The sequence below is a fragment of the Litoribrevibacter albus genome, from assembly GCF_030159995.1.
GTDB classification, from domain to species: domain Bacteria; phylum Pseudomonadota; class Gammaproteobacteria; order Pseudomonadales; family Litoribrevibacteraceae; genus Litoribrevibacter; species Litoribrevibacter albus.
Window position 1 is genome coordinate 346,028 of the sequence record NZ_BSNM01000015.1, and the last position, 189,421, is coordinate 535,448.

General features: G+C 44.8%; 160 protein-coding genes, 8 tRNA genes and 2 other RNA genes (1 of these 170 only partly in view). 134 read left to right on the forward strand and 36 right to left on the reverse strand.

Translation table 11 applies throughout. The features are described from left to right. The 3 genes from QQL66_RS13945 to QQL66_RS13955 all read right to left on the reverse strand — a co-directional run. On the reverse strand, positions 1 to 34 hold the beginning of the coding sequence (locus QQL66_RS13945) for a cation:proton antiporter family protein (RefSeq protein WP_284382223.1). 1,547 nt of this gene lie to the left of the window's left edge; 34 of the gene's 1,581 nt are visible here — the first part of the coding sequence; it begins with the start codon at positions 32 to 34; the stop codon falls past the left edge of the window. Positions 35 to 149: 115 nt separating this feature from the next. Beyond that, positions 150 to 893 carry a UDP-2,3-diacylglucosamine diphosphatase gene (locus QQL66_RS13950; protein WP_284382225.1) on the reverse strand — a complete coding sequence of 248 codons (744 nt, stop codon included), beginning with the start codon at positions 891 to 893 and terminating at the stop codon, positions 150 to 152. Between the two features lie 30 nt (positions 894 to 923). Then, positions 924 to 1,421 (reverse strand): peptidylprolyl isomerase, encoded by a 498-nt coding sequence (locus tag QQL66_RS13955; protein WP_284382227.1) that lies wholly within the window; start codon positions 1,419 to 1,421, stop codon positions 924 to 926. A gap of 184 nt (positions 1,422 to 1,605) precedes the next feature. Here QQL66_RS13955 and QQL66_RS13960 point away from each other — a divergent pair, with 184 nt between their 5' ends. Continuing rightward, positions 1,606 to 3,285: a glutamine--tRNA ligase/YqeY domain fusion protein gene (locus QQL66_RS13960; RefSeq protein WP_284382228.1), complete on the forward strand. Its 1,680-nt coding sequence runs from the start codon at positions 1,606 to 1,608 to the stop codon at positions 3,283 to 3,285. 108 nt (positions 3,286 to 3,393) lie between these two features. Here the strand turns inward: QQL66_RS13960 and folD are convergent, their stop codons facing one another. After that, positions 3,394 to 4,251: a bifunctional methylenetetrahydrofolate dehydrogenase/methenyltetrahydrofolate cyclohydrolase FolD gene (folD, locus tag QQL66_RS13965; protein WP_284382229.1), complete on the reverse strand. Its 858-nt coding sequence runs from the start codon at positions 4,249 to 4,251 to the stop codon at positions 3,394 to 3,396. A gap of 268 nt (positions 4,252 to 4,519) precedes the next feature. Here folD and QQL66_RS13970 point away from each other — a divergent pair. The 9 genes from QQL66_RS13970 (at position 4,520) to QQL66_RS14010 (ending at position 13,579) form a co-directional block, all read left to right on the forward strand. Next, positions 4,520 to 4,596 (forward strand) — tRNA-Arg (locus tag QQL66_RS13970). Positions 4,597 to 4,633: 37 nt separating this feature from the next. Next, positions 4,634 to 4,718: transfer RNA gene (locus tag QQL66_RS13975), tRNA-Leu, on the forward strand. A gap of 213 nt (positions 4,719 to 4,931) precedes the next feature. Then, positions 4,932 to 6,239, forward strand: a complete 1,308-nt coding sequence (tig, locus tag QQL66_RS13980) for a trigger factor (RefSeq protein WP_284382231.1) — start codon at positions 4,932 to 4,934, stop codon at positions 6,237 to 6,239. A 228-nt stretch (positions 6,240 to 6,467) separates the two neighbouring features. Further along, positions 6,468 to 7,091: an ATP-dependent Clp endopeptidase proteolytic subunit ClpP gene (gene clpP, locus QQL66_RS13985; protein WP_284382430.1), complete on the forward strand. Its 624-nt coding sequence runs from the start codon at positions 6,468 to 6,470 to the stop codon at positions 7,089 to 7,091. Positions 7,092 to 7,151: 60 nt separating this feature from the next. Continuing rightward, positions 7,152 to 8,435: an ATP-dependent Clp protease ATP-binding subunit ClpX gene (gene clpX, locus QQL66_RS13990; RefSeq protein WP_284382232.1), complete on the forward strand. Its 1,284-nt coding sequence runs from the start codon at positions 7,152 to 7,154 to the stop codon at positions 8,433 to 8,435. A gap of 128 nt (positions 8,436 to 8,563) precedes the next feature. After that, positions 8,564 to 10,963: an endopeptidase La gene (gene lon / locus QQL66_RS13995; RefSeq protein WP_284382233.1), complete on the forward strand. Its 2,400-nt coding sequence runs from the start codon at positions 8,564 to 8,566 to the stop codon at positions 10,961 to 10,963. A 253-nt stretch (positions 10,964 to 11,216) separates the two neighbouring features. Next, positions 11,217 to 11,489 carry an HU family DNA-binding protein gene (locus tag QQL66_RS14000; protein ID WP_284382234.1) on the forward strand — a complete coding sequence of 91 codons (273 nt, stop codon included), beginning with the start codon at positions 11,217 to 11,219 and terminating at the stop codon, positions 11,487 to 11,489. 30 nt (positions 11,490 to 11,519) lie between these two features. Beyond that, positions 11,520 to 11,596 (forward strand) — tRNA-Asp (locus tag QQL66_RS14005). Between the two features lie 102 nt (positions 11,597 to 11,698). Further along, positions 11,699 to 13,579: a SurA N-terminal domain-containing protein gene (locus QQL66_RS14010; protein ID WP_284382235.1), complete on the forward strand. Its 1,881-nt coding sequence runs from the start codon at positions 11,699 to 11,701 to the stop codon at positions 13,577 to 13,579. Positions 13,580 to 13,670: 91 nt separating this feature from the next. Here QQL66_RS14010 and QQL66_RS14015 read toward each other — a convergent pair whose 3' ends face one another. Further along, positions 13,671 to 14,102, reverse strand: coding sequence for a PA2817 family protein (locus QQL66_RS14015; RefSeq protein ID WP_284382237.1), 432 nt, complete (start codon positions 14,100 to 14,102; stop codon positions 13,671 to 13,673). Positions 14,103 to 14,183: 81 nt separating this feature from the next. Between QQL66_RS14015 and QQL66_RS14020 the strand changes: the two genes are divergently transcribed. From QQL66_RS14020 to queF, 3 genes are read left to right on the forward strand one after another with little or no spacing between them, the layout of a single operon-like run. Further along, positions 14,184 to 15,119, forward strand: a complete 936-nt coding sequence (locus QQL66_RS14020; RefSeq protein WP_284382238.1) for an ABC transporter ATP-binding protein — start codon at positions 14,184 to 14,186, stop codon at positions 15,117 to 15,119. Positions 15,120 to 15,128: 9 nt separating this feature from the next. Further along, complete coding sequence (locus QQL66_RS14025) at positions 15,129 to 15,902, forward strand: ABC transporter permease (RefSeq protein ID WP_284382239.1); 774 nt, start codon at positions 15,129 to 15,131, stop codon at positions 15,900 to 15,902. A gap of 53 nt (positions 15,903 to 15,955) precedes the next feature. Further along, entirely contained in the window at positions 15,956 to 16,789 is an 834-nt protein-coding gene (gene queF / locus QQL66_RS14030) for an NADPH-dependent 7-cyano-7-deazaguanine reductase QueF (protein WP_284382240.1), read from the forward strand. On the opposite strand, the gene QQL66_RS14035 is transcribed toward queF, so the two are convergent. After that, positions 16,719 to 18,218 carry an adenylate/guanylate cyclase domain-containing protein gene (locus QQL66_RS14035; protein ID WP_284382241.1) on the reverse strand — a complete coding sequence of 500 codons (1,500 nt, stop codon included), beginning with the start codon at positions 18,216 to 18,218 and terminating at the stop codon, positions 16,719 to 16,721. The genes queF and QQL66_RS14035 overlap by 71 nt on opposite strands. A 17-nt stretch (positions 18,219 to 18,235) precedes the next feature. Then, complete coding sequence (locus QQL66_RS14040) at positions 18,236 to 18,547, reverse strand: Mpo1-like protein (protein ID WP_284382243.1); 312 nt, start codon at positions 18,545 to 18,547, stop codon at positions 18,236 to 18,238. 226 nt (positions 18,548 to 18,773) lie between these two features. Here QQL66_RS14040 and QQL66_RS14045 point away from each other — a divergent pair, with 226 nt between their 5' ends. The 8 genes from QQL66_RS14045 (at position 18,774) to QQL66_RS14080 (ending at position 23,555) form a co-directional block, all read left to right on the forward strand. Further along, positions 18,774 to 19,343, forward strand: a complete 570-nt coding sequence (locus tag QQL66_RS14045) for a nitroreductase family protein (protein WP_284382244.1) — start codon at positions 18,774 to 18,776, stop codon at positions 19,341 to 19,343. Between the two features lie 62 nt (positions 19,344 to 19,405). Next, positions 19,406 to 19,493: transfer RNA gene (locus QQL66_RS14050), tRNA-Ser, on the forward strand. Positions 19,494 to 19,538: 45 nt separating this feature from the next. Beyond that, positions 19,539 to 19,653: non-coding RNA, RtT sRNA (locus QQL66_RS14055), on the forward strand. A 61-nt stretch (positions 19,654 to 19,714) separates the two neighbouring features. Beyond that, positions 19,715 to 19,841: non-coding RNA, RtT sRNA (locus tag QQL66_RS14060), on the forward strand. A gap of 482 nt (positions 19,842 to 20,323) precedes the next feature. Continuing rightward, on the forward strand, positions 20,324 to 21,784 hold the full coding sequence (locus QQL66_RS14065) for an alanine/glycine:cation symporter family protein (protein ID WP_284382245.1): 1,461 nt from the start codon (positions 20,324 to 20,326) through the stop codon (positions 21,782 to 21,784). Positions 21,785 to 21,985: 201 nt separating this feature from the next. After that, complete coding sequence (locus tag QQL66_RS14070; RefSeq protein ID WP_284382248.1) at positions 21,986 to 22,723, forward strand: substrate-binding periplasmic protein; 738 nt, start codon at positions 21,986 to 21,988, stop codon at positions 22,721 to 22,723. Positions 22,724 to 22,793: 70 nt separating this feature from the next. After that, positions 22,794 to 23,267, forward strand: coding sequence for a hypothetical protein (locus tag QQL66_RS14075; protein ID WP_284382249.1), 474 nt, complete (start codon positions 22,794 to 22,796; stop codon positions 23,265 to 23,267). A gap of 99 nt (positions 23,268 to 23,366) precedes the next feature. Beyond that, complete coding sequence (locus QQL66_RS14080; protein ID WP_284382251.1) at positions 23,367 to 23,555, forward strand: hypothetical protein; 189 nt, start codon at positions 23,367 to 23,369, stop codon at positions 23,553 to 23,555. A gap of 264 nt (positions 23,556 to 23,819) precedes the next feature. On the opposite strand, the gene QQL66_RS14085 is transcribed toward QQL66_RS14080, so the two are convergent. Together QQL66_RS14085 and QQL66_RS14090 are read right to left on the reverse strand one after the other, a co-directional pair. Next, positions 23,820 to 25,277, reverse strand: a complete 1,458-nt coding sequence (locus QQL66_RS14085) for a S41 family peptidase (RefSeq protein ID WP_284382252.1) — start codon at positions 25,275 to 25,277, stop codon at positions 23,820 to 23,822. Positions 25,278 to 25,605: 328 nt separating this feature from the next. After that, positions 25,606 to 26,904, reverse strand: a complete 1,299-nt coding sequence (locus QQL66_RS14090) for a helix-turn-helix domain-containing protein (RefSeq protein WP_284382253.1) — start codon at positions 26,902 to 26,904, stop codon at positions 25,606 to 25,608. A 551-nt stretch (positions 26,905 to 27,455) separates the two neighbouring features. Here QQL66_RS14090 and QQL66_RS14095 point away from each other — a divergent pair. The 5 genes from QQL66_RS14095 to QQL66_RS14115 all read left to right on the forward strand — a co-directional run bounded on the left by QQL66_RS14095 (position 27,456) and on the right by QQL66_RS14115 (position 34,866). Continuing rightward, complete coding sequence (locus tag QQL66_RS14095) at positions 27,456 to 28,208, forward strand: substrate-binding periplasmic protein (protein WP_284382254.1); 753 nt, start codon at positions 27,456 to 27,458, stop codon at positions 28,206 to 28,208. A 235-nt stretch (positions 28,209 to 28,443) separates the two neighbouring features. Continuing rightward, positions 28,444 to 28,998 carry a (2Fe-2S)-binding protein gene (locus QQL66_RS14100; protein WP_284382256.1) on the forward strand — a complete coding sequence of 185 codons (555 nt, stop codon included), beginning with the start codon at positions 28,444 to 28,446 and terminating at the stop codon, positions 28,996 to 28,998. Next, positions 28,988 to 31,171, forward strand: coding sequence for a xanthine dehydrogenase family protein molybdopterin-binding subunit (locus tag QQL66_RS14105; protein WP_284382258.1), 2,184 nt, complete (start codon positions 28,988 to 28,990; stop codon positions 31,169 to 31,171). Before QQL66_RS14100 ends, QQL66_RS14105 begins: the two co-directional genes overlap by 11 nt. Before the next feature lie 174 nt (positions 31,172 to 31,345). Further along, positions 31,346 to 32,437 carry an XdhC family protein gene (locus QQL66_RS14110; RefSeq protein WP_284382261.1) on the forward strand — a complete coding sequence of 364 codons (1,092 nt, stop codon included), beginning with the start codon at positions 31,346 to 31,348 and terminating at the stop codon, positions 32,435 to 32,437. Positions 32,438 to 32,820: 383 nt separating this feature from the next. Then, the gene (locus QQL66_RS14115) at positions 32,821 to 34,866 is read left to right on the forward strand and encodes a DUF8754 domain-containing protein (protein WP_284382263.1); all 2,046 of its coding nucleotides are present in this window, start codon (positions 32,821 to 32,823) and stop codon (positions 34,864 to 34,866) included. Positions 34,867 to 34,929: 63 nt separating this feature from the next. Here QQL66_RS14115 and hspQ read toward each other — a convergent pair whose 3' ends face one another. Continuing rightward, positions 34,930 to 35,283, reverse strand: coding sequence for a heat shock protein HspQ (gene hspQ / locus QQL66_RS14120; RefSeq protein WP_284382265.1), 354 nt, complete (start codon positions 35,281 to 35,283; stop codon positions 34,930 to 34,932). Between the two features lie 163 nt (positions 35,284 to 35,446). Here hspQ and QQL66_RS14125 point away from each other — a divergent pair, with 163 nt between their 5' ends. From QQL66_RS14125 to QQL66_RS14160, 8 genes are all read left to right on the forward strand, one after another. Further along, positions 35,447 to 37,594: an exonuclease domain-containing protein gene (locus QQL66_RS14125; RefSeq protein WP_284382266.1), complete on the forward strand. Its 2,148-nt coding sequence runs from the start codon at positions 35,447 to 35,449 to the stop codon at positions 37,592 to 37,594. Between the two features lie 152 nt (positions 37,595 to 37,746). Next, positions 37,747 to 37,822, forward strand: a tRNA-Val gene (locus QQL66_RS14130). 32 nt (positions 37,823 to 37,854) lie between these two features. Continuing rightward, a tRNA-Asp gene (locus QQL66_RS14135) sits at positions 37,855 to 37,931 on the forward strand. A gap of 6 nt (positions 37,932 to 37,937) precedes the next feature. Further along, a tRNA-Val gene (locus QQL66_RS14140) sits at positions 37,938 to 38,013 on the forward strand. 45 nt (positions 38,014 to 38,058) lie between these two features. Next, positions 38,059 to 38,135, forward strand: a tRNA-Asp gene (locus QQL66_RS14145). 698 nt (positions 38,136 to 38,833) lie between these two features. Further along, the gene (locus tag QQL66_RS14150; RefSeq protein ID WP_284382267.1) at positions 38,834 to 40,864 is read left to right on the forward strand and encodes an oxidoreductase; all 2,031 of its coding nucleotides are present in this window, start codon (positions 38,834 to 38,836) and stop codon (positions 40,862 to 40,864) included. 202 nt (positions 40,865 to 41,066) lie between these two features. Beyond that, complete coding sequence (locus QQL66_RS14155; protein WP_284382268.1) at positions 41,067 to 42,086, forward strand: hypothetical protein; 1,020 nt, start codon at positions 41,067 to 41,069, stop codon at positions 42,084 to 42,086. Between the two features lie 129 nt (positions 42,087 to 42,215). After that, positions 42,216 to 43,244 (forward strand): 1-aminocyclopropane-1-carboxylate deaminase/D-cysteine desulfhydrase, encoded by a 1,029-nt coding sequence (locus QQL66_RS14160; protein WP_284382269.1) that lies wholly within the window; start codon positions 42,216 to 42,218, stop codon positions 43,242 to 43,244. Here the strand turns inward: QQL66_RS14160 and QQL66_RS14165 are convergent. Further along, complete coding sequence (locus tag QQL66_RS14165) at positions 43,166 to 44,170, reverse strand: DUF1853 family protein (RefSeq protein ID WP_284382270.1); 1,005 nt, start codon at positions 44,168 to 44,170, stop codon at positions 43,166 to 43,168. The two genes, QQL66_RS14160 and QQL66_RS14165, sit on opposite strands and share 79 nt — an antisense overlap. Before the next feature lie 135 nt (positions 44,171 to 44,305). Between QQL66_RS14165 and QQL66_RS14170 the strand changes: the two genes are divergently transcribed. The 53 genes from QQL66_RS14170 to QQL66_RS14430 all read left to right on the forward strand — a co-directional run bounded on the left by QQL66_RS14170 (position 44,306) and on the right by QQL66_RS14430 (position 103,415). Further along, complete coding sequence (locus tag QQL66_RS14170; protein ID WP_284382271.1) at positions 44,306 to 45,190, forward strand: NAD(+) kinase; 885 nt, start codon at positions 44,306 to 44,308, stop codon at positions 45,188 to 45,190. Position 45,191: 1 nt separating this feature from the next. Beyond that, positions 45,192 to 46,223, forward strand: coding sequence for a metallophosphoesterase (locus QQL66_RS14175; protein ID WP_284382272.1), 1,032 nt, complete (start codon positions 45,192 to 45,194; stop codon positions 46,221 to 46,223). A gap of 84 nt (positions 46,224 to 46,307) precedes the next feature. Then, positions 46,308 to 47,168: a rhomboid family intramembrane serine protease gene (locus QQL66_RS14180; protein ID WP_284382273.1), complete on the forward strand. Its 861-nt coding sequence runs from the start codon at positions 46,308 to 46,310 to the stop codon at positions 47,166 to 47,168. Between the two features lie 74 nt (positions 47,169 to 47,242). Further along, entirely contained in the window at positions 47,243 to 47,521 is a 279-nt protein-coding gene (locus tag QQL66_RS14185) for a YeaC family protein (protein WP_284382275.1), read from the forward strand. A gap of 37 nt (positions 47,522 to 47,558) precedes the next feature. Beyond that, positions 47,559 to 48,464 carry a DUF2797 domain-containing protein gene (locus tag QQL66_RS14190; RefSeq protein ID WP_284382276.1) on the forward strand — a complete coding sequence of 302 codons (906 nt, stop codon included), beginning with the start codon at positions 47,559 to 47,561 and terminating at the stop codon, positions 48,462 to 48,464. A gap of 127 nt (positions 48,465 to 48,591) precedes the next feature. After that, positions 48,592 to 51,222, forward strand: a complete 2,631-nt coding sequence (gene pepN, locus QQL66_RS14195; RefSeq protein WP_284382277.1) for an aminopeptidase N — start codon at positions 48,592 to 48,594, stop codon at positions 51,220 to 51,222. Positions 51,223 to 51,461: 239 nt separating this feature from the next. Continuing rightward, entirely contained in the window at positions 51,462 to 52,844 is a 1,383-nt protein-coding gene (locus QQL66_RS14200; protein WP_284382279.1) for a DUF1329 domain-containing protein, read from the forward strand. Positions 52,845 to 52,941: 97 nt separating this feature from the next. Further along, positions 52,942 to 54,093 (forward strand): WD40/YVTN/BNR-like repeat-containing protein, encoded by a 1,152-nt coding sequence (locus QQL66_RS14205; protein ID WP_284382281.1) that lies wholly within the window; start codon positions 52,942 to 52,944, stop codon positions 54,091 to 54,093. Between the two features lie 26 nt (positions 54,094 to 54,119). Beyond that, positions 54,120 to 56,522 (forward strand): efflux RND transporter permease subunit, encoded by a 2,403-nt coding sequence (locus QQL66_RS14210; RefSeq protein WP_284382283.1) that lies wholly within the window; start codon positions 54,120 to 54,122, stop codon positions 56,520 to 56,522. Positions 56,523 to 56,882: 360 nt separating this feature from the next. Further along, positions 56,883 to 58,178: a sensor histidine kinase gene (locus QQL66_RS14215; protein ID WP_284382285.1), complete on the forward strand. Its 1,296-nt coding sequence runs from the start codon at positions 56,883 to 56,885 to the stop codon at positions 58,176 to 58,178. Further along, entirely contained in the window at positions 58,178 to 59,677 is a 1,500-nt protein-coding gene (locus QQL66_RS14220) for a sigma-54-dependent transcriptional regulator (protein ID WP_284382287.1), read from the forward strand. The genes QQL66_RS14215 and QQL66_RS14220 overlap by 1 nt, the downstream gene beginning before the upstream one ends. A 348-nt stretch (positions 59,678 to 60,025) precedes the next feature. Beyond that, the gene (gene fliE / locus QQL66_RS14225; RefSeq protein ID WP_284382288.1) at positions 60,026 to 60,391 is read left to right on the forward strand and encodes a flagellar hook-basal body complex protein FliE; all 366 of its coding nucleotides are present in this window, start codon (positions 60,026 to 60,028) and stop codon (positions 60,389 to 60,391) included. A gap of 107 nt (positions 60,392 to 60,498) precedes the next feature. Then, positions 60,499 to 62,295: a flagellar basal-body MS-ring/collar protein FliF gene (fliF, locus tag QQL66_RS14230; RefSeq protein ID WP_284382290.1), complete on the forward strand. Its 1,797-nt coding sequence runs from the start codon at positions 60,499 to 60,501 to the stop codon at positions 62,293 to 62,295. Then, positions 62,288 to 63,301, forward strand: coding sequence for a flagellar motor switch protein FliG (gene fliG / locus QQL66_RS14235; protein ID WP_284382291.1), 1,014 nt, complete (start codon positions 62,288 to 62,290; stop codon positions 63,299 to 63,301). The genes fliF and fliG overlap by 8 nt, the downstream gene beginning before the upstream one ends. Before the next feature lie 343 nt (positions 63,302 to 63,644). Continuing rightward, positions 63,645 to 65,969: a FliH/SctL family protein gene (locus QQL66_RS14240; RefSeq protein WP_284382292.1), complete on the forward strand. Its 2,325-nt coding sequence runs from the start codon at positions 63,645 to 63,647 to the stop codon at positions 65,967 to 65,969. A 19-nt stretch (positions 65,970 to 65,988) separates the two neighbouring features. Beyond that, complete coding sequence (fliI, locus tag QQL66_RS14245; protein WP_284382293.1) at positions 65,989 to 67,410, forward strand: flagellar protein export ATPase FliI; 1,422 nt, start codon at positions 65,989 to 65,991, stop codon at positions 67,408 to 67,410. A gap of 12 nt (positions 67,411 to 67,422) precedes the next feature. Then, positions 67,423 to 67,875, forward strand: coding sequence for a flagellar export protein FliJ (gene fliJ, locus QQL66_RS14250; protein WP_284382294.1), 453 nt, complete (start codon positions 67,423 to 67,425; stop codon positions 67,873 to 67,875). 151 nt (positions 67,876 to 68,026) lie between these two features. Beyond that, positions 68,027 to 68,308 carry an STAS domain-containing protein gene (locus QQL66_RS14255; protein ID WP_284382295.1) on the forward strand — a complete coding sequence of 94 codons (282 nt, stop codon included), beginning with the start codon at positions 68,027 to 68,029 and terminating at the stop codon, positions 68,306 to 68,308. A gap of 117 nt (positions 68,309 to 68,425) precedes the next feature. Further along, positions 68,426 to 68,788, forward strand: coding sequence for a response regulator (locus QQL66_RS14260; RefSeq protein WP_284382297.1), 363 nt, complete (start codon positions 68,426 to 68,428; stop codon positions 68,786 to 68,788). Between the two features lie 29 nt (positions 68,789 to 68,817). Beyond that, complete coding sequence (locus QQL66_RS14265; RefSeq protein ID WP_284382298.1) at positions 68,818 to 71,064, forward strand: chemotaxis protein CheA; 2,247 nt, start codon at positions 68,818 to 68,820, stop codon at positions 71,062 to 71,064. 15 nt (positions 71,065 to 71,079) lie between these two features. Next, positions 71,080 to 71,637: a chemotaxis protein CheW gene (locus QQL66_RS14270; RefSeq protein ID WP_284382300.1), complete on the forward strand. Its 558-nt coding sequence runs from the start codon at positions 71,080 to 71,082 to the stop codon at positions 71,635 to 71,637. Between the two features lie 345 nt (positions 71,638 to 71,982). Beyond that, complete coding sequence (locus QQL66_RS14275; protein WP_284382301.1) at positions 71,983 to 74,421, forward strand: methyl-accepting chemotaxis protein; 2,439 nt, start codon at positions 71,983 to 71,985, stop codon at positions 74,419 to 74,421. A gap of 159 nt (positions 74,422 to 74,580) precedes the next feature. Next, positions 74,581 to 75,405, forward strand: coding sequence for a CheR family methyltransferase (locus tag QQL66_RS14280; protein ID WP_284382302.1), 825 nt, complete (start codon positions 74,581 to 74,583; stop codon positions 75,403 to 75,405). Positions 75,406 to 75,414: 9 nt separating this feature from the next. After that, positions 75,415 to 76,074 carry a chemoreceptor glutamine deamidase CheD gene (gene cheD, locus QQL66_RS14285; RefSeq protein ID WP_284382303.1) on the forward strand — a complete coding sequence of 220 codons (660 nt, stop codon included), beginning with the start codon at positions 75,415 to 75,417 and terminating at the stop codon, positions 76,072 to 76,074. A gap of 72 nt (positions 76,075 to 76,146) precedes the next feature. Beyond that, positions 76,147 to 77,193: a protein-glutamate methylesterase/protein-glutamine glutaminase gene (locus tag QQL66_RS14290; RefSeq protein WP_284382304.1), complete on the forward strand. Its 1,047-nt coding sequence runs from the start codon at positions 76,147 to 76,149 to the stop codon at positions 77,191 to 77,193. A 138-nt stretch (positions 77,194 to 77,331) separates the two neighbouring features. Next, on the forward strand, positions 77,332 to 77,637 hold the full coding sequence (locus QQL66_RS14295; RefSeq protein ID WP_284382305.1) for an STAS domain-containing protein: 306 nt from the start codon (positions 77,332 to 77,334) through the stop codon (positions 77,635 to 77,637). Between the two features lie 58 nt (positions 77,638 to 77,695). Beyond that, the gene (locus tag QQL66_RS14300; protein WP_284382306.1) at positions 77,696 to 79,411 is read left to right on the forward strand and encodes an ATP-binding SpoIIE family protein phosphatase; all 1,716 of its coding nucleotides are present in this window, start codon (positions 77,696 to 77,698) and stop codon (positions 79,409 to 79,411) included. 212 nt (positions 79,412 to 79,623) lie between these two features. Further along, on the forward strand, positions 79,624 to 79,971 hold the full coding sequence (locus QQL66_RS14305) for an Hpt domain-containing protein (RefSeq protein WP_284382307.1): 348 nt from the start codon (positions 79,624 to 79,626) through the stop codon (positions 79,969 to 79,971). 96 nt (positions 79,972 to 80,067) lie between these two features. Next, a complete protein-coding gene (locus QQL66_RS14310; RefSeq protein ID WP_284382310.1) occupies positions 80,068 to 81,315 on the forward strand; it encodes a flagellar hook-length control protein FliK in 1,248 nt (415 codons plus the stop codon). Between the two features lie 194 nt (positions 81,316 to 81,509). Continuing rightward, positions 81,510 to 82,010 (forward strand): flagellar basal body-associated FliL family protein, encoded by a 501-nt coding sequence (locus tag QQL66_RS14315; protein WP_284382311.1) that lies wholly within the window; start codon positions 81,510 to 81,512, stop codon positions 82,008 to 82,010. A 71-nt stretch (positions 82,011 to 82,081) separates the two neighbouring features. Continuing rightward, positions 82,082 to 83,053 carry a flagellar motor switch protein FliM gene (gene fliM / locus QQL66_RS14320; protein ID WP_284382312.1) on the forward strand — a complete coding sequence of 324 codons (972 nt, stop codon included), beginning with the start codon at positions 82,082 to 82,084 and terminating at the stop codon, positions 83,051 to 83,053. 11 nt (positions 83,054 to 83,064) lie between these two features. Further along, positions 83,065 to 83,511, forward strand: coding sequence for a flagellar motor switch protein FliN (fliN, locus tag QQL66_RS14325; RefSeq protein WP_284382313.1), 447 nt, complete (start codon positions 83,065 to 83,067; stop codon positions 83,509 to 83,511). Between the two features lie 294 nt (positions 83,512 to 83,805). Further along, positions 83,806 to 84,498, forward strand: coding sequence for a flagellar biosynthetic protein FliO (gene fliO / locus QQL66_RS14330; RefSeq protein ID WP_284382314.1), 693 nt, complete (start codon positions 83,806 to 83,808; stop codon positions 84,496 to 84,498). Then, positions 84,467 to 85,219: a flagellar type III secretion system pore protein FliP gene (gene fliP, locus QQL66_RS14335; RefSeq protein WP_284382315.1), complete on the forward strand. Its 753-nt coding sequence runs from the start codon at positions 84,467 to 84,469 to the stop codon at positions 85,217 to 85,219. The genes fliO and fliP overlap by 32 nt, the downstream gene beginning before the upstream one ends. Before the next feature lie 12 nt (positions 85,220 to 85,231). Beyond that, positions 85,232 to 85,501, forward strand: a complete 270-nt coding sequence (fliQ, locus tag QQL66_RS14340; RefSeq protein ID WP_284382316.1) for a flagellar biosynthesis protein FliQ — start codon at positions 85,232 to 85,234, stop codon at positions 85,499 to 85,501. A 10-nt stretch (positions 85,502 to 85,511) separates the two neighbouring features. After that, positions 85,512 to 86,288 (forward strand): flagellar biosynthetic protein FliR, encoded by a 777-nt coding sequence (fliR, locus tag QQL66_RS14345; protein WP_284382317.1) that lies wholly within the window; start codon positions 85,512 to 85,514, stop codon positions 86,286 to 86,288. A gap of 99 nt (positions 86,289 to 86,387) precedes the next feature. After that, positions 86,388 to 87,521, forward strand: a complete 1,134-nt coding sequence (gene flhB / locus QQL66_RS14350; protein ID WP_284382318.1) for a flagellar biosynthesis protein FlhB — start codon at positions 86,388 to 86,390, stop codon at positions 87,519 to 87,521. A 226-nt stretch (positions 87,522 to 87,747) separates the two neighbouring features. Next, entirely contained in the window at positions 87,748 to 89,874 is a 2,127-nt protein-coding gene (gene flhA, locus QQL66_RS14355) for a flagellar biosynthesis protein FlhA (RefSeq protein ID WP_284382431.1), read from the forward strand. Between the two features lie 119 nt (positions 89,875 to 89,993). Further along, a complete protein-coding gene (flhF, locus tag QQL66_RS14360) occupies positions 89,994 to 91,370 on the forward strand; it encodes a flagellar biosynthesis GTPase FlhF (protein WP_284382319.1) in 1,377 nt (458 codons plus the stop codon). 70 nt (positions 91,371 to 91,440) lie between these two features. After that, entirely contained in the window at positions 91,441 to 92,259 is an 819-nt protein-coding gene (locus QQL66_RS14365; RefSeq protein ID WP_284382320.1) for a MinD/ParA family protein, read from the forward strand. A gap of 56 nt (positions 92,260 to 92,315) precedes the next feature. Further along, positions 92,316 to 93,059, forward strand: coding sequence for an RNA polymerase sigma factor FliA (locus QQL66_RS14370; protein WP_284382322.1), 744 nt, complete (start codon positions 92,316 to 92,318; stop codon positions 93,057 to 93,059). 115 nt (positions 93,060 to 93,174) lie between these two features. Next, positions 93,175 to 93,552 (forward strand): chemotaxis response regulator CheY, encoded by a 378-nt coding sequence (gene cheY / locus QQL66_RS14375; RefSeq protein WP_431356918.1) that lies wholly within the window; start codon positions 93,175 to 93,177, stop codon positions 93,550 to 93,552. 31 nt (positions 93,553 to 93,583) lie between these two features. Then, the gene (locus QQL66_RS14380; protein ID WP_284382324.1) at positions 93,584 to 94,357 is read left to right on the forward strand and encodes a protein phosphatase CheZ; all 774 of its coding nucleotides are present in this window, start codon (positions 93,584 to 93,586) and stop codon (positions 94,355 to 94,357) included. A gap of 11 nt (positions 94,358 to 94,368) precedes the next feature. Continuing rightward, positions 94,369 to 96,636, forward strand: coding sequence for a chemotaxis protein CheA (locus tag QQL66_RS14385; protein ID WP_284382325.1), 2,268 nt, complete (start codon positions 94,369 to 94,371; stop codon positions 96,634 to 96,636). Positions 96,637 to 96,654: 18 nt separating this feature from the next. Next, complete coding sequence (locus QQL66_RS14390; RefSeq protein ID WP_284382326.1) at positions 96,655 to 97,842, forward strand: protein-glutamate methylesterase/protein-glutamine glutaminase; 1,188 nt, start codon at positions 96,655 to 96,657, stop codon at positions 97,840 to 97,842. A gap of 2 nt (positions 97,843 to 97,844) precedes the next feature. Continuing rightward, positions 97,845 to 98,588, forward strand: a complete 744-nt coding sequence (locus tag QQL66_RS14395; protein ID WP_284382327.1) for a flagellar motor protein — start codon at positions 97,845 to 97,847, stop codon at positions 98,586 to 98,588. Positions 98,589 to 98,623: 35 nt separating this feature from the next. Beyond that, the gene (motD, locus tag QQL66_RS14400; RefSeq protein WP_284382328.1) at positions 98,624 to 99,421 is read left to right on the forward strand and encodes a flagellar motor protein MotD; all 798 of its coding nucleotides are present in this window, start codon (positions 98,624 to 98,626) and stop codon (positions 99,419 to 99,421) included. 93 nt (positions 99,422 to 99,514) lie between these two features. Beyond that, the gene (locus QQL66_RS14405) at positions 99,515 to 100,288 is read left to right on the forward strand and encodes a ParA family protein (protein WP_284382329.1); all 774 of its coding nucleotides are present in this window, start codon (positions 99,515 to 99,517) and stop codon (positions 100,286 to 100,288) included. A 12-nt stretch (positions 100,289 to 100,300) separates the two neighbouring features. Then, positions 100,301 to 100,852, forward strand: a complete 552-nt coding sequence (locus tag QQL66_RS14410; protein WP_284382330.1) for a hypothetical protein — start codon at positions 100,301 to 100,303, stop codon at positions 100,850 to 100,852. Between the two features lie 57 nt (positions 100,853 to 100,909). After that, positions 100,910 to 101,911 (forward strand): chemotaxis protein CheW, encoded by a 1,002-nt coding sequence (locus tag QQL66_RS14415; protein WP_284382331.1) that lies wholly within the window; start codon positions 100,910 to 100,912, stop codon positions 101,909 to 101,911. 295 nt (positions 101,912 to 102,206) lie between these two features. Beyond that, entirely contained in the window at positions 102,207 to 102,686 is a 480-nt protein-coding gene (locus QQL66_RS14420) for a chemotaxis protein CheW (RefSeq protein ID WP_284382332.1), read from the forward strand. Positions 102,687 to 102,798: 112 nt separating this feature from the next. Continuing rightward, entirely contained in the window at positions 102,799 to 103,008 is a 210-nt protein-coding gene (locus tag QQL66_RS14425; RefSeq protein ID WP_284382333.1) for a hypothetical protein, read from the forward strand. 11 nt (positions 103,009 to 103,019) lie between these two features. Continuing rightward, positions 103,020 to 103,415, forward strand: coding sequence for a DUF2802 domain-containing protein (locus tag QQL66_RS14430; protein WP_284382334.1), 396 nt, complete (start codon positions 103,020 to 103,022; stop codon positions 103,413 to 103,415). A 58-nt stretch (positions 103,416 to 103,473) separates the two neighbouring features. Here QQL66_RS14430 and QQL66_RS14435 read toward each other — a convergent pair whose 3' ends face one another. Together QQL66_RS14435 and QQL66_RS14440 are read right to left on the reverse strand one after the other, a co-directional pair. Further along, positions 103,474 to 103,773 carry an EscU/YscU/HrcU family type III secretion system export apparatus switch protein gene (locus tag QQL66_RS14435; protein ID WP_284382337.1) on the reverse strand — a complete coding sequence of 100 codons (300 nt, stop codon included), beginning with the start codon at positions 103,771 to 103,773 and terminating at the stop codon, positions 103,474 to 103,476. 3 nt (positions 103,774 to 103,776) lie between these two features. Then, a complete protein-coding gene (locus tag QQL66_RS14440) occupies positions 103,777 to 105,765 on the reverse strand; it encodes a hypothetical protein (RefSeq protein WP_284382339.1) in 1,989 nt (662 codons plus the stop codon). A 112-nt stretch (positions 105,766 to 105,877) separates the two neighbouring features. On the opposite strand from QQL66_RS14440, the gene ccmA reads away from it, so the two are divergent. The 15 genes from ccmA (at position 105,878) to QQL66_RS14515 (ending at position 121,801) form a co-directional block, all read left to right on the forward strand. Next, the gene (gene ccmA / locus QQL66_RS14445; RefSeq protein ID WP_284382340.1) at positions 105,878 to 106,522 is read left to right on the forward strand and encodes a cytochrome c biogenesis heme-transporting ATPase CcmA; all 645 of its coding nucleotides are present in this window, start codon (positions 105,878 to 105,880) and stop codon (positions 106,520 to 106,522) included. Then, entirely contained in the window at positions 106,512 to 107,192 is a 681-nt protein-coding gene (gene ccmB, locus QQL66_RS14450) for a heme exporter protein CcmB (protein ID WP_284382341.1), read from the forward strand. The genes ccmA and ccmB overlap by 11 nt, the downstream gene beginning before the upstream one ends. After that, positions 107,189 to 107,965: a heme ABC transporter permease gene (locus QQL66_RS14455; RefSeq protein WP_284382342.1), complete on the forward strand. Its 777-nt coding sequence runs from the start codon at positions 107,189 to 107,191 to the stop codon at positions 107,963 to 107,965. Before ccmB ends, QQL66_RS14455 begins: the two co-directional genes overlap by 4 nt. A 121-nt stretch (positions 107,966 to 108,086) precedes the next feature. Then, positions 108,087 to 108,269, forward strand: a complete 183-nt coding sequence (ccmD, locus tag QQL66_RS14460) for a heme exporter protein CcmD (protein WP_284382343.1) — start codon at positions 108,087 to 108,089, stop codon at positions 108,267 to 108,269. A gap of 11 nt (positions 108,270 to 108,280) precedes the next feature. Beyond that, entirely contained in the window at positions 108,281 to 108,742 is a 462-nt protein-coding gene (gene ccmE, locus QQL66_RS14465; protein ID WP_284382433.1) for a cytochrome c maturation protein CcmE, read from the forward strand. Between the two features lie 11 nt (positions 108,743 to 108,753). Continuing rightward, positions 108,754 to 110,700: a heme lyase CcmF/NrfE family subunit gene (locus tag QQL66_RS14470; protein ID WP_284382344.1), complete on the forward strand. Its 1,947-nt coding sequence runs from the start codon at positions 108,754 to 108,756 to the stop codon at positions 110,698 to 110,700. A 33-nt stretch (positions 110,701 to 110,733) separates the two neighbouring features. Continuing rightward, a complete protein-coding gene (locus QQL66_RS14475) occupies positions 110,734 to 111,258 on the forward strand; it encodes a DsbE family thiol:disulfide interchange protein (protein WP_284382345.1) in 525 nt (174 codons plus the stop codon). Next, positions 111,255 to 111,755, forward strand: coding sequence for a cytochrome c-type biogenesis protein (locus QQL66_RS14480; protein ID WP_284382346.1), 501 nt, complete (start codon positions 111,255 to 111,257; stop codon positions 111,753 to 111,755). Before QQL66_RS14475 ends, QQL66_RS14480 begins: the two co-directional genes overlap by 4 nt. Then, positions 111,756 to 112,988 (forward strand): c-type cytochrome biogenesis protein CcmI, encoded by a 1,233-nt coding sequence (gene ccmI / locus QQL66_RS14485; RefSeq protein WP_284382347.1) that lies wholly within the window; start codon positions 111,756 to 111,758, stop codon positions 112,986 to 112,988. 207 nt (positions 112,989 to 113,195) lie between these two features. Further along, positions 113,196 to 113,858: a GntR family transcriptional regulator gene (locus QQL66_RS14490; RefSeq protein ID WP_284382348.1), complete on the forward strand. Its 663-nt coding sequence runs from the start codon at positions 113,196 to 113,198 to the stop codon at positions 113,856 to 113,858. 21 nt (positions 113,859 to 113,879) lie between these two features. Next, the gene (gene smc / locus QQL66_RS14495; protein ID WP_284382349.1) at positions 113,880 to 117,422 is read left to right on the forward strand and encodes a chromosome segregation protein SMC; all 3,543 of its coding nucleotides are present in this window, start codon (positions 113,880 to 113,882) and stop codon (positions 117,420 to 117,422) included. Between the two features lie 210 nt (positions 117,423 to 117,632). Beyond that, on the forward strand, positions 117,633 to 118,649 hold the full coding sequence (zipA, locus tag QQL66_RS14500) for a cell division protein ZipA (protein WP_284382350.1): 1,017 nt from the start codon (positions 117,633 to 117,635) through the stop codon (positions 118,647 to 118,649). Between the two features lie 151 nt (positions 118,650 to 118,800). Then, complete coding sequence (gene ligA, locus QQL66_RS14505) at positions 118,801 to 120,828, forward strand: NAD-dependent DNA ligase LigA (protein WP_284382435.1); 2,028 nt, start codon at positions 118,801 to 118,803, stop codon at positions 120,826 to 120,828. Positions 120,829 to 120,909: 81 nt separating this feature from the next. Next, a complete protein-coding gene (locus tag QQL66_RS14510) occupies positions 120,910 to 121,521 on the forward strand; it encodes a transglycosylase SLT domain-containing protein (protein WP_284382351.1) in 612 nt (203 codons plus the stop codon). A 16-nt stretch (positions 121,522 to 121,537) separates the two neighbouring features. After that, positions 121,538 to 121,801 (forward strand): YheU family protein, encoded by a 264-nt coding sequence (locus QQL66_RS14515; RefSeq protein WP_284382352.1) that lies wholly within the window; start codon positions 121,538 to 121,540, stop codon positions 121,799 to 121,801. 56 nt (positions 121,802 to 121,857) lie between these two features. Here the strand turns inward: QQL66_RS14515 and QQL66_RS14520 are convergent, their stop codons facing one another. Continuing rightward, positions 121,858 to 122,445: a thioesterase family protein gene (locus QQL66_RS14520; protein WP_284382353.1), complete on the reverse strand. Its 588-nt coding sequence runs from the start codon at positions 122,443 to 122,445 to the stop codon at positions 121,858 to 121,860. 69 nt (positions 122,446 to 122,514) lie between these two features. Here QQL66_RS14520 and QQL66_RS14525 point away from each other — a divergent pair, with 69 nt between their 5' ends. Continuing rightward, positions 122,515 to 123,522, forward strand: coding sequence for a hypothetical protein (locus QQL66_RS14525; protein WP_284382354.1), 1,008 nt, complete (start codon positions 122,515 to 122,517; stop codon positions 123,520 to 123,522). Here QQL66_RS14525 and QQL66_RS14530 read toward each other — a convergent pair. Next, entirely contained in the window at positions 123,519 to 123,797 is a 279-nt protein-coding gene (locus QQL66_RS14530; RefSeq protein ID WP_284382355.1) for a hypothetical protein, read from the reverse strand. The two genes, QQL66_RS14525 and QQL66_RS14530, sit on opposite strands and share 4 nt — an antisense overlap. A 207-nt stretch (positions 123,798 to 124,004) precedes the next feature. On the opposite strand from QQL66_RS14530, the gene QQL66_RS14535 reads away from it, so the two are divergent. Next, a complete protein-coding gene (locus tag QQL66_RS14535; RefSeq protein WP_284382356.1) occupies positions 124,005 to 125,984 on the forward strand; it encodes a sensor histidine kinase in 1,980 nt (659 codons plus the stop codon). A 33-nt stretch (positions 125,985 to 126,017) separates the two neighbouring features. On the opposite strand, the gene QQL66_RS14540 is transcribed toward QQL66_RS14535, so the two are convergent. Continuing rightward, the gene (locus QQL66_RS14540) at positions 126,018 to 127,136 is read right to left on the reverse strand and encodes a hypothetical protein (protein WP_284382357.1); all 1,119 of its coding nucleotides are present in this window, start codon (positions 127,134 to 127,136) and stop codon (positions 126,018 to 126,020) included. 315 nt (positions 127,137 to 127,451) lie between these two features. On the opposite strand from QQL66_RS14540, the gene QQL66_RS14545 reads away from it, so the two are divergent. Beyond that, entirely contained in the window at positions 127,452 to 128,087 is a 636-nt protein-coding gene (locus QQL66_RS14545) for a TetR/AcrR family transcriptional regulator (RefSeq protein WP_284382358.1), read from the forward strand. Between the two features lie 64 nt (positions 128,088 to 128,151). Here QQL66_RS14545 and pap read toward each other — a convergent pair whose 3' ends face one another. Next, entirely contained in the window at positions 128,152 to 129,627 is a 1,476-nt protein-coding gene (pap, locus tag QQL66_RS14550; RefSeq protein WP_284382359.1) for a polyphosphate:AMP phosphotransferase, read from the reverse strand. A gap of 327 nt (positions 129,628 to 129,954) precedes the next feature. Next, complete coding sequence (locus QQL66_RS14555; protein ID WP_284382361.1) at positions 129,955 to 131,487, reverse strand: SulP family inorganic anion transporter; 1,533 nt, start codon at positions 131,485 to 131,487, stop codon at positions 129,955 to 129,957. Between the two features lie 432 nt (positions 131,488 to 131,919). Here QQL66_RS14555 and QQL66_RS14560 point away from each other — a divergent pair, with 432 nt between their 5' ends. From QQL66_RS14560 to QQL66_RS14580, 5 genes are all read left to right on the forward strand, one after another. After that, positions 131,920 to 134,703, forward strand: a complete 2,784-nt coding sequence (locus tag QQL66_RS14560) for a bifunctional aconitate hydratase 2/2-methylisocitrate dehydratase (protein ID WP_284382362.1) — start codon at positions 131,920 to 131,922, stop codon at positions 134,701 to 134,703. Positions 134,704 to 135,068: 365 nt separating this feature from the next. Beyond that, positions 135,069 to 135,812, forward strand: a complete 744-nt coding sequence (locus tag QQL66_RS14565; protein WP_284382363.1) for a hypothetical protein — start codon at positions 135,069 to 135,071, stop codon at positions 135,810 to 135,812. 3 nt (positions 135,813 to 135,815) lie between these two features. Further along, on the forward strand, positions 135,816 to 136,256 hold the full coding sequence (locus QQL66_RS14570) for a hypothetical protein (protein WP_284382364.1): 441 nt from the start codon (positions 135,816 to 135,818) through the stop codon (positions 136,254 to 136,256). Between the two features lie 101 nt (positions 136,257 to 136,357). Next, positions 136,358 to 136,870, forward strand: a complete 513-nt coding sequence (locus QQL66_RS14575; RefSeq protein WP_284382365.1) for an MOSC domain-containing protein — start codon at positions 136,358 to 136,360, stop codon at positions 136,868 to 136,870. Between the two features lie 155 nt (positions 136,871 to 137,025). Continuing rightward, positions 137,026 to 138,234 (forward strand): esterase/lipase family protein, encoded by a 1,209-nt coding sequence (locus QQL66_RS14580; protein ID WP_284382366.1) that lies wholly within the window; start codon positions 137,026 to 137,028, stop codon positions 138,232 to 138,234. 227 nt (positions 138,235 to 138,461) lie between these two features. Here QQL66_RS14580 and QQL66_RS14585 read toward each other — a convergent pair whose 3' ends face one another. From QQL66_RS14585 to acnB, 3 genes are all read right to left on the reverse strand, one after another. Beyond that, positions 138,462 to 138,986, reverse strand: a complete 525-nt coding sequence (locus tag QQL66_RS14585; RefSeq protein ID WP_284382367.1) for a hypothetical protein — start codon at positions 138,984 to 138,986, stop codon at positions 138,462 to 138,464. A 53-nt stretch (positions 138,987 to 139,039) separates the two neighbouring features. Continuing rightward, positions 139,040 to 139,717, reverse strand: coding sequence for a hypothetical protein (locus tag QQL66_RS14590; RefSeq protein WP_284382368.1), 678 nt, complete (start codon positions 139,715 to 139,717; stop codon positions 139,040 to 139,042). A 403-nt stretch (positions 139,718 to 140,120) separates the two neighbouring features. Then, positions 140,121 to 142,709, reverse strand: a complete 2,589-nt coding sequence (gene acnB / locus QQL66_RS14595) for a bifunctional aconitate hydratase 2/2-methylisocitrate dehydratase (protein WP_284382369.1) — start codon at positions 142,707 to 142,709, stop codon at positions 140,121 to 140,123. A gap of 439 nt (positions 142,710 to 143,148) precedes the next feature. On the opposite strand from acnB, the gene QQL66_RS14600 reads away from it, so the two are divergent. After that, entirely contained in the window at positions 143,149 to 144,084 is a 936-nt protein-coding gene (locus QQL66_RS14600) for a lipase family protein (RefSeq protein ID WP_284382370.1), read from the forward strand. Here QQL66_RS14600 and QQL66_RS14605 read toward each other — a convergent pair. Beyond that, positions 143,996 to 145,165, reverse strand: a complete 1,170-nt coding sequence (locus tag QQL66_RS14605; protein WP_284382372.1) for an aminopeptidase — start codon at positions 145,163 to 145,165, stop codon at positions 143,996 to 143,998. The genes QQL66_RS14600 and QQL66_RS14605 overlap by 89 nt on opposite strands. An 88-nt stretch (positions 145,166 to 145,253) precedes the next feature. Here QQL66_RS14605 and QQL66_RS14610 point away from each other — a divergent pair, with 88 nt between their 5' ends. Next, positions 145,254 to 146,726 carry a fatty acyl-CoA reductase gene (locus QQL66_RS14610; protein ID WP_284382374.1) on the forward strand — a complete coding sequence of 491 codons (1,473 nt, stop codon included), beginning with the start codon at positions 145,254 to 145,256 and terminating at the stop codon, positions 146,724 to 146,726. Between the two features lie 244 nt (positions 146,727 to 146,970). Here the strand turns inward: QQL66_RS14610 and QQL66_RS14615 are convergent, their stop codons facing one another. From QQL66_RS14615 to QQL66_RS14625, 3 genes are all read right to left on the reverse strand, one after another. Continuing rightward, a complete protein-coding gene (locus tag QQL66_RS14615) occupies positions 146,971 to 148,671 on the reverse strand; it encodes a YfaP family protein (protein ID WP_284382375.1) in 1,701 nt (566 codons plus the stop codon). 282 nt (positions 148,672 to 148,953) lie between these two features. Next, complete coding sequence (locus tag QQL66_RS14620) at positions 148,954 to 150,003, reverse strand: methyltransferase domain-containing protein (RefSeq protein ID WP_284382376.1); 1,050 nt, start codon at positions 150,001 to 150,003, stop codon at positions 148,954 to 148,956. Positions 150,004 to 150,252: 249 nt separating this feature from the next. Further along, the gene (locus tag QQL66_RS14625) at positions 150,253 to 150,972 is read right to left on the reverse strand and encodes a nitroreductase (protein ID WP_284382377.1); all 720 of its coding nucleotides are present in this window, start codon (positions 150,970 to 150,972) and stop codon (positions 150,253 to 150,255) included. A gap of 159 nt (positions 150,973 to 151,131) precedes the next feature. On the opposite strand from QQL66_RS14625, the gene QQL66_RS14630 reads away from it, so the two are divergent. From QQL66_RS14630 to QQL66_RS14650, 5 genes are all read left to right on the forward strand, one after another. Further along, positions 151,132 to 151,836, forward strand: coding sequence for a TetR/AcrR family transcriptional regulator (locus QQL66_RS14630; protein ID WP_284382378.1), 705 nt, complete (start codon positions 151,132 to 151,134; stop codon positions 151,834 to 151,836). 139 nt (positions 151,837 to 151,975) lie between these two features. Further along, positions 151,976 to 152,908, forward strand: coding sequence for a GGDEF domain-containing protein (locus tag QQL66_RS14635; protein WP_284382379.1), 933 nt, complete (start codon positions 151,976 to 151,978; stop codon positions 152,906 to 152,908). Between the two features lie 202 nt (positions 152,909 to 153,110). Next, positions 153,111 to 153,698, forward strand: coding sequence for a (2Fe-2S)-binding protein (locus tag QQL66_RS14640; protein WP_431356915.1), 588 nt, complete (start codon positions 153,111 to 153,113; stop codon positions 153,696 to 153,698). Continuing rightward, positions 153,695 to 155,929 carry a xanthine dehydrogenase family protein molybdopterin-binding subunit gene (locus tag QQL66_RS14645; protein WP_284382380.1) on the forward strand — a complete coding sequence of 745 codons (2,235 nt, stop codon included), beginning with the start codon at positions 153,695 to 153,697 and terminating at the stop codon, positions 155,927 to 155,929. Before QQL66_RS14640 ends, QQL66_RS14645 begins: the two co-directional genes overlap by 4 nt. A 173-nt stretch (positions 155,930 to 156,102) precedes the next feature. After that, the gene (locus QQL66_RS14650; protein ID WP_284382381.1) at positions 156,103 to 156,711 is read left to right on the forward strand and encodes a nucleotidyltransferase family protein; all 609 of its coding nucleotides are present in this window, start codon (positions 156,103 to 156,105) and stop codon (positions 156,709 to 156,711) included. Between the two features lie 88 nt (positions 156,712 to 156,799). On the opposite strand, the gene QQL66_RS14655 is transcribed toward QQL66_RS14650, so the two are convergent. Next, on the reverse strand, positions 156,800 to 157,999 hold the full coding sequence (locus tag QQL66_RS14655; RefSeq protein WP_284382382.1) for an FAD-dependent oxidoreductase: 1,200 nt from the start codon (positions 157,997 to 157,999) through the stop codon (positions 156,800 to 156,802). Positions 158,000 to 158,139: 140 nt separating this feature from the next. Between QQL66_RS14655 and QQL66_RS14660 the strand changes: the two genes are divergently transcribed. Beyond that, positions 158,140 to 158,532, forward strand: a complete 393-nt coding sequence (locus QQL66_RS14660; RefSeq protein WP_284382383.1) for an acyl-CoA thioesterase — start codon at positions 158,140 to 158,142, stop codon at positions 158,530 to 158,532. Between the two features lie 22 nt (positions 158,533 to 158,554). Here QQL66_RS14660 and QQL66_RS14665 read toward each other — a convergent pair whose 3' ends face one another. The 5 genes from QQL66_RS14665 to QQL66_RS14685 form a co-directional block, all read right to left on the reverse strand. Further along, entirely contained in the window at positions 158,555 to 159,370 is an 816-nt protein-coding gene (locus QQL66_RS14665) for a carbon-nitrogen hydrolase family protein (protein ID WP_284382384.1), read from the reverse strand. Between the two features lie 242 nt (positions 159,371 to 159,612). Next, positions 159,613 to 159,846, reverse strand: coding sequence for a DUF2789 domain-containing protein (locus QQL66_RS14670; protein WP_284382385.1), 234 nt, complete (start codon positions 159,844 to 159,846; stop codon positions 159,613 to 159,615). A 291-nt stretch (positions 159,847 to 160,137) separates the two neighbouring features. After that, positions 160,138 to 162,102, reverse strand: a complete 1,965-nt coding sequence (locus tag QQL66_RS14675) for a methyl-accepting chemotaxis protein (RefSeq protein WP_284382386.1) — start codon at positions 162,100 to 162,102, stop codon at positions 160,138 to 160,140. A 210-nt stretch (positions 162,103 to 162,312) separates the two neighbouring features. Further along, the gene (locus QQL66_RS14680; protein WP_284382387.1) at positions 162,313 to 163,401 is read right to left on the reverse strand and encodes a PilT/PilU family type 4a pilus ATPase; all 1,089 of its coding nucleotides are present in this window, start codon (positions 163,399 to 163,401) and stop codon (positions 162,313 to 162,315) included. Positions 163,402 to 163,731: 330 nt separating this feature from the next. Continuing rightward, positions 163,732 to 164,868 (reverse strand): acyl-CoA dehydrogenase family protein, encoded by a 1,137-nt coding sequence (locus QQL66_RS14685; protein WP_284382388.1) that lies wholly within the window; start codon positions 164,866 to 164,868, stop codon positions 163,732 to 163,734. 288 nt (positions 164,869 to 165,156) lie between these two features. Between QQL66_RS14685 and QQL66_RS14690 the strand changes: the two genes are divergently transcribed. Next, positions 165,157 to 166,458 (forward strand): diguanylate cyclase, encoded by a 1,302-nt coding sequence (locus QQL66_RS14690; RefSeq protein ID WP_284382390.1) that lies wholly within the window; start codon positions 165,157 to 165,159, stop codon positions 166,456 to 166,458. A gap of 60 nt (positions 166,459 to 166,518) precedes the next feature. Here QQL66_RS14690 and QQL66_RS14695 read toward each other — a convergent pair whose 3' ends face one another. Further along, the gene (locus tag QQL66_RS14695; RefSeq protein ID WP_284382391.1) at positions 166,519 to 167,373 is read right to left on the reverse strand and encodes an SDR family NAD(P)-dependent oxidoreductase; all 855 of its coding nucleotides are present in this window, start codon (positions 167,371 to 167,373) and stop codon (positions 166,519 to 166,521) included. A gap of 159 nt (positions 167,374 to 167,532) precedes the next feature. On the opposite strand from QQL66_RS14695, the gene QQL66_RS14700 reads away from it, so the two are divergent. The 3 genes from QQL66_RS14700 (at position 167,533) to QQL66_RS14710 (ending at position 171,019) form a co-directional block, all read left to right on the forward strand. Beyond that, complete coding sequence (locus QQL66_RS14700) at positions 167,533 to 169,146, forward strand: methyl-accepting chemotaxis protein (protein ID WP_284382392.1); 1,614 nt, start codon at positions 167,533 to 167,535, stop codon at positions 169,144 to 169,146. Between the two features lie 315 nt (positions 169,147 to 169,461). Next, positions 169,462 to 170,598, forward strand: a complete 1,137-nt coding sequence (locus QQL66_RS14705) for a hypothetical protein (protein WP_284382393.1) — start codon at positions 169,462 to 169,464, stop codon at positions 170,596 to 170,598. A gap of 10 nt (positions 170,599 to 170,608) precedes the next feature. Next, on the forward strand, positions 170,609 to 171,019 hold the full coding sequence (locus tag QQL66_RS14710) for a type 2 periplasmic-binding domain-containing protein (protein ID WP_284382394.1): 411 nt from the start codon (positions 170,609 to 170,611) through the stop codon (positions 171,017 to 171,019). Positions 171,020 to 171,023: 4 nt separating this feature from the next. Here the strand turns inward: QQL66_RS14710 and QQL66_RS14715 are convergent, their stop codons facing one another. Further along, positions 171,024 to 172,082, reverse strand: coding sequence for a CaiB/BaiF CoA transferase family protein (locus tag QQL66_RS14715; RefSeq protein ID WP_284382395.1), 1,059 nt, complete (start codon positions 172,080 to 172,082; stop codon positions 171,024 to 171,026). 254 nt (positions 172,083 to 172,336) lie between these two features. Here QQL66_RS14715 and QQL66_RS14720 point away from each other — a divergent pair, with 254 nt between their 5' ends. The 3 genes from QQL66_RS14720 to QQL66_RS14730 all read left to right on the forward strand — a co-directional run bounded on the left by QQL66_RS14720 (position 172,337) and on the right by QQL66_RS14730 (position 174,484). Beyond that, positions 172,337 to 173,374: an AraC family transcriptional regulator gene (locus QQL66_RS14720; RefSeq protein WP_284382396.1), complete on the forward strand. Its 1,038-nt coding sequence runs from the start codon at positions 172,337 to 172,339 to the stop codon at positions 173,372 to 173,374. A 106-nt stretch (positions 173,375 to 173,480) separates the two neighbouring features. Further along, a complete protein-coding gene (locus QQL66_RS14725) occupies positions 173,481 to 173,906 on the forward strand; it encodes a GFA family protein (RefSeq protein ID WP_284382398.1) in 426 nt (141 codons plus the stop codon). Positions 173,907 to 173,998: 92 nt separating this feature from the next. Then, positions 173,999 to 174,484 carry a 2-thiouracil desulfurase family protein gene (locus QQL66_RS14730; RefSeq protein WP_284382400.1) on the forward strand — a complete coding sequence of 162 codons (486 nt, stop codon included), beginning with the start codon at positions 173,999 to 174,001 and terminating at the stop codon, positions 174,482 to 174,484. Positions 174,485 to 174,564: 80 nt separating this feature from the next. Here QQL66_RS14730 and QQL66_RS14735 read toward each other — a convergent pair whose 3' ends face one another. The 3 genes from QQL66_RS14735 to QQL66_RS14745 all read right to left on the reverse strand — a co-directional run bounded on the left by QQL66_RS14735 (position 174,565) and on the right by QQL66_RS14745 (position 178,691). Continuing rightward, entirely contained in the window at positions 174,565 to 176,730 is a 2,166-nt protein-coding gene (locus tag QQL66_RS14735; protein ID WP_284382402.1) for a 3-hydroxyacyl-CoA dehydrogenase NAD-binding domain-containing protein, read from the reverse strand. Positions 176,731 to 176,769: 39 nt separating this feature from the next. Then, positions 176,770 to 178,002: an acetyl-CoA C-acetyltransferase gene (locus QQL66_RS14740; protein ID WP_284382404.1), complete on the reverse strand. Its 1,233-nt coding sequence runs from the start codon at positions 178,000 to 178,002 to the stop codon at positions 176,770 to 176,772. A gap of 194 nt (positions 178,003 to 178,196) precedes the next feature. Beyond that, a complete protein-coding gene (locus tag QQL66_RS14745; protein WP_284382406.1) occupies positions 178,197 to 178,691 on the reverse strand; it encodes a hypothetical protein in 495 nt (164 codons plus the stop codon). A gap of 112 nt (positions 178,692 to 178,803) precedes the next feature. On the opposite strand from QQL66_RS14745, the gene QQL66_RS14750 reads away from it, so the two are divergent. The 9 genes from QQL66_RS14750 to cas6f all read left to right on the forward strand — a co-directional run bounded on the left by QQL66_RS14750 (position 178,804) and on the right by cas6f (position 189,056). Next, the gene (locus QQL66_RS14750) at positions 178,804 to 179,283 is read left to right on the forward strand and encodes a hypothetical protein (RefSeq protein WP_284382407.1); all 480 of its coding nucleotides are present in this window, start codon (positions 178,804 to 178,806) and stop codon (positions 179,281 to 179,283) included. A 50-nt stretch (positions 179,284 to 179,333) separates the two neighbouring features. Next, entirely contained in the window at positions 179,334 to 180,107 is a 774-nt protein-coding gene (locus QQL66_RS14755) for a ribonuclease H family protein (RefSeq protein WP_284382409.1), read from the forward strand. A 291-nt stretch (positions 180,108 to 180,398) separates the two neighbouring features. Continuing rightward, complete coding sequence (gene cas1f, locus QQL66_RS14760; RefSeq protein WP_284382410.1) at positions 180,399 to 181,373, forward strand: type I-F CRISPR-associated endonuclease Cas1f; 975 nt, start codon at positions 180,399 to 180,401, stop codon at positions 181,371 to 181,373. Next, a complete protein-coding gene (gene cas3f / locus QQL66_RS14765) occupies positions 181,370 to 184,687 on the forward strand; it encodes a type I-F CRISPR-associated helicase Cas3f (protein ID WP_284382413.1) in 3,318 nt (1,105 codons plus the stop codon). The genes cas1f and cas3f overlap by 4 nt, the downstream gene beginning before the upstream one ends. A gap of 239 nt (positions 184,688 to 184,926) precedes the next feature. Further along, on the forward strand, positions 184,927 to 185,070 hold the full coding sequence (locus QQL66_RS14770) for a hypothetical protein (RefSeq protein WP_284382415.1): 144 nt from the start codon (positions 184,927 to 184,929) through the stop codon (positions 185,068 to 185,070). A 36-nt stretch (positions 185,071 to 185,106) separates the two neighbouring features. Continuing rightward, positions 185,107 to 186,444 (forward strand): type I-F CRISPR-associated protein Csy1, encoded by a 1,338-nt coding sequence (gene csy1, locus QQL66_RS14775; RefSeq protein WP_284382416.1) that lies wholly within the window; start codon positions 185,107 to 185,109, stop codon positions 186,442 to 186,444. Next, positions 186,444 to 187,373: a type I-F CRISPR-associated protein Csy2 gene (csy2, locus tag QQL66_RS14780; protein WP_284382417.1), complete on the forward strand. Its 930-nt coding sequence runs from the start codon at positions 186,444 to 186,446 to the stop codon at positions 187,371 to 187,373. Before csy1 ends, csy2 begins: the two co-directional genes overlap by 1 nt. A 22-nt stretch (positions 187,374 to 187,395) precedes the next feature. After that, the gene (gene csy3, locus QQL66_RS14785) at positions 187,396 to 188,412 is read left to right on the forward strand and encodes a type I-F CRISPR-associated protein Csy3 (RefSeq protein ID WP_348524848.1); all 1,017 of its coding nucleotides are present in this window, start codon (positions 187,396 to 187,398) and stop codon (positions 188,410 to 188,412) included. 8 nt (positions 188,413 to 188,420) lie between these two features. Beyond that, the gene (gene cas6f / locus QQL66_RS14790; RefSeq protein ID WP_284382420.1) at positions 188,421 to 189,056 is read left to right on the forward strand and encodes a type I-F CRISPR-associated endoribonuclease Cas6/Csy4; all 636 of its coding nucleotides are present in this window, start codon (positions 188,421 to 188,423) and stop codon (positions 189,054 to 189,056) included. Positions 189,057 to 189,421: the final 365 nt, after the last annotated feature.

Consider the following 189,421-nt stretch of genomic DNA (forward strand, 5'->3'; position numbering starts at 1 on the left):
AAACGTAGGCAATAAGAATCCAAATAAAATCCATTGGTTACCCTTAAATGAGGAGATGGTAAACGCAGCTTGTGGGCTGCATTGACGGATTATGACCAAGCAACCCTTCCAGGAAAAAAGTGTATTGTAATTCGATTGATGTATTGTAATCAGATCGGCGTAATTTCAAAATCAATTAAGTCGAATCGGCCTTGATCTAACTTAAGGTACCAGCCTTTTTTATCCCAATCGCCCAAGACGATTCGTTCTGCATGTGTGGAATGCAAGGCTAATGCGACTTCAGGAAGTGGGTGGCGGGCAGGTCTGTGGGTGTGACCATGAATGACGATCGGGATCTTCCTATCGAGCATTTCCTGCTCAATTGTTTCAGGTGTAACATCAAGAATGCTGTAGTCCTGAATATCCCTTCCTTTGCTTTTATTTCGTAACTTCTGTCCGATGTTATTACGAACTTTTTTGGGAAGTCTTAAAAACAGCCATTGGACAATCGGGTTACGAACAATGCGACGATATTTTTGGTAGTTTTCATCACTTGTGCACCACAGGTCACCATGTGACAGCAGGAATTCCACCAGTCCGATTTTATGGACAATAGGATCAGGCAGTAACTCAACTTGGGCTAACTGGCTGAATCGCTTACCAAGCATGAAGTCACGATTACCGTGCATGAAATAGGTTTTAATTGAACGACTTGCTAACTGACTTAGTTTTTCACAGACGTCCAATTGAAATGATGAGAGTAAGTCGTCTCCAACAGAGACTTCAAAGAAATCACCCAGAATATAAAGGGTATCGTTGGGCTGAAGCTGATTTTCCAGAAATAGAAAAAACGCCCGGGTGAGATCCGGGCGTCCTTCATGCAGATGTAAATCTGATATAAACAGAGTGCTCATAGATTAAATATGACTCAATGAATTCTCTGATTATTCTTCGACAACTTCTGCTTTTTCGATGATAACGTCTTCAACAGGAACGTCTTGGTGACCCATCGCCATAGTCGTTGGCACTTTCTTGATTTGCTCAACAATGTCCATGCCTTCAACGACTTTACCGAATACTGCATAACCCCAGCCTTCCATTGTTTCAGCTGTGTGATCAAGGAAAGTGTTGTCAGATACGTTAATGAAGAACTGAGCAGACGCAGAGTGTGGATCCATAGTGCGAGCCATTGCGATCGTACCAGTCATGTTGCTTAGACCGTTGTTCGCTTCGTTCTTGATTGGGTCGTTTGTGCGCTTTTCTTTCATTCCTGGCTCAAAGCCACCGCCTTGAATCATGAAACCATTAATAACACGGTGGAAGATCACGCCATCATAGAAGCCGCTTTTTACATATTCTTCGAAGTTTTTCGCTGTTTCTGGTGCTTTTTCGAAGTCGAGTTGGATGTCGATGTTACCAAAATTGGTGGTTAGACGGATCATGAATAGCCTCTACCTTAATTTAAATTCAGATTGTTGACCGGTTTTACTGTTCGGACCAGTAGCACTAAGCAGTGCACGAAGGTACAATTCTTTCCAGTTATTACATGATACGATTTTGAACGACTTAAAAAAACACGTTTGTTTTATAGAGCGTTTTTTCTTTTTAGGGGAAATGATTTTAACCATGGCAACATCTGAGGCTCCAAGTACTCCTAGTAATTTTATCCGCCAGATCATTGATAAAGATTTAGATTCGGGTAAGCACTCTAACATTGTGACGCGTTTTCCACCTGAGCCGAACGGCTATCTACATGTGGGTCACGCAAAATCTATTTGTTTAAACTTTGGTATCGCTCAGTCGTATCAAGGTGTTTGTAATTTGCGTTTTGATGATACGAATCCAGAGAAAGAAAACCCTGAATACATCGAGTCCATTCGTAACGATGTAGAGTGGTTAGGGTTTCAATGGCCAGGGGAGCCTAAATTCGCATCCAACTATTTTGATCAGCTTCATGGCTACGCGATTGAATTGATCAAGGCTGGCAAGGCGTATGTCTGTGAATTGACACCTGACGAAGCGCGTCAATACCGTGGTAACTTGAAAGAGCCAGGTAAAGACAGCCCTTATCGTAATCGTTCAGTTGAAGAAAATCTGGATCTATTCGATCGCATGAAAAATGGCGAATTCGAAGAAGGTAAGATGGTGCTTCGCGCCAAAATTGATATGGCGTCTCCTAACATGAATATGCGTGACCCTATCATCTACCGTATTCGCTTTGCAGAGCATCATCAGACTGGCGATAAGTGGTGTGTATATCCAATGTACGATTTTACGCATCCAATCTCTGATGCGTTGGAAGGCATTACTCACTCTCTGTGTACGTTAGAGTTTGAAGATCACCGTCCGCTGTATGACTGGTTGTTAGATAATATTTCGATTGAATGCCATCCGCAGCAAATTGAGTTTGCCCGTTTGCAATTGAACTACACAGTAACCAGTAAGCGTAAACTGAAGCAGCTTGTTGATGAAGGGCATGTGACAGCATGGAATGACCCTCGTATGCCAACCATCTCAGGTATGCGTCGTCGTGGTTATACACCAGCAGCGATTCGTAGATTCTGTGATTCGATTGGTGTCGCTAAGGCGAATAGCACGGTCGATGTGGCTATGCTGGAAGCGGCGATTCGAGATGATTTGAATGACAACGCGCCACGTGCGATGTGTGTTTTGAATCCATTAAAGATCACCATTCAAAACTATCCGGAAGGGCAAGTTGAGCAGTTGTCTGCGCCTTTGCATCCGCAGAAGGAAATGGGTGAGCGTACGTTGCCTTTCACTCGTGAAGTCTTTATCGATAAAGATGACTTCCGCGAAGAAGCAAACAAGAAATTCAAACGCTTGGTGTTGGGCAAAGAAGTGCGTTTACGTAATGCTTATGTAATTCGTGCCGATGAAGTGATTAAGGATGCCGATGGTGAAATTACCGAAATCATCTGTACTCATGATCCTGATACCTTGGGTAAAAACCCGGAAGACGGTCGTAAAGTAAAAGGTGTAATTCACTGGGTGTCCGCAACGGAATCACTGCCTGCTGAAGTTCGCTTGTATGATCGCTTGTTTTTGGATGAGAACCCTGATGGAAATAAAGAGAAAAGTTTCCTTGAGTTGATTAATCCAGAGGCCTTGACGGTTGTTAAAACAGCTAGGGTAGAGCCAAGTGTTGCCGAGGGTCAGCCAGAGCAAGGTTATCAGTTTGAGCGTGAAGGCTATTTCTGTATTGATAGTAAAGACAGTCAGCCTGATCAATTGGTATTGAATAAAACCATTGGGCTGCGTGACACCTGGGCTAAAATTGGCGACTGATGCTTTGTCTTACTTTCTCTCTCTGTGTCTCAGAAAGTGTTAATTGAGGCTTTAGAGCTCCCAAAAAAAACCGGCTATTCAGCCGGTTTTTTTATATCTGAAAAATGATTATTTGTCGTGAAGCTCAGCGCAGGCAAATAATGTATTTTCCATCAGTGTGGCAACCGTCATTGGGCCTACACCGCCAGGAACTGGGGTGATCCATGCTGCGCGTTTGGCTGCTTCTTCGTACTCAACATCGCCCACTAACTTACCATTGTCTAGGCGGTTGATACCTACATCCACTACAACTGCACCATCAGGAATCCATTCGCCTTTAACTAGACCTGGTTTGCCGGCTGCAGCAATTACGATGTCTGCTTGAGCAAGGTGGCTAGGAAGATCTTTAGTGAATCGGTGAGTTGTTGTTACTGTGCAGCCTTTGATGAGTAGTTCAAGACCCATTGGGCGACCAACAATATTTGATGCGCCAACAATCACGGCATGCTTACCATGAAAATCGATACCGGTAGATTCCAGAAGAGTTACTACACCTTTTGGTGTGCAAGGACGTAAAACCGGCAGGCGTTGTGCCAAACGGCCTAGGTTGTATGGGTGGAAGCCATCAACGTCTTTGTCCGGGCGGATTCGCTCCAGAATAGAATCTGAATTTAGATGTTGAGGTAGTGGTAGCTGAACCAGGATGCCGTCAATGGCTTCATCTGCATTTAGTTCATCGATAAGTTCTTCTAATGACTCTTGGCTAGTGTTTTCAGGAAGATCAAACGACTTGGAAAGAAAACCAACCTGCTGACATGATTTACGTTTGTGGGCTACATAAACCTGAGATGCTGGGTTACCGCCGACTAATACAACCGCTAAACCTGGAGCGCGCTTGCCTTGTTCAGCACGAGCCGCAACTTGCTTCGCGATAGTGTTCTTAATGTCTTCGGAGATTTTTTTACCATCAATGATTTGAGCTGTCATCGTTTTTGGTCCTGTCTAATGTGGACTGAGATCTTGGCTAGGCCAGTCCGTAGAAAATTTGCGCGCATTTTCTCACGACAGTTTAAGTATGTCATCTTTAAGTGTGGGAATAGGTAAGACATATTTGTTTTGTATGGTGACGGGGGAGGGTAAATACCTGATGTTTGATATCTGAATAAAAAGTTTCAAAAAAGAGTTGACCGACGAAAAAAGCTGATTATAATTTGCGTCCACTTGAGATGGTCGCCGCAAGGTTGTCGAACTAAATGCGCTCGTAGCTCAACCGGATAGAGCAACGGCCTTCTAAGCCGTAGGTTGCAGGTTCGAGTCCTGCCGGGCGTGCCATTTACGGTTGTAGATCTTCTTAAGTGCTTTTCAAAATGCGGAAGTGGTGAAATTGGTAGACACGCTGGATTTAGGTTCCAGTGCTTCACGGCGTGAGAGTTCGAGTCTCTCCTTCCGCACCATCTACTCTCTCTTTATTCATTGTTTTTCTCGTTCATCTGTTTGTCATTCTTATCCCCTTAAAATCTAAGATTTTTCTTGATTCTCGCTTCGTCAATCCTTAAAGTAGCGGTTTATTTTTTTGCCGTACTGATGCTATTCGGGCTGACTATTAAATAAGTGCCAGCATCAACCAAGGCGTCATTACGAATTTAGTTAAATTTTGAGGAAGTTCCATGCAAGTTTCAGTTGAAACAACATCTGGCCTAGAGCGCAAAATGACGGTTGCGATTCCTTCTGATCGAATCGATTCTGAAGTAGAAACGCGTTTAAAAGATACAGCTAAGCGTGTTCGTATCGATGGTTTCCGTCCAGGTAAAGTTCCTATGCGTGAAGTTAAGCGTCGTTATGGCTTGGGTGTGCGTCAGGAAGTTCTAAGCGAATTGATGCGTTCTACGTATTTCGAAGCAGTAATGCAGGAAAAATTGAACCCAGCTGGCGCTCCATCTATTGAGCCTGTTGATCTGACTGAAGATTCTGGTTTCTCTTACGTTGCAACGTTTGAGGTGTATCCTGAGTTTGAAGTTAAAGGGATGGATGCTGTTGAAGTAACTCGTCCTAACGTAGAAATTTCAGATGAAGATGTATCTGAAATGATCGACATTCTTCGTAAGCAGCAAGCTACTTGGGAAGAAGTAGAGCGTGAAGCGGCTGACGGCGATCGCGTTACTATCGATTACGTTGGTACAAAAGACGGTGTAGAGTTTGATGGTGGTAAGGCAGAAAACGCTCCTCTTACTCTAGGTTCTAATACTTTTATTCCTGGCTTTGAAGACGGTTTAGTTGGTACTAAAGCTGGCGAAGAGAAAGTTCTAGACCTAACTTTCCCGGAAGATTACGGAAATAAAGATCTAGCTGGTGCTGCAGTGCAGTTCGCTGTAACTGTGAAAGCGGTTTCTGAGCAGAAGCTTCCTGAATTGAATGATGAGTTCTATGCTCGTTTTGGCGTTGAAGGTAATGACGAAGAGTCATTCCGTGCTGAAGTTAAGAAGAACATGGAGCGTGAGCTTGATCAAGCTGTGAAAACCAAGGTTAAAAACCAGGTTATGGACGGTTTGATTGAACAAAACGACGTTGATGTTCCAGCTGCGCTAGTTAGTGAAGAAATTGATCGTATGCGTCAGCAAGCTGTTCAGCAGTTTGGTGGTGGTCAAGGTTTTGATCCTAAGTCTCTTCCTGCTGAAATGTTCCAGGATCAAGCTAAGAAGCGTGTACATGTAGGTTTGGTGGTTGCTGAAATCATTAAAGCTAACGAATTGTCTGCTGACGAAGAAAAAGTTGATGCGATGTTGAATGAAATGGCTTCTGTATATCAAGAGCCTCAACAAGTAATCGACTGGTACAAAAACAACCCTGAGCAATTGAATCAGCTTAAAGCTGTAGTTCTTGAAGAGCAGGTTGTAGAAAAAGTACTTGAGTCTGCAAAAGTAGAAGAAAAAGAAATGAGCTATCAGGACGCTGTTAAGCCTGAAGGCCAAGCGTAATAGTTTATTTCTTGATCCTGAACGCTATGTTTAGGAAATAAAACAATAGCACTTGTCGCGAGTGGTTCCATTCGGCAACGACAGGTGCTATTTTGTATCAGATAAAGAATTTAAAAAGTAAAAGTCTGATTTTGCTTATAAAGTGAGCATTTTTTCAGGGAAATTTATCAAAACTGAGGGAGTGGACGGTTAATGACTAACTATCCTTTTGGTAGCCCGTTTTCATCAATGAATGGTATGGATGTGACTGATCCAAGTTCTGCTTTGGTTCCTATGGTTATTGAGCAGACATCACGCGGCGAGCGTTCGTACGATATTTATTCTCGTCTGTTAAAAGAACGTGTGATCTTTTTGGTAGGACAAGTAGAAGATCATATGGCGAATCTTATTGTCGCTCAGCTATTGTTCTTAGAGTCAGAAAACCCTGATAAAGACATTCATTTGTACATTAACTCTCCGGGCGGATCTGTAACGGCAGGGCTTTCGATCTACGACACGATGCAGTTCATCAAGCCGAATGTAAGTACTATGTGTATTGGTCAGGCGTGTTCAATGGGTGCATTCTTGTTGGCGGCCGGTGAAAAGGGTAAACGTTATGCGTTGCCTAATTCACGAGTGATGATTCACCAGCCGAGTGGTGGTGCTCAAGGTCAGGCGTCAGATATTAAAATTCATGCTCAAGAGATTTTGGATTTGCGTGATCGCTTGAATCGTACATTATCGGATCACACTGGTCAGCCATTGGAAACAATCGAGCGTGACACAGAGCGAGACAACTTTATGTCGGCAAATCAGGCTCAAGAGTATGGTTTGGTCGATGCAGTGCTCGACAGAAGAGAATCTGCGTCCTAATATACCCAGAATAGATGCCGATATTTTATAGTGGCAGGTAAAGATTGAACGGAGTAGTCGATGTCCGACGAAACTAAAAAAGGCGACGATAACGGAAAGCTTCTGTATTGTTCGTTTTGTGGTAAAAGTCAACACGAAGTTAAAAAGCTGATCGCAGGCCCTTCGGTATTCATCTGTGATGAGTGTGTTGATCTGTGTAACGATATTATTCGTGAAGAAGTACAGGAAGCGGAGTCAGAGTCACAAGGTGACCGTTTGCCTTCGCCTCATGAAATCAAAGAAACTCTTGATGAGTATGTAATCGGTCAGGATAAAGCAAAGATTGTTTTGTCTGTGGCTGTTTACAACCACTACAAGCGACTTCGTTATGGAGATCGTGGTGGTGACGTAGAGCTTGGTAAGAGTAATATTCTGTTAATTGGTCCTACCGGAAGTGGTAAAACACTTTTGGCAGATACCTTGGCTCGTTTGCTGAACGTACCATTCACTATTGCTGATGCAACCACATTGACGGAAGCTGGCTATGTGGGTGAAGACGTTGAGAACATTATCCAGAAGCTTTTGCAGAAATGTGATTATGATGTAGAGCGTGCGCAAATGGGCATCGTATACATCGATGAGATTGATAAGATCTCTCGCAAATCTGATAACCCTTCAATTACACGAGATGTATCGGGTGAGGGTGTTCAGCAGGCATTGCTTAAGCTTATTGAGGGTACTGTTGCTTCTGTTCCACCTCAAGGTGGTCGTAAGCATCCTCAGCAAGAGTTCCTGCAAGTTGATACTTCAAATGTATTGTTCATCTGCGGTGGCGCCTTTGCTGGTTTAGATAAAGTTATTCGTGATCGTACTGAAAAGAGCGGCATTGGTTTCTCTGCTGTTGTTGCAAGTAAAGATGATTCCAAGCAAGTTGGCGAAATTTTAGGTGAAGTAGAAACCGAAGATTTGGTTCGCTATGGTCTGATTCCTGAATTCGTTGGTCGTTTGCCGGTAGTGGCAACTCTGACTGAGCTGGATGAAGAAGCTTTGATTGAGATTCTTGTTGAGCCGAAAAACTCTTTAACCAAGCAATATTGCAAGTTGTTTGAGATGGAAGGGGTTGAGCTGGAGTTTAGAGAGGATGCTCTGAGGGCTGTTGCTCGCAAAGCTCTGGAACGTAAGACTGGTGCTCGTGGTCTTCGATCAATTCTGGAATCTGTCCTTCTAACGACAATGTATCGTATTCCTTCAGAAGACAATGTCACTAAAGTCGTCATTGATGAAAGTGTAATTAATTCTGAGGCTGAACCTCTACTTATTTATGAATCTCAAGATGCTCCTAAAGTAGCGTCTTCTGAAGATTAAATAATTAAAAAGGCCCTTTTTAGGGCCTTTTCCTTGTATTTAACGTATTAGTCCCCACATTATCCTAAAGACTGATTTGCCGGTGTTTATTTTCTGTTTTGACCGGTGTTAACCGAGAGGATGTGTCTATGTCTGCAACCGAAATTGATGATGTAATTGAGTTGCCTGTCTTACCGCTGCGAGATGTCGTTGTTTTTCCGCATATGGTAATTCCATTATTTGTAGGAAGAGAAAAGTCGATTGCTGCTCTAGAAGAAGCAATGGCTGATGAAAAGAAAGTATTTTTGGTTGCTCAGAAAGATGCAAACGATGATGATCCTGCGCCTAAAGACCTGTATGAGATAGGCACAATCGCAACCATTCTTCAAATGCTTAAGCTTCCTGATGGTACAGTAAAAGTATTGGTTGAAGGTTTAGATCGTGCTCGTATCGAAGACTTCATTGATCAGGATGAAATGCTTGTCGCACAAACTTCTATTATTGAAGTAGAAGAGAGTGAAGGCCAGTACGATGACGTTGTTGAATCCGCGATCGAAGAAGTTGAGAAGTACGTAAAGCAGAGCAAAAAACTTCCATCTGAAGTTCTGAATGCGGTTAAGAGCATTACTTCATTGGATCGTTTAACAGATACTCTTGCTTCTCACATCTCTTCGCTGAAGGTCTCAGAAAAACAAGCGCTTTTGGAAATGTCTGATCCTTTGGATCGCTACGACGAAATTCTTGGCATTATTGATCGTGAACTTGATGTTGTTCAGGTGGATAAGCGAATTCGTGGTCGTGTTAAAAAACAAATGGAAAAGAGCCAGCGCGAGTACTATTTGAATGAGCAAATAAAAGCCATTCATAAAGAACTGGGCGAGATGGATGAAGGCTCTGGTGAGCTGGATGAGCTGGAGAAGAAAATCCAGGTCTCAGGTATGCCAAAAGAAGCTCGTGATAAAGCGGGTTCCGAACTTAAGAAATTAAGAATGATGTCTCCTATGTCGGCTGAGGCTTCTGTTGTTCGTGGATATCTGGATTGGTTGGTTAATGTACCTTGGAAGAAGCGTTCTAAAGTCCGTTTAGATTTGCAACGTGCAGAAGAGGTTCTGAATGAAGATCACTACGGTCTTGAAGAAGTTAAAGATCGTATTATCGAATATTTAGCCGTTCAAAAACGCGTTAAAAAATTGAAAGGTCCGGTTTTGTGTTTGGTTGGGCCTCCAGGTGTGGGTAAAACCTCGTTAGGTCAGTCAATTGCTCGTTCGACAAACCGTAAGTTTGTTCGTATGGCGTTGGGTGGTGTCCGTGATGAATCTGAAATCCGTGGCCACAGAAGAACGTATATAGGTTCTATGCCTGGTAAGTTGATTCAGAAAATGTCCAAGGTTGGTGTTAAGAATCCACTGTTCCTTCTTGACGAAATTGACAAGATGGGTATGGATAACCGAGGTGACCCTGCGTCTGCATTATTGGAAGTTTTAGATCCAGAACAAAATAATTCTTTCAATGATCATTACATGGAAGTGGATTACGACCTGTCTGACGTGATGTTTGTGTGTACTTCGAACTCAATGAATATTCCTGCGCCTTTATTGGATCGTATGGAAGTTATTCGTATTCCAGGTTACACGGAAGATGAAAAGGTAAACATCGCTCAGAAATATCTGATTCCAAAGCAATGTAAGAATAACGGTCTGAAAGAAGGTGAATTGGAGTTACCTGAAGCGTCTCTTCGCCACCTTATTCGTCACTACACCCGTGAATCAGGTGTGCGTGGTTTAGAACGTGAAATTGCCAAGGTGTGCCGAAAAGTGGTCAAAGCTGCCGCTTTGGGCAAAGAGGCGGTTGCAGAAGTTCAGCCAGAAGCGTTGGAAGATTTGATTGGTGTGCAGAAGTTCAAATACGGTATCGCTGAAGAAGAGAACAAGGTTGGTCAGGTGACTGGCTTAGCCTGGACTCAGGTTGGTGGTGAACTGTTGACGATTGAAGCTGTAACTATGCCTGGTAAGGGAAGAACGATCAAGACTGGTTCTCTTGGTGATGTGATGCAGGAGTCTATTCAAGCTGCTACAACGGTTGTTCGTAGTCGTTCCAAGGTACTTGGAATTCCTGAAGACTTCTATGAGAAGCAAGATCTGCATATCCATGTGCCAGAAGGTGCTACTCCGAAAGATGGACCTAGCGCGGGTACGGCAATGTGTACAGCAATGGTGTCGGTTTTAACTGGCGTTCCTGTTCGTTGTGATGTAGCAATGACCGGTGAAATTACCCTACGTGGACAAGTCTTACCGATTGGTGGGTTAAAAGAGAAATTACTCGCTGCTCATCGTGGTGGAATTAAAACGGTTATTATTCCTGATGATAATATTCGCGATTTGAAAGAAATTCCTGAACATATTAAGGAAGATTTGGAAATTAGAGCGGTAAAATGGATTGATGAAGTCCTTGATATTGCTCTTGAATACTTGCCTGAGCCTGGAAATGAAAGCATTAATGAGGCTTCAGCGGAGGCTGAAAATGGCAATGACCGTATAAATGCACATTAAATTACAAAAAAGTTGCCTCAAAGTGAAAAAAAAGTGCTTTGAGGCAGTTACTTTTGTTTGGATTTAGGTAAAATAACTCGCACTTAAATAAGAAACTGAGCGTGCTAAGGACAGATAAACTCTAGCCTCTCTCGTGCTTGACAGGGTAGACAGGTAGTTGTTATAAATTTTGTTCCTTTGTGAATAATCATAAGCACCACAGGGAATTCTTAGATCAGTTTATTAGATTGCTGACTTTTTAAAGGGGAATATTGTGAATAAGTCTGAATTAATCGAAGCTATTGCAGAATCTGCTGACATCACTAAAGCTGAAGCCGGTCGTGCTTTGGATGCTACAATCTCTGCAATCACTGGCGCACTACAAGATGGTGATCAAGTTGCGTTGGTTGGCTTTGGTACTTTTTCTGTTAAAGAGCGTGCTGCTCGTACTGGTCGTAACCCTCAAACAGGTGCACCAATTGAAATTGCCGCTGCTAAGATTCCTGGCTTTAAAGCAGGTAAAGCGTTGAAAGACGCTGTAAACTAATTTTTAAATAGTTAGTTTACTTGGGATTCAGGAGCAGTAGTTCAGTTGGTTAGAATACCGGCCTGTCACGCCGGGGGTCGCGGGTTCGAGTCCCGTCTGTTCCGCCAAGATTAGGGCGCATCAACTGATGCGCCTTTTTCATATTTACTTCAAGTGATTGCTTAATATAAGAAAAATCATTTCAGAGATAGGATTAGCTAGGTTTAGCCATGCTGCAGAGTATCAGGAATAATACGCAGAGCCTGTTTGCCAAAATTTTGGTGGGCTTGATTGTTGTGGTTTTTGCCCTTTGGGGTGTTGACGCAATTGTTGGTAGTTTTAATGGTCCTAAACCGGCCGCTACGGTTAATGGACAGGACATTGATGAGCTTAAAGTTCAACGTGCAGTAGAGCTTAGAAAGCGTGAGCTGTATTCCCGTTTTGGAGAGAGCTTTGATCCATCGTTGATTGATGATGGATTATTACGTAATGCAGCTCTCGAAGAGCTTATTAATCGAACAATTCTTTCTTCTGATGCTGAAGACCAAGGTCTGACCTTTTCAGATCAAGCGTTGGATCAGATGATTGTCAGCGCACCTAGTTTTCAGGTTGACGGAAAATTCTCGGAAGATGCTTATGATGCGGCTATTCGCAGTCTAGGTTATACGAGATCTTCTTTCCGAGACATGGCTCGCCAGGATATGGTTGTTGGCCAAATTCGTGGTGGATTATCTGCGACGTCTTTTGTTACTGAGCGTGAAGCAAAGCAAGTAGCAAAATTGGAACAGCAACGTCGTGACTATGCATTCACTACTATTGCTCGTTCGGCATTGGAAGCGTCTGTTGAGCTAACTGACGAACAGATTGAAGCCTATTACCAGGAAAATACCTCTAAATATCGGACTGAAGAACAGGTAAAAGTGGAATACATTGCTTTATCTGTTGATGATTACACTGGCAAAGTTGAAATCAAAGAAGAAGACCTAAAAGCGCTTTACAACGAAAGCATCGAGGAAATGGAAGAGACGGAAGAGCGTAAAGCTTCTCATATTCTGATTGCTGTCGATGATGAAACGTCGGAAGAAGCGGCCATCGCTAAATTGAATGACGTTAAGGCTCGAGTGCAAAATGGTGAGAGCTTTGATGATTTAGCGAAAGAAATGTCTGATGATCCAGGTTCAGCTCAACAAGGTGGTGACCTTGGGTTTGCTGGTAAGGGTACTTATGTTGAGCCTTTTGAGAATGCCTTGTTTGCGATGAATGTAGGTGATTTATCCGAGCCGGTTGTTACTCAATTTGGTGTGCATTTAATCAAGTTAAATGATGTTCGTACCCAAGGAATTCCTACTTACGATGAGTTAAAACCTCGTCTTGAACAGGATCTACGCTTGGCTGAAGCGAAGACTGAATTTGTTGCTGCTGGTGAAGAGCTATCTAACAGTGCATTCTCTGCTGATACGCTTCAGGAAGTAGCGAAAGAGCTGTCTTTGCAAGTTGTGACCACTGAGTTGTTCACTCGTGACGGTGGCGCAGATCAGGTAACCAGTAATCCTCAGATTATTAATCAGGTCTTCAATGAGGAATTCATTCAAGAAGGTCGTCCTAGCGATTTGATTGAATTAAGTGATGAACAATCCTTAGTGATTCGAGTGGTTGACCATGTGGTTCCTGAAACTCTTGCTCTGGCGGAAGTTAAGGATCAAGTGGTTCAGGCGTTGACTAAGCAAGTGGCTCAGCAAAAAGCTCGTGACCTTGCTGATGAATTACTAACTCATTTGAGAGCAGGCGGAGAGCTGACTCAGTTTGAGGCTCAGTCAGATTTGACTTGGTCTGTAATTGAGCAAGCAGGTCGTACAGATTCAAGTGCTAATGCTTCGATTAACAACAAGGCGTTCTCACTAGGTCTCAACGAAGGAAGTAAGAGCTATGATAGAGAAGTATTGCCAAATGGCGATGTTGTCGTGCTTCGTTTGGATGCTGTGAGCAATGTTGATGATTTGGATGAGCAGGATCTAGACAATGCTCAACAGATGCTAGCGAATCAATTGGCTCGTGCTGAATATCAGGCGTACCAACGCTCTTTACGAGATCGAGCTGAAATCGAGCGTTAATACTCTCTGTCCCGAGCTAATGTTTTAGTTCGGACGCAAAAAAAACCGCCCTAAACTAGGGCGGTTTTTTTATGAATCGAACTTTTAATTCTTAATGGAGACCAAAAATACGATTTCTGGTTTTTTCGCGATCGAAAGGCTTACCTTCATCAATGGCTTCGTAACGTGCATCGTCTAGTAGTTGGAATTTTTCGATTTCTTCGTCGGGCATGTAATGTAGGCAGTCTCCACCGAAATACCAAAGTAAATCTCTGGCCCAGCATTCGGTAAGTTCTGGGTATTTTGCGATTTGTTGAGTAACAAGCTTTTGGCCTGCAAAGACATGATTAGGTTCGATATGAACCATGTCTTTAATCAATTGTTCAAAGGCTGCCAGAAATGTGATGGCATCTTGATCAAGTTCCTGACCTTTAAAAGGTTCTTTGTCACGAAAGGCTTCGTAGCTTTGTTTAAGTAGCCGTAAATGAAAGAGAAGGTTTTCTTGTTCAGTTTCCGGGAGTTGGGCAAAGCGTGATTCGCTCATGAATAACCTTTAATTAATTAAGTGCATGTGAAAATATCAAGCATGCTATTATAACCTCTATTTTTTGAAATTTTAGTTCCTATGTTTGCACTTGAAATAAATGGGTTAGAAAAAACCTACGCTAACGGTACTCAGGCACTCAAGGGGATTTCCCTGACGGTTGCTAAAGGGGATTTTTTTGCCTTACTTGGCCCTAATGGCGCAGGTAAATCTACCACGTTGGGTATTGTTTCTTCATTGGTGAATAAGTCTTCCGGCTCGGTAAAGGTGATGGGATTCGATCTGGATAAAGAGCGAGTTCAGGCCAAGATGAAACTTGGGGTTGTCCCTCAGGAGTTTAACTTTAATCAGTTTGAAAAAGTCTTTGATATTGTTGTTACTCAAGCTGGCTATTACGGTATTTCGGCAACTGTAGCTAAAGAGCGAGCGGAAACATATTTAAGAAAACTAGGCTTATGGGATAAACGCGATACGCCGGCTCGAATGCTGTCTGGCGGAATGAAACGTCGTTTGATGATTGCCCGAGCCTTGATTCATGAACCGGATGTTTTGATTTTGGATGAGCCTACAGCCGGTGTTGATATTGAACTCAGGCGTTCAATGTGGACTTTTCTTCAAGAAATAAATCAGCAGGGCATTACCATTATTTTAACCACGCATTATCTGGAAGAGGCCGAAGCCCTGTGTCGAAATATTGCCATTATCGATCAAGGTGATATTTTGGTTGATTGTCCTATGCGTGAATTATTAGGGCAAATGAATAAGCAGACCATAGTCTTAGACGTCGACTCAAATCGGCTTGATGAGATTTCGTTGCCTGATTTTCCTCTAACGGTAGTGGACGAACACACCCTCGAAGTTGTTATCACCAAGGATCAATCCTTAAATGATTTGTTCCACCAACTAACAGAGCAAGCGGTGGTTGTTTCAAGTTTCAGAAATAAATCGAATCGTTTGGAAGAGATGTTTGTATCCTTGTTGGATCGAACACCAACTGAAACATCAGTCGGGCAGTAGGAATAGATCATGGGTGCAAGAGCAAATTGGATCGCCTTCTGGACGATCATTGTAAAAGAAGTAAGACGTTTTTCTCGAATCTGGGGGCAGACTATCTTGCCACCGGCCATAACCATGACCCTCTATTTTATTATTTTTGGCAACCTGATCGGTTCCCGAATTGGTGAAATGGGCGGATACAGCTATATGGAGTTTATTGCTCCTGGCTTGATCATGATGTCAGTGATTACTAACTCTTATTCAAATGTGGTTTCTTCATTTTTTGGGAACAAGTTCCAGCACAGCGTTGAAGAGCTTCTGGTATCACCGATTCCTAACTGGATTATCTTGCTTGGCTTTACTCTGGGTGGTGTTGCTCGAGGCTTAGCGGTTGGTTTGATCGTTACTCTGGTTGCCCTGTTTTTTGTGGATTTGCCACTTTATAGCTTGTCGATCATTGCTCTTACGGTGTTTTTTACCGCGTTTTTGTTCTCGCTGGGGGGCTTTCTCAACGCGCTTTTTGCAACGACGTTTGATGATATTTCTATTGTTCCTACCTTTGTTTTGACGCCGTTAACGTATTTGGGTGGGGTCTTCTATTCTATTAAGCTTTTACCTGAGTTCTGGCAGAGTGTTTCGACACTTAATCCTATACTTCACATGGTGAATGCATTTCGCTATGGCTTCCTGGGTATCACTGACATTGATTTGGTGCTTGCTTTAGGGATGATTTTTCTTACGTCAATTATCTTGTTTGGTGTCTGTTTGCACTTGCTGAATAAAGGCGTTGGAATTCGACAGTAGTTTTTTTGGTTTTGTGTTTATATCCAATATTCGATAGGAAAGGTTAAGTTTGTATGGGTGGTAGAGAAGTAGATTCTTCGTTAGGTAAAGACGTTGAATATGAGTTTAATTATAACCCTGAATTGTTATTCCCGATTCGTCGTCAGGAAGGTCGTGATCGAGTAGGTATTGATTCTCAGCATCTGCCTTTTGAAGGTATCGATATTTGGACAGGCTTTGAGATCTCATGGTTGAACGCTAAGGGCAAGCCCGTAGTTCGTGTGGCAGAGTTTACCTTACCGTCTAACACTCCTAATCTTATCGAATCGAAATCTTTCAAACTTTATTTGAACTCCTTTAACCAGACTGTCTTTGAATCAGAGCAAAAAGCAGTTGAGGCTATGCAGCGAGATTTGTCGGAAGCGGCTGGCGGGAAGGTTGGCGTTGCTCTGTATCCTGTCGATAGTGAGCATTTGAACTGTTCTCAGCTCACAGGGGAGTGTGTGGACGAATTAGACGTGTCTGTAGATGTCTATGAGCCAGATCCTGGATTATTGGTGTCTGATGCGGATGAACAGGTATCAGAGGTGCTCTACAGTCACTTGTTAAGATCAAACTGTCCTGTGACCGGTCAACCAGATTGGGGAACCTTGGTTGTCCATTATACCGGGAACAAGTTGGATCGGGAGGCGTTTTTAAAGTACGTTATCTCGTTCAGGCAGCACACAGGCTTCCACGAGCAATGTGTTGAGCAAGCGTTTGTCGATATTAAAAAGGCGACAAACGCCAAAGAGTTGGTGGTGTATGCGCGTTATTTGAGGCGTGGCGGGCTAGATATCAACCCTTACCGTTCAATGAATGGACCTTTGCCGTCTGAGTGTTTACAGCATCGTTTCCATCGTCAATAAGTTCTTTAAACGGGTCGTTGCTCTCAAACTCCACTTGCTCGCGTATTTTGGCCGTAGCAGATTCTAATGCAGCAAGGACCCGTTCTTTATCCCTCGCCTGAAGCTTCTCTTCGTCTAGATACATAGAGAAGCCATCTAGTTGATGTTCCATATATCCGCTTTCACAGCCCAGTTCTTTACGGAAACCAACTACTTGGTAGATTGGGAGAGGGCGGCTGAAGCCTTTTACCTGAATCTCCCCTTTATCACGGCACATGACCGTGTCTTTGATCAAAGAGAAGGTTTCATAAGACAGTAGAATCTCGCCTGCATCTGCTAGGCTTTCCAGTCGGCTGGCCAAATTCACTTCTTTGCCGACAATGGTGTAGTCCATTCGCTGCTCAGCACCAAAGTTGCCAACCGTACAATAACCGGTGTTGATTCCCATGCGAATTTGAAGAGGCGTTTTAATGCCTTGGCTACTCCATTTTTGTTGGAGAACTTTCATGTGTTTACGCATGGCAATTGCCATCGCTACGCATTTTTGGGCGTCGGCTTTGGTGCCTTCTGAGGTTGGGTCACCAAAGAAAATCATCAAGCTGTCACCGATGAATTTATCAATAGTACCGCCATGCTTTAATGCAATATCACACATGTCGGTGAGGTATTGGTTCAGTAGTTCAGTCAGTACTTCCGGTTCAAGTTCGTCTGAAAGCTGAGTAAAGCCTTTAATATCGCTGAAAAAAACCACTAGCTTCTTGCGTTGAGTCTCTAGGGCGACGTCTTTCTTTCCGGAAAAAATGGTTTGCCACACTTGAGGTGCCAGATACTTCGACATTTTTAATGCCAGTTCATTTGCTCTGGATTGTTGGCATTCAATTTCTTGTTTGGCGTTGTAGAGCATGTTTGCCTGGATGTGAATGTAATAGGCCGCAACTGAGAGGAATACCATTGTTCCGATGCTATACGCAATGCTTACAACCAGTGGGGCATGTTGTACAAACTTGAAGCCAAATATGGAAGAAAGAATAAAGGAAACAGCGATGAGTGTTGCGTTGCCGGTAAGTAATAGTCGAATGCCTCCGGCCACAATCAAAGCAAAGCTGAGCATAGTGATTAATAAGATGGAGGGGGCAAGCGAGAATTGTATCCAGAATAACCACACGCCACCGTAGATGGCGTCCATATGCAGTGCAATGAAACGGCTGGTAGTAATCCGTTTTATATTACTGCTTTGAAGAATGGCGTGCAGGATATGCGGATAGATAATCGCAAACGTGACCATATACCACGCTGATTGTGGATAGTGATCATTGAAAATCCCGACCGTAATGGCAAACGCACCAGCCAGATAGGCAATGGTTCTAATGTAGTAATCAGCATTCGAAAAAAGCTGTTCGATCGTCGTTACGTGTTTTACTTCTGAAGTGTTGTTATTTCCAAGCGACATTAATCGATAGCCTTTCATTAAAACTTTATTTTACCAGTAAGCACATCTTTCAGCATGACCCAATCACCCACAAAACTATAAAAAGGGTATTTGAAAGTTGCTGGCTTATTGTGTTCAAAGAAGAAATGTCCAACCCAGGCAAAGCCATAACCAAGAACAGGTAAAAGGAGAAACATCATAAAGTGTTGGGTAACCAAGATGTACATTAAAAGAGATAAAACAGACAGACTACCAATAACATGTAATCGACGGCAGGTTTGGTTTTGATGTTCGCCCAGATAAAACGGGTAAAATTCTGAAAAACTAGTGAATTCTTGATTTGTCGCCATAGAATTTCCTTTTATCGTTATAATGGATGGTCAGATCAAACACTAATTTGTCAGGCGGATGCCATTTTTTAGTGTCAGACCATAAACGCATCTCTTTATAGAAATGTGACGCAGGTCAAAAAATGTGATCTGATGAATATACTCTTTAGCACCGTAGGGTGCAATTCTTTAGCGTGATAAAATCCATCCGTTATAGAACTAATAAACAATCAGGTATGGAAATTTAATGGAAGCCCTAGAGTTACTTACCAGTCGAGTGTCTATTCCCAAATTAAGAGCGCCAGCACCATCAAAAGACGTTATGGCTCAATGTTATCAAGCAGCAATGAGAGCGCCCGATCACGGTCGTCTTAAGCCTTGGCGTTTTATTCATATCGAAGGTGATGGATTGGATCGGCTTGGGCAGCTGTATTTAGATGCAGAGAACTTTGATTCTGTTAAGGATGCAGGCATCGAAGTGTCTGAGGTGAGACAACAGAAGTTATTGTCTATGCCGAAAAGAGCGCCATTAATAGTGATAGTCGTGGCTAAGGTTGAACAGCACCCCAAGGTTCCTAGAGAGGAACAACTAATGGCCGCAGCATGTGCAGCGTACGGTTTGTCTGTTGCTGTATATGATCAAGGGTTTGGTTGTATGTGGCGCACGGGTGAATTGGCGTATCATCCTCTGGTCAAAACAGGGCTGGAACTGGAAGAAAACGAAGAAATCGTTGGTTATCTGTACATAGGAACGCCCGATTGCAGGCCTAAAACTCCAAAACCTGAAGATCTTAGTCAGTTTGTTAAAACTTTCTGACAATATTCCCCAAATGCTATTGATTTTAATCTTTGAATTCGATAACTTAGCGCACCTCAAAAGGTGAGGTGTCTGAGTGGTCGAAAGAGCACGCCTGGAAAGTGTGTGTACGGAAACGTACCGAGGGTTCGAATCCCTCCCTCACCGCCAAAATTTATAAAGGCCCCGGTTTATGCCGGGGCTTTTTCGTATCTGAAAGCACGAAAGAGGGAAGGGTGAGGAGCCTCGTGGTTCGAGCCGAGCGAAGCGAGACAACGTTGGAGCGTGCGACGACGGCCCGAAGGGCATAGTAATCCCTCCCTCACCGCCATTACTTTTGTAATGAAGAGTTTCTAAAGCCTCGGTTTATGCCGGGGCTTTTTCGTTTCTACGAAGTTCAAAAGAGGGAAGGGTGAGAAATCTCGTGGTTCGAGCCGAGCGAAGCGAGACAACGTTGCTTTCTTTAAATAAGAGTACGACGACGGCCCGAAGGGCGCAGTAACCCCTTCCTCACCGCTATTTCGTGTCAGTTCAGTCGTAAGCGTCCTGCTTCAATCGTAGATTTTAATCGCTCAACCTCCTGACAAGCTGTGCTAAAAGCCGTTGGTTTCACTTTATCTCGCAAGAACTCATCATGTCTGTTTGTCCAAACGGTTATCACTCAAAACCGATTGGTTTTTATGGAGGGAAATTTGTATTTCAAATGAATAAACTTCGTGGGTGAATAATTAAAAACCTGACTTTTCGGACAGTTGGTGTTTACAGCTCATCTTTTGGGTTTTACCCTTCGTTGCTAATTTTTAAGAAAAGATGTCGTAGATCAGTTACTGATGGCGTTTTTTCATTAGCCTTGCCTTCTTAAATTCAACGATATTTTCCTTTTTTAGTATCTCTGATTTAGCTCTTTTGTTTCTTATCGATAGGTTAATGGTAGGAATCGTCTAAGTTTATTAGAGCGTTTGAAGGATTGCCCGTTGCCTGAATTTGTCTAGGAGTAAGAGATGAATGAAAACCCTATTGAAACCCAACTATTAAACCTGATTGATCTGCTTAACGGTTTAGTTTGGGGGAACGTGTTAATTTATGTGCTCCTGATTTCAGGTGCCTTTTTTACCATCGCGACAGGTTTTGTCCAGTTCCGGTATTTTGGGCATATGCTCAGTAACTTCAAGAACAGCCGAAATACCAGCGGCGGTATTTCTCCCTTCCAGGCATTCTGTACCGGGTTGGCTGCACGAGTTGGAACAGGCAATCTGGCGGGTGTGGCCGTAGCGATTGTATTAGGTGGCCCTGGTGCTGTTTTTTGGATGTGGTTGGTTGCGATTATCGGGATGGCCACCAGCTTTGTGGAATCTACTTTGGCGCAAACCTTCAAGGTGAAGAATGAAGATGGCAGTTCCCGGGGTGGTCCTGCCTACTACATTCAGCAAGGTTTGGGTTCTCGAACCTGGGGGATCGTGTTTGCACTTTGTCTAATGATTTCCTTCGGGTTTGCATTTAATGGGGTTCAAGCAAACTCTATCAGTGATGCGTTGGAGCTTGCGTTTGATATTCCTGATTGGGTGAGTGGTATCTTCATCACGTTAGCTACCGCAATTGTTATTTGGGGTGGAACAAAACGTGTTGCCGTCTTTGTTGAGTATGTCGTGCCTGTCATGGCGTTGGCTTATATCCTCATTGCATTGATTGTGGTTCTTTTAAATATTGCAGATCTTCCTGCAGCGGTTAGTAATATTGTTTCTTCTGCCTTAGGGTTCCAGGAAGCTGGTGCAGGGGCCTTGGGCGCGGCAATGATGAATGGCATCAAACGTGGTTTATTCTCGAATGAAGCCGGTATGGGTAGTGCTGCCAATGCTGCTGCAACTGCGAACCCGAATCCGCATCACCCAGCAACCCAAGGGTTCTTCCAGATGTTTGGTGTGTTTGTCGATACCATTGTTATTTGTACGTGTACGGCTGCAATTATTTTATTGTTTGATGGTTATGAAGACAGCAAACTGACGGGTATTCAATTAACACAAGTGGCGTTGTCTAGTCATCTGGGGGATTGGAGTGGTACCTTCCTGGCGATTGTAATTACCTTCTTTGCGTTTACTTCTATTGTTGCCAACTACAGCTATGCAGAATCTAACTTGAAGTTCATTACCGAAGATAATCTTCGACTTCAGGTTTATCGCCTGATCTTGTTGGCCGTTGTGATGTACGGTTCTATTGGAAGCTTACCTCTGGTTTGGAACTTTGCGGATCTAACGATGGGCGTTATGGCGTTAGTGAATCTGGTTGCATTGTGTCTGTTGTTTAAATACGTGCGCGTGATCTTTAAAGATTATCAAGAGCAGCATGCCAGAGGCGAATTACCTGTATTTGAAAAATCTCTTTATCCTGAAATAGCGAAGAAGATCGACGACGATGTTTGGTCAGAGACGCGAGAGGAAGTTCACGCCAAGAATCCACCGCTTTAACCGTATCTCTGATTCTGTTTAAAACCTTCGAATGCCCTGATTTTGTCAGGGCATTTTTTGTGGGTGGAGGACCGAGTTAAAATATCTTAGAGCTGATTATTGGATGAATGGCAGCGTATAGGTTTGCCATCTATACTCGGATTTAATGGATTGTTTATTGATGTCAAAAGGGAGGGCCGCCATTCAGGAGTTCCGATAATAATGAGCCGTCTACAAAGATCCCTTGCAGGCATTGCTGTTGTTCTTTCAATCTCTTCACCCAATCTCCAGGCTGATAACTTAAAGCTTGCCGTTGGTTTGGCATTACCTCCTTACGTTATTTCCGAGACTAATTCGGGCATGGAGCTTGATGTTGTAAGAGAAGCGTTGAAATTAGTCGGACATACGGCAGAGGCTGTTTACCTTCCGTTTGGGCGTGTTCCTCCTGCGGTAACAAACGGTGATGTTGATGCTGCGCTCACGGTGAATGAGTCCTCTGGTTTAGATGGCGTAAAGTATTCTGACTCCCACATTACCTATCAAAATGTTGCGGTTTCTTTAGCCGTTAATAATTTCTCAATTAATCAAATATCAGACCTCTCAGGGCACTCTATTATTGCCTTTCAAGATGCGACGAAATATTTGGGCGACGCCTATGCTTCCATGGCTGGTGCCAATAAGCGTTACAGTGAAAAAGCCAAACAAAGTAAACAAATAACGATGTTGTTTGCTGAGCGGGTGGATTGCGTGGTTATGGATATTAATATCTTCAAGTTCTTTAAAGCTGCAGAAACGCAGGTGAAGACTGATAGAAAAGTCGTTGTGCATGAGATTTTCGAGCCAAGCAATTATAAAGTCGGGTTCCGGAAGCAAACGCATCGTGATGACTTTAATAAAGGATTAGCTCAACTCAAGGCCAGTGGTCGGTATGTCGAAATCTTGCGGAAGTACGTTCAATAAGTGAAAACATGACCGCTAACTGAGGGTGTGTTCAGATCTGGAGGAGAGGCCCATCAATACGCTAGACCTTTTGAAGGATCAGTATTGTAAGGAGCAATCCCGACTCACTCTATTGGATACAAAGTGTTTCCACGCATTGGCGCTGCAAACCGTGATCCTGGTTGTTTTGGTGTGGTTCGGATTTGTCTATCGAACGCTCCTATTTCATCCATCAGCGCCATTGGAATGGTGTCTGTTAGTTATTTATCTGTTGATGATGTTCTGCTTGATCTGTGCCTGGGGGCACGCATTATTGGCGCTTAAAGTTGAGGATTCTTCGGCGGGCCGGACAGATCGGGTGGTTCGAGACGTTGCGAAGTTGATGGACGCAGGTTGTTCCGTGTATGACCTTATGTTGGAAACATATACCGAAGATGTTCAAAGATTAACTCAGGCGGTGAGCGCTAAAACGATTAATCTAAATCACTCTTACAGTGAGTTCACCATCAGCGCTTGGTGGTTTTTCTTATTCATGCTGATTGGTCTTCTTTTCGTCTTGGTTTAAACCGCTGTGTGCTGGTTTTATCAACGATCTTCCTTCCTTTTTTAGATCTAAGGACCATACTTACTCTATGGTTCCGTTCCCGTAATTAGGTGATTTTATATGAAGCATTTCATGACACTCGAAGAAATAGAGAAGGCGGCATCAAATGGGCATGCGACCGCCGATCAGCTAGACCTTTTAATTTCAAATACACGAGAAATGGCAAATCAACGTGAACAAGAATTAACGAGGTTAAAAGGAGTTTTGGATCGACTGGAAGCAAGATTAGAAGAAAAAGGCTCCAGTTAAAGAGAATCCTCACCCGGAATGTTTTACGCAAAAAGCTTAACGAATAAGTTATACAAAGGTCGCTATACACCCAATACCGGAAACTCTGGATCTCAGACCAGCGATACTTTCAATGGTCAGATTTTTTTGTGGAGTGTAAATTCGAATATCATGAAGGTTACCTCGTTATTGACGCTGACTATTCAACAACGAGGTAATCATAGCTGAGGTTTTCGTTATTCTGACTGACCCAGACGGCTCTAAGTGTTGGTTCAGAACTGATGGTTAATTGAGTCGTTCAAAGGCTGCTTCGAGCATTAAATCTTCTTCATTCTGACGTTCCTGTAACTCAAAAGCCGTCATTTCTATGTCTACAGGAACTCCAAGACCTTCGTACCAAACGCCCTCGACCGAACGGTAGATTTCATTAGACAGAGCAAACGGAAGACCTCTCGGTGTGTGTTTGTCCAGACTATCAGAGAATGATCCTTGAGTTTTTTCACCTAAGAGAGTGACCTGTGGCAGTTCTCTCATTGTGAGGGTAAATACTTCAGCGGCACTGCTGGTGGTTGCACTGGTGAGTAATACCACGGGTTTTAAATATTGTTTGTCTCCTCTTGGAGAGATAGACACATCTCGTAACGGGGTCATGCTATTACCCAGACGGGCTTGCTTTTGATAGGCCAAACGCTCTGAATCGGTAAATCGACTGGCAATGGCCAGCGCTAAGAAGTCATCACCTCCAGTATTTCTGCGAACATCAATAATCAGTCCGTCTGTGTCTTGTAGGTCGTCGATGGCTTGGTCTATTGCAGTTTCCAGAGCGTTTAAATTAGCAAGATCTTGATGGTCACTGTCTTCCTGTGAGGTAAATCCTTCCATGCCTGCAATTTGAAGATAGCCAATACCGTCTACTTGATACCAAGCCAGTTGATCGTTGGCGGCAACGCGTATGTCTTCGTCAGAATCGGCATAGCTAAAGATGATGTCATTCATCAGTTCGAGTTGGGCTTCTGCGTATTCAAGTGCCGCTTGAAATTGTTCTTCTGTGGTTAGTTGAGGAATTCCCTGGCCGTCTGCATATTCCTGAAGCAAGAGGTGGATGAACAGAGGTTTGGCTGTGAAGTAGATTTCATTGTCTTCTGAGCCCAGAGTGGTGTGGCCATCTCTTAACGGTCTGATCATATTCACCAGTTCCGTGATCAGCTGTTGATCCGTCGGGTTTGCTAACAGATTCGTCTCAGCAAGTTGATACATGGCATCCCAATCGACGCCACGAAAATCAATTGAAATAGAGAGTTCAGACAGTGCTTGATAAAAGTATTCAAGGTCATCTTGAATGTTGTCTTGATAATTGTTGTCTCCCACTTTAGGCGTAAACCCGTTTTGACATGCGGTAGGTTTCTCATCGACTTTGTTGAACACTGGTCCAGGGGTGTAGAGATTTTTTGCTCCGAATCCGTCTTTTAGCTCAATTTGATTGCCCGATAAGATAAAAGCGCCTTGTAGGTCTTTAAGTTCTATATCGTTGACTTCATTACTAATCAGGCAATAGTCCTCTGTGTAATCGAACATGATAAGACGAGCTTTTTTGAATTCGAGTCCTTGGCCGTAGGCGGGTGCCAGCCATGTCCCCTGATACTGCTCTAAGTCTTTTAAATTGCTTTTTTCCGAATCCGAGTGTCCACAGCCAGTCAGAACCAAAGCGGCCAACAGTGCTGTCGTAGAAGTCCAGTATTTCATTCGCTACTCCTGAGAAGAATGTTTTGTTGATTTGGGATTATTCTTTTGTGAGTAGCATGCTGTGGAAGAGGGTGGGAGTCGTCCTGACCTATAAGTCAGAACCTGTAACTCATTGATTTTCTATTATGAATGGTTTGAATCTATAGGGCTGAACGTTTCTTGTTGTTGGACTGGCTATGATGCTTACGTCATTGTCGATGAGGAAGGATTTCATGTCCAAATGGTGTTATTGGCTAGCAAATATGTTTGGAGTTTTAGCCGTCATGACTGGAATTCTCTGGTTGTTGAATGAGGTTCTGGTCTTTATCTACTGATCATTCTCAACTGATTATTTGGATGCTTTTCTGAATTCGCCAGGGGTTTGACCCTGATGTTTTTTGAATGCTGCATAGAAGGCGGATTTAGAGTTAAATCCAACGGCTAAGGCGATATCCGTCACCGTGTCTGAGGTTGTAGAAAGCGAAGAGGCGGCTGCATTGACCCGATATTGATTGATGAAATCAAAAAAGTTGAGCTTGAGTTGTTCGTTGATGACCTGCGATAAGTAATTGGTAGAGATACCCATACGCTCTGCCAGTTGTGGTAATGACAACTGCGAGTCCAAATAGGGACGTTCTTTCTCCATGAGTGTTTGAAGCTCAACGGCCAGACTTGCGGAGAGATCATCCGACAACGATGACTTCTTATATTTTTCTGATGCTTTCGATTCAATGATCGACGCTTCATCTGTTTTTGACGTGGCTTGAAGTTCTGTTTGTACTGTTGAGTGTACTGGCGTTTTAGCGTTCAACTCTGATTCACCGATCGGGGCTGTTTGTAGGCCAGTGTCGAGGTTAGTGCTGGTGGGTAAAGGCTGATTCTGAGTATTTGGAACTTCGATGGCTTGGTAAGGCGTGAAAATTTGAGGTTGCTTCAGACCAAGATACCCCATGACATAGATTAAGATCACAATGCTGAATCCCAATACCTCATCAAGACCGTCTGATACATTCTCCGGCACAGGCAATATGGATCTTGATAGCCATAGTAGGTAGATGCCCAATAAACTGAGGATCAGATTTCGTAACCAAACCAGGCTGACCTTTTCCGTATAAGAGAACTCGTTTGAAATTCTTAACTGATGTCGTTTGAGTACGATTAACGAGGCGACCAAGTAAGCGCCCATGTGAAGCATTGCGGCTACATCTTCTACCGTCCCGAGCAACATGGCCCATAGCGACAGTGGATCGTCTTCGTTTACTGAATCAAATAAGATGGCAAGTTGTTGTTCGTTGGTAAGAAAGACCAGAGACCAAGACACCAGAATATGTACCATTGCTGGAATAAAGTGGAAAGCCGTTCGACCATAGGGTGTTTGTGCTGAGATATGACACGCATAAAAGTAAATACAGACCCCGAAGAAAAACTCTTTAGGCCAGAATAAGGCTCTTAACCAGGGGTGTTGATAGGTGATCCCTGAACTATCCAGAAAATAGTCGAATAGAGATGTTACAAACACCAGCGTCAAAGCACCCAGATACATATTGGCCTTATGGCTACTGAGCTTGCTGGTAAATAATGACAGTGCCAGAAAGATCCCTTGAGCTGCACCCAGTAAGAAAACGACAGAAAGTAATGACAGGTTCATACAAGCTCAAAAGATAGAAGATAATTCGAAATAGCATTCTTTATTAAATCACTAAATTTGCCAAGCGCTTTCAAGCTTGCAATCGTTCCTGTTTTTCCTTTTGGAAAATGAATCTTTCTTGATCAATCCATGTCGGCTATGTTTTGAATTTTGGATACTTTTTGTTATTGATAAGTCATTGTTTGATAATGGAAAATACTTTTTAAGAGTCTTGTTTGGACAATAAGGTGTCACTGTGTCTCACTTTAATAAAATGTAACAATAAAGAGCTTTTTGATACCGATCAGCGAGCGTACCTTTGGCGTCCTTGGCATGTATTCAAAGATTTCACAAATAATTCAGGAACCGCATCGAGCAATCCATGCGGTTCTTTTATGTCTGCCATTTCGATGATTTAAGGCTGGCTGAAGGAAGTTAGCGTGCAATCGATACAGCCAATTTCAGGATGCAGTGGTTAGTTATTGTTCGGTCTTTAACTACACTGGAATCATCAGATGAATGAAAGTTTCCAGTAAAACTACTGTACGTTAGTTACGGACAGCGAGGTGTTTATGCAATTTAAGTTTCAAATTGGGGTTATGGCGTTAGTTTTATCTTTCTTTTCTTCGATATCGTTCGGTGAGGATAAACTGAGGCTTTATACGGAAAACTACCCACCCTATAACATGTCGAATTCAGGCCAGCCTTTCGCTCATAAAGCGGAAGATATTTCCGGGCTTTGTACTGAGCTGGTGAAGGCTATCTTGAAACATTCAAAAGTTGATTTCTCTCTTAAGCTGAGAGAATGGTCGGCGGGCTTAAATCGAGCTCAGAAACGACCAAACCATGCCATTTTCTGTACCGCAAAAACAGAAGAGCGAGATCCTTACTTTCATTGGATTGGTCCTCTTACCGAGATTGAATGGACACTTTTTGCTAAACCGGGATCAAAGATCAAGCTAGAAAGTCTTGATGATGCTAAGAAATATCGCATTGGTGGTTATAAAGGCGATGTGTTGAGCGATTACCTGATTGAGAAAGGTTTCGACGTGGTGACCATCGCTAATGATGCTTTGAACCCTCGTAAACTGATGCTGGATCAAATTGACCTATGGATTACCGATGGCTTGTCTGGGCCATATTTGGCGTCAGAGTCGGAAGACATTGAAGATCTTACCAAGGTGCTGGTTTTCAGAACGACACCTTTGTATTTGGCCGTGAATGTAGAGTCGAATGAAAAAATCGTCAATGAGCTCAATAATGCGTTTGAGCTTATTCAAAATAATGGCGAAGCGGATGCCATTCGTTCCCAATATATTCAATAGTTGCCGAGCTTGTTTGGGCTCTTGCTGTTAAAAGCCCTATGTCGGTCTATCAATACGTTTCCCGTGTTCAACGGGAAACGACTTCTTTTGCCTGATTCTTGAAATTTGTTGCTCGTTCCTCTCAAATTCCGATCAACGTATTTTGCTTCCTCACTGAATTATCTAGTCTTAGTAGATTAATGAGATCTCAAACCATGAGACTGCGACTTTGACTTGATGATGTGGGGACGTCTGAATGAAACTCTCGCTCAATTTAAATGGACAAAAACATGAGGTGGATGTTGACCCGAACACCCCTCTGTTATGGGTAATTCGAGATCACCTGAAGTTGACCGGAACCAAATTTGGTTGCGGGATGGCTCAGTGTGGCGCCTGTACGGTACACATGAATGGCAGTCCTATTCGTTCCTGCGTTACCCCGGTAAGCAGTGTTCAAAACCAGCAGATTACGACCATTGAAGGCTTGTTGACGTCCGAGGTGTCTCGCGAAGCCAGCGCTGTGGTCAATGCATGGGAAGACATTGCGGTAGTGCAGTGTGGTTATTGTCAGTCCGGTCAGATCATGTCGGCTACGGCATTGCTCAAACAAAACCCAAACCCATCTGAAAAAGACATCGATGATTTTATGTCAGGCAACATTTGTCGATGTTCCACCTATGTTCGAATTAAGCAAGGGATTCAACAAGCTGCGCAATCAATGGCGTTAGCAGATGCAGGGCACACTGCTGAACCTTTGTATTACGATGCTGCTGAGTCAAACCCACAGGGAGGTGATCATCATGTCGCTTAATGTCAGTCGTCGTTCTTTCATCGTGGGCAGTGCACAAGCCGGCGCCGGTTTGGTGTTAGGTGTGTCACTCGCAGGGTGTGCAACGGATGAAGGTATGTCTTCAGATACATCGATGCCAAAAAAAGGGTTGGAAGCCAACGCGTTTGTTAGTGTGGCTACGGATGGAACCGTCACCGTACAGATCAAACATCTGGAAATGGGGCAGGGAACCTACACTGGCTTGGCCACCTTAGTGGCGGAAGAGTTGGATGCCGATTGGGGGCAAGTGCGAGCCGTGAACTCCGAAGCCAACCCGGAAAAATACAACAACCTGTTTTGGGGGAAATTCCAGGGAACAGGCGGCAGCACCGCCATTGCCAACTCGTTTATGCAGTTACGGGAAGCCGGTGCGGCGGCAAAAGCGATGTTGGTTGCAGCGGCTGCATCGAGCTGGGGAGTACCCGCCAGTGAATTGACCACTGATAAAGGGCAGGTGTTTCACTCGGCTTCAGGTCGGCAAATTGGGTATGGCCAGTTGGCTGAGTTGGCGGCCTTACAAAAAGTCCCTGAAAAGATAACGTTAAAAGAGCCTTCGCAATTCAAGTTGATTGGGCAAAAGCTCCCGCGCAAAGATTCAGGAAAAACCAATGGTACCGCCGTCTTTACTCAAGATATTCAATTACCGGGACAACTGACGGCACTGGTTGCACACCCCCCTCGGTTTGGTGCCAAGTTGAAGTCCTTCGATGCCACGAATGCTCGACAAGTGCCTGGTGTTGTTGATGTCGTACAAATCTCTAATGGTGTTGCGGTGTTGGCCAACGATTATTGGCAAGCCAAGACCGGACGGGACTTGTTGCAAATCCAATGGGATGATTCGAAGGCGATGACTAAAGGCTCTGATCAGTTAATGGCAGAGTACAAAGACCTAGCGAAGAAGCCAGGCTTGGTTGCAGTGAAGACAGGCGATGTGGATTCTGCTTTTGCTCAAGCCGACAAAGTGATCGAGGCCGAGTTTGAATTTCCATACTTAGCGCATTCTCCTATGGAAGCGATGAATTGTGTTGTGCAAACCAAGCAAGTAGGTGGTGCCTATCAGTCGGCTGAATTGTGGTACGGCGCACAGCTTCACACGGGTGACCAAATGTCGGTAGCTAAGTTGTTGGGTATTGAACCTGCCAAAGTTGCTATTAATACGATATTTGCTGGTGGTAGCTTTGGACGACGAGCGAACCCGGCTTCTGATTACGTGTTGGAAGCTGCGGAGATTGCTAAAGCCTACGGTAAAGATGTTCCTGTTAAATTGGTTTGGTCCAGAGAGGATGACACCCGTGCAGGTTATTACCGCCCTATGTACTTCCATAAATTGAAAGCCGGATTGGATAGCAAGGGTACTCTTGTTGCGTGGCAGCACCGAATCGTTGGTCAATCGATCATTGAGGGTACGTTATTTGAAGGCTTTTTGGTGAAAGATGGTATTGATCATACTTCAGTGGAAGGTGCATCAAATCTGCCTTATGCCATTCCAAATCTTCAGGTGGAATTACACACAACTAAGGTTGAAGTGCCTGTGCTCTGGTGGCGAAGTGTTGGCTCGACCCATACGGCTTATGCGACAGAGTGTTTTCTGGATGAAGTGGCCCGAGCGGCGGGTAAAGATCCTGTGGAGTTAAGGATGGCGCTGTTAACGGATCAACCAAGACACCGAGGTGTGCTGGCTTTGGCGGTTGAACAGTCCGGTATGAAAGGAAACTCAGATAAGAACAAGGCCTATGGTGTCGCCGTACATAAATCTTTTGATACTTACGTTGCTCAAGTGGTGGAACTCAGTAAATCCAGTTCAGGCTTCAAACTAGAAAAAGTGACTTGTGCGGTTGACTGTGGCGTGCCTGTGAATCCTGATGTCATCAAAGCCCAGATGGAAGGAGGCATTGGCTTTGGACTGTCGCCTGCGCTGTACAGTGAAATCCACATCGATAACGGAGCGGTACGTGAATCGAACTTTCATGACTATCAAGTGATCCGTATGCGAGATATGCCTAAAGTCGATGTCCACGTGGTGCCTTCAACCGAACCGCCGACGGGCGTAGGGGAGCCGGGAACCCCGGTTATCGGGCCTGCGGTCGCTAATGCATTAGCTGCGGCTGGTGGACCGGTTGAACGACGGTTACCGATGAAAACACCGCTGAGTTAATGGCTTGGTTCTAATGGATTCCTCTTCGTCTATTTCTTCAGGGGCTTTGATTACAAGAAGCCCCTGAAGAAAGTTGGCGCAGTTTGTATATCAAAAGACGTTGATTTCTTTTAGTCTGATACGTCTTAATGACTCCTGAATTCAGAGAATAAGCATTTAAGCTGGGAACTAACTATGTTGCAGTTCGTTGCAAATCAATCAGGTCTGAATCAAAAAGAAAGCGCCATTCCTTCAGAGAGTTCGTGCTCATCTTCTGGTGTTTCGTCTTTTGTTGATGATATTCGTCCGACGTTGTTTTCCTGGCTTAACCAAGGTCTTAAAACAGCGTTATTAACCCTGATTAATGTGGAAGGTTCTTCACCCAGAGGTGTTGGCAGTCAGATGTTAGTCAATGAAAAGGGGGCGTCAGTTGGTTTACTTTCCGGTGGCTGTGTTGAATCTGCGTTGGTGAGTGAAGCGTTGGAGACTCTCAAAAGCAAGCAGTGGAAATTGATACGTTATGGTCGGGATTCTGATTACTTTGATGTTCAGCTACCTTGTGGCTCGGGCATTGATGTCCTGATCACACCAATAGAGTCTTCGCACTGGATTGACGACTTAACCAGATTCACTGTACAGCGTGAACCGATCGCTTTGAACTTTGATTTGAAAGTGAAAACCTTCTCTCTGGCGCCGGTGTCAGAAGCGGATTATTACCCCAAAAATCATCGCGGTAATCAGTTCACTCGCGCGCAAGTGGAATCGGATCTGACGTCTTTTTCCAAGGTTTATCTACCTAAACATCGCATTTTGTCGGTCGGACAGGGCGCGGTGTTTGATTTCTTTATTGCTCTGTCTCAATCCTTTGATATTGAACTTTTTGCCTGCTCTTCTCGTTTTAAGGAAGGTCAACAGAGTGAACGTAATACCTCTGAGGTTGTACATACTCAGTTTCTCAATATGAAATCCCCCAAGAGTTTTGATGCCAGTTTGTTGGATCGATTCAGTACGCTTGTCCTGCTCAGTCATGACCACGACTGGGATATTCCTATTTTAAAAGCGGCATTAAAAACACCGGTTGCTCACATCGCTGCGCTAGGCAGTAAATCTACGCATCAGCAGCGGTTGGCGCTACTAGCAATGGACGGTGTCTCTATTGAAGATCAGGCTCGGGTAAAAGGCCCGGCCGGGATTAACATTGGCGGTAAAACGCCCCCTGAAATTGCCTTGTCCGTGTTGTCTGAAGTAGTAGCCTATAAGAACCAGCAAACGCCAGATAATTATTGATAACCGAATAGGGCTTTTCTTTATTAGCCCTCAACCAGGTTTTCTATTGGCTTAGCTCGGAATAAAGCCGCCTTTATTTTTTGATCTCCTTCTGGATCATCTGTCTGGATATTACCGATCTCATGTCATCAATATGTTTACTGTTGAAAAATTTATATCGATTAATTTTTCGGAAACAGTAGGGGTATTTACTTAGTTTTGATAAAGTCAGAACTCTGGCACTCCATGAATATGCTTACTAAGCTTGAAATGATGTCGTATATGACAATCAGAGTTCAAAGCTGAAAGGTTTAGTTCAGAAAGAAATAAGAAGGTCGTTCGCATCTTACTTATGCAATACTAATAATCGTGTGACAGATACCCGTTAGATGATGGATCAATCTATGAAAAAAATAATCAACGTCAGTCTTGGATCATCCGATCAAGACTATGAATTCACCACAAAATTTTTAGATGACGAGTTTACCATTCAGCGAATAGGTACCAATGGTGATGAAGCTGAGGCGTGGGAGCAACTGCAACGTCTTCAAGCCAAGTGCGATGTTATTGCCGTTGGTATGGTGGCTGATGATTACAACGTCGGTGAGTTTCGTTTCGAAAATCAGGCAACCCGCAAGTTAACCCAAGTGGTAACTCGTGTTCCTGTAACAACAGGCGCACGTTTGCGCCGATTATTGCAATGCTCCGCCATTCGATACGCTCAAAAAGAATTGGTGAACTATTTCAATAACAACAAAGTGTTGTTCTTGTCCGGCATGGCAAACTATGACATGGCGACTTTGATGGCAGAATACACGCCAAACATTAAGTTTGCCGATCCGATTATTCATGCCGGTATACCGAAGTTCCTGAAGTCGATTACGGCGTTGGAACTGTACGCTCGTGGGCGTTATAGCATCAATCAATTTACGCCGTTTGATACCGAAAAAACCAATGTACCATCCTTGCCAACCGTTAAAAAACGCTTAATTCGTGGCGCGATGAAAGACTCGCATGTGGTGGTTGGTACGACGGCTGAAATTCGTAAGTACGGTGACCTGGAAAGCCTGAAGGACAAAACGTTAATCACTTCGGCTGTGACAGACGATGACATGGCGTTCTTCAAAGCGGCTCAAGTCAATCTGGCCATCGATGTAACGCCAGATCTGTTTGAGCAAGTATTGGGAATCAACGTTCTCGAAGCGATGGTCATCGGTGCCAGTGATATTGATGCGGATGAACTGTCTACGGCGGATCTGGAAGACATTGTCAAAGAACTGGAAATCAAACCTCGTATGTTGCACCCAACGGGGGAATTCCGAAACATTCGCCGTTTCGCTTTTGTTATTCATCCACTGTCTCAGGAGTACATCCGAAACGTTACTCCGATTCCAAAACGCTTTGCTCATACACCGTTGATGAATGCGGTTGAGAAAGCCTTTGCTCATGCGCCACCGTTGGTCTATTCAGAAGTAAAGGGCATTAAGTCACCGTGTGGTGCTGAAGCGGAAGGTTGGTTAATTACCGTGGGTGGTACTCCGAAAGAAATGCTGTCTCACAGTGCCGAGTTTACTTATAAGCGTTTGCTGGCCGCTGCCAAAATGGCTGAAAAGCTCGGAGCTCAGATTATGGGCTTGGGTGCCTTCACCAAAGTGGTAGGGGATGCAGGTATCACGGTTGCACGTCGTTCCGATATTCCGATTACCACAGGTAATAGTTACAGTGCTTCTGGTGCTTTGTGGGCTGCGGCTGATGCGATGAAGCGATTGAAGTTGGTGGACACTCCAACCAATGGCGGAAAAATACCGGCTAAATCGATGGTCATTGGTGCAACTGGTTCCATTGGTTCTGTGTCTGCGCGTCTGTTAGCAATGGCGTTTGATGAAGTCTACATTGCTGGTCGAAACATGAAGACGCTTGAAAAACTCAAGCAGTCGATGTTGGAAGATACGCCAGACGCTAAGATCACTTGTACTACCGATCCTGATGAACACTTGGGGCAAATGGATGTGGTTGTGACGTCTACCTCTGGTGCTGGTAAGAAGATCCTCGATATCACCAAGGTGAAGCCGGGTTGTGTGATTACCGATGTGGCTCGTCCGCTGGACCTTCCGCCGTCTGAAGTGGCTAAACGCCCTGATGTGTTGGTGATTGAGTCTGGTGAAATTGAAGTGCCAGGTAAGCTCGATATGCGAAGCATCAAATTGCCTGATAACGTGGTCTTTGCTTGTATGGCGGAAACCATTGTACTCGCTCTGGAAGGTCGCTTTGAGGTCTTCACCATCGGTCGAAATACCGAATGGGAGAAGGTGAAAGAGATCTATAAGATGGGTCTGAAGCACGGCATGAAACTGGCCGCTATCTCGGGCGTTAACGGTGTTTACACCGATGAAGACATTCAGCGTGTTCGGGATCTGGCGTTAGAAGCTCGTAAAACCTGGAAAGGTTAATCTTCAATGTAAGTTGACGCAGGAAGTGAAGCTCAGGCTTCGCTTCCTAGTTTACTTTTGTTTCTAGTTTACCTTTTGTCTTGGTCTGTAACGCTCCCCATCAAAACCTTCAAACAACGCATTCACTAAAGGATGATCTATCGATTTCAGATCATCGCTGTCTTCCAGGTTTTGCTCTGCCACATAAGTAGTATGCTCCGCATTATCCACTAATACTCGATACCAGGGCTTATCCTTTGGCGGTCGAGACATCGCTACCATGTCATACCACTCTTCCGAGTGAGAAAAACAAGAGTCGACTCCAAAGATTACGCCTCGATAATCAAAGCGTTTATGATGGACGATTTGACCGATATAGAACTTTGCTTCTTTCATCTTTGAGTTACCAATATATTCTTCAGCGATGTTATCGGTCATCTATGAACAGCGTACAGGACTGCTGCTCTAATGGTATGCTGGGGCCTAGTTAATACGTGCTTAGTTAATACGTGCATTAGTTAACGCGTGCCTAGTTGATACACCAGTACAACTTCTCAGTGCTATTTATTCACTCAAGTATAGAACAAGATGCTTTATCCTCATGAAACAAGAGCTGCCTGAAAAATATTACCTCGATCATTTTTATGAATTCATCGATTACATATCGTCTGTATCTGGGCATCTGTTGGAGCAATCTCACCAAACCTTTCTTAATGCCTTTCGTGAACTGGATGAAGCGAGCCAGTGTTTGTTAGTTCGGTTATTGAATCGGAACGTTTCCGTCATTGATCAAAAGACCCTAAGGTATGCAGAAATCTATGATTTGGAATCTTCGCTAAGTCACCTAAACGCAAAGGGGCTGATTCGGAGTTTGTCTGAGCAGGACTGGCCCGGTTGCTTAACTTATTTTACGAAAGATCAGTTGTGCGCTTATTTAGATCAACACCAGATAGTCTATAAATCTTCGTTTAAGAAACAGGCCATTATCGAAGTGCTGGTTCAATCAATTACCTTTGAACAAATGAATTCAAACGAAGCTTTTAAAGGCTACTGGATCAAAGCCTGTGAATCTGATTTCCACTATCTTTTGTATCTGTTTTTTGGGAACGTCGACAGTCGACTCAATCAATTCTCCTTGCGGGATCTCGGCGTCCGAAAAACACAAGGCCAGCAAGTCAGTGTTCAAGCTCGCTTTAATTCAAAAGAAGAAGCGGCTACCAGCTTTATATATGCACAAAAGCTTCATGCACTAAAAAAGCCTCAGTTATTGGATTGGGAAGCTCTTGCTAACGAGGTGGCTGCATTGCCTGAACCTGTGGGGGAGACGGCTACAGTTCAATACAGTCGATATCTGTTAAAGCTGGCTCGACAGGTGGAACGTTTAGATGAACAGCGTGCATTGTCTTTGTATCAGTTATGTTCTCTCCCTGAGGCGGAAGAGCGCTGTTTAAGGCTGCTCTATAGCTTTGGTGAGAGGGAGCAAGTCCAGCAGCGGTTGATGACGATTATTGAGCGGGCAGGATCCGAGCACTTATTGCTGTTTGCTGAAGATTTCTTAGCGCGGAAATTTAATCAAAAACGCACCAGTAAGCTCACCGATGTGCTCCGGTCAGCGAAGCAGGTGAATATTGATGAAATGTTTCGTCATAACGTGGAGCAGGGGGTATGCAATTACTATCGATCTATGGGTATTGAGGCGATTCATACTGAAAATGATTATTGGCGTGCCTTATTTGGCTTAACTTTCTGGTCGGAGTTGTTTGAAAGTGAGCTGAGTATTTGTAATGAGTTCGATTGGACGCCTGCATGTTTAAAAGACGGTCGTTTTTATTCACTTCATGAAATCGCGATTCAACAGAAGCTGTCATTGCTGGCAGATAAAAGCCGCTATCTGCATTTCCTGACCCAGTGTGCCACGGAGCATTTTGGAAAACCGAATGGGTTGTTTCGCTGGAAGCCGACGTTGTTGAAGGAAATGCTCCATATCCTAAAGCCAATCGATTTGGATGCACTACGGTGCTTTTTAGAAGTGATGGCGCAGAACTATCAAGCGTTGAGTGATGGCTTCCCTGATTTGACGGTTATTGATGAGCAGGGCATTCGATTTGAAGAAGTGAAGGCGCCAGGGGATTCGTTAAGACAAAATCAATTAGTGACACTTAATAAGTTAAAAGAGGCGGGCTTTGATGCCGGTGTTTGTCGGGTTAATTGGATCACAGATCCAGATCAAGCTTACTGTGTGGTGGATATCGAAACCACCGGTGGGACGAAAGAAACCCATCGGATTACCGAAATTGGCATTGTGAAGGTTATTGCCGGGGAGATTGTGGATCGGTGGCAGACGCTGGTGAATCCTCAGCGACATATACCTGGCTTTATAACAAACCTTACGGGTATCTCTGATGATATGGTGAAAGATTCTCCCACCTTTGCTGAGATTGCTGGTGACCTAACTGCATTTTTAGCGGGCAGCATATTTGTCGCCCATAACGTTAACTTTGATTATGGCTTTATAAAAGCCGAGTTTGCTCGTCTGGATGAACATTTTTCAATGCCAAAGCTGTGTACGGTGAAAGAAATGAGACGTTTTTATCCTGGGCATGACTCTTATGGGTTGGCAAACCTGTGTGAAATTTATGATATTCGCCTGATAAATCACCATCGGGCACTAAGTGATGCGGAGGCAACTGCTCAATTATTGCTCATGATTAATGAGAAACGGTTAACAAATGTCCAAGTTGATCGTTAAATAAACGATTAAAAGCAGCCTTGTCTTAATAATGAAATTTTTTTGAAAAAAGCTGTTGACCGTCAAAGATCGCTCTGTATAATGCTGACCACTTCTTGAGGGAACAGCGATTTATCACAATAAGTTGCTGATCTTAAAAGGAGATTTAAGCTGGGTGGTTAGCTCAGTTGGGAGAGCATCGCCCTTACAAGGCGAGGGTCACAGGTTCGAGCCCTGTACCACCCACCAAATTATATTTGGACAGCTTAAATATTTGGTTTGGAGCAGTAGTTCAGTTGGTTAGAATACCGGCCTGTCACGCCGGGGGTCGCGGGTTCGAGTCCCGTCTGTTCCGCCATCATCTGGGTGGTTAGCTCAGTTGGGAGAGCATCGCCCTTACAAGGCGAGGGTCACAGGTTCGAGCCCTGTACCACCCACCAATCTTTGACAGGATTGGGCAGATGAAAACCAAATATATTAAATGCGGAGCAGTAGTTCAGTTGGTTAGAATACCGGCCTGTCACGCCGGGGGTCGCGGGTTCGAGTCCCGTCTGTTCCGCCATTTTCTTTCCCCCCCTCTTTATCGAAATGTAATCTTTTCTGATTTTCTTCAGATTCTTTAAAATTCTCAATTGCTGTAATAATTCTGAAACCTTTTCGTAATAATCTCTCTATCGTTAGGTTTTGGCATGTAACTTGTATTTACTATCTTGTATTCAAAGCATGTCGTGTCCAAAGCCTTTATGTAAGGAGAATAAAATGGAAATGAATGACGATCTTTTAGATATCTATTTCGATGAGTATGACGATGACTATTTAGACGACGATGGCGTTGAAATGTAGTCTGAGTTATTTAATTTTTTGATTTAATTAGTTGTTTTATAAGCTTTTATCTTTAGTATGCCGCTCCAGCTTTTCTGCTGGGGACGCGGCTAGATAAACGACTTCCTTGGTTTACCTCCTCTTTTAATTTCTTCTGTGTATTTTTCTGCACTCTGTCCTATTCTACGGTGTTTTTTAATCGTTCTATCGAGCGTTTAGTCTCATCTTGTATTTGGTGTTGCTCACTTTTGGCTGATTTAATCTGCTCGTTATTGCGCGTGATTGCTTGATGGGTGCATTATCTTGGTGCGTTTTTCGTGAGTGATCTTCGTTGAAGCTCCTGCAAACAGGGTCTAAATTCAAACATACAAAAAATATTTCTGACATTTCTGTTTGATGGTTTGTTGTTGATTATCGATTTGCTTGGAGAGCGCCCTCATGAATCAGAGTTCGAATTACCCTCATATGCTTGAACCATTGGACCTTGGATTTACCACCCTTAAGAATCGGGTGTTGATGGGGTCGATGCACACCGGATTGGAAGAGGCAAAAAATGGTTTCCAGCGTATGGCAGAATTCTATGCAGAAAGGGCACGGGGAGGTGTTGGGTTAATCGTTACTGGTGGTATAGGGCCCAACGCTGAAGGCGCTGTATATCAGGGCGGTGCAAAGATGGATACGGTGGAAGAGGCTGACCATCATAAGGTGGTCACCGAACGGGTTCATCAGGAAGGTGGGAAGATCTGTATGCAGATTCTTCATGCCGGGCGCTACGCTTATAACCCTAAATTGATAGCGCCTTCCGCCATTCAGGCACCGATCAATCCTTTTAAGCCTCACGAATTAACGGACGATGAAGTTGAACAGCAAATTGAAGCCTTTGTGAATTGTGCTGGGTTGGCACAGTACGCCGGATACGATGGTGTGGAGATCATGGGATCAGAGGGTTACTTCATCAATCAATTCATTGTTGAACATACCAATCAACGTCAGGACCGCTGGGGCGGAAGTTTTGAAAATCGAATTCGCTTGCCTATCGAAATTGTAAAGCGTGTTCGGGAAAAGGTCGGCAATGATTTTATTATTATTTATCGCTTATCGATGCTTGATCTGATTGAAAAAGGCAGTGATTGGAAAGAGGTAGTCGCGCTGGCGAAAGAGATTGAGAAGGCGGGAGCAACCATCATCAATACAGGGATTGGTTGGCATGAAGCAAGAATACCAACCATTGTTACCAAGGTACCGCGCGCGGCATTTACCCGGGTGACTAAGCATTTGAAAGGGGAAGTTACCATTCCTTTGGTAACCACCAATCGTATTAATGACCCGAGTGTTGCCGAGTCTGTCCTGGCAGAAGGTCATGCTGATTTGGTTTCTATGGCACGTCCGTTCTTGGCGGATGCCGAGTTTGTTTTAAAAGCGGCCGAAGGGCGTGCGGAAGAAATTAATACCTGTATTGGCTGTAATCAGGCCTGTCTCGATCATACCTTTAGCATGAAATTAACCTCGTGCCTTGTGAATCCAAGAGCCTGTCATGAAACGGAACTGGTTTATAAACCGACGCAAGCTAAGAAAAAAATTGCGGTTGTGGGGGCGGGGCCGGCAGGTCTGTCCTTCTCGACGGTAGCAGCGTCTCGGGGGCATGAGGTCACTTTGTTTGATGATCAAAGTGAGATAGGCGGTCAGTTTAACGTAGCAAAACGAATCCCAGGTAAGGAAGAGTTTTACGAAACCCTTCGTTATTTCAAAGTGATGATCGAAAAAGAAGGGGTCAACCTGAGGTTAGGTCAACGAGTCAGTGCTGATGACTTAGTGGCCGGTGGTTTTGATCAAGTGGTATTGGCGACAGGAATTAGCCCAAGAGTGCCGGCCATTGAAGGGATTGATCATCCTAAGGTGGTTAGCTATCTGGATACCATTCTGGGACGCAAGCAAATTGGTAAGAGGGTTGCCATTATTGGCGCTGGTGGTATTGGTTTTGATACGGCTGAGTTTTTGACCCATGGGGATGAAAAGCCAAGTCTGGACATTGATTTGTTCATGAAGGAGTGGGGTGTTGATTTAACGGTTGGTCATCGTGGTGGCGTGGTGCCAGCTCAAGTATCGCCGTCCGAAAGAGAAGTGTATTTGATTCAAAGGAAGTCGAGCAAAGTTGGGCAAAATCTTGGTAAGACTTCTGGTTGGGTTCACCGTACTGGTCTGAAAAAGAAAGGCGTTCATATGATCAATGGTGCTGACTATCAGAAGATAGATGATCAGGGCCTGCATTTAACGGTGAACGGAGAGGATCGGATCTTAAATGTGGATCACATTATCTTGTGTGCCGGACAGGAGCCGCTTCGCGAATTGCAAGATTCATTAGAAGCTGCGGGTAAAATTGTTCATTTAATCGGTGGGGCGGATGTTGCCGCAGAATTGGATGCTAAACGAGCAATCAATCAGGGCTCTCGCCTAGCTGCTGAAATTTGACGGTAGGTTATTGTTTATAATGATTTATTTATGGAATTCATCTGGACTCTGACCTAAATGCCATTGGTTACAAAGTATACAGCTTTGTAACGAATGGTGTATAAGCGTGAGCTTAGTTTTCCCTGCTAACCGTGTCACAGTTCATTTCACAGAAAGCACTAAACTTAGCATCAATAGCTTAAATGATGATTGAGGTCATGCCATGAATTCCGCTAACGATACAACACCTACTGTTGAAGCAATCCTTCTTTTTAAGGGTGCGGAAGTAGTTGAACAAATGCTTTACTCCGAGTTCGAAGGTGTTCTGGATCACGTGACGTGCATTCCAGACTATGCGGATGAACGAGTGAAAGGATGTTATGCCAATGTAACGCCTGATCTGGCCATTACTGGCATCATCTTTTTCTATATTGATTTTGATGAGCATGGTTATGCTGATCGCTCGTGGAGCCTGCCGCTACGTCGTTTGATGGGGATGGCGGGTCAAGGTCCTGATTTGGGTGCTGGCCCTATCCAATTGGTTTGTCGTACTCGTTGCCCTCAGCCTGAAATGCGTGAGGAATTGTGGGACCCTTCGATTCAACCTGGTATGAATCATTTCCAAATCCTAAAGCAGGCGATTCAGCAAAATGAGCTGAACATTAATCAGCAATTGGCAGTAAGCCAGAGTTCATCGATGGGTTGCATTGATGTGGCATTGGCTCAGTCACAGGTTGTGGAGTCTGAGGAATCTAAAAACCGTCGTGATAAGTTAGCTGAAATCATTAAGAGTCAGCGTTTCCGTATTGAAGCTTTGACCAACGAATGTAAGGACAAGGTTGATGCGTTGGAGCGTGCTCGTCGTCATGACCAGATTCAGTACAACGAACATAAACGCATGTTTTCTCAGAAATTTGAGCAACTGAAAGTGCGTTACCTCAAACGTGAAGAACAGCTTAATAATGCGGTGTCTTTGATTGCCCGTATGTTGGATGTTGAGGACGCAGAGGTGATTAAAGAACATCTGGATGATCTGCGTGCTGTGGGAAACTTGGCTGACCTCTCTACTGGAGATGGAAATGCAGAGCAAATGGAGTTAATTCAAACCAAGGCGGAGAATTACCTTCTGACCCAACAACTAGTGCAACTAAAACGCATCTGCAATGCAATGAATAAGAAAATGCGTGATATGGAAGGAACTGATATTCCGACAGTTGTGCCTATGGCGTCCAAGAGCGCGTAATTTAGCTGGGCATGATTTCGTGATCAATTCATAAAACAGTTTTCTGTGTTACAGCCTCTGGTTACAATCTGGTGATCAGAGGCTTTTTTTTGCCTGTTTGTTTCTTCTAGTGATCTTTATTGCGTTGTTATGATTCCTTCCTATCCACTTAACGTGACTGATCTACTGTCTCGTTTACCTGTTCAGAAAGTGACTCCCCGCTGGTTAAATGAATCCAAGGTGGCGTTGTATATGTTGCGTTTGGATCTAACGGATGCAAGCGTGTCCGGTAATAAGTGGTTTAAGCTGGCAAAGAATATAATTGACGCTCAAAGTGCGGGTCATCAGCAGTTATTGAGCTTCGGCGGCGCTTATTCGAATCATATTTTCTCTTTTTCAAGTGCGTGTGCGGAAGCGGGATTGTCGTCGGTTGCAGTTATTCGAGGTGAAGAGCTGTCGGCAGATTCAAATCCCATGCTCAAGGCCGTTAAAGGCTTGGGGACAACGTTAATTTTTGTCGACAGAGAAGCCTACCGTCGCAAGTATGAACAGGATCGATTGACGTATTATCGATCTCAAGTCGGAGAGTTTTGTTTAATACCGGAGGGCGGAAGCAATCAGGCGGGGGTGTCTGGTGCAGAGGCTATTGGCGAACTGGTGATGAATCAGGCGACTGAATTTGATCATGTCATGTTGGCGTGCGGTACAGGAGCGACTTTGGCCGGTGTGGTGCGTGGGATCTCAGGGTATGACAATGCGCCTATGGTGCATGGTTTTTCTTCATTTGGCATGCGTTCGGTTGCAGCTGGCACGGGTTGGTTAACCAAAGAAGTGGAGCAATTTTTGGAAGAGGGGCAATCAGAGGGGAGATCTTCCAGAGGTTTTCAGCTTCATGCCGATGCGTCATTGCCTGGTTATGGTCGGCTTTCTCAGGAACTTATGCATTTCGGCGCAGAGTTTCTTGAAGATACGGGAGTTTTGTTAGATCCGGTATATACGCTCAAATTAATGGCTTTTGTTCAGCGTTGGTGTCAACAGGATTGCTTAGAAAGTCAGAAGGTATTATGCATTCATACCGGTGGGTTACATGGCTGGTTAGGCTATTTGGACGAAGAATCCGGTGGCGACATGCCTGCCCAATTGTTAGGTACGATAAAACAGCGATTACTTTCCTTATAGAGAGTAGTTGATCCGTTTGTGGTGTCTTCTGTATTCAAAATAGAGACGAGAATAGGGCGATTCCATTGCTGGATTAAACTTTTGATTTGTTCTTCTAATGCATTTCTTTCAAGTAAGGCGTTGTGTTCTTTATTGTGGAAAGGCCCTAGCCAGTAGGGTTTTTTCAGAATCAGGAAGCGGTCATTCTCAGATAGGTATTTGGTCATTTCATCTTGCTTAAACCATAGTGGTTCAGGCGATTTATTGAATTCATTATTCTCTTTAGAGTAGGGCAAGGGGGCTGGATCTTTTGGATGCAGAAATAGATAGCCCTGAAGTAGCACTTGTCTTAGGGACGGTGTTGGTGTGCCAAGTTCATTAGAGTGATTTTTGAATGCGTCGGTGAAGCACATTTGGCTTTGGTGCGATATTAAATGTCGCGTTTTGAGATCAAGTCGATCCTTGATCATTGGTCCGAGCCAATGTTTGGTCGAATTGCTTTGATCGATCCAGGCTGAACTGCCAAGGTAAAATTTTACTGCCGTTTCGAGATGAATAGTCTTCTGGCTTATCTCATCTAAATACAGGAAATCGATTTCACCCAAGGTTCGTCCCTTGTCTTGTAATTGAAGGTGTTCTTCCAAAAGCGTGACGTCCGGAAACGCGTGTAACAAGTAGCTGACCAAGGCTTCGTAATAGAAACCTACGCGTGTCGTTGGGCGTTCTTCAATGTAGTGAATAAGACTGCTTGGGTGTTGATTCAGTTGGTTTAATTGTTCAAGCCAGTTATCTCTCAGCTTGTCTGTTGGTTGTTTTCGAGTAAAGCTGGGTGGCAGCAGATCAGGTGTTAATGATGTGTTTTTCAGAAGAGGTAGGCTATCGATGATCCAAGCCAGGTCAGCTACATATTGATGTGAAAAATTAAAGATGTTCAGTGCTGATTTCATGGCTTTCCACGTGTTTTGTCATCGAGTCATAACCTGGGCCGGGTTACTATTTCGGTTGTTGTCCCTGGCTGAAAAGAGTAGCATGCCAAGGTATAGAAAATTACCGTTCAATTTGAAGAAGTTAGCTTAACAGTCATGGATCAGTTTAGAAATATCGGCATTATCGGCCGTATAGGTAGCGCAAAAGTTGTTGAAAGTATTCGTCGCTTGATGAAGTTTCTTGATGATAATGCCATGAATGTGATTCTTGAGGATCGCATTGCGGAGGTTATTCCTGGTCATAATCGTCAGGTTGGGCGATCTCAGCTTTTGGGTGAGATGTGTGATCTCGTGATTGTTGTTGGCGGTGATGGCAGTTTGTTAGGTGCTGCCCGTAAATTGGCTAAATATGGCGTGCCGGTATTAGGTATTAACCGTGGCAAATTGGGGTTCCTGACGGATATTTCTCCTGATGAGGGAATGGAAGATAAGGTTCAGGAAGTATTGGATGGTCGTTTTATTACCGAAACACGTTTCTTGCTGGATGCTCAGGTAAGACGTGGCGGACAGCCGGTGGCTACTTTATCCAGCTTGAATGATGTTGTGCTTCACCCTGGTAAAGCGACCACCATGATTGAGTTTGACCTATATATTGAAGGTCAATTCGTATATTGCCAAAAATCCGATGGTTTAATTGTTTCAACGCCTACCGGTTCAACGGCTTATTCTCTTTCTGGCGGTGGTCCGATTATGCATCCTAAATTGGATGCGGTAGTGCTTGTTCCCATGTTCCCTCACACGTTAAGTAGTCGTCCGATTGTGGTGGATGGCAACTCTGAAATTAAATTGATTGTTTCCGAGAATAATAAAACGTATCCGCACATTAGTTGCGATGGTCAAGAATCCTTTACGTTGGCACCGGGTGATGTGATTTATATTCACAAAAAGCCGCATAAGCTGAAGTTGATTCATCCGTTGGATCACAACTTCTATCAGACGTGTCGAGACAAACTAGGTTGGCAGGACCAAAGAGGCGTGTAGTATGACTTCAGGCGATCCGATGGCTAACCTGGAAACAGTTCAGGGCTATGATGTCATAGGGGATATCCACGGATGTTCCGAGGCCTTAGAACGTTTACTAGAGAAACTCGGTTACCAAAAAGTAAATGGTGTTTATTCGCACCCTGATCGCATTGCCGTATTTGTTGGTGATATCGTGGATCGGGGGCCGCATATTCGACAGGCGGTCTGGTTGGTTCATGACATGGTGAAAGCGGGGAACGCCCTGATTACTATGGGGAATCATGAATACAACGCGATTGCCTACATGACGCCTTCTCCAGAGGGTGGGACACATGAGTATTTGCGAGAGCACAACCAACGACATACTCGAATCATGCGAGAGACTCTGGATCAGTTTTCTGATTATCAGGACGAGTGGAAGTATTTGGTTGAATGGTTCCTGACGATTCCTTTGTTTCTTGAACTGCCTGGTTTTAGAGTGGTTCATGCTTGTTGGGATGAGGCGTTAATCGATGAATTTAAGCGTCGCAGGAACACCAACAAGATTGATCTTGATTTCTTGGTCCGTTCGTCTGACCTTGATTCATTTGAGTTTGATGTCATGGATCGTCTTTTACGTGGTACGAACCTGAAATTGCCGAATGGAATGAGCATTGAAGGCAAGGATGGTTATGTAAGACAGTTTTTCCGCACCAAGTTCTGGTCCGAATCGCCGGAAGTGTACCAAGATATCGTATTCCAGCCTGATCCGTTGCCACCAGAAATTGCTGTACGGGACTTAACACCTGGTGATCGATCCAAATTACTAAGTTACGGTGAAGAGCGCCCTCCATTATTTTTCGGGCATTACTGGAGAATGGGTAGGCCGGAGTGTATTAAGCCAAACTTAGCGTGTCTGGATTATTCGGCCGTGAAATATGGCAAGCTGGTTGCGTACCGATTTGATGGCGAGAAAATCCTATCCAATGATAAGTTTGTTTATATTGATGTCACACCAGAAGAGTTCCCTAAACCTGAAAGTTCAGGCTTGGAAGATCTTAGTAAGGTTTAGCAGGGCGTAGACTTTCGACAGTATTAACGATGCTTATTCTCTTTTCTTACTCCTTTTTTAGACGTTCATACTAAGGAGGTTTGCTTGCATAAACTGGGTGAAACGGAATCTGCTGAACTGGTTGCAAAAATCAGTGAGCGTCTTTGGAAGGCGAAAATTCCTCATCAGGTGGTTTCTACAGGAACAGAGCAAGCGCCTTTGTCAGAAATATGGCTAGTTCGTGAAGAGGATCTTCCGCTGGCCGTTGAAATTCTCAATTCCCCCGAAACGAACAAAGTCTCCGAATCTAATGGTCGTTCACCTTTGGTAGCTTCGCTGTCATATGCCAAGGTTACCTGGTTTTTTATTATTACTTGTGTACTTGTAGCACTTTTGACCCGGGCTGGGGCTAATGTAGAGATGGTGGCCTGGTTCTCAATAGTGCCTATTCAAGTGATAGGGAATAGATTCCTTCCTGGCTCTTTGGATGTGGTGTTTAGTACGGGTGAATTCTGGCGCTTATTTACCCCCGCTTTGATTCATTTTGGTGGGCTTCATCTTGTATTTAATATGTTATGGGTGTGGGAGTTTGGTCGAAGGATCGAGCAAGTTGAAGGTAAGATGCGACTGTTTATTGTGCTTTTGGCTTCAGCCGTGATTTCAAATCTAGGACAATACTTCGCCGGCTCAGTCTATTTTGGCGGGATGTCAGGTGTGATTTATGCCTTCCTGGGGTATATGGTGGTGACGGATAAGCTTAGTACTCATCCTAAGTACGAGATTCCTACGTTCCTTGTTGGATTTATGCTGGTTTGGTTGGCTCTTGGTTTTACCCAATTTACCAAGTTCATTGGGCTGGGTGGTATTGCAAATGCTGCTCATACGGTAGGTTTGATTTCAGGTGTTGGCATTTCTGTTCTGGCTCGTTTGATTTTTCATCGTAAAGATCAGACGGAAGTGTCTTAACATGGCTTAGGAATGGCAAATTTTAGCCAGTGCTAATACAATAACGCATCTTATTCATTGCTGGAGTTTGGCTAATGACCTTAGACGATCTTATTCGCTCAATTAATCCTGAAATTTATAGCAACTTAAAAACCGCTGTGGAATTGGGGCGCTGGCCAAACGGAGTGAAGCTGACCAAAGAGCAGGTGAATCTCTGTCTAGAAGCGATTTTTCATTACGAAGAGACTAATGATTTGCCAGATTCAGAGCGTGTTGGCTATATCAGTCGTGAGTCGATGCCTGAGCACAAACGTAAGAAGGCGGAACAAGAAGAGCAATTGAAGCGTCAGATTGCCGTTCAAAATCTCCACTAATTTCAGTGTCCGGGGTTCTCCCCTCTAGAGTCTATATATGCAAAGTGATTTGTTTGATAGCCCAAGTGAGCCATCATCTGGGCTTTCTACCGAGTCGGCTTCTTCGACTCAGAAAATGTCACCGGGTGTCGTTTTTTCTGGTCATCTTAATAAAATGCGAGTGCGTCTTGAAGAGCCTGCAGAGTACCGTCTGGGTGATCTTAGAGTGAATGATTTGATTGGTCATTCACTGAAGCTAACTTATAAGCACCACATCAAATGCATTGGCTGTGGTGCGGATACCAATAAGAGCTTCAGCCAAGGCTATTGTTACAAGTGCTTCACAACTAAGGCCGCGTGCGATTCATGCATTATGTCGCCGGAAAAGTGTCACTTCGATAATAATACCTGTCGTGAACCAGGATGGGGTGAGCAGTACTGCAATCAGTCGCATTATGTCTATTTGGCGAACTCATCCGGTATTAAGGTGGGGATTACGCGTGGGACTCAAGTGCCTACGCGCTGGATTGACCAGGGCGCATCTCAGGCGATTCCTATCATTCGTACGATGAATCGTCACCTGTCCGGTTTGGTTGAAGTGGTTATCAAGCAGCATGTTACAGATAAAACCAATTGGCGCACGATGCTGAAAGGGGCTCCTGAACGGTTAAATCTGGCAGCAGAGCGTGATCGCTTGTTGGCAGAGTGTCAGTCCGAATTAGAAGAAATTACCAATCGTTATGGGCTAAATGCGATTCAACCTCTTTTGCACTCTGAATCTATTGATATTGCTTACCCTGTCTCTGAATACCCTGATAAAGTCAGTTCCTTTAATTTTGATAAGGAGGCTGAAGTCAGTGGTGTTCTTAAAGGAATTAAAGGGCAATACTTAATCTTTGATACTGGCGTGATTAATCTACGCCGTTTTACAGGTTATGAAATTGATATTGAGGTTGTGGCTTAAGTTTACGGCAGTCATGCGATTTGATCTTGCCGAGACCACGATCTGGATCTTTACCACGATAAATAATAAAAAGGATGTGACTTTATGCCGGCTGCTCGTAACCGGATAAGTCACCCGGAGACACTTCATGTCACAAGCACCAGCCAAAGCTATATTTCTCAAAGACTATTTACCCCCTGCGTTTACGACCAAAGAAACCTTTTTGGACTTCGAACTTCTTCCAGAGCATACGATTGTACGTTCCCGGTTATTGGTTGAGAGGAACCCTAAATGTGGTGTGCCTTCGAACCTGTTTTTGCTGGATGGAAATGAGCTTGAGTTATTGGAAGTTAGAGTTGATGGCCAACCGTTGGGTGAGAGCGAGTATCAACAAACAGCGACCTCTTTGAGCTTAGAGATTGATAAAGATCAGTTTGTCTTTGAATGTACGACTCGGATCTACCCTGATCGTAATACTGCCTTGGAAGGTCTCTATATCTCTGGCGGAATGTACTGTACTCAGTGTGAAGCAGAAGGCTTTAGAAGAATAACGTTCTTCCAGGATCGCCCTGATGTCTTGTCTGTATTTACAACCAAAATAACGGCGGATCTGGATAAATACCCAACCGCGTTATCCAATGGCAATCTCGTTACCCGGACAGAGGAAAACGGGAAGGTCATTGCTGAATGGCATGATCCGTTCCCTAAACCTTCGTACTTATTTGCTCTGGTTGCCGGGGATTTAATCTGTCAGGAAGATCGGTTTACCACCCAATCTGGTCGTAATGTCACTCTCCAGATCTTTGTAGAGCAGGGGAATGAGCATAAATGTGATCATGCTTTGGCTTCATTGAAGCGTTCTATGACATGGGATGAAGAGGTTTATGGTCGGGAATACGATCTGGATTTGTTCATGATCGTTGCCGTTGATCACTTCAATATGGGCGCTATGGAGAATAAAGGTCTAAATATCTTTAACTCTTCGTGTGTCTTGGCGACGCCAGAAACGGCTACGGATGACGCCTTTGCTCGCATTGAAGGTATTGTTGGTCATGAGTACTTCCATAACTGGTCGGGCAACCGAGTTACCTGTCGTGATTGGTTCCAGTTGAGCCTGAAAGAAGGTTTTACCGTTTTCCGTGATGCGGAGTTCTCCTCTGATATGGGCAGTCGTGCTGTTAAGCGACTTGAAGATGTGAGCTTTTTGAGACAGCACCAATTCCCTGAAGATGCCGGACCTATGGCTCATGCTGTGAGACCTGCTTCCTATATGGAAATCTCTAATTTCTATACCGTGACCATTTATGAGAAAGGCTCTGAGGTGGTTGGTATGTTAAGAACCATCCTGGGCGCAGATCTTTTCAGAAAAGGTTCCGATCTCTACTTCGATACGTTTGATGGCCAGGCAGCTACCACGGATGACTTCGTTTGGGCTATGGAACAAGTCAGTGGTAAAGACTTAACTCAATTCAAACGTTGGTATAGCCAGGCTGGAACGCCGCGTTTATCCGTACGACGAGCGTTTGATGCGGCTTCTCAAACGCTTACGTTAACGGCTGCCCAGCATACTCCTGAAACCGCCGATGGTTCGAAAAAAGAGCCGTTTGTGATTCCTGTGGCTTTAGGTCTGGTTGCTCAAAATGGTAATGCCTTGGCGATAGAGTCTGAGGATAAGCGATTTAATGCGGCGCAAGCTGTGTGGTTGGTTGAAGAGGCTGAGCAAACGCTGGTTATCAATGGTATAGCTGAGTTACCCGCAGTGTCGCTATTGCGAGATTTTTCTGCACCTGTTCTTCTGGAAGATGATTTAACAGATCAAGAGCGTATTTTGCTTATAGGGAATGATCCTAACGGATACAACCGTTGGGAGCAGTGCCAGATTATTTATAAAAAGCTCATTCTTCAAAAAGTGGATGCTGAGTTTGATGAGGCATTATTGAAGGCGCTGAAACAGTCTCTTCGTCAGTTACTGCAAGATGATGCGGTTGAAAATGCTGTTAAGGCAGAGCTTTTGAGTTTGCCGGCAGAATCCGAGTTTCTCCAGTTAGTTCCAAATATTGATATTTTATCAGTAGAAGCGGCTCGTGAAGCACTAAGGCTCTGGATTGCTACAGAATTGTTTGCTGACTTTGAGCAAATGTTTGGTTCTTTAGAGTCGTATTCGGATTATGCGTTTGAGCCAGAGCAGGTAGGTGTAAGAAAACTAAAAAATACCCTGTTGGAATACCTCTTATTGGCAAATTTAGAACAATATCAAGGCATTGCATTAGCCCAATTTGAGCAGGCTTCTAACATGACGGATCAACTGTCCGCCTTTAAGTATATTGTTCAGTACGGTGATGAAGCTGCAGCTAATAAGGTCATTTCTGTTTTCTTATCACAGTGGGCTGACGATGTTCAGGTTCTTGAACAATGGTTCCGTGTACAGGTGAGTCGTTCCGATGAAAATACACTTTCACGAGTGAAGACATTGCTTGATCACGAACTTTTTGAATATCAGAATCCAAATAAGATCAGAGCGGTGATCGGAGCTTTTGCTATGACGAACGTGAAGAGTTTTCACGCAGCAGATGGCAAAGGATATGAGTTCTTAGCAGAGCAGGTGGCTAAGATTGATCAGATGAATCCGCAAATCGCTGCGCGTCTTGTGGGGCCTCTGACAAAGTGGAAGAGCTATGACCTTTCACGAGGACAAAAGATGAAGGCTCAGCTTGATTTGTTAGCGACAAAAGTGCTTTCAAAAGACTTATATGAAGTCGTAAGTAAAAGCCTTGGATAGTCTAGCGAATGGTTCTCAGAAGCGAGTTTACATAAGTACTGATTTTAAAAGGGTCGGGTGATTTTTGTTGCCCTTTGTAACAAAGGGTTAACTTGCTTTGTTCAATCCTTTATTTTCGTGCAGGTGAGCTCGATATTGTTGAGAGTTTTTTGTATTGTTGATTCTCTAAGCCAGGAGGGCTCTGAGATCGGTAAGTTTCTGCCAAAAGAAATCTAATAAAATGGTCAGGTAAAGATTGTATGTCGACGCTACGTAAAACATTAATTGCCCTTACGGGTATAGCTTTGATTGCACCTATGGCTAACGCTAAGGTGTCATCTTCAGACGCTGAAAGATTAAAAACAGATTTGACGCCCTTTGGGGCTGTTAGAGCCGGGAATGCTGATGGCAGTATTCCTGAGTGGGCAGGTGGCTTAACAACGCCTCCGCCAGAATATAAAGGGCCTGGAGATCATCACGCTAATCCATTCCCGGAAGATGAAGTTCTATTTACGGTAACCTCGCAGAATATGAATAAATATTCTGACCTGCTTACTGATGGCCAAAAAGCCATGTTTGCAGCGTACCCTGAAACATTCAGAGTACCTGTCTATAAGACGCGAAGAACTCATGCAGCGCCTGAGTGGGTTTATGAAAACAACATCAGCAATGCCACGACGGCTGTGCTGGCGAACAAAGGTAATGGGGTTAAAAAAGCCTATGGTGGTATCCCGTTTCCTTTAGCAGCTCAAACCACGAAAGATGGTTTGGAAATGTATTGGAACCACGTAATGAGATGGCGTGGTGTCTACATCGTTCGTCGTGCTTCTGAGACAGCGGTACAGCGTAATGGTGAATATAATATGGTGACCTCTCAGCAAGAGGCATATTTTAACTATTACAACCCAGAAGGTTCTGTAAAAGATCTGGATAACATCTTGTTCTACTACTTGTCTTTCGTGAAAGCGCCTCCTCGCCTAGCTGGTGGTGCGGTATTGGTTCATGAAACAGTAGATCAGGTGAAGAAACCTCGTAAAGCATGGGGCTATAACGCAGGGCAACGCCGTGTACGTCGTGCACCGACTTTGGCTTACGATACTCCAATTGCAGCGATGGATGGTCTAAGAACGGCTGATGATACTGACATGATCAACGGTTCGCCGGATCGTTTTGACTGGAAATATATCGGAACGGAAGAAAAACTGATTCCTTACAACAATTACATGATTGGTAATCCTGATACTAAATACTCAGATTTGTTGTGGGCAGGTCATATCAATCCAAAATACACGCGTTATGAAAAACATCGTGTTCATGTGATTGAAGGGACTTTGAAGAAAGGCCAACGTCATATCTATACTAAACGTAGATTGTACATCGATGAAGATAGCTGGAGTGTAGCTTCTGCTGATCAATACGATGGTCGTGGCGAGCTTTGGCGCGTATCGATGGCGTATTTGAAGAACTACTACGAAATGCCTGTAACCTGGACCACTTTGGATGTGTTCCATGATTTGCAAGCTCGTCGATATGCAGTGCAGAATTTGGATTCGGAAGAATCCTCAACCATTGACTTCAGTCAGCCGATACCTAATTCACGTTACTTCAAGCCTTCTTCTTTAAGGAGACGAGGTACACGTTAGGATTTTGGTCTAATGTAAGTCATTTAGATGCAAGAGTAGCGAGTTAAGCTACTCTTGTTGTAATTGTATTAGTGAAAACTGTCGTATGAGTCCATATATGGTCAAAACTGTAAAAACCCGGGCTTTGAAATCCTTGCTCCTACCTCTGGTGGCAGCGTCGGGTTTCAGCCTTAGTCAGCAAGCCTTATCCTTTTCCGACGTACTGGATACACCCGCAGTCAAATCACCCAAAGCAGCAGAGTCTTTGCTCTTGGATGTCGATAAACTGTCAGGAGGTCGTTTGGTCGCCGCAGGGGAAAGAGGGCACATCCTTTATTCTGACGATAATGGAAAAAGCTGGGTTCAAGCAGACGTTCCTGTCATTGTGAATATCATTTCTGCGCATTTTGTAAATGATTCTATTGGCTGGGCGGTAGGCCATGACGGTGTTGTTCTAAAAACCACCAATGGTGGGCAGTCATGGATACGTCAGTTTGATGGCTTTAAAGCAAATGAACAAACACTGGTTCAGCGACAGAAGTTTGTTGAAGAGCTGGAAGCACAAATTGAAGAAGCATCAGACAGTAAACTTGAAGAACTTGAGTTGGCTTTAGAAGAAGCTCAATTCGCGCTTGAAGATGCTCAATTCGATGTCGAAGGTGGTTCAACCAAACCTTTCCTTGATGTTTGGTTTAAGGATGAGAACTACGGCCTTGTAGTAGGTGCTTATGGCCAGATGTTCCAAACCACAGACGGTGGTACTACTTGGCATAACGTAGCCGACAAATTAGATAACCCGGATCGTTTTCACTTGAACTCAATTGAACAGACCCAGCCAGGCGCTCTTGTTGTCGTCGGTGAAGCAGGGCTAATCATGCGTTCTACTGATAATGGTGATAGCTGGGAAACTTTGGACTCTCCATACGATGGTTCTTTCTTTGGAGCAGTATCAACCCGACAACTTAATGGCCTTTTGGTTTATGGTTTGAGAGGCCATGTGTTCCGATCTTCAGACCTGGGTGACACCTGGGAGCAAATTGAAGTAAATACGGAGCAAACGTTGAATTCAGGCAGTGCCTTCAAGGATGGAACCATCATGTTGGTGGGCAATAATGGTGTTGTTTTGAAAAGTTATGATTCTGGTCGTAATTTCACCGCAACGGTTCGAGAGGATCGAAGTTCATTGGTTGGAATTACAGAATCGAATGATGGCGGCATTGTGCTAGTTGGCCAAGACGGCCTGTATCTTGCGTTGCCAAACGCTGAATAATAACTAAGAAATAGGGTTGAAATTAGATGTCGACAAAGCATCGTAACGATACAGATAACTATATTCTGTCACCTGAAACAGAACCGTTTTTAGAAAAGTTATTCTTTAATAACCGTTTACTTTTCTTGTTGATCTTTTTGGGATTAACGATCTTTCTTACCTACAGTGCGGTAAATATTAAGCCTGACGCGCGATTGGAAAAACTGATTCCTTTGAAGCATCCATACATCATGAACATGATGGAGAATCGGGATAGCTTGGAGAATCTGGGGAACAGCATCCGTATTTCGGTTGAAAATCCGAACGGTAATATTTTTACCGCAGAGTATATGGAAACGTTACGTCAAATCACTGACGAACTGTTCTATATCCCTGGTGTTGATCGTTCTGGCATGAAATCGATCTGGACGCCTAATGTTCGTTGGGTTGAAGTAACTGAAGAAGGCTTCCAGGGTGGACCTGTTATCCCACCAACCTACGACGGCTCTCAAGAAAGCCTAGAGCAGCTTCGTCAAAACATTTTGCGTTCTGGTACTGTTGGTAGCTTGGTTGCTAACAATTTTGAATCAGCAATCATTCAGGCGCCATTGTTCGAAAAGAACCCGGAAACCGGTGAGCAGTTAAACTATCAAGAGTTCTCTCATCAGTTAGAAGAGCGTATTCGCGCTAAGTTTGAAGGACAAAACGTAAAAGTCCATATCGTTGGGTTTGCTAAGAAAATTGGCGACTTGATGGATGGTATTAAAGACATTGGTGTTTTTGCTCTTATTGCAATTGCTATTACCTTTGTTCTCTTGGTTTTGTACGCACGTTGTTTCAAAGGTGCGATCATCCCGGTTATCTGTTCTGTTATCGCAGTGTTCTGGCAGTTGGGCATTCTTAATCTGCTGGGCTTCGGATTAGATCCATATTCGGTGTTGGTTCCTTTCCTTGTGTTTGCCATTGGTATTTCTCATGGTGTGCAGATCATTAATGCGATTGCTATTGAATCAGCAGAAGGTAAAGACAAGTTAAGCGCAGCTCGTCTTGCGTTCCGTGATTTGTATGTGCCTGGTATGTTGGCTCTAATGAGTGACGGTATTGGCTTCCTGACCTTGTTGTTGATTCAGATTGATGTAATTCAAGAACTGGCTATTACCGCAAGTATTGGTGTGGCAGTAATTATCTTCACTAACTTGGTGTTGTTGCCAATCTTGATGTCATACGTTGGTATTTCAAAATCAGGCGTTAGCTATCTGCAACGCAGTGCGAACTCTGAGCCTAAAGTTGCGAAAGCGCTTTCGTATTTTGCTCATCCAACGGTTGCTCCGATTTCAATTCTGATTGGTATCGCACTCGCTGGTTTTGGTTTCTTCTATGGACAAGATCTGAAAATCGGGGACTTGGATAAGGGGGCTCCTGAGCTTCACCCTGATTCTCGTTATAACCTTGATAATGCCTTTATTACCGATAATTACTCTACCAGTGCAGATGTAATGGTAATCATGGTTAAGACTCCGACAGAGAAATGTTCTGCGTATCAAACCATGGATGCTATTGATCGCTTCCAGTGGAAAATGGAAAACGTAAATGGGGTTCAAGGTACGGCTTCGTTAGTAACTGTTTCGAAGATTGTTAGCACGGGTATGAACGAAGGTAACTTGAAATGGCGTTCACTGTCTCGTAACCAACAAATTCTTAACTCTTCAATTCAACGTGCACCTGCGGGTCTGTTGAATGCGGACTGTAGTTTGGCACCTGTGATCCTGTTCTTGTCTGATCACAAAGCTGAAACATTAGAGCATGTGACTGCTGCGGCAGAGGACTTTGCAGAAAATTATAACATCGATGGTGAGTTGGAATTCCTGCTTGCTGCCGGTTCTGCGGGTATTGATGCAGCAACTAACCAGGTGATTGAAGCCGCTCAGGATCGCATGTTGGTATTCGTATATGCGGTAGTATCCATCTTGTGTTTCATTACTTTCCGTTCTGTGCGTGCTGTTCTGTGTATTATCACGCCGCTGGGCATTACGTCTGTATTGTGTGAAGCTTTGATGGTCTACAAAGGCATCGGTGTTAAGGTTGAAACTCTGCCTGTGATTGCACTTGGTGTAGGTATTGGTGTTGACTACGGTATTTATATCTATACCCGTCTTGAAACCTATATTCGTGATGGTTTGGGTCTTCAGGCTGCTTATCTTGAAACCCTTAAAACTACAGGTAAAGCGGTTGCATTTACTGGTGTTACCTTGGCAATTGGTGTTGTGACCTGGGTATGGTCATCGATCAAGTTCCAAAGCAACATGGGCTTCTTGCTAACCTTTATGTTCTTGTGGAACATGGTGGGTGCACTTTGGTTGCTACCTGCGTTGGCTCGCTTCCTGATTCGTCCGGATCAGATCATTGCGAAAGAGCGTTTGCGTCAGCAGCGTCAGATTGCAGATGACTAATGAGCTTGTTCCACTGAACACGGGTTAATTATTTAAAGCGTAATTAGCCTCAGAAAAAACCCCGCATCGCGGGGTTTTTTTATGTCTGACTATTTTTCACTTTTTTGGCGCTGGCGCTGGCGCTGGCGCTGGCGCTTGGCGCTTGGCGGTTGGTGATTGGCGGTGTGATATTTTTTTGACTTTATAGTTGGCTGTTTATCTGGGATTTGTTGTCAATTAACCGCCGTATTTAAATTGCTGTTATTTAACTTATTGAAATATAAGGAAAATATAAACTGGCATGTACATTGCTATTTCTATGTTGGATCCAAATTAAGTGCCAGACAATTGGTAACCTATACAAGATCGGACGTAGTAAATATGACAGTGATAGATCCACAACGGAATTTAGACTTGCAGGGTGGTGTGCTTGCAGAGAGCTTGTCTCTGATGGAAGCGCTTAGCCCGATTGGTAGTATGCATGAGTCATCGGCGCCTGCGGAATTGGCTGGGCTGCATAAAACATTTGAATTGTTTGGTCAGATGTCTCAACAGTTAAGTCAGTCATATTTAATGCTTGAAGACAGAGTAAAGCACTTGTCTTCACAGCTAGAAAAACAAACGGCTGAGCGCCTAAAAGAATTAGCAGAAAAAGAGCAGCTGGCTGAGCGGTTAAGTAGCTTATTAGACTTGTTGCCAGGTGGTGTGGTCGTAATTAATGAAGATGGACTCATTGAACAGTGTAACCCTGCCGCCCGAGAATTATTAGATGCATTTTCAGGTGAGCTGGTTGGTAGTCGTTGGGTCGATGTGATTCGTAGCTGTTTTAGACCAAGGCAGGATGATGGGCATGAGGTGTCTACGGTTGGTGGCAGTCGTTTAAGTATTTCAACGCGTTCTTTGGAGAACCAACCTGGTCAAATTGTGCTATTGACGGATCAGACAGAAACGCGCCATCTGCAGGAAGAAGTTTCTCGTAATGAGCGTTTGAGTGCGATGGGTAAGATGGTCGCTTCCTTGGCGCATCAGATTCGTACACCATTGTCTGCGGCCATGTTGTTTGGTGGACACTTAAAGAACCCCGGTTTGGAAGATACTAAGCGAGTAGCTATTGCTCAACGCTTAATGTCTCGATTGTCGCATTTGGAACAGCAAGTGCGAGATATGCTGATTTTTGCCAAAGGTGATTTGAAAACGGCAGAGTTGATTCAGGTTAGAGAATTTTGCCTGTCGTTACAGGACGCTATTACCGCCCATGATTGGCCAGAAACGGTAGATGTTGAATTACGTAATCAATGTCCGGAGGAAGCGTTTTATTGCAACTCTGAGGCGTTGGTTGGTGCGGTATTGAATTTGGTGGAGAATGCGGCTCAGGCTACGTCTCATAAGATCTCGGTTCAGATCTCTCTAACTCAATCCCGAGATAAAGCTTGGTTTATATGTTCTGTAAAAGACGATGGACCTGGCATGAATAAGAAAACACTTTCAAAGGTAATGGAACCTTTCTTTACAACTAAGTCTCAAGGAACAGGTCTTGGGCTGGCTGTGGTGAAAGCGGTTGTGTCTGCTCATGGGGGCGAGTTTACGCTTGCTTCAGAAGAGGGGGACGGCACAGAGGCAATATTGAAGATTCCATTGGTGCAATTAACTTCAGCAGAGATTGAAGGAGTAGAGTAATGGCAAAGCAAAAAGTATTGGTCGTAGAAGATGATCGTGATTTAAGAGAAGCGCTTTGCTTGACCTTAGATGTTGCGGGTTATCCCTATGAAGAAGCGGCATCAGGTGAAATTGCCCTGGATATTCTTAAAGACACGCCGATCGATATGGTGATCAGTGATGTCAATATGTCCGGTATTGACGGTCATGAATTGCTTAAGCGAATTAAAGCGAATCATCCTGGCTTACCTGTCGCTTTAATGACCGCATACGGTGACATTGAGCGAGCAATTAATGCAGTAAGAAATGGCGCTGCGGATTATTTAGTAAAACCGTTTGAGTCAGAAACCTTGCTTGATTTAGTAAAGTCGACATTGGGGAATCAAACACCAATGTCGGGTACGAATCTGCCTGTGGCGGAAGAGCAAAGTTCCATCGACCTGTTGAGTTTAGCGAAGCGAGTTGCAGAATCGGATTCAACCGTACTGATTTCTGGTGAAAGTGGTACAGGTAAAGAGGTTCTTGCACGTTATATTCATGATAATTCGCTAAGAGCGGATCAGCCGTTTATTGCGATTAACTGTGCAGCAATTCCCGAGAATATGCTGGAAGCAATTCTCTTTGGTCATGAGAAGGGTGCTTACACTGGCGCCATCAATGGTGCACCAGGTAAATTCGAGCAAGCGAATGGCGGTACCATCTTGCTGGATGAGATCTCAGAAATGGAGATCGGTCTTCAAGCGAAATTACTGCGTGTACTTCAAGAAAGGGAAGTAGAGCGTTTGGGTGGCCGTAAGACCATCAAACTGGATGTTCGAGTGATTGCAACAACCAACCGTGATCTTCGTGAATATGTCCAGGAAGGTAAATTCCGTGAAGACCTTTATTATCGTTTGAGCGTCTTCCCGCTGCAGTGGAAACCATTGCGTGAGCGTCCAAAAGACATCGTTCCTTTGGCTAAGCGTCTTCTGAAAAAACACGGTAAGAAGATGGGCAAGGGCTCGTTGAAAATTGACTCAAGTGCTGTGCACATGCTGACGCAATACAACTGGCCTGGAAATGTTCGGGAACTTGATAATGCTGTGCAGCGCGCGTTAGTGCTGCAACAGGGGAATGTGGTAAGTGCGGAAGATTTTCGTCTGGAAATGTCACCTCCTGTGGTATCAATGGCCTCCTATATGAAGCCTCAGCAGCCAGTGCAACCTAATGTGCCTAATATGGCTGAGATGGGAGCTGTTTCACAGGGTGAAATAGGCAACTATGAAAAACATGGTATAATGGAAAGTAGCGCCCCTGCGACTTCCACTATGCATGCGCTGGATTCTTCTCCAGAAGCTTCATTGGGAGATGATCTGAAACAGCGCGAATTTCAGGTGATTCTCAATACGTTGAGATCAGTAAACGGCAGCCGAAAGCAGACCTCTGAAATTCTCGGAATCAGTCCACGGACTTTACGCTATAAATTGGCAAAAATGCGTGAAAGTGGCCTTGATGTAGATGAATTGTTGGCTGCTTCCTGATGTAGGAAGCAACCTCAATACGAGGTCGGCAAACCTCGTTTTAGATCCATGTGGCGTGGATCGAATTCTCCGTTTAAGCCCGGCCTTCAGGTCGGGCTTTTTTCATTTTATATCCTTGAAAACATCTCTTCGGATTAGATCCTAGATCTGTTGAGAATTCTTATTTTTTATCGTCTGAATTTTTCGCTTCTTGAGACATTTTTCTTAATTAATTTTTCAAACTTGGCCTGCTTTGTGCTGAAACACTGTTAGATAAAAAAATTTAACAGGTTTTTGACGTTATTTATTCTGTTACACCGCTGGTTGGTGTCAGTGACAAGAAACCGCCAGAGGGCTAAGGAGTAACCAATGGAAGTCAGATCAGATATTACTCAAGTACTGTCGCAAATGCGCCAGATGAGAAGTCAGGTTCAGGAACAGTCCAAGCAGAGTGTTGAGCTTGGGCAGCTGGGTGAAATCAATAAGCCAAGAGAAGTCCAAAAAGATGATGCTCCTGAGTTTTCTCAGTTGCTGAAAATGGCGGTTGATCAGGTGAATGAAACTCAGATGCAAGCATCCAGTTTGGCTACTGCCTATGAAAAAGGTGATCCGAGCGTGGATATTCCTGAAGTTATGATCGCGGCGCAAAAGGCCAGCGTTGCATTCCAGGCAATGACTCAGGTGAGAAATAAACTCATCAGCGCATATGAAGAGATCATGAAAATGCCTATCTAACTGTCAATATCAGTTAGATAGGGGTTTGAATTAGGAATTAGGGAAAGAGGTCGTTGTTGTAGGGTCAGCCTCAATAACAGAATCCTGAAAACATAAGGTATCAGAGAATGGCAACGGTATCAGCAGATGCAACATCAGGTGGACTACCGGCAGAGGTAGGAAACACTGACGTCGCGCAGCCAAGAAGCTCCGCATCAATGCAGAATCAGCAGCAGGCAATGGGAAATACAGGGTTAAGTGAGCTTGAGTCGATTGATGCTCCAATGGCTAAACCTATGCATCCATTGGTCGCAGGTTTTGAGCGTTTAGGTGTAATGCGTCAAGCAGGTTTAATCATTGGTTTAGCTGCGAGTATCGCGATGGCAGTTGCTATGGTGATGTGGACACAGGAAGAGACTTATAAGCCGCTCATTAATGACTTTGGTCGTTATGATACCGATGAGGTGATGGAAATTCTTGATCAGGCGACCATTAAATATCACGTTGACCCAAACACGGGGATGCTGATGGTTAAGAGCGAGCAATTCGCTCAGGCTCGTTTGAAACTGGCAGCACAAGGTATCACTGAAACACAAGCAATGGGATATGAGCTGCTTGATAAAGAGCAGGCGTTGGGTACCAGCCAGTTCATGGAGACGACAAAATATCGTCGTAGTTTGGAAGGCGAGTTGGCGCGTACCATCACCAGCATGAACCAGGTTAAAAGTGCTCGCGTGCACCTAGCCATTCCTAAGCGTTCTGTATTTGTACGTGATAGCAGAAAACCGACGGCTTCGGTATTCCTTGAGTTGTACGCCGGGCGTGCGTTATCTCGTGAGCAATCGACCGCTATCGTCAATATGGTTGCGTCCAGTATTCCTGAAATGAAGCCGGAAGATGTAACCGTTGTAGATCAAAAGGGCCGGTTGCTGTCTATTAAGGATGAAGACTCAGATTTGGCCATTGCTTCGAAACAGTTTGATTACACAAGAAAACTGGAAGACACATTATCGCGTCGAATTTACAGTATTCTTGAACCTATTGTTGGTGGTCAAAACTTTAAGGCTGAAGTAGCCGCAGATGTCGACTTTACCACCCGTGAACAAACAGAGGAGCAATACAACCCGGATCTGCCAGCATTGCGTTCTGAACAAGTACTCGATGAGAAGAAAGTGGGTGGAATTGAAGGCGGGATTCCGGGGGCGTTATCCAATCAGCCTCCGGGTGAAGTCAGTGTTCCGGAAATTGCCGGTAATGGTGAGCAAGGACAATCTCAAGTTCCAACGAACACGCGCAAACAAGCAACACGTAACTATGAACTTGATCGTGTTATCAGCTATACCAATCACGAGTTGGGTAAAGTGCGTCGTTTGAGTGTTGCAGTTGCTGTTAATGATCTGTTATTGCCTGATCCGGATACCGGTGATCTGAAACGTACTGCCTGGACTCAGGAAGAGATCGATCGATTGACTATATTAATTAAAGACGCAGTTGGTTATCAGGCTGCTCGTGGCGATAGTGTAACTGTTATTAATAGTCCGTTCCTTCCTGATGAAGATACTGCCTTGGAAGAGCAGCCGTTTTACGCTCAACAATGGTTCTGGGATAGCTTTATCAAACCGGCACTGGCCTTCTTGTTTGTTGTTCTGATTGCATTGCTAGTGATCAGACCAACCCTGAGAAACCTAAGTGGTCGGGATGATGACAGTACGCTTGATGATGAATTAGATGCGGATCTGGCAGCTCTGGAAGCGTCCAGTGAAGATATGGGGGATGATCTGGTGTCCTTAACAGGTGGCGATTCCATACTACCAGGACCATCGGAAGGTTTCGAACGACAACTGAATGCTTTGAAGGCGCTTATTGCTGAAGATCCTCAGCGAGTGGCTCAAGCAGTGAAAGGCTGGATTAACGACGATGAGTAATGATTTACCTGATGTTTCAGGCATGCCAAAAATTGAACGTGCAGCCATCCTGATGATGACTCTGGGTGAGTCGGATGCTGCGGAAATTCTTAAGCACATGGGGCCTAAAGAAGTTCAGGCAATCGGCAGTGCCATGTCAAAGATTCCTACCGTAAAAAGGAATGTTGTCGAAGCTGTAGTGACCAGTTTCATTGAAGATGTAGGCATGCATACCGGTCTCGGTATCGGTTCGGACGACTACATCAAGAGCATGTTGACTCAGGCCCTTGGTGAAGAAAAAGCCAATGGCTTGATCGATCGAATCCTGATGGGTGGTAACACCAAAGGATTGGATACCCTTAAGTGGATGGATGGCCGTTCTGTGCACGATATTATCAAGTACGAACACCCGCAGATTCAGGCCATTGTAATTGCCTATCTGGACCCGGATCAGTCAGCCGAAGTGTTGGGCTTGTTTGATGAGAAACAACGACTCGACATCATTCTACGTGTGTCGGCATTGGAAGCGGTACAGCCAAGCGCGCTTTTGGAGCTGAACTCAATTCTGGAGAAACAGTTCTCTGGTACGGCAGGTGGTCAGACCGCGTCTATGGGTGGTGTGAAGTGTTCTGCCAATATTATGAACATGATGGACAGCTCTATCGAAGCCGATCTTATGGATGCCATTAAAGAAGTGGATGAAGAACTTGGTAATCAGATTGAAGATCTTATGTTCGTCTTTGATAACCTGGTGGATGTGGACGATCGTGGTATTCAGGCTCTTCTTCGTGAAATTCAGTCGGATTCACTGATTGTTGCATTGAAAGGTGCCGACGACAGTGTGAAAGACAAGTTCCTCAAGAACATGTCAAAACGTGCTGGCGAGCTGCTTATGGACGACCTTGAAGCGAAAGGCCCTGTTCGCGTTAGTGAAGTGGAAACGGCGCAGCGTGAAATTCTGGCAACGGCTCGTCAAATGGCGGAAGCAGGTGAGATTGTTCTGGGCGGAGCAGAAGACATGGTGTAGTTGGGTAACTAGCCCGTGTTTTGTGAATATCCTGCGATGTTCAGAGAAAGGCCAGGAATCTTTTCTGCAAAGGAGGGAGAACTGGCCTTTTTTATTGCTGACAGTACTTTCAGTGTTTTGGTGGCAAGCGAGCCAGGCTAAGCGGTTTAGACGGGTGAACATAAAGAAATTACGGCGACATTAAATTGGCAGTCAAACCTGTCACGATCTTTGCATTTAGTAAGGTATTGATTTCAATTGAGTCAATTTTTAGTGGTAGCCCCGCATGTGCGGTGACTTGAGATCACAAAGAAAAGTCAGTATTCCAGATGCTTTTCCTTGTTCGTTGTAAGAAAGGTGCTCTATGACCAACAAAAACAATATCGGCCGTATTCCTGAAACAGGAGCGATGACAGCGTACGAGCGCTGGGAATTGCCGTCTTTGGACGATCGGGATGAAGCGGCCAATGAGATTGAGATAGAGCCGGTTACAGCGGAAGAAGTTGATCAGATTCGACAAGAAGCGTATCAGGACGGCTTTTCACAAGGTCAGGAGAAAGGCTACCAAGAAGGATTCTCCAAAGGTGAGCAAGAGGGGCAGGCCCAAGGACTGGCCAAAGGTACGGAAGACGGTCATAAGCAAGGTTTTGAAAAAGGTCAGAAAGAAGGGTTAGCTACGGGTCAGACAGAGATTCAAGCGGAGGTCAAAAAACTGGCGGACATTATGTCTCAGTTTGATCAGCCATTAGCTGATATTGGCCCGGATGTGCAGGCGTCATTATTGAATGTTATTACCGCTGTTAGCCGTACGGTCATCCATCGTGAATTACAGACCGACTCGTCACAAGTGTCTGACTTATTGAAGCAAGGTTTGAATCAGATGGACTCGATTCGAGATCAACTCGAAGTGACAGTGAATCCTGCTGATCTGATTCAAATTGAAAACGCCGCAGAAGAGGCGGGAGCTGAATGGAAAATTACCGCTGATGACAGCATTCTACCTGGCGGCTTAAAGCTCAAGAGTGGCCCTTCATTAGTCGATCTCACGGCTGAACACCGATTTCAGCAGGCTATTTTAAATTTATTGGGCAGAACCGATTGGGCTATTGATTTAGCAGCGGATCAAGCGGATGACGTTCAGAAGAATTTATCCTCGTTAGCAGACGGGTATGACGTACCTGATCTTGCTTCGGATACGACAAACCAAGACATTGAGCCTGATACTGGATCAGATGAATTGCCTGTATCTGAAGAAATGATTGCTCAAGATGACAATTCAGATCAGGTTAGCTTAGAAGGTGATGCAGATTCCGAGAATCCTACAGAACCAGAAGCCAGTGTTGAATTAGATAACCGTGCTCAGTTGGAAGAAACGACCCCGGAACAAGCACTTTCAGAGCAAGCGCTACCAGAACAAGCGCTATCAGAACAAGCGCTATCAGAAGAAACAACCTTGGCAGGCGAAACTGCTGATGAGGCAGGTCTTTCAGACGCCCAAACGGCTGAGTCTGTGAGTACAGACGCAACTGAGTCCGAGTCTATTGTTTCTGAACCTAATGTTTCCGAACCTAATGTTTCCGAACCAGGTGATTCAGAACAAGACGTTTTAGAAACGGTGATGGATGATGCACAAGAGGCGCTTTCCGAAGAACCACAAAGTTCGGCTGTTTCAGAAGAGCAAATGCCAGTTGATGATTCTGACGATGTAATGCCGGAAGCTGATCAAGAAACGGATGATGTTCCTTCCATGCTTCAAGAGGGGGAGTCGGAAGGCGTTTCTGATCATGCTCAAGTGATCGATCATGAAGGCGAAGATACCGATGTCTTTGAATTCGATGCATCCTCACATGACGAGAATACAACCGTTTACCCTGAAAACCAGAAAGTTTCAGATTTAATGGCTCAAGAAGAAATGTCTTCAATGGCGCAAGAGTCTTTAGCAGACGATGATTCTGCAATCGATCTTCTTGATGCAAACGACCAAGCGAGTTATTCAAACGAATCAGCTGTAACGGATTCATTAGCGGCTGACACTATGTCTAGAGATGGATTGTCTACAGATGGATCGTCTACTGGTATAGAGTCTGCTGAGATAGAGGCCCCTGAGGTTAAATCAATGATGCAACCACAAACACAAAATACTGGGTTTGCGGCGTTTGGTTGGCAAACGTCACAAGCTCAACAAGCACAGGCTCATGCCCAAGCGATGAATCAACAGGCTCAACAGGCTCAGATGCAAGCTCAAGCGGCGACAGCACAGGCCCAGCAAGCTCAAATGCAGGCGCATCATGCACAAGCTCAGGCTCAACAGGCTCAGGCGCAAGCCCAAGCTCAAGCTCAAGCACAGGCCCAAGCGATGAGTCAGCAAATGCAGCAGGGGCATATGAACTATCAGCCTCAATACATGCCTCAACAACCTATGATGGGACAGCCAATGCAACCTGGTATGCCGATGCAGCAAGGTTATCCGCAGCAAGGTGGTTATCCTATGCAGCCTCAAATGGGTCAAATGCAACCTCAACCGATGCAGCCAGGGCAATGGGGAACGTATCAGGGGATGCCTGTTCAGCCAGTGCCATTAGTACCTGCCCAGCAAGGAAATTTCAGTGCCTTTAGTTATTCCACGCCTGGTCAAGGTGGGAACCAGCCGACGCAAGGCTTTGCTGCTTATCCTTATCCAGTGCTGTAGCCGGGAAGAGTGACGTTCAATGACTGATTTACTGACTTTTCTTGAGGATGCACAAGGGCGTGTCGCTGAAACCCAAGTCTTAGGTACTGAGGGACGCCTGATTCGCATGGTAGGAATGACCATCGAAGCTGCCGGATGTACTGCTACCGTTGGGGACCACTGCGTAGTTGTGTCTGGGGGCGGAAAACATGTTGAAGCAGAGGTCGTTGGTTTTGCAGAAGGTCGGTTGTTTTTGATGCCAACCGAATCAACCGTCGGTTTAAAGCCTGGCGACAAGGTGATTCCATTGCCTGGTCAAAGTAAGATTCCTGTCGGTTTTGGCCTATTGGGTCGTGTTTTGAATGGTGTGGGCCAACCTCTGGATGGAAAAGGCGCGCTTGATTCCAGTGATGAAGTACCATTGGTTGGGGATATTATTAACCCGTTAGCCCGTCGTCCCATTCGCGAGCCATTAGATGTTGGCATTCGTGCGATTAATTCATTACTTACCGTTGGAAAAGGCCAGCGGATTGGTTTGTTCGCCGGTTCTGGTGTGGGTAAGAGTGTGTTGTTGGGCATGATGACCAAACACACCAAAGCCGACATTACGGTGGTTGGACTCATCGGGGAGCGGGGACGAGAAGTAAAAGAATTTATCGATGAAATTCTTGGTGAGGAAGGCTTGGCCAGATCGGTCGTCATTGCGTCACCGGCGGATGATTCGCCGCTCATGCGCTTGAGGGCTGCAATGCTAACTACGGCCATTGCTGAATTTTATCGTGATCAAGGCAAGGATGTTCTTCTGTTGATGGATTCTTTGACTCGATACGCCCAAGCTCAGCGTGAAATTGCATTGTCTGTGGGTGAACCTCCGGCAACGAAAGGTTATCCGCCCAGTGTGTTTGCAAAAATCCCTCAGTTGGTTGAGCGGGCTGGTAACGGAGATGACCAGGGTGGCTCGATTACTGCGTTTTATACCGTATTGACCGAAGGCGACGATCAGCAAGATCCTATTGCTGATGCTTCTCGTGCGATTCTGGACGGTCACGTTGTGCTGTCACGAAGCCTTGCGGAAGAAGGGCACTATCCGGCCATCGATGTAGAGGCGTCGATCAGTCGTGCGATGCCGCAAATTGTAACGGATGATCACTTGAAATCCGCACAAGGATTCAAGCAAATGTACTCCCGTTATCAACAAAACAGAGATCTCATCACCATTGGGGCGTATGCACCTGGCAGTGATCCTGAAACGGATCTTGCGATCAAACTGCATCCCGCTATGAAAGCCTTCCTTCAACAGAGTATGAAAGAAGCGCATCCATTGGAAACCAGTATTCAAGGGCTGGGCCAGTTCAGAGCGGTAGCTGCGGCACAAGGTAATATGAATCAACAGGCCACGGGTGGGCCAACCTTGCAGGGCGACGCAGCTGCTTCAGTGCAGGCGCCACAAGTCGCTCGATAACAGGAATAGATAATGAGTAAAGCTGATCGCTTGCAATTGGTTCTGGATCTTGAAAAAAAGAAAAAGGATCAGGCTGCCAAAATGTTGGCAGAAGCGATCAGTAATCTTCAGAAAGCTCAGGACTCTTTATCTCAACTGACAGAATACCGAACGGACTATTTAAACCAGGCTCAGGAAATTGGTAAGCAAGGTGTCAGTGCAATCGACTTTCGTAACCGTCAGCGTCTGGCGGATCGTATCATGGGCGCAATGGAAGGGCAGGCCCAGTCTATAAATTTGTATGAACGCCAGCTGGAACAAGTTCGCAAACATTACGAGAAGGTTTATGCCCGAGTGCGCTCGATTGAATTATTGATTGAAAAATCAATAATGGAGGAGGAGCGCAAAGAAAATGTTCGCGAACAAAAAATGCTGGACGACTTTTCTCAAGCTCAAGCCTTCAGACGAAGAACTGAGATAAATTAATAAAGATATCTTTTCCCCCGCCGATAGCCAGTTCAGATATGGCTCACTTTGAAAAACAGCTTCTGTTGCTATGTCTACCTAGAAAATCAAGGATTTGTGACTAGACTAAGTTAGGTTGCATTGAGGAATAACTGCCTGAGGAGCCACCAACGTGCCCGATCTTTTTCAGATTGATGCTGGAGAAAAGCTACACATTTCAGTTGTGGAACGTTTACATGAACAACTGGAATTGGCTTTAAGTAATCATCAGTCCGTTGAATTGGACGTCTCTAAGGTTGCACAGACCGACACTGCCAGTTTGCAGCTGTTATATGCATTTAAGGTAGCATCGGAAAAAGCAGGTTTGAGACTTGTGTTGTTGAATCCTACGGAGTCCGTATCTTCAAGTGTAAAGTTACTAGGGTTGAATTCATTGTTGGGAAGTACTGATTGAATAACTTTAAAGGAATCAGGTTGTTCAAAAAGATGTTTAGGCAAGACTTTGATCACTAGGTAAGTGATTTATTGATATTACGTGTGGTGTCCACACGATATGAAAGGAGCTGAATAAATGCCGAAAATTTTAGCTGTAGATGATTCTGCCTCAATGAGACAAATGGTGACCTTTACTTTAAAAGGTGCCGGCTTTGAGGTTGAAGAAGCGGCGGATGGGCAACAAGCGTTAGCTAAGGCTAAGCAGGGTAGTTTTGACCTGGTTTTGTCTGACGTAAATATGCCTGTTATGGACGGTATTCAATTAGTTAAGGAATTGAGAACCTTATCTGAATATAAATTTACCCCAATTTTGATGCTTACCACTGAGTCGGCAGGCGACAAAAAAATGGAAGGTAAACAAGCCGGTGCCACCGGTTGGATCGTAAAACCTTTTAACCCCGATCAGCTGCTTAATACCATTAAGAAAGTATTGGGGTAAACGGACTTTCCTGTTGAAAGGGAGGAAGAATGAGTATAGATCTCAGTCAGTTTCACCAGGTCTTCTTTGAAGAAAGCTTTGAAGGTCTGGATTCTATGGAAGAGGGGCTGTTAGATCTTAACCCCGATGACTTCGATGTAGAAACCATCAATACTATTTTTCGGGCAGCTCATTCTATTAAGGGGGGCGCAGGTACATTCGGTTTTCAGGTGGTTGCTGAATTTACCCATGTGGTTGAAACCCTTCTTGATGAAATTCGTGCTGGTTCTCGTACGCTTGAAGCGCCTCATATTGATCTTCTTCTGAGATCAGTGGATTGTCTACGAGAAATCATGAACTCCCTTCAGGATGGCGAAGAGCCTGATATGTCTTTGGCTGACGAATTGAAAGTCAGTTTTGAAGCTGTATTGGCAGGAGAGACTCCTGCTGAGGCGGAAATACCGGAGGAGCCACCTGCGTTATCTCCTGACCAGCCTTCTAACGGTTATTGGGCCATATACTTCAAGCCTGATGCCGATGTCTTACGAACGGGCAATGAACCAGTTCGAATGTTTCGTGAGCTTGAGAGCTTGGGTGCATTCAAGGCTGAAGCGGTTGTCTGTGATATACCTGAGCTTGGCCAATTAGATCCTGAGTCTTGTTATTTGGCATGGAATCTCACTGTAGAAGGGGGAAGTCGTGCTGAAGTGGATGAAGTATTTGAGTGGGTCATCGATGAGTCGGAATTATCCATACGTTGGGTCGATGGTACGTCTGAAACGTCAGTCACTTCTACTGACACCGCCTCTGATTCTGTCGTTCAATCTGCTGATGGAGTGGTGACTGAAGATACTGAAACTTCAGCCGGTGATAATACTCCTTACGAAATTGTTCCTGAAGCTCCTGTTCTTGGTGCTCCTGTTCTTGATGCAGCGGTCGCAGAAGAGTCCATTGGTAATGATGATGTGGCTAATGCTGCATCACCAGAGGCTGGCGCGGCGACACCTGAACCACAGAAAGCCGTCGTATCCGCAGAAGAAAACTCTAGCGGTGATGCGAAACCGGCTAAAAAATCCACCGCTAAGTCCTCTGAAACCACTTCTATTCGGGTGGGGATCGATAAGATTGATAGCTTGATCAATATGGTCGGGGAATTAGTCATCACCCAATCAATGCTGGGTCAGCTCGGTTCAAGTTTTGACATGGACAAGCTGGTTCGTCTGCAAGAAGGGCTGGCTCAGCTCGAACATAATACGCGTGAGCTTCAGGAAAGTGTCATGCGAATTCGTATGTTACCGATCAGTTTTTGTTTCAGTCGTTTCCCTCGCTTGGTACGTGATTTAAGTAAGCAAATGAATAAGAAAATTGATCTTGTTCTGTTAGGGGAAAATACCGAGCTTGATAAAACCGTGATGGAGAAGATTGGTGATCCGATGGTTCACCTGATTCGAAATTCTTTGGATCACGGAATCGAAATGCCAGAAGAGCGTACTGCCGCAGGTAAACCTGAAACTGGCACGATTACCCTCAATGCCTTTCATCAGGGCGGAAATATTGTCATCCAAATTATTGACGATGGTAAGGGATTAGATCGAGATCGAATTCTAAGCAAAGCCGTTGAACGAGGGTTAATTTCCGAATCGGATCGTCTCAGTGACGATCAAATCAATGAGCTTATTTTCCACCCAGGATTTTCCACGGCAGACAAGATTTCTGACATCAGTGGTCGGGGTGTGGGAATGGATGTGGTTCGACGGAATATTCAGGAACTTAATGGCTCTGTGGAAGTGGAGTCTACTCCGGGTGAAGGCTCTACCTTTACGATTCGCTTACCACTGACTCTGGCTATTCTGGATGGTCAGCTGGTTCGGGTTGGTAAAGAGGTGTTCATTCTGCCGTTGGTTTCAATCATTGAATCCCTTCAGGTCGACCTCGGTATGATCAACAACGTGGGCGGTCAAAGTGAAGTGCTGAGACTGAGAGACGAATATGTCCCCATCGTTAAGTTACATGAATTACTGAATGTCGAGCCGGATAATTACGAATTAGAAAATGGTTTGCTGGTGGTAGTAGAAGCAGATAACTCCAAAGTTGGGCTGTTTGTTGATGATCTACTGGCTCAGCAACAAGTGGTAATCAAAAGTCTGGAACAAAATTACCAACGAGTGGAAGGCATCTCCGGCGCAACTATTTTAGGGGACGGTAAGGTTGCGTTAATTGTTGATATTTCAGGCGTTTTAAAAATGGCAAGTCAGAATAATGGCCGTTTGAAAAATAAAGATCATCAAGCGGCTTGATAGGGAAGGAAAACGATGAGTGATCAAGCGTTAAGTAATGTAGCGAGTGCTCCGTCAAATGAAGATGTGGAAACTGCGTTGGGAGCAAATGATGCTGCTACGGATCAGTATCTGACTTTCATTATGGCAAATGAGGAATACGGCGTAGATATTCTGAGTGTTCAGGAAATCCGGGGTTGGGAGGCGGCCACGCCTATCCCAAACAGTCCGGACTTTGTGAAAGGCGTGATCAATCTCAGGGGAACCATTGTTCCGATCATTGATCTGCGGCTCAGGTTTGGTCTGAATCAGGCTGACTATGGTCCTATGACTGTAGTGATTGTACTTAAAGTCGCTAACGACAAGGGAAATAAAGTAATTGGTATTGTGGTTGATGCTGTTTCGGATGTGTATTCACTGAGCTCTGAAGATATGCGGCAGCCACCAGAGATGGGAGATCAGGTGAACACCTCTTTCATCAAAGGACTGGTGGATGTTCAAGGCAAAATGGTCATTCTTCTGAATATCGATGTTTTGCTTAATCTAAAAGAATTGCCTGATGTGGATACACTGAAAAAAATCGTCACTGACTAATTCTAATAACGACAAAACACTAATGAAAATAAAGCTTTGGCCGATGACTTCTTAAACGAACTCAATTTTCGTTTTGGGGTAATGGGATACTCAACGTCTATCATCTTGATGATCCCAAATGCTGTGCTCAAAAAGATAATACTCTCTTAGAAAGAGATGTCATGGAGTTCACTGGAAGATCAGCTGGATAGGGGATCAAGATGGAAATGACTACCACTCAACACAAAGAGCCGGCTTATAACCGGTTATTTCTACCTCGACTGCGATTGAATAGCGCTAAGATTTATCGTGGTTTTAATACTCGCACTCCAGTTACCTCCACGTCAGCTTCTTAAGGAGAAGATAATGAGTTGGTTTAAATCTCTTTTTAACAACGCTCAAGCTGAGGAAGAACTGGTAAGAGTTCGGGCTAAAGCAGAAGAACAGGCAAAAGAACTGGCAAGAGCAGAAGAACAAGCAAAAGCGAATCTGGGTATCAAACTGGCTTTGGATAAATGTCAGGCCAATGTCATGTTCGCGAATACGGACTTAGTGATTACCTACGTCAATGAGTCAGTGAAAAGGATGTTGGCTGAGCGAGAAACTAAGCTCAGATCTGTTTTACCGAATTTTAGTGTATCGACTCTTCTCGGAACCTGTGTTGATGATTTTCATAAAAATCCGGCCCATCAGCGTTCGATGCTTGAGCGTTTAACTACGCCGTATAACACCAAACTGAAACTTGCTGGCTTGACCTTTGATCTGATCGCTACACCCGTGTTGTCCGAAGACGGTAGCCGACTCGGTACTGTGGTTGAGTGGAATGACATTACCGACCAATTGGCCCGTGAAGAGCAAGAACGTGAAGTCGCAATGGAAAATGCGGGCATCAAAATGGCGTTGGATACCTGTCAAGCAAACGTCATGTACGCTAATACCGATTTAGTCATTACCTATCTCAACGATTCCGTGAAGGAAATGCTGAAAGAGCGTGAAGCTAAACTGAAATCAGTGCTTCCGGGTTTCAGTGTGAATTCCTTGATTGGTACGTGTGTTGACGATTTTCATAAAAATCCGGCCCATCAACGTGGGTTATTGTCTGATTTGAAAGAAGCCTACAACACTCGTTTAAACCTTGCGGGATTAACGTTTGATTTGATTGCATCGCCGGTAATTGATAAAGACGGCACTCGTTTAGGCACGGTTGTTGAGTGGAATGATATTACCGATGAACTTGCCAAACGCGAAGAAGAACAACGTGTGGCTGAAGAAAACCTTCGTGTTAAACAGGCTTTAGATTCCGTGTCAGCAAATGCCATGGTGGCTGATGGTGATGGCAATATTGTGTATGCCAATAATGCCGTTTTAGGCATGTTGAGAAATGCGGAAGTCGATGTTCGTAAAGCCTTACCTAACTTCTCTGCGGATAAAGTGATTGGTAGTAACTTTGACCAGTTCCATGCGAACCCTGCTCATCAACGTAATCTGCTTTCATCATTAAAGTCTACCTATAACACGGAAATTGAAGTCGCTGGGCGGACCTTTTCATTAATTGCCAATCCAATTAATAACGATAATAACGAACGCATCGGAACCGTTGTTGAGTGGAATGACCGTACAGATGAAGTGAAAGCGGAAGGTGAGATTCGAAACCTTATTAATTCTGCGGCAACCGGTAATCTGGCCGTTCGTCTTGAGACGGAAGGTAAGGAAGGGTTCTTCCGGGTGATCAGTGACGGTTTGAATGAGCTTGTCTCCATTGCCGAAGGGGTCATTAATGATGTAGCTCGGGTACTGGATGCCATGTCGCATGGTAATTTGACCGAGATTATTGATAAGGATTACGAGGGCATCTACGACAAGCTGAAACAAGATGCGAATCAAACAACACAAAAACTTTCTGAAATTATTGGTCAAATTCGCCAGTCTTCTGTGAATGTGTCTTCAGCGGCTGATGAGATTGCTCAAGGTAATGCGGACTTAAGTCAGCGAACCGAAGAGCAAGCTTCTTCTCTTGAAGAAACCGCATCCAGTATGGAGGAGATGACCAGTGCCGTTAAGCAGTCTGCTGATAACGCGATGGAAGCCAGCCGTTTGGCTGACGAAGCCAAAGTGAAAGCGCAGGAAGGCGGTGATGTCGTTAGTAATGCGGTAAGTGCGATGGAAGAAATCAATGTCGCCAGTAAAAAGATTTCAGACATTATTGGTGTCATTGATGAGATTGCCTTCCAGACGAACCTATTGGCACTGAATGCGGCGGTTGAGGCGGCAAGAGCTGGTGAACAAGGCCGAGGATTTGCGGTTGTTGCTGGCGAAGTTCGTAATCTGGCACAACGCTCAGCCGGTGCTGCAAAAGAAATTAAAGACCTGATTCGTGACAGCGTAACCAAAGTGGAAGACGGAACCGCACTTGTTAACGAGTCCGGTAATACCTTGTCAGAAATCGTAAATGCGGTTGAACGAGTTACTTCTATGGTGTCGGATATCTCTAATGCGGCCCAGGAACAGACTTCAGGTATTGATCAGGTTAATACGGCTGTGAGTCAGATGGATGAAATGACCCAACAGAATGCGGCATTGGTTGAAGAGGCGTCTGCGGCGGCAGAGGCGATGGCTGAGCAGTCTCGCAAAATGTCCAATTTGGTGGGCTTCTTTAATCTGCTGGATTCCTCACACCCTCATACCGCTCGCATTGACACAACTGTCCCGTTAAGTGCACCGGTGAAGCAAACTGTGGTAGCCAGTGGCGGAACACCCGCAGGTGTTAGCGTAACGAATGCAGATGATGAGTGGGATGAATTCTGATTTAAGGGATTAAGGTAAAGCTACGGGAAAGGCCTTCACTGAGTGGTTGTGTGAATGTATTTGAATACAGCAATGTTCACACAACCTTCAATGAGGGCCTTTTTTGATGGTATAAGACGTTGAGGGTCGATCGTGAGCCATAAGCATCGAGAATTTCCAATGACAGACAGCAACTTTGCGCACATTCGCGAAGTGGCTTATCAACGAACTGGGATAGTCTTAGGTGATCATAAGCGGGAAATGGTATACAGCCGATTAGCGCGTCGCTGTCGCGCTTTAGGTGCTTCTAATTTTGATGAATACATTCGTATTTTAGAAATGTCGGATGGCGATGAACTGAGCCATTTTGTGAATTCCATAACGACCAATCTGACCTCTTTTTTCCGTGAACAACATCATTTTGAATTTTTACTTGAGACCGTGCTTCCCGATGTGTTCGAAGCTAATACAGCGTCCCGTCGCGTCAGAATCTGGTCGGCGGGGTGCTCTACTGGTGAAGAGCCGTATTCCATTGCCATTACTCTTCACAAGTTTCTACAAAAGAATGCCGTCAGGTACAGAAGTTGGGATGTAAAGATCTTAGCAACCGACCTGGATTCGAATGTATTGGCTCATGGTAAAAGAGGCGTCTATCATATATCAGGTTCCGATGGTTTAAGTACTGAAGATCGTCGGGAATACTTTGATGAGTTGGATCAAGGAAACAATCATGAACTGATTGCAAAAGACAAAATCAGAAACATGATTACATTTAACCGACTAAACTTACTTCATAAGTGGCCAATGAAAGGTCAGTTTGATGTGATCTTTTGTCGCAACGTTGTTATCTACTTTGATAAAAGCACTCAAAAAGTATTGTTTGATCGTTATGCCAATGTATTAAAAGATCCTGGGTATTTGATGATAGGGCATTCGGAGAATCTTCACCGAGTGACAGACCGATTCAAAGCATTAGGTGGTACTCGGTATAAGAAAATTTCTTAAGGAGCATTTATGCTTTGTAGTCTAAAGGAACGCCCTGAGCTGCCTCCTGTGCTACCAGGATTTGATCATATTAAGCGCTTCTGGGACCCAAAGCATCAAGTCTATGTTGCCAAGATTCTTCCTGGTGAATTCTATGTCTCCGGTGCGGGCGAGGTGATTTCTACCGTTCTGGGGTCGTGTGTATCTGCATGTGTCCGAGATCCTGTCTTAAGGATCGGAGGTATGAATCACTTTATGTTGCCTGTGCATGGAGGTCATTCTTCCGTTGAATGGGAAGGTGCGCCGATCAGTAGTGAAACCCGTTACGGTAACTGGGCAATGGAATATCTAATTAATGAGCTTTTGAAAGCAGGTGCAGCGAGAGATCGGCTTGAGATCAAAGTGTTTGGTGGCGGTCAGGTGTTAGCGAATATGACCGACGTTGGCGCCAAAAATATCCATTTCATCGAAACTTATCTGGCAAGTGAAGGGATGAAAATCATGGCGAGGGATCTTGGAGGCGTTCAGCCCCGAAAAGTCATGTATTTCACTGATACGGGCAAAGTGCTTGTCAAGCGTATTACTAGAGTCTCTAACGACACTATCGCCTCTCGTGAGCGTGACTACATGCGCCGAATTGATCATGATATCGGTGATACGAAACAAGGCAGTATTGAGCTTTTTGATTAAATTATCTCTACAGAGTTCTGTGTTTTTAGGTAATGTGTTTTAAAGGCATGTGTTTTTAAAGGCTAGGTGTGAATGCAAAAAATTAGGGTTTTGATCGTTGATGATTCAGCCTCAGTAAGAAGTGTTTTGCAAAAGGTGTTGATGTCAGATCCTGAGATTGAAGTGGTCGGGGCAGCAGAAGACCCTTATGTCGCACGTGAACTGATTAAAAAATTAAACCCGGATGTATTAACGCTGGATATTGAAATGCCCAAAATGGACGGTATCTCGTTTCTGAGAAACTTGATGCGTTTACGTCCAATGCCTGTGGTTATGGTTTCTACTCTGACCGAACAGGGGGCACCTCTGACACTGGAAGCCATTGAAATAGGTGCCGTGGACTACATCGCGAAACCTCAGGTTGCGACAGATCTTATCCAGGGTAGTTACGTCCAGGAAATTTGCTCTAAGGTAAAAACGGCTGCGAATGCAAATGTTCGTCAATACAGTAAGGATGCTGCGCCTAAGAGTAGCCTGAAAGTTCCGGAACATATCAGCAGCCGTCTCGATCTGGCCCGGGTGATTGGCATAGGTGCTTCAACTGGCGGTACTGAGGCTGTTAAGGAAGTATTGGTTCGCATGCCTGAAGTTTGTCCTCCTATCATCATTAGTCAGCACATCCCTGCGGGGTTTAGTAAGTCTTTTGCTGAGCGCGTGGATTCGGTGAGTAAGATTCATGTCAAAGAAGCTGAAGAAGGTGACAAGCTGGAGCCTGGACTCGCTTTAATCGCACCGGGCGATCGTCATTTAGTGCTTAAGCGTCGTGGCGTGAACTATTTTGCCAGTCTGGATGACGGTGAGCGCGTTAATCTTCATAAGCCTTCGGTTGAAGTTATGTTTGATTCGATGAATATGGTGACTAAAGGGAATTGTGTGGCCGCCATGTTGACAGGAATGGGGGCTGACGGTGCCCAGGCGATGCTCAGATTAAAAAAGAATGGCGTTAACACCTTTGCTCAGGATGAGGCCACTTCTGTAGTGTGGGGGATGCCTGGCGCGGCGGTTAAGTTGGGTGCAGTTGATCGGGAAGTCGCATTGCCGAACATGACGCAGGCGATTTTAAAGTCTTGTTTGAAATAAGATTTTCTATTTTTTCATAAAATAATGATTCTCTTAGCTAAAATGGTTGGATAACAAGAATTTTTAGCTATTATGTAGATAATTACCTTTTTAAAGGTAGGAATGGAATCGATAAAAAATTCAGAAATGAGGTTTTCTATGGCTATTGTTTCATCGCTTGATGGCAGTACTGGTGAGCTAACAATTAAAGTAAAAGGGCGTTTTGACTTCAGTGCACATCAGGAATTTCGCGATGCCTACGAAAAGGTAGACAGTGTTCCGGCTTTGTATATGGTTGATATGGCAGAGACAACATACTTAGACAGTTCTGCATTGGGTATGCTGTTGCTACTTCGTGACCATGCTGGTGGCGATGCAGCCAAAATCAAGATTTCTAACTGTAATAATGACGTTAAGAAAATTCTAACGATCTCTAATTTCGAACAGCTATTTGAGATCAGTTAAGCCTCTTTGGTGACCCATTCCGTTTCTTGAATCTCAATGATTGAGGAGTTTAGCCGTTATGGATGATGATTCTGGCTCGCTAAAGATTCTCATTGCAGATGATAATGAAACTGATCGAATGATCTTAAAGGCCATTGTCACTCGCCAGGGACATGAGGTTGTGACTGCGAGTGATGGTTTGGAAGCGGTTGAACGTTTCATCGAAGATCAGCCTGAATTGATTCTATTGGATGCTTTGATGCCGAATATGGACGGTTTCGAAGCAGCCAGAAGAATTAAGGAATTAGCAGGTGAAGACCTGGTTCCGATTATTTTCCTAACCTCTCTTAAAGAAGCTGAATCGCTGGCGAAATGCCTGGAAGCTGGCGGTGATGATTTCCTTTCCAAACCGTACAATCGCATTATTCTTAAAGCCAAGATAAATGCATTTCGCAGAATGCGGAACATGCATTTAACGCTTCAAAAGCAACGTGATCAAATTGCTCAGCACAATGAACATTTGTTGCATGAGCAGGAAACCGCAAAGACCGTATTCGATAATGTAGCCCACTCAGGCTGCTTGGATTCTCCTAACATCAAATACTTACTTTCACCGTTAGCGGTGTTTAATGGGGATGTGTTGCTGGCGGCCAGAAAACCGTCCGGGGGCATGCACGTATTGCTTGGTGACTACACTGGACATGGCTTACCTGCGGCCATTGGAGCAATGCCGATGGCAGAGATCTTTTATGCGCTCACCAGCAAAGGTTTCACCATTGAAGAGATCATTAAGGAAATCAACAGCAAACTGAAAGCCATTCTGCCAACGGGTGTTTTTTGTTGTGCCTGTATGCTTGATGTGGAATTCCGTGAGCGGGAAATGAAAGTTTGGATTGGTGGTTTGCCAAGCTGTGTTTTATACCGAAGTGAAACAGGGGAGTGTGTTGAGCTGGCTTCCAATCATTTGCCTCTCGGTGTGCTTAGTAACGATCAGTTTAAAGTTAAGATGCAGGTGTTTGAAGTTTCTGAAGGCGATCGCGTGTTTATGTGGTCAGATGGTATTCATGAAGCACGTAACGATCAGGATGTAATGTTTGGTGAGGAGCGGCTAATGGCGGTGTTTGATCAATGCAAACACCCTGATCAGCTATTTGACTCGATTCATGATTCTGTTGAAAGTTTTCTTGGAAAAGACAAGCGCGACGATGATATTACTCTGGTCGAGGTTCGAATCCCAAACCAAGTAGAAGTCGAAGCGCTGCCTGAAGAGTTTATCGACATCTCAGATAAAGGCCCGATGGATTGGTTCCTGGATTACCGATTGAATCCGTTGAGTCTGAAATATTTTAATCCGCTTCCTTTTGTTTTGCAGTTAATTACGGAAGTGCCGGGATTACGGCGTTGCAGTGGCCAGGTTTACACTATACTTGCTGAACTCTTTTCGAATGCTCTGGAGCATGGCGTATTAAAGCTGGACTCGGATTTAAAGAAAAATCCTCAAGGCTTTAGTGAGTACTATGAAATGCGCTCTAAACGCCTTGAAAACTTGTCAGAAGGGTATGTGAATTTTGAACTTAATCATATTCCTACAGAAACCGGTGGTCAGTTGACCGTGATTATCCGTGATAGCGGAGAGGGATTTGATTTCAAAGATAAGATGGGCTCCGATGATAAGCAGTATTGTGGTCGGGGAATTCCTTTGATTTCAAGTTTATGCCGTTCTGTGGAGTACCGGGGCAAGGGCAATGAAGTGGAAGTCGTGTTTGAATGGCATTATCAGCAGACGGGCAGTTAACTGAACACGATCGGTCTGTAAGGGTTTTCGACAAACAACGTATGAATTCAGACAATGATAAAGTACTATCTTTTGTTCGGATTATAGAAACACAATCGTAGGTGGTTATTCGACTCGGAAACAAGGTGAATGTCGCTACATGGGCGATGCCCCGGTAATGTTCTTCATGTTTTCGTAAAGCCTCCGTAGTGCGATGTAAAAGGATAAGAATAATGACAGGACTTCAACATCTAGATATTGAAGCATTAGAAGAACTCAGGGATGTTATGGAAGATGAGTTCGATTGCTTGATTGAAACCTTTATTACGGATGCGGACAAAAAATTGGTTGCTCTGAAAGCGGCAATCGAAGCGAATGACCCCTCTGAAATAGGCAAGGTGAGTCATAGTTTTAAAGGTTCATGCAGCAACATCGGTGCTCCCTACCTAAGTGATCTTTGTAAAATTTCTGAAGACAAAGGTCGTAATGAAGATACCACCGATATTGATGTGCTCTATGAGCAAATTAAGGATGAGTATCATCAGGTTAAGAACCTACTTTCTGAGCAACTTAGTCAATAAGTTGCTCCTCATTCCGTATTAAAAATCTTCCTCTTTTCTATTTTGGCAAGCTAATTGCTCCAGTAACGAAAGTTATGATTTATTGGAGCAGGATTTATGGCAACTCCACAACTTGGAATTTTTCTCACTGAAACCCAAAGTGTCTCTCAAAGCCAGACAAGCCGTGGCAATGCGGGATCTCAAGGGGCATCCTTTGAAGAGCAGTTTAGTCAGCTGCTGGGGCAATATGTAGATACTCCGCAAGGAACAGGTTCGCCGCAAGCAGGCAGCGAATTGCCACCGGAAATGAATGCGTTAATGACGTTAAATGGCGCTGAATTGCCAGAAGGTTTTTTAGCAGAGTTACAATCAAAATTAGAGCAACTCTTTGGTGAGTTAGGTGACCTTGAATCATTAACTGAAGAGCAACTTCAGCAGGCGTTTGATGACATTAGTCAGCAAATTCTGGATGTTAGCGGTCAATTTGGTTTGACGTTAAGCCCGGCATCTGTGACCTCATTTATCCAAAACTTGGCTCAAGGCTCGGGTGGAACGGGTGGTGCGGATGTTTTGTTTGCTAATGCTTCCTATAACGGCCAACCGATAAACTCCCAGCTGCTGAATCGTGCGCCAGGTGCAGCCGTCAGCATGGTTAATCTGTCGCAGGGAATAACCGCTGATTCGACCACTTTTTCGTTAGCTCAGAACTCGCCTCTGGAGTCTTTGCAGTTACTAAAACAGTCGGTTGAGTCCCAGAATTTTAGTTCGTCTTCTGTGGTTGATGGCTTGAAGTCTATGTTGTCCAGTACGGCTGCAACCAGCATGTCAGTGTCTTTAGATGATGTTGCGGCAAATCATCAGGCATCCGTCAGTTTGTACTCGCAGCCACAGGCTTCTGCTGTGGAAGATGCAGAAGTAAATCTGCAACGTATTCCGGTTCCACCATCGAATCGACAGTTCTCTCAGGAGTTAAGCGAACGTATCATGGTGATGGCAACTAAGAATATTCAGCATGCGGAGATCCAGCTTACGCCGCCTGAGCTTGGTTCCCTGATGGTGAAGATTAATGTTGAAAGCGATCAGGCGAGTATTGTCTTTACCTCTCCGAATAACAGTGTTCGTGAAGCGTTGGAACAACAAAGCTTCCGACTACGCGAAATGTTGGAACAACAAGGGATGGACTTGGTGGATGTGGATGTGTCCGATCAGCAACAGGACAGTCGTTCAAATACCAACGAACTAGTGGCGGAGATGAATGCAAAAGGCGCTCATAATGATGAGCACGAAGCTGAGACATTCCTGGAAAGTTTGGATCAGCAGAAGGCCGTTACTGCGTCTCTGCGCTTGGTTGATTATTACGCATAACACAACAGCCTTCAGAAGTTAGCTACAATTTGAGTTAGGAGTACATTTTTTTACAGATTTTTCAGTAGATTAACTCAAACCTGGCTGGAATATTTGTTGTAATAAGTGTATCTATGTTTCGCTGGAATGAATTGGGCCCTGTAGGGCAGCGAGAACGTAATCTCAATCAAATGTAGCTATAAGATGGAGCAATTATGGCCGATGAACAAGATATAGATATGTCCGATCCGCAGCAGTCAGGAAAAAAACGGCTGTTTATGGTGATCGGTGTTGTGGCGCTGGTGAGCTTGCTGTCCATTGGTGGTGTTCTTTTCCTTGTATTGGGTGGAGAGGATGAACCAGCTGAGGAGGCGGTACCGGAGCAAGAGGCTAAGCGACCAGCCTTGTATATGGAGATTCAACCGGCCTTTGTTGTGACCTACAAGGTTGGGATGAGACAACGATATCTGCAGGTGTATGTTTCTCTGATGGTTCGTGATCCGGTATTGCTGGAAGCCTTGAAAAACAACAACCCTGCGTTACAAAGTGCGCTGCTCCAGATGTTTGGAGAGCAGGACTTTAATGAACTGAAAACGCCTGAGGGCAAAGATAAATTAAGATCGCTGGCACTGGAAGTAGTGAATAAGGTGGTAGCGGATAACATAGGTGAAGGAAGCGTCGAGAAGGTGTTGTTTACCAATATTGTTATGCAGTGATGGTAAGACACGTTAGTGCTTTAGATAATTAACGCTCGAGTTTTCTTCTTACAAAATGGCAGGTACGAGCTGTGCAGGACTTACTTTCACAAGACGAAATTGATGCGCTATTACATGGTGTAGACGACGGTGATGTGGATACTGAGAGTGATTCAGGATCTGCTGAAGGCGTTGCGTCTTATGACATTACGAGCCAGGACAGAATTGTTCGTGGCCGTATGCCGACGCTTGAAATGATTAATGAGCGTTTTGCTCGTTATACGCGTATCAGTTTATTCAATTTGTTACGTCGAAGTGCCGAGGTGGTATCTGGTGGCGTTCAAATAATGAAGTTTGGTGAGTATGTTCATTCCTTGTATGTACCTACCAGTCTTAATTTGGTCAAAGCTCGCCCATTGAAAGGCACCGGCCTTTTTGTTTTGGATGCCAAATTGGTATTCAAGCTAGTAGATAACTTTTTCGGTGGTGATGGACGTCACGCAAAGATTGAAGGACGTGAATTTACGCCAACAGAAACTCGTATCGTGCAGATGGTGCTTGAACAGCTCTTTATTGATATGAAAGAAGCTTGGGGTTCGATTCTGGATGTTAACTTCGAGTATCTGAATTCTGAAGTGAACCCAGCGATGGCTAATATCGTAAGTCCGGCTGAGGTGGTTGTAATCAGTACCTTCCATATTGAATTGGATGGTGGTGGCGGTGACTTACAGCTTACCTTACCGTACTCAATGATTGAGCCGTTAAGAGAAATTCTGGATGCCGGTGTTCAGAGTGATATTGACGAAGTTGATGAGCGATGGGAACGAATTTTGCGTGAATATTGCTTGGGACTGAAAGCAGATTTAACTGGTTCTGTGTGCAAGCGCCAAATGACACTGAGAGAAATTGTCGAGTGGCAAGAAGGTGACATTATTCCGGTAGAAATGCCTGAGTTTATTACCATGCTCGCCAATAATGTGCCGACGTTTGAGTGTCAATTGGGCGTGTCAGGGGAGAACCTGGCAGCAAAAGTGATCAAACCAGTGAAGAAAAGACTTAGATAAGGGGAGTAGCCATGTCAGAAGAAAATATGCCTGAAGATCAGGAAGAAAGTGTAGATCAGGATCAGCTCTCTGATGAATGGGCTGCAGCGATGGAAGAAGCTGGGGTATCAGAAGAACCTGAAACATCCGCAGGGCTGGAATTACTAAACAAAAATTCCAATGAGCCCTCTGATGGGGACATTCTTGCAGACACCTCGAATCCTAATCTGGATGTGATTCTGGATATTCCTGTCACCATCTCGATGGAAGTGGGAAATACAGAAATCTCTATCAGGAACCTGTTGCAACTGAACCAAGGCTCTGTGATTGAATTGGATCGTCTGGCGGGTGAGCCATTAGATGTGTTGGTGAATGGTCAATTGATTGCTCATGGTGAGGTTGTAATGGTGAACGAAAAATTCGGTATTCGTTTAACTGATGTGGTAAGCCCAACCGAACGAATCAAGAAGCTTCGTTAATCTGAATTAGTTCAGACCAGATCTGACACTTGAGTTGGCTGCACTTTGCTTTAAAGCGGATGAGGCCATTCAGGTGTCTTGGTCAATACACATAAATGATGACGTCAAGTCTACTGCTTTCATAAACGGCTCTCATAAATTGCTCTCGTATATAAATCAGTGGCGAGCCTTGCCTCTCTCTAGAGTCTTTATTTTTACCCTGCTAAACTCCATAACAGTCGACATCCAGTAAGTAGTACTGTTAGTGTCGATTGACACTATAACAACAGTCAGATTCTAGTCTCAAGGATGCCCGTGAAACGTTTACTTTCGGTTTTATTCTCTGCGTATATCAGTATTTTTGTGTCGACAGCTTTTGCTGAGGAAGTAAAAGAAGGGGCAGATGCGCCTTTAAATTCTGATGTGACAGAAATCGCTTCGGAGCAGCCTGTTCGTTCTGAAAATGGAGAGCCTTCTGAAAATGGAGAACCTTCTGGAAATGCAGTGTCTTCTGAAAAAGGAGTGTTTTCTGGAAATGCAGTGTCTGCACAAGCGCCTTCCGAGTACGTCCAGCGATTGGTTGGCGCTCAAAATGATTCTAGCTCGTCGCAATCTCCCACTTCAACAACGCAGCTTGCTATCACTGTTGCGGGCTTGTTTTCCGTAATAGGCATGATTTTTGTAGTTGCATGGGGAGTCCGACGATTATCTGGCGGTCAATTCGGTGGCAGTAACGCTGTTATCAAAGTATTGGCAACGCAACCCTTGGGAACAAAAGAGCGTATTTGCTTGATAGACGTCGGAGGCCAGCAGGTTCTGGTGGGTATTACGGCGCAATCTATGCAAACGCTTATGGTTTTGGATCATCCTATTGATCTAAAGAGTGCTAAGCAAAGTGCGGCGTGGTCTTCAGCAGAATCTGTAAACAGCGTGTTTGGCGCTAAGTTACAGTCATTGTTGAAGGGGACTCAGCCGAATGAGGTTAAAAAGTCTAGCGTGGACGATTAGTTTTGTTGTCGGTCTTTTGACGGCCTTACCTGCTTGGGCAGAACCTGGAATACCCGCTGTTGCGCTTACTACCAATCCTGATGGTAGTCAGGAATACACAGTAACCATCCAAATTTTAGCCATCATGACGATGCTGACCTTGCTGCCAGCGGCCGTCATGATGATGACCTGTTTTACCCGAATCATCATAGTCTTTTCTATTACCCGTCAGGCGATGGGGCTGCAACAGTCACCATCCAACCAAATCATGATCGGGCTCGCCTTGTTTCTGACGTTTTTTATCATGACGCCGGTTTTGGAAAAAATTCATACGACTGCACTGATGCCTTACATCAATGAAGAGGTGACTTCGTTGGAAGCCTTAAAATTGGCTGAAAAGCCGATTAAGGATTTCATGCTGGGTCAGACGCGGGAAGATGATATTGCATTATTCGTGCGGATTTCTGGCAAGACCGACATTGAAGGGCCCGATGATCTGCCGATTTCAATCGTCGTGCCGGCGTTTGTGACCAGTGAACTGAAAACAGCCTTTCAGATTGGCTTCTTAATCTTTATTCCGTTTTTGATTCTCGACATGGTGGTGGCATCAGTATTGATGGCGATGGGGATGATGATGTTGTCACCCATCATTATTTCTTTGCCATTTAAAATCATGTTGTTTGTGTTGGTGGATGGTTGGTCGCTGATTATTGGCACCTTGGCTTCAAGCTTTAACGTTTGACGGAGCGCTGTTATGACCCCTGAAGTAGTTATTGATATATTCTCGGATGCCATTTACCTGGTGATGATTATGGTTGCGATCATTATTACGCCCAGTTTGGTGGTCGGTTTGATTGTGTCGACCTTCCAGGCTGCGACGCAAATTAACGAACAAACCCTAACATTCCTACCTAGGTTGATCATTACCTTATTCACTTTGATCGTTGCCGGGCCGTGGTTGATGCGTGAATTAATTGACTATACCCAACGATTAATTACCAGTATCCCTTTGGTGATAGGTTAGGCTGCTTCGCATGTTAGAAGTGAGTACGCCAGAAATTACAGCCTGGGTTGGGCGTTACATGTGGCCGATGTTCCGTATTGCCGGTTTTATGTTGGCCGCTCCTTTCTTTGGCGCGAATTTCGTTCCGACTCGTATTCGTCTGTTGCTTGCGTTTGTTATTACCATCGTGGTGACGCCTGTTTTGCCGGAAGTTCCCAGAATGGACCCGCTTTCCATGGAACATATGTTGCTGATTATGAATCAGGTGTTAATCGGTGTCTGTCTTGGCTTTGTTCTGCAATTATTAACACAGCTGTTTGTTATTGCTGGTCAAGTGATCGGTATGAAAATGGGCCTCGGCTTTGCCTTGATGAATGATCCTGCTAACGGCATCAGCGTGGCGGTGGTTTCCCAATTTTATTTGATGATGGTGACCTTGCTGTTCATTTCTACAAACGGACACTTAGTGGTGCTGGAAGTGTTAATTGAGAGTTTTTATACCATTCCTGTGAATGTAAAAGGCTTGACGGCTGAAGACCTTCGTTTGATTCCTTTGTGGGGAAGCTGGATGTTTGCTGGTGCTGTATTGATTGCATTGCCGGCGGTTGTGGCATTAACCGTCGTGAATTTGGCATTTGGTGTAATGAGTCGTGCGGCGCCACAGATGAACATGTTTGCTTTGGGTTTTCCGTTTACCTTGGTGTTTGGTTTATTCGTTATGTGGGCAACTCAAATCAATATGCTGGCACTGTATCAGACCTTTGTTTCGGATACCTTGCACTTCATGCGTTTAATTATAAAAGCGTAATACTTGGGCCTGAGTCCCGATCCTTTTAGAAAGGCATTGGGATTAAGGAGAATTAAATACTGTGTCCTCCATGAGTGGCTTGCCTTATAAGGTGTAGAGATGGCAGAAGATGACAGCAGTCAGGAAAAGACAGAAGAGGCGACGCCCAGGCGGTTAGAAAAGGCGCGTGAAGAAGGCGATGTTCCCCGGTCGAGGGAATTAAGTACCTTCGCTGTTTTGATGGCAGGTTCAGTCGGGCTCTGGGTATTCGGTGATCGCATTACTGAATCGGTCATTAATGTGATGAAAGATAATCTCTCTGTCGAGCGAGCTGCGCTCTACGACACCAATCAAATGGCCATTCATTTAGCCAGTGCAGCCCATGAGGTGGTATGGGCGCTGGTACCTTTGATGGGGCTTTTAGCCGTTGCCGCGATCATCGGTCCGCTTGGTTTGGGTGGCTGGAACTTTGCGGGAAAAGCACTCATGCCAAAAGGCAGTCGTATCAATCCGATCAGTGGGTTGAAACGAATGTTTTCGATGCGTTCTTTGGTGGAGTTGGTTAAAGGCATTCTCAAGGTTTCTCTTGTTGGTGGTCTGGCGGTTTTGATCATAGACTGGCTGGAGCCGGAGATCATGTTTCTCCCTATGGAGTCAATGGAATCCGCATTGGCGCATAGTGTCAGTATTATTCTTTGGAGTGCCATTGCGCTGTCGGCATCGACGCTGATTATTGCCGTTATTGATGTTCCTTATCAGCTCTACGAGCATGCTAAGAAGTTGAAAATGAGCATGCAGGACATCAAAGACGAATTTAAAGAAACGGAAGGGAAGCCAGAAGTTAAACGTAAAGTTCGTCAATTGCAGATGGAAATGGCTCAGCGACGTATGATGGGTGATGTACCTGATGCTGATGTAATCATTACCAACCCGACTCACTACTCCGTTGCATTAAAATACGACCCGGGTCGTGCTTCGGCACCGATTATGTTGGCAAAAGGTGCTGATCAGGTTGCATTCAAGATTCGTGAAATTGGTCAGGAATACGACATTCCTATTCTCGAAGCGCCTCCATTGGCTCGTTCGATTTATTACAACACCGAAATTGGCGATGAAATTCCCGAAGGGCTTTATATCGCTGTGGCTCAGGTGTTGGCTTATGTCTTTCAGTTGGATCAATACATGGCTGGTCGTGGGCCTAAACCTCAGAATCCTAAGGATTTCCCAATCCCGGATGATCTGCAACACGAGTAGGTTTATCCGCTATGTGCGGGTAAATTGGCCTGCTTGTAAGGCATTCAAAGATAGAGAAAAGAGGCGATTTAGCCTCTTTTTTTATGCCTCATATAAAAATGGGAACGCTTTTTGCGATGCTACTGCTAGTCATTAAATTGCGTCAAAAAACTGTTGCTGACGTATGAGGGAGTAGAGACCTATGAAGTTGCCGTTCCTTGGCACGGTGGATGCGACACCGAAAGATATGCTTTTAACTGCGAGGAGCATATTCAGTAGTAATATGGGGGTTCCTATCTTATTGCTAACCTTGTTAGCAATGATGACCTTACCAGTGCCCCCGTTTATTCTGGACGTGCTGTTTACCTTTAATATCGCACTCTCTCTTGTGGTGTTGTTGGTTGGGGTCTACGCCCTAAGACCACTTGAATTTGCTGTGTTTCCTACCATTTTGTTGGTAGCGACTTTGTTAAGACTTGCGCTAAACGTTGCTTCTACCCGTGTGGTGTTACTTGAAGGTCATCAAGGCGGCGATGCGGCTGGTAAAGTGATTGAGGCCTTCGGTGAAGTTGTAATTGGTGGTAACTACGCTGTTGGTTTGGTGGTGTTCTTAATCCTTATGATCATTAACTTTGTGGTTGTGACTAAGGGTGCGGGTCGTATTTCCGAAGTAAGTGCACGTTTCACCTTGGATGCTATGCCTGGTAAACAAATGGCCATTGATGCCGATTTGAATGCCGGATTGATTGATCAGGCGGAAGCCAAGCAACGTCGTGCTGAAGTTTCTCAAGAAGCGGATTTCTACGGTTCAATGGATGGTGCCAGTAAGTTCGTTCGTGGTGATGCCGTTGCCGGTGTTTTGATTCTGATTATTAACCTGATTGGTGGGCTTTCGATTGGTATGGGCCAGCATGGTCTAGAGTTTGCCGATGCGGTTGAAAAGTATTCCTTGCTGACCATTGGTGATGGTCTGGTTGCACAGATTCCGTCGCTGATACTTTCAACAGCAGCTGCGATTATGGTGACTCGTGTCAACAGCGCGGAAGAAATGCGTGATCAGGTAGTGGGTCAGATGTTTGACTCTCCAAAAGCCTTGTCCGTATCTGCGGCGTTGTTGATCGTGATGGGCTTGGTGCCTGGTATGCCGCACGTTGCATTTTTGAGCCTGGGCTTCCTTGCCGCTGGTATTGCCGGGTGGCTTTACTATCGTAAGCGTCAAAAAGAAGAGGGCAGTCCTGATCAAATAGCCAAAGCCGGAGAGCTATTGGATAAGGATTCTCCACAAGGTCGTGCTGAAACGCAGGCCGAAGAGATTAAAGAGCTTTCCTGGGATGACGTAACGCCGGTTGACCCGGTCGGCCTGGAAGTGGGTTATCGCTTGATTCCTATGGTGGATAAGAATCAAGGCGGCATGCTGTTGAACCGTATTAAAGGGGTTCGTAAAAAACTGTCTCAGGAAGTGGGCTTTTTGATGCCTTCGGTTCATATTCGTGACAACCTGGATCTTCTACCAAATGTGTACCGAATCTCTTTGATGGGCGTCACTGTGGGTGAGGCAGAAATTCACCCTGATCGTGATTTGGCTATTAACCCTGGGCAAGTGTTTGGTGAAATCGATGGTATCTCCACCAAAGATCCTGCGTTTGGATTGGATGCTTTCTGGATTGATCCGAACCTAAAAGATAAAGCTCAAACGTTGGGTTATACCGTTGTTGATGCCAGTACTGTTGTGGCGACGCACTTGAACCAATTACTGTTCAAACATGCGGATGAGTTGATTGGTCATGAAGAAGTTCAGCAGTTAATGGATCTCCTTGGTAAGAAGTCGCCTAAGTTGGCAGAGGAATTGGTGCCAAACACCTTGACCCTGAGTGCGCTATTAAAGGTATTGCAGAATCTGTTGGCAGAGCAGGTGCCGATTAGGGATATGAGAACCATTGCAGAAGCAATCATCGAGGCGGCTGCACGTAGTAAAGATCCGTCCCATCTCACTGAGTCTGTACGGTTAGCACTATCCCGAATGATTATTCAAAACATCATCGGAGGGGACGAAGAATTGCCGGTGATCACCTTGGAGCCAGGGCTGGAAAACATTTTGTTACAGTCGGTACAACAAGCGAAACAAGCCGGGGCGATGGGAGATGATAGCATTGTCCTTGAACCTTCCTTGGCTGAAAGGTTGCAATCTTCGGTGACGGAGGCGGCTCAGCGTCAAGAATTGGCAGGGAAATCCGCAGTACTGCTAGTGTCTCCAGCGATTCGTTCAGCGGTTGCCAAATTTGTGAAAAATGCATCTGAAACCCTGTCTGTACTTTCCTACAACGAAGTACCTGACAATAAGAAAATTACGATTGTTGCAGCAGTTGGAAGTTAGTGTCTCGATATGAAAAGAGTTAACTGGCATTAATTTCGCATTTGTACTTAAAACAAATAGTTAAGCGTCAAATAAATTGCTTAAACAGTTCAGCCAAGAGTTGGTGAGAGTGACAAGCCATGAAAGCTAAAAAATTTTTTGCTCCAACAATGCAACAAGCATTGAAGAAAGTAACCGAACAAATGGGGCCTGATGCCGTAGTTTTAGCGAACAGAAAAGTGAACGGTGGTGTAGAGGTTATTACTGCGCTTGATTATGACCCGAAGCACGACGGTAAAGTGGATTTTGACAACTTTGATCAGTATTCATCGTCTTCATCGGCAAGCACTCAGAGAAAACGTATTGTAAACCCTGAGCTGGAAGCAGAGCTTCGCAGAACGTCTCAGACGGTTTCTCGTGGCCGCTACAGTGATCTGTCGGATGATTTGATTGGGCTGAATGAGCGACTAGAAAACTCATCTCTTGAAGATTCCTTTGATCGTGGTGAATCACCGTTTAAAAAGAAAGCGTCAATTTTGCGTTCAAAGTTTACTAAGGCGACGCCAAAGCCAACGGATGAATTAAACTCAATGAAACAAGAGATTCTTGGGTTGAAACAGATGTTGAAACAGCAGCTGGATGATCGTGAAATGGCAGATTACGCCAGTTACCATCCTTTGCATGCTGCTGTCTTAAAACGATTAACGCAACTGGGTTTAAGTCAGGCATTGGCCCGTCATATTGTTGATCGAGTATCAGAGATGCATGATGAACAGGCAATTTGGCGCGAAGCCTTGACCTTGTTGGCAGACGATTTACCGGTGGCAAAAAGTGATTTGTTGGAACGAGGTGGTGTTTATGCGTTTTTTGGTCCATCAGGATCTGGTAAAACAACAACCATTGCCAAACTGGTTGCCAAATTTGCGTTGAAGCATGGCAGTGAAGGGATTGTATTAATCTCTACAGATGGCCAGCGAATTGGCGCACACGATCAGATGAGAACCTTGGGTCGAATCCTTAATGTGCCTGTTCGTATTGTGGACAAAAAACACTCACTGGAAGTGTTGCTAAATACCGTTCGAAACAAGAATCTGGTGATCATTGACACACCGGGAGTTGATCCGTCCACTTCGTCCATTCATCAGCAATTAAGGGTGATTAAACAGGGCGCGGCGAACTTTAAGGCGTTTTTAACCCTGCCTTGTACTGCAAATAAGAGTGTTTTGTCGAGAATACTTGATAATTATCAAGACTTTAGCTTGAATGGATGTATTCTCACGAAAATTGATGAAACCGGCTCTCTTGGAGAAATGCTAAGTATCCTGGTTGAGCGGGTGATGCCTGTCTCTTTTATAACCAATGGTCCTCGAATTCCTGATGACATTGAACATGCAAATGCAGGGAATCTGGTTAGCAAAGCGGTATATATGTATCAGCAATTAAATGGTGGTGTCTCCGTCTTTAATTCTGATTTGAGACACGCTGAAGAGGCTTTATCTGATCTCAGAATTGCCTAAAAGAATTACGCCTGATGTGTCTGATTAGGATGTGTCTGGTTAGAAAGTGAAAAGTGCCACGGGAGTAGGTATGAGTAGTAGTCCGGTACAAGTCATTGCAGTAACGGGTGGTAAAGGCGGTGTTGGTAAAAGTAACGTTGCCTTAAATCTTGGGATTGCCTTGTGCGAAAAAGGACGCAGAACCGTTCTGCTTGATGCGGATTTGGGGCTGGCCAACATTGATATCTTGTTGGGTATTTCTTCGAATAAAACACTGGAAAATGTGTTGGACGGCGAGTGTGATTTGCAAGATGTTATGGTGCAAGGTCCTTTAGGATTGAAAATTGTACCTGCTTCATCAGGTGCTAAGCACATGGTAAATCTTTCATCTCAGCAGCACGCAGGTCTAATTCATGCCTTCAGCGAATTGGCAAATCAGATGGATGTTCTGATCGTCGATACTGCTGCGGGAATCGCAGATGATGTGATTAGTTTTGTTCGGGCTTCTAATGAAGTACTGGTCGTTGTGACCGATGAACCTACTTCCATCACGGATGCTTACGCCCTTATTAAACTGTTGAATCGCGACTATGGGATGTATCGTTTCCGGGTTGTTGCAAATATGGTGAAGACTCAGCAAGACGGTCGCAATTTGTTTGCTAAACTCACCAAAGTAACAGATAGATTTTTAGATGTAGCTTTGCAGTATGTCGGTTGTGTTCCGTTTGATGAATCCGTCAAAAAAGCGGTACAACGTCAAAAAGCTGTGTTAGAAGCCTATCCAAGATCGAAAGCTTCAGTCGCGATTCGAGCCTTGGCGCAAAAGGCAGATGCTTGGCCATTGCCAACGTCATCGAAAGGACATCTGGAATTTTTTGCTGAACAGTTGGTTCAATATAACGTTGGTTAATTTCGTTATGTTGGCTGTACTGGAATATTCTAAGACTGAAGAACAAAGGTATTGCTATGGCTGCAGTTAACGGGGTTGCTATGTATTCAGAGACGGATCCAAAAAGTTCTCAAGCCCTAGTCCAGCAGTATGCCGGTCTGGTAAAAAAAATCGCCACTCACTTGATGGGGCGTTTACCTCCGTGTGTGCAGTTAGATGATCTCATTCAGTCTGGCATGATCGGACTATTAGAAGCGGCGAAAAAGTACGATGCTTCCAAAGGCGCCAGTTTTGAAACTTATGCCGGGATTCGCATTCGTGGCTCCATGCTTGATGAAATTCGTCGAGGTGACTGGGCACCAAGATCGGTGCACAGAAACAGCCGACGAGTTACCGATGCGATCAAACAAGTTGAGGGTCAAACCGGTCGAGATGCCCAAGATCATGAAGTTGCTAAAGAAATGGGTATTTCGGTCGATGAGTACCATAGTTATCTACAGGATTCGGTGGGAAGTAAACTATTCAGCTTCGAAGAGCTGATAGCCGAAGGTGAGTACCAACAGGAAGACATCCACGGTACAACCCCTGGTCCTTTTGATGATGTTGCCAAGCAACGTTTCCGCAGAAAGTTAACCGATGCAATTACTCGATTACCTGAGCGTGAACGTCTCACGTTGGCGCTGTATTACAACGAAGAATTAAACTTGAAGGAAATTGGTGAGATTTTAGGGGTAAGTGAATCGCGGGTCAGTCAAATCCACAGCCAGGCAGCTCATAGACTTAAATCTAGGTTGCTTGAATGGAATGACGAGACTGCCTAAAAGCGGCATAATAACTGGATAGTCTAGAACTAACGGCTACACTTATCTTGTAACCATATTCGAAGGGAAAATTCATTTTCCATCAAGGTCTTGGGAGGTCATCTTGGACAAGAATATGAAAATTCTAATAGTTGACGATTTTTCAACTATGAGAAGAATTATCAAAAATTTATTAAAAGACTTGGGGTTCACAAATACCCATGAAGCAGACGATGGAAGCACTGCGTTGCCAATGCTGAAAACGGGAGATTTCGATTTCCTAATCACCGACTGGAATATGCCGGGGATGACGGGTATCGATTTGTTGCGTGCTGTGCGAGCGGATGATGCTCTTTCTCATATGCCGGTACTTATGGTTACCGCAGAAGCAAAACGTGAACAAATTGTGGCGGCAGCGCAGGCTGGTGTGAATGGTTATGTTGTTAAACCGTTTACAGCTCAGGCGTTAAAAGAAAAAATCGAAAAAATCTTTGAACGTGTAGAAGCCAGTTAAGTGCCTGTGACCGTTCTCTAAGGGGAACCGAATGTCTGATAACAAAGTTGATCACCTGGATGAATTCCAGGAATCGATCCGTCAGCATACCAAAGCACTTGTTGACGCTGTCGAAGCGGAAGATTTTACAAGTGCTATCCAACATGTACAAAGCTTGTCCGATGTAAGAGACCAAAACTTATATAAAGAGATTGGTCGACTGACACGAGCTTTGCATAACTCTATCAAAAATTTTGAAATTGATATCTCTGAACACAATTCTGAAATGTCTCAGATGGCAGATGCGTCTGATCGTTTGGATTATGTGATTCAGTCAACCAATAAAGCTGCTAATAAAACCATGGATCTTGTCGAAGACACGATTCCGGTGGTTGATGATCTCAAAGCAGAAGCCTCTGAACTTTCTTCAGAGTGGGGTCGTTTGCTTAGGCGCGAAATGGATGTTTCCGAATTTAGAAACCTCTACAAACGAATAGATGAGTTTCTTAAAAAGGTAGAAGGTTCGAGTGGGACTATGTCCACTAACTTGTCCAACATCCTATTGGCTCAGGATTATCAAGACCTGACCGGCCAGGTGATTCAAAAAGTCATCAAACTGGTGAAAGGGGTTGAAGATGATCTTGTTCGCCTGGTTAAAATGGCTGGACTCGTGGAACGAATTACCGGTATCGAAAATTCTCAAGAAGTTACTGAAGCCGCCGATGAATTGTTAGCAGAGGGTCCTATCATTGACGCAGAAGAGCGCGAAAATGTAGTGACCAGTCAGGATGAGGTGGATGACTTGTTGTCCAGCCTGGGATTCTAAGGAGTCATTGAATGAGTTTCGAGGCCGATGAAGAAATCCTCCAGGATTTTCTTGTAGAGTCAGGTGAAATTTTGGAGCTGCTTCAAGAGCAGTTGGTCGACCTGGAGCAGAGACCAGATGATAAAGACCTGTTAAACGCTATTTTCCGTGGTTTCCATACGGTCAAAGGCGGGGCAGGCTTCTTACAGCTACATAATCTGGTTGAATGCTGTCACGTTGCAGAGAATGTGTTTGATATTCTTCGGAATGGTCAACGCTCTGTTACATCCGAATTAATGGATGTTGTTCTTCAAGCACTGGATGCCGTCAATGAAATGTTTGACTGCGTTCGTAATCGTGAACCTCTTCCAGCAGCAGATCCTGGACTAATCGCGAGCCTCGAAACTTTAGCAAGACCTGAAAGTGAAGATGCTGTAGCTGAAACAAGTGCACCAGAACCTGTAGAAGATGCAGCTGATGCCGAGTTTGATCAAATGGTTGCAGCATCGGACACTCCGGCAGGGTCTGATGAGGACGACTTGTTTGATATGGATTCTTCACCGGCTCCAGCGTCTGGTGGGACTGGCAGTGATGAAATTACTGAAGAAGAGTTCGAAGCTTTACTGAATGAATTACACGGTGAAGGAGGATCGCCTTCTGCACCGAAGCAGGCTAATGAAGAGCCTGCGGCTCCTGCCCCCGCACCAGTGGCAAAATCCTCTGGCGGTGATGACATCTCTGAAGATGAGTTTGATGCACTGTTGGATCAATTGCATGGTGCCGGTAAAGGCCCTAGTGCTGCTAAGGCGGAGAAAGCTCCGGAAGCACCAGCAGCCCCTGCGCCTGCAACGGGTGGTTCAGGTGGCGATATAATCACGGATGATGAGTTTGAGAATTTATTAGATGAGTTGCACGGTGCTGGTAAAGGCCCTTCAGTCACTGCAGATAAAGGTGCTGTCAGTTCAGCGCCGAAAGCAGAGGCACCTAAGCCTGAAGCACTAAAACCTGCGACTCCTGCACCGTCGAATGCTAAACCTGCTGTGCAACCAACAGCACCCGCTGCTCAGAAGCCGGCCGCACCAAGAGCGCCAGCTAAAGATAATGCTGCACCGACTGAAACCACCGTTCGTGTAGATACCAAACGACTCGACGATATTATGAATATGGTGGGTGAGTTGGTATTGGTTCGAAATCGACTGGTTCGTTTGGGCATGTCGAGCAGTAATGAAGATATGTCAAAGGCTGTTTCAAATTTGGATGTCGTGACGGCGGATCTTCAAACGTCGGTTATGAAGACTCGAATGCAGCCTATTAAAAAGGTGTTTGGTCGCTTCCCGCGAGTTGTTCGGGATTTGGCGAGAACCTTGAAGAAAGAAGTCAATCTTGAGTTGGTGGGTGAAGAAACCGACTTGGATAAAAACCTAGTTGAGGCGTTGGCCGATCCGTTGGTTCACTTGGTTCGTAATGCGGTGGATCATGGTGTTGAAATGCCAGAGGTTCGTGAGTCGAACAATAAACCTCGTACCGGGAAGGTTGTTCTTTCTGCTGAGCAGGAAGGCGATCATATCTTATTAAGTATCACCGACGATGGCGGTGGTATGGATCCGAATAAACTTCGTCAGAAAGCGGTTGAGAAAGGTCTGTATGATCAGGACGCTGCTGATCGGTTGAGTGACAAAGAAGCATTTAACCTGATCTTCCATCCTGGTTTCTCAACCAAGGAAGAGATCTCTGACGTGTCTGGTCGTGGTGTGGGCATGGATGTTGTGAAAACAAAAATTTCACAACTGAACGGTACCATTGATGTGGACTCAGAGATCAGTAAAGGTACTCGGATTTCCATTAAAGTGCCTTTAACTCTTGCAATCATGCCAACACTGATGGTGATGTTGGAAGAGCAAGCGTTTGCATTCCCGCTGGTAAGTGTGAACGAGATTTTCCATTTGGATATCACTCAGACCAATATTGTTGATGGTCAGGAAGTGATTGTGGTTCGCGAAAAAGTCTATCCGCTATTCCACTTGAAACGTTGGTTAGTTCGTCGACCAAGTACACAGGAAAGTGAAGACGCAACAGCTCATGTTGTGATCGTTTCAGTAGGCACACAGCGTGTTGGTTTTGTCGTAGATCAGCTCATTGGACAGGAAGAGGTTGTTATTAAACCCCTTGGTAAGATGTTGCATGGTACGCCAGGAATGGCTGGTGCTACAATCACCGGGGATGGCCGCATAGCGTTAATTCTTGATGTGCCAAGTATGCTCGGTAATTACGCCTCTAAGTCGATGAGCAACTATAAATAATAAAATTTTGGAGTACCAATGGCAGTAAAAGTTCTGGTAGTTGATGATTCGGGTTTTTTTAGAAGACGCATCAGTGATATCTTAAACGCGGCCAGAAACATCGAAGTAGTTGGTACTGCATCCAATGGTGCTGAAGCGGTTGATTTAGTTCAGAAATTACAGCCCGATGTGATCACAATGGACTTTGAGATGCCGGTTATGGATGGCATTACAGCGGTTCGTGAGATCATGAAGGTTCGCCCAACGCCCGTCATTATGTGTTCTTCTTTGACATTTGACGGAGCTCGGGTGACATTGGATGCGCTTGAAGCTGGTGCCGTCGATTTTCTTCCAAAGAATTTTGAAGATATTTCTCGTGATCCGGGAAAAGTCCAAAAAATTCTTGCCGAGAAAATTCGTGGTGTGGCCGGGTCTAAAACGTCTAATACCTTGCAGTTCAGGTCAACTGGCGATAAGAAGGCGGATATGAAGGCAAAACGCGAAGCTATTCGTGAAGCCTTGAAGTCTTCTCATACCTCAACCTCTCCTGCACCTGCAACAACGCCAAGTGTTCAGGCCACTCCTCAAACGGCACCTAGAACTGAGCCTGTCAGAGAAACGCCGCCTGCCAGAAAATCGTCATCAAGCATTCGTTCTTCAGATATTAAGCTCGTTGCTATTGGCACCTCTACTGGTGGGCCAGTGGCTCTACAACAGATTCTTACGTCCTTGCCTGCAAACTTCTCCAAACCGATTGTTTTGGTTCAGCATATGCCTGCCAACTTTACGGCAGCCTTTGCGGAACGATTGAATCAAATCTGTAAGATTACAGTGAAGCAAGCGCAAGATGGTGATCAATTGACGCCTGGCGTTGCCTTGTTAGCTCCGGGTGGCAAGCAAATGATGATTGACCGCCGTAATGGTGGCACCATCAGAATCATCGAAAGCGATCAGCGTTTGAATTATAAGCCATGTGTGGATGTGACCTTTGGATCGGCCGCTAATGTCTTTCAGGGAGGCGTATTAGGAATCGTCTTAACTGGAATGGGCGCGGATGGCAAAGATGGTTCGGCATTATTGAAGAAAACGGGCAGCTCCGTTTGGGCACAGGATCAGGAAAGTTGCGTGATCTTTGGTATGCCTATGGCAGTGATCAACGGGGGCTTTGCTGACGACGTGCTGAGTCTGAATCAGATTGCACGAAAGTTGGTTGATGAGGTTTCATAACAATGGATGTTTTGAGTCTGTTCGGGTTAATTCTCGGATTAGGCGGGATTCTATTCGGTAACTTTCTTGATGGTGGCCATATTACCATGCTGGGTAATTTGGCGGCCTTCGTTATCGTGATTCTGGGCACGTCCGGTGCCATGTTATTGCAAACCACGCCGCGATCATTTCGACATGCTTTGAGATTAACCAAGTGGATATTCTTGCCGCCTTTGGTGAATTTTGAACGAGGCATAGAGCAGATCATGTTCTGGAGTACCACGGCCCGTAAAGAAGGCTTGCTTGGGCTTGAAGGCATGGCTGATGCTGAAGCTGAACCCTTTGCTCGTAAAGGGCTTCAACTGTTGGTGGATGGGGCAGAACCGGAAACCATTCGTCATACCTTGGAAATGGTCATTGATCTTGAAGAACATCGGGACATAGCTGCAGGCTTGTTCTGGGAAGGTATGGGTGGATACGCACCGACCATTGGTATTATTGGCGCAGTCTTGGGGCTGATCCATGTCATGACCAATCTGGGAGAGCCGGAGTTGTTGGGGCAGGGCATTGCTACCGCCTTTGTTGCGACCATTTATGGTGTGGGCTCGGCGAACTTGTTGTTCTTACCAATTGGTGGAAAGATCAAAAGCATTGTGATTTCTCAAGGTGAGTATAAACAAATGATACTGGAAGGCTTGGTTGCTATCTCCGAAGGTGAAAACCCGAAAGCCATTGGCTCAAGACTTCAAAGCTTTATTGAAAAATAATCGCTTTTTACATCCGGTCATTAAGAGATAACACTATGGCTCGAAGACGACGCATAAATTTACATGGGCCAAGTCACGAGCGGTGGCTAATCTCTTATGCTGACTTTATCACCCTCATGTTTGCATTTTTTGTGGTCTTGTATGGCATATCTTCTGTTAATGAAGGTAAGTACAAGATCCTTGCATCGAACCTGATTGGCGTATTCAACGCGCCACCGACCTCCAGTAATCCGATTCAGATCGGGGATCAGGCCCGACAAATTCCCATTACTGAGAAGCGATTGATTGTTCAGCCAAACCAAGTGGCGGAGCAAGAAACCTCCACCACGGTTCCACAGGAAGCCGACATGCCTAAGCTGCAAGAAGCGTTTGAGCAAGGTTTCGAGGGCTTATTAAAGCAAGGTGTCATGTCTCTGGAAGGCAGTGAGGACTGGTTGGAGGTGACGTTAGGGTCGGAAGTGTTGTTTGGAACCGGCAGTTCAGAACCAACTCGTAAAGCAGAAGACGTGATTGCTGATGTGGCAATGATTTTAGGGGGCTATTCCAACCCTATTCAAGTTGAAGGGCATACCGATAATGTGCCTATTAACAATCGTGAGTATAAGAGTAACTGGGACTTATCGGCTGCAAGAGCGGCAAGTGTTGTCCGGCAATTGCAGGAAGAGGGGCTCGATCCGTCTCGTTTGGCTGCGGTCGGGTATGGTCAGTTCCAGCCTTTGGTAAGAAATACCACGCCTTTGAATCGTCGGAAGAATCGACGCATCGTCCTGCTGATCTCAAGGTCTGCCGTTACTCGGAAGGATCTGGATCAGGTTAGGCAAGCTCAGCCTTAACATCACTTAGATCAAACAATGGTTCAACAAAGGAAGGATGGCATGTAGCTTGCTATCCTTCTATAGGTTGGTCTTTTTTTATTGGAGTCGGCAATGCGTGTTTGGGCAGTTGCAAATCAAAAGGGTGGTGTAGGTAAAACCACCACAGCGGTTAGCCTTGGGGGCTTGTTAGCCGATCAAGGGAAGCGTGTGCTTCTGGTTGATCTTGATCCTCATGGATCAATGACCAGTTATTTTGGCTATGACCCGGATGAGCTTGAACACTCTTGTTTTGATTTGTTCCAGGCATCTGATGCGATTCCACCTGAATTACCAAGCCAACTATTGCTGGATACTAGTCATTCCAATATCAATTTGCTGCCGTCTTCTACGGCATTAGCAACGCTAGAGCGAAGTATGGTTGGCAAAGAGGGAATGGGGCTTGTGGTGTCTCGTTCATTAGCTTCATTGTGGGATGACTTTGATTATGCCTTGATCGATAGTCCGCCTATCTTAGGGGTTCTGATGATCAATGCGCTGGCTGCTTGTTCTCGTTTGATCATACCTGTGCAATGTGAGTTTCTTGCTCTGAAAGGGCTGGAGCGAATGGTACACACCTTAAATATGGTGACCAAGTCGAGACCCACTCCGCTGCCGTATCATATTGTTCCGACCATGTTCGACCGTCGAACTAATGCCTCTTTGCACAGCGTCAAAGAAATGCGACATACCTACCCGGATACCGTTTGGGATCACATGATCCCTGTAGATACGCAATTTAGGGATGCGTCTAAAGCTGGGGTGATTCCGAGTGCTTATGATTCCGAAGGCCGGGGCGTTCGCAGTTATGCCAAGTTGTTGAAGACATTAACAGCTCAAGAGTCTTGATAGGTCGCTCTCATGGTTCCCAGTCAAAAAGACGTTGTTGCCGATTATTTAAATGACATGTTTGGTGTGACAACGCCTTCTGCTGAACAAAAAAAGACTAATCAAGATGATGATTCCAGTGCCGATAAAAGTGACCTGAGTGTTTCTGACAGTAAGTCAGCGTCGGTTTCTTCTGATAAGAACAGTGCTGAATCTGCCTCTGTAAAACCGAATGCTCAAGTCGATATTTCATCCACCGCCACTAAAGTGAAAGATGGAACGGTATTGAATCCGTTGGAAATTTCAGTTGAAGGGTTGGATATCGATTGGACACCTGAGTTTTCCAATGAATTGGATAAGCTCAGTTACGAGATAGATCGAGATAAACAACTCAGTTGTTTGGTGGACTTGGTCCACAGGCCTTTACCGTCAATGAGTGATGGGGAACTGTCTTTGGCTATGTTGGAATTGTTAGCATTGTTAAAGCAGCTTCCAGAGTCGAGATTAAAAGAAATATTACGTGCTCAATACGATAAAGTGGCGCACGCAAAGAAACATGAAAATATAGACTGCGTATCTGCTTAAGTTGGTTGTGATGCGTAGCGGTTTATCGTCAGAGAATACTGTTCAGGTTGTAGTGTTATGAGTGACAGTCAAAAATCATCAAAAACCAAGGTGAAACCGGAAGCGGTTAAGCCTATGGCTGCATTGCAAGGATATCTTGATGATATGTTGGCTGTGGCAACAACGACTGCTGCGGTTCAAGAGACAGTTGTGCTTCAAGAGACTGTTGGTGTTCAAGAGACTGAGACTTCTGAACCTGAGGTGAAGGTTGAAACTCAGACCATTGAGCATGTTGAATCTGTGGTGGAAACGGTTGAAGAACCTGTTATCGAGACTTATACCCCAGAAGAGCCTGATTTTGAGCATGTCACTGAGACTATGGTTGAAACGGCTCCTGTAATCACCGAATCGCCAGTGATTGCAGTCCCGGATATTGAAATTCCTGACGTGATAGTCTCTGAAAGTGCGGTTCCTGAACCGGAAATAGCAACTGAAGAGCCGGAGCTTGAAGAGGAAACCACAGAAACCCCAATTCAAGTGGCTGACGATCCAACATCGTTCCAGCAGCAACTGAGTCAAAAAGCCCTTTCTCCTGAAGGTGTTGAATTAGCTTATCCGCAATGGGCGGCCTCGGGCTTCGAGTGTCTACTGTTTTATGTCGGTGGCATTAAGCTGGCGGTGCCTTTAATTTTGTTGGGTGGTATTCATCGCATTGATAAAGAATTGACGCCCTTGTTTGGTCAGCCTGAGTGGTTTCTGGGGCTCTATCCTAAACCTACGATGGATGGTCAGCAAAACATTCGGGTTGTTCATACTGCGAAATGGGTGATGCCGGAAAAACAATGCCCTGAGGTAGACCCGATTAATCACTATGTGATTTCACTAGGGGATAGCGAGTGGGGATTGTTAAGTCATCAGTTGTCGGATTCTATTCGTTTAACACCGGATCAAGTGAAGTGGCGAACATCTGCGGGTAAGCGACCTTGGTTAGCGGGTACGGTCATTGATCATATGTGTGCGATTCTTGACGTAAATCGTTTGGTTGATTTACTGAATCAAAACTCTCAACGACTATCTTAGGTTCTACTTTATTAAGTGCTACTTTCTTAAGTTCGATTATCTTAAATTTCTGCGAGCCTTCATTTTTGGTTTGTACGATCTCATTTTGGCACATTAGCTGCAATTAACTTTATAGCACCAAAATTTTGACGAATTTTAGGGTGGTATAGAATATTTGTTGATATAAGACGGAAATTTCTAAGGAAATTTTTCTTATGGCCGACAAAGATTTTAGTAAACTGCTCTAAAATGAATGGTATGTGGGTGAGAAGTTAATTTTCTTACTGGTTTTAATTTTGGTGTTATGAGGTAGAAGATGGCAGCGCATTCATCTCAGGCTGGTGACGATCCTATTTTGCAATGGGTCACGTTTAGATTGGACGACGAGACCTATGGCATTAACGTAATGCAAGTACGTGAAGTATTACGTTACACAGAGATTGCTCCAGTTCCGGGGGCTCCACCTTATGTTTTAGGGATCATTAATCTGCGCGGTAGCGTAGTGACGGTGATTGACACTCGAACTCGCTTTGGCTTGGCTTCTGCTGATACGACGGATAATACCCGTATTGTTATCATCGAAGTGGAAAACCAAGTGGTTGGCATTCTTGTAGATGCAGTGGCTGAAGTGGTTTATCTACGTCAGTCAGAGATTGAAACGGCTCCGAATGTGGGTACTGAAGAAAGTGCCAAATTCATTCAGGGTGTTTGCAATAAGAACGGTGAGTTATTAATTCTCGTCGATCTTGAGAAGCTGATGAGCGAAGAAGAGTGGGCTGAAATGGCCATGCTGTAACTGGTAGGTTGTAACTCGTAAGTTTAAATTCTTACGGTTGTAACGCCATTGTTACAGTAGTTGTTGTGATCAACAATGTGAATGGCCATCTGATAAACGAAGGGTGGATCTCATGTTGCCTCCAAACATCGGTAAGACCGAAAGCATTCTGCCTGTTAATCGGGTAAGAAAGGTTCGGAAGTACCGAGAAGAAGATAAAGAAGATACTGAAAACACCGAACAAGAAGAACCAGATACTACAGATGACGTGTCGGAAGAGATTGAATCTGTGTCTGAATCTGAGCAAGGTGAACAGTATCCTCATATTGATGACTATGTTTAGTTGGAGGAGTTATGGAATTCACCTGGTTTATCGGCTTTGGTCTGGTCGCTATGGCAAGTTTGATTTCAGTTGGTATCGCATACAGTTGTTATCGTAAAAGTGAACTGGCAAGGCAGCAGGTAACGGAAGAGTTAGCGCTTGTGTTGTCAGAGTTTAAAGCATTCAAAAGCAGTAGCATCGGTATTGGTAAAAAGTTGATGGGTCTTGAAAAAGATCTGGCCGATACGGTTGAAAAGCAACAAGACTTTGAATTCCAGGACCCAAATTCCCTTCCATATACGCAGGCGTCTCGTTTGATTCAAATGGGGGCTGATGCTGAAGATTTGGTGAACAGTTGTGGCTTGTCAAAAGCTGAAGCAGAACTTTTGATGTTGGTAAATCGTCAACCGTTAGGCGCTGCACACTAGTCGCACTTTTTGTGATCGTTTCTCTTCCTTGACTCTTCTTTACTCTGCTAAATCGTGACTAAAGTGTCGGATCGTTTGGCGGAGTAAATCCTTCGGGTACTTTGTCTCTCAATTTATAGGCAAAGGCAATAATCTCTGCGATGGTTAGATAAAGCTCTTCAGGGATTTCTGAACCTAATTCAAGCCGGCTTAGAGTGCGTGCCAATTTTTCATCGTGATAGAGCGGGATACCATGCTCTTCAGCCACTTCTACTATTTTACGAGCTAACTCATCTTCCCCTTTGGCTGTTACCTTGGGCGCATTTTTTCCGTCATAGTTGAGTGCAACGGCGGTATCAATAGTCTTGCCTTCCTTCATAGATTAAACCTTTACACTCAATGATTGGCTGGATGTTTTAACGATGCTTTCTCTTGGCATATTGATCATGCCAAAGCGGGTGTTAACACTGACCTGAGAGGATAAATGGCTTCTGCATTGTTGTTCAAGGTCGGCAAGGTGTTCATTCAGTACCGACAAGGTCTCTTTGTGATCGGAATAGAAGTTCGCGGTCAGGTGCTCGTTGTCTACATCGTAAATGATTTGACCTATAAAGGGTGCTAATGGTGGCAGTTCAAACTTCAAGTGCACAAGCCATTGGCTTTTCAAGGATTTGTTACTGCCTGTGGTATCGGATTCTTTAGGCAGTTCTTCACTGATGTCGATGCCGACACTTGTGGGGCCGGTGTGCGTCATAATTGGAAGGTCGATATGAATATGAGTGGGCGTGTTTGCGTCAATCTGACTGCCCGCTGAGGCCAATCTTAGTGCCGTCATTCGACCTGTTAACTCCTCAACGTTCACCATTAGTTGACGGAGTACATTGCTGATTTGAAGTTCCGTAGTGCCTTGCAGTAAGGATTGTTTAACGTTGCCTGTAAATAATTGGTGTTTGCGGAACTCGGCCAGGCGAAGCCATTGGCTGCTATCAATAGCGCGTTGTGTTTCGACGGAACTATTGGCAGGCAACATTGAGCTTGTGGTGGCTGTCTGTGCCGGTGTTAGAGCTTCTTTCGATTGTGCTTTTGCTTCTTTTGCCGCTGCGGCGATGTCTGTGGTGGTTGTGTTGCCGGCTATTCGTCGTATGGATTCCAACATCCAATCTAGTAAATCTGACTGCGATTGTGTGGTTGGTGTCATTAAGGACAGAACTTGCGTCCACTCTTTCAAGATCGGGATGTGTGATGCTTGAGTTTCTTGTGCCGAGGGTGAAATGCCGGTGCTGGTCTGAATGTTTGGCAGTGGTGTTGATGTGTTGGCGTTTTGATGAACCGCAGCCGCTAATTGGCTGGGTTGAGGGGCGGTTCCTTTAGGTGCTAATGCTTGGTCGATTAAACCTTGCAGCTGGATCAATCCTGCTATCAGTGTTTGTTGCGGGCTAACTGGAGTTGCAGTTAATGGTGCCATTTGGGGTGAAACATTTTGCCTGTTTGAGTTGGTGAGCGGTGACTGCCAGGTTACTAGCTCTCTAATAAATGTCTGAATATTGGCTTTGAAGTCTGTTTGTCCTGAATGTGGTAGCCGATCAAACAAATCCTTTTGGATTGACTGAGAGACCAGCAGTAATAAGTTACTTAATGGCAGTGCTTTGGGGACATCTCCGCCCGTCATGCTAGCCTGAGGTGCATTTGGGAGTTGTTTGATGATAGACGCCACGGCTTCCATGGTGATGCTTAAATCCAGCAGTGCACCGGTTGATGGTCTGGATTGGCCGAGCCACATCTTAATCACGTTATTAATTTGTTCTTGAGACACATTAACTGGCGTTGTTGGTTTGAATGAATCAGGTTTGATTGGCTCGGGCTTTAGTGATTCGGGTTTTAGTGACTCAGCAGATTGTGACTGGGGAGTGCCGGCTGTCTTTGCCGCATTTTGTAGTAATTGAGCATCTTGCGATGCGGGTTGTTTTACTGAATTGTTCAAATCCGGGCGTTGAGTTTGCGGTGTTACTTTTTCAATGCTCAGTTGTTGGTTCTGAGTCACCTTAAGTTCAAGTTGATCGCCTTTATCCAACGGAAATTGGGTAATGATGTCAATGATCTTTCCCTGGATGACAATCTGCGCTTTGTATTGGGCAATCGTTTGTTGAGTGGCTTGTTGCGTTGTTGTTTGCTGTGCTGCTGTTTGCTGTGCCGTTGTTTGCTGTGCCGTTGTTGGCTGTGCTGGGCGTTGTTGCAGCGTGGCAGACAGAACATCCGCTTTTATCATTTGATTAGGGGTAAGGGAGCTAAGCACATTTTGTGCGTTGTTATTCTGCGGTGCGGGCTGAATAGCTGCGAGTTTGAATTGTCCGGGTTGAAAAACGGTTTGCATTCCGAAACGCCTAATCTACTGAGTTACATCATTTAATAATACATTGAATTTGTAGTATATTCCTGACTCCTCAAATGATAGGTTCACCATAAATGATTTCGGCGGGGTCAGCATGACAGAATATCTGTCAGTCAAAAATTTATTGATCGAACGAGACGATCGACTTTTATTCAAAGACCTGAATTTTACTCTGTCTGCAGGGGAAGTCATTCAGTTGGTTGGACGCAATGGTTCAGGCAAGACTTCGCTGATTCGTACCTTGTTGGGATTAATGCCCGATTTCGAAGGTGATTTATTTTGGAAAGGAAAGCCCTTATATCAAGAGCGTGACGATTTCTTTAATCATTTGTTGTATCTCGGGCATAAGCCTTCGATCAAATCTGCGTTGACTGCGAAAGAAAATCTCGAATGGCTGGTAGCGCCTTATGAGACGTCAGTGTCTGAGAATATTGAGAACGCGCTGGCTGAAGTAGGTTTGCGTGGCTATGAGGATGTTGAGTGCCATTCCATGTCAGCAGGGCAAAATCGCCGTGTTGCTTTGGCGCAGTTATATCTTCTGAATTTACCAGTATGGATTCTAGATGAGCCGTTTACGGCTATTGATTTGGCCGGGGTGGCTCAACTGGAAACTCGTATTGCAGAACATGCGGCCCAAGGTGGTGCTGTAATCTTAACAACGCACCATGTATTGGATATTGACGTTGTGAAACGTGTGAACCTGGATGACTTTATGCCAGGAGGTAAGCATGGCCGCTGATCTTGGATTTTCTGCACTGTTAAAACGTGATTTGAAATTAGCATTTCGTCAGAAAAGTGATGTAATCAATCCGCTAATGTTTTTCGTGATGGTGATTACCTTGTTCCCTCTGGGCATCTCACCGGACCCTGATGAGCTGGCTGTGATTGCACCAGGTGTGGTTTGGGTTGCTGCGCTTTTGGCGTCAATGTTGTCGATGGAAAATATGTTCCGTTCCGACTTTGATGATGGCTCTTTAGAACGCATGTTGGTGTCGCCTTTACCCGGCTTTCTCATTGCGCTGGCCAAAGTGATCAATCATTTCCTTGTAACTGGCTTGCCATTAGTTATAGTGTCGCCAGTTTTGGCATATATGTTGAACCTGCCTTCTAAAGCCTATGTTGTGATGATGGTTACCTTATTGTTAGGGTTACCAACATTAAGCTTGGTGGGGGCGATTGGTTCCGCCTTAACCGTAGGTTTAAAACGTGGGGCACTTTTGTTGCCTTTGTTGGTCATACCCTTGTTTATTCCGGTTCTGATCTTTGGAACCGGCGCTGTGCAAGGCGTAATTGTTGACCAACCTGTTTCAGGTCAATTAAGTATATTAGCTGCTTTGTTATTGTTCAGTTTAGCAAGTGCGCCATTTGCATGTGCAGCGTCTTTGAAGATTAGTATGGGGAACGGATGAGTTTAGCAGAGACAACATCACCAAATTGGAAAGCCAGATTTAAGCGCTGGTTCCATAGTTGGGCCTCTCCAAAGTGGTTTTATGAAAAGAGTGAACGCTGGTTACCTTGGTTATCCATTCCGGCGATGCTACTAATCCTGACGGGTGTGGTTTGGGGGCTTGTGTTTGCACCTGAAGATTATCAGCAAGGCAACAGTTTCCGAATCTTCTATTTGCATGTCCCTGCTGCGTTTTTATCACAATCGATCTTCATGATGATGGCGATTGTTGGCGGTATTAATCTGATCTGGCGTATAAAACTCGCTGACATGGCTGCCAAGCATTGTGCACCGATTGGTGCCTCTTTTGCGGTATTGGCATTGGCTACGGGTGCCATCTGGGGCAAACCAACCTGGGGTGCCTGGTGGGTTTGGGATGCACGTCTGACTGCGATGCTGATCTTATTATTTCTCTATCTAGGCGTGATTGCCTTGTATTCCGCTATCGATAACAGAGAAACGGCTGGTCGTTCTACAGCGGTCTTATCGTTAGTCGGCTTAGTAAATATTCCCATTATCAAGTATTCAGTAGAGTGGTGGAACACTCTGCATCAACCTGCAACCTTCAAGTTAACAGAAAAACCGGCGATGCCATTTGAAATGTGGTTTCCGGCGTTACTTGTAGTGTTAGGGTTTTATCTCTTTTTTGGTTGGATGTTGTTTAAACGTATGCGAGCTGAAGTGGTTGAACGCGAGTTCAAAGCGAAATGGCTTCAGGAAAAATTAAAATCATAACGAATACGTGACGCAAACATTAGTAGAAAAGTCATAGTAGAAAAATACTACTAGAAATGTACAAGTGATTAGAACGGGTGAGCAAATCTGATGATTTGATTTACTCGGCGGAGATTGAATAGTGGGTCAGTTTGAGTCGTTACAAGCTTTGATGGAAATGGGCGGACATGGATTGTATGTCTGGTTGTCCTATGGAATCGGTGCTGCGGTGATCATTTACAATGTGGTTAGCGCAAATATGGCGAAAAAGAATGCAGAAACGCGCGCCAGAAAATATATCCGTCGACAAGAACTGGAGGGGTAGAGAGTATGGCTATGCATCCAAAACGTAAGAAGCGGTTAATTGCCGTTTGTATGATTGTACTGGCCGCAGGTGCCGCAATCGGTTTAATTCTTTACGCCTTGTCTTCAAATATTAATTTGTTCTTTTCTCCAACCGATATTGCTGACGGCAAAGCGCCTGTTGAACAGCGCATCCGAGCGGGTGGTATGGTGTTGGAAGGCAGTGTGAAACGTGGTGAGAAGTTAGATGTGCAGTTTGTGCTCACTGACTATGCCAACAACGTTACTGTTCAATATAACGGTATCCTTCCTGATTTATTCCGCGAAGGGCAGGGGATTGTTGCGACAGGTAAGTTGGACGCCAATCGGGTGTTTATTGCGAGTGAAGTACTGGCGAAACACGATGAAAATTACATGCCACCAGAAGTTGCTGAAGCGCTTGAAAAATCAGGCCACAAGGTCAAAAGCGACTCAGAAAAACCTGCACAGTATTAAGAGGTGCCCTTATGATTCCTGAACTTGGGCACTTTGCGCTCATCCTAGCCTTAGTTATGTCTGTGGCATTATCAATCCTGCCACTTTATGGCACAGCCACCAATAATAAAACCTTTCAGGCAGCGGCAAAGCCGTTGTCTTGGGGTGTGTTTACCTTCTTGGTAATTAGTTTTACGTGTTTAACCTTGTCCTTTCTTCAGGACGATTTCACGGTTAAATACGTTGCCAGCCATTCCAACTCTATGTTGCCGTTCGGTTTCAAATTTTCAGCAGTTTGGAGTGCCCATGAAGGCTCTATGCTGTTGTGGGTTCTGATTCTAGGTGGTTGGACCTTTGCGGTTTCCATTTTGAATAAAGGTTTGCCAGACGATGTGTTAGCCCGTGTGCTTGCTGTGTTGGGCATGGTGTTAACCGGTTTCGCTTTATTTACTCTAATGACGTCTAACCCATTTGAACGTCTGTTGTTGAATACGCCTTCTGATGGCGCCGATTTGAACCCGTTATTGCAAGACTTCGGTTTGATTGTTCACCCTCCGATGCTTTACATGGGCTATGTTGGCTTCTCTGTGGCTTTTGCATTCGCCATTTCAGCTTTAATGACCGGTAAATTAGATGCGGCTTGGGCTAAGTGGTCTCGTCCTTGGACTGTCGTCGCGTGGGTATTCCTAACACTGGGTATTGCGCTTGGTAGTTGGTGGGCCTACTACGAATTAGGCTGGGGCGGCTGGTGGTTCTGGGACCCGGTTGAGAATGCGTCTTTCATGCCTTGGTTGGTGGGTACTGCGTTGATTCATACCTTGGCGGTGACTGAAAAACGTGGAGCCTTCAAAAGCTGGACTGTGTTATTGGCCATCGTGGCGTTCTCACTGAGCTTGCTGGGGACTTTCCTGGTTCGTTCTGGTGTATTAACGTCTGTGCATGCCTTTGCGACTGATCCAAGTCGTGGCTATTTCATTCTGGGTCTATTGGCTGTTACTTTCGGTGGTTCGCTACTGTTGTACGCCATTAAAGCTCCGACAGTACATTCGAAAATCAACTATTCGTGGTTGTCGAGAGAAGCCTTTCTGCTCATCAATAACATCATCTTAACGATTGTTGCTTCTGTTATTTTGTTGGGCACCTTGTATCCGCTGGTGTTCGATGCCTTGAATTTAGGAAAAATCTCGGTAGGGCCTCCGTATTTTAATACGGTGTTTGTTCCTATGATGTGCCTATTGGTTGTGTTCATGGGGATTGGGCCGATCAGTCGTTGGAAAGCAACTAAAGCTAAGTATCTGGTCGGCAAGCTGACTGCGATTTTGGCTCTTTCGATCGTTGCTGGCCTTGCTGTACCGTTCATTTACAAAGGCGATTTTGACGGGGCTGTTTGGTTCTCAATGACACTTGCTTTGTGGGTGTTGGGATCAGTGCTGGTGGATCTTAAAGGCCGTACGTCGAACGGCACATCGCTCTTTGATCGCATGAAGAAACTGCCAAGTAGTTATTACGGTATGCATTTCGCGCATCTAGGTGTGGTGGTGACCTTGGTAGGTATTTGTATGGTTGCCGTCTATGATCATCAGGAAGACGTTCGTATGTCTGCTGGCGATAAAGTGGATGTTGAAGAATATACCTTTGAATTCAACGGAACCACAGGTCACAGAGGTCCAAACTATGTGGCGGATGTGGGGGACTTTAGAGTTTATAAAGATGGTGAGCAGATTACTTCAATCCATCCTGAGAAACGTCGCTACAACGTAAGTCGCCAGGTGATGACAGAGGCCGGTATCGACCCTGCATTGAGCCGGGATCTTTATATCTCTTTGGGTGAGCCGCTCGAAGGCGGTCAGGCGTGGGCGGTACGTTTGCATGTTAAGCCATTTATTCGCTGGATTTGGTTGGGCGCAATTCTGATGTCTATCGGCGGAATATTGGCGGTGATGGATAAACGTTATCGTTTGAAAAAGCAGACAGCGTAACTCAGACAACGAATATTAATGGAAAACTAGATAATGAAACGTATTACGTTATTTGTACCTTTTCTTCTATTCATTGGATTAGGTTTTTTCTTGTTCCGTGGATTGAGTCTTGACCCTAAAGAGTTGCCATCAGCATTGATTGGAAAGCAGTTTCCTGCCTTTACTGCTGAGAAAATTGACGGTACAGCGGTTTCTGAAAAAGATTTACTTGGTGAGGTTTCTCTGGTGAATGTCTGGGCAACCTGGTGTCCAACCTGTAAACAAGAGCATGCCTATCTGAATAAATTAGCTTCTGAGGGCATAAAAATCTTTGGTGTGAATTACAAAGATGAAACGGATAAGGCCGTAACCTGGTTGGAACAACTAGGGAATCCTTATGTGTTTAACATTAAAGACGAAGATGGAATGCTTGGCTTGGATCTAGGGGTGTATGGCGCGCCTGAAACTTATTTGTTGGATAAAAACGGCGTCGTTCGTTTGAAGCATGTGGGTGATGTCAACGAGCGAGTGTGGAAGACCAAGATTGAACCTGAATACCGTAAATGGGTGGCACAATGATTGGGATAAAACACAGTCTGGTGAAATTCAGTCTATGGGCAGTTTTACTGTTCTCTTCTTTCCAGGCCAATGCGGTGATTGAAATTCTGGAGTTTGATAGCCAGGCAGAGAAAGAGCGTTATCAAACTTTGATTGATGAACTGCGTTGCCCGAAATGTCAGAACCAGAATCTGGCAGACTCAAATGCTCAAATCGCGGTGGATTTGCGTAATAAAGTGCGTGAGTTAATCGATGCAGGGAAGAACGACGAAGAAATTAAAGCGCATCTGGTTGCTCGATATGGTGATTTCGTTCTGTATCGCCCTGAAGTCAAGAAAGAGACCTATGTGCTTTGGTTTGGTCCGGCCATTCTTTTGGTTTTTGGTGCGTTGGTGGTTGTAATTGTTTTGGTTGCGAACAAGCGAAAAGCATCAAAGAACGAGCCACAAGCAGAACCAGAAGAAGAGCGTCAGGCTCGTTTGAACAAGTTGTTGAAAGAAAACTCGGAGAAAGAATAAATGACATTACTATGGGTCTCGATTGCATTAATGGCTGCATTAATGCTGTTGTTCTTCATTCTTCCTCTGCACTTATCTCGAAAATCTGAGGATCATGTTGAACTTTCTGCACTGAATACTCGGGTGTTTAACGAGCACCTTGCCCAGTTAGAGCAAGATCTGGCAGATCAAGTAATTGAACAAGACGCTTTTGATGCACAGAAACGCGAATTGGAAGACCGCTATCTGTTGGATATGGAAGGCATAAAATCGGCCAGCGAACAGCAATCCTCTAAATCTGGTATTGCAGGTCTGTTAGTGGTTGGTGTCTTTGCCATTGTTTCGTCTGTTGCTATCTATTGGAAACTGGGTGCGGTTGAAGATTTGAAGATGGCTGAAAACCTGAAAGGGGTGGCTGGGCTGTCTGAGCAAGAATTACTGACTCGACTTGAAGATCAGTTGAAAGCCGACCCTGGAAGCCTGGAAGGTCAGTTGTTATTGGCTCGTACCTACTTAACGTTGGGGCGTTCAGCTGATGCAGTGACTCCACTAAGAGCAGCTTTGGCGCTTTCAAAAGGTGCTGAAGGTGAAGCTATGATTATGGCTCAATTAGCTCAATCACTGTATTTCAGTAATCCGTCTGTTATTACAGAAGAGGAAGAGGCGTTGATTGACGGGGCGTTGGAGCTAGATCCTCAAGAACCAACGGCTTTGGGTGTGTCTGGTATTTTCGCCTTTGAGCAAGCGAACTATGAGAAAGCAATTCAACAGTGGCAGAAAATTTTAGCCTTGGTTGAAGAAGGGCCGAATGCTGAGTCTTTAAGACAAGGTATTAAAACAGCCAAGTCTCGTCTTGCTGCTCAAAATGGTGAAGTGGTTGAGGACGACAGTGCAAAACCAGCTGGCGCTTCTGCGGTTGCGATTCAGGTTGCTGTAGGTGTGACTGAAGAGGTAATGCAAGCGTTCTCACCTGACACTAGAGTCTTTGTCTATGCGCGTCATGCTAATGGTCCTAAGATGCCTCTTGCTATTCAAAGCTTGAACTTGGGTGCTTTACCTGTGTCGCTGCAATTGGATGATTCTACTTCAATGGCAGGGATGGCCAAGCTATCAGATGCACAGCAAGTGCAGATTGTTGCGCGTATCTCTGTATCCGGTTCCGCTATGCCTTCAGAAGGTGATGTTCAGGTGGTGAGTAAGGCCATCGACATGAATGCGATACCTGATGTGGTCGTTCTTGAACTGAGCCAATAGATACTTCTGCAGGCTACATCCGTAGCCTGCATTTTCTTGATTCTTTCTTTTATCTCCTTTTCCCTTCAAAGCCCTTCCAAGAGTTCTTTTTAAGCCCTTGTTGTTATACTATTGCGGGTTAATTTCAGAGGTTTTATTTTGGTGTTTCTGTCCAGGAAATATCAAGGATTGGAACCGGTTTCATCAACAAGGACGCTAATTTAACTCATGCCATTTAAACCCGTTGAAAGTCTTTCTGAACAAATTGCTTCTCATCTCGCAAATAACATCATTCGTGGTGAAATTACTGCGGGAGAGCGTATCCAGGAATTACGTATTGCCGGCGAACTGGAAGTCAGTCGTGGCTCTGTTCGGGAAGCGTTACTGATTCTTGAAAGAAGGCACCTTGTAGATATCCTTCCTCGTCGCGGCGCTGTGGTAACCCAGGTTTCCGTTGGTCATGTCAAAGGCTTATATCAGGTTTATGCTCAGCTGCTTGGGTTGTTGGCTCGGGGTATTGCTGAAAATTGGTCTGGTTCGGATCTCGATCCATTAATCAAAAAGTTTGAGTTGATGCGGACGGCCAAGGATCGTGGTGAGCAACTGGAGCGAATTTTTGAATTGGGCTTCGATATCATGGAGCTGGCCTATCCTATCGTTGATAACCCATACCTTTCTGAAACCCTGACTAATTTCAAGCCCATGATTCAACGTACTTATTTCATGGCGCTGCAAAGCCAGTCTGATGATTTAACCGATAATCTCGCTTTCTTTGGTTCTTTGATGGATGCCGTGGTGAAACGAGATGCGGATAGATCTGCTGAATTAATCTCGGACTATGTCGGCCAGCAGCTAAGTGGCGTTCTAAAAACCTTGGAAGCAAATGCTTAATCGGCTAGAGATAGAAATGTCATGAGACTCAAGTGTATTAAGCTGGCGGGTTTTAAATCTTTCGTAGATGCAACAACGATTCCTTTCCCGAGCAACATGTGCGGTATTGTTGGGCCGAACGGCTGTGGTAAATCCAATACCATTGATGCGGTTAAGTGGGTGATGGGGGAATCCTCCGCGAAGAATCTTCGTGGTGATTCCATGACGGACGTTATTTTTAATGGCTCCAATACCCGAAAGCCGGTTAACCAAGCCTTTGTTGAGCTGGTATTTGATAACTCTGACGGTACCTTGATTGGGGAGTATGGGAGTTATTCGGAGATTTCTGTTAAACGCCGTGTAACTCGTGATGGTCAATCTCAATATTTCTTGAACGGTACAAAATGCCGTCGTCGCGATATCACCGATTTATTTATGGGGACGGGCTTAGGGCCGAGAAGTTATGCCATTGTTGAACAGGGTATGATTTCGCGCTTCATTGAAGCGAAACCGGAAGAGTTACGATCTTTCATTGAAGAAGCGGCTGGTATTTCAAAGTATAAGGATCGACGTCGTGAGACCGAAAACCGCATGCGTCGTACTCAGGAAAACCTGGAGCGTTTGACCGATTTACGGGATGAGCTTGAGCGACAGCTGGAACACCTGAAGAAGCAGGCGGAATCAGCAGAGAAATATAAGAATTTTAAAGCTCAGGAGCGTAAGACAAAAACCGAGCTTTTGACGTTGCGTTGGCAAGGTTTGGATCAGCAAGTTCGTGAGAAAGAACAGTTGATTCGGGATTTGGAAATCAAGTTCGAAGCAGCATTAGCTGGTCAGCGCTCTTTTGATGCGGATATTGAAGAAAAGCGTCTGGCTCATACCGAGGCGTCTGATAAGTTTAATGAAGTGCAAGGGCACTTCTATCAGTTAGGTTCTCAAATTGCCAGAACCGAACAATCCATCGAACACCAACAGGAACGTTCCCAAAAACTTAAGCGTGATTTAGATGAAGTAAAACTTCAGCTCGCTGAAGGTTTGAGAGAATTAGAGCAAGAAAAAGAGCAACGGGCCATCATTCAGGATGAGCTGGATGAAATGGAACCTGAGCTTGAAATGCTGACGCAAGACAGGGAAGAATCTCAGCTGCTTTTAGAGGAGGCGGAAGAGGCGCGTCAAAGCTGGCAGGACAAATGGAATAGGTATATGGCGGAAGCCTCCCAGCCGGAAAAAGAAGCTGAGGTTGAGCAGTCACGAATTCGCCAATTAGAAGACAACATTGATCGTCACCTGAAGAAACAACGCCGATTAACCGAAGAGCAAGAAGAGCTGGTGATTGGTAGTGTTGAAGCTGAGATCGAAGCGATAAAAGACGATGTGTTGATTCAGGAAGATCGGATTGAGCAGCATCAGATTTCGATTCATTCTGCCAATGAAGAAATTGCCAACCAGCAAGAGCGAATTGAAGTGCTTCGCCGTCAGGTGGCTCAGCAACAGGCTGAACTTCAAAGTGCCAAAGGGCGCTTTGCTTCATTGGAGGCGTTACAGCAATCTGCGCTGGGTGATGGAAATGAAGTTATTGAGCGCTGGTTGAAGAATAACGGGCTGTTTGAAAAGCCTCGTTTGGCTCAATGTTTAACGGTGTCTGGTGGTTGGGATAAAGCTGTTGAAACCGTTCTGGGTGACTTCCTACAGGCGGTGCCAACGGGAACGCAAAGTGTCAGTGATCAATTGGCGTCTTTCCTTGGTGATGCCGTTGAACAAGGGTCGTTGTCTGTATTCACTCAGGCTCAATCCAGCACGATCAGCCCTCAGTTGCCAAGTTCTATTGCGGAACTATCACCCATTAAATCAGTGGTTTCTGTGACTCAAGGGCTGGATCTAACCGGTTTATTGGATCATGTCTATTTGGTTGAGGATCTATCCCAAGGTCTGTTAATTCAGAAAGACATTCCCGCCGGATATTCTGTGATTACCCGTGATGGTATCTGGCTTGGGCCAAACTGGTTACGCGTTGCCAAAGCCGATGCGGATAAGAGCGGTGTTATTGGTCGTCAGAAAGAATTAGAAATGCTGGAAGAGCGCATTGACGAGCTGGATATTTCGGTGGAAGACACTGAAATTGACCTTGAAAGTGCGCGTCTGACGTTAAAGTCGAAAGAACAGAACAAAGATTTTGCTCAAAAAGAATTAATGCGTTTAGAACGCCAATTGAGTGAAATTCAATCCGAGTTGAACACCAAGCGGGTGAGGGTTGAGCAGGTTCTGGTTCGTAAAGAGCGTATTGACTCTGAAATTCAGGAAATCAACGAACAAATTGAATTGGATCGAGAGAGTCTTGAAGACTCGCGTATGCGATGGCAAGCCGCGTTAGAACTGGCTGAAAGCAATATTGTTGTTCGAGAGAAGTTAGAACGAGAAGATGAGACAACTCGAACTCAACTGGAATCTGTACGGGTTCGATCTCAATCTTCCAGTCAACGTTATCAGGATATCCGCTTAAAAGTTGAGTCGTTACGAACGCAAAGCCAATCGGTACAGACGTCCATTAGTCGTATGGATCAGCAAGTAGAGCGCTTGAGAGAGCGCAATGAAATGCTGATTATGGAGTTGGAGGAGTCCTCTGATCCAGGCGAAGAACTCCGTATGCAACTGGAAGAAATGGTTGAACAACGCTTCGCAGTGGAAGATGAGCTGGCGGCGGCTCGAGCCAAGATGGAACAGCTTGATTCCGATGTGCGAGATCTTGAAAAATTACGAACAGAAGCCGAACAATCTTCTCAAGGCGTTCGATCTACCCTTGAAAACCATCGTATGGAATGGCAGGGGCTTCAGGTTCGTCGAAATGGAATGAAGGAACAGCTTGAAGAGCTGAAAGTTAATCTGGAAGATCAGCTGACACTTCTTCCTGAAGGGATTAATGAGCCTGAGTGGGAAGAAGAATTGCGTTTAATTGAAGGCCGGATTCAGCGTTTAGGGGCTATTAACCTGGCCGCTATCGACGAGTATCAGACTCAGTCTGAACGTAAGCGTTATCTGGATATGCAAAACGCGGATTTGACAGATGCACTTGAAACGCTGGAAGGCGCGATTCGCAAAATTGACCGTGAAACCAAGGCTCGCTTCAAAGATACCTTCGATAAAATTAACGCCGGCATGGGTGAGTTGTTCCCGAAAGTATTTGGTGGTGGACATGCTTACCTCGAACTGACGGACGACGACTTATTGACCACAGGGGTGGCTATTATGGCTCGGCCGCCTGGTAAGAAAAATAGCACGATTCATTTGTTATCAGGTGGTGAGAAAGCGTTGACGGCGATTGCGATGGTATTTTCGATCTTCCAGCTGAATCCGGCACCGTTTTGTATGCTGGATGAGGTTGATGCGCCTTTGGATGACGCCAACGTTGGTCGTTATGCCCGTTTGGTAAAAGAAATGTCCAGCAAAGTGCAGTTCATTTACATCACTCACAACAAGATTGCGATGGAAAAAGCCGAGCAATTGTTGGGTGTTACCATGCAGGAGCCAGGTTGTTCTAGACTTGTATCGGTAGATGTTGAAGAAGCGGCCGCTATGATCGATGCTTAGCGTCTATTTATCGTTGAATCGGCTAAATTAGTCCCTAGATCAAACGACAGTGAACAGGGTACAATGGGCCCCGATTTGTTCCGAGGTTTCCTAGTATGAAAATACTAATCCTCGTTGTTAATTTTAAGTTGCTTTCGGTCGCTGAATTCAGAGCTTGTATTTGCTCATTCGGTATAGGTCAGACCGTCATATTTTTAGGATAAGGAATTCATGGATATTAGTTTGCGTGAATGGTTAATTTTAGTGGGGTTGCTTGTTGTTGCAGCGATCCTTGTCCACGGTTATCTGCATATGCGTCGTCATAAGCTGGAAACCACTTCTGAGTTCAGTAATATACCCGTTTCTGACGATTGTAACGGTGAGCTGCCTAATGGCGGTGCTCGTATACGTGATGAAGATCTGGAGAGACATGAACCCACATTAAACCAGGATTTTGTTGATGTTTCTGATTCTTATAATGAATCTGGAACGGGCGTTCCTGTTTTGATGGATTCTGTGTCTGTCTCCGAAGATCCATTAGATGTGTCCTCTCAAGGCAGCTTGGATTTCTCCGTATCAGATGATCAAGCTGGCGTTGCTGATGGTGTGTCAGAAGCAGAAAATACTGAATCAGAGACAACTAATGAACCAGTAGGGCTGTCTGAGATCAGTGCTCAGTCTGAAGACATTTTGATGAAATCTTCTGATGCGGCGCCTGCAGAACTGAACGTTCCGAAAATGTCAGAACGCCGTCAGCAGTTGGAAAAATGTCGCTTAACACATGAACATTTAGGTCCGACAGAAAATCCGGAACGCGTATTTATGCTGCATGTGGCGGCTAAAGATGAAGAACGCGGCTTTAATTGTGGTCGATTGGTGGATGTTGCTGCAGCCTGTGGTTTGCGTCACGGCAAGATGGATATTTTTCATCGTCATCAGGAAGACAACGGTCAGGGCAAAGTTCAGTTCAGTATGGTCAGTTCTGTGAATCCTGGTAGTTTTGATCTTGATAAAGTGGACGATCAGTGGACGCCGGGTGTGACCTTCTTCATGAGCTTACCTGGTCCAACAAACAACATTCAAGCGTTCGATTATATGTATGAGATGGCGAAAGTTATCGCTAAAAATATGCATGGTGAAGTGCGTGACGAGCAGCATAGTGTTATGACAACTCAAACAGCAGAACACATTCGTCAGGAAATTTTGGATTACGAACGTAAACGTCGATTGTCTCAAAACGCTGGTTAGTTACCAGCTCAAAAATAATATGTGCATCAGGCTCCAATGGGAGCCTTTTTATTTTCAATAATTTGTAGGTTGTAAGGTAACAGATATGTCTGAGCAAATTGGTTTGTTTGGTGAATCAGAGAACAATGATGCTAATGAAGCAAGTTCAATGATGGACGTATCTAAACGGGTCTCGGAGCTTCATCATCTGCTCCATAAATACAATCATCAATACTATGTGCTGGACGATCCAAGCGTTCCTGACAGTGAATATGATGCGTTATTTCAGGAACTGAAGTCTTTGGAGGCTGAGCATCCTGAGTTCATAACGCCGGATTCTCCCACTCAGCGTGTGGGCGATAAGCCGCTTTCCGCGTTTGAAACTGTGACTCATGAGCTTCCAATGTTATCTTTGGATAATGTGTTTGATGAGTCAGAGTTTCGGGCATTTGATCAGCGTATTAAAAAAATGTTGGGGATAACGGACTCTGAGATTATTGAGTACGCTTGTGAGCCGAAGCTGGATGGCATTGCGGTCAGTTTGTTATATGAGAACGGTTTATTAGTTCGTGGTGCAACCCGAGGTGACGGTACACAAGGTGAAGATATTACCTTGAATGTGCGAACCATTCCGTCCATTCCTTTGAAGTTGGAAGGAGAGGGCTATCCGCAGCGCTTAGAGGTTCGTGGTGAAGTCTACATGCCTAAGAAGGGCTTCAACCGACTCAATGAAATCGCCAAAGCGGCGGGTGAGAAAACCTTTGTAAACCCTCGAAATGCGGCAGCGGGTAGCCTGAGACAACTTGATCCTAAATTAACGGCTAAGCGTCCCTTGGAGTTTTGCTGTTACTCTGCCGGTGTGGTTGAAGGTGGTTCATTGCCCGAGAGTCACTATGCGGTATTGAATCAGTTTAAAGCCTGGGGCTTTTTGACTAACAAAGAGATGGCCTGTGTTCAGGGAATTGATGAATGCTTAGCCTACTATCAAAACCTTCATGCAAAGCGTGATGATTTAGCGTATGAAATTGACGGTATTGTATTTAAGGTCAACCGTTTTGATCTGCAAAAACGCTTAGGGTTTGTGTCTCGCGCTCCCCGATGGGCGGTGGCGCATAAGTTTCCTGCTCAGGAAAAAATTACGGTCTTGCAAGACGTCGAATTTCAAGTGGGCCGAACCGGTGCGATTACCCCTGTCGGGCGTTTGGAACCGGTATTTGTGGGCGGTGTGACCGTATCAAACGTGACGCTTCATAATATGGATGAGGTTGAGCGTTTGGGGCTGATGATTGGTGATTCAGTGATTGTCCGTCGAGCGGGGGATGTGATTCCGCAAGTGGTTAAGGTGGTTGAAGACAGACGCCCTGAGAATGCGGTGGCTGTATCCTTGCCTGACGATTGCCCTGTTTGTCATTCAGAAATTGAACGGGTTGAGGGCGAGGCCGTTGCTCGATGCACTGGTGGGTTAATCTGTGCTGCTCAACGTAAACAAGCCTTTATCCACTTTGCGTCACGCAAGGCGATGGATATTGATGGCTTGGGCGAAAAATTAATTGAAGTGTTGGTCGATAAGAATATGGTTACCAGTTTAGGAGATTTGTTCCGACTTGAGGCCAAGGATGTGGCAGCCCTTGATCGTATGGGGGAGAAATCCGCCGAGAAATTGATTAACTCTTTGTCTGCAAGTAAACAAACCACCTTAGCTAAGTTTCTGTATTCATTAGGGATTCGTGAAGTCGGTGAGGCCACAGCTCAAAATCTGGCTAAGGCATTTGGAAAGCTGGATGCCATCATGAATGCTTCTATGGAGCAGCTTACGGCGGTTGAAGACATCGGGCCGATTGTCGCTGAGCATATTCTTCATTTCTTTGAAAATGAAGCCAACCGGGCAGTGGTAACGGACTTGGTTGAGTTAGGTTTGGCTTGGGATGATGTTGAAGTGCTGAATCCTGTTGAGCTCCCTTTGAACGGTCAGACTTGGGTTCTAACCGGAACGTTGGAGCAAATGTCTCGCACCGAAGGGAAGGAGAAGCTGCAAGCGTTAGGTGCTAAGGTGGCAGGCAGTGTGTCTAAGAAAACCCATTGTGTGGTTGCCGGTCCAGGCGCGGGTTCCAAACTGACGAAAGCTCAAGATCTGGGGGTAGATGTCTTGGATGAAGCTGCTTTCATTGAAATGCTTAACCAGTATGGAATTACCGTTTAATGCTTTTGAGTGAACCGGACTTGATCTTGGTAGTGGATCGTTAAATACTTTCGAGAGTTTTATTGGATGTTGGATGGTTTAATGTTTCGTCTACCGTTGTTTTTATTGATCGGAATATCGCTCATCTTGGCGGGGTGTTCATCGCAGCCAAAAAACATCAATAATGTGTGCTCGATTTTTGATGAAAACTACGATTGGTATGAAGCGGCTGTAGATGTTCAGAAAAAATGGGGCGTTCCTATTCATGTCACAATGGCGTTTATTCATCAGGAATCAAAGTTCGTTAGTGACGCTCAGCCTCCCAGAACTACCTTTCTTTGGATCTTTCCTGGCCCCCGGCCTTCCAGTGCTTATGGTTACGCCCAAGCACTGGATGAAACCTGGGATCACTACATAAGTTCAACGAAAAACTATGGTGCGGACCGGGATGATTTTGACGATGCCGTGGACTTTATTGGTTGGTATAACTTCACCAGTCATAAAAGGAATGGCATCTCGAAGTGGAATGCCAAACACCTCTATCTTGCATATCATGAAGGTCATGGCGGTTACTCTCGTCGAACCTACAACCAAAAGAAATGGCTGCTGAAGGTGTCGGATAAAGTTCAACGTCGGGCCTCGCAGTACTTACGTCAGTACAAAACCTGTAAAGCAGATCTGGAACGTGGTTGGTTCAGTCGCACGTTTCTTTAATTTTTAGGAATACCTCATGGCCATTGAAGTACCTTGGCAACAATTATCCAGTGATGCGCTTGAAGGGCTGATGGAAGCTTACATTTCGCGGGAAGGAACAGACTACGGTGAAGTGGAATGTTCCCTATCGGAGAAGAAAGCACAACTCCTTCAACAATTAAAGAATGGACATGTCTTAATCGTTTTTGATGAGGAGTCAGAGAGCTGTAACTTGCTCACCAAAGAACAATGGCGTCAGCTTCAAAGCCGTTCCGCTGAAGATGAGTATTTTGGGTACTGAGATTTGGGTACTCAGTTTCAAAATATACGTGATAATAAGTGCATATCTATAGATGATCAGAGTGTGCTTTTCGCTGTCTTCTTTTGAATCTTCAGTGTGTCTGTCCAGTGCTTAATATGCTCGGGGATATCCGGCGTGGTTAGTTCATCTAAGCTTTTCAGGTTAGGCCCTTTGCCTGCCTTAAACGCTTCTTCGATAACCTGCTTAATTGAGATGATGCCTTTGCTGTTCTCAGAGTTTTTGTTCAGAATCAGGCCCCTGCTGTAACAAATGGCAGAAGTCTTTCCTGCTTGATTTAAAATCCTGTGTTCCAGATAAAAATAGCTTCGATCCCAACAAATTAACTTTGACGTGACTGTAAATACTTCAAAAGGTGAGAGCTCCTTGAAGTAGCTGATGGTTCGGGCATTTATGATCGGAGTCCAATTCAATTGCTTCAGGGTCGCTACCAATCCTAATTGGCTGAAAATCTGTATATGACTGAGGTCAAATAGATTGGCGTACCGGGTATTTGTCATGTGCCCGTTGAAATCTAAGTCAGTTGGCCATACCCGAGATTTGAAGACTGAGGTATCATCGATTGCCATAGAACGGGATTTTCTAAGCAATAACCATAATCGAAGCAATCTGAAATATAACTTCATTAACCAGTGACCTGTGTGTACACGGAGAGCTGGAAGATTCTACCTGTTTCAGTCAGTAGGGGAAATGATTTGTCTGAACACATACATCTAGAAAAATTTAAAGAAAGCAGTACGACTGATCGCCGCTTTGTGGCCTGGGATGTCATCATGATATTGGTGCTGTTTTCCAACTTATCTTTTCTGGTAATTGATTGGTTGCTGACCTGGAGTACTTTGAGCTCGTTCTGGCAATCAATGTCAGGCGAAGCGTATCAATGGTATCTTGATGTTATTTCTGCCAATTTTGTGTGGATTGATGGTGCATTTGTTTCATTTTTCCTGGCTGAATTTTGTATTCGATGGACCATCAGTCTTAAGCGTAAAGAATACCCTGGTGTTTTTTTCTTTCCTCTCTTTCACTGGTACGACCTGCTTGGTTGTATTCCGCTTGCCGAATTCAGATGGTTGCGTCTTTTGCGTGTGATCTCTGTGTTGTTACGCTTGCACAGAATGGGGGTGGTTAACCTGAAAGATAACTACTTTTATCGCCGCTTTGTGAAGTATCACGATATTTTGGTGGAAGAGGTTTCTGATAAGGTCGTGTTGAATGTCCTTGATGGCATGAAAGCCGAATTTGACCAGGATTATCCTTTGGGTAAAAAGATCATGGAAAATGTGTTTTTACCTAACAAAGCAGAACTGATCCGTTGGATTTCTGCGGGCATCGAAGACTTTATTGCCGATCATTATCAGCAGAATAAAGCTCGAATTGAGCAGAATATTCGTGATCGTGTAGAAACGGCGGTGGAATCTCAATCGGAACTTAAAACGTTGGAAAAGCTGCCTGTGGTTGGTGATAAGATCAGTCAGGAAATTCAGCGGGTAGTGTCTGATGTGGTCTGGCAGGTCATGGATGGCTTGATTTCTGATATAGCAACGGATGGAAAAGAGCCGGATATGGATTCTATCATTGATGCGGTTCTGTCTACCTTTAGTGAAGAAAATCCAAGACTTCACCAGCTAACCCGGAATATGAGTATCCAAACTATTGAAGTGGTGAAAGAGAAAGTTGCTGTTAAAAACTGGCGGCAAATCTAACGGGATTTATTGTCTTCGTGTTCCCAAGGGTCGTTAAAGAAAAGAGGGGCGCTGACATTCAGTCTGATACCTCGGATATAACGGCCGTTCAGGTATTCGGCAATGCCATTGATGACCGCTCTCGATTCTACATTGAGACGAACCCAGACTATGGTTTGGTCATTGTCGAAATCGCCCTGAATCAATATATTTTTCACTCTGGGGCTATCATTAAACAGGTTCATCACTTCCTGTTCTGTGATGTCTGCTGGAGCTTGGTCAATACGAATAAACATCTCCTTGCGTCCTACTTATTTCTTGGTTTTATTGATTCTAATCTTAGTTCATTTCTACAGGATTAGTTTTTACTTAATTTTTGTAGGCTAGCTCTCTCAAACAATATGATTAGGCTTTATAATGTATTGAATTTACTAAGAAACTAAAGAACCGCTTCCGAGTTTGTTTTCGACAACTTAATTTGGCTGCGGGTCAAGGATCGAGTTATGAACCCTTCCCAGAAGAGAACGTTTCTACAAGTGCTGTTTCATCCGGCACGTAGGTTGATGGATCGTCTCTCTTATCTTCAGAAATTTACATTGATCAGTGCTGTTTTCCTCTTGCCGGTTGCCTTGTTGGGTTATGGACTGGTAACTGAAATTCAAAGAAATTTGGCCGTTGCCAAGGTTGAGCAGCAAGGGTTGTTGATGCTCTCCAAGTCGTTCAAGTTAATTCGTGAGGCTTCTGAATACCGGGATCGTTCAATTATTCTCAGAGTGAATGATTTAGATGCCATACGTCTTCAGTTAGACGCGCAACGAGAACAAGTTGAATTGATGCTCAACGAGTTAAAAGAAGTGGTGGATCGATTTGATGACGATGAGATTGATCATCAGTTCAAGCAGGTGCATGTCAGCTGGAAGCAGCTAAACAGCTATTCCTCCGGCGCACAGGGTGGGCCACATATTCAATTCAAGTACTATGACAGCTTCGTTCGAACGATTCAGGTGTTGGTAGATGTCATTGGCTATCGTACCAAGCTTGTTCATGATCCCAACTTAAACACCTTCTTACTGATTAATATGTTGTCTGATGATATGCCTATCGCCTTGAGAGAATTGGGGCGGGCGCGAGCTTATGGCGCCTATGCATTGAATCAACTTAGCATTGAACACAATACCTATTTGGAGCTGGATGAAATCTATGACGATTTAACGGACAGCTTCCACTTGTTAAGTAATAACCTGGGCTATGCCGTTGCAGAGAATAAAACCTTCCATCTACCTCTTCAGAGAGGGGTTGATCGTGTCATTACTGGTGTTTTGGAAGGGCGAGATCTGATGTACAACGAGATCATAGAAGCGGATAAACGTCTTTTAATCTGGCAAGACTATTACCAGCAAATGAGCGATATCCATCAGGTGATGTATCAGTTTATTGATACGTTAGTGGAAATTGTTGAGCAGCAGCTTAAGAGCCGGTTGGATCAGGAAAGTAATAAGCTCATAGGTTTCATAGCATTAACAGGCTTATTGCTAATTATCGTAATTTTCTTGTATGCGGGCATGTATTTATCCGTACATCAGATGCTTAGGTCTTTTGTTGAGAAATCGCGTGCGGTGGCAAATGGTGAGTTGGATACGCAAATGCCGGAAGTCACCAGAGATGAAATGCGTGATTTAGCTCTGAATTTTAATCAAATGGTGTCTCAGTTAGCTAAGAACCAGCAAGACTTGATCGAAGCTCGAAAAATGGCAGCACTCGGTCAGTTGGTGGCTGGTGTTGCACATGAAATGAATACGCCGCTCGGTATTGCACTTACGTCAGTGAGCTTTCTTGAAGAGCAGATGGCGAAAGTGAACCAAAACTATACGGAAGGCCGGTTATCTACCGCCGACTTCCAGAATATGATTTTTGCGAGCACAGAATCACTGGGACTTATCGTCCGCAACCTTAACAAAGCGTCCAGCATTGTGTCTGCATTTAAGATGCTCTCAGTCAAACCTGAGCCGGAGATGTGGGAAGCTGTTAACTTGGTTGGCTTTCTTTCCAAGTTACCGGACAACCTTAATCTGAGTGTCGAATGGAAACAGAAGTGTGTTTTTGAGTGTGATTCGAATGTTGAGGTCTATATCGACTTGAGCAAACTCTCTACCTTGTTGGAGATTCTAATCAATAACGCTTTTCAGCATGGATATGATCAGGATGAGATTGGTCCCGTCTATATCCGGGCAACTCTAGAGGATGAGTCTCTAATCCTTCAGGTAGAGGATCATGGTAAAGGGATTGATGAGCATATGCTTCAACATATCTTCGACCCGTTTGTAACCTCGTCACGCATGAGTGGCGTTGCCGGTTTGGGATTACATATCGCCTATAACATCGTGACTCAGGCAATGTACGGACATATTAAGTGTGTATCTGAGTTGGGCACGATGACCCGGTTTGAGATTAAGATACCGAAGGATTTCAGAGAGCAGCTTTAGCTGCTCTCTTTTTTTGAAAGGATTTCGAAGAGATTAGAATAAACCTAACGCGGCATCTGTGTAGCGCGTTGGTTGACGTGGTAGACCTTCAACGGTTTCATGAGGGTTTAGTTCCAAGCCACCGGATGGAATGTTCATGAAGGCGCCCAGAAAGGTCTGAGTGAAGTTTTCATCCACAACCATTGTCTTGTTGCCGGTACGCACGTTATTGCCGTAAGAAGGGTTTAGGTTGCCGTTTGGATCGATTGCCCAAGCGATGTCTTTACTTTGTGATGATATGAAGAAGTTATTTACCATGCCATTATCACTGGCTTTACCTACTTCCATCGACTGGAACTTATTTAAAGGCTGACAGGTATCTGTTCCGGTAGAGGTTCTACAGTCTTCAGGTGTAATTTCCAGAAGATATGAATCCGGGATTAAACCAGCACTGATGTCGTCACCGTCCAGAATACCAATGAAGTTCGCACGAATAGGGTCCAGGCTACCGCTGTTTTCACCGTTTTGGTCACCGTCTTCGCCGTATTGCAGATAGGCTTGGCCTTCAACCTGAACGGGAATGAAACCAAATACCCATTCCGTACCTTTAATGAGTACGTCAATGTTACCGGTCAAACTTTGGATATCTCCTGAGAATACGCCGCCGGCTTGCTCGAAGCCGATACGGAATCCGATAACTTCACGTGTGCCATCTGGGCGGTTTTCAAAGGCAAACTCTAAGAAAGGGTTTACTGTTTTAAACGGATGGTCGATAACAGATCCGTCGCTCAGTTTCTCATAGTGACCAAGCGCGAAGTCTTTAACGCTGATATCCGCGTCATTCACTTCTTGCAGACGGCTTGGATCACATCCGGATGCAGGGCAGGGCTCACCATTTTCATAACGATCAAATTTACCCAGTTCTAGATTATCAATGGACAAATGCGTTTCCATATCTGCGCCAATATTGATTCGGTAAAACTCGGTATCAATTTCTTCAGGCTGTCCGCTAAAACCTGCCGTTGTCTGAGTAACGTTATAGTTATCAATGGTGATAAAGGCTTGTCCGGTGTATTCGGATAATAGCCCGTCATCCATAGGAACCAGTTCTGCATGAGAAAGCGGTATACAGCTTGTCATTAACAGTGTGATCAGAGGCTTTGAAAGGTTCATAGTTACCCTTTAATAATTATTGTTATTTTGGGGGAGTATAGCTGCTCCCTCTTGGATCACTGTGATGTTGGTCACAGTGGTCTGAGGATGGCGTTACCGGTCATAAATGGCGTAAATACACAATTTGATTAATTAGTAACCTAATAATACGGTTTGTGTGAACTGGTTCACAATAGATGTTTACCAAACTTAACAGTATTTACAAAAATCAACAGAACTTTTTCAAACTTGTTTAGTCGGACAGCTTTTAATATAGTGCCAAGTTGATTGAACGCTTGTTTAATTAAAACGTTGTAGTTGCAGGTAAGTTATAAGATGTCAAAAGCTACTGTAGGTCGTCCTTCAAATAATGAAGGTCACTCGTCTGTTCGTGAACGCTTGTTGAGTGCTGCCAAGAAGTGTTTCTTGGAAGAAAGTTATGAGAAGGTCTCGACCAGAAAAGTAGCAGCTCAGGCTGATACTAGCATCGCGATGATCCGATACTACTTTGGAAGCAAAGAAGGCTTGTATCAGGAGTTGATTCGTACCCAATTTGTTCCTATTTCCGAGCGAATTCAATCGTTACAGAGTTCTGACGATGTAACCAGCCTGGAGTCTTTCTTTAAGGTCTACTACGAAACGATGTTGCCTGATCATCAGTTTCCGATTCTGATAATGCGAACGCTGACAATGGGGCAGGGGCCAAGCCGGAAGTTTATTTTGGATCATGTGGTTGAGCCAATGAGGCGTTCGTTTCGTAAGCTGATTATAAAGCTGCAAGAGAAAGACAAAATCGATGCTACTTTGGATGCGGATATGATTGGAATAAATATGATCAGTCTGGCTGTGATGCCTATGCTGGCCAAGAATATTTTTGAGTATCAAATTGGCGAAACCTTAGGGATCGATTTCTACCTAAAGTTGGCAGAGCATAATGGTCGACTACTAAAAAGTGGACTTCAAACTCTTTAGAGTACTGACTTTAGAGTACCGACTTTAGAGTGACGTTTTCAGAAAAAGGATGTTGCTTGGGTTTTTATTCTGTTGAACTATCCTTCAGAGTTTTTTCGAGCACGTTACAGACATGCTTGAGTACTTCAATGCGGGCGTAATGTTTACTGTTGGAGGGGATGAGTCGCCACGGGGCGTAACTTGTTGATGTCTTGTCGATCATATCGTTGATGGTAATTTCATAGTCTGTCCACTTTTCCCGGTTGCGATAGTCTTCTTCGGTAATTTTGTGGTGCTTGTATGGAATGGTCTCTCGTTCCTTGAAACGCTCCAGTTGTTCTTCCTTGTCAATGTGAAGCCAGAATTTGATGACGGGAATGCCTTTGTCGTGCAGTTGTCGTTCAAAGTCGTTTATCTCGTCATAAGCGCTTTGCCATTCATTGTCGCTGGCAAAACCTTCCACTCGTTCAACCAAGACTCGACCGTACCAACTTCGGTCAAAAATACTCATTCGGCCAGCTCTTGGTATTTTTCGCCAGAATCGCCAGAGGTAATGGTGTGCAGATTCTTCATCGGTTGGGGCGGCAACAGGAATCACACGATAAAAGCCTGCATCGATTGATGAGGTCAGACGGCGAATACAACCTCCTTTGCCAGCGGCGTCCCAACCTTCAAAGACGATGACACAGGATTTATCCATTTCCTGAAATTGATAAATCAGATGGCTGGCTTTGTGTTGCCAGTATTTAAGCTCGTGCTTATAAGTCTTTTTGTCCAAGTGCTTTGAAAGGTCGATCGTATCAAGGTGATTCTTTTGAGAGGTTGTTTCGTGTTGCCTGCCTGTCTTGCTATCTTCATTTGGCTGTACGTTATCGGTGGCTGATCTATTCAATCGAGCACGGATTTTTTCAGCGATAAGTTTTCCAACGTGCAAATTACGCTGATACAGATCTGATGATTCAATTATGTGCCAGGAGCTTGAATCGCTGTCTGTGTCCTTTAAGGTTTTTTGAATGACCGTTTTTGCTCGATCAAAATCACTGTAGATGAGCTGATCCTTTTGATGGATTTGCCATACCTTATGAAGGTATTTACGTTCGATCTTTAAACGATGTTTTAACTCTTCTTCTGGAAGGTGAAGCCAGATTTTGATGATTAACATCCCGCGAGCAGTTAATGTGGCTTCAAACGCGTTACTGTACTCAATTCTTTTAGTAAATTGTTTTTCATCGATCTGATCGATCAAATACTCAATGATGCTGTAGGACGTCCAATCTCTAAGGCATAAGCCAATTACGCCGTTTTGTGGTAAATCCTTCCAGTAACGCCACATGAAGGGTTTCTGTTGCTCTTCTTCTGTTGGAAGGCCGTAGGCGTTGGCTTGAAGGAAACGAGAGTCCATCCATTCATGCAGTAAATTCAAGGTCTCGTGGCGGCCGGAACGATCATCACCACTTATGACGATCAGGACAGGGAAATCCGCATCTTTCAGCGCTATCTGCAGTTGGATTAACTCAGCTCTAAGCGCTTTAACCTGTTCTTTGTATTTACTCTTCTTCATGAAGTCGCTTCCAATGCCCTTCGTCTCTGGTGGTTATTCATTTTCGATGGCTAGTCGTTTTTGTGGGTAGTCATTTTTAGTGGTCTGTTGTTTTTGATGGACAGCCATTTTTGATAGTTAACTATTTGAGTCTACAACATTTGAATCGCTTCATTCACCGAAAGACGGGCTGACGTATACATTAGGGAAGAGCGTCGGAGAGGTTAATTGAAAAAGAAAAGAGACAGGAGGAGAGGTTAATTGAAAAAGAAAAGAGACAGGAGGAGAGGGAAATAACGGAATTCAGAGGCGGGAAGATGAACCAGCAATGCTGGTCCATCTGAAGGCTTAAGCTAGTTTATCAGACGCAACGTGGTAGTTAGGGTCTTCAACAACATTCACTTCAACCAAATCACCGGCTTTCTCAAGTAACTCCTTACATTCACCGCTTAGGTGACGTAAGTGAAGCGTTTTGCCAGCTTTGATGTAGCGTTCAGCCAAGGTATCCAGTGCTTCAATCCCTGAGTGATCTGATACTCTGGAGTGTTGGAAATCGATGATGACGTCATCAGGGTCTTTCGATGGATCAAACAACTCCAGGAAGTTGGCAACAGAGCCAAAGAACAGAGGGCCGTGCAGCTTGTAAATACGGCTCGCACCTTTATCTTCAGCCACTACATTGATGTGTTTAGCGTGTTCCCATGCGAATACCAAAGCAGAAACGATAACACCCACGATGACGGCAATGGCTAAGTCGGTTGCAACTGTAACCCCAGAAACCAACACGAGTACAAAGGCGTCCTGTTTCGGGATCTTTTTCATGATGCGGAAGCTGGACCACTCGAAGGTGCCAATCACCACCATAAACATTACGCCAACCAATGCGGCCACCGGAATCTGTTCAATCAAATCCGAGGCAACCAAAACATACAGCAATAGGAACACAGCTCCGGTGATTCCAGATAGGCGTCCACGGCCACCAGAGTTCACGTTGATCATACTCTGACCGATCATGGCACAACCGCCCATACCACCAAAGAAGCCGGTAGTAACGTTTGCAGCGCCCTGAGCAATACATTCTTTGTTGCTTCGGCCGCGAGTCTCTGTCAATTCATCAATCAGGCTTAACGTCAGTAGACTTTCAATCAGACCAATCGCTGCCAGAATGAATGCGTATGGAAGAATGATGTACAAAGTCTCCAGATTCAAAGGAACCATCGGGATGTGGAATTCAGGAAGGCCACCGCCAATAGAAGCAACATCACCTACCGTTTTGGTGTTCAAATCTAGACCGATCACGGCCAGAGAAACTACGATGATGGCAACAAGAGATGACGGAATAGCTGTCGTAAGCTTTGGAAGGAAATGAATAATAAACATGGTCACAGCGATCAGACCGAGCATCATGTACAGCATGTTGCCTTCCATCCACTCTGCGGTGCCGGTTGTAGGATTCTCAATCTGGAACTGACCTAGCTGTGCCAGGAAGATAACAATGGCCAAGCCATTTACGAAACCGAGCATCACAGGGTGGGGCACCATCCGAATAAATTTCCCCAGCTTAAATATCCCGGCCGAAATCTGAATGATGCCCATAAGAACAACAGTGGCAAACAGATATTCAACACCATGTTGACTCACTAATGACACCATTACAACCGCAAGTGCACCAGTTGCACCTGAGATCATGCCAGGGCGTCCACCAAAGACAGCAGTGATCAAACCAACGAAGAACGCAGCGTACAAACCTACAAGAGGTTCAACACCGGCTACAAATGCGAAAGCAACGGCTTCCGGAACGAGCGCAAGAGAAACGGTTAATCCTGAGAGGAAGTCGTTCTTTGCGTTAGCAGGAGTATATCTATTAATCAGAGAGAACATTCTGTGCCCTTTTATCAGGTAACGAACTGAGGGGTATTCAGTGATGCCACTACCTGGTTATTCATTATGTAAGCAATCGCCGGATCTGAAGGATCGTGAAAAGTGCTTGGTTAAAAAACGGGCGGCATTCTATCAAATTTATCCCTTTGCAGACAGGGGGAAAAGAAAACCCAAAACAGTGCAATTTGGAAGTCACTAGATGTCCATGCACTTTCTTTGTACATTTTGACCCATATTCATGAAATGAATAGCGGATATAATCAAGATTTTCTGCATTTATAGCTAAAAATACCCAGGCTTGCCTTTAATTTATAGGGGCTCCTAACCTATAATCCCGCCGATATTTTTGTAGGGGAGCCACGTGTGCCCCTGGCCAGTGACCGGAAAAACATAATGGTCACGGAATAACTTGATATTGAGTGAGATGTTCACATGAGCTTGTATTCAGAATACCTAGCAGAGATTGAGGTTCGTAAAGCGGATCTTGGCCTAAACCCAAAACCAATCGATAGCGCGGAATTGCTATCTGAGATCATTGCCCAGATCAAAGACACTGGCAATGCTGAGCGCGAAGCGTCTCTAAACTTCTTCATCTACAACACGCTTCCAGGTACTACTCCTGCTGCTGGTGTTAAAGCTGAATTCCTAAAAGCCATCGTTTTGGGCGAAGAAAAAGTTGAAGAAATCTCTCCTGAGTTTGCTCTAGAACAGCTTTCTCACATGAAAGGTGGTCCTTCTGTTAAGGTTCTTCTTGATATCGCTCTTTCTGACGATGCTCAAGCTAAAGCTGCAGGTGAAGTGCTTAAGTCTCAAGTATTCCTATACGATGCTGATACAACTCGTCTTGCTGATGCTTTCAAAGCAGGCAACGCCATCGCCAAAGACATCCTAGAAAGCTACGCGAAGGCAGAGTTCTTCACTAAGCTTGACGATATCCCAGAGAAAATCGACGTTGTTACTTACATTGCAGCAGAAGGTGATATCTCTACTGACCTTCTTTCTCCTGGTAACCAATCTCACTCACGTGCTGACCGTGAACTACACGGCCTGTGCATGATCTCTCCAGAAGCTCAACAAGAAATCGTTGAACTAGGTAAGAAGCACCCTAACGCGAAAGTAATGCTTATCGCTGAAAAAGGTACTATGGGTGTTGGTTCTTCACGTATGTCTGGTGTGAACAACGTTGCACTTTGGGCTGGTGAAAAAACGTCTCCATATATTCCGTTCATCAACAACCGTCCTGTTGTTGCGGGTACTAACGGTATCGCACCGATCTTCCTAACTACGGTTGGTGTAACGGGTGGTATTGGTCTAGACCTTAAAAACTGGGTACAGAAAAAAGACGAAAACGGCGAAATCGTTCGTGATGCAAACGGCGATGCAGTACTAGAAGAAGCATACTCTGTTGCGACTGGTACTGTTCTAACCATCGATACTAAAGCTAAGAAGCTTTACAACGGCGACAAAGAACTTGTAGACGTTTCTTCTGCATTCACTCCACAAAAAGTGGAATTCATGAAAGCGGGCGGTTCTTACGCTGTAACGTTCGGTAAGAAAATCCAAACGTTTGCTGCTGAAACTCTAGGTATCGAAGCACCAGTTGTTTACGCTGCGTCTAAAGAAATTTCTAACGAAGGCCAAGGCCTAACAGCTGTTGAAAAGATCTTCAACCGTAATGCTGTTGGTGTTACTTCTAAGACTCCACTACACACGGGTTCTGACGTTCGCGTTAAAGTGAACATCGTAGGTTCTCAGGATACTACTGGTCCTATGACGTGTCAGGAACTGGAAGCGATGGCTGCTTCTACTATTTCTCCAAGTGTTGATGGTGCTTTCCAATCTGGTTGTCACACAGCTTCTGTATGGGACAACAAAGCTAAGGCGAACACGCCTAAGCTAATGGCATTCATGAACGCATTCGGCGTAATCACTGCACGTGACCCGAAAGGCGTTTACCACTCAATGACTGACGTAATCCACAAAGTATTGAACGACATCACTGTGGATGACCGTGCAATCATCATTGGTGGTGACTCTCACACCCGTATGTCTAAAGGTGTAGCGTTCGGTGCTGACTCTGGTACGGTTGCAATCGCACTGGCTACTGGTGAAGCAGCAATGCCGATCCCTGAGTCTGTAAAAGTTACCTTTAAAGGTGCTATGAAGCCTCACATGGACTTCCGTGACATCGTTCACGCGACTCAAGCTCAAATGCTTAAGAAGTTCAACGGCGAAAACGTTTTCCAAGGTCGTGTAATCGAAGTACAAATCGGTACTCTACTTGCTGACCAAGCGTTCACCTTCACTGACTGGACTGCAGAAATGAAAGCGAAAGCTTCTATCTGTATCTCTACTGACGAAACGCTAATCAAGTCTCTAGAACTTGCTAAGTCTCGTATCCAGATCATGATCAACAAAGGTATGGAAAACGAAGCTGGCATGCTACAAGGTCTTATCGACCTAGCTGACAAGCGTATCGCTGAAGTTAAATCTGGTGAAGCACCTGCGCTTGCTCCAGACGACAACGCTAAGTACTACGCTGAGCTTGTAGTTGATCTAGACGCTATCGACGAGCCAATGATCGCTGACCCGGATGTTAACAATGACGACATCTCTAAGCGTTACACGCACGATGTGATCCGTCCTACTTCTTACTACGATGGCCGTGAAGTTAACCTAGGCTTCGTTGGTTCTTGTATGGTTCACAAAGGCGACATGCAGATCATCGCTGCTATGCTTCGTAACCTTGAGAAGAACGGTCCTATCACGTTCAAAGCGCCTCTAGTTGTTGCTCCACCAACGTACAACATCGTTGATGAGCTAAAAGCAGAAGGCGACTGGGATATCCTAGCGAAATACGCTGGCTTCACTTTCGATGACGAGCATCCAAAAGAAGCTGCACGTACTTCTTACGAAAACATCCTTTATCTAGAGCGCCCAGGATGTAACCTATGTATGGGTAACCAAGAGAAAGCTGCTCCTGGTGACACTGTACTAGCAACATCTACTCGTTTGTTCCAAGGCCGTGTTGTAGAAGATACTGCTGAGAAGAAAGGTGAATCTCTACTAGGTTCTACGCCAATGGTTGTTCTTTCAACTATCCTTGGTCGTTTCCCAACTCTAGAAGAGTACAAAGCAGCGGTTGAAGGAATTAACCTAACTAGCTTCGCGCCACCTTCTGAAGATCTAGCTGTACCAGTTAAAATCGTTGGCTAAGACGATTTGATTGGACAAGAGCCTTACTACTTCACTGCAAGTGGTGAGGCTCTGATATAAAGGTTAGATTTTGAGGCTTTGAAAAGGGCTGATTCAGACGCACAAAAGATCAATGACGACAGAGCGGATTTAAGATTGGTTTAAATCAACTTATGTAGCTTACTGAACTGATCGGCTTCTACTGAAAGCAAAATCTGACTGAATAAAAAAACCGGCACTCGAAAGAGGCGCCGGTTTTTTTGTGGTTTCTGACAATGTTTATGGGTATTTCTTAGTAGGCTAAATGTTTTACTAATATGACGACTTGATACTAATCTCATTAATAATTTGGAAACTCAAGGCAATGATTTTAAAGGTTTAATAATATGAGTATGTGGCTGCTAGATAATAAAGAGTGGGTAAAATCTCGCAAAGAGCATTGGAAATCCATAAAACCAAAACTTGATATGTTGATCAATGTAGAGCGATCACAGAAAAAGTTACTAAAGGAATATTATTTAACTGGAAATACTGATCAAGAGTTGTTTCAACAGATACAAGGTTATCCTTTGTTTCAGTTGTGGTTTGATCCTGATCAGAGTGAAGAGCATTGGAATACTATAAAGAATTCATCAAGAGCTCCACACTTTGAAAATGCTAGGAATATTTTTTGTCAAATAATAGTTGGGCTATCGCATAAATATGCTCCTGATGGGAGTAGTTTTTTTGATGGTCTTGAGGAAAAGTTGCATAACTTTTTTGGCCTTCATCGATTAGATGTAATCGATTATCCTGATTACAGCGAAAAACAGTTTAAACATTTAGCAAAAAAAAGTTTAAGAACTTGTAGAGGTTTAGGAAACTATCTGAATCTTAAAGATGAACCACACCCATATGATGTTACAAGATTGGACGCAGGTATGTGGCGGGACGCAATGGTCTTAGCCTTTGAAGAAGATTATGTGGGCCTAAAGCGTTTAGTTCAGTCTGTTGATAAGGTGCTTGCTGCCCCTTCTGGGCATCATGAATATATTGTAAGGCTTGCTGAAGAGCTTAACGGTTATTTTGATGATCCTGAGTTTTCAGATGAAGCTAAGAAAACAATTCAAAAATATCGTAAGAAGAAATGACGAATGGAAACACATGCATTGATTCGGTTTGATTGCTCCTCTTCAGAAACTTTAAAGCGGGTTCACTACTATTTGGATAGTGACACGCGCCCATGCTTTGAAGAAGATGTGCCTGTGTCAGAGTTGCCAGTCTTTGAGACTATGGAGTTTGCGCCATCTCCCATCAAAATTATTAATGATGGTTTAGTGATTGACTCACTGTTCGAAAATGCAGAGTTTGAAGAATTGAATTCGATGATTAAAGCGCTTTCTAGATGGACTGATCATTGTTATCTGTTTTTTGCTGATGATGAAGAATATAAAGCCTACTTTGAATTAAAAGAAGGACAGCTGGTTGGTATATATTCACTAGGAGAAGACGATATACTTGATGAGCATTTGCATGATCTTGATTGGGGACAGAGAGCTTTAGATAAAGTACTAGAGTCAATGAGTTCAGCGTAAGTTGATTACTTCTTGCGCAATTTATTTCTATTGATTGTCATCCATTTCCTATACTGATCAGTATATACAGTCCCTTCAAACAATTTGAAATCTATCCCGACATGAACAGCCAACAACGCCTTTTTTCCCGGTTTATTAAATCCCTGCCACCAGGTGAACTCACATGGATTGGTGTGCGCCCTGAGCGTAAAGCCGTTATGCAGGAATTGACTTCGGTAACGGCTCATAAAGATCTTGGTCTTGAAGGCGATCACAGGCTGAAGAAGACACCGGGTTCTGGTCGACAGGTCACCCTCATAAGTCAGGAATACATAGACATGATCTCCCATTATTTGGGAGGCAAGCCGGTGTATCCGAACACCTTAAGGCGCAATTTGGTGGTGAAGAACATCAACCTGTCCGCCTTGCGATATCAGCAATTTCAGATTGGTGATGCCGTATTTGAAGCTGGCGCTTTATGTCACCCGTGTCAACGTATGGAAGCCGCGCTAGGAAAAGGGGGAGTTGCTGCCATGATGGGCCATGGTGGCTTGTGCTGTAAGGTGATAAAAACGGGCGAAATCAAAATTGGCGATACAGTTAGCCTGGTTAGACCACAGCAGGACTTGTTTTAGCTTAGCCTAAAGAATCTACGGGGTAGAGTAGATTGGTGCTGGTTCTCAAGTAAGACGTCGTGAGACTGGCGTCTGAAGCTGAAAACAAAAACAAGCTAAATACATTTCAGTTTACACGTGTTAGCCTAAATAATAATCAATTAACGGGTGACGTTATGACTGACACTTTTTCCGTAATTCAAGGCATTTTAAATGGCGCGATAGGCGATACTCTGGCCCAGACTCAAAATGAACTCGCTATCCAGATGGATTTTTATCATCATAACCAGCCACTAGAATTAGCATTACCTCTCGACAGCCAATTACCCCACCTATTAAGCAATAAGCTAATTGTGCTTATTCACGGCCTAACCAATACAGAATCAATCTGGAATTTCAAAGCTGCGACACAAGAAAACAAGCTCGATAACTATGGCTTAAGACTTCAACAAGAGTTCAAATACACGCCCTTCTATCTACGATACAACACGGGTTTGGATATTCACGAAAACGGCAAAGCATTCAGTAATAAAATGAGTCAACTGCTTGATCAATACCCCATTGAAGTCGACGAAATTGTACTGGTCGGATACAGCATGGGCGGGCTTGTTGCACGTTGCGCCCAGATTGATTCCGAAAATCTCTGGACACATAAGGTGTCGCAATGCATCTACATTGGTACTCCTCATGAGGGTGCCCCACTGGAAAGACTTGGGCACCTGACCGGAAAACTATTTGGTCAGATCCCCAAGAGCTACTTCAACATATGGGAAGAATGGATAAATTTGAGAAGCACCGGGATTAAAAGCCTGCACTCCGGCTTATCCAAGCAAGAAATTAACTTTCACGATCAGGTACAACATTGCTTTATCAGCGGTGGCGTTTTTAATTCCAATAAACAACTACGTGATTTGCATGTTGGAGACAGCTTAGTCCAACGAAAAAGCGCACAACCAGCCAACGCGCCACAAACAAGCTTGACCGCCCACTTTGAAAAAATAGATCACTTCAATCTGCCAAGATCTGAAAATGTCTTCATCACATTACGCAAATGGTTTGAAAAATTTAGCACTGAAACAAAAGTGATCACTTATTCACCTGCAATAGATCAACCCTTTACAAGTACAGGTAAACAAGTTCGCAGTTTTTTGAACGAGGATGTATTACGAGGCAGCTCGAAACTAGCTCTAGACTTGTTTCAAAAAACGGTACATACCGCAGACCTAATGCATCATGAAATAAGCCAAGAGCCATATTCAGTGTTAACGAAGATTCCTGTTGTTGGGAATATTGCTGACTCAATAAAGACGGCTCACTTTACAATATCAAAAGGTGTATTCGCTCAATTACGCAAAGCTGAAACGTTGTTAAGAGCGTGTGATTGACTCTAAGCTATTAACCTAACTAGCTTCGCGCCACTTTCTGAAGATCTAACCGAACCAGTAAAAATAGTCGGTTCAAATCGTTGGTTAAGATAGGATGACTTGATTGGCGTCAGACGTCGGGAGACTGGCGTCTGAAGCTGGAAACAAAAAAGCCCAAACAATGAAAATGGTTTGGGCTTTTTTGTAGAATTTCAGAAATGTTTTGGTCTGAACTTATTCACATAATATCAGTTACTGTTGCTTTCATATTCACTTAAAGCACGGATAAATTCAGGTGTTTTTTTAATAGCATCAGGTGATATTTCATTTCGGGAGTTATATTCAAACTCGATACCGTCTAGTAATCCTCGGGCTCCGCACGATATCAATCTGCATGCACCATTGTCATCACTAAAGGTAAGCCTGTCTTTGCCTAGATTAATGTTAAAAGAACATGTTTTACCCATTATTGATGGCGTACTGTAAGTCAGTGCTTGTTGTTGGACATCGGCAATGCCAGATAAATCACAACTGTGTCCGTTTGCCCATTCTAAATGTGTTTCAAAATAGGCGGTAACTGGCGATATTTGCATGAGCAAAAAACGATTTTCAGAGGTGTATTGGGTGTTGTCCATAAGCGCATTTGGAAATGTATACTTATATATGCCTTGTAATCCATCAAGAGTTGGACCCCCACCTGCATGGCAGGCCGCTGCCACGTTAATAATTACTGCTGCAATCGTTGTTTTTATATATTTTAGGTTCAAAACCATAATAACGAGCCTTTCATCTATTAATTTAAATCTTTCGGGGTAGGAGTGATAATTTATGATTGGGTATTTTTTGCCCCTTCCATTAACCATTGTGTAACGTGACGATTTCTATCTGCACTAACTTGCCCACGTCTGCAGTTCTGTGAGGCAATTTTCCAACGTTCGCTCATAGATTTTTTTGAATAGATACCGGTTCCCTTAATGGCTGGTACAAACGTTCCTCTGAAACTTGAGAAGTTACCGACATTGAAAGCAATGTCCACGAGTGCTGCCTGGCAGGTGATAGGGTATTTATCAAAAGCTGCGCCAAATTCTCGTTTTGCTACTGCAAGCGCAATATTAAGGTCTTTCTTAAAAAGGGCATCTATTGCCGCTACTGATAACTCAAGTGTTGTGTATTTACTAAGGTTTTCAGGGTTATATTTTCCTAATCCTTTATGTTTTGTGATGAAATTATAATCGTTTTTTATTTCATCCTGTGTAGCTGCTCTACCTAAGACTTTATTGGTAGTGATCGCAATGCCTGTATCTCCACCTTTTACTGGGTGTCGAGCAAACCTTTTTACCATAAACGGTAGTGTTAGCATGTCCTTATGTGCATCTAAATTGTGCCCTACGCCTACAGTAACTTTCCCTACTGTGTCTATGTACATATAGGGGATGTTATTTTCAGATGTAGGTTTTTTTAATATTTCTAACAGTTGGAATAGTTTATGAGAAATTATAGACATAATTAATAATCCTTTATAATCAATGTCTTGATCGGTTTTTTAATAAAAGTGGGATTCACGGACAGGAATACTGAAGATAATATTTCTAACATCAAATAAACGCAGAAAACTACCCACGCCAAATTGGAGGAATTATAAAGTGTTAACCAAGGCTACCGTGCTGAAAAAATAAACGGCATCATTTCATATTATTTTATAATGAGACTCCTTTCTCAATTTGTAAGGTGATAGCTGATTTATTTCTAGTACTTTTGACTCCATAAATCAGAATCACAAAAAAACCGCCAGCGTTTGCATGGCGGTTTTTTTATTCGAAGCGTTGCTCTTAGAGATCTACACAAGAATAACAGGCTTAAAGTCTCTGGATTATTCCTGAATCCGTTCTCTTAGAAAAGGCTATCGATTAAAGCTCAACAGAAGCTGTTTCAGCTTTTGATGTATACGCTTCCATCTGGTCGAAGTTTAGGTAGTTATAAACTTCAGCAGACTTAGCATCTAGAGTCTTAGCGTATTCGAAGTACTCAGCCGGGGTAGGCAGCTTACCAAGAATTGCACCCACAGACGCCAGTTCCGCAGACGTTAGGTAAACGTTTGCGCCATCACCCAGACGGTTAGGGAAGTTACGAGTAGAGGTCGACAGTACCGTGGTGTTTGGAGCAACACGTGCCTGGTTACCCATACATAGAGAGCATCCTGGAACTTCAGTACGAACACCGGAAGTGCCGAAGGTGTTGTAGTAACCTTCTTCCATCAACTGAGCGGCATCCATCTTAGTTGGAGGCGTCATCCAGAAGCGTGTCTGTAGATTACCTTTGTGCTGAGCTAGAAGTTGACCAGCGGCACGGAAGTGACCGATGTTAGTCATACAAGAACCGATGAATACTTCGTCAACTTTGTCGCCAGCCACTTCGGAAAGAAGTTTCGCGTCGTCAGGGTCGTTCGGGCAGCATACGATTGGCTCTTTGATCTCGTTAAGATCAATTTCAAGTACGTGTGCGTATTCTGCGTCAGCATCGGCTTCCATCAGTTCTGGGTTAGCCAACCAAGCTTCCATCGCTTGAGCACGACGCTCAAGAGAGCGTGGGTCGCCGTAACCTTCCGCGATCATCCAACGTAGCATTACGATATTAGATTGTAGATATTCTTTAACGGCTTCTTCAGAAAGCTTAATTGTACAACCAGCAGCAGAACGTTCAGCAGATGCGTCAGACAGCTCGAATGCCTGTTCAACCGTTAGGTTATCAAGACCTTCAATTTCCAGTACGCGACCAGAGAATTCGTTGATCTTACCGGCTTTTTCTACGGTCAATAGACCTTCTTTGATGCCGTAGTAAGGAATCGCGTGTACAAGGTCTCGTAGAGTAATACCTGGCTGCATTTCGCCTTTGAAGCGAACCAAAACAGATTCAGGCATGTCTAGCGGCATAACACCCGTTGCAGCTGCGAAAGCAACCAGACCAGAGCCCGCAGGGAACGAAATACCCATTGGGAAACGGGTATGAGAGTCACCACCTGTACCCACAGTGTCTGGAAGTAGCATGCGGTTCAACCAGGAGTGGATGACACCGTCACCAGGGCGAAGTGCGACACCACCACGAGTTTGGATGAAGTCTGGCATGGTGTGCTGCATCTCAACGTCAACTGGCTTAGGATAAGCGGCCGTGTGACAGAAAGACTGCATAACAAGATCCGCAGAGAAACCAAGACAAGCAAGGTCTTTCAACTCGTCACGGGTCATAGGGCCAGTGGTATCCTGAGAACCTACCGTGGTCATCTTAGGCTCGCAGTATTGACCTGGGCGAACACCCTCAACACCACACGCTTTACCTACCATCTTCTGGGCAAGTGAGAAGCCTTTGGTGCCTGCTTCAGGATCAACTGGCTTACGGAAAACATCAGAAGTGCCTAAACCTAGAGCTTGACGTGCTTTCTCAGTCAAACCACGACCGATGATCAGAGGGATACGGCCGCCAGCCTGAACTTCATCAAGGATTACGTCTGACTTGAATTTAAATTCAGAGATAACTTCGCCGTTCTGGTTAGTGATTTTGCCTTCGTAAGGGAAGATTTCGATCACGTCACCCATGTTCATTTTGTCTACCGGTGCTTCGAATACGAGTGCGCCAGCGTCTTCCATGGTGTTGAAGAAGATCGGAGCTACTTTAGAACCGATACACACACCACCAGTACGCTTGTTAGGTACACCAGGGATGTCTTCACCGAAGAACCAAAGAACAGAGTTAGTTGCAGACTTACGAGAAGAACCTGTACCTACCACATCACCAACGAAGGCAACAGGAAGGCCTTTTGCTTTGATCTCTTCGATCTGAGCCATAGGACCAGTGACACCGTGCTCTTCAGGCGTCAAACCGTCACGAGTCATTTTATAGGCTGCGCGAGCGTGAACAGGGATGTCAGGACGAGACCATGCATCTGGAGCAGGGGAAAGGTCATCTGTGTTCGTTTCACCCGTTACCTTAAATACAGACATCTTGAGGCTTTCAGCCACTTTGTTTTTCTTAGTGAACCACTCAGCGTTTGCCCAAGACTCGATTACAGCCTTAGCTACCGCGTTACCTGCGTCCATTTTCTCTTTAACGTCGTTGAAGGCGTCGAACATAAGAAGCGTACTCTTAAGTTGCTCACCTGCAAGCTCAGCAAGGTCTGCATCGTCAAGAAGCTCAACCAACGTAGCGATGTTGTAACCACCTTGCATCATGCCTAGTAGTTGAACTGCTTTTTCTTTGGATACAAGCGGAGACTCAGCTTCGCCCTTAGTAATCGCAGTTAGAAAACCCGCTTTAACATAAGCTGCTTCGTCAACACCTGGTGGAATACGGTTTTCAAGAAGATCAACCAAGGTGGCTTCTTCACCCACAGGTGGGTTTTTTAGCAGTTCTACTAGGCCTGCAGTTTGCTCTGCGTTTAATGGCTTTGGTGGGACGCCTTGTTCAGCACGTTCTGCGACGTGCGCGCGATAAGCTTCTAACACGGTTTGTAACCCTCATCAGTTGAATTTTCTATGAGTTCTTTCTAATAGATAGAAATCATAGACGGTCGATTTTGTTCCTGCGACCTTCAATTTGGTGTAAGAATTTTATTGAAAAACCTTCTAAAAGATGAGCGGATTGTAGACAAAATGGGATTATTGTCAACAATGGGTGTTTAAATGTGATTATTTATAGGGGTGATGGAATTAAATTTAGTATATTGTCGACAATATTTCATTGTGCACAAAAAGCCGAAACTACCATTTCAATGACATCAGCTTTAAAGCATCTAAATCGAATGCAATTGCTTATTCAGAGGTTCCCTAGAGGTTCCTTAAGAAAAACGCCATATTTGGCGATTAAAGTATGGCTTATAAAGCGTATAAATTTCGCTGACACTGCTATTTTTAGATCGATTCTTAATTTCTTAACGGACCATTTGTGAAGTTTGATCATTCCTGGCAAGCCTTATTGAGACCCGATGTAAGTTCTCATTATTTCCCGAACTTTCATCGCTGGCCTTTTGATCCTAAGAAGACAACTTACGATCCAGTAAATTCACTGTGGTTGAGTGAGTTGTCACGATGGATCTATCGACACGATCGCGATCAATACCGTTCGGCCTTCAGTGCCAGTATGGTTCACCCTGAGTTGGAAATGATTCATCTTCGAGAGATGTATTTTATTGAAGAGAAGGGGATGCAAGCTTCTTTGCTTGTATCATCAATGAAGCCGTATTGGGCGGTGCTGATCTTTCGAGGGTCTTCGGAGCCGACGAACTGGATCTATAACTTTAAGACCAGTTTGTCCCCTTGGTTTGGTGGTGGGCTAGTGCACCAGGGCTTTCTGGAAGCCTTGATCAGTATTTGGGAGCCAATTCGGCATCGGTTACGTCGAATTCGAAGAATGCCTATTTTCTTTGCCGGGCACAGTTTGGGTGGGGCTTTGGCAACACTGGCTGCCGCTGATTATTCGCCCAGTGCCTTATACGCATTTGGCGCCCCCAGAGTAGGCGACAGTGGGTTTTCAACCAGTTTATCCGGCACGCCTGTCTATCGTGTGGTGAATCATAATGACATGGTCTGCTGGTTGCCTCCGTCAACACCGCCGTTTCGATTTCGTCATGTCGGAGAACTGCATTATTTCTCTTATTCCGGTAACAAATACGTCAACCCGGACGACGAGTTCATTGAATATGATCGGCGAGTGAGGGTGGGGGATGCTCGTGCTGAAATGCATGAGCGCAATTGGACCGATCCCCCCAAGCGTTTGTCTGATCACTCACCCATTAATTATTCGGCGAATATTTACAGAGAAGTGATGGGGCATCCGCTTTATCATCGTTGGTTGGATGCTGAATCGACTCAAATTGAGTAAGTACGCGTTCCCGTTCTTGCTTGTCTTGTTCTGCCAGGACACTGGCTGCTTCATAAAAAGCAGGGTAGTTGTAATCACAGACCTGAATCCAGCGCTTAAAAGCCGGCACATAATGATTGTAAGTGCTGACCAATGCCAATCGGGCATTGTTTACTGGTTTACTAAACCAGTGATCATAGCCTGTGTAGCCATCCCATTTAGTCGTTTTTAATTGCTGATACTTTTCTTGAAGCTGCTCGATGATCTTTGCTTTCTGCTCAAGCTTTTCTTCTCGGGTACTGAGTTCCTGATACGCCGTGTTGAGTTCCTGCTGAGTTTCTTTAAGTAATCCGATGAAATCCGCAGAGCGAACTTTGCGCTGATGGAATGTATCCAGAAGTTCAGGCTGTTCTTGTAACCATAACTCTACTCCGGTTTCTTCAACCGCCGAAGCGAAACTCTCATTAAAGGTGCTGTCGCCTTTTAGATACAAAACCTGATGGGCCAATTCATGGAAAATCAGGGCGTGAAGGCCAATTTTGTCACGTCTGAAAAATGTCGAAAGTACAGGATCATCGAACCACCCAAGGGTTGAATACGCATCGGCTCCGCCAACATGAACATCCATATGACCTTCGTTGAAGATAGTCTGTGCGTAGGCCTGAGCGGCTTCTTCACTGTAATAGCCTCGGTAAGACGCACAACCTACGAATGGATAACACCATTGCTTGGGAGTTAACGAGTCATCGGGTGCAGCTGTGACACTCCAAACCGGATATTTTCGATTTAGTTCTACATAACTTCGATAATTGGTTTGAGCTTGGGTAATAGAGAGTTGATGTTCAGCAAAATCCAATGCCGATAAAACATCTTGCAGGCGTTCTTTTAATTTGGGGGATGTTTCAGGTGCTTCCAGCAACTCTTCGATGGGTTTTTGACTGGTCATGATCTTGATATGACCTTGAACTGCCTGGCTGTAATAGCTGATTTGTTCGCATCCTTGTAAAAACACGACACCCAAAAACATCGCTGTCAGAGTAATTACTCTAAATGCCAACTTGTTAGTGTTTTTACTTTTTCCTACAAAACTTAACGCTTTCATGGGGTTTGCTCAGTATAAGGTTGATGTATATTAAGTGGTAAATATTTACAAATAGTGTCGTCTAATAACAATAATAAGGAGTTGCGACATGGTTCCCTCGGCGTTCTTGTCCGTGCAATCTGAGTTAGCAGGAAAACATATTCTCATTACCGGTACGACTGGTTTTCTCGGAAAAGTAGTTTTGGAAAAACTACTTAGAAAAGTACCTGATGTCTACCAGATCAGCTTATTTGCTCGCTCAAATGCTCAATATTCGTCCGCGAAAGAACGTGTACGGAATGAAGTGCTTTCCAGTTCTGTTTTCAACCTAATGAAACAGGAAATGGGAGACATGTTTGATGAGTTTATTGAAAGCAAAGTCTCTGTGGTCGAAGGCGAGTTAACCCAGCCAGGGTTGGGTATGTCCGCCACGGACTTTCAGGCGCTCGCTAATGACATTGATTTAGTCATTAATTGTGCTGCCAGTGTGAATTTTCGAGAGTCCCTGGATACCGCGATTCGCATTAATACCTTATCTGTTGAACATTTAGTGGAGCTTATCAACGCCGGTAATGGTGTGCCAATGGTTCAAGTCTCTACCTGTTATGTGAATGGTCACAACACCGGGGATATTGATGAACAGATCTACCCACCAAAGTCTGCGGATATTAAATCTTTTGAAGACGGTAGTTTTCATGTTCGCCCTATGATTCAACGCTATTTGGCGGAATGTCAGAAGATCAACATTTCATCGTCTTCTAAACAGGAAGCAGAAAAAGCCAAGATTCGTTTGGGCGTTAAAGAAGCTCGAAAAAATGGTTGGAATGACACCTATACCTTTACAAAGTGGATGGGGGAGCAGCTTCTGATTCAACAATTGAAGGGATCAGGGCTTACCATTGTTCGTCCTTCGATTATTGAAAGCACGGTCTGTGATCCTGTGGCGGGCTGGCTTGAAGGCATTAAAGTGGCGGATGCGTTGATTTTCGCATTTGCGCGTGGAAGACTTAGTTTCTTCCCCGGTGATGATAACGGCATTATCGATGTGATTCCTGCCGACTTGGTGGCGAACAGTATCATTCTTTCAGCTGCAGAACAGTTAGCCAACCCCAGTAATTATCGGATTTATCAATGCTGTAGTGGAAGAGACAACCCGATTCAACTGAGGGAATTCATCGATTTAGTGATGGATGAGTCCCATCAGAATTACCGTAACTACCCAAAACTGTTCCACCGTAAACCGTCTGCGCGTTTCCGTACTGTAAGCAGTTTTACCTTCCAAAGCTTTATGCGTGGTTTACAAGTGGCTGCGTTTTGTCGAGGGGTGTTCCAGCCTAAATTGCGACAAAAGCTGACTGAAAAGGTCTCTGTCTCTCGCGAGTTAGCGAAGATTTATGCGTTTTACACTGCCCCCCAATATCGCTTTGATAACTCACAACTCAAACAATTGTGGCGTCGCTTTTCAATAGAAGATCAGAACGATTACACGGTCAGTGCGAAGAGTTTTGAGTGGAAAGAATATATTGGAAATATTCATATTAATGGGTTGCATACGTACGTTCTTGAAGAGCGCGCCGCCTGATATGAGGTGAAAAGCCTCTGAATGGCATTAACTTTGTCAAATTAATCTTTTTAGATACTCATTTAGGAAAACTAAACTCCGTTCTAAAAAGATTCAATTGCCGCGTTACTGCCTATTCAGTTTCTTCTCTTGGGGACTGGATGTTGGGCTTACTGTTCTATGTAGGCTTTGTCCTAAGAAGTGAAAACCAAGTCGAATCAACGATCTGGTTTTCACTAGTAGGATGCTCGAAAAACGATGACGCTTATTTCAATCGGCGAACAACAGACGGCGCATGCGTTTTCGAATTAGAGAAAGAGGCAGCGGTCGCTTCAAACACTTGCTCACCTTCGCCTTCACCTTCACCTTCGCCTTCATTCGAATCTCCAATACCAGGAACGGCATCAACGTATTCTTGAACTGCTGTAACTGTCGGGGTTAGGTTTTCATCAACCTCAATATTAAATACCGCCCAGATTTCGGTAATGTCACCAGTCGCATTTCTTGGTGAGAAAATGACTTCTTCATCGCCAATTTTTACTTCTACTCGGGCAGGTGAGCTGGTGATGGTGCCTTCACCTGAAAAGTGATGTACATAATATTGATAAGTTCCAGGGTAAGGGAATTTTGGAATGGTAATGACTTCAGGGCCAAAACTGGTTGTATCGTCAACATCAAGCTCAATAACCACCTCGTCTACGGTTTCTGTTTCATTTTCGTAAGAAATGTGGAATTGAGTCGTGCCTTCTAAGTCTGCTGGGCCAAATAAATGAGAGTCCAAATCTCTGGGTTCTTCTTGCCATGTCAGGCTAATGCTTACCGCGTTCGGTTGAAGAATTAAACAGGCGTTTGTCAGGTCAACGTCTGTGTCTTCAGTGATAACTTTGCGAGTATTACTGACACTGTTAGAGCGTGCGCTGATCAGCAGTTCAGAGTTCATTCTTGCTGGAAGAGTAAAGATGCCTTCTGCGTTGCTTATTGCATCCGAGCTACCAATGTAATCAAGACCTTGAGAGCTGATATCCACATTAGACACCGGGTTGCCTTCAGCATCTTTTACACAGCCGATGATATCGATGGTTTCGTAAATCTTATCGGCATTCCATACCGTGAAGTGACTCACCGTACCTTCGTATACATACTCATTGTTGGCTAATTGAGTAAGGGTGGCTGTCCCTTCTTCGATCCAGTAACCGGACATTTCGTCAAAATAGAACAACGGGATCGTCGCGTCGGCAGTCGCAGGATCAATGCCCTCGGCTAACGGGATGCGAATGGTGGCTGTTTGGCCTTCGGCAAGATTCAGGTCATTACCATTTTCATCTTTGAAAGTGGCACTGATCGCACCGAAAGATTCAATGAGGTTAATGTCTCCGCTGTCACCATCAATGGTTTGATAGTCACCTGGCATTAGTGCCGGATTTGAACTTGGGTCAATAACGGTTAATTGAGTGGCTACTTCACCTTCGGCGGGATCACCGTTTTCATTGACCAAACTGTTAGCGGTTAACGAAACAATGGTCGTTGTTCCAAGCTGAATGTCGTTGTTAATGCTTGGATCAATGGTGTCTACGAACTGCGCTGGTTGCAGCAGTAAATCGCCTGCATTAAGCGTTCGTTGTTGTGTCTCGTTGTTCACGATTATGGAGTATTCACCATACTCGTCGCCTTCACCTGAAATAATTAAACGAGTAGGAGCTGTTTTATAGGTGACAGAGAAACGGCCTGATGCGTCAGTTTCTGTGGAACCCAGTTCAATGGTTTCGCCGTTGACTACACCTGCAACGCGTACCGTAGCATTATCAATCTCTGCGCCAGTGTAAAAATTCTTGGCTGTGCCAGAAACGGTAAATTCTGAGCTGTTACCAGGGTTTGATTTTGAATCTGAGTCACTGCATCCGGTCAGTGCGGCAGACGCAATCATTGCCGTCATTAAAACTGGTAAATGGGCTGGTGTTTTTCTCATTGAAGGTCCCTTCGTTAACAATAGTACTTTTTCCATAATTTTTTGTATGGTGAAGCCTAATGGAGGAATGCTTACAGGAGAATGACAATCGTATTTCAGAATGTAATTGTTTGAATTATTTCACAAAGTTGAAATGGACAGATTTCTTATTTAGTACTTTATCATTAGTGGTATTTTGAGGATTCGTACGCTCAGGATCGAGCTTAATGGTGTTTGAGGGGATATTCCTCAAGGGAGCGAACTGCTCATAATCGAGCAGTTCAGAATATTCCGAGGGCGGGCTTAACAGCAACCACCGCCTTCGTTGTTGGAACCCGCTTCGGTATCGTAGGGAAGGGAGGTACCACAACCATCAAAAATGCCGTAATGCTTATCCCAGTTGCCTATAAACTCAAAGTGTTCTTTAAAACGGGTATCGTGCAACATGCGCCAGGTATTTCCACATACAGGGAATACCTTACCGGTTTCAATAAAGTGGTGTTTATCAAGCGTAAAGGCTTCGGGGTGATGTTCAATCGTACCTTTGTAGATCACTGCTTGCCCATAATCTTCGCAGGCAGGTTCAAGTTCATCGAGCTTGAATAAACGATAGGTGGCTGAGAAGAACTGGATGTTACCAAGCTTTTCTTTAATCGCTTCATTGTTGATGGCCAGTGGGCGGTCCTCCACAAGACGAGGATCTAGGAAACCACACTGCTTAGCCAGATTTTGGAAGTCATTCCAATACAGGGCGCCGCTGAGGCACTCGCCATACAGAATCGGGTCATTAATCAGAGCAGCAGGTACACGACGGTCGGAATAAACATCCGAAAAATATATTTCACCGCCAGGCTTCAGAAGGTTATAGGCTTGTTTTAGAACGGCCGCTTTGTCCTGACACAGATTGATAACGCAGTTAGAGACAACGATGTCGAAACTGTTTTCTTCCAGACCTAGGTCTTCAAGGTTCTCAAGGTATCCTTTTCTGAACTCTACGTTAGAGGCGTTGTAGCCAAATTTATCTGCGTGGAATTCAACATGTCGATTGGCAACGTCCAATTGTTCGTCGGTCATGTCGACACCCACAACGTAGCCATTTTCGCCAACCAGTTGAGCCAGTACATAGCAATCTCTACCGGAGCCACTGCCCAAGTCCAGAATACGTGCGCCTTCCAGTTTTTCCGGTGCAACCAAGCCGCAGCCATAGTAGCGGGTCAGTACTTCATCATGAACCTTTGTCAACGCTGTTTTTACATGACGAGGCATGTTGGTGTCCGTACAACAGGCGTCTGTTTTCAGATCGTCGCTGCTTTGAAGGGTTTTACCATAGTAATCCTGTACTTCTTCGCGCATTCAAGGCTCCGGCATTTTGTTGTTGACTGAATCGACATTGAATAAACCGTACGTGGTTGCATCAATATCGGTGAATGAATTTATTAGTGGCGTAGATCATAAGGCCCAATAACAGAAGTGTGAACCTTCCATCTACAAATAATCAGAGTCGCAAAATAGGACAAGGCTGGCAGATATTGGTTCATTGGTTCTGTTAGAGGGTGTTGGAGGAGGAAGGAGTGGTGCCAGTTGGTCTGGCACCTATGAATGCTATTTTTCAGGAATTAGCAGCTCATCAAGATTAATTTTACCAGGACGATACTGATTCACTTCGTGTTCGTCCGGATAACCCAAAGCCAGCCCGCACACGAGTTTGTAATCCTTAGGGATTTTAAAGTGCTTTTCAATCGGGGAACGCCACATGCCTAATGCCCCCTGAGCACAGCTACCCAGCCCTTTGTTTGTGGCTGCAAGCATCAGGGATTGCATGAAGATGCCTAAATCAACCAGCGCAGTGTGTTTCATACCCGGGTGGACAAAGAAGAAGATTGCGACAGGGGCGTTGAAGAAATTGAAGTTCTTTGCCATCTGCTCATCTCGAGCTTTGCGGTCATTCCGTTCAATGCCAAGCACTTCGTAGAGCCCCATGCCTGTAGCGACGCGACGCTTCTGAAAAATTCCTGGGTATTTACCTAGAATGGGTTTGAAGTCGCTGTCAGGTAGATCTGAGCTGGTTGCAGCAGAGATTAATTTTAGCGGCAATGGCTGCTTGCTGATCTTATTCGCAGCATGGTATTTGTTTACCAGCTCTTCCCCGAGCGCTTTACAGGTGTTACCTGTGGCTACTGCCAGTTTATATGGCTGGGTGTTTGAGCTGGATGGAGATTCCAGCGCTTCATTTAGCAGCTCATCGAGTACGGATTGCGGAACTGCTTTATCAGAGAAGGAGCGAATGCTTCTTCGTTGTTTAAGTGTGTCTAGGAATTCCATAGTGGCATCCTTTAATTTTTATTGTCTCAGCTATTGTTATTAATCTAGTTGATATGTCAACTAAATAAGCTAAGCAGGCGCTATTTAACTTGAGTTATTTGATTAAATGGTCATATAAGTGTCAAATTATTGTCGAGTTTGTGAATTGTGTAACAAAATGTGAATAACTTTCGAGGTCATTGGTGTTTGCTTTGGTATATTTCGGCGAATTCAAGCGTATTAGATATAGGATTAATGATGGACGTTGCCGAAGTAAGCCCTAAAGCTCGACAAAGAACCCGTCTTAGCCCCGAGGCTCGTCAAGCCCAGTTGTTGAAATGTGCTGTTATCGCTTTCGCAAACAATGGTATTGGTCGGGCAGTGCATGCAGATGTTGCGGAACTGGCGAATGTGTCTGTTCCTACGGTGTTTAATTATTTCAGAACACGAGAAGACCTTGTCGATGCAGTATTGGGTGAAGTCGAACGATTCTTTCTAGAGGTTGCTAACAAGGCGCATCATGCAGACTTAGGTGCTGTGGACTCGTTGAATGCTCATGGCAATCAATTTGTCGAAAGTGCGATTAACCAACCTGAATATGTCAAAGTCTGGTTGGAGTGGACCTCTTCTTTGAGGGACGACGTTTGGCCTCGTTACTTAGTACTTCACAACCGGGTGATCAATCAAATTGCACGTTCGATACAGCGTGGCATTGATTCAGGTGAAATCAGTGTCGGATTGTCCGCTCGTGAGCTTGCCATGATCTTTATGGGAAGTGCCCATTCAGTTGCGATGATGGTTTATGCACCTGAAACCACGGCGGATGGTATTCGTGCTTTCATGCAACGCGCAGTGCAGGTTCTCCTCGGTAAATCAATCGATTAATTACCGCTGTTACTATTCATAAAAAACATTCCGCAACAGGGTGTCTATCTGTAGACACTCTATTGCATCTTAATTCTATTGTTGGTTAAAAAATGATCTAAACTGAAGCTAGTTCCATTAGATCAGAAGGTTTTGACCAGTGATTCTTGAGCCTCTTTCCACTTACGTTTCGGAATCCGAAACGCTAGATTACGAAAGCATCAACGCACTGCTTACCATATTCGATAATGTAAAGGACCATTTGTCTATTGTGGGGCGGGATTATAGATACAGGCAGGTCAATCGTGCTTATGAGCGGGCGTTTGAAGTATCCCGGAATAATATTATTGGTAAAACAATATGGGATATTTTTGGCGATGACATTTTCCAGAATGTTATTAAACCAAAGTTAGACCTTTGCTTCTCCGGCGAAGAGGTTGTCTACCGACAGGAATTTCAATTTCCGGGCTACAGCGGAACTCGTTATATGGAAGTCCGTTATCATCCTATTTTTACTTGTAATGCGACAGGTAGGGAGTCGGTAGGGGCTGTGGTTGTTTCTGGTCATGATCTTACTCTCATGAAGAAGACCACAGATCAGCTCAATGATTTAGCTCGTATTGATGCGTTAACCGGACTGCCAAATCGACATGCAATCAAAGAAGGAATAGAGCGGTTCGAAGAGGATTACCTTCAACATGGTCAGGAATATACGTTGATGTTTATGGATCTCGATGATTTTAAAATCATTAATGATCTGCACGGCCATAAGATAGGTGATGAAATTCTTCATGTGCTTGGGGAACGATTCAGAAACTGTTTTCGAAAAGACGAATTGATTGGTCGGTATGGCGGAGATGAGTTTCTTGCGATCATTCCTTCCGCGCTGGATGACCTTGAGGTAAAACGCTTCAAAGAGCGCTTAATCAGTGATATCGAACGGCCAGTGAATGTTGTCGGCCATGTCATTAAGCCGAGGATCTCCATAGGTGCTGCCGTTGTTCCCAGAGATGGTAGCGGGCTGGATGTGCTCTTGGAGAAAGCGGACAAAGCTATGTATGAGCATAAGGCTTCCAAATCACGAAGGTCTTAATGCGAGCGAGCGCTTAGTTTCTGATGCTATTTTCTTAGGATTCTTTTATTCAGCGGAATAAATTTTCTGCGTATGAATCCCCTGATGTTACGTAATATTTATGTCATCCAAGTCAATTATTTTCACCTCAGCGTGAAAAATATTCAGTTCCTTTCTATTTGATTAGAGCATAAACTCTAGCTCCTAATAAGAATAATAACTCATGTTTTTGTGGCTTTCATTGGCTCGAAAGGCACTACAGCTAGAGGGAAAATACGTGATTTCATTTGAATTAAATGGTTCAAAAGTAGAGGTAGATGTAGAGCCTGATACGCCCTTACTGTGGGTGGTCAGAGACACATTAGGTCTGACCGGTACAAAGTTTGGTTGTGGTATGGGTCTATGTGGCGCGTGTACAGTGCATCTTAATGGACAGCCAATTCGTTCCTGCTCAATGCCTATTTCTGCTATTTCAGAGCAATCTATTACTACCATTGAAGGGATAGGCTCGGATTCGGCGTTGCATCCGGTACAACAAGCCTGGATCGAAGAGAGTGTACCTCAATGCGGGTACTGCCAATCAGGTCAGATCATGTCTGCGACTGCATTACTTCAACAAAACCCGACGCCATCTCTTCAAGAAATAAAATATTTTATGGCAGGGAACATCTGCCGTTGCGGCACCTATCCAAAAATTCAAAAAGCCATTTTGAAAGCCGCCGCTCAGTTACAGAGCCAAAATTCATTCGAGAGTGAGTCAAACATCAGTGAGTTTAATAACTATGAGTTAGCTCAGGAGGTGACGTCATGAGTCAGGATCTCCTTACGGCCAAAGATTTAACTCGCCGGGACTTTATGAAAGTGTCTGCCCTTGCTGGTGGCGGACTAGTGGTGGCGACCAGTTTGCTAGCTTGTTCAAACAAGTTGGTCAAAGATCAACAAACCGGTTTGTCGAATTGGACTCCGGATGCTTGGTTGAAATTGTTCAGTGATGGCACGGTGGAATTTACGCTCGATCGGGTTGAAATGGGTCAGGGAACGTACACAGGTATAACCACCTTGTTGGCGGAAGAATTGGATCTTCAACCAGATGCGATCAAGGTCGTATTTGCCCCTGCTAGCACAGAGTACCGGAACCCTGACTATGGTTTGCAGTTGACCGGTGGCAGTAACAGTATTTCCTCAAGTTGGCAGCCAATTCGGGAAACGGGGGCTTCAGTTCGTTATCTAATGAAGAGAGCGGCTGCAAGAGTCTGGCAGATTGAGGTTGATCTGTGTGACACAGACAACGGTCGAGTGACTAGAAAAGGCACGAATCAGTCGCTGAGTTATGCTGAACTCCTGACAGTTGCGGCCAAAGAATCGTTGCCTTGGTCAATTCCTCTGAAATCAGTCAACGAGTTTAAATACATTGGCAAGCAGTCCAAGCGTTTAGACTCTCCGCTCAAGTCCACGGGTAAAGCCAATTTTGGAATCGACACAAAGATTGATGGAATGGCGTATGCTTCCGTTGTGCGTAGCCCTGTCATTGGTGGGCGTGTTAAATCGTTTGATGCGTCTAACGCCTTAAGCTCGGCAGGTGTTGTTGATGTTGTCGAGATTCAAACGGGTGTTGCTGTTGTTGCCGACAGCTATTGGCGAGCCAAGAAAGCTGCAACTCAGTTAAACATTGTTTGGGATGAAGGTTCTAACGCCGACCTGTCTACGGCGAAAGTCTTTGATACTTATCGATCGGCATTGGCTGAAGACGAGGGCGATAGCCGTCGTGATGTAGGTAACTTTTCTGCCATTCAATCTTCTGGTGTGAAGCGCTTAAATGTAGAGTATGCCGCGCCATTTTTAGCGCATGCGACGATGGAACCTCAGAACTGTGTTGCTCAAGTGACGAAGGGTCGATGTGATATCTGGGCACCGACCCAAGCCCCTGATGTTTCTCAGATTGCTGTGGCGAAAGCAACGGATTTGTCTCTGGATCAAATCTTCATTCATACCACGTTCATTGGTGGTGGGTTTGGACGTCGTTTAACTCAGGACTTTGTGGCCGAGGCGGCCGAAATTTCGGCGAAAACTCAACGGCCAATCAAGTTGGTGTGGAGTCGTGAGGAGGATACTCAACACGATCTGTACCGTCCGGCATCTTTGCATCAATTGGAAGCCGTGATCTCGGATCAAGGTGATCTGGTTGGATGGCAGCACAGAATTGCATGTCCGAAAATCCTGAGTTGGTACGTCTGGGACGCAGCGCCTGCACAGTTTCCTTGGGCGCCCAAGTTTATGTACAACACGTTGGCAAAAACCGGCTTAGCGGGCGAAGGGGTACTTGCCCCAGAAGATCACTCGCCATTTGAAGGAGCTGAATCTTATCCGTATCAGGTGCCAAACATCGATGTTAGATATACCCATGCGGATGCCGGTGTGCCTGTGTCTTATTGGCGTTCCGTCGGCCATTCACAAAACGCCTTTGTGGTGGAAGGCTTTATGAATGAGGTGGCCGATGCCTCCGGAAAAGATCCTTATGAATTCCGACGCCAATTACTACAGTCTCAACCGCGTGCTTTGACGGTATTGGATCGGGTGGTGGACATCTCCCGCTGGAAAAGTAAGCCTGCTCAAGGGACCTATCGAGGGTTGGCGATCCATCAAAGCTTTGGTAGTTGGGTTGCTCAGGTGGTTGAAGTGTCAGTACAGGGAACACAGTACCAGGTTGAGAAAGTATACTGTGTGGTGGATTGTGGGTTGGTGGTGAACCCTGAAATTGTTCAGTCTCAAATGGAGAGTGGGATTATTTTCGCGCTTACCGCTGCCAAGTATGGCCGAATAGACATTGAGCAGGGGCGCGTTAAACAATCTAATTTCCATGATTACCAAATCCTTCGCATGAATGAAACACCAGAGATTGAGGTGGATATTGTGCCAAGTGCTGAGTCCCCTACAGGGGTGGGTGAACCCGGCGTTCCTCCGCTTGCACCAGCTTTGGCCGATGCATTGTTCAAAGCAACAGGACAGAGATTGAGGCAGTTACCATTGGAACTTGCTTCCTAGGTGTTTGTCTTTATTACTGATTTTTTCCTCGCATTTGGATAGTGATCAGCTATCCAGATGCCGGGGATATTCCGCGTTGTGTGTGAAATCAGTTTTGCTCAGAATAACGATTGGCCCTTAGCGCCTTCGACTAACAGAACAGGGATGCGTTAGTTTAGTAAAGAGAATAAAGCATGAATAAATTTGGAATCATTGTGCTTGCGGCGGGTCAGTCCCGACGCTTTGGCAGTCAAAAATTATTATACCCTCTTAAAATGGACTCTCAGCGTGATGCTCAACCTATGTTGGGATGGACCATCGAAAATCTGAAACAGGTGTCAGACCAGCTTTTGGTGGTTGTGGATGCCAATCAGCCCGAGTTGATTAATCTGTTACGATCCTTAGACGTCGATTACGTTGTGAATCATCATGCGGAACAAGGGCTTGGCGTTTCGCTTGCCTGTGGTATTAACGCCATTTCTGATGAGTGGGATATGGCAATGATTGCCTTGGGTGATATGCCGTTTGTTCAATCAGAAAGTTATCAAACGTTAAAACACGCTGCATTTCCAAATGCCATTGTGGTTCCGGAAGTAGAGCTTGCGAGTGGTGAGTTTAAACGGGGAAACCCTGTGGTGTTTGGCCGGGCGTTCTTTGAGGAGCTGGCCTTGCTTGATCAGGACCAGGGAGGACGAGACGTGATTAAGAATCATCAGGACTCAGTTATCTCTGTGGTGATTGACGATTCAGGGTTACTTCAGGACATTGATCAGCCGGATGATTTAATGAATCTGTCGGCATAACGACTCATGGTTTTATGAGACGTTGGTTACAGATAATGATTTTCTTTCGGCGCTGGGATGAGAGCAGCAAAGTAATAAAGCATTCGGTTTAGCTGAATTGGTTCATGAATTGTCGATCTATGCGGTCCTTTAAAGACCAAACCCAGCGTCCTTTAATAGTAAAGCCATACTTGCAGCCGACCGCTGATTTGTCGCCACAGGCAAGCAGACTCAGGAAGTCTTGTTGTGGTTGGTAGGGGACAAGCTCTGTATTCGTGTTTGTATCTGAACCTGAATTTGAATTTGTTAGAAGCGCACGAATGTTATGAGTAAGTGTGTCTGCCATACGAACTGCATAAACCCCGGCTTTAGGTAACGGTGATTTGCGAAAGTGTGCAACGTCGCCGGCCGCGAAGACCTGCGGATAGTCAGGGGTTTGAAGTGTTGGGGTGACTTCAATAAAACCGTTTTCAGATAAGGTTAACTGAGTTTGTTTAAGCCAGTCAGCGCCTCTGGCCTGAGTGCACCAGAAGGTCATGGCTGAATTCAAATGTTGTCCATCCTTCGCAATCAGAGAATCAGGTTTCACTAGGGCTACATCGAATTCGTAAAATACCTCGATATTCTGACGTTGAAGCTTCTGTTGAACATAACGCTTTAGCCGGGTTGGGTAACCCTGCAGGATGTCGTTACCCCGGCAGACAAGCTGAACGTTGATGGTGTTCAAGTTATTAGATGTGTCATTCTTTAACTTGTGTCGCATGGCTAACGCTAACTCAACACCTGCAGCGCCCGAGCCGACAATGGATAGATTTAACGGTTGATTAAGATCGGTGTGTTTTAGCTGATCTTGTTTTAGTTGATCTTGTTTTAGCTGATCTTGTTTTAGCTGAGCCAGCTGCTGTGTCCATTGCCTGTAAAACTGATCGATGGGTTTAACAGGAATGCAGTGCTCCGAAGCGCCAGGAACAGACAGATCAGGGGTCGCGCCTGTGTCAAACGAAATGAGCTCATAACCAAGTGATTCGCCGTTTTCGAGAAACAATAGCTGTTGTTGAGGATCAAGCCCAATCGCCTTTGATCTTATGAAATGAGTACGTGTACTTTGAGACAGTTTATGAAGATCAATATGAATGTCTTCATAGGAGTAGTGACCGGAGATCAGGCCAGGAAGCATACCGGAATAGGGTGTAAACAGATGAGGGGACACCAAGGTGATTTTGAGATCTTCTATTGGCTTCTTGCTGAGTGCTTTAAGCACCAGAACGTGAGTGTGTCCGCCACCGACCAAGACAAGATGTTTTGACATGAGTGTCCTACACTTAAAGCTCCCTAAACGAATCAATAACATATCAAGTGACAGGCTGGCTGGTAAAGCTGTCGGCAAAAGAAAGTGTGTTTCGAATAAGCAGACATTAAAATTCAAATAAAAGTGAATAAGGAAGAGCAGTGTTTACATTAACCATTAAGCCAAGATTTTGTGAGACGGATGCGTTGGGGCACATTAACAACACGGTTGTTCCTATGTGGTTTGAACAGGGGCGTGAACCTATTTTTGAGTTTTTTGTACCCTCTATGAAACCGGAAGATTGGAACTTAATCATTGCCCGTATTGAAGTGGATTTCCTGGCGCAGCTTGAATTTCGTCATGAGGTGGAGATCAAAACCTGGTTGGCGAAAATAGGTAATTCATCCATGCAGGTGACGCAAGAAGTGTGGCAGCAGGGGCAGTGTTGTGCTCGGGGTTCTGCAGCGTTAATTCATTTTGATTATGGAACCAACACTGCAACTGCTATTCCGGAAGACATTCGCGTTCAGCTTGAGGCGCATCTAAAGGGGTAGTTAAAGCGACCTTATTGATCCGTTAGAGCCAGTTCATTCTGTGCTGCAGGCATGGAATACTGGCCCGAACCGAATCCGTTTCTTCAAGTATAAGATCTCGGGTTAGAACGCCTTGACCGTCTTCCAATTCTCCTAGTATTTTCCCCCAAGGATCAATGATGCAGCTGTGGCCCCAGGTGCGGCGTTTTGGCGAATGTTGGCCGCCTTGATTGGCCGCAAGAATAAAACATTGGTTTTCAATGGCTCTGGCCTGCAGAAGAGGCATCCAGTGTGCTAATCCTGTCTGATAGGTGAAGGCAGAAGGTATCGCAATCACTTTAGCACCACGTTGGATCAGGTTTCTAAATAACTCCGGGAATCGTAAGTCATAGCATACCGCAATGCCCATTGCGCCCAACGGACTGACTGTGACACAGGTTCGGCCTCCAGCCTCATAGAAGTTGGATTCACGATAGGCGCCTTGTTGATCTCGAACATCAACATCGAATAAATGTATTTTGTCGTACCGGGCATATTCAGTGCCATCGGCGTCAACAATCAATGAGGTGGCGGTGGGTTTTTCCTGAACTTCGCTGTCCAGAATAGGCATAGTTCCCGCTACGACCCACAATCTAAGTTCACGACAAACACTTCGAAGCCAGGTACGGATGGGGCCATCTGCTTGCGCGTGGGTTTTAGCAAACTCTAAGGCATCTTTTTCACCAAAGTGAGCAAACATTTCTGGCAATATGGCGACTTCCGCGCCTTTTTCCTTGGCTTGTCTTAAAAGCTTAGCGGCTTGAGATAAGTTTTCATCGGTATTGGCTGTGCTTACCATTTGAATAACGGATGCTTTCATAGACGCTTGTTCTCGTTCCTAAATTGAGTCCTGACTGTTATTTGTAAAATGAGTAGTCCTATCGTTACCTGTCACTTTCACCGGTAAACCGAGATGTCAGTAAACTGAACTGTCAGTAAACCGGAATCGTCATCAAGTGATAATTGTCGATAAAAGTATAATCATAAAAAAGCCGGAACAATAAGTGTTCCGGCTTTTTTATGGTGGTGTTTATTTATGATGATGCTAATCGTTTTTGCTATCTAATGACGAAGTTCACTGTCGAGATGATCGACTGCCTCCGCCCAATCAGAATCTTCCTCTATGGCTTCGCGTAAAAAAGACGCTTGGGATGAAGTCCAGAATGGCGCTTCATCCAAGCGAATGCTGCCTGATATATGGTGATTCTGAATAAACTGATTGATGCTTTCCTGGTCTGACGCCAGACCTAGTTGTGAAAACAAGGTACTGAATTCGAAATGATTACTGGTATCCATTGTGGTCCCCAACACAAAGTTATGCTTAGTAATATGAGAATAGTCAGCGAAATCGAGTGAGCCAATGTAGTATATAGACCAGAGATGGAAAACATTGTTCAGCACCTCTGGTGGCAGGTGTAGCGGAGGTTTTTACTCTAGCGTACGTGCATTTAAGAGTTTTCAGTTTCAGAGAGCGATTAGTTCCAGAGAGCTATTAGTTTCAAAGAATAAATGGCTTCAAAGAATAAATGGCTTCAAAGAATAAATGGCTTCAGAGAACAAGTGGCTTCAGAGAAATTAGTAGGCTCGCTAAATCTGGAAACGTTGCATGGATTCCTGAATGCCATCAGAGATCTCAGTGAGTTCTTTCGATTGGCTAAGGGTTTTATTGATGGCGTTAGCCGTGTCTTCTGACAAGCTTCTGATGGTACCAATGTTGTGATTAATGTTTTCAACGATGGCAGCTTGTTCTTCTGTTGTTGAAGCGATGTTGATATTTACATCTTTAATTTTTAGTACGGAATCCGCAATATTCGCTAGCGCTTGTGAGGCTGTGGTGGCGCTTTGCTGTGATAACTCTGCCTTGCTTACCTGTTCGTGCATGATGCTGACGGAGTCGGCTGCGACATTCTGCAGGTTGGAGATAATGTGCTTGATTTCCTGTGTGGACTCCGAGGTTCGTATAGATAGTTGTCGAACTTCATCGGCCACCACGGAGAAACCGCGACCATGCTCTCCCGCTCGTGCGGCTTCAATGGCTGCGTTAAGGGCAAGCAGATTGGTTTGTTCGGCAATGGTTTCAATGACGGTGAGCACTTGATTAATGTTGGCGGTTTCGGTTTTAAGTTCTTCAATGGTGGCGGCGGCTTGGTTAACGCCCACCACCATTTCTGAAATATTGTGTTCAATTGCGTTAAATTGAGTTTGGCCCTGTTCTACCGAGGTGTTGGCCTGAACTGTTGCTTCAGCCGCATTCGCTGCGTTTTTAGCAACCTCCTGGAAGGTTTGATTCACTTCGGTCATTGCACTGTGAATGCTGGTAGCTTCGGTGAGTTGCTGTTGGCTGTGATGATGAATATCTTGAGATGTTTGGTTAATGTTGTCGCTTAAATCATTCAATGAATGCGCCTGGTTCCGCATGGAAGTCAGTAGCTCGATCATGTATTGGCGTAAACGTCCGCCTGAACGAATAAGACTTTGTAATTCTGTGGTGATCGCGCTGACGTTAAATTCTTCAGTGAAATCGCCTCGGGAGTATCGGCTGAAGTAGGGGGTGATTTGCTGGATGCGATTGGCAACCCGGCGCTGTATTTGGTCAACCAGCACAGCCACAAGAATGATAAAACCGATCAGAATGAACATTTTGGTCTTGTAGCGTGCGAGCTCAGTGGACAAAGACCTTTCATTGGTTTGGGCAATATCAGCCAGTTGGTTATCAATATCATCGAGATATTGGTTCACCTTGTTCATCGAGGTCTGAATGTGTTGTTGTTGATCTCGTGTTCGGCTCAATTCGTCTGGATAGCGCTTGATTAGATAACCCAGCTCGTTACGAATGTCTTCACTTTTGTTGTCTTCCGTTTCCTCATCATCAAAGAAATCCAGATCTGCACCAGACTCCGTTTGTGCATTGGGCAGTAGTGTTAGCTGATTGAGCGAGGATACGAAAGTTGAGAGATTTTTTAATTTAGCATTGATTGCAAGGAAGGCTTCTTCGGTCGGCTGGTTGAAATAGTTTCGTCGAAGCAGGCTGAGATTCACTAACTCATATTGTGCTTCTGAAGAGATCGATCCCCATTGTCGAGAAAGCGTCGAATCGATGTCAGCTTGTTCTTCTGCCAGATCCTTTAGGCTGTCCAACGCATTTGCGATTTCCCGTTCATTTTGGTCGAGCAGTAATTCTATGTTGCCTGACATTTTACCCGCCGCACGTACATCGGTTTGAAGCAATGTGAGAAGGTTGTCAGAGGTGGCTAATACGTTATCGATCTCAGAGACTTGTTTATGCGTGCTTTGATAGGCATGAGTATGCTCAATGGCCTGGGCTAAGGTCTCTTCTGCTTCGGAGAGGAGTAGGGTGTCGCCACTGCGTAAATACCGGGAAATCACTGAGCGGACATTTACTCGAAAGTCTTCAGTGATAAGGTTGAACGCTTTATTTTCCTCAAAACGTTCATCAATACTTTCGAGGCCAAAGTGCGTCAAACTGGCCAATCCAATGGCGATCGCGGCAAGGCAGCTGGTGTTCAGGACAGTCAGGTTTCGGATGTTCATTGGGCCCCCCGGTTAGATTAGCTACAACACGCGACTAACGAATTCTTCTCAGTTATCGCTTAAACTGGGGCAGAACTTATTTCAGGTTTGTTAAATTTTTATGACAGGCAATGAAAAGACACCCAGAAAGCATTTGGGGTCGAAACTTTGACGAGTTTTTGTCTGAATGGCGGCAATTTTCTGTTGAAAATACTGGTGAAGATATTCTGTCTATACCGATCGGTGATTCCCGCGTTCGTCCAGTAGCCGCAACTGTACAGCCATATTGTGCTTGGAATCTGCGCTCGCAATGGCTTCTTCTTTGGTAATTCGACCATCCAGATACAAGCTGATGAGAGAGTTATCAAACGTAATGGCTTTATCCTTATCTTGAGTTCTTCTGGAAATGGCTTCTCTGATCTGATCAAACTCGCCTTTCTGAATTAACTCCTGAATGTAAGGGCTGTTTTGTATTAATTCTATCGCCGGCCATAAGCTCTTTTCGCCTCGAATCAGGCGTTGGCAGATGATGGCGTTGAGGTTTCGGGATAGGTCCATCAGGACTTGATGATGGTAGGCTTCCGGAAAGAAATTGACGGCTCGATCCAGGGTTTCAATGGCATTACTGGCATGAATGGTTGCTAAGCAAAGGTGACCTGTTTCTGCAAAGGTTATGGCATTTTGCATGGTTACCTGATCCCGTATTTCTCCGATCAAAATGACATCGGGGGCGTCACGAACCGCATTCTTTAATGCCTCTGCGTAGGAGTGTGTATCTACGCCCAGTTCTCTTTGGTTCACAATGCATTTCTTGTAGCTGTGTAGATATTCGATTGGGTCTTCAATGGTGAGAATGTGACCGTGACTGCTTTCGTTCCTGTGGTTTAACATAGCTGCCAGTGTTGAAGACTTTCCGGATGCGGTGGCGCCAGCCACAAGAATCAGCCCTCGTCTTTCCTCTGCGAGCGTTTTCAGAATGCTGGGTAAGTGGAGCTCTTCTACAGTAGGGGGTTCGCTGTGTATCAGTCGGATTACTGCGGATACTTGTTTTCTCTGTTTCAGAAGGCTGACTCGAAATCGTCCAATGTCATCTACTGAGATACCAGCATTCAGCTCCAACTCTTTTTCGAAGCGCTCAATCAACTGTTCAGTCAATAACGAGTACGCCATATCCTTTACATCCTGAGCATCTAGAATGGTATCGGGATTGATTGGGCGGGTTTCATTGTTGACTCGTAACAGAACGGGGGCATTTGCAGCGAAGAAGATATCAGAAGCGTCTTTTTCAACCATGTAGGAAAGGTAGCGTGTCACGTCCATTTTTCTGTTCCCGTGCTCACTTCAGTGTCCCTTAGTTTAGAAAAAATCAGAGCGCCCAACTAAGTTGGTTTATGGGTATTTTGAATTAGCAGTGAAGGTAGGTGGGTTAGAATCGCTAAGATTTCAGTGTTTTCAACAACTTTGCTGATCGTTGCAGAGCATGAAAACAGTGTGTGAAAAATATCAGTAAACAGGGTGAACCTGATATTGCTGCGTGTTGATGAATAGGTCGATGAATAAAAAGAGGGGCAGAGCGTGTTTGAAGACGCAAAAAGCGCCTTCAAACAGTCAGGTCAGTTATCGGTTTAGGTAACTCACCCTCGGAGGTTACTACAGCGCACGTGCAACAATTTCTTTCATGATCTCGTTGGTGCCTGCATAAATTTTCTGAACACGTGAATCTGCCCAGGCTCGTGCAATCGGGTATTCCCACATATAACCGTAGCCACCAAACAACTGCATACACTCATCCATTACTTTGCATTGAAGGTCTGTGGTCCATTGCTTCAAAGCGGCTGCCGTTGGTACGTCGAGTTTGCCTTCAAGATGAAGCTCCAGACAGCGGTCAAGGAAACAACGACCGGCCATGGTATCTGCGGTTAACTCCGCCAACTTAAAGCGCGTGTTTTGATAGTTCATCACCGGCTTGCCAAAGGCTTTACGCTCTTTAACGTATTCTTTGGTCCATTCAATGGCGGTCTCGGCTGCAGCGACTGCAGTTAAACCTACCAATAAACGCTCTTGTGGTAATTCCTGCATCAGGTAGATAAAGCCTTGGCCTTCACCGCCAAGTAGGTTTTCTTTTGGTACTTTAACGTCCTGGAAGAACAGCTCTGAGGTGTCCTGAGCTTTCATGCCCACTTTATCGAGATTCTGGCCTTTCTCGAACCCTTCTGAGTCGGCTTCAACCACCAAAAGACTGGTCCCTTTAGCGCCTTCAGCCGGATCTGTCTTGGCAACCACGATCACAATGTCAGCTAATTGACCATTGGTGATGAAGGTCTTAGAACCGTTCAACAGGTAGTGATCCCCTTTATCAATGGCGGTTGATTTAACACCTTGTAAATCTGAACCAGCACCTGGCTCAGTCATAGCAATAGCGCCAACCATTTCACCGCTGATCAGCTTAGGAATGTATTTTTGTTTGAGTTCTTCACTGCCGTAGTGAAGGATATAAGGGGCAACGATGTCTGAGTGCAGAGGGAAACCGATACCGCTACAGCCTGAACGTGCAATTTCTTCAATAACAATGGCGCTGTAGCGGAAGTCACAGCCAATGCCGCCGTATTGCTCAGGCATGGTGGCGCACAACATGCCTAACTCACCGGCTTTGTGCCAAAGGTTACGATCCACCTGACCGTCTTTTTCCCATTGCGGATGATAGGGAACGGCTTCTTGTTCCAGGAATTTTCTAACAACATCACGAAAGGCTTCATGGTCGGAATCAAATAATGTACGAGGGATCATTTTGGCTCTCCTTTACGATTTAATTCAGTGTTGCAAGCTACTGGATTTCGAACAATTGCCATTTTTCTCTGATTTATTGACCTCAATGCTCAGTGTTGAATTGCAGAGAATAGAAATCAGGTCTCAAAGTTTGTTTAAAAGTGGGGGGAGAGTCTTGAATTAGCGGTACATATCTATAATGTTGCTCTTCTCCAACATGGTTGGTAATGCTTTGCTAAGCTCTAAGATGGTTAAGCGTTTTTATAAAGACATAATTTGATTAATTTTTGATTTTTTTTGGCGAAATGGATGGCTGACAAACCTATTAGTGAACCCCTCACGGCATTGCTTATTGAACCTTCCCACATCGTTCAACAAGTTGTTGCGTCAATTCTACAGCGACATGGTTTTCACGTAGATACCTGCAAGAAAGCAGAAGATGCCTTCCGGTTGTCCGAAGAAAATAAATACGATCTGGTGTGTGTTGCGCTTTTACTTCCTGATGCTTCTGGTTTGGATGTGTGCCGTAAAGTTCGTTCCATGTCGCAAGCCAAACGGAATACCCCGGTCGTTATGATTACCTCCGAAGACGATAAAAATACGTTACTTGGGGTACTGAAGGCTGGTGCTACAGAGATTTTCAAGAAGAATGATTTGGTCGGATTTGATAATTATCTGACTCAATTCGTATGGACGACCAACGAGTCCAAATCGCTGTATGGCAAAGTGTTATACGTTGAAGATTCCCGAGCTATTTCTGAGATGGTCGTTGCATTGTTAAAGCTCAACAGGATGGAAGTGGATCACTATACCAATGCCGAGGATGCTTACGATGCGTTCCAGAACAATGAATATGACCTAGTCATTGTGGACATCATTCTGGAAGGGGAAATGACGGGCTCACAACTGGCTCAAAGCATCAGACGAGATATTTCCAAACGCACGGTTCCGATTCTCGCCATTTCAGGCGTAGAAGACTCGGCTCGTCGAGTGTCTATGTTAAAGTCTGGTGTGAATGATTTTGTTGCTAAGCCGATCATGAATGATGAACTCATGGCTCGGGTTCAGAATTTGATTCGCTCTAAGAAACTGTTTGATCGGGTACAGGAGCAGCAAGAAATTCTTCGCGAACTTGCGATGAAAGATCAATTAACCGGCTTGTATAACCGTCATTTCCTGATGGAAGTAGGTCCGAAACGGATCAAGGAAGCGCAGCGTCATAAACAACCGCTAAGCATGGTGGTTGTTGATCTGGATAAATTCAAGCTGATCAATGATACCCACGGTCATACGACCGGAGATATTGTGCTGAAAGAAGTGGGTGCTTTGTTACAACGTTTGTGTCGTAAAGAAGACATCGCTTCTCGTTTCGGCGGTGAAGAATTTGTGTTGATCATGCCTCATTGTGATCTTATTTCTGCCGTTGATAAGGCTGAGAAAATTCGAAAAGCAATTATTAATCTAAAGCCCGCTGGATTGGAAATCTCAGCGAGCTTTGGGGTATCTGCGTTGGCTTCAAAAGATGAAGATATCAGCGATCTTTTTGATCGTGCGGATCAGGCGGTGTATCAATCCAAGAATGGCGGACGCAATTGCGTTACGGCAGTTTAAGACGCGCTGTGTTTCAAATGCGTCTTTCGCTCAGTTCACCAGATTAGGCATAGCAGAGCGCTATGCCTTGGATTCTCTTCTCGAACGCCACCAGTTAGCCAGTTTTGTGCCTTGTACAAACACTTGTTTGTAATGGCTCGGCAGTATTCTCTGTAGAATATCCATCGCGTAGGCATCCATCCCGATCAAGGCACGTTCTTTGTTATTCAAAACCGCCGATAAGATGGTTTCTGCCGCTTCTTCTGGGGTGGTGTGAGCGTAATCGTCAAAGCGATCTCTTAACTCTTCCGCATGGTAGAGGTGAGAAGTTTTCCCCATACGCCCATTTTGAGCAATGTTGGTTTTAATTCCGCTTGGGAAAACACAGGTACACTCGATGTTTGATCCTTCAATACGCAGCTCTTCTTGCAGTGATTCTGTAAAGCCTCGAACGGCAAATTTAGATGCGTTGTAGGCTGATTGCGTTGGTACAGCGTAAAGACCAAAGACACTGGAGACGTTAACGATGTGCGCGTCTGTGGATTGCTTCAGATAGGGAAGGAATTCTTTGGTTCCGTAAACAACGCCCCAGAAATTGATGTTCATGAGCCATTCGAAGTTGTCATAGCTCATTTGATCGATGTTTTCAGCTAAGGCAACACCTGCATTGTTGATGACCAAATTGATGCCTTTGTGTTGCTTCATAACGTCTTGGGCAAAGGTGGCAACCGCCTTTTGATTGGAAACGTCCAGAATGTGTTGAGTAATTTTAACGCCGGTATGAGACAGATTGTCCGTAACTTTCTGAAGCGCTTTTTCATTAATGTCTGCTAACGCAAGATTGCATCCTTTGCGAGCCAATGATTCTGCCAAAGCGGCGCCAATTCCTGATGCGGCACCTGTGATGGCGGCTACTTTATTTCTGAAGTTGTGCATACTATTCCCTAAGAAAACATCCTGATTTTATTAAGATTCTCGTTTTTCGGCCGATGTATGTTTTTAGATTAACCAAGCACGGCCCAATTGCTTGGTCTAATCTTGACTGTGAAGCGCTTACCAAATTATTGAGTTTAGATGTTTTTTTGAGAGAAGAGTATGCAGTGGTTTTATAAACTGAGTGTAAAAATAAAAATTTATCTGATTGCTTTCGCCGCGATAGTCGGTTTTGTAGTGTATTTCGTTGCTAACTACATGATGGCGTCCTCCCAAGGGGTTCTTGTTGGTCAGATACAAGAAAAATCCTTTCCTCTTCTTCAAATTGCGGAACGATCAAAAGTTCGGCTTGAACGTATCCAGGAAATGCTTGCCAGTGCTGTTTCAGCCGGGGAGACCGATATCCTGGATAATGCCAATCAACAGAAACAGCAATTGCTGGATGACCTGAAAGAAGCTCAAAAGCTCGACCCAGAAGGGTTGGCTAATCAAATTAGCGCGACTTTCTCGCAATACTACAAAACTGCTCACTCTATCTCAGCCTCCATGATTGATGGTTCTGCAGATTTTTCTGCGTTGTCCTCTCAAACAGAGAACATGACGACCCTTTTGCAAAAGACCTCAGAGCTGCTTGATCAATTCAGAGATTCAAATAACGACGCGTTTATTAGCATGGTTGATGAAGCCAAAGCGCTGAGTGATAAGATGCTGTTGGCGGGTGTGACGATTGGCGTGATTACTTTCTTCTTCATTCTGGTGATCTCCATGTTCATTTCCAGAAGCTTATGTAACAGCATCAATGAAGTGGTGAGTTCATTAAAAGACATTGCTCAGGAGAATGGCGATTTAACTGTTCAATTATCTACTCGCTCAGAAGATGAAATTGGTCACCTGGTGCATTGGTTTAACTTGTTTGTTGCCAAATTGAGAGGGGTTATTGGTCAGGTTGTGAATGCGGCAGGACCACTCAACGAGTTGTCTGGTCAGCTGAACAGCTTGATGGAACATGTGAACCAAAGTATTGAGTCACAACGTCAGTCCGCAGAAAGTTCCAAAAACGCAGTGGATATGATGCAAGAGAGTATGAACTCGATCGTACATGATACCGGTGCAGGGGTGGAATGTGCTCAGGATGCCAACTCAGAAGCTAAACAGGGCCAGCAGGTGGTGGGTCAGACCGTTGATGCCATCAGAACCCTGGCAACTGGTGTGGCTGAAGCATCTGAAGTGATTCGTAAACTGGAAGCCGATACGGATCAGGTTCGTAATGTACTTGGCGTAATTAAAGGCATTGCGGATCAGACCAACCTGTTGGCATTAAACGCTGCGATTGAAGCCGCAAGGGCTGGAGAGCAAGGCCGTGGCTTTGCCGTGGTTGCCGATGAAGTTCGTTCTCTTGCGTCTAAAACACAAGAATCAACAGAAGAAATTAATGTTACAATCAACAACCTGATTTCCGCGTCTAAGGAAGCTGTCTCTGTGATGGAGAAAGGGACAGAACAAGCGCAAGTCAGTGTGTCAAACTCTGAACAGGCAGGGCAATCGTTAGAAAAAATCTCTGAAGCTGTTCAATCCATCAATGAGATGAATCATCGCATTTCCGATGCTGTTTCAAGTCAGCAAAAACTTTCCGCCGATATTGTACACTCGGTTGGAAATATTCTGGTGCAAACAGAGGAAACCGCTGATAAGTCTTCGTCTTTGGGAAGTCTGGCCAGTGAACTGAACGAAGTTTCGGGCGAAATGGCCAAGATTACTCAACAATTCAAAATATAAAATGAAAGTGAAAGTTCCTGTACTTGGACGTAGGTGATGGCCATGTTGGCTTTGCCTACGTTTCAAAAATCTAATAGATATCTGGATTTCTTTATAAAAACAAAAGGTTGTCTATAGTTATTTGATGCTATGGATCGCTTGAGTCTAGATCAGGAAGTGTATAAACGGCTCTCAACTTACTAAATACGTCAGGGTATGTATTGGTGCAAGTGAATGTATTAGTACACCTGACAGAAAAGGATAGCGATAACGAGGGGCTTATTAAGAGGTTCCCTTTGTTTATTGATTCTTTATAGGTTAATTGAGGAGAAGCATATGCGATTGAGATCGCAAGCATTAGCGGTAGCTATTAGTGCATTAGGTATCGCTCAACCCATTCATGCAATTGAATTGGATTTTAATGGATTCATTTCTGTGGGTGGCGGGATTGCAGATAACGACGAGCTGAATTTGGATGTGGATTACGATGAGGATGTGAGCTTCAATGAAGACTCCATTCTGGGTATCCAAACCACTGCGCCAATTAATGACAAAATCAGTTTCACAGCCCAGCTCGTTGCGCGTGGCAAGGAAGACTATGATGTTTCTGCAGAATGGGCCTTCCTGAAATTTGAAGCCAATGATGAGTTTTATGCTCGTGCCGGTCGTTTAAGGGCTCCGTTCTTTGCCTATTCGGAATCAATCGAAGTTGGCTATTCGTATCACTGGATTCGACCGCCTTCAGAAGTATATCGCCTGCCTTTCTCTTCCATTGATGGTGTCGATGCCAACTATACCACGTGGTTAACTGATGACTGGCAGTTCACTTCCCAGGTGTATTTTGGCACCTTCAGTGATGACGTAGACATCTTTGGTCTTGAAAGCGATCTTGATTTGAGAAACGGCACAGGCCTTGTTTTATCTGCAAACTACGATTGGCTAACCTTGCGTGGCAGTGTGCATTACGCCGAAATAACGGTGACCAACTCGGACTTTGATACTTTGGATGCTGCACTTCGTGGCGCAGGGTTTGATAATGTTGCGGATGATATTGCTGTGGATGAGAACGGCGTGATGTTCTATGAAGCTGCAGTGCTTGCCGACTACAACGATTACTTGTTCATTGCTGAATGGACGATGCTGGATTTCGACCGCAGTGCGCTTCCTGATGACACCGGCTGGATGATCTCCGTTGCTAAGCGAATTGGTGATTTCACGCCTCACTTAACCTTTGCTAAAGAAGACGACGACGGTGAAACCGGCTTCTCTGACCCTATCCCGGCGGGTGCTGCTCTTAAGGCAAAGGTCGATGATCTGGAAACGGAAGCCCTACAGGAAAGCTGGATTGCCGGTGTTCGTTGGGACTTTATGCCGTCTACTGCATTGAAATTTGAAGTGCAGTACACCGATCGTAAAGAACCTGAAGACGATGACACTATGATCTACAGTGTCGTTCTTGATGCCGTGTTCTAAGGAGGACATTATGAAGTATGTATTCGTTGTTCTGTTCTCTCTACTAAGCTCAATGGCTATGGCGGGAACGTCTGTCATCATCAATGCTGCGGATGCCGGAGCAGGTTTATCTCAGGGCGATGCAAAAAATGTTTATTTAGGGAAAAAGAAGTCGCTGCCATCAGGGGCGAAAGCCATTCCTGTTGATCAGGCAGCGGAATCCGCTATTCGAGAAGGTTTTCTATCAACCATCGTTGGTAAATCAGAAAGCCAGTACAAGTCCTTTTGGGCGAAAAAAGTGTTTACTGGCAAGGGTAAACCACCTGAGGAAAAAGCAGATGACGCTGCTGTGAAAGCATTTGTTGCTTCCACTCCCGGTGCGGTGGGTTACATTGATAGTTCTAACCTAGACGATACAGTGAAAGAAGCGTTTTCGTTCTAACCCCTTAATTTTGCCACTTAATCGGATGAGCAAGTTGCGTAACCTGTTCACCTGAGACAGTGGCTTCTTCTATCAGGCCCCTTGCTTGGATGTGAGGGTGCTCTGCCGCCTCTTTGAGCGTTAATACCGGTTCTACACACACGTCCTGATCCGCGAAGATGGATTGCCACTCTGAGAAGTTCTTTTGAAGAAAATGCTCTTTGAGTTTCTCTTTAAGTTCTTTCTGGTGTTCCGGGTTCGGTGATAAGGCCATTTTTCTGAGTTCAGGAAGATCAATTAAACTGGCTAAACCATCAATGAACTTGGGTTCCAGCCCGCCAACCGATAAATAGCGACCATCAGCGGTTTCGTAATAGTCATAAAAGAATCCACCGTTGAGTAACTCGCTTTCTGCTCTGGGTGTGTGACCACCGGCCAGCATTGGCGCACCGCTGATAACGTTCATGCTGAAAGCACAATCGGTCATGCTGATATCAATGTACTGGCCTTCGCCGGTTTGGTGTTTATGAATCACTGCAGCCAAGATACCCATAACGGCGTGATGTGATCCGCCGGCCATGTCGGCGATTTGAATGCCGTTTAATGAAGGGCCGTCTGCTTTATCACCGGAATAACCGGCAATGCCAGACAGTGCGAGGTAGTTTATGTCATGCCCGGCTCGCTGAGCGTAGGGGCCGGTTTGACCATATCCTGTGATGGAACAATAGATCAGGTCAGGTTTGATCTGTTTAAGCGTATCGTAATCCAGTCCGAGTTTTGCCATCACCCCCGGGCGAAACTGCTCAAGTACCACATCATAGTCAGCCAGGATGCGCTTGATCTTCTCTATGGCATCCGGGTGTTTCAGATCCAGCTTCAAGCTCTCTTTGTTCCGATTAAGCTGGGCGGACAGCGCAGACGTACCGCCAATATAGGGCGGCAGCGTCTCGGTCAAATCCGGCTTGGACGGGTGGACGATACGAGTGACAGACGCACCCATATCGGCCATCAACATGGTTGCGTATGGTCCTGGAAGTAATGTTGAAAAGTCTAAAATTTTTAAACCCTTGAGTGGACTAGACATGAAACGAACCTTGTTATTAATGGGTGTAAGACTTGATCGTTTTAGAGTAGAGGATCGATCTGTGGCTGAATATGACCGCAGTGACCTATTTGTTTGACGAATATGAACATTTACTTCACTGTGGCTGGATAGTTTAATGAGCACCTGGGATTGCTGCTGGAAGTGGCATTTTCTATCTCTCTTGGGAGCACGCTTGCTGAATCGATAATGGCTTCAATAGCAGGCAAGAGTTCAACTCGCGGACAGCGGTACAATTGGCAGACAAAACACTGGTAGCTATGACAATTAATAATCATACGATTCCTAGAAACTTTGTAATGGCTGCATTGCGTGGCGCCGAGAACAGAGATATCGACCTCGAAGCGTTTCTTGCGAGTATTGCTGTCCCGACTGATGTGTTAACCGAACCGAACTTTCGAATTTCAGCCGCCCAATATGCAGTATTGATTCGCTCTCTCTGGATCAAATTGAAAGATGAGTACATGGGCCTGGCTCCGGTGACCAGTCCGTTAGGCTGCTTTTCCATGATGTGTAAGGCGGTTATTCACTGCCATACCCTGGAACATGCACTAAGACGAGCAGGGCAGTTTTACGGCCTGTTCGATGGCAGTGTTGCTATTAAGCTTCGCAAAGATGGTGAAAATACCACCTTGGCTTTTATTAACATTGATTTGGACTTTGACCCGGATCGCTTTCTCAGTGAAAGCCTACTGGTGATCTGGCATCGTTTTTCCAGTTGGTTGGTGGATCGTCGTATTCCGCTTAAAGAGGTGCGACTGGCTTATCCTGCACCCGCTCATGAAAAAGAATACTGGCAATTATTTGCTTGTCCTGTGGTGTTTGATTGTGCTCAAACAGCATTGGTATTTGATGAGAAATACCTGCAGCTTCCTCTGATGCAATCCGAACTCAAAATGAAAGAATTTTTGCAGGTGTCCCCCGCGAACCTATTGGCTCGTCCTGAAGAGCGCAACACTATGACGGCGAAGGTCAGAAGCTTACTAGGGCGTGATTTTACCTCTGACTTTCCTGAGTTTGATTGGTTGGCCGATCAGGTTCACCTTGCACCTCAGTCTCTGCGTCGGAAACTCAGAGAAGAGGGCACTAACTTTCAGGAAATTAAAGACTCCCTCCGTCGCGATACCGCCATTGGATTGTTGGATCATCCAGAACTGAGCATTCAGGACATTGCTGAGCAAATGGGCTTTTCCGAAGCCAGCACCTTCCATCGTGCATTCAAGAAATGGACGGGCTTAACGCCAGGGGATTACCGAAAGGGTCATAAGAGTTAGGAATCTCTGATTAATTCCTTAATGCTTTTCGGATAAAAACCTATGGACGTGGTTAGGATTTAGGTTAGTCTTTCATTCTTAATGCGAACTTCAAGGAGGAATTCAAATGTCTGAAACAATCGAAATGCACGGTCATTGCCTATGTGGCAAAGTCTCTCTTACTACTCAAATGAAGCCACAAGTGGGTGTATGCCATTGCAGCATGTGTCGTCGCTGGGGCGGTGGCCCGTTCTTCGCTACTAACGGCATTCCTAACCTAAAATTTGACGGTCAGGAACACATTACAGCGTACAATTCTTCGGAATGGGGCGAGCGTGCGTTCTGCAAACACTGTGGTACGCACTTGTATTATCGAGTAAAACAAAGCAACGAATACATCGTGCCTGCTGGCTTCTTTGATGATGCCTCTCAGTTTGAGTTTAAACAGCAAATCTTCATTGATAAAAAGCCAGAGTTCTATCACTTTGGTAATGAAACTCACAATATGACTGAAACCGAATTCATCGCGATGGTGACCGGGGCTGACAGTTGATCAATACGTTATTGCTAAACGTTAATTCCTAAATAACCACTGATTTTGACCTGCTCAAGGTGTGCCTTGGGCAGCGTCGTTGGAGAATCAATTTGGAAAAAGTGTTGGTGAGTGCCTGCTTTTTAGGCAATCCGGTTCGATATAACGGAACGGATCTTAACGTGGCTGAAAAGGTAGATACCCAAGCTCAAGCCATTTTGGATAGCTGGGCGAAAGAAGGCCGAATTGTTAGCATTTGCCCAGAAGTATCCGGCGGATTACCCACCCCAAGACCCCCAGCAGAGCTTCAACTTGATGGACGAGTTGTGGATGATACCGGCGAGGACGTATCGTCTGAGTTCCTCAAAGGTGCAGAAAACGCTTTGGCTCTGTGTCAACGTTTCAACATCAAAGTTGCTGTACTGACTGAATCCAGCCCAAGTTGTGGTAGCACACTTATCTACGATGGCAGTTTCTCAAACACCAAAATCCCAGGCAAAGGAATAACGGCCAAATTGCTTTCGGAGAATGGGATTAAGGTGTTTAGTCAGTTTTCGTTGGAAGAGGCGAGAGCGTTTCTTGAGAAATTGGAAGCGTGAAAGCTTAAGAACAGTTCGTACTGATGGAGTGACGGGAAGCGCTATAAACATACAGCGTCTCCCGTCGAGTCTTTAACGACTTAAACTAGCGGCGCATTCGTTTCAGCCAGTTTCACTAAAGAAGCTGGTGGCTCAAAGCGTTCACCAAAGCGCTTAGTCAATTCACGTGCACGTTCCGTAAACTTACGAGTACCCACGTGGTTGATGAACTGAAGCGCACCACCCATCGCCGGTGAGAAGCCTAAACCAAAGATCGAACCAATGTTGCCGTCGGCGATGTTGGTCAGTACGTTTTCATCCAGGCAGCGCAGAGTTTCGATGGCTTGGATGTACAGCAAACGATCCTGGATATCCTGATTTGAAATGTCAGCATCGCCTTGATCCTTGTAGAAATGCTCTTTCAATCCAGGCCACAAGTGCTTATTACCTTTCTCAGGATAATCGTAGAAACCGGCACCAGAGGCACGACCTTTACGATCAAATTCATTTACCATTTGATCAACCACATAGAAGCCTGGGTGTTCCAGCGAAATGATGTCATCACCTACGCCGGCTTCCATATCTGCTTTTGCTTGGTTACGGATGTGTTGCATCAGCGTTAGCGTTACTTCATCTGTCACAGTTAACGGCCCAACCGGCATACCGGCTTTTTGCGCTTCCATATCGATTCGACGAGGATTCACGCCTTCACCGACCAGAGCTGCACCTTCGGTCACGTAGGTCGCAAATACACGGGAGGTGAAGAAGCCACGGCTGTCATTCACTACAATCGGTGTCTTCTTGATTTGCTGAACAAAGTCGAAGGCGTGAGCCAAAGTCTCATCGCTGGTTTGTTCGCCTTTGATGATTTCAACCAACGGCATCTTATCGACTGGTGAGAAGAAGTGCAGACCCACAAATTTAGTCGGATCACCAACCGCTTCTGCCAAACCAGTAATTGGCAGCGTTGAGGTGTTGGAAGAGATGATGGTGCCTTCTGCCAACACGCTTTCCGCTTCTTGAGTCACTTTGGCTTTAAGACCGCGATCTTCAAACACCGCTTCGATGATTAAATCGCAGCCCGCAAAGTCATTATGATCGGCAGTCGCTGTAATGCGGCTAAGAATCTCTTGTTTCTCTTCTTCCGTTTTACGCTTACGAGATACTTGCTTGGTCAGAAGCTTTTCTGAGTAGGCTTTACCTTTGTCTGCCGCTTCTTGAGAGATGTCTTTAAGCACCACGTCCAAACCGCGAATGGCCGAAGAGTAGGCGATACCCGCACCCATCATGCCTGCACCAATGATACCTACTTTCTTGAAAGTAGTTTTGGCGATGCCTTGAGGGCGAGACTTACCAGCATTCACGTCATTCAGCTGGAAGAAGAAAGTGCCAATCATGTTTTTGGCAACTTGGCCTTTAGCTAATTGAGTGAAGTAGCGACTTTCAATCGTGCACGCCGTTTCGAAGTCTACGAGGGCGCCTTCCGCAGCGGCTGCCACAATGGCTTCAGGGGCTGGATAGCAGCCTTTGGTTTTGTCGGTCACCATCGACGGGGCTATGGCAAGCATCTGCGCGGTCTTAGGGTTGTTGGCGTTACCACCTGGAATTTTATAGCCCTTCACATCGAACGGTTGTTGGCTCTTAGGATTGGCTTTGATCCACGCTTTGGCTTTGCTGATCATCTCGTCGATGGAATCTGCCGTGTCATGGATGAGTCCCATTTTCAATGCGGCAGAAGGACGAAGTTTTTTGCCTTCAATCAACAGCGGAAAGGCTTTCTCAAGACCCAGCATACGCACCGTACGAGCGATACCACCGCCACCAGGCAACAGACCAAGGGTAACTTCCGGTAAGCCCAGTTGGATGCGTTCATCGGCCAAACAAATTCGATGGTGGCAAGCCAGTGCGATTTCCCAACCGCCGCCTAGTGCTGCGCCATTAATTGCAGCTACCACTGGTTTACCCAAGGTTTCGATGGCACGCAGTTGACGCTTTAAGCCTTCAACCATGTTATGGAATTCAGGCGCGTTTTCTTCGGTCACTTGAATCAGTTCGTTCAAATCGCCGCCAGCAAAGAAGGTCTTTTTCGCTGAGGTGAGGATAATGCCAGCGATGTTGTCTTGCTCTTTAAACAAACGCTCGACGGTTTCGTCCATCGCTGCTCGGTATCCGGCATTCATGGTGTTGGCGGATTGGCCCGGCATGTCCATAGTTAACGTGACGATGTTATCTCCGTCGATCTCATAACGGATAGCTTCAGTAGTCATAATTCTTTCTCCCAAAATAGCGCTTTAATCGTCACTTAATTAGTTTGATGATTTATCTAGAACGGCAACATTTTCAACAATCGTTGCGATACCCATTCCGCCACCAACACATAAGGTACATAAGCCGTAGCGAAGGTTGCGACGTTCCAGTTCGTCCAATACGGTGCCTATGATAATTGCGCCAGTCGCCCCTAGCGGGTGACCCATTGCAATTGAACCACCGTTTACATTCACTTTTTCGTCCGGTACGCCCAAGTCTTTTTGGAATTTCATCACCACTGAGGCAAAGGCTTCGTTCACTTCAAACAGATCAATTTGATCAACCGTCATGCCTGCTTTTTGAAGTACTTTCACCGTGGCTGGGGTAGGGCCAGTCAACATAATGGTTGGGTCGGTGGAGGTTACAGCCGTTGCCACAATTCGGCCGCGAGCGGTCAAGCCAAGTTCTTTCCCTTTTGCTTCATTGCCCATCAGGATGGCGGTCGCACCATCGACGATGCCGGATGAGTTACCCGGTGTATGAACGTGATTGATTTCTTTCAGGAAGGAATACTTGCGAAGGGCGGTGGAATCAAAGCCCATTTGGCCCATCATCGCAAAAGACGGCTTTAAGCTAGCGAAGGCTTCTATTGAGGCGTCTGGACGAATCAGCTCATCTTTTTCCAGAAGAATCACACCGTTTTGATCTTTCACCGGAATAACCGACTTATCAAACGCGCCAGCGGCCCAGGCAGCAGCTGCTTTCTTTTGAGAATTCAGAGCGAAGGCATCGACGTCTTCACGAGTGAAACCTTCAATGGTCGCAATAGTATCGGCACCAATGCCTTGAGGAACAAAATAAGTATCAAAGCTGGTTTGTGGGTCCATCGCCATTGGGCCACCGTCTGAGCCCATCGGCACACGAGACATTACTTCGACACCACCGGCCACCACTAGATCTTCCCAGCCGGATGCAATCTTTTGAGCAGCTAAGTTCACAGCTTCCAAGCCTGATGCACAGAAACGGTTGATTTGAACGCCCGCCGGGCGCTCTGACCAATCGGCCATTAACGCCGCAGTCTTAGCGATGTTCGCCCCTTGCTCGCCCACAGGGGTAACGCAGCCAAGTACAATATCGTCTACCTGATCAGTGTCTAACTGGTTACGATCTTTCAGTTCATTAAGGATATTTGCCATCAAAGAGACGGGCTTCATGGAGTAAAGGGCACCGCCTTTTTTGCCTTTTCCACGTGGGGTGCGAATTGCATCGAAAATATATACAGACTCGGTCATTACCGTTTCCTTCACGTATGATGTAAACGTCGTTAAAGAGAAATAACGCTATTACAAATGGATTAGTATGCTACGGATGAAAACAGGGTAGCCCACTTGAGTGAGTGGGCAAAATGGCCGAGCTGCTCGACTTGGTTGGCGAGAGTGATCAGAGACCTAAACCAAAGGTTTCGCCAACAGCAAAGATGAGGGGGTTACATTGGTGGGAATTCAAAGCCCATTGTTAACATGGCACCAGCGGCACCAAATACCACAAGCTCAGATTTAAACTGCTGGTAAGACACACCGAAGGAAGGAAGCACAGCAGGCGCAATTCCCGCCTGATTCAACGGAATCTTATCTTTGTACTTACCTTTGTAGCCATGCATTGGGCCAGCGGTCAGCTTGAAGTAGCCAATGTCCTGCGTTTCTGGCAATGCCCAGGTATAACCCGCATACAGATATTGTGTGTTCTGATCGAAGGAGTTTTTAAAGGCTGCAAAACCCACTAACCAACGATTTTTCTTATTCAACTCAATGCTGAACAGCTTCTGATTGTTGTTGTGCTCTGGTTTGGGATTCCAGTGTTTGGTATAAACGCTGGTCTGAAAGCTGAATTTATCGCCTTCTTCTAACCACTCTTCGGAAAAAGAGGGTTGAACCCAGGTACATAGGATTAAAATAAGGACTTTAACGTGCTTGGTTATCATATAAAGTAGGCAAATTTTTTTAGGTATGTTTTCAAGGCGGCACTTTACAGATTTAAGTCCGAATAGTTAACCTAAAAATGAAATTATTAATAAAAAACTAAGGGACTAGTTCATGTTTTATAAAAGTATTCTAACCGCATGCCTGATATGTATATCTGCTTCGACTTGGGCCGCTTCTTTTGGCTGTAAAGATGAGCGGGGAAAACTCTACATCAGTAATACGCCATGTGAAGATGAACGCTTGTCGAAAAATAAGCGTAAGGGCATGTCTTCAGAGGAGTTTAACCACCTCTATAAAGTGCAGACCAGTCTTGATAAATCCGGTAAAAAATACCGTAAAACCTATATGGATGAGTCAGGTGATTACACCGTTGAAGGGTGCTTCTCTACCAGCACAAACCCGCACGACTTTGGATCTGCAATTACCTATCGTGGCTACCGTTTTCTATGCATGAGACATCACAAAGGCACCATTGCCAGATACAATTTCTATTCTTACGACTTACTTAAACAGTGCCATGTCGATAAAACCAACCGTTTCTGTAAAGGGTTGAGTGAAAGCAGTAAGCAAGAGTTACTCAGTCAGTTGTAATACGAATTTATTAGTTTTTATTTTTTACCGAACAAACGAGGTCTTTCTAGGTGGCATCGAAGTTTTATGTGGTCTGGAAAGGCCGAACACCTGGCATTTATACCGATTGGAACAGCTGTAAGGCGCAAGTGGATCAATTCCCAGGTGCACGCTACAAATCTTTCAAAACTCGCGCCGAAGCCGACGCCGCATATAGTGGTGGTAGCTCTGGATCTTCAGCGAGTACTTCAAAAACAAATACTGCAAAGGGCGGAGCTAATAAATCCTCCGTTAAAACCTACACGGCTCAAGAAGTAAAGGCGTTGGATGCTCACACCAAAATCTTTACGGACGGTGGTTGCGAACCAAATCCGGGAGAAGCCGGTTCTGGCATAGCGTTATACCGGAATAATCAGGTTGCCGAGCTTTGGTATGGGCTTTACAACCCGATGGGCACCAACAACACCGCTGAACTGAATGCACTTCATCAAGCACTGCTGATCGCCGAGAAAGAACTGGACGAAGGCAACTCCGTCGCTGTCTTCTGCGATTCCAAATACTCCATTCAATGCATCACCCAATGGGCATCGGGCTGGAAAGCCAAAGGCTGGAAAAAATCCGGCGGCGAGATCAAAAACCTCGAACTCATTAAAAGCATCTATGCCTTGTACTTAACCCTCAAAGACAAGATTCAGATCCTTCATGTGAATGGTCATGTGGGCGTTGAGGGCAATGAACTGGCAGATCGTATGTCCATCCTCGCGATGGAATCCAAAGTTCGGGAATTTGTGCAATACCAAGAAGCGTTAGATATTGGTGCGATACTCAGGATGAGGGCGGGGTAGGATTTTCTAATCAAATGCTCCCTAATAAGGAGCAGCCCACCAAGTTGGTTGGAAGACAACAACAGGCATAAGTGCTAATGCCTTTCTCATAATTTTCCTTTCCCTAGAAAATAAGTTGTTAAACGCTCACAGGAACACACGTAAGTAGATTTTGAAAACTCGGTGTTGATTTAACGCAGAGGAATTTCAGTTGACTACTATACTGTATTTACAAGTCAATCAAGTATGGTAGTGTTGATTAGTTCACACGGAACAGTGAACGGTTAAGAACAATAATAAAAGGAATTTCTCATGGATCAGTTGACCGATCTAAAGGCCATTCTTCATTCCCATCGTGCCAATCTTTATTATCTGGAACACTGCCGGGTAATGCAGAAAGATGGTCGTGTTTTGTATCTCACAGAAGCGACTAAGCAAAACCTCTATTACAACATTCCCATTGCCAATACCACGGTCATTCTACTTGGCACCGGAACCTCAATCACTCAAGCTGCGATGCGGATGCTGGCGCAAGCGGGCGTATTGGTCGGCTTTTGTGGTGGCGGCGGAACACCGCTACTTATGGCGACAGAAATTGAGTGGATGACACCGCAAAGTGAGTATCGACCCACTCAGTACCTGCAAGGCTGGTTAAGCTTTTGGTTCGATGAAAAAGAGCGTTTTGCGGCAGGGGTACACATTCAACAGGCCCGAATTGAATACTTACAAATGGTGTGGAGTAAAGATCGTGACCTGAAAAACGAAGGTTTCTGTCTAGAGGATTCCGATCTCCAAAGCGCCTTGATTCGTTATCAAGATCGTCTAAGGGCTGCCACGAAACATGCTGACCTCCTACTAACAGAAGCCGAACTTACCAAGTCACTTTATAAATACATCGTTAATGCCATCGACTTTGGTGATTTCAAACGTCAGCGTGAAAGCACCGACAAAGCCAACGTTTTCTTGAATCATGGGAATTACTTAGCTTACGGCTTGGCTGCAACCACACTTTGGGTATTGGGTATTCCTCATGGTTTTGCGGTAATGCACGGGAAGACCCGGCGCGGTGCCTTGGTCTTCGATATTGCCGATCTGATCAAAGACGCCATCGTTCTCCCTTGGGCTTTTATCTGTGCCAAAGAAAACGCCACAGAGCAAGAATTCCGTCAGCAATGCTTATTGGCATTTACTCAACACAAATCCCTCGAATACATGTTTGATCAAGTTAAGGAGCTGGCCTTGCGCGGGGAGCCTGAAGAGGAGCCAATACAAGGAATAGGCCTATGATGGTTATCTTTGTCTCCCAATGCGAAAAGAACGCACTCAAGAAAACCCGCAGAGTATTAGATGCCTTTGCAGATCGCATAGGGGATAACACTTGGCAAACCGTGATTACTCAAGAAGGTTTGGAGGCGGTTAAGAAGTTATTGAGAAAAACGGCCAGTAAAAGTACCGCAGTCAGTTGCCATTGGGTTCGTTCACGTTCGAGAAGTGATTTGCTGTGGGTGGTGGGCAAGAGGGACAAATTTGATGAGGTAGGTCGAGTCCCTGTAAACACAACCGACAAAGAAGTTCATCTTGTAGAAAACCAATGGCATACCTTGGAAGCTATTCGGTTACTTAGTTCAATTGCTGCGTTATTTCATGACTTTGGAAAGGCAAATAAGTTATTCCAGAAGAAGATCGACTCCACTCAAAAAACGCCAGTGTCTGAACCTTATCGCCATGAGTGGGTTTCATTGAGAATGTTTGAAGCCTTTGTGATGTCGTCTAAGAAAGGCGACAGCTTGAATGATCAATGTTGGTTAGAAAAGCTAAGTCTTATTCAGCCATCGGATGAAAAAGGTTTATGGGGTGAGTTGGTTCAGGATACGCCAGAGGAAGCACAGCCAAGCCCATTTAAGACATTACCTCCACTGGCTCAAACGGTTGCATGGTTAATTCTGACACATCATAAATTGCCAAGCCCTGAACATTCTAAGAAAGATCAAAAGGAAGATAGAGTGGGTGAGTCTTCCGTTCCTTTTAAACATACAGACTTTCATCTGACCAAGTATTTGACTCCGACTTGGAACTCGCCTCAAAGTAAGAAAGATGGGTGGAAGAAACCGGACTTTAAGCAAGTGTGGGATGTAAACAATCGCTCTCCCATCAAAAGCTTAAATTGGTGTGTGCAGGCTAGAAAGGTTTCCGATAGGGCGTTGCGTTATTTGAGCTTTACTGCTGATGCTAATTATCTGAATGACAAGTTTACTTTGCATTTGTCTCGCTTATCGTTGATGTTGGCTGATCACCATTATTCTTCGCAGGATGCTAACCCTGATGATCAGGATAAGAATTACTCAATCTATGCCAACACGGATAGAGACACTGGGGTGTTTAAACAAAAGTTAGATGAACATCTGATTGGTGTTCAGAGAAACTCGCTCAAATTTGTTAATGCCTTGCCAGACTTAAAAGTAAGCTTGCCTTCGCTGAATAAGGTACGTGCCTTAGAAGAGCGAAGTAAGGCAAAACCATTTAAGTGGCAGAACAAAGCATCTGACTTAGCAGTATCGTTAGCTGAAGAGTCTGAAGAAAACGGTTTCTTTGGTGTAAATATGGCTTCTACTGGCAAGGGGAAAACGCTTGCTAATGCCAAAATTATGTATGGTCTATCATCCCGTAAGGCAGGCTGCCGTTTTAGTATTGCTTTGGGCTTAAGAGCCTTAACGCTACAGACAGGTGAAGCACTAAAATCTCGGCTTAGAGTGACTGATGAAGAGCTTGCTGTATTGATCGGCTCACAAGCGGTTAAGCAACTGTACGATGATAACCAGGCTGGCTATTGTGAAGACAAAGCCGTTGATACGGGGTCAGAATCCGAAGCAGACATTCTTCAAATTAACCAAAATGTGATTTATAACGGCTACCAATCTGATGGCCCGCTAGAGCCTTGGTTAGCTAATCGCCCTAAATTACAGAAATTACTTAACGCGCCAATTTTGGTTAGCACCATAGATCATTTAATGCCTGCGACTGAAGCTCAGCGCGGGGGTAAGCAGATTGCCCCGATGTTGCGCTTACTGACGTCTGATCTGATTCTGGATGAGCCAGATGATTTTGATGTTGACGACACTTGGGCATTAACCCGCATGGTGAACTGGGCTGGGATGTTAGGTGCCCGAGTGTTGTTGTCTTCCGCTACTTTGCCGCCTGATACTGTTCATGCCTTGTTTGATAGTTACAGAGAAGGACGTCAGCACTTTAATCAAGCAAGGGGTAAACAAACGGATCAAGTTTGTTGTGCGTGGTTTGATGAGTTGCAAAGCACAAGCTCAAACGTTTCATCGTCAGAAACGTTCAAGTCTTGTCATCAAGAGTTTATCGATGACCGTGTTCAAGAGTTATTAAAAGCGGAAGTGACCCAGCGATCCAAATTGGTCAATGTTCCGATTACTACCACTGAACCCAGTGACGTTATTCAGTCAATGGGGAATACGGTTTTAGACTGTATTTATCAGTTGCACGATATCCATAAGGAAAGCAATAACGAGGGTACGAAAAGCCTTAGTTTGGGATTGGTGCGAATGGCGAATATTAACCCCTTGGTGGCATTAGCAAAGTTCATCGCTCAGCAACCAATCAAGAAAGGGTATCAGCTTCATTTATGTGTTTATCATGGGCAACAACCATTGATTGTCCGTTCTTCAATGGAACATGTATTAGATCGAGTTTTTGATCGTCATAACCCAGAGGCGTTGTGGGAACATCCTGAGATTCGGCAGGCTTTGAACGATTCAGGTGCTCAACACCATGTTTTTGTTGTGCTAGGTACGAGCGTGATGGAAGTAGGGCGGGACTGGGATGCCTCCTGGGGAATTGCAGAACCCAGCTCCATGCGCTCGATCATTCAGTTTGCTGGCCGCATAAATCGTCATCGACGTCTTTCAGTGAACGAAGCCAATCTCGTTCTTTTAAATACCAATTACCGAGCGCTGAACAAACCTGGTGGCGTTGCATTTTGTCGGCCAGGGTTTGAGAAAGAAACATTAAAACTGAGTAGTCACGACCTGAATACAATTTTACTTCCTGAGCACTACGAAACGATACGCTCAATTCCTCGGATCAATAAAAACGAAGAACTGGATGTTCACAATCGCTTAGTGGATTTAGAGCATCAGCGTCTGTATGACGCTCTTTTAAATCGGCAAGACCTTAGTGCTTGTGTTTGGTGGGAGAAGCCCTGTCATCATACCTATTTGTTACAGGACCAAACCCGGTTCCGTGCCTCTATGCCATCAATAGATTATTTTCTTAACTTGGGCGACGAGGATGGTCAGCCTGTTTTTCATGCATGGCATACCAGCGGTGAGCATAAGCCGTCGGGGGCGCTTTTTGATATGGCATTTGATTTGGAAGAAGGGAGGGCTTTATCTAGCGTGTCTTTCTGGGCAACAAGCAGTTATTCAGCCTTGATAGAGCAGCGCATAGGTACGGAAACTCAAGACAAAGACCGCTTAATAAATTGCATGACCTTTGGTGCGATTAATTTGCGAAATTTAAAAGATACGAAGCAATGGCAGTATTCAGAGGGATATGGAGTGCACCAGAGCCTTTAAAGAAAGGCTCTGGTGTCTATGCTACCTACGCGGCAGTAAAGAGTAGCATACGCTACATGCTAAATATTTCTAAGCTGCCTGTGTGGCAGTTTTCAGGAAAGTATGTGATGAGAGAATCAAAATCAACTAAAAATTATCTGGATTTTTATTTAACCTATTTAGCATGAAGTATATGTAGTGTTGATAGAGGATTCGGTTGGTTGTATTATAACCAAAAACGCGATTGGGTACTTTGGGTCATGGAAAAGAAAAGATCTGATGTTTTAGGTGTGAAAGTTAGCCTTGAGGCAGGCGAAAAGAGCTGGGCAGTTGCAGTTCAAGTGGTTGGGGGCAGTACAGTTATTGGGCTTCTAATTATGCTCAAGCAATTTGGTGTGTGGTAATCATAGAAGATATTTGAAATAAATAATGAGGTGAGAATGGAAGCTCAAGGGCTAACCGAAAAGATACTCGACTATATCCAAAGTCGGGCCAACGATAAGTTGGAAAAGCTGGAGAAGGACATTAGTAAACTTCAGGGTTCAGATAATGCTGATCAAAGCAAGTTGGAAGCATTAGAAGATAAACTGAGGGATGAGAAAGAAAAATTCAAACCCGTAAACTGGCTAACGGATGCAGCTAATCGTGCGGGGCAAATTCAGTTTGTTACACATGCCATTAAGTTCTTACATAGTGATGCGAAGGGCAGTAATGTGTATTTGGCTGAAGACTATAGACACACCCGTGAAGGCTATGTGTCAACTGCGTCAATCAAGACCCCAGCCCTCGATATAGTGGGGAATGCCGCAGCGTTAGATGTAGGCAAACTGCTTATGTTGGAGTGTGAAGGCAAAAAGTTGGTCGACTGTGTACTGGCAGATGACGTCACTCCATTCCTTTCCATCGCTGTCGATCAGACTCAGGCAGAGTCTTGGCTAGCTGGTTTCAAAAACGCCGTTGCGTCTAAAGAACTCAGTTCCCACAAGTTAGCGAAACAAGTCTATTGGCCTATTAATACAGGTGAATCAGATAGTGATCATTCACACCAATATCACTTACTTTCCCCTTTGTTTGCCAGTGCGTTTGCTCAAAAAGTATATGATGTGCGTCGTGAACTAAGAGAAGTTCAGTTCAGTAAAGATGAAGAACTTAAAGCAAAGGGGCATAGCCGATTTCCTCATCTTGCCGTGCAGACCTATGGCGGCACAAAGCCTCAAAATATCTCCCAATTAAACTCTCAGCGTTATGGCAAAAACTACTTGTTAGATAACCGACCGCCCGTTTGGACGGAAATCGAAAAGTTACCCTATAACACCGAATCCGTTTTTAAATCGGCTTTCCCACGCAGAGCCTACAAAAAAGCCAAAGCAGCACATCGTTTAAAAGCGTATTTGGAAAAAGTATTTAACGATCCTTCAACGTTTGATATTCGACAAGCGCGAAAAGCGGGTGTGGAAGAGATTGTTGATATTCTCTTGTTGTTTGCAGCGCACTTACATACTCAACCTGCCGGTTGGACTGAGCACCCTGAGTGTAAGCTTTCTCTGGATGAGCAACTTTGGTTAGACCCAGGTCGGGCTAAATACGATGAAAAATTTCGTCAAGATATGGAGGCTAAAAAGTGGCATGACCAAGTGGCTCATAAGTTTGCAACTTGGCTCAACAATGCATTGCGAAGTTCAACACTAAATCCAGGGGATGTGGAACATGCCCAATGGAAGGTATATGTCGCTCAGGAACTGCGGCTGACTGAACGTGCTAGGAAGGAGTATTTCTAATGGATGGATTTATCGCACTTCGTAATCTTCAGGTGGAAAATGCCAATGCTATCGCAGGTCAAACCTGGGGGTTTCCCGCGATCACTCATTTTCTGGGCTTCATGCATTCTCTAGAGCGAAAGTTATCTGAGCGCTCAGTCTTGGAAATTCCACTTCGTCTAAGTGGCTGTGCAGTGATATGTCATGATCTGTCGCCGCAGACGGCTCAAGCTGCTGCATATTCAGAACATGTATTTTCTTTAACCCGAAACCCTTTGACCAAAGAAGCCAAGACGCCTTCTTTTGTGGAAGAAGGGCGTGCTCATATGACGGTAAGCCTAATCATTGGTATAGATGAACTGCCGCCAATGGATGAGTCTGAGTTTAAAGCGCTAGAACAAGCTATTAAGAACATTGTTCTGACCCAGCGTTTGGCGGGCGGCACAATTAAACAACTTGCTGCAAGCCGTGTCGTTTCTCTTCATGAAAAACAGGAAAAACGGCAAGAGCAAGTGAACTTATGGTTGCGAACCTTTCTACCAGGCTATGTACTGGTCGCTCGCACTGATTTGTTGGTTGACCAACAACATCATTTTTCTGGGGATTCTGATCCTGCTTTTTCTACGTGGCTGGGTAACTCAAAGCTTCATTTCGATGGTGAAGGGCAACCCTTGCAGCGGCCGTATAAAGGTTGGATTAAGCCAATTCCTGTCGGTTACAAAGCCATATCACCTCTCTATCAAGCGGGAAGCGTTGCTCGCAGCCGTGATGAAGAAACACCGGTTCGATTTGTCGAATACGTCTATACCTTGGGTGAGTGGCTAAGCCCTCATCGCATTAACGATTTGACCGAGTTGCTTTGGTATTACAGCACAGCGCCTGAAGAAGGGTGGTACTTATGCCAGAACGACTATAAATCTCCAAATTCAAACTTAACTGAAATTGCCTAACGTTTAATAAAGGATTATGACCATGAGCAACTTAAAAACCGCTTCTGTACTAGCTTTCGAACGCAAACTTTCTAATTCAGATGCCTTAATGTTTTCAGGAAACTGGAATGACATTGATAATGAAGCCAATTGGCAAGGGATTTCGATTCAAGAAAAGTCAGTGAGAGGCACCATTTCTAATCGACAAAAAAACGCGATCATGACTGACCCTGCCAAGCTGGATCAGGAAGTTCAAAAACCGAACCTACAGAAAGTGGATAGTGCTGCTTTGCCATTCGAGCACGATACGTTGAAAGTGGAATTCACTTTGCGCGTATTGGGAAGTGTGCAACAACCATCAACCTGTAACAGCCAGGATTATCGTTTAGCCCTAGAGACAACCGTAAACAACTACATTGAACAGCAAGGCTTTTCAGAACTGGCTAAGCGGTATGCAACGAACTTAGCAAGTGGTCGTTTTTTATGGCGTAACCGTGTGGGAGCAGAGTCCATTCAAGTTCATATAAACGAAGCTGAGTCTGGTAATACCTGGAAGTTCAATGGGTACGATTTCAAACTCTCGACTTTTGATCAATCTTCTCCGGATTTGGACTCGGTTAGCAGCGTTATTGAAAAGGGGTTGTCTGGCAAGGATTTTTCTTTAGTTACTGTTAAAGCTTTTGTGAAGTTAGGGCAGGGGCAAGAAGTCTTTCCGTCTCAAGAGTTGGTGTTAGATAGTGGAACGGCAAAGGACAAAAAGAGTAAAACCTTATATCAAGTAAATGAAACGGCAGCGATGCACTCTCAGAAAATAGGCAATGCAATACGCACAATTGATACTTGGTTTCCTGAAGCTGAAAGTGTTGGTGCAATTTCTGTTGAGCCATTCGGTTCAGTTACAAGCCAAGGCAAAGCTTACAGACAGCCAAAGCAAAAGATGGATTTCTATACCTTATTGGATAACTGGGTATTGAAAGGACAAGAGCCAGCGCTTGATCAGCAACATTACGTGATTGCCAACCTGATTCGAGGTGGTGTGTATGGTGAGAAATCTGAATAGGTGACACCATGAAGTATTACATAGACATAACCCTTCTAGCGGACGCCGAAATCAGCCTTGGTTTCCTCTGGCAAAAGGTGTATCAACAGATACACCTAGCGTTGGTGGAGCATAAAGTAGGGGAAAACGAATCCGCTGTGGCGCTTTCCTTTCCTGGGTATGGAGCAAAACCCTTTCCGTTAGGCAATAAACTCCGTTTGTTAGCGTCTTCATCTGCACAGTTAGAACAACTCAATATTTCTGACTGGCTTACTCGATATACCGACTACGCGCATGTAACGTCCGTCAAAAATGTGCCAGAGAATATCGAGAACTATGTGAGCTTTCAGCGTAAACACGTAAAAGGTGAAGGGCGTCGAGCATCTTCTTTAATGAGTAAAGCGCAGCATCAATCAGAAAAGTTTGGGGTGGATTTTGAGGGATGTCTGGAAAAGCTTAAAGCCAATTCAGATAAGAAAGACTCCAAACTGCCGTTTATATGGCTTGAAAGCCAGCAAACAAAAAAGCGAAGCCCGGAAATGAGCAGTCGATTTCCTCTGTTTATTGAGAAGGTCGAAGCTAATCAACCAGTAACGGGAAAATTCAACTGCTATGGTCTGAGTTCCAAGCAGGATGAGTCACCTGCGACCGTTCCTTGGTTTTGAAATTCTCAGGTCTGAGAGCTTTCAATACACTTATGATAAACGCATCGAATTCGATGCGTTTATTGTTCGTAAAGGCATTAAAAACCTAAAATATTTAGCTCTTTAAAAAGTTAAGAAAAACAGTCGGTTACAAATTAGATAAAAAATTAGGTTATTTTCCGAAGTTCGTCTAGTTTACTGACTTAGCTAAAATTTTTTGAATAAAGCTATAGTTCACTGCCACACAGGCAGCTCAGAAAAACGTAAATAATGGGTGCTGGCTGGTCATCTAGTTCACTGCCACACAGGCAGCTCAGAAATTCAAGAACGCTTTTAATAGAAGCCAGCACTTGTTCACTGCCACACAGGCAGCTCAGAAAATAGAG

Excerpts from the sequence above, each read along its gene's own strand:
- QQL66_RS14020 (WP_284382238.1), top strand. The coding sequence starts at position 14,184 with ATGTTTGCACTTGAAATAAATGGGTTAGAAAAAACCTACGCTAACGGT.
- QQL66_RS14365 (WP_284382320.1), top strand. The coding sequence starts at position 91,441 with ATGAGTAGTAGTCCGGTACAAGTCATTGCAGTAACGGGTGGTAAAGGC.
- smc (WP_284382349.1), top strand. The coding sequence starts at position 113,880 with ATGAGACTCAAGTGTATTAAGCTGGCGGGTTTTAAATCTTTCGTAGAT.
- QQL66_RS14555 (WP_284382361.1), bottom strand. The coding sequence starts at position 131,487 with ATGTTCTCTCTGATTAATAGATATACTCCTGCTAACGCAAAGAACGAC.
- QQL66_RS14435 (WP_284382337.1), bottom strand. The coding sequence starts at position 103,773 with ATGAAGGAAGGCAAGACTATTGATACCGCCGTTGCACTCAACTATGAC.
- QQL66_RS14205 (WP_284382281.1), top strand. The coding sequence starts at position 52,942 with ATGGTCAAAACTGTAAAAACCCGGGCTTTGAAATCCTTGCTCCTACCT.
- cas3f (WP_284382413.1), top strand. The coding sequence starts at position 181,370 with ATGATGGTTATCTTTGTCTCCCAATGCGAAAAGAACGCACTCAAGAAA.
- QQL66_RS14610 (WP_284382374.1), top strand. The coding sequence starts at position 145,254 with ATGGTTCCCTCGGCGTTCTTGTCCGTGCAATCTGAGTTAGCAGGAAAA.
- QQL66_RS14200 (WP_284382279.1), top strand. The coding sequence starts at position 51,462 with ATGTCGACGCTACGTAAAACATTAATTGCCCTTACGGGTATAGCTTTG.
- fliP (WP_284382315.1), top strand. The coding sequence starts at position 84,467 with ATGAGGTTAAAAAGTCTAGCGTGGACGATTAGTTTTGTTGTCGGTCTT.
- QQL66_RS14280 (WP_284382302.1), top strand. The coding sequence starts at position 74,581 with ATGACAGACAGCAACTTTGCGCACATTCGCGAAGTGGCTTATCAACGA.
- flhB (WP_284382318.1), top strand. The coding sequence starts at position 86,388 with ATGGCAGAAGATGACAGCAGTCAGGAAAAGACAGAAGAGGCGACGCCC.
- QQL66_RS14560 (WP_284382362.1), top strand. The coding sequence starts at position 131,920 with ATGAGCTTGTATTCAGAATACCTAGCAGAGATTGAGGTTCGTAAAGCG.
- ccmI (WP_284382347.1), top strand. The coding sequence starts at position 111,756 with ATGACATTACTATGGGTCTCGATTGCATTAATGGCTGCATTAATGCTG.
- QQL66_RS14290 (WP_284382304.1), top strand. The coding sequence starts at position 76,147 with ATGCAAAAAATTAGGGTTTTGATCGTTGATGATTCAGCCTCAGTAAGA.
- QQL66_RS14605 (WP_284382372.1), bottom strand. The coding sequence starts at position 145,165 with ATGAAAGCGTTAAGTTTTGTAGGAAAAAGTAAAAACACTAACAAGTTG.
- QQL66_RS14680 (WP_284382387.1), bottom strand. The coding sequence starts at position 163,401 with ATGGACGTGACACGCTACCTTTCCTACATGGTTGAAAAAGACGCTTCT.
- QQL66_RS14170 (WP_284382271.1), top strand. The coding sequence starts at position 44,306 with ATGGATCAGTTTAGAAATATCGGCATTATCGGCCGTATAGGTAGCGCA.
- flhA (WP_284382431.1), top strand. The coding sequence starts at position 87,748 with ATGCTTTTAACTGCGAGGAGCATATTCAGTAGTAATATGGGGGTTCCT.
- QQL66_RS14565 (WP_284382363.1), top strand. The coding sequence starts at position 135,069 with ATGAGTATGTGGCTGCTAGATAATAAAGAGTGGGTAAAATCTCGCAAA.
- cheY (WP_431356918.1), top strand. The coding sequence starts at position 93,175 with ATGAAAATTCTAATAGTTGACGATTTTTCAACTATGAGAAGAATTATC.
- QQL66_RS14125 (WP_284382266.1), top strand. The coding sequence starts at position 35,447 with ATGAAACAAGAGCTGCCTGAAAAATATTACCTCGATCATTTTTATGAA.
- QQL66_RS14735 (WP_284382402.1), bottom strand. The coding sequence starts at position 176,730 with ATGACTACTGAAGCTATCCGTTATGAGATCGACGGAGATAACATCGTC.
- QQL66_RS14380 (WP_284382324.1), top strand. The coding sequence starts at position 93,584 with ATGTCTGATAACAAAGTTGATCACCTGGATGAATTCCAGGAATCGATC.
- QQL66_RS14520 (WP_284382353.1), bottom strand. The coding sequence starts at position 122,445 with ATGAAGTTATATTTCAGATTGCTTCGATTATGGTTATTGCTTAGAAAA.
- QQL66_RS14650 (WP_284382381.1), top strand. The coding sequence starts at position 156,103 with ATGAATAAATTTGGAATCATTGTGCTTGCGGCGGGTCAGTCCCGACGC.
- QQL66_RS14300 (WP_284382306.1), top strand. The coding sequence starts at position 77,696 with ATGGATGATGATTCTGGCTCGCTAAAGATTCTCATTGCAGATGATAAT.
- QQL66_RS14015 (WP_284382237.1), bottom strand. The coding sequence starts at position 14,102 with ATGAGCGAATCACGCTTTGCCCAACTCCCGGAAACTGAACAAGAAAAC.
- QQL66_RS14590 (WP_284382368.1), bottom strand. The coding sequence starts at position 139,717 with ATGTCTATAATTTCTCATAAACTATTCCAACTGTTAGAAATATTAAAA.
- QQL66_RS14490 (WP_284382348.1), top strand. The coding sequence starts at position 113,196 with ATGCCATTTAAACCCGTTGAAAGTCTTTCTGAACAAATTGCTTCTCAT.
- ccmA (WP_284382340.1), top strand. The coding sequence starts at position 105,878 with ATGACAGAATATCTGTCAGTCAAAAATTTATTGATCGAACGAGACGAT.
- QQL66_RS14165 (WP_284382270.1), bottom strand. The coding sequence starts at position 44,170 with ATGAAATCAGCACTGAACATCTTTAATTTTTCACATCAATATGTAGCT.
- csy1 (WP_284382416.1), top strand. The coding sequence starts at position 185,107 with ATGGAAGCTCAAGGGCTAACCGAAAAGATACTCGACTATATCCAAAGT.
- cas6f (WP_284382420.1), top strand. The coding sequence starts at position 188,421 with ATGAAGTATTACATAGACATAACCCTTCTAGCGGACGCCGAAATCAGC.
- QQL66_RS14670 (WP_284382385.1), bottom strand. The coding sequence starts at position 159,846 with ATGGATACCAGTAATCATTTCGAATTCAGTACCTTGTTTTCACAACTA.
- QQL66_RS14710 (WP_284382394.1), top strand. The coding sequence starts at position 170,609 with ATGAAGTATGTATTCGTTGTTCTGTTCTCTCTACTAAGCTCAATGGCT.
- QQL66_RS14725 (WP_284382398.1), top strand. The coding sequence starts at position 173,481 with ATGTCTGAAACAATCGAAATGCACGGTCATTGCCTATGTGGCAAAGTC.
- QQL66_RS14575 (WP_284382365.1), top strand. The coding sequence starts at position 136,358 with ATGAACAGCCAACAACGCCTTTTTTCCCGGTTTATTAAATCCCTGCCA.
- cas1f (WP_284382410.1), top strand. The coding sequence starts at position 180,399 with ATGGATCAGTTGACCGATCTAAAGGCCATTCTTCATTCCCATCGTGCC.
- QQL66_RS14420 (WP_284382332.1), top strand. The coding sequence starts at position 102,207 with ATGGCAGCGCATTCATCTCAGGCTGGTGACGATCCTATTTTGCAATGG.
- QQL66_RS14695 (WP_284382391.1), bottom strand. The coding sequence starts at position 167,373 with ATGCACAACTTCAGAAATAAAGTAGCCGCCATCACAGGTGCCGCATCA.
- QQL66_RS14085 (WP_284382252.1), bottom strand. The coding sequence starts at position 25,277 with ATGAAATACTGGACTTCTACGACAGCACTGTTGGCCGCTTTGGTTCTG.
- QQL66_RS14510 (WP_284382351.1), top strand. The coding sequence starts at position 120,910 with ATGTTTCGTCTACCGTTGTTTTTATTGATCGGAATATCGCTCATCTTG.
- QQL66_RS14275 (WP_284382301.1), top strand. The coding sequence starts at position 71,983 with ATGAGTTGGTTTAAATCTCTTTTTAACAACGCTCAAGCTGAGGAAGAA.
- zipA (WP_284382350.1), top strand. The coding sequence starts at position 117,633 with ATGGATATTAGTTTGCGTGAATGGTTAATTTTAGTGGGGTTGCTTGTT.
- pepN (WP_284382277.1), top strand. The coding sequence starts at position 48,592 with ATGTCACAAGCACCAGCCAAAGCTATATTTCTCAAAGACTATTTACCC.
- pap (WP_284382359.1), bottom strand. The coding sequence starts at position 129,627 with ATGAAGAAGAGTAAATACAAAGAACAGGTTAAAGCGCTTAGAGCTGAG.
- QQL66_RS14220 (WP_284382287.1), top strand. The coding sequence starts at position 58,178 with ATGGCAAAGCAAAAAGTATTGGTCGTAGAAGATGATCGTGATTTAAGA.
- QQL66_RS14260 (WP_284382297.1), top strand. The coding sequence starts at position 68,426 with ATGCCGAAAATTTTAGCTGTAGATGATTCTGCCTCAATGAGACAAATG.
- fliQ (WP_284382316.1), top strand. The coding sequence starts at position 85,232 with ATGACCCCTGAAGTAGTTATTGATATATTCTCGGATGCCATTTACCTG.
- fliI (WP_284382293.1), top strand. The coding sequence starts at position 65,989 with ATGACTGATTTACTGACTTTTCTTGAGGATGCACAAGGGCGTGTCGCT.
- QQL66_RS14105 (WP_284382258.1), top strand. The coding sequence starts at position 28,988 with ATGTCGCTTAATGTCAGTCGTCGTTCTTTCATCGTGGGCAGTGCACAA.
- folD (WP_284382229.1), bottom strand. The coding sequence starts at position 4,251 with ATGACAGCTCAAATCATTGATGGTAAAAAAATCTCCGAAGACATTAAG.
- QQL66_RS13950 (WP_284382225.1), bottom strand. The coding sequence starts at position 893 with ATGAGCACTCTGTTTATATCAGATTTACATCTGCATGAAGGACGCCCG.
- clpX (WP_284382232.1), top strand. The coding sequence starts at position 7,152 with ATGTCCGACGAAACTAAAAAAGGCGACGATAACGGAAAGCTTCTGTAT.
- QQL66_RS14090 (WP_284382253.1), bottom strand. The coding sequence starts at position 26,904 with ATGAACCTGTCATTACTTTCTGTCGTTTTCTTACTGGGTGCAGCTCAA.
- QQL66_RS14025 (WP_284382239.1), top strand. The coding sequence starts at position 15,129 with ATGGGTGCAAGAGCAAATTGGATCGCCTTCTGGACGATCATTGTAAAA.
- clpP (WP_284382430.1), top strand. The coding sequence starts at position 6,468 with ATGAATGGTATGGATGTGACTGATCCAAGTTCTGCTTTGGTTCCTATG.
- QQL66_RS14405 (WP_284382329.1), top strand. The coding sequence starts at position 99,515 with ATGCGTGTTTGGGCAGTTGCAAATCAAAAGGGTGGTGTAGGTAAAACC.
- QQL66_RS14540 (WP_284382357.1), bottom strand. The coding sequence starts at position 127,136 with ATGAACCTTTCAAAGCCTCTGATCACACTGTTAATGACAAGCTGTATA.
- QQL66_RS14430 (WP_284382334.1), top strand. The coding sequence starts at position 103,020 with ATGGAATTCACCTGGTTTATCGGCTTTGGTCTGGTCGCTATGGCAAGT.
- QQL66_RS14705 (WP_284382393.1), top strand. The coding sequence starts at position 169,462 with ATGCGATTGAGATCGCAAGCATTAGCGGTAGCTATTAGTGCATTAGGT.
- QQL66_RS14295 (WP_284382305.1), top strand. The coding sequence starts at position 77,332 with ATGGCTATTGTTTCATCGCTTGATGGCAGTACTGGTGAGCTAACAATT.
- QQL66_RS13960 (WP_284382228.1), top strand. The coding sequence starts at position 1,606 with ATGGCAACATCTGAGGCTCCAAGTACTCCTAGTAATTTTATCCGCCAG.
- QQL66_RS14615 (WP_284382375.1), bottom strand. The coding sequence starts at position 148,671 with ATGAGAAAAACACCAGCCCATTTACCAGTTTTAATGACGGCAATGATT.
- QQL66_RS14045 (WP_284382244.1), top strand. The coding sequence starts at position 18,774 with ATGGAAGCCCTAGAGTTACTTACCAGTCGAGTGTCTATTCCCAAATTA.
- QQL66_RS14480 (WP_284382346.1), top strand. The coding sequence starts at position 111,255 with ATGATTGGGATAAAACACAGTCTGGTGAAATTCAGTCTATGGGCAGTT.
- QQL66_RS14740 (WP_284382404.1), bottom strand. The coding sequence starts at position 178,002 with ATGACCGAGTCTGTATATATTTTCGATGCAATTCGCACCCCACGTGGA.
- QQL66_RS14530 (WP_284382355.1), bottom strand. The coding sequence starts at position 123,797 with ATGTTTATTCGTATTGACCAAGCTCCAGCAGACATCACAGAACAGGAA.
- QQL66_RS14270 (WP_284382300.1), top strand. The coding sequence starts at position 71,080 with ATGAGTGATCAAGCGTTAAGTAATGTAGCGAGTGCTCCGTCAAATGAA.
- QQL66_RS14080 (WP_284382251.1), top strand. The coding sequence starts at position 23,367 with ATGAAGCATTTCATGACACTCGAAGAAATAGAGAAGGCGGCATCAAAT.
- QQL66_RS14580 (WP_284382366.1), top strand. The coding sequence starts at position 137,026 with ATGACTGACACTTTTTCCGTAATTCAAGGCATTTTAAATGGCGCGATA.
- QQL66_RS14675 (WP_284382386.1), bottom strand. The coding sequence starts at position 162,102 with ATGAACATCCGAAACCTGACTGTCCTGAACACCAGCTGCCTTGCCGCG.
- QQL66_RS14715 (WP_284382395.1), bottom strand. The coding sequence starts at position 172,082 with ATGTCTAGTCCACTCAAGGGTTTAAAAATTTTAGACTTTTCAACATTA.
- fliR (WP_284382317.1), top strand. The coding sequence starts at position 85,512 with ATGTTAGAAGTGAGTACGCCAGAAATTACAGCCTGGGTTGGGCGTTAC.
- QQL66_RS13955 (WP_284382227.1), bottom strand. The coding sequence starts at position 1,421 with ATGATCCGTCTAACCACCAATTTTGGTAACATCGACATCCAACTCGAC.
- QQL66_RS14035 (WP_284382241.1), bottom strand. The coding sequence starts at position 18,218 with ATGTCGCTTGGAAATAACAACACTTCAGAAGTAAAACACGTAACGACG.
- QQL66_RS14440 (WP_284382339.1), bottom strand. The coding sequence starts at position 105,765 with ATGCAAACCGTTTTTCAACCCGGACAATTCAAACTCGCAGCTATTCAG.
- queF (WP_284382240.1), top strand. The coding sequence starts at position 15,956 with ATGGGTGGTAGAGAAGTAGATTCTTCGTTAGGTAAAGACGTTGAATAT.
- QQL66_RS14535 (WP_284382356.1), top strand. The coding sequence starts at position 124,005 with ATGAACCCTTCCCAGAAGAGAACGTTTCTACAAGTGCTGTTTCATCCG.
- fliF (WP_284382290.1), top strand. The coding sequence starts at position 60,499 with ATGGCAACGGTATCAGCAGATGCAACATCAGGTGGACTACCGGCAGAG.
- QQL66_RS14310 (WP_284382310.1), top strand. The coding sequence starts at position 80,068 with ATGGCAACTCCACAACTTGGAATTTTTCTCACTGAAACCCAAAGTGTC.
- QQL66_RS14215 (WP_284382285.1), top strand. The coding sequence starts at position 56,883 with ATGACAGTGATAGATCCACAACGGAATTTAGACTTGCAGGGTGGTGTG.
- QQL66_RS14625 (WP_284382377.1), bottom strand. The coding sequence starts at position 150,972 with ATGGAATTCCTAGACACACTTAAACAACGAAGAAGCATTCGCTCCTTC.
- QQL66_RS14410 (WP_284382330.1), top strand. The coding sequence starts at position 100,301 with ATGGTTCCCAGTCAAAAAGACGTTGTTGCCGATTATTTAAATGACATG.
- QQL66_RS14665 (WP_284382384.1), bottom strand. The coding sequence starts at position 159,370 with ATGAAAGCATCCGTTATTCAAATGGTAAGCACAGCCAATACCGATGAA.
- QQL66_RS14065 (WP_284382245.1), top strand. The coding sequence starts at position 20,324 with ATGAATGAAAACCCTATTGAAACCCAACTATTAAACCTGATTGATCTG.
- QQL66_RS14415 (WP_284382331.1), top strand. The coding sequence starts at position 100,910 with ATGAGTGACAGTCAAAAATCATCAAAAACCAAGGTGAAACCGGAAGCG.
- QQL66_RS14570 (WP_284382364.1), top strand. The coding sequence starts at position 135,816 with ATGGAAACACATGCATTGATTCGGTTTGATTGCTCCTCTTCAGAAACT.
- csy3 (WP_348524848.1), top strand. The coding sequence starts at position 187,396 with ATGAGCAACTTAAAAACCGCTTCTGTACTAGCTTTCGAACGCAAACTT.
- QQL66_RS14095 (WP_284382254.1), top strand. The coding sequence starts at position 27,456 with ATGCAATTTAAGTTTCAAATTGGGGTTATGGCGTTAGTTTTATCTTTC.
- QQL66_RS14745 (WP_284382406.1), bottom strand. The coding sequence starts at position 178,691 with ATGATAACCAAGCACGTTAAAGTCCTTATTTTAATCCTATGTACCTGG.
- ligA (WP_284382435.1), top strand. The coding sequence starts at position 118,801 with ATGGACGTATCTAAACGGGTCTCGGAGCTTCATCATCTGCTCCATAAA.
- QQL66_RS14010 (WP_284382235.1), top strand. The coding sequence starts at position 11,699 with ATGCTGCAGAGTATCAGGAATAATACGCAGAGCCTGTTTGCCAAAATT.
- motD (WP_284382328.1), top strand. The coding sequence starts at position 98,624 with ATGGCTCGAAGACGACGCATAAATTTACATGGGCCAAGTCACGAGCGG.
- QQL66_RS14690 (WP_284382390.1), top strand. The coding sequence starts at position 165,157 with ATGGCTGACAAACCTATTAGTGAACCCCTCACGGCATTGCTTATTGAA.
- QQL66_RS14240 (WP_284382292.1), top strand. The coding sequence starts at position 63,645 with ATGACCAACAAAAACAATATCGGCCGTATTCCTGAAACAGGAGCGATG.
- QQL66_RS14100 (WP_284382256.1), top strand. The coding sequence starts at position 28,444 with ATGAAACTCTCGCTCAATTTAAATGGACAAAAACATGAGGTGGATGTT.
- QQL66_RS14645 (WP_284382380.1), top strand. The coding sequence starts at position 153,695 with ATGAGTCAGGATCTCCTTACGGCCAAAGATTTAACTCGCCGGGACTTT.
- QQL66_RS14700 (WP_284382392.1), top strand. The coding sequence starts at position 167,533 with ATGCAGTGGTTTTATAAACTGAGTGTAAAAATAAAAATTTATCTGATT.
- QQL66_RS14640 (WP_431356915.1), top strand. The coding sequence starts at position 153,111 with ATGTTTTTGTGGCTTTCATTGGCTCGAAAGGCACTACAGCTAGAGGGA.
- QQL66_RS14585 (WP_284382367.1), bottom strand. The coding sequence starts at position 138,986 with ATGGTTTTGAACCTAAAATATATAAAAACAACGATTGCAGCAGTAATT.
- fliE (WP_284382288.1), top strand. The coding sequence starts at position 60,026 with ATGGAAGTCAGATCAGATATTACTCAAGTACTGTCGCAAATGCGCCAG.
- fliG (WP_284382291.1), top strand. The coding sequence starts at position 62,288 with ATGAGTAATGATTTACCTGATGTTTCAGGCATGCCAAAAATTGAACGT.
- QQL66_RS14390 (WP_284382326.1), top strand. The coding sequence starts at position 96,655 with ATGGCAGTAAAAGTTCTGGTAGTTGATGATTCGGGTTTTTTTAGAAGA.
- QQL66_RS14385 (WP_284382325.1), top strand. The coding sequence starts at position 94,369 with ATGAGTTTCGAGGCCGATGAAGAAATCCTCCAGGATTTTCTTGTAGAG.
- QQL66_RS14305 (WP_284382307.1), top strand. The coding sequence starts at position 79,624 with ATGACAGGACTTCAACATCTAGATATTGAAGCATTAGAAGAACTCAGG.
- QQL66_RS14395 (WP_284382327.1), top strand. The coding sequence starts at position 97,845 with ATGGATGTTTTGAGTCTGTTCGGGTTAATTCTCGGATTAGGCGGGATT.
- fliJ (WP_284382294.1), top strand. The coding sequence starts at position 67,423 with ATGAGTAAAGCTGATCGCTTGCAATTGGTTCTGGATCTTGAAAAAAAG.
- cheD (WP_284382303.1), top strand. The coding sequence starts at position 75,415 with ATGCTTTGTAGTCTAAAGGAACGCCCTGAGCTGCCTCCTGTGCTACCA.
- QQL66_RS14210 (WP_284382283.1), top strand. The coding sequence starts at position 54,120 with ATGTCGACAAAGCATCGTAACGATACAGATAACTATATTCTGTCACCT.
- QQL66_RS14185 (WP_284382275.1), top strand. The coding sequence starts at position 47,243 with ATGACCTTAGACGATCTTATTCGCTCAATTAATCCTGAAATTTATAGC.
- QQL66_RS14655 (WP_284382382.1), bottom strand. The coding sequence starts at position 157,999 with ATGTCAAAACATCTTGTCTTGGTCGGTGGCGGACACACTCACGTTCTG.
- QQL66_RS14040 (WP_284382243.1), bottom strand. The coding sequence starts at position 18,547 with ATGGCGACAAATCAAGAATTCACTAGTTTTTCAGAATTTTACCCGTTT.
- QQL66_RS14175 (WP_284382272.1), top strand. The coding sequence starts at position 45,192 with ATGACTTCAGGCGATCCGATGGCTAACCTGGAAACAGTTCAGGGCTAT.
- QQL66_RS14770 (WP_284382415.1), top strand. The coding sequence starts at position 184,927 with ATGGAAAAGAAAAGATCTGATGTTTTAGGTGTGAAAGTTAGCCTTGAG.
- tig (WP_284382231.1), top strand. The coding sequence starts at position 4,932 with ATGCAAGTTTCAGTTGAAACAACATCTGGCCTAGAGCGCAAAATGACG.
- QQL66_RS14470 (WP_284382344.1), top strand. The coding sequence starts at position 108,754 with ATGATTCCTGAACTTGGGCACTTTGCGCTCATCCTAGCCTTAGTTATG.
- lon (WP_284382233.1), top strand. The coding sequence starts at position 8,564 with ATGTCTGCAACCGAAATTGATGATGTAATTGAGTTGCCTGTCTTACCG.
- ccmE (WP_284382433.1), top strand. The coding sequence starts at position 108,281 with ATGCATCCAAAACGTAAGAAGCGGTTAATTGCCGTTTGTATGATTGTA.
- fliN (WP_284382313.1), top strand. The coding sequence starts at position 83,065 with ATGTCAGAAGAAAATATGCCTGAAGATCAGGAAGAAAGTGTAGATCAG.
- QQL66_RS14160 (WP_284382269.1), top strand. The coding sequence starts at position 42,216 with ATGATTCCTTCCTATCCACTTAACGTGACTGATCTACTGTCTCGTTTA.
- QQL66_RS14685 (WP_284382388.1), bottom strand. The coding sequence starts at position 164,868 with ATGATCCCTCGTACATTATTTGATTCCGACCATGAAGCCTTTCGTGAT.
- QQL66_RS14750 (WP_284382407.1), top strand. The coding sequence starts at position 178,804 with ATGTTTTATAAAAGTATTCTAACCGCATGCCTGATATGTATATCTGCT.
- QQL66_RS14150 (WP_284382267.1), top strand. The coding sequence starts at position 38,834 with ATGAATCAGAGTTCGAATTACCCTCATATGCTTGAACCATTGGACCTT.
- QQL66_RS14155 (WP_284382268.1), top strand. The coding sequence starts at position 41,067 with ATGAATTCCGCTAACGATACAACACCTACTGTTGAAGCAATCCTTCTT.
- csy2 (WP_284382417.1), top strand. The coding sequence starts at position 186,444 with ATGGATGGATTTATCGCACTTCGTAATCTTCAGGTGGAAAATGCCAAT.
- QQL66_RS14370 (WP_284382322.1), top strand. The coding sequence starts at position 92,316 with ATGGCTGCAGTTAACGGGGTTGCTATGTATTCAGAGACGGATCCAAAA.
- QQL66_RS14115 (WP_284382263.1), top strand. The coding sequence starts at position 32,821 with ATGAAAAAAATAATCAACGTCAGTCTTGGATCATCCGATCAAGACTAT.
- QQL66_RS14620 (WP_284382376.1), bottom strand. The coding sequence starts at position 150,003 with ATGCGCGAAGAAGTACAGGATTACTATGGTAAAACCCTTCAAAGCAGC.
- flhF (WP_284382319.1), top strand. The coding sequence starts at position 89,994 with ATGAAAGCTAAAAAATTTTTTGCTCCAACAATGCAACAAGCATTGAAG.
- QQL66_RS14110 (WP_284382261.1), top strand. The coding sequence starts at position 31,346 with ATGTTGCAGTTCGTTGCAAATCAATCAGGTCTGAATCAAAAAGAAAGC.
- QQL66_RS14475 (WP_284382345.1), top strand. The coding sequence starts at position 110,734 with ATGAAACGTATTACGTTATTTGTACCTTTTCTTCTATTCATTGGATTA.
- QQL66_RS14515 (WP_284382352.1), top strand. The coding sequence starts at position 121,538 with ATGGCCATTGAAGTACCTTGGCAACAATTATCCAGTGATGCGCTTGAA.
- QQL66_RS14315 (WP_284382311.1), top strand. The coding sequence starts at position 81,510 with ATGGCCGATGAACAAGATATAGATATGTCCGATCCGCAGCAGTCAGGA.
- QQL66_RS14425 (WP_284382333.1), top strand. The coding sequence starts at position 102,799 with ATGTTGCCTCCAAACATCGGTAAGACCGAAAGCATTCTGCCTGTTAAT.
- QQL66_RS14265 (WP_284382298.1), top strand. The coding sequence starts at position 68,818 with ATGAGTATAGATCTCAGTCAGTTTCACCAGGTCTTCTTTGAAGAAAGC.
- QQL66_RS14545 (WP_284382358.1), top strand. The coding sequence starts at position 127,452 with ATGTCAAAAGCTACTGTAGGTCGTCCTTCAAATAATGAAGGTCACTCG.
- hspQ (WP_284382265.1), bottom strand. The coding sequence starts at position 35,283 with ATGACCGATAACATCGCTGAAGAATATATTGGTAACTCAAAGATGAAA.
- QQL66_RS14190 (WP_284382276.1), top strand. The coding sequence starts at position 47,559 with ATGCAAAGTGATTTGTTTGATAGCCCAAGTGAGCCATCATCTGGGCTT.
- QQL66_RS14070 (WP_284382248.1), top strand. The coding sequence starts at position 21,986 with ATGAGCCGTCTACAAAGATCCCTTGCAGGCATTGCTGTTGTTCTTTCA.
- ccmB (WP_284382341.1), top strand. The coding sequence starts at position 106,512 with ATGGCCGCTGATCTTGGATTTTCTGCACTGTTAAAACGTGATTTGAAA.
- QQL66_RS14455 (WP_284382342.1), top strand. The coding sequence starts at position 107,189 with ATGAGTTTAGCAGAGACAACATCACCAAATTGGAAAGCCAGATTTAAG.